We start from the raw sequence: 230,686 nt of genomic DNA, 5'->3' as shown, positions 1-230,686 counted from the left end.
CGCTTTTCGTGTAGAGCACGCACGCGGGCTGCACGAGCAGCGCCACGAGGGTCAGGACGGTCGGCAGGAGCAGGGCAGCCTCGACGGTCGCCTGGCCACGCCGTACCCACCTCGCCCCCACCTCAAAACTCCACGATGTCTTTGAGCAGGGCGGGCGCCCCCTGTCCCGCCCCATGAGACGCCGCATCGCGGGCAAGCTCGACGAGCCTGCCGTCGCGGGCGGCATGCCAGAGCAGGCCGAGCGCGCCCACCATGGCCACAAACGCCACGAGCACGAGGAGGTACTCGAGGGTCGACTGCCCCAGGCGATTCTCGATCAGGCGGGCCCCGCCTCCGGATCGCAGACGGCCGCGACGTCTTCTGCGTCCATATGCCACACGACGACGTCGCTTCTCGCGTCGCCGGCGCCTCTCTGCACGAGACATATCTCAACCCACCCCTCTCCCTGCATCACGCATCCCCACGTTCCTCCCAAAAGATCCAGGTAGCCGTATTGGGCCACGACGCAGTCCCCACGCTGCCGATACTCCTCGAGCAGGTCGGAGGCCTCCTCCTCCAGGTCGAGCTCGCTCTCGTAGCTGACGGCGTCAGCCTGGTCGAGCAGGTCGCGAGCGACGGGGGCTCCCTCCGAGTCCCCCAGGGCCTCCAGGGAGTCCCGTGCCTCCGGGGCGAGGACGGCCTCCTGTGAGAGCTCGTCCTTCCGACCGAGGCCACCGAAGACTGCCACCACCAACGCAACGGCCACGAGCAAGACGAGCGCGCCCGCAGGGCCCCTCCGGCTCACAGCGAGTTGATGCCGCTCGCTATGGCATCCCACAGCTCAGAGACCCGGTCCCTGAAAGCGATGATCGCCACGATCGCTATGACCACGAGCACGCCCACGAGAATCGCGTACTCGGTCGTCCCCTGCCCCGACTCGTCGGCAACGAGCGCGCGCGACGAGGCCAGAGCCCTTCCTGCCAGCTTTGCCATCCTCATGTGCTTCTCCCTTCCTCAAGGGGCCCATGGCCCCGAAACGTCCTAGCGCCTATCCAGCCACCAGCGAGGACCCCAGAAGCGGGCCCAGGATGGCGAGAAACATCGCGGGGACGATGAGCGTCCCCAGGGGAATCAGCATCTTCACCGGAACCCGCTCTATCTCCTCCTCGATCTGCGAGCGCTGCTCGTCTCGCATGACCTGGGCCTGCCGCTCGAGGGCCTCGGCCAGGGGCGTCCCGAACGCGAGGGCCTCGGCGACCACCGAGGAGAACCTCCCCAGGGCGGCCACCCCCAGCTCGTCGGCGAGGCTCGCGAGGGCGCCCTCCCGGGTAGAGGCCCCGATCCTCCAGCTGAGCATCGCCTCCGAGAACGCGTGGGCGAGCTCGCCGTCGTAGCGCTCGCAGTAGAGCTCGAGAGACGAGTCGAACGAGAGCCCCGCCGACAGGCCGAGCGTGACCACGTCGAGCAGGACCGGAAGCTCCGCGAGGCACGACGCGCGCCGACGGGAGAGCCGCTCCAGGCCCCGGGCGCGACGAAGCGCGGGAAGGTCGCGCACCCAGGCGGCCGCTCGCCTGACGAGGGCGGGGGCTTGGATACGGCTCGGGAAGGTGCCAGCGAGCATGAGGGCGGACAGCGCCGCGCACGCGGACACCACCACGATCAGGGCCGCCTCTCTGGCCCCCATCACAGGACCCCGCGCACGAGGCGCCTGATGATCAGCAGGGCAAGGCCGTCGAGCAGCAGCGCCAGGGCCACGCACGCAAGGCCCGGGGCGGTGAGCAGACCGCGCTGGAAGTCGGGGGATATGAGCGTCAGCAGTCCGACCATGACCACCGGAAGCAGGCACACAATCCTGACCGAGAGCCTGACCTGGGCCGTCTTGACCGTAAGCAGGCGCTCGAACTCCCCCTGACGCTCGACCAGGCGCGCCGAGCGCAGGAGTAGGTCGCGCAGTGGACTTCCCGTGCGGTGCGAGACCACGAGCGCGGTGGCGAGAAGCCCCGTCCCCGGAGCATCGAGCTCCGCAGCGAGGCGCTCCACGGCCTCCTCCGTCCCCATGCCACATCGCAGTCGCAGAGACGTTCGGGCGAAGGCCCCCGCCGCCGTCCCCCGCTCGTGAGAGCCCACGTACTCGACGGCCTGGGCGAGCGTCTGCCCCGACCCCATGGCCACGGAGAGCGTCCGATAGATGCCCGGCATCGCGGCAGCTGCCTCGCGGCGGGAGCGCTGCCTGCGAGCGCCATCGCGCGCCACGGCCGTGACAAAGAGCGCCACGGACGCCACGACTCCGGCTGCCGCAGACGCGAACACGAGGCCCGCCCCCACGCTCGCAAGCGCCAGGATGACCACGAGTGCCGCGGCTGCCACCTGCTCGTTCATGAGGTGAGCGGGCACCTTTGCACGAGAGGCAAGCTCACGGGCCAGGCTCGCCCCCACCCGCGTGGCGAGAACCCCCTCGACCAGGCGCGTCCGGGCGAGTCGCTCCAGAACGGCAAAGGCCGAACGAGACAGCGCCCGTCTCGCCCTGAGCGCCCTACGGGGCCCAGCGGGCTCCCCCTGCGGGGGAAGAGCGACGAGAGCTGCAAGGCACGTCAGCAGGCAGGCCGCTACGAGCAGCGCCGCCTCCATCGCTCCACCTCCCTCTCGTCGAGGACGCCGTCGTCCACGCCCCGTCCCACGAAGCCGGGCTCGCGAGAAAGGCGCCACGAGCGCGCCACAGGCCCGAAGCTCACGCACTCGGTAAGCTCAGCCTCACCGCCGGGCCCTCGCGCGACCTCGCTCATCGAGGTGACGAGGCGCGTTCCGTCGGCGAGGCGGCGGGTCACCACGATGAGGTCGATGGCCGTCGCGATCTGCTCCTCTATGAGCTCGGTGGGAAGGTCCATGCCAAAGCGCGCCATGAGGACAAGCCTGAGCACCGCCTCCTCGGCGTCGCCGGCGTGAAGCGTCGTCAGGGAGCCGTCGTGTCCCGTGTTCATGGCCTGCAGCATGTCGATGCACTCCTCGCCGCGCACCTCCCCCACCACGATGCGGTCGGGGCGCATGCGCAGGGCGTTCTTCACGAGCTCGCGGATGCCCACCTCGCCCGTCCCCTCGATGGAGTCCCCGCGAGCCTCCATGCGCACGACATTGGGGTGCGCGTCGAAGCGCAGCTCGGCCGAGTCCTCGATCGTGACGATCCTCTCGCCCAGGGGGATTTCGTACGACAGGGCGTTGAGCAGCGTGGTCTTGCCCGACCCCGTCCCTCCCGCAACCGCGACGGAGCGTCGCATGCGCACCGCCCATGACAGGAGCCGCGCGTACCAGTCGGGGAGCGACCCAAGACTGACGAGGCGCCCCAGGGTCCGCACCTCGTTCGAGAACTTCCTGATGGTCACCGCCGGACCGTCGATGGCGATGGGGGCCGCGACCGCGTTCACGCGGTCCCCGTTGGCGAGACGAGCGCTCACGAGAGGACTCGAGCGGTCGAGCCTGCGGCCGAGCGGGGCGAGGATGCGGTCGATCACGATCATGATCTGCTCGGGCGAGTCGAACACCGCCTGCGCGGAGAAGAGCTCCCCCGCGCGCTCGTAGAACAGGGCGGAGCAGCCGTTGACCATCACCTCGGTGACCTCGTCGTCCTCGAGCAGCGGCTGCAGGGGACCGAGCCCGCACACCTCGTCTATGACCTGGCGGACGACGGAGGCGCGCTCGTCGTCCATGAGGTCCTCGTAGCCCTGCGTGTTAAGGATGGCCTCGAGCGCGACGCCGAGCTCCTCCTTGGCCTGGGCCACGCTTTCGCTCGAGAGCATCCCCGCGATGGTGGGGAGCCCCAGACGCTCCACCAGGCTCGCCTTGAGTCGCTCGCGGGCCGCCCGCAGGCGCGCATGCGCACCGGATGACGCGACTCCGGCAGCCTCGACCTCGCGGACCATCTCCAGGACCGACATGGCTACCTCGCCTCCCTGAGCCGTCCGAGAAGCCCCCGATGACGGCCCGGTGCGTCTGCCTCCAGAGCCTGCTGGGCGCCCTCCGCTGGGGGGAGCCTCCCCAGCTCGGCAAGGAGCTGCGCGAGCACGCAAGCCACGGAGTCAGAGAACGCCGAGCCCGCCTCGGCCAGGTCCAGGGCGTCTCCGGAGGACAGGAGATCGGACACCTCCGCGCCGCCCTCGAAGGTCCTGAATGCGCGAGCCGCCTCGAGGCCGACCTCCGCGCGCCCCAGGGCGAAGTCCATCCTCGACCTCGGACTCGTCCGGTTCTCGAGGCGCGCGATGCGCGTGCGCGCGACCCCCAGCCGCACCGCGAGGCCTGCCATGCGGGCGAGAGCCGCCGCGGCGCCGGGGCGCGTGTCCGTGACTAGCACGAGGCGGTCCGAGCGCTGGGCCGCCTGGGCGACGGCGTCGGTAAACGTCGTCGAGGTGTCCACGAGTACGAGGTCGCACTCGTGAGACAGACGCTCCAGGAGACCTCCCACGTGCGGCATCGCCAGCTCAGCCGTCTCGGGTCGCTCGCACGGACCGAGCACGCGCAGGGAGGGGGCACCGCCGACGCATACGCCCCGCGTGGCATCGGTCCCCCCCTCGCCCGGGACGCCATGCCGCGCGAGGTCGAAGCCCCCGGTCAGGCCGAAGCAGCTGTACAGGTTGCCGCAGGAGAGGTCGAGGTCGAGCGCGACCACACGCAGGCCCCAGAGGGTGGCCTGGGCCGCCGCGGCGGCCACGATCGAGGTCTTCCCCACTCCTCCGCGACCCGAGCAAAACACCAGGACGGGAGCGGCGGAACCCTCAGGTGCCGTGCCCTCCGAACGAGAAGACGAGGTGGGGAGGGGCACGGCAGCGGGCAGCGTGCAAGGACCCCCATCCGCCGCGCTCCTGCCCGCCTCAGCGCACGGCCCCTCCCCCAGCTCCTCGAAGTCGACGACGAGGTCTACGCCCGCTCGTGCGGCGCGCGACCTCAGGGATCCCGACACGCCCGCCGTCGCTAGGACCACGCGCCGCGCGTTGCCGTCATGGGCAAGCGCCGCCGCGAGGTTCACGTCCGAGACGCCATCCGGCGCGGGCCCCACGATGACGCCGAGCTCGCCGGGTGCGGACTCGAAGACCGCCCTGCGCAGACCGTCGGCGCTGGTCGCAAACTCGAGCCTCGCCGAGGTATCAAGGGCCAGGCAGGCACGGGTCACGTCAGGGCGGCTCGTCTCGCCGCAGAAGGAAATCCAGTCATTCATGCGCCGTCTCCCTTCGCGCTCTCGGCGGAGACCACGGTCGGCGCCGTCTTGGACTCGCCAGAAAGCCCGGTGACGTCATCGGCCGGCAGGGCGAGGCGTAGGCTCCCCTGAGCGCTTGCGGCCAGCACGGGAGCGACGTCATCCGGCAAAGCAGCGAGCGTGATTGCGGCATGCGAGCCCACAGTCGTCTGCTCCCCCGGCGCTCGCAGCACCTGCAGGCTGGAGGACACCACCTTGGTGCCCGCGTCCTGCACCTCGTAGGCAACGAGCATCCCTCCCGCAGCCACCGAGGACGGCAGAGCGAGCTTGTCGGTCACGGGGACCGAGAGCGCCACGCGTCCCGAGGGCACCTCCACTGCATCGGCATCGTCTCTGAAATTGAGGGACGTGAGGGGTGCCCCCGCCGCAACGGGAACCGTCACCTCCGTGCCAAGGACGCTCTCCAGGTCCGTCACGGCCCCCTCGGGGGCGAGGTCAAAAATCCAGTCGCGCTCCACGACGCTCTGGCGGTCCACGATGTCTCCCGCCTCGAGCCCGTCGGAGGCAACCACGAGGTTCACAACCTCGCCGCCATAGCGCTCGAGAGCCTCCGCCCTCACGCGGTCGGCCTCGTCTCTGACGTGCTGGCCGTACGAGGCGCACAGCACGGCCGCAAGCAGGGCAAGCGCCCCTGACAGGACAAATCTCAAGCGACGAGTCATTGGTCAGGCCCTCCCTCCCGCCGGTCGTCCCCGTGACGACGTGGCGTGTGAGAGCATTTTCTCCCCGCACCAAAGGGCTCTCGGCGAGTTTTTGAGAAAGGCCTTCCGCCTTCTTACCGCTTTCTTTCCGCAGACGGGCAAAAAATAACTTATCAGCAGGTAAACAGACATAAGCGGAGTCAAAACGAGAGGCGGGATCCCCAGCGTCCCCGCTGCAGCCGCACGCCTCACTCGCTTCAATAAAGATTATATATTTATATATAGGCTATCTAGATGACCACATCGGGGTCAAGGGTCGAGGCGCTCTTGCGCATCTCGGCAGCCAGAGCCAGGTAACAGGCGAGCCGCTCGTCCGAGACGACCCCCTCCTCATGCTGGGCGCGCACGGCGCAGCCCGGCTCGTGCAGGTGGGTGCAGTCCCTGAAGCGACACGTGCGAGCCGCTTCGCTGATCTCGGGGAACACCTGCGAGAGGCCCCGCTCGTGCCCCACGAGGGGAAGGCTCCTCAGGCCCGGCTCGTCCACGACGACGCCGGCCCCCGGCAGAGACACCATGCGCCGCGCGACCGTGGTGTGTCTGCCGGCGTCGTCGGCCACGCGCACCGAGCCCGTCTCGAGCACGTCGCGGCCTACGAGCGCATTCAGGAGCGTGGACTTCCCCGCCCCCGACTCTCCCAGCACGATGGCAACCACGCCCGCGGGCACAAGGGCCCTCACGGCGTCGGCCCCCCAGGCGACTCCCAGCTCCCCCGAGCGGTCTCGCACGCGCCGGCGCTCCTTCTCGCGCTGCGCGGACGAGGTGAGGGCGAGGGCGCAGGAGTCCCCAAGGATCTCGCGCACGCAGGCGACGTCTCGGGCGAGAACCTCGTCGGAGGCCCGGTCAGCCTTGGTGAGGACCACCGCCACGCGGGCGCCGCAGTCGCGCGCGATGACGGCCGAGCGGGCGATGCGCTCGCATGAGACGGGACGCTCCCCGAGCTGCTGCACGACGAGCACCACGTCCACATTGGCCGCAAGCGTCTGCCGCTCCCCGCGCGCGCCGCCCCTCCAGCGCGCGATGTCGCTCTCACGGGGAAGAACCTCCTCGATGAGGCCCATGTCATGCGCGAGGGGACGTCGCGCGCACACCCAGTCTCCCACGGCGACGCGTGACCCGCCGTCGCCGGAGCGTCCCTTGGTGAGGCGCGCCGAGAACTCCGCCCTGAACACCCCGCCCGCGCACGCCACGGCAGGAAACCCACGGTCCAGGCGTACCACGCAGCCAAGCACAAGATCCGTCTCGCACCCCACGGTGCCATCGACGCCTACGCGTTCGCATGCGTCCGCAAACGCGCCGCGCTGGCGCTGACTGGCGGTGAGCTCGTCAAAGGCAGGCAGGTCCGTCAGGGTCGAGAGGGCGGGCAGGCTCTGGGGAGCTTCGCCGCTCCCCTCGCGCCGTCTTCTCGCCGCTCGCTTGGTCACACGCCACCCCCGTCAGCTCGCCCGCCTCGGGGAGAAGTATAGCCAACGCCACGCACGGGGCCCCGCCGGCTTCGAGAAGCCAACGGGGCCCTAAAGAGCAAAACCGGAAGCAAGCCTAGCTCTGGTCCTTCTCGACCCGGCGCATGATGGCCTTGTAGACCTCCATGAGTGGGATGATCAGGAACGCCAGCACCAGCGCCCATGCCATGGCCTCGCCTGGCAGCGGCACGAAGCCGAACATCTGGGCCAGGGGATCGACCTCGACGACGACCACCGTGAGCACGAGCGCGAGAAGCGCCGCCGCCCACAGCCACTTGTTCTGCTTCTTCATGGTGAACAGCGAGGCACGGCGGCTGCGCATGTTGAAACAGTGGAAGATCTCGACCATGGAGAGCGTGATGAACGCCATGGTGACGCCCTCCTCGTCCGCGTTGCCCGCGATCATGTCGGCGATGTGAATGTAGCCCATGTCAAAGTAGACGCCCACGAAGAACGAGGCGAGCACGAGCGCCGTGATGACGAGCCCCTGGACCACGCAGTCCAGGCCCATGCCGCCGGCGAAGACGCCATCGGAGGCGTTGCGCGGCTTGCGCTTCATGACGTCGCCCTCGGCGTCCTCCATCCCCAGGGCCAGGGCCGGGAAGAGGTCCGTGATGAGGTTGATCCACAGCAGCTGGACCGGCTGGAAGATGGTGAACCCGATCACCGTGGCGATGAACACCGAGAAGACCTCGGCGAGGTTCGCGGAGAGCAGGAACTGGATGAACTTGCGGATGTTGTCGTAGATGCGACGGCCCTCTTCGACCGCACCGATGATCGTGGCGAAGTTGTCGTCGGCGAGGACCATGTCGGCCACGTTCTTGGTGACGTCGGTGCCCGTGATGCCCATGCCCACGCCGATGTCGGCGCGCTTGATGGAGGGGGCGTCGTTCACGCCGTCTCCGGTCATGGCCACGATCTGGCCCCTGGCCTTCCACGCCTCGACGATGCGCGTCTTGTGCTCGGGCTGCACGCGCGCGTACACGCCGTAGCGCTCGAGGTTGCGGTCGAACTCCTCGTCGGACATCCTGTCGAGCTCGGCGCCCGTGATGGCCTCGGAGCGGTCGTCGATGATGCCCAGCGTAGCGGCAATGGCCACGGCCGTGTCGATGTGGTCGCCCGTGATCATGATCGTGCTGATGCCGGCCTCGTGAGCCTCCTTGATGGCCGGGCCGACCTCCGGGCGCACCGGATCAATCATGCCGGACAGGCCCAGGTAGGTGAGGTCCTGCTCGAGAAAGGCCGCATCATTGGAGCTGGGCACCTGATCCCACGCGCGCTCGGCGGAGGCCAACACGCGCAGGGCGTCGTCGGCCATGCCCTTGTTCTGGGACAGGACCTCCTCGCGCATCTCGTCGGTGAGCTCGACCACGCCGTCGGACTGGCGAATCTTGGTGCAGCGCTTGAGGACCTCGTCAGGCGCTCCCTTGGTGTACTGGACGATGCGATCGGAGGGAGTCTCGCACACCACGGACATCATCTTGCGACCCGAGTCGAACGGAGCCTCGTCGATGCGCCGGTACTCGTCGTCCAGATCGCTCTTGGGCTGACCCTCCTTGGCGGCATCCGCCACCAGGGCCGCCTCGGTAGGCTCGCCCACGGCCACGCCGGCCTCGACGTCCCACTTGGCGTCGGAGCACAGCGCCATCGCGCGCACGTGCTCCTCCACGTCCTCGGCGGCATGCCTCACGACGGTCATCTTGTTCTGAGTGAGGGTGCCGGTCTTGTCCGAGCAGATAATCTGCGTGCAGCCGAGCGTCTCCACGGCGGAGAGCTTGCGGACGATGGCCTGACGCTTGGCCATCTTGGTGACGCCAAGGGACAGCACGATGGTCACCACGGCGACCAGGCCCTCGGGGATGGCGGCAACGGCCAGCGAGACGGCCACCATGAAGGTGTCCAGGATCAGCTTGGGCTGCGCGAGCATGGCTGAGCCGTGGCGGACGAGGTCCACCACGAAGACAACCGCGCAGATGATGACCACCATGATGGTGAGAATCCGAGAAAGCTCCGCGAGCTTGACCTGCAGCGGCGTGAGCTCCTCCTTTGCCTCGGACAGGGCGCCGGCGATCTTGCCCATCTCGGTGTCCATGCCGGTGCCCGCCACCACGGCGCGCCCGCGGCCGTAGACCACGGTGGAGCCCATGTAACACATGTTCTTGCGATCGCCCAGGGCCACGTCGTCGGACTCGGCGGGCAGGGAGATGGCGTTGGCGTGCTTCTCGACGGGCACGGACTCACCCGTGAGGGCGGCCTCCTCGATCTTCATCGACGCGCTCTCGAGCACGCGGCAGTCGGCCGGGACCGAGTCACCCGCCTCGAGCAGGATCACGTCTCCCACGACGAGCTCCGAGCTGGGCAGGTGCACCGTCTTGCCGTCGCGCACGACCCTGGACTGCGCCGCGCTCATCTGCTGCAGCGCCTCGAGGGCCTCCTCGCTCTTAGCCTCCTGCACGACGCCGAGCACCGAGTTAATGACGACGACGAAGAGGATGATCGCGACCTCGGCGATGTCCATCTCTCCCTGGACGGCGCTGGTGATGGCCGAGATGGCGGCGGCCACGAGAAGCATGATGACCATCGGGTCGGCCATCTGCTGGAAGAAGCGGACCCACAGCGGAGTCTTCTTCTCCTCGTCGAGCTTGTTGGGTCCGTCCTTTGCCAGGCGCTGCGCCGCCTCGTCTGCGCTCAGACCGGACTCCTCGCGGGAGCCAAGCTCGTCGAGGACGTCGACAGCTGTTGCTAGATACTCTTTCACGTGTTCCTCTCCTCCTGGGTTTCAGTCCGCCCGGCAGATTGATGCCCGATCATAATTCCCCAGGAGGGGCAAGGGCTCACCAAGGCTGCCATACCGGGCGCCTTTGCACTGACGTGTGTAATGGTACCCTACGTGGCCCTCCCGTCTCTTCTCGATTGCGTGACAAACAGCGACCGGCGTGCCACGAGCCACACCGTCACCGCCATGGGAACGCAGACTGCAAGCGCAGGGTAAAGAGCGGGCATGCCCAAGGACTCGATAAGAGCGCCCCCTATCATGGGCCCGGATGCCATCCCCAGGTCGAGTCCCATGTAATAGGTGCTGTTGGCAAGTCCGGCATGTTCTTTGCCCGCTATGCGCACCGCCCCGGCCTGGCATGCCGAGCACATGATGCCGTAGCCGCCAGCCATGAGGGCAGCTGCCACGAGCAGGGCCGCATTGCCCCCAAGTCTCCATAGCAGCGCGAACGATCCGAGTGCCGAGATCGAGGCCGCCACGAGAAACCTCCCAAAGCCCACCGTGTCAAACCACCTTCTCAAGAGGAAGCGCAGAGCGAGAAGGGACACGGCATACGTCGGAAAGAAGGCGCTCATCATGAGTCTCGCATCCCGCGCGGCAGCATAGCTGACGATGAACGACTGCGTCGCGGTGTAGGGAATCGTAAAGAGGGTAACGATAAGCGCCACGGGGACAACACGCACATCGAGCAGTCGCACACTTCTTCGTGGTCCAGCCCCCGTAACAGATCGTGAGGGCTCGCCCGAGTCGCCCACGAACTGCACGAGCAGCACGCACGCACCCGCGAGCACGCCTGCGCAGGCGAGCGCGGGTCGATAGCCAAAAGCCCCCTGCACCGCAATGCCCAAGGCGGGGCCCACGGCCATGCCGAGTGCGTTCATCATGCCAAAGAGCCCCGTGCCCGAGCCAATCCTCTCAGCGGGGAGCAGACTCGCAAACCACGTGAACATGCATACCGAGCAAAGCGAGTATCCCACGCCGTTGCCCACGCGCAAGATCGCTACCTGGACCGGACTGGTGGCGAGCGCATAGCCGCCGCAGGTGAGTGCCATGAGGCCCGCGCCCACAGAGGAGAGCGCTCGACGATTCTTGAGGTCGGACAGATTTCCCGCAAGGGGCCGCACAACGAGGGAGCAGAGGTTCATGAGACCCCCTATAAGGCCCGTAATCGCCACACCCACACCAAGCGTCCCCGCGAATCCTGTGATGAGCGGGTTCACAAGCATGGGGCTCGCAAGATAGAAGAAGCTTGCCGCCAAGATGATGGCAACGTCCGATGCTCCCTTGATACCATGAATGCCCACTGGCGCACTCCTAGCCACAGAGGCCCGTCTCGTCAAAAAGGCGTGACGGGCCTCTGGTTAGCATCTAGACCTCGCCCCAGAACGCGTCAGACACGACCTTGAAGCAAATTTTCTTGAGAGGGCCAACCTCAGCCCCCTCGGTGACGAGGTTGGGCATATGCGGCTCACCAACCATGAAGACCACGAAGTGCTTATCCTCGAGCGTTCCGTCGAGCAGGTCGTCATTGTCCGGCGACCCATGACAGTAGCCCTTGTCACTTGCCACATCGAACTCACCAGCAGCCACCGTGACACCTGGGGTGGTCTTGAAACGCTCAGCACCCTCAAGGTCGATCTGCACGTCCATATACTTGCGATGCGTCTCAAAGCGAGCGTCCTCAAACGCCCTCGTCTTGGCATTCATGACGTTGGCAAAGACGCGTTTCCCGTCAATCTCGGTAATGCCCAGGGGCAGCTCCGTGGGATCGTTTTGAGAGAGCCAGTCGATAAGTACGTCGAGCCCCTTGGTGAGGCCACGGTAGAGGCCGATGGCACCCAGTCCGTCGTAAATCATGTCGTATCCTTTCTCCTGCCGCGCGAGCGCGGAGTTGTCCTCGTTGCTTTATGAGGATGAAGACGCTCTATCGGCAGCCTTCACCCGATGTGGGGTTGTACGTACTCTCTCCTCGCACGGCTCCCATGACGTCTTCCTCTGAAAGCGTCACCCACTTGACGCCGCGCCTCGTCTGATAGGCATAGGCAAGATGCAGCATGCCGTCGCTCGCTTGCATGAGATAGGGATACTCGTACTGGCGATTGCTCGCACGGTTCTCATCGCCCACATAGCCTTCGCCGCGCTCGATGTGACGAATGAGGGGAAACGTGTGGCCGCCGTCTTCGGACAGGGCTATCGAGACCGGGCAGCGCAGTCCAGGCCAGGCTCCCTTTTGTCCGTACGCCCGCGGCGCGCTTGAGTGATTGTAGGCCACGGCCACGCGCCCACTTGTCAGACGAAGGGCGCTGATGGATGAATTGTTGTTGGGAAGCGGAGTGGGTACGGGCTCGCTCCAGATATCTCCCCAGTCAGACGACTCGCTCCGATAAATCCAGTCGGCCTCACGCGAGCGCATAAAGGCGACGAGGTATCCGCCATCAAGTTCTATCACGTTGGGATGGACGCGCCCCGCTGACCCGGGCACGTCGACGCGCCGCCAGGTCTTTCCCGCGTCATCAGAGACTTGAAACGCGGAGGGATCACCCGAAAGACCCAGCTTGGAATTGTCCGTGCACATCCAGTTGCCAAAGATCCAACGCCCGTTGGAGAGAATCTGGATGGGCTGGCGTGCGAAGGTCCCCGGATCTGCGAACATAATCGTAGGATCGTCCCAGGTAAGGCCGTCATCATGGCTTACCTGACACTTGACCACCGAGGTGTACTGCATGTTGTCCTTGCCCGGCTGGCGACCAAGCTGAGAAGTGTACATCGCCCAGATGTCACCGTCCGGCGCAGAGAAGAGCGAGGGGTTCTGATCAGAAAAGTCAGTGTCACAGGAGATGTTTGACGGCTCGCTCCATCGCTCATTACCTTTCTCCAAGCGCGACACCACGATGTTAATGTCGGTGTCCCCCTCGAAGGTCCCCGCGAACCAGCAGCATAAGAGCGTGCCCCGCGCCGTTTCAAGAAGAGCCGGTCCATGAGCCGATGTCCAGGGGCCAGGCGGCAGCATGGCCTCGGTAAGACGCATCTCCTCGTCGTAGTAAATCTGTCCGTCAGGTGTAAGACCTTGCAGCGTTTTCATTGACATGACACCTCCTCTATACGTGGAAATAAGAGAGACACCCCATCACGAATGACGGAATGCCTCGAAAAGCTACATCGGGAACACGATAATCGCGCCAGCGCACAGAAAGAGCAGCCGGATGACATACTGGGGAATCGTGAACTTCCAGAACTCGATCATCGTGTACTTGCCCATGCCAAAGGCCATAGCCGGAAGGCCGTCAATGGGCATGTAATGGCCCGCCCAGCCAGAGAGGGTAACGGCCACGCAAGCAGCCATCGGGTTATATCCAAGACCCTGGCACACGGCAATGGCCAGCGGAGCAAAGATCATTACGATGCCAACCTGAGAACCCGTGAAGCAGGCAAAGGTGGAGGTGAGCACCGTAAAGATAAGCAGCAGAATGAATGGCGGAATGGAAGTGCCCATAGCCGCCGCCACCGTGTTGCCCACGAGCGTGGTGAGGCCAGAGTCGGCAAGACAGTTAGCTACGGGGATGACGCCGGCCGTCATGAGAATGATAGGCGAGAACAGGTTGTCACGCATCTCGGTGAAGTCAATCACCTTGATGAGCAGCATGATGAAAGCGCAGACGCCAGGAATCATATAAGCGAGGTCACCCAGGGTGTCGACCATCATCATAGCCACGATGGCAATGACAAAGGAGAGGATAGTGGTCCATTCCTTCCACGCCGGAAGCTTCGCGGGACCCTCGCCGGAGAGTGCCTTGGCATTCTCGACAGTAGGCTCTGCCACGGGGTGGCTTGGCAGGAACTTATATCCAACAATCGCCCACAGAAGAAATCCCGCGGAGAGGAAGAACGTTACGATGGCAAACTGAAACATCGAGATTCCCTCAGCAAGACCTGCAGCGGAGAGCACCGAGACGGCCACCCCATACTGCAATGCCACATTGATGGGAATGAGAGGGTGGTTCGATGCAATGCCGAGCGGCAGCACGAGCTTGGAACTTGGCAGCTTTTCGTTATAAGGCATGGTAACCACTAGCGAAAAGATGAGCACGTAAAACGCTGTAGAACCCATACCCAATATGGAGGCACCTAGCATGACCACGATGAGTAGGAGGACGTAGCTCTTGAAGCCGCCTTTCTCCACGAGCGCGGTCATGGCATCCTTCACCTTGGTAATCATCTGCGTCTTCTGAATGGCGGCAAGGATGACCATGAAGAACGCAAGCATCCACACGGTGGAGTTCGTAAAGCCGGCGAAGGCATACTGAACGGGTTTATCACCGCCCAGGCCAAACAGCACAATAAGGATGCAGCACGCAATAGGTGGCATGCCAAAAGGGAGGACGTCGAACATGATCATAACAATCATGGCGACAAGAACGACAAGCGACAGAACCATCGCGGTGGTCATTCTTTTCTCCTTTCTTCTTAGTTCGCTGCACTTTGACAGCGAATCCCTACGGCGGGGCCTCTCCCCGTCGCTTCTCACGCTTTTGTAGGCGGCCAGTCCTCTGGTCGGCCGCAGAGCCACTCCGTAGTGTTACTTCTTTGACTGCCTCCCCGCGGCCATCCTGAGCGCGTAGTCGATGGCGTTCACCAGCGAGAGCTCATTTGACGTGCCCTTGCCTACAAGGTCAAACCCCGTACCGTGATCCACGGACGTGCGGATGATGGGCAGACCGAGCGTAACGTTGACGCCCTCCACGGCCTTCCATCCTTTCTCCTCACGGTCGTAGACGAAGCCCAGCAGCTTGGTGGGAATGTGGCCCTGGTCGTGGTACATGCAGACGACGATGTCGTACCAGCCGCCGTGCAACTGGGAGAAGACGGTGTCCGGCGGACACGGACCTACGGCGTCGATGCCTTCCGCCTGGGCAAGCTGGATGGCGGGAATGATCTCGTCGATCTCCTCGGTCCCAAACAGCCCGTTCTCGCCGGCGTGCGGGTTGAGGCCGGCCACCGCCACCTTGGGGTTCTCGATGCCCAGGTCGCGGCAGGCCTGCCACCCCAGGCGGATGACCTCCAGCACGCGCGGGGTCTTCACGCGCGCGCAGGCCTCGCGCAGCGAGCAGTGCGTCGAGACGTGAACCACCCGGAAGTCGTGGTGGGCGAGCATCATCGCGTACTTCTTGGTGTGCGTGTACGTGGCGTAGATCTCGGTGTGGCCGTCAAAGTGAAGGCCCTGGGGCGCGAGCGCCAGGTTCATGGCCTCCTTGTTGAGGGCGTTGGTGACGGTGGCGTCGACCTCGCCCGCGAGGGCCAGCTCGATCGTCTTCTTGACGCTCTGGAAGGCGGCATTGCCCCCCTCCACGGAGACCTCGCCGAGCTTGAACGCGGAGGCGTCCTCGATGAGATCAAGATGATAGACGTCAATCGTGCCCGCTTCGAAGCGCGCCTCCTCCACGCGGGAGACCGCTCTCACGCGCACCTCAGGATGCTGCACGAAGCCCGTGGCCTGCTCGATCATCTTGGCGTCGCCCACCACGAGCGGGCGGCATCGATCGTAGAGCGAGGGGTCGGTGAGCGCCTTGACGGTAATCTCCGGCCCGTTGCCGGCCGGGTCGCCCATGGTGATGGCGACTATGGGGCGCGCGTCAGCCATTTAGCGCATTCCCTTCTCGCGATCAGAGGCAAGCGTCGCCTTGAGCTCGGAGACGCCCTCGTCACAGAGGTAGTTGAACGGCGCGCGGCACTTCCCCACCGGATAGCCCAGAAGGTTCACGGCCGTCTTCACCACGGTGTTGGGATTGCCGTACTTGAAGCAGCCGCGCAGCGGGCCCACCGCCTCCTGGCACTTCTCGGCCGCCGCAAGGTCGCCCTTGGCCCAGTTCTCGTAGATGCCCACCATGTTCTGAGGGTAGACGTTGGCACAGCCCGCGATGGCCCCCTTGGCGCCGGCCTTGAGCGCCTTGAGGATGAGGGCGTCGTTGCCGGAGAGGACACCGAAGTCCATGTCCTTGGTGAGCTCGATGTAGGCAGAGAGGTTGTCCCAGTCGCCCGAGGAGTCCTTGGCGCCCACGATGTTGTCGACCTTGGCGAGCTCGACGACGGTCTGGGGCTCGAGGGCGTTGCCCGTGCGCGCCGGGATGTTATAGAGCACGATCGGCGTCTTCACGGCGGCCGCCACGGTCTCGTAGTGGACGATGAGCTCGTGCTGGCTCGCCTTGGCGAACCACGGCGTGATGACCGAGAGGATGTCCGCGCCGGCGGCCTGCGCCATCTTGCACTGCTCGATGGTCTGCCTGGTGGAGATGCAGCCGGTTCCCGCGTAGACGGGCACGCGCCCTGCGACCTGGTCGATCACCGTCTCCAGGACCTGCTTCTTCTCCGCGCCCGTGAGGATGTAGCCCTCGCCGTTGGTGCCAAAGGGGAAGATGCCGTGGATGCCCGCCTCGATCTGGCGGTCGACCTGGCGACGCAGCTCCTCCAGGTTGAGTGACTCGTCCTCGTTCATGGGCGTCACGATGGGAACGACGATACCTTTGAGCTCAGCCATACTGTTCCTTCCTCTCAGCCGGATCTCCGGCGTTGTCCGTCTTTTTTTCCTACATGACCTGCTGGTAGATGGCCTTGGCGTCCTCGTAGGTGACCTCGCGCATGTTGTTGGAGAGCAGACGCGTGACCTTCATGCCCGCCTTGGCCAGCTCGTCGACGGGCACGTCATGGATGCCCAGCTCGTCAAGCTTCTTGGGAATGTCGAGATGGCGCACGATCTGGTCCATGCGCTCGATGACCGCGGCGCTCTTCTGCTCGTCCGTGGTCGCATCTCCCGTGATGGCACGGTCGTAGGCGGCCGCCAGACGTCCGCGGATGACGGGCTCGTTGAAATGCATGACGGGCATGAGCAGGATGGCGTTGGAGACGCCATGGGCCACGTGGTACTTTCCGCCCAGGGGATAGGACAGCGCATGGACCGCCGTGGTCCCCGAGGACGTGATGGCGATGCCCGCATAGAAGCTCGCGACCTGCATGGCACGCTTGGCGTCCATGGCCTCCGGGTCGTCGCAGGCGCACTCGATGTTGTTGACGATAAGGTCGAAGGCCTCCAGAGCGAAGGTGTCGCTGAAGGGGTTTGCCTTGGTGCTCGTGTAGCACTCGATAGCATGGCACAGGGCGTCGATGCCCGTTGAGGCGGCGATGGGACGCGGGAGGTTCTTAATCATGTCCGCGTCCAGAATCACGTAGTCGGAGATCAGGGCGTCGCTCACGATGCCCACCTTGAGCTCCTCCTCGGGCACGGCCACGATGGCGTTGGGTGTGGCCTCGGCACCGGTCCCGGCCGTGGTGGGGACCATGATGGTGGGAAGCTGCTTGGACACCTGGGAGGGATCGGCGAGAAGGTCATGGACGCTGTAGGCGTCCGTGGCAGCCACGCTCGCGAGCTTGGCGGTGTCCATGACCGACCCGCCGCCCACGCCCACGATCACATCGGCGCCAAGCCTCTTGAGCTCGTCGACCGCATGCTGGACGGCAGCATAGGTGGGCTCGGCGGGGATGTCGTCGATGATGGAGACCTTGCAGCCGGTCTGCTCGAGAGCGGCGCAGGCGGCGTCGGCGATGCCGATCTTGCGCAGTCCCGCGTCGGTGAAGAGGACGGCCTGCGTGGCTCCCAGCTCGCCCACGATCCCCGCGATCTTCTCGGTCGCATGCTCGCCGGCAAAGACGACCTTCGGAAGCCTCAGCGAATACGAACTCAGCATCTAGATCATCACTCCTCCTGTTGGGGCGGCCGCAGCCGCCATGTCTACGAACAGGCTCTGGGAACCGAACCCGCCCGATTTGGATGCGATAACGAGCGGGCGGGCTCCCCACTCCATCTCGAAGCCCACGACCCCGGGAACAATCTGGCCCAGGGGCCGCACGACGTCGACGCCAGCCGCGCGCAAAAAGCTCGCGAGCACGTCGCCGCCCGTGACGAGCACCCGACCACAGACGTGCCGGCGACACACGCGCACGAGCAGCTCCCCGAAGTTGTCGGAGACGACCTGGCGCACGTCGGCGGCCTTTGGAATGATGCCGCTCAGGTCCTCCAGGTCGCTTCCGTCGAGCACCGTGAGCGAGTGGTGGGCCCACGAGTCCACGGCGCACTCGACGAACGCGGCGCCCTCCGGGCCCTCGCCCCATGAGGCCTCGCACTTTGCGTCTCTGTCAACGTGTAGGACGCTCGCCCCCTGGGCTGCGGCATAGGCGCACTGATCGGCCGAGACGCGGTTGATGGAGCCGCAGGCCACGAGCAGGTTGCCCTTCGTGGAGTCGCCCTCGAGAACGGGGGCACTCAGGTCGAGCGCCTGGGCAACGGCCTGGGCCGCCCCGGAGCAGCCAGCGAGAAGACCACCCTCCCCGCGCTCCATGAGCTCGGACACGCGACGGCTCACGGACGCGGGGGTCGTGGCGTCGTAGACCACGATGCCGCGACCATCCACGGGCACCGGCTGCCCCTCGGAGACGAGCGTCACGGGCAGGTCGGTCTGGGCACGAATGATCTGGCTCACGCGATCGAAGGTCACGGGGTTGAACGGGTCGGCGCCAAAGGGGCTCTCGCTCACGGGGACGCCCCCTATGAGATGGACGCCGTCCACGGTGGTCCTGCCCATCTCGGGCAGGGCCGGGATGAAGTGGAGCCGGGACGCGCCCGATGCGTCGAGAAAGGCAGCAAGTTCAGCACCGATGTTGCCCCTGAGCGCAGAGTCGGTCTTCTTGAAGAGAAGCTCCACGTCGGCCGCACGAGCCATGCGCACGAGCGCATGCACGCGCTCATAGGCGTGACGGGCGTCCAGATGACGCGTGTCGGCGTTTATCGACAGGACCGAGGGTGCCTGGGCGATTGCCGTACTATCTATCTTCTCGGGAGACACCGCAACGAGCACGTCAGCAGACAGAAGGCACACGCCGGCGTCGAGCGCGCCCGTGAGATCGTCCGCTATGAGCATCGTCTTTGCCATACAGCCCTCTCCTTCCTGTGATGAATCCTACGACGAGCCCCCTGTCCCTGGCATCTCTACAAATCTCCTAAAGTGTTATTATTTGAAACGTATTTCATCGACTCAGTGTTTCAGATAAAAACAGTAGGAAGATTTGTGGCCACCTTTGGAGCACTGTTCATAGCGCCCAACCCGCAGCTCGCCGCCGTGGCAGCCGAGGTCGCCCCGGACTATCCCGAGTTCAGCGTCACCATCCACGAGGGAGACCTCTCCGAGGGGCTCGCGGCCGCGCTCGGAAGCTTTGAGGCGGACTTTGACGTGGTCATCTCACGCGGCGGCACCGCTCAGCTGCTTGAGGAGGAGTTCTCGGTCCCCGTGATCGAGGTGGGCATCTCGACGGCCGACCTCCTCGCAGCTCTGCTCGTCCACAACCCCTCCGGCAAGAAGACGGCCATCGTCGGATTCTCGAACGCGCTCGACGCCATCGAGCAGTACGTGGACTTCTCGGACTTCGACATCGACATCTTTGGCATCTCGTTCGAGGACGAGCTCCCCCTCGTCCTGCAGGACGTCGTCGAGGGCGCCTACGAGGTCGTGCTCTGCGACACGTTCACCTATCGGCGCTGCCTGTCCACGGGAATCGACGCCCACCTGCTCTCCTCGGGTCCCGAGAGCGTGTCGACGGCCCTCGACCGGGCGCTCTTCCTCTGCCGACAAACGCATGAGCTGAGGCTGCGTAACCGCGCGCTCTGGAAGCTCGTCAAGAACCAGCCAGCGCGCATCGCGATCTTCTCGTCCTCCGGAAAGCTCGTGTACTGCAATCTCATTAGCTCGCGAACGGAGCTGCTCTCCTTCATGCGTGGCCACCTCGAGGGGGAGGAGGCGGGCAGCCTCGCTCTGCGAAGGGGCCGTCAGGTCTTTCGTTTGAGTCGCGTCCACGTGGGTGAGGACGGGGAGAATCTCATAGCGTTCAACGTCACCACGGCCAACGCCCCCCTCAAGGAGAGCCTCGTGGGAATCGAGTACAAGAACCGCGACGAGGTCGACCGCGCCTATCACGAGAGCGTCTTTCACCTCGTGGGCGCCGGAGACGAGCTGGCCGCGGACATCGCGCAAGCCGGCAAGAGCGGGCTGCCCGTCCTTCTCGAGGGCAAGCCCGGTTGCGGCGTGTCGCAGGTGGCGGCCCTGCTCTACCTGAGCGGAAGCTGGGGCATGCGCCCCTACGTCGTCGTCGATTGCTCGATGCTCGTCGACAAGAGTTGGGAGCACCTCATGAACTCGCACCACTCCCCGCTCTACGAGTCCGACCAGACGCTCTACCTCAGGGCCGTCCACGAGCTCTCCGCGAAGAGGCTCCGCGAGCTTGTCGAGGTCGTGTCGCGCATGGGCGTCACCGAGCGCAACCGTGTGATCATCTCGGCAGCAGGTCCGCAGGGCGTTGGTCGCGCTGACGCGAGGGCCCTCCTCGACGAGCATCTGCACTGCCACGTCCTCGCCATTCCCCCTCTGAGCCGCCGTCAGAGCCTGCGCAGCACGGTAAGCCGCTACCTCGACCATCTTGCACATGCGGTCGGCGAGCGGGCGCCTCTCGTGACCGACGAGGCCATGGAGCTGCTCGCCCGGCACCCCTGGCCAGGCAACTACGTCGAGTTCAGCCGGGTGCTCAGGCAGGCCAGGGCGCAGGTGGGGGAGGGGGAGCTGCGCGCCGCCGACGTCCGCTCGGCCTTCGAACGCGAGGGCGTCGTACGCTCCGCCTCGCTGGGCAGCGAGGCGGACGCCGCCCGGCTGGACCTCCTGCGACCGCTCAAGGACGTTGAGCGCGACGTCGTGCGGCTGGTCGTGAAGCGCTACGACGGCAACCAGACCAAGGCGGCCCAGACCCTGGGCATAAGCCGGACGACCATCTGGCGCATGCTCCGAGAGTAGGTGCCATGGCCGACAAAAGCACGCCTCATCTGCACTAAACTAGGATGATGCACATAACCTCGCGTGAACCCACGCTCACGGGAAAGGACCGCCGAATGAAGATTCTTTTCTATGGAACCGCCAGCTACGACAAGGACTCCTTCACACGGGAGCTCGCCGACTACCCCACCATCCAGATCGACTTCATCGAGTCGAACCTCACGCCCATGACGGCGGCGCTGGCTCGCGGCTACGACAGCGTCTGTGCCTTCGTCAACGCCGACGTGGGCGCCATGACCCTCGAGATCCTGGCCGGCTTTGGCGTCAAGCTCATCCTCATGCGCTGCGCCGGCTACGACGTCGTCAACGTCCCTGTGGCCACCGATCTGGGCATTCACGTCACGCGCGTCCCCGCCTACTCGCCGGAGGCCATAGCCGAGCACGCCATGGGCCTGGCCCTGTGCGCCAACCGCCGCATCCACAAGGGCTACCTGCGCGTCCGCGAGAACGACTTCAGCCTCTCGGGGCTCGTCGGCGAGACCCTCTTTGGCAAGACCGCCGGCATCGTGGGCACCGGGCGCATCGGCGCGGCCCTCTGCCGCATCTGCAAGGGCTTCGGCATGACGGTCCTGGGCGCTGACCTCTACCCCAACCAGCGGCTCGTTGACGAGGAGCACGTCGTAGACGAGTACGTGAAGTACGACGAGCTCTACCGTCGCAGCGACCTCATCTCGCTGCACGCCTTCCTAAACGACGAGAGCCGCCACATGATCAACGACGAGTCCATCGCCCAGATGAAGGATGGTGTCATCTTCGTGAACACGGGACGAGGGGGTCTCGTCGACACCCAGGCCCTCATTCGCGGTATCCTATCAGGCAAGATTGGAGCGGCAGGCCTGGACGTCTACGATGAGGAGAGCCCGAATGTCTACCAGAACCGCGCCGGCGAGGTCATCGACTCCGTCACGGCCCGCCTGTGCTCCTTCCCCAACGTGGTGATGACCAGCCACCAGGCGTTCTTCACCCACGAGGCCCTAGCGCAGATCGCGCGTGTCACGCTCGACAACGCCCAGGCTCTTGCCAACGGCACCGACTTCGTCGAGAGGAGCGTCGTCTGCTAGCCCGGCTAGCTTTGACGTCTTCTCGGCGTTTCCTAGATAGAGAGAGGTATAGATGGCATTCAGCAAGAAGACCAAGATCGTGTGCACGATGGGTCCATCGACCGAGGACGAAGAGGTGCTGCGCCAGCTCATCCTGCATGGCATGAACGTCGCGCGCTTCAACTTCTCGCACGGCAGCCACGAGTATCACCGCACGATGATCGAGAAGGTCCGCTCGCTCTCCAAGGAGCTCGCCATTCCCGTCGCGATCCTGCTCGACACCAAGGGCCCCGAGGTCCGCACCGGCGTCCTCAAGGACGGCCAGAAGGTCACGCTCGAGACGGGCAAGTCCTGCATCGTGACCACCGACGACGACGTCGTGGGCACCGCCGGGCGCTTCTCGCTCGACTACAAGAACCTTCCCAACGAGGTCGAGAAGGGCTCCGTCATCCTGATCGACGACGGCCTCATCGGCCTCGAAGTCGATCACGTCGTGGGCACCGACATGCACTGCGTGATCACCAACGGCGGCGAGCTCGGCGAGCACAAGGGCGTCAACGTCCCCAACGTCAACATCGGCCTGCCCTCCGTCACCGCGCAGGACCGCGCCGACATCATGTTCGGCTGCGAGCTGGGCATCGACGCCATCGCGGCCTCCTTCATCCGCGACGGCTCGGCCGTCAACGAGATCCGCAAGATCTGCGTCGAGATGGGCACGCCGGACGTCCAGATCTTCCCCAAGATCGAGAGCGCCCTAGGCGTCAAGAACTTCGACGAGATTCTCCACGCGGCCGACGGCATCATGGTCGCCCGCGGAGACCTAGGCGTCGAGGTCCCCGCAGCGCAGGTCCCGCACATCCAGAAGATTATCATCAAGAAGTGCAACGAGCACTACAAGCCGGTCATCACGGCGACCCAGATGCTCGACTCCATGCAGCGCAACCCGCGCCCCACGCGCGCCGAGATCACCGACGTCGCCAACGCCGTCTACGATGGCACCGACTGTGTCATGCTCTCGGGCGAGACGGCCGCCGGCAAGTACCCCATCGACGCCGTGCGCACCATGTCCGAGATCTGCAAGGAGACCGAGAAGTACCTCCCCGAAGGCAACTACTACTACGACCGGGGCGGCGTGCGCAACGTGAACGGCGCCACGGGGTTTGCCGCCGTGGAGATGGCCGACCGCGTGGGCGCCAAGTGCATCCTCGTCCCCACGCACTCCGGCCGCTCCGCGCGCCTCGTCTCCAACTTTCGCCCGAAGATGCCGCTCTACGCGATGTCCCCGAGCGATGAGAGCATTCGCCGCACCTGCTTCTACTGGGGGGTCTACGCCTTTCGCACGACCGAGCAGGGCTCGCTTTCCAACACGCTCTACAACGCGCTGACGGTGGCAAAGGAAAGCGGCGTCGCCGAGTCCGGCGACATCGTGGTCCTCACGGCCGGCGACCCCCAGACCTCACCGCGCCTGGGCGACTACACCACCTCCACCAACATGGCGATGATCGCGCAGGTCCAGTAGGCTCTTCTCTTCTCTTCTCGCCTCGCTCTGCACGTTGCGGCCACCCGGGCTCTTCTCGCCCGGGTGGCCGCAACGTTGATCATGCCGGGTCCTCCTCGCGGAGCCAGTCCACGAGATTCACTATACGGATGCCATCCTGCGTAGTCCCAAGGTCAAAGCGATCAAGGGTGAGCAACATCTTGGGAAACGAGTCGCCGACGCCGCGCAGCGGCGCAAGCTCCCGCCCGCGTACCTCTTCGGACAGCACGCTCTGACTCACCTGCACATAGGTTTTTTGATCGAGTTTGCGCGCCACAAAATCAATCTCGGCTCTATCCGTAACGCCCACCTTAACGGAGAAGCCCCTTCTACGGAGCTCCAGATAGACAACGTTCTCTAGCTGAAACCCCAGATTCTGTGATGAGAACCGGGACGCGAAGTTGCGCAGCCCAGTGTCGGCGGGATAGAACTTTCGCAGCGGGGCGAGCAGCTCCTTTCCGCTCGCCCCCGTCTGGTAGACCTCGTTTATGATGAACGCCTGCCTCAGAGCGGCAATATAGGACTCCACGGTGCTTGCGCTCGCCTTTCTCCCTATGCTCGTGAGAGCGCCCGTCACCTTGCGGGTCGAGAAGAGGTTCCCCGACGTGCTGAATAGATACGCGACCAGGCGCTCCAGCAAGGCGATGTCGCGGATGCCAAGCCGTTTTGCGACGTCATTCAAAAGCACCGTGTCGAATATCGAAGAGAGCTCTCGGGTGATGGTCTGCTCATCTTGGGTCCTGAGCGAGAAGAGGCTTGGCATTCCCCCAAAGCGCACGTAACGCGCAAAGAGCTCGTCAACCGAGGAGGGAAAGGGAGTCTCTTTGTGATCGAGCGTATTAACGAAGTCAAGATACTCCGTGAACGAGAGCGGGTAGACGTCAAGCGTCACGGTTCGCCCCGCAAGTAGCGTCGCAAGCTCCGAGGAGAGTATCCGTGCGTTCGAGCCGGTAAGGTATACGTCCACGCCGGGAGCCGTGTGCAGCTGGCGAACGGCCTTCTCCCAGCCAGTGACCTCCTGCACCTCATCCAGGAACACGTAGAAGGTCTCGTTTCTGTTGGCGTGGGCGCGCGCTTGGGTGACGTCGCGTACGAGGGTCTCCCCCGACATCTCAAAAGGCATCCCCAGCATGTCGAATCTCCGATAAAAGAGGTTCTCTTGTGCAACGCCACCGGCGCGAAGGCTGTCACAGAATAGCTCCATAAGGGTCGACTTTCCGCACCGGCGAATTCCCTGAAGGACTTTCACCTGTTCAGTTTCGCGGTAGGACTCAAGGAGGCGCTGATAGGTTGGGCGCTCGATGACGTTGGTCCTTTGCATTACGCTTCCTCCCTTCACGTATGCTCAGCATACTGAACACATAAGAAATAAAGAAGCATTCTATTCAGTATACTGGACACTTCTATTCCTGTAGGCTAAAACGAGATAGTCAGCCACCAATGTCTCCCCAAGCTAGCATCTGTGAGAAAATCGGCGAGGAATCAAGGAGGACCCCTCATGAGCGACTACGCAGCAACCGAGAAGTACACGACCCTTGGGCCAGACGCCCTCGCAGCATCCCTGCGCGCGGTGGAGGGGGTCAGCGTCGTGGCCACAGTCAACGAGGACGGCACGCCCAACGCGGCCATCTTGGTGCCCATGATGCCCGACGCCAGCCATGTGGTCATGACGCTCGCACGCAATCGCACGCGAGAAAACCTCGAGCGCACGGGCCATGCCGTCCTGGTCTACGACGTCGCGAGCCCTCATGCGGCCGAGAAGGCCGAGCGCCATTGCGGGGTCCGCATGCGCCTCTCGCTCGTCTCGCCCGATGAGTCCGAGCACGCCGAGGTGGCCGCCCTGTGGCCGCACATGACGCCTTTCACCATGATCTTGGGCGTCGACGAGGTCGAGCCCCTCGGGTAGCTGACCTCTCGGGCCGGCATCCACACCACCGTGAGGTTCCACCTCATCAGATGAGCAACGCCCTTGTCGAGCAGGTCAACCATCAGAGTAGACGCCGATGCGCACTTAAGAAGCCGGGGGTAAGGCACGTATCGGTCGTCTCGTCCGCGACACAGGGACGATTTCCTAAGTAAACAGATGCAGCTCGTGCCCTGGCTCCCAATTCCTAAGCAGAGAAGCCAGGCGGCGCGCGCGTCTCTCAAACCCAAAAGGGGACTTATCAATAGATTTAACGGGGTACCCTGAGTAGCGAGAAATTCGACAGGCTTCTGACCTGCAGATTCTCTGGCACTGCGAGGCTTGCTACTCGATGGGGGCCGACGAATCTATTGACAAGTCCCCTCGGCCCTTTTTTCGCCTCACTCTACCCCGCGAGCCCGGCCGCGTACGCGCGCAGGCCGTCACGTATGGTGGCGTTAGTCTCCTCGCGAGCGGACTCGAAGAACTCGGCCGTGAGCAGCCGATAGGTCAGATCGCCCGTCACCTGGTGCACGCGGTTGTCGTCCACGATGCGGTCGGCGACCTCCACGGCGGCACGCACGTCAGGCTCGGCAATGGAGTACTGCGGGAAGTCCTTGCAGGACGCAAGCAGCGCATCGTCCACGTACGCGCGCATGCCAATCTTGAGGGTGCGTCCGAAGAGGGCAAAGTCGCTTTGCTTGCCCACGCGCGCAGCCTCGCCCGGAGCGATTCCCCGCCGTCTCAGGTAGGCTCGCGTGTGCGCGTTGTAGACGTGGTCGGCCACCAGGTGCGCCCAGGCGCCGAGCGTCACGTCTGAGACCACGCCCTGATCCTCGACGTAGAGCTCCCAGAACAGGTCATGCCGAGGCAGGGGGATCTGTTCGCGCCCGGCGAGGTGAGTCATCTTGTAGTCGATGCGACACGTGGTCACCGGAACCATGTAGCCCACGTAGACGTCCGGCACGAAGTTTCCCACCAGAAAGGCGTTGGGATCGCGCACGCCGAGCGCAGGGGCACCCTCCTGGCGCAGGAGCCTCTCGACGTGCGCGGTATGTATGTTCCAGCTCGGCATGGGCTCATGCTAGCACGAAGAGCGGGCGCTGCAGGGCACAGACCTCCCCGCAGCGCCGCCACAAAGCCCTACTTTCCTAGAATCATCGCCAAGTCAGCATCGGGCGTCGAGGTCGGGCGAATGTCGTAGACCTTGACTAGTGTGTCGAGCACATTGGGCGAGATGAACGCCGGCAGGGTGGGCCCGAGGTAGATGCCCTTGAGGCCCAGCGAGAGCAGCGTGAGTAGAATGGCCACGGCCTTCTGCTCGTACCAGGAGAGCACAAGGGTGAGCGGCAGGTCGTTCACGCCACAGTCGAAGGCCTTGGCGAGCGCGGTGGCCACCACCAGAGCGCTGTAGGCGTCATTGCACTGCCCCATGTCAAGGATGCGCGGCAGGCCGCCGATCGTGCCCAGGTCGAGATCGTTGAAGCGGAACTTGCCGCAGGCGAGCGTGAGAATCAGCGAGTCCTTGGGCGCCTTCTCCACGAACTCCGTGTAGTAGTTGCGACCCGGCTTGGCCCCGTCGCAGCCGCCGACGAGAAAGATGTGGCTCACCGCGCCGCTCTTCACGGCCTCGATGACCTTATCGGCCACGCCGAGCACTGCGTCGTGGCCAAAGCCCGTGGTCACGCTTGCGCCGCCGTTGATGCCCGTGAGGCGCTCGAGCTCATCATAGCCGCCCAGCTCGAGTGCACGGTCTATGACGGCCGAGAAGTCCTTGGTAGCGTTCGCGTCCTCCTCGATGTGTGGCAAACCCGGGAACTGCACCAGGCCCGTAGTGAACACGCGGTCTGCGTAGCTCTTGCGGGGACGCTGAATGCAGTTCGTGGTGAAGAGCACCGGCGCGGGCATGCCGTCGAACTCCCGGCACTGGTTCTGCCAGGCGGTACCGAAGTTGCCCTTGAGCTGGGGGTGACGCTTGAGCTCGGGGTAGGCGTGCGCCGGCAGCATCTCGCCGTGCGTGTAGACGTTCACGCCGCGCCCGTCGGTCTGGTCGAGCAGCTGGGAGAGGTCCTTGAGGTCGTGGCCGGACACCACGATGAAGGGGCCAGGCTCCACGGCGAGCGGCACCTCGGTGGGAACGGGCGCGCCGAAGCTCTGGGTGTTGGCGCGGTCGAGCAGCCCCATGCAGGTGTAGTTGGCCTCGCCCACGCAAAGCGCGACCGGCAGAAGGTCGGCCACGGTGCCGTCCGAGCCGATGGCGCGCAGACACTCGTAGAAGCGCTCGCTGAGGTCGTCGTCAACGTAGTCGAGCACGAAGGCGTGATGTGCATAGGCGGCCATGCCGCGCAGGCCAAACAAGATGAGCGACTTGACCGAGCGAACGTCCTCGTCGGGCTCGTTCCAGAGGCGGTCGAGGTTGTACTCCTGGGGCACCACGTCCCCGTTGAGCCCGCGGGCCACCGCCCGCACGTGAGCTGTGACGGCCTGGACGGCCAGAGCGTCGAAGTCGACGTTGGTCACGCAGGTGAACATTCCCTCGAGCAGCGTACGCGCGGCGTCCCTGTTGGCGGGCTTGCCCTCGGCCGCGCGAGCGAGTCCCACGAGGGCGCCGGTGAGCTCGTCTTGAGCCCGCGCCGTGACGTTGTCCTTGCCGCAGACACCCGCCTTGGACGTGCAGCCGCTGCATCCGGCCGTCTGCTCGCACTGGAAGCAGAACATGCTGGCATCGATCTTGTCGAGCGTGACCATAAGAGCTCCCCTCACCGTTTTCCTTGCTTCGAGGGAACTATAGTGTTTGTATCTTGACGTGTATGTTGGAAAAACAACGTATGGAGAAGAGCCATGCAAGAGTCCCAGAAGACCACGGCACCACGACACGAGCAGCTCGCTCGCGAGCTCATGGGCACGGCGCTGTTCCGCGGCATCGCGCGGGAGGAGACCGCCGCCATGCTCGGCTGTCTGGACGTGCGCGAGCGCACCTTCGAGCCCAGAGAGATCATCTTTCGCATGGGCGACAAGATCCGCGCGCTGGGCATCGTGCTCGACGGGGGCGTGCGCATGGAGCACGTCGACGCCTGGGGCAACGTGTCCGTGCTGGGCTACGTGGGACCGGGCGACGCCTTTGGCGAGAACTACGCCTGCGCCCCCGACGTCGCGCTGCTCGTGAACGTGATGACAGTCGAGCGGACGCGCGTGGCGCTTCTCGACGTCACGCGCGTCCTCACGCTGTGCTCAAGTGTTTGCCCCTATCACACCAAGCTCGTCGAGAACCTCCTGGCGCTCTCGGCACGCAAGAACATCGAGCTCTCTCGGCGCGCCTTCCACACCAGCCCCAAGACCATCCGCGCGAAGCTGCTCTCCTACCTCTCCGGCGAGGCCACGCGAGCCGGAAGCCGCCGCTTCACGATCCCGTACAACCGCGAGCAGCTCGCCGGCTACCTGAGCGTCAACCGCAGCGCCCTGTCGAACGAGCTCTCGCAGATGGAGCGCGACGGCCTGATTCATGTCCGCCGCAACGAGTTCGAGCTCTGCGCGCCAGGCGGCCAACGCTAGGAGCGCGCCTCTCGCCTCCCCCGCCTGCTGCTCGCGTAAAATGACCTTCTCGGTCTCCAGGAAGCCCAGACAGTCCTGCTCTAATGAGTAGAATATGCTAAACGACCTCCCAATTGAGGGTCAAATATTATGCCAGAATTTAGCCCTCCACTTGACAAGTGATCAGCTGTTCACTATTAATATGGTGAACAGATGATCACTTAAATTTATGGATGGATGTTCTTATGCCAAAAAACGAAACACGGGATACAAAGGAAGTTATTTTGACAGTTGCGCTAAAGCTGTTTTCTGAAAGAGGCTATGACGGAGTTGGTATCCGTGACATATCAAACGAAATCGGAATACGGGAGAGCGCCCTTTACAAGCATTTTAGCGGAAAACAAGACATTTTTGACTCAATTCTCAAAGGCATTGAGCATCGTTATCAAGAGGAAGTTGCTACTTTTACTCCCCCTGGAAGTATGGAAAATATTCTCTCGGGAAAAAGTGATGTAAGAGGGGAATTATTTCGAATCAGCATTACGATGTTCCAGTTCTATCTCAAAACAGAGTATGGTTCGCAACTGCGCAGAATGTTGACGATAGAACAGTATCGAACCTCGGAGGCAGGTAAGTTTTTCAGGGAATTAATCCTAAACAAGGGTTTAGATTATATATCAGGCGTGTTTACTAATTTAATAAATAATGATATTTATATTAATGCTGACCCAACAGTAATGGCCTTGCAGTTTTATTCACCTCTGTACTTGCTGTTATCAAAATACGACAATCAGCCCGAAAAATATGAAGAAGCTTTATCTTTTTTAGAAAGACATATTACGGTATTCAATAAAATGTATTTAAGGAGCGACAAACTATGAAAGGAATTGCAATATTGGCAGCGGAATGGCTTATAACTGGCCTGATTGTTTATGCAGGACTATCCGACAAGCAAATATTATTCATTAACGGACCGAGATCGGCTGTTATTACTTTGGGTGCAATAGGATTTGCAATGTGCATGATTATGCCGACAATCGGTAAATTTATCAGCGGTGCACCTGCTCACCCGCTCACCATCATGGGTTATATCTTTGGGACAATCGCATTACTCACAACAGCAGTGCAAATATTCAAATGGAAAATCCCTGTCCTTTATGACCCCCGAATTGCACTTCTTGTAGTTGCTGGCTGCGTTGTCATAAAGTCGATTATTGGTAGGTTTGCTCCATTAGTAATTAAATAAATAGTGAAAAGACGAGTTTTAATGAATACTGAAGTATCTTACTATTCAAACTAAGGTAATACAACGAATTTTGATTGATTTATTGAATAAATACTTGTAAAAACGCCTGATGAATCGAACGGAAAACGCAGGCAGAAAATAGCGCAGCTTTTACACAGGACTACCTAAAAGGCGCGCTTTTGTCCGTTGCCTCTGTCTGGGCGCAGCAGGCAACGGATGACCTGGTCCCCTTCGCTGCCCTGTACTTTTGACGTCATCCTCGCCGCAGAGACCGCAACTGGGTCTGGCTCGCAGCGCATGGCATGTATTCAAAAGCGCAGGCCCTCCGAGTCGCTCCAGGGGGCCCGCGCCTGTCAAGCCCGAGCGCCAGACGTACTTGATCGCAGCCGCTAGGAGCGAACCTCGCCGCCGGTGGAGCGGCAGACCTTGCTCACGAGCTTCTCGTGGGCTCGCTCGACCTCCTCTGAGGTCAGCGTGCGATCGGCCGCGCGATACGTGAGCGAGAAGGCCATGGACTTCTTGCCCTCCCCCACCCGCACGGGGTCGCGGTAGACGTCGAAGAGACGCACGTCGGCCAGGAGCTTGCCTCCCGCCGAGCGAATGCGCTGCGCGAGCTGCTCGTAGGTGATCGACTCGTCCACGACGATGGCCAGGTCGTGCGTCACGCCGGGCAGCGTGGGGACGTCTCGGTAGGGCAGCTCGTCGCAAGCCAGGCGCAGGAGCGCCGCACACGACAGCTCGAAGGCCACGACCGGGACCTCCAGGCCCAGGTTGGCGAGCGAGCGCGGGTGGACGTTGCCCACCCAGCCCACGGACTCCCCGGCCGCCAGGACCTCGGCGGCGCGTCCCGGCTGCAGCCAGGGGTAGCCCTCGGGCGCGGCCACCTTGAAGCGCACCTTGGTGAGGCGCAGCGCACCCAGAAGCTGCTCGACCATGCCCTTGGCGTCAAAGAAGTCGTACTCGTCGAAGCGCTGGTTCCAGGCGTCGTCGGCGCGCCTGCCCGCCAGGACCCCGCAGACGTAGCTGGGCTCGTCGGGCTGGCTCGCGTGCTCGCGGCCAAAGAAGACGCGGCCCACCTCGTAGAGCGCCACGTTGTCCACGTCGTGGTCCACGTTGTAGGAAACCGAGCGCAGAAGCCCCGGCAGAAGCGAGCGACGCATCTCGGACTGGTCAGCCACGAGAGGGTTGATGATCCGGACGGGGACGCCGCGGCCGGTCTCGGGGATGTTCAGGCGGCCCAGGTCGTCCTTGTCGGCGAAGCAGTACGTGGAGGTCTCGGAGAGGCCACAGGCACGCAGCGTGGAGCCGATGAGGCGCAGGCGGCGCTGCTCCACCGTGAGGCCACCGGCGTGGTTTCTGGGGGCGGGCAGGGTCGCCGTGATGTCGCCCTCGCCCCACAGGCGCACGACCTCCTCGATGAGGTCGACCTCGCGGGTGAGGTCGGGTCGGCTCGTGGGAGCCGTGACCTGGTAGTGAGCCACATCGAGCTTCTCGATGGCGCATCCCAGACGCCCCAGGCGCTCGGCCATGAACCAGTTGGGAATCGCCGCGCCGGCCAGGGCGCGCACGCGCCCCGTGCGCAAGGCGATGACGACCGGTTCCACGGGTGCGGGGTAGGCGTCCACGATGCCCGGGCAGACCTCGGCCGCGCAGCACTGCTCGAAGAGGGCCGCCGCGACCTGGGCCACGTTGGCGCAGTTCGCGCCGTCGACCTGGCGCTCGTAACGAATGGAGGCCTCGCTCATGAGGTCGAGGCTGCGGCTCGTACGGGAGATGTGGCCCGCCGAGAAGGTCGCGCTCTCCAGGAGCACGTCACAGGTGGACTCGTCGATGTCGGAGTTGAGGCCGCCCATGACGCCGGCGAGCGCCACGGGCGTCAGGCCGTCGTCGGTGATGACGCACATGTCGCTCGTGAGGGTGCGCTCGGTCTCGTCGAGCGTGACGAGCTTCTCGCCGTCTTGCGCGGCGCGCACGACGATGTGGCGCCTTCCGTCGCGATCGGAAAGCTTACCCAGGTCAAAGGCGTGCAGAGGCTGACCCGTGAGGTACATCACGTAGTTGGTCACGTCCACGACGTTGTTGATCGAGCGCCCGCCGGCCGCGGCGACGCGGCGCGCGAGCCACTCCGGCGAGGGGCCGATCTTCACGTTGCGCACGACGCGCGCGGTATAGCGGCCGCAGAGCGCGGGGTCCGCGATGGTCACGTCCACGAGGTCGTGGGCGTCCGGGCCCGACTCGTGAGCAACGCGCGGAAGCTCGATGTGGGTGTCAACGTTGAGCATCGCCGAGACCTCCACGGCAAGGCCGCACATGGAGAGGCAGTCGGGACGGTTGGGGGTGATCTCCGCGTCGATGACCGTGTCAGAGAGACCCTGGTAGTCCGTGAAGTCCAGGCCCACCGGCGTGTCCGGCGGCAAGATCATGATGCCCTCGTGGTCCGACCCCAGTCCCAGCTCGCGCTCCGAGCAGTTCATGCCGCAGGACTCGATGCCGCGCAGCTTGCTCTTCTTGATCTTGACGCCGCCGGGCAGGACCGCGCCGACCAGGGCGCAGACGATCTTGTCGCCCTCGCTGAAGTTCTGGGCGCCGCAGACGATCTGCAGCGGCACGGGGTTGCCGTCAGGGTCCACGTTCTTCTGGCCCACGTCGACCTGGCAGAGCCACATGTGGTCCGAGTCGGGGTGCGGCCTCTTGCTCACGACCTGGGCCGTGACCACGTGCTCGAGGTCGGCGCCGACCTTCTCGACCGCCTCGACCTCAGTGCCCGTGCGCGTGAACTCGGCCACGAGCTCGGCCGGGTCGTCGGGGAGGTCCACCAGGGAGTTCAGCCACTCGTATGAGATGCGCATGTTCTTCTCCTTCTTAGAACTGGTTCAGGAAGCGCATGTCACCGGTCATGAGCATGCGGAGGTCGGGCAGGTCGTAGCGCAGGCAGGCCACGCGCTCGACGCCGATGCCAAAGGCGAAGCCCGTGTACTTCTCGGGGTCCACGCCGCAGTTGACGAACACGTTGGGGTCGACCATGCCGCAGCCCAGGATCTCGAGCCAGCCCGTGTTCTTGCAGAAGCGGCAGCCCTTGCCACCGCAGACGCCGCAGGAGACGTCCACCTCGCAGCTGGGCTCTGTGAACGGGAAGAAATGAGGGCGATAGCGCGTGGCGCGATCCTTGCCAAAGATCTCGCGGGTGAAGTAGTCCAGGGTGCCCTTGAGGTCGCCGAAGGTAATGCCCTCGTCCACGACCAGGCCCTCGACCTGCGTGAACTGAGGCAGGTGGTTGGCGTCGGCAGTGTCCGGCCTAAAGACGGTGCCCGGGCAGATCATGTAGATGGGAGGCTCGGTTGACTCCATGACGTGGGCCTGCACGCCCGAGGTCTGGGTGCGCAGGAGGATGTCCGACTCGCCCTGGACGTGGGCGCCCTTGCCCTCGGGCGCGTTGTCGACCACGTAGAAGGTGTCCTTGGCCGAGCGGCTCGGATGGTCCTCGGGGACGTTCAGCGCGGTGAAGTTGTAATAGGTGGTCTCGAGGTACGGGCCGTCCTCGACCGTGTAGCCCAGCCCCACGAAGATGTCCTCGATCTCCTCGCGGATCTGGCTGATGAGGTGCTGCGTGCCCAGGTTGAGCGTGCGGCCCGGCAGCGTGACGTCGCAGGCGTCGGCCGCCATCCTGCGCTCCATGAGCTCGGCCGAGAGCTCATCGCGACGAGCCGCGAGCGCAGCCTCCACGTTGCCGCGCACCGTATTGGCGAGCTGGCCCATCGCCGGGCGCTCCTCGGGCGCGACCTTGCCCATTGAGCGCATGATCTGGGTCAGGCTCCCCTTCTTGCCGAGCACCCCCACGCGTAGGGCCTCCAGGGCCTCCATGCTCGCAGCCTGTGCAAGACCCTCCTTGACGTGCGCCTCGATGGACGTGAGGTCGTCGGACATCGCCATGCTTCTCCCCTTTCAGACGAGAAAACCGCCCCCGGGCATCTCTGCCCAAGGACGGAAGTAATTCCGCGGTACCACCTCGGTTGACCCGGTGGTTTTCTCTCCACCGGGCCCGCTTGTACACCCCGTGTCGTGGGGAAAACGGCTTACCTAGTGAGCGCGTCGGCCGCAGCCGGGTGCCGTTCAGGTCGCAGCTGATGGAGTGAACTCCGGACTTCTGCCGTGGAGGAGCCTCTCAGCCGATGAGCTCCCTCTCTGTCCTGCGGCAACGCGACGTCCGAACCTCTCCGTCATAGCCTTTGGGCATCATAGCACAGGTGGCGACCGACCCGCGCTCACGCGCGAAGCTCGGAGCTTCTCCCGTTTGTGCGGCCGCAAAAGTTGAAGTTGGAGGGTGCTCGCAAGACTCGTCGGCGTTTCCGCAGGTAGGAGAGCCGAGGGTTCTTGTCAGTCGATGGTTCTTGTCATTTGCGGCCGCACGGAGGGGAGAAGGATCCTTCTACGCAACGCCGACGTATGAGGTCGAGCGGCCTCCTCCCGTCTTGGCGAGAAGCCCATCTGCGACCATGCCCTCAAGGAGGCGTCCCGCGCCCGAGCGCGAGAGGCCCAGGACCTCCTCCACCTCTAGGCGCGTGACGTGTCCGTTCGACCCAACGACGTTCAACACCATATGGCGAGATTCCCCCGCACGCTCGGGCCGTGGCGCCCTCAGCGCAGCGAGGCCGGAGGGGACCCCACCGACAGGTGCCGCCCCCCTCGTCCATGCGGGTGCCCCCCGCTCCCTCACGTAGTTGAGATTGGGCAGCGTGAGCTTGAACAGGTTCTCGGAGACCTCCGCCCTGGGCTGGACGGGCTGGCCCGCATAGGCGGCGAAAACGCGGGGTAAGCCCATGCCGTACGCCTCCACGAACCCGAGCCGAAAGAGCACATCAGCCAAGCGCGGGTTGCGACAGACGGAGATGCCGCTCGTCACCTCCTCCTCACGGATGCCCGGCGCGAGGCCTCCCGCCGTGAGAAACTCGATGCGGTCGTCGAACACGCTCACCTTATTGACAGCCCGGGAGGCATAGTCGCGATGCATGACCATGTTGAGCAGGGCCTCCCTCACCGCCGTATCGGGATAGCTGCGCACCTCGATCCTATAGGGGAGCGTTATGGTGCCGCTCGTGTCGTTTCTGAGGTCAAGGTAGTCGAGCACCTGCCTGAACTGGTCCAGAACCGACCCCTCGAAGATGCGGCGATCCCTGAAGGTCAGCACGTCAACACCCTGGAACGTAGCCGCCTGCAGCACGAGCGGGCACTGGTCCGAAAGCAGAAGAGCCAGGTTGGAAAAGAGCCCGTCCTCGTTGATGAGGCGAAGGGAGCGCATCTGGGCGGCGCCCAGCTTGACCCTGCGCTCGGAGAACACCTTGCGCGCCGACTCGAACGTGAGCTCCTGATCGAGAGAGAGCGCCTCCTCGAAGGAGTAGCCCACGCTTTCCTGAATCATCTTGAGGATGGCGTCACGGCTCGCCGGGGCGCAGGAGGCACCCTGGCGCACGAAGACACCCGCCGAAGAGGGGCCCTTGCGCCCCAGGTAGTAAGGACGGCTCCCTCCGTGCTGGACCTCCACCGCCACGACGGGGCCCAGCGTAGGCCTTGTGCCAAAGAGCGTCGCGCACGCATCGGGATTCACGAGCGTCACCCGCACAAAGGAGATGGCGTCGGGGAGAATAGCGTCGCGGACCATGTTCGTGACGCGAAGAGCAGCCTCGTCTGCATCGGTCACGCCGAGGGGTGTGCCATCGTCCGCGACGCCCACGTAGACGGTGCCGCCCTCCGCGTTGAGAAAGCCGATGACCTCCCTGGCAAGGGCGGAGCTGAGCTCCGACTTGAATTCGATCCGGTCGCTCTCCTGCATGTTCCCTCCTCGTTTCTCTCCTCTATTCTACCCAATTGAATCGAATATGGGTAGATAAATTCCCAAGAAGAACAGGGGGATTCAAGTAGCCTGCGGCTCACGCTGCTCCGGTCGCTTATCGCTTCCGTGCAGCCGCAAAAGTTGAAGTTGGGGGGGGTGCTTGCAAGGCTCGACCGGCGTTTCCGCAGGTAGGAGAGCCGAGGGTTCTTGTCAGTCGATGGTTCTTGTCATTTGCGGCCGCACGGAGGGGAGAAGGGTCCGCCTGCAGCGAGGCGGGCGAAGGACCCGTTAGCGCCGCGCCCCGTAGAAGGCGTCCATGTCCTTTACCATCCGCATGAGCGTGGGCTCGTCGGTGTAGGCCATGTGACCGCACCCGTAGCGGTGCCAAGTAATGTTGTCCTTGAGCTCGGGCGGCAGGTAGAGCTGGGAGATGGTGTGGCGCGCGTTCCACCAGGGCGTCGCAGTGTCGTAGCGCCCGCCCAGGATGCAGAGCCTGGTCGTGGGGCTGCGACGCAGAGCCACGGCGATGTCATAGGCCAGGTTGGGCGCGGCGACCGTCGTCTCGTCGAAGCCCGGCTCGTCATGCACCCACCTCCATCCGATGCCGATCTCTCCCCAGACCGAGAGGCGATAGGCGGCCGGCCCCTCGTAGCCCAGGTCGTGGCGCAGGAAGTCCCTGAATGCCGCGTACCAGGCGCTCTCCAGGGCGTGGTTGGCCGGGTCCTCGCAGGCGAAGTAGAACGAGGCGCGCTGCGAGGGCAGGAGGGACGTCTCCGAGAAGCGCTGGTCGAGCCGGCCGCAGACGCGCCCGCGCGCAGCGAGAAGGTCGCGGCGGAAGTCCTCGAGCTCCACGCGGCAGTTGCGCGCGAGCAGGTAGCCCACGGGCAGGCCGATGAAGTCAGAGAGCTGCCGCGCCAGAGCCTCCTTCTCCTGGGCGTCAATGCCGTCACCCTTGAAGAGCCCCTGCGCATAGGCGCTGCTGGCAAAGTCCGAGGCCGCGTCGAACCACGCGTCCTCGTCGACGCCCTCGCCCACGAGGCCAAAGCTCTGGGCCGTCGCGGCGAACGTCGGCACCATGCCGATGTAGCCCAGGTCGGACCCCGGCAGGTTCTGCGTCCAGTCGAAGTAGGCCGAGAGCATCACGACGCCGGCCAGGGGCACGTGCTCCTCGCCGAGATAGCGCATGAGCAGGGCGCTACGCATCGTCCCGTAGGACTCGCCGTAGATGTAGAGGGGCGAACCCCACCGGTCGTTCTCCTCGAGCCAGGCGCAGATGGCGCGGCAGAAGGTGTGCGCGTCCTCCTCGAGGCCGTAGACGCGCTCGATGCCGTACCCCTCGGCCACGAACGACCACCCCGTGCCCAGGGCGTCCAGGAACACGAGGTCGGACTGGCGCAGCAGCGTTCCGGGGTTGTCGACCGTCTCGTAGTCGGCTCCCACGAAGTCGAGGCCGTGCGTGACCACGCGACGAGGGCCCAGGCCCCCGAAGTTGATCGCGACGGACGCGGAACCCGGGCCGCCGTTGTAGCAAAACGTCACCGGTCGCGCGCGGCGCTCGACCTGCGTGCCGTTGACCTCACGTGCCACGTAGGAGACGCTGAACATCTTGCCCTCGAGCGTCCCTGCGCGGTCGATGACGTCAAGGTGGCCCGCCGAGACCACGTAGTCGATCTTCTCGTCACCCACCTGCCAGGTGAGGGAGCTGCTTCTTGTCTCGGGCACCTCATCCGCGCTTGTGGCCACCTGGGCTGCGCCCTGCTCGTTCTCGCTCATCTCGCGCCTCCTACTCGATGCCCAGCATGTCGCAGAGCGACAGCATGTAGATCTCGGCCGCATGGACCACGTCCTCGACGTCCACGTCCTCGTTGTAGCCGTGGATGCCGGCGTTGTTGGCCGGGCCGAACTGGATGGTCGGGCATCCCAGGGCGCGATAGTGCGCCGCGTCGCTCGAGGCCCACTGGTAGGCAGGAAGGCACTCCTCGCCCCAGACGTCCTCGATGTTCTTCTTGACGCTCGTCACCAGAACGGAGTCGTCATCGGTGTAGTTGCCCTCGGAGATCCACTCGTAGCCTGCCTCGACGCCAGAGACGCCGCTCTTAGCGAGCAATGCGTCCACGGCGGCCACCACGTCCTCGTGCCTGCAGCCGTAGGGCATGCGGATGTCGATCTGGGCGCTCGCGAGGTCGGGCACTTGGTTGATCTTCCCGCCGCCTTGGATGACGCCCACGTTGGCGGAGCAGTGGTCGATCACGTTGGCCACCTTCGGGTGGTCGATCGTGCGTTCGGCGATGGTGCGGGAGTTGGCCAGGGCGCGCTCCTGCGAGGGCAGGTAGTGGCCCGGCACCGCCGTGAGGTCGTCCACGTTGACAAGGACGCGCGCGAGCTTGGTGATCGCGTTGTCGCCCTTGTAGTTGCCCGTGGAGCCGTGGCCCGGCGTGCCGTGGGCGGTCAGTGTGAGGTGCAGGATGCCCTTCTGGCCGATCTCGATGGTATCGTGGCCGGTGGGCTCTCCCACGATGACGGCATCGGCCCCGTCGGCGTAGCCGTTCTCGCAGAACCACAGGGTGCCCGACCCGGCGATCTCCTCGTCACAGACCACGTGCAGGCGGATGTCGCCCTTGAGGTCGGCGCCCGCGTCGCTCAGGACCCCCATGCTAAAGAGCAGGACCGCGAGACCGCACTTCATGTCCGAGGCGCCACGGCCCAAGATCTTTCCGTCTCGCACCTCTCCCCCAAAGGGGTCGAAGTCCCAGCCGTCGGGGTTGCCCGCGGGGACCACGTCCACGTGGCCGTTGAGCACCACGTGAAAGCCCTGGTCGGAACCCATGCGCGCATAGACCACGGGGTATTCCTCGCCCGCCGCGGCCACGAGGCGCTCGGAGTCGATGCCGTGTTGCGCGAGGTAGGCGCGCACGAAGTCGATCCCCGGCCCCTGGGGGTCGAGCGGGCTCTGGTTCTTGATCCGAATGAGGACGGAACACAAATCGACCAGGTCCTGCTTGTGGGCGAGGACCTGGTCATGAAGCTGCTTCTTGGTTGCGGGCATGCGTGCGAACCTTTCTTCTCGAAGCTCTGTGATGAAATACCGGCCGAGCCCGCTAGAGACCCGGCCGAGACAAGCCTATTCTACGGCCACCGCTGCGTCATGGTACTTGAAGCAGGCGACCTGGTGTCCGGGCTCCGCCTCCGAGAGTGCCGGCATCTCCTGCGCGCAGCGCTCCATGCGAAAGGGGCAGCGCCCGACGAGCGGGCAGCCGACCTGCTCCCCCACGGGACTCGAGATCTCTCCCTCGAGCCTGATCTGCTCGCCCTTGTCAAAGGGGCTCTCCGGCGGGACCGCCGAGAGGAGCGCCTGCGTGTAGGGGTGCAGCGGATTGGCATAGACGTTTCTGGCGGGGCACAGCTCGACGACGCGCCCCAGGTACATGATCGCCACGCGATCGGAGATGTGCTTGATGACCGAGAGGTCGTGGCTGATGAAGAGATACGTCAAGCCGAGGTCACGCTGCAGGTGACGGAAGAGGTTGAGCACCTGAGCCTGGACGGAGACGTCAAGCGCGGAGACGGGCTCGTCGCAGACGATGATCTTGGGGCCGAGCACGAGGGCACGCGCCACGTTGATGCGCTGGCGCTGGCCGCCGGAGAACTCGTGCGGGTAGCGCTGGACGTGCTGGAGGTCGAGACCCACCTCACGCATCATCTCGAGGACGCGCTCCTGGCGCTTATCGGCGTCGGACTCGCTCTTGTAGATGAGCATGGGCTCCTCGACGGCCTTGCCCGCCGTGTAGCGCGGATCAAGCGAGGAGTAGGAGTCCTGAAAGATCATCTGGATGTCCTTGCGGACCGCCTTGAGCGGCGCGCCCGTGAGGCCGTTGACATTCTTCCCCTGATAGAGGATCTCGCCCGAGGTGGCCCGATGCAGCTGCACCACACAGCGGCCGAGGGTGGACTTGCCACAGCCCGACTCGCCAATGATGCCCAGCGTCTCGCCCTCATAGACGTCCAGGGAGACATCCGTGAGGGCATGCAGGGTGGATGCGGGGACAAACAGGTGATTGCTCCTGAGCTTGAAGTCCTTGGACAGATGGCGAATCGAGAGGATGGGGCGCTTCTCGTCGGCCACCGGCGCTTCCGACGCGGCACGCGTGTTCTCTTGCGTCATGCTCTTGCCTCCCCACGGACGAGCGCATGGGACGCGCTCTGATGCAGGCACGCCACGAGGTGACCGGGAGTAACCTCGACGAGCTCGGGAACGTGCGTCCGGCACTCGTCGGTCGCGTACGGGCAACGATTGCAGAAGTTGCAGCCCGTCCCCGTGAGACGCAGATCGGGCGGAGCTCCCGGAATGGTCTTCAGATCGGTCTCGGCCTCATCGGAGAGCTTGGGCGTCGAGTCGAGCAGCCCCCAGGTGTAGGGATGCAGCGGATGGGTGTAGAGCTCCTTCATGGGCGCCTTCTCGCACGTGCGCCCCGCGTACATGACCATCACGTCGTCGCACATCTGCCAGACGATGCCCATGTTGTGCGTGATGAGCAGGATGGCCGTGCCCAGACGGTCCTGCAGGTCCTTGAGCAGACCCAGCACCTGCGCCTGCACCGTGACGTCCAAGGCCGTGGTGGGCTCATCGGCGATGATGAACTTGGGATGACAGCTCACGGCCATGGCGATCATGACGCGCTGGCACATGCCGCCCGAGAGCTCGTAGGGATAGGAGTCCATGCGGGCCTCGGGCTCGGGAATGCCCACGAGGCGCAGCGTCTCGATTGCGGTCTTTCGGGCCTCCGCCTTGCTCACCTTGTCATGGGTTCGGATGAGCTCGATCATCTGGCTGCCGACCTTGAAGACCGGGTCGAGGGCCGTCATGGGGTCCTGGAAGATGACGGCAACGTCGTTGCCGCGCATGCTCAGGAGCTTCTCCTTGCTCACGGTGAGCATGTCGGTTCCCTCAAAGGTGACCGAGCCGCCCTCTATGTGACCGTTCTTGGGAAGCAGGCGAATCAACGAGGAGGCCGTCACGGACTTGCCCGAGCCCGACTCGCCCACGATGCCGAGCGTGCTGTTCTTGTCGAGCGTGAAGCTCACGCCATCGACGGCGCGGGCTATGCCGGCGGCCGTGTGGAAGTAGGTCTTGAGGTCGTGGACCTCAAGCAGGGGGGAGCTCTGGGATTCTGTGGTCATGAGACCTCCTCTACCTTTTCTGCTTGGGGTCAAGGACGTCGCGAATGCCGTCTCCCAGCAGGTTGAAGCCCAGCACCGTCAGCAGGATGAACAGGCCGGATATCGTCGCTATGTGCGGGGCCCCCTGGAGGCTGGTCTTGCCCTCCGAGAGAATCGACCCCCACGAGGCGGTCGGGGGCTGGACACCCAGGCCGAGAAAGGACAGCGCAGCCTCCGAGATGATGGCGCTCGCGATGTTGAGCGTGAAGTACACGATGACCGGAGACAGGGCGTTGGCAAAGATGTGCCTGAACAGGATGCGCGCCGACGAGGCCCCGAGGACGCGCTCGGCGTTGCAGTACTCCTCGTTCTTGACCACGTGCACCTCTCCGCGCACGACGCGGGCGAAGGTGGGCACGTTGGCGATGCCGATGGCAAGAATCACGTTCTCGGTGCCCTGTCCCAGGATCGTCATGAGGATGAGCGACAGCAAGATGAAGGGAAAGGCCATCATGCCGTCCATAATCCTCATGATGATGGAGTCGACGATGCCTCCGAAGAAGCCGGCCACGAGGCCGAGCAGCACGCCGATGACGGCGCCGACGATCGTGCCGCCGATGGCGACGAAGATGGAGATACGCGCGCCAAAGATGATGCGGGAGAGCAGGTCGCGCCCGTACTGGTCGGTGCCAAACAGATGGCCCGCCGAGCCCGGCGCCTGGAAGGATGCCGAGATGTCGACCGCGTTGGGATCGTAGGGCGCAAGGAGGTTGGCAAAGATGGCCAGAATCACCATGACCACCACGATTGCCAGACCCACAACGGCCATCTTGTTGCGGCGAAGCTTGTGCCAGGCGTTGTTGGCGCGTCGCTCGCGCCTGAGCATCTCAAGGCTCGCGTCGAGGTCACGGATCTCGGAGGCGTCGGTCTTTGTCTGAGCCATCACTCGCTTCCCCCTCCCTCGTAGTTGACCTTGGGGTTAATCAGCATGTATGCGATGTCCACGATCATGTTGACAAAGACGAACACCACGGCCGAGAAGAGCACCACGCCCTGTATGAGCGCGTAGTCACGGCTGTTGACCGCGTTGACGATGAGGGTTCCCAGGCCCGGCCACGAGAAGATCGTCTCGGTGAGGATGGCGCCCGCGAAGGCGGAGGCCAACTGGAGCCCTACTACCGTGAGAATGGGCGGCAGCGCGTTCTTGAACGCGTGCTTCCAGACGACCCTTGACTCCTTGATGCCACGTGACCGCAGGGACTTCACGTAGTCCTCGTTGATCGTCTCGAGCATGCTCGAGCGCGTGATGCGCGCAAGCGTGGCCGCGGGAATCGTGGCCAGGCAGATGCAGGGCAGCACCATGTGGCTGATCACGTCGCCGACGCCCTTGGAGAGGGCTCCCATGCCTAGGGCGGGAAGCCATCCAAGCTGCACGCTGAAGAAGAGCACGAGCATGAGGCCGAGCCAGAAAATGGGCATCGACACGCCCACGAGGGCGACCACCATGAACACGTAGTCAAAGGCCGTGTTCTGCTTGAGCGCAGACACCACCCCAATGGGAACGCCCACGATGAGGGCAAGCACGAGGCCGGTCAGCGTGATTGAGAGGGTGGCCGGAAGCCGACCCAAGATGAGGGGCATGACCGAGCTGTTATACGAGTACGAGTAGCCGAAGTTCCCGTGCAGAATCCCCACGAGGTAATCCGCGTACTGCTCGAGCATTGGCTTGTCGAGGCCAAGCTTCTCGGTCATTGTGGCAATGGCGTCGGGGGACGCCTGGGGGCCGAGCATGACAGCCGCCGGGTTGCCAGGGATCATCCTGGTGAGCACGAACGTTATGGTCACGACCACGAACAGGACCGGAATGACCTGCAGCACCCTTTTTATAATTGTCTTTGCCACCTGTCTGCCGCCCTCCCCAAAAAGAAGCGTTGCCGAAGGTCTGCACGACCCTCGGCAAGGAGGAGGGCGTGTGTCGCACGCCCCCTCTCATATCGTAAAGAGCCTGGGTTTTAGGACTTGGAGATGTTCACCTGCTGGTTAGTGATAAGTACCTTGCCGTCGGAGCGCTGGACGTAGCCCTGGACGGAGCCGGTCATGCCCGTGTTGACGTTCTCGGACGCGTACACGAGCATGGGGTCGTAGCTCACGATTGCCTTGAGGGCCTGCTTGTAGTAGTCAGCGCGCGCGCCCTGATCGGTGACCTCGAGCGCCTTGGCGAGGAGGTCGTCGACCTCCTCGTGACTGAAGCCCGCCCCGTTGCCCAGGGCCCCCACCTCGGAGCTGCTGAAGAGCTTGTTGAGGAAGAAGTAGGGATCGGGGTACCACGTCCAGCTCATGCCATACAGGTCAGCCTGACCTGCAGCGGCAACGGCGCTGAAGGTGCCCCAGTCCGCCGGGTTGATGGTCAGGTCGATGCCGAGGTTCTCCTTCAGGCTCTGCTGGAGGATGGTCGCCATCTTGAGACGGGCTTCCGTGTTGGAGATGTAGAGGTTGAGGCTCAGACCGTCGCCGTAGCCCGCCTCCTCGAGAAGCTGCTTGGCGCCCTCCGGGTCGTAGGAGGGAACGTCAGCCTCGAGGGAGGAGTCATAGCCCCAGCTACCCGTGGGCAGGGGAAGGCTGGCCTCCACGGCCTCGCCGTAGGGATAGACCCCCTTGGTGAGATCCTCGCGGTTGACCGCCATAATGATGGCCTTGCGGACGCGCTGGTCGGCCGTGGGACCGTTGACCTGGTTCATGTAGACGTAGGCCACGTGCAGGCCCGGCGTCTGGTTGAGCGTGAGGTCGGTGTTGTTCTTGACCGTCTGGACCGCCTCGCCGGTCAGCGAGGTGGCCATGTCGACCTCGCCCGTGGCGAGCGCGTTTGCGGCCTGGTTCATGTCGGTGACGACCTTGACGGTCACGCCATCAAGGTAGGGCGTGGGACCCCAGTAGCCGTCGTGGCGCGTGAGGTCGGACTGCTGGTCCTTCGCGAACTGCTCGAGCGCGAACGGTCCGCTGCCCACGAGGTGATCGCCGAAGGAGTCTCCCCATCCCTCGACCTCCTCCTGCGGGACGATAACGTTGCCCGCGTCCGTGAGGGCGGTGAGAAACGACGCGGCGGGAGAGGTCAGGACGCACTCGACCTGCGTGTCACTCACAACGTTGCAGTGGTCGAGCATGCTCAGACGGTTCATGGAGGACTCGTTCGCCGAGCGCTCGAGGGAGTACTTGACATCGTTGGCGGTCACCACGCGACCGTCCTGGTACTCGCCGGGCTGGAACTTGGCGTCGTCGCGAATCGTGAAGGTGTAGGTGAGACCGTCGTCGCTGATGGTCCACTCCGTGGCAAGACTCGTGCTGATCTCGGATAGGTCCGTCTTGTACTCGACGAGGGTATCGCAGACGCTGTTGATGATCTGGGACTCGTAGGTACCCGTGTACAGGATCGGATCGAGGTACTTGGGCGAAGACGGAAGAGAAATCACGAGCGTGCCACCGGACGCCTGCTCGCCTGACGTGGCCGCATCAGACGTGGTGCCGTCATCGGAGCTGCACCCCGCAAGGCCCACAGCGGCCGCGCCCAGGCCAAAGAGGCCGGCGGTCCGCAGAAAATTCCGCCTCGAAAGGCACCCTTGCTCGATAAGAGCTCCGACCTCGTCCTCGTTCTGGTTATTCATGACAGTCCCTCCCTTTGTTTACGCGTTCATCGACCGGGAGCGTCCTTCGTCGCCCCAAGGCAGTCTTTGCCAAGAAGGATGACATCGGCAACGTCATGTGACTTACGAGGGGATGTTTATTTCATTCATGCGAAACATCGGGGGGCGCTCTGTTTCGGTTCGGAGTCATCCCACTTTCACATGAGTTGCGCCGCCGCCCCCCCACTCCCCTCACCTTTGCTCCGGGTACTACACTGTCTCGTGTTGACTCGTCGCTTCTTGGAGGGAATCCCATGCTGCTTCGCCAGGTGCTCGACATCTATGACCTTCTCGACAAGCCCGCCGCCTCCGGAGAAGAGGTGGAGGGCTTCCTGCGCTCCCACGGGGCGACCGATGTGACCGTCGAGCGCATAGGCGGCGAGCGGGGCGGCACCGACTGCATCAAGGTCCTCATCCCTGGAACGTCCGGCAAGTCATCGGGTGGTAGTGCCCCCACGCTGGGCATCGTTGGGCGTCTCGGCGGCATAGGGGCCCGTCCCGAGCTAATCGGCGCAGTCTCCGACGGCGACGGCGCGCTCGCGGCCCTCGCGGCGGCACTCAAGCTCGCGGAGATGCACGAGGCGGGAGACGTGCTCACGGGCGACGTCATCGTGGCCACGCACGTCTGCCCGGACGCTCCCACGCTGCCGCATGAGCCGGTCCCCTTCATGGACTCGCCCATCGACATGGAGACCATGAACCAGATGGAGGTCGACGAGCAGATGGATGCCATCGTCTCCATCGACACCACCAAGGGCAACCGCATCATCAACGTCAACGGCATCGCGATCTCCCCCACGGTCATGCAGGGCTACCTCCTGTCCGTCTCCGATGACCTCATGGACGTCATGACGCGCGTGACGGGCAAGATGCCCGTGGTCTTCGCCCTCTCGCAGCAGGACGTCACGCCGTACGGCAACGACCTCTATCACCTCAACAGCATCCTGCAGCCCGCCACCGCTACGGATGCGCCCGTCGTGGGCGTGGCCATCGTCACCGAGCAGATGGTCGCCGGCTGCGCCACGGGTGCCACGCACGCAAACGACGTCGAGGAGGCCGCGCGCTTTGCCGTGGAGGCCGCCAAGCTCTTTGGGCAGGGGGCCTGCTCCTTCTACGATGAAGCGCAGTTCGCGCACCTCGTGGGGCTCTACGGACCCATGAGTCGCTTTCAGAGCTCGGGAAACGCCGAGCAGCGAAACCGGCAGGAGCGCGTATGACGCGGACGAGAATAGCCGGCATCACGGTGGGGCAGTCGCCACGCACGGACATGACGGACGACCTCAAGGCAGCCCTTTCGGACACCCTCGAGCTCGTCCAGTATGGTGCCCTCGACGATCTGACGCTCGCGGACGTGCGGCAGGAACTTGCGCCCGCGGCCGGAGACGAGGTGCTGGTCTCACGCATGCGCGACGGCTCGCAGGTCACGTTTTCCGGGGAGCGCGTGGTGCCCCTGGTACAGGCGCGCGTGGACCAGGCCGAGCGGGAGGGAGCCCGCGCGGTCATCGTCCTGTGCACGGGAGCCTTCCCCCAGCTGCGCCATCGCGTCCCACTCGTCTTCCCGCAGCCCCTGCTCCACTCCGTCGCCCGGGCCCTTGCCGGAGACGATAGCGTGGCCGTCGTGGTTCCCGAGACCTCCCAGGTCGAGCAGGCACGCGCACGCTGGAGTGCCAGCGGCGTCCAGGTCGACGTCGTGGCCGCGAGCCCCTACGCGGGCATCGGGGGCGTGACGGAGGCCGCGCGGGGGCTCGCCGGGTCGGGTGCCGCGTTTCTCTGCCTCGACTGCATGGGCTTCTCGCGTGCGATGCGCGACGCCGCCCGCGAGGCCTCCGGGCTCGACGTGCTTCTCCCCCGCACGCTCGTGGCCCGTGTGGTGAGCGAGCTTCTGGGATAGCTCCGCGGCAGCCGCCCCTCCGCTGCGGGCCTCGCCGCCCCCACCACTCATCGCTTCTGTGCGGCCGCAAAAATCAGAGTAGCATCCCCGAGGCACTCCTCGCTCCGCATTTCCACAGGTAGAGGAGTCGAAGGTTTTTGTCAGTCGAGCACTCTTGTCATTTGCGGCCGCACCAACGATGACGGAGCTCAGGGGAGGGATGGACAGCCTGCCACCTTGTCTCCGCTATCACTGCTGTGGCTTTTGCATGAGCAAACGGCAGAATTATGCACCGCACGCAAGAGACCCCCAGTTGCCCGGGGGTCCTTATGCATTCTATGGCGCGTCGCTCTCACAAAAGTCGCGATGTGGGCGTGGTTTTCTTGTGGGCGCGTCCCCTACTTCACAAGCTCGCCCGCTAGGTAGGTTGCCTTGAGCTCGAGATCCTTGTCAAAGACCACGAAGTCCGCCAGGCGCCCCGGCTTGATGAAGCCGCAGCGGTCGTCGACGCGCGCGGAACGGGCAGCCACCTCGGTCGCCATGCGGATGGCCTGGTCGGCCGTCACGATTCCCCAGTCGTAGACGTTCTTGACGACCTCGGCGAGCGTGGCCACAGAACCCGCCAGGCTGTCCTTGTCACGCAGGTAGCAGGCACCGTCACGCATGACCACGGGAAGGCCTCCGCTTACGTATTCGCCCTCGGGCATGCCGCCGCAGCCCAGGCAGTCGGTGATGAGGACCACGTGGTCCCAGCCCTTGGAGCGCACGACGGCGTCCACGGCGGCGGGGGTGACGTGGTGACCGTCGCAGATGAGCTCGGCGTAGGTGGACGGCGTGGTCATGGCGCAGCCCACGACGCCGGGGTCGCGATGGTGCAGGCCGCGCATGCCGTTGTAGGTGTGCACGAAGCAGCTGGCACCGGCGTTGACGGCAGCGAGGGCCTGGTCGTAGGTGGCGTCGGTGTGGCCGATGCAGGTGACCACGCCACGCTCGTCGAGCGCGGTCACGTACGCGACGGAGCCGTCGCGCTCGGGCGCGAGCGCGCTCTTGACGACGCGCCCGCCGGCGCGCCTTTGCCAGTCGTCGAAGACCTCCACAGACGGGTCGATGAGAAACGCGGGGTTCTGCGCGCCCACGTGCTTCATCGTGAAGAACGGACCCTCTAGGTAGATGCCCTGGATGCGCGCGCCCACGAAGCCGGGCTCGCGGCTCTCGTCGGCCTCGGCGATCGAGGCGCAGGCCTCGCCGATGTGCTCCGGCGTCTCGGTGAAGGTCGTGGGCAGCCAGGAGGTGGTGCCCCGACGGGCGAGCGCGGCGCTGGAGACGTTCACGCCCGCGGCGTCGATGTCGGCCGTCGCATGGTCGTAGAAGCCGTGGATGTGCGTGTCCACGAGCCCCGGAGCGATCCAGGACCCGGAGAGGTCAACGACCTCGCCTGCGGGCTTCTCGGTGGTGAAGGGTCCGAACTTTCCGTCAACGACCGGCAGGTAGCCGGGGCCGGCAAGCGAGCCGGGAAGGACAAAGCGATCGGCATAGATGGCGTACGTGCTCATGGCAGTCTCCTTACGCCTCGAACGAGTGGATGGTCACGCCCTTTACCACGCGATTGACGGTCCCGGTGGGACTGGGCGTATCCGGAGTATTCCCCACCTTGACGGAGGTCATAAGAGAGACGCTCTGTGCGACCATGATGTAGGGCAGCGCGAGATAGGCCGCAGGCAGGGGCGCGTACTGGCTGCCAAAGGTGAAGGAGTCGCCCTCGTACTTCTGTGCGCCCTCCTGCTGAATGGCCACGACGGACCGCGCAATGCCGTCGCCGCCAATCTCGTCCAGGATGTCGAGGTCGTACTGGCGGGTGTAGGCGTCGTTGCTCACGAGCACAAAGACCAGGGTCTTGCCGTCCACGAAGGACTTGGGCCCGTGGCGGTAGCCCATCGAGGTGTCGAAGGACGTGGCGATAAGGCCATGCGTGAGCTCGAGGATCTTGAGCTGGCACTCGCGCGCCTCGCCCCCGAAGGCGCCGGACCCCAGGTAGGTGATGCGATTGAAGTCCTGGTCGATCCAGTGCCGGATCTCGGGCTCGCGGGAGATGACCTCGCGTCCCATCCGGGCGATCTGGGAGACCCAGCTGGCCTTCTCCTCGCGCGATGCGGTGTCAAAGATCAGGGCCGAGAGGAGCTCCATGCACGAGTAGCTTCCGGTCATGGCAAAGCCCTGGTCGTTGGCCCCGGGCAGGAGCAGCGTCAGGTTCCTGGCGTCGCCCGCGAACTGCTGGGCGAGCTTGCCCTCGGGCGCGCAGGTGATGTTGAGGTAGAGGACGTCGTCCAGGACCTGGCCGGCGCGCTCCACGGCGGCAAGGCTCTCGGGGCTGTTGCCGGAGCGGGCAAAGGAGACGAGCACCGTGGGGTCCTCGGGGCGCAGGAAGTCCAGGGGTGCCGAGACGAGGTCGGTCGAGGCAATGGCCTCGAAGACGAAGTAGGGGGCATCACCATGACGGCGCAGGTACGGCGTCACCGTGTCGCCCACGTAGGCCGAGGTACCCGCTCCGGTGAAGACCACGTGGGTGCGTCGGTCGTTGCCGCCAAGCGCGGCCGCGCGCTCGATAAACGCGGCGATCGCCCCGGCGTTCTGATCGTAGACCTTCAGCGTCTCCCCCCACAGGTCGGGCTGCTGCTTGATCTCGCGAGTGGTGATCTGTGCCCCCATCGATGCCAAGGTCTTGGTGTCCAGCTCAAACATGGTCATGCTCCCTTCCCGCTAGGACGCGTCCTAGCTGCGAATATGTGAGATCTTGTACGTGAACTGATCGGCGCGCGCCACGCTGTGCGTATACTCGATGACGATGTTCTTGTCGTTGTGGGTGGTGCGCATGAGCTGCAGCACCGGGGCGCCCTCGGCAATGCCCAGGGCGGCGGCGTCGGCGCTGCGCGCGATGCTCGCGTAGAACTCCTCCTCGGCCGCACGAATCTTCTGGTGGTAGTCCTGCTCGATGATGTCGTAGAGCGGCTTTTGGGCCACGTCGTCGGCGCTGAGCGAGACGAACTCCTTCACGGGCAGATACGTGCGCTCCACCATCATGGGCACCTCGTCGGCCAAGCGGAGCCGCCGCATGCGATAGACCTTCTCGCCTAGGCGGATGCCCAGGTGATCGGCAATGGACTTGGCCGCCTCACGAACCCCGAACTCCAGGATGATCGTCTTGGGTACCCGCCCGAGCTCCTTCATCTGCTCGGTGAAGCTGTAGGTCCCCATGAGGTTGGTGGCCTCGTGGGAGATGTCCGAGACGAAGGTGCCCCGCCCGTGACGGCGACTGATGAGCCCCATGGTCTCGAGCTCCTTGAGTGCCAGGCGGACCGTGGTGCGAGAGAGGCCATAGCGCTCCGAGAGCTCGCGCTCGGACGGCAGGAGATCACCTGGCTCGAGCTCGTTTTCTATCTTCTCGCGCAGAAGATCGACAAGCTGGTCGTAGAGCGGCTGCTTTCTTGAGACGGTGCCCATGTGACCTCGCTCTCTTGTTATGCCCAAGGCATGGACCGGGCACGGGCCGAGAAGCCCCGCCTGGTCCATGCCTCACGTATAGAACCCAAAGCCGGACGCGCCCGACGAGCGCGCGAGAAGCAGGGGGAGGTGCACGGAGAACCGCGCACCTCCCCGAAAAGCGGCCAGTCGCTAGGCGACCCAGATGTTGGGCCACCAGCCAAACGGACCAGCACCAAGGATGCCGATCACGAGCATCAGGAGGATGCCCTTGATCGGGGTGAAGTTCTTCTTGGTGAACAGGTAGTACAGGAGCAGAACGAGCGCGAGGGGCACGAGCTTGGGCATGACGGTGTCAAGCGTGTCTGCCACAGAGAACGTGACCGGGGTCTCGCTGACCGTGCCGTAGGTGACGGAGGTCATGCCATTGCCCAGGTCGGTCTCGCCGGTCGTGACCGCGTTGCCGTCGGCGTCGGCCATCACGAGGGGGTTGCCCTCGAGGTCGGTCATGGCCAAGGAGCCCACCTCGGCGGTCGTGGTGTCAGCGGCCAGGCCGGAGAAGTTCTTGGCGTCCTCGTTGGAGACGACGACCGTGGTCGGAGCCAGGCTACGCGCGGTGCCGTTGGGAATCGTCAGGTTGATCTGCGTGCCGCCCATAGTGACGGTCAGGCAGCCTACGACGAAGACGCCCATGATGGAGGCGGCACGCGTGAATGCCTGCATGTTGGCGGTCAGGGCGTCGATGGCGCTCGTTCCCACCTTGTACGCCCAGTTCATCAGACCAAAGCGCAGCGCGAACTGGAAGACGTTGAAGACGAGCAGAAAGACGATCGGTCCGGCGATGCTGCCGGCGATGGCCATGTTGGACGTGATGCCCGCCGTAATCGGCACGAGCGTCAGCCAGAACAGGGCGTCGCCGATGCCACCGAGCGGCGAGGCCGCAGAGATGCGGACGGCGCGGATGGTCTGGGTGTCGACCTTGTTCTGCTCGAGAGAGAGCACGATGCCCATGACGAACGTCACGAGGAACGGGTGCGTGTTGATGAAGTCCAGGTTGTGGGACATCGACGCCGCAAGGTCGTTCTTGTTCGTGTGGACCTTCTCGAGGCCGGGGATCATGGCGAACAACCAGCCGCCGGACTGCATGGTCTCGTAGTTGAACGAGGACTGCAGGAAGCAGGAGCGCAGGGCCATGCGGTTCAGGGTCTTCTGGTCGACCTGGGGAGCTGGGGTCAGATCCTCGTACTTCGCGGGAATCTCGAATCTCTCGTTAGATGCCATCTTCGTCACCTCCATCAAGGGCAGCGGCACCCGCGAGCTCGGTCTGCTGCTGGAAGTCCCAGAAGGCGAAGCCGAACGCGATGAGCGCCAGGATGAGCAGGGCAGGAGAGGCAAGCGCCGGGATGGCGGCCACGATGATGGCCAGGCCGAAGCCCAGGAAGAAGAAGCCCCACATGTCGCGGCTCATCATGATCTTGAGCAGGATGCCAAAGCCGACGAACTTCATCATGCCACCGGCAGCGGAGAGACCCCCGTTGAGCCACGCGGGGATGGCCGAGACGACCTGCTCGCCGACGGCGAGGCCGCCCACGAAGAACAGGGTGACGATGACGGCGAAGATGAGGCCGAGAATGGCCTCGGAGATGACCGTGAGCTTGGTGATAGCCTTGGTGTCAGCCTTGGCGGCGGCGCCGCGGAAGGACTCCAGGAGCGGGGCGCGCAGCGTGAAGAACAGGGTCACGCCGTACTGGCCGAGCAGGGCGAACGGAATCGCCGTGGCGACGGCGATGTTCGGGTCCATGTTGAGCGAGCAGGCAAAGATGGTTGCCATGATGCCGCCGATGACCGCGTTGGGCGGCTGGGCACCGCCAATCGGCATGTTACCGATCGTCATGAGCTGATACGTGCCGCCGACGACGAGTCCGACCTCGAGGTTTCCAAGGATGGCTCCGACGATGGCACCCGTGACGATGGGCTGGTACAGCGACTCAAGGAAGTCGAACTGGTCGATTGCCGCGATGAACGTGACAATGAAGATAAGAACGACCTGAATGGCTGAGACGTTATCCATCTATGCTCCTCCTTTCATATACATTCAACAACGTAAGGTCCTTGTCGCGAGCACCTGCGGCCCGCGCAAGACGGCCGCTATGCGAATAGCTTGTTAAGGTCCTCGATCGGCGTCGAGGGAACGCGCCTGATCTCGAGCTCAACCCCCTTCTCTCGCAGCTCCTTGAAGGCGGCAACGTCCGCGTCATCCACCGCGATCGAGGTGGCGACCTGCCGCTTTCCTTCTGTCATATGCATATTGCCGATGTTGACCTTCTTGATGGGCACGCCCCCGCGCACGAGCGCGAGCACGTCAGCGGGACTCTCGGCAATAATGAATATCTTCTGTCTGGCCGCGGCCTTGTGAATGACGTCGATGGTCTTCTGAAGCGTGAAGAACCTCGTCTGGACGCCCGTGGGGGCGGCCATCTTCATGAGGTTCTGACGCATGGTGTTCCCCGCGACCTCGTCGTTGGCAACGAGCAGGAGGTTGGTCCCCAGCGTGGAGTTCCATTGGGTGGCAACCTGCCCGTGGATGAGACGGGCGTCGATGCGCGTGAGGACAATGTTGGGCTCCGCCATCTTCTCTCCTTTCCTGAGCGCGCCTGAGGCGCGTCGTACAGCATGTCGTGCGCCAGAGGCGCAAATTACCAGAGCCTACTTTTTGGGATCGGACTGAATCGTCTGCACGGAGAAGCGCGAGACCTCGAGAACCGCACCGGAGCGAACCTTCACGCACACGCGCTCGGCGCCGACCTCGGTGAGCGTGCCGTAGATGCCTCCCCCGAAGACGACCGGCTTGCCCACGGCGAGCTCCTCGTGCAGCTCGGCGAAGTACCTCTGCTTCCTCTTGAGCGTGACGGCCCGCCAGATGAGGTAGACGAGCCCCATGATGAGCAGGAGCGCGCCCAGGGCGAACGACGACGCCAACACGTTGTCCCAGAAGTTGACTGGCATTAGAGACCCTCGCCATCCTGGTCGTCCGCGTCATCAGACGAGAAGTCGAGCGTTTTGTGGTCGATGCCCATGCGACCGACCTCGACGGCCGTGGCCACGAGCTCTTCGGCCTTGGTGGACTCGCCGCGCTCGCTCATGCACTCGAGCAGCATGGGGAGGTTGGCACCCGTGACAACCTCGACGCCGGGCGTTCGGGCCGCAGCCATCATCGCCTGGTTGAACGGCGTGCCGCCGAGCAGGTCGCAGAAGACCACGACCTCCCCGCACCGCGCGGCCATGTCCGCAATGGCCCCGCCGAGCTTTGCGGGAAACTCCGCGGCCTCGGACTCAAGAAAGGTCACGGCAACGAAGTCCGGCTGAGGCCCGCCGACCATCTCGAGCGCACTTTGTACGCCCTCCGCAAACGCTCCATGTCCCGTGAGAATGCAGCCGACCATCGCACTCCTCCTTCGTCTGTGGCGTCCCTACGACCTACCCTGCAAGAAAATCCTAGGACATTCCACTTTTCCGTAGGATTAACTGGTTGTAACCATGTGACTTGCTACACCACTGTAACCTATTGGAAACAGATTTCTCCATGACTCCTGCAAAATATTCCGAGATGCCGCTTGTCGGTAAAAATCGACCGTTCGACCGAAATTAGACTTCCGACAGGCACTTTATTAGATTGAATCACATCTATTAAGCACAGTTTTCCTGCTTGATTCCACTTTGGATCTTCTTTTTTCTGTGTTTTATCGTTTCCATTTTTTCAGATACTGGTATTAATTAGGTGGTACCTCTTTTAATTGATTGTCGTAGGCTGCCCATCGCTCATCAGCTGCAAGGGGCTCGCCCCGCGTGAGAGAAGCCTGGCCTTGCACGGTCGGGCCTCAGCGGGAAACGCAAGGTTTCGAAACCAGAGGGCACGGGCGGCACGCCTCCGCCGTAGTCTCAGGGACGCTAAGATGCAGGGGACTCGTTCGCGCACGGGCCTCGGCCCTTATCAGAAGGAGACGACATGATCTCGACCGTCACGCTCAACACCTCCGTCGACAAGGCCTATCAGCTCGCAGGCCCTCTCGTCGACGGCACCGTCATGCGCGTGGCCACCTGCATCGACAACGCGGGGGGCAAGGGCCTGAACGCGGCTCGCGCCGTGGCCACGTGCGGCGAGAAGGTCGTGGCCACGGGATTCGCGGGCGGTAACAACGGCCGGCTGCTCTGCGAGCTGCTCGACGCAGACGGAATCGAGCACGACTTCGTCAACGTGGCGTCAGAGACCCGCTGCTGCGTCAACGTACTCGAGCCTGATGGCCGCTCAACTGAGTTCCTGGAGCCGGGACGCCCGGTCGCACAGACGGACATGCGGGCCATAAGGCGGCGGGTCGCCCACATCGCGGGTGAGGCCGACGTCGTGACCATAGACGGCAGCGTCCCCGAGGGTGCCGGCGAGGACACCTACCGCGAGCTCGTGGCCATCGTGCGCGCCGCGGGCGTTCCCGTCATCCTGGACACGTCCGGCTCCCTGCTCGTCAGGAGCCTGGAGAGCCGACCAACCATGATCAAGCCGAACGCCGACGAGATCGCCGCCATCCTGGGCCGTCGGCCCTCATCGATCGACGAGGTCATAGGTGCCGCGCGCGAGGTCCACGAGCGCTATGGCATCGAACGCGTCGTGGTGTCTCTGGGCGGCGAGGGCTCGGTCATGGCCTGCGGCGAGGGGACTTTTCACGGACACGCCCCAAAGATCGAGGTCGTCAACCCCGTGGGCTCGGGAGACACCATGGTGGGAGCCATGGCGGTGGCCATGGCGCGCCGGATGAGCGTCACCGACCAGCTGGCCTATGCGATCAGCTGCGCGAGCGCCAACTGTCTCACTGCCTCCACCGGCCACTTCGACCTCTCTGTGGCCGAGGGTCTGCGCGCAAGGACGACGGTCGAGCGGGTTGCGTAGGACGCGTCGTCCCTCGGCCCGTCAGAGGGACGACGCTCGCTAGCCCTCGAACGGCCACCCGCCGGAGGCGAGGACCTCAAGGGCCTGAGCCACAGCGTCATCCTCGCAAGACCCAATGTGCCAGCGGGCGGCGCGAGCCGCCTCGGGCGTGGCGTTCGCGACGGCCACGGAGTGGGGGACGTGGGCAAAGAGCGGCAGATCGTTGTCCGCGTCGCCAAAGACGACGACCTCTTCGGGGGCAATGCCGAGGTGCCCGCAGAGCCAGACGAGGGCGGTCCCCTTGTTCCATCCCCGAGGCATGACGTTGGAGAAGTGCGGCAGGGCGCGGTCGACGTCCACCTCGCAGACCTCCTCGTTCAGACGCGCCACGAGCGCGGCGGTCTTGGACGCGTCGCCTCCCATGAAGACGTTGGCCTTGACCACGGGAGACGCGGGGACGTCGTCAACGGGGACGCAGCTCTGGGCGTAGGCGGAAAAGATGGGCGCGAGATCCTCCACCGCACCCTCCACGAGCAGCGGCCGGACTTCGTCGAAGCAGAGAAGCCCCGCGCCTGGCGTCTCGGCCACGATCTCGCGCATCTGCATGAGCGCCGCACGGGGAAGCGTGCGCTCGAGGATCTTCTCGCCTGCGGAGTAGATCTGCAGGCCGTTGGTAGCGAGCGCCGTGGCGCAGCAGCGCGCGTCCTCGCCAAAGAAGGCCGGAATCCATGCGTAGCCGCGCCCGCTCGCCGGCCCCACCACGAGACCGGCGTCAAGGGCCTGGTTGAAGGCGCGCACGGTGCGCGCGGAGACCTCGCGCTCGCCGCGCGGCAGGATCGTGGCGTCGATGTCGGTCAGGACGAGCTTGATGGCCATGGCTTCGTTCCCTCTACAAGGATTTTTTCTCAGTATAGGCCTCGACGACGCACGCTCCCAGCTCGGCGGCGTCCGCGCCGACCTGCCCCTCGGGGTCCTGGTCCATGATGACGACGTCCGCGTCCGCGAGCGTGCCGAACCACATGAGCCCGGGCGCGCGCACCTTGGCGGCGTCCATGAGGATGAAGGTCTTGTCGGCGCAGGTCAGAAACGCCCGCTTGAGCTCGGCCATCTCCTGGTTGTTGGTCATGAGGCCGCGCCCCGGCACGTAGGAGGTGGGGGTCACGAAGGCATTGCTCGGATGCAGCAGCTCGAGGGAGCGCAGGGTCAGGGGGCCCGCCGTGTAGCGATGCCCCTTGCGCAGGCCGCCCCCGAGCATGACCACGTCGAGGGCCGGCATCGAGCGGTCCACGTAGTCGGCGATGGTGAAGTCGTCGGTCACGACGGTGACGCCCGTGCGATCGCCCAGGACTCGGACGAACTCGAGCGCGGTGGTGCCCGAGTCCACGAGCACGGCGTCCCCGTCGCGGACGTACGGCGCTGCCACGCGCGCGATGGCTCGCTTGGCCTCGACGTTCACGTTGACGCGACGGTCCTGCACCGAGACGGTGAGCGTCCGCGAGAGCGACACCGCGCCCCCGTGCGTGCGGCGGAGCTTGCCGCCGCGGGCCAGGGCGTCGAGGTCCGCGCGCACCGTGACGCGCGAGACGCCGAACGCCTCCGCAATCTGCGTGACCTGCACGGACGTCGCGCTCTCAAGCATGGAGAGAATGGCGGCGCGACGCTCTTCGCTCGACGGTGACGGCATGGGGCGGCTCCTCCCTCCTTTTCTCATTATGGCGGAATTGTGTTTCCTTTACTTTCCTTAAGAGCAAGATATCACAGGTCTTTTCCTTTCTTTTTTAAAATTCCCGTCGCTTTCGAAAACCGTCTCCAAGTGTCTAGAGACCTGTCCGGGGGACCTTCCTGGGTCGTCCGGAGCCGCAGGGCACTCGAGAGAGCCTTCGTTTGCTTGCCGTTCGGCAGCCCAGCCTCTCCCATCTGCTCCCCGCGCAGGCTAAGAGTGCCGCGCGTCGCACGTACAATGGTGACAACGCCACAGGGCCGGACGCCGTCCGGCGGAAGAAGGGAGTTCGAATGTTCGTCACCACGAAGGAAATGCTGCTCGACGCCCAGGCCGGGCACTACGCGGTCGGCGCGTTCAACATCGAGAACCTCGAGTTCGTCATGGCCGTCATCCGCGCCGCGGAGGAGCGCCGCTCCCCCGTCATCCTGCAGACCACGCCTGGCACCATCAAGTACGCGAGCCTCGACTACCTCTCCGCGATGTGCCGCGTGGCCGCCGAGGCCGCAAGCGTTCCCGTAGCCCTTCACCTTGATCATGGCGACAGCTTTGATCGCAGCGTCCAGGCCATGCGCGCGGGCTACACCTCCGTCATGATCGACGGCTCTCACGTCCCGTTCGAGGACAACGTAGCGCTCACCGCATCCGTCACCAAGGTCGCCGCGCCTCTGGACATTCCCGTCGAGGCCGAGCTCGGCAAGGTCGGCGGCAAGGAGGACGACGGGCCGGCCGTGGAGGGCGAGAACCCCTACACCGACCCAGACCAGGCCGAGGAGTTCGTGGCGCGTACCCGCTGCACGTCGCTCGCCGTCGGCGTGGGCACCGCGCACGGCGTCTACAAGGGCACCCCGCACATCGAGCAGGGCGTCCTCAGGGATATTCGCGGCCGTCTCGACATACCCCTGGTGCTCCACGGCACCTCGGGCGTGCCCGACGACCAGGTCGCCGAGGCCATCGCCAATGGCATCTGCAAGGTAAACTACGCCACCGAGCTCCGTCAGGCGTTCACGCGCGGCTTCATGGGCTACATGAGCGAGAACCCCGCCAACTTTGACCCCAAGAAGCCATCCAAGCCCGGCATGGACGCAATCGCGGAGGTCGTCTCCAGCCACATGGACAACCTCGGCTCCTCGCACAAGGCGTAGCAGCTCCCGGCTTTTCGAAGAGCAGTCAGCCGGCGGCGTGCCCTTCTTGGGTGCGCCGCCTTTCTGCTCAGGATAGGGCTGACCGATACCTCGTATACGATGTGATAGGTTCCTCAACCGGTGACCCACCCGAGCGAGCGGGCAAAAGGAGGCAGACTTCATGAGAACCGTCATCTGCGACCTTGACAGGTCGGCGCGCGCGGGACTGGGACTTGACGAGCGCTGCGACGTGGTCATAGGACGTGAGCAGATCGAGGCCAGTCACGCCTGCGTGGGCTGCTTCGGGTGCTGGACGCGCACGCCGGGTCGCTGTGTGCTACGCGACGGCCTCGTCGAGCTGGGCCCCCTGCTTGGGGCCACCGACGAGCTCTGGGTCATCGCAGAAAACTCATTCGGCGGCTACGGAGGCCTCGTCAAGCGCGCCCTCGAGCGCACCCTGCCCTACCTGCATCCCAACTTCAGGATCGCGGGCGGCCAGATGCACCATCGCCTGCGCTACCCGCGCACCTTCACCGAGAAGATCTGGCTCTACGGCCCCACGACCGCGCGCGAGCGCTCGTGCTTCGAGCACCTCTCAGCGGCAAATGCCGTGAACCAGGGCGCGCAGCTACGGGGCGTCTGGTTCCCAGCGGACCCACGCGCATGCGGCCTCGAGGAGCGCTCGGACGAGTCTGCGCCCGAGCCCGAGTACTTCTCCACCCCCCTCGGAGTCCCTCGGCACGTGGCCCTTCTCAACGCGAGCCCCCGCGGCGAGAAGAGCGCGACGCACGCGCTTCTCGCCGACTTCTGGGAGGCCCTGGGCGTCTACGCGGGAGAGTCGGCCCCCGCGTTCGTGGGCGAGGACTCCCTCTCCCGGGCGGACACGCTCGTCCTGGGCTACCCCCTCTACGTGGACGCCCCGCCCTCGGGGCTCATTGAGCGCCTCGAGCGCTGGGCACGGGAGCGCACGCTCGCGCCGGGCACGCGCGTCTACGCGATCTCCAACCTCGGCTTCTACGAGGCCGACCAGATTCTTCCGTCGTTTACGGTGCTCGAGAACTTCTGTCGCGCGACGGGGGGCACCTGGTGCGGGGGTCTCGCCGTGGGCGGGGGCGGCATGGTGCTGCCCACGACGCGCGGGCCGCGCATGGGGAGGATGCGTCAGAGCAGGTCGGAGGCCATTGACCAGCTCGTCTTTGCGGCTCTGGCCGGGCAGCGCCTCGACGCCGCGCTCGAGGCTCGCTGCCCCGTGCCGCGTCTCGCCTACAAGCTCGCGGCCGAGGCAGGATGGCGCAAGGCCCGCGTCGACCTGGACGCCCGGCCCGCCTGGCAGCCGGAGAGCACGTCGTCAGAAGGCTAGGCGCGCGCCTCGACGACCTCGACCACGCGCTCGCTTGCGTTGCAGGCCGCGCGCACGACCCCGTCGGGGTCCTCGTCCATGATCACGAGGTCGACCTCTTCCGGCTTGGCGAAGCGCGCGAAGGAGCGACCTGCCCCCACCTTCGTGGCGTCCATCAGCACGGTCCTGGTGCGCGCGTGACGCATGAACTCGGACTTGGCGTAGGCGGTCTGCTCGTACTCGGCCAGAAAGCCAAAGCTAGGTTCGAACCCGTCCGCGCCCAGAAAAACCTCGTCCACGTAGACGTCGGCGAGGCTCGCGGAAAGGATCGGACCGTAGTAGTGACGGTACTCCCGCTCGAGCACGCCCCCCGTCGACATGATCACGGCCTCGCGCAGGTGCTGCTCGGCGTATTCGATGACGTGACAGGCGTTCGTGATGATCGTGAGGTCGCGCTTGCTCCGCAGGGCCTTCACGAACTCGAGGGTGGTCGAGCCCGATCCCACGAGGATCATCTCACCGTCGCTCACCCGCTTGGCCGCACGCAGCGCGATGGCCTGCTTGGCGCGTGCGTTCTTGCGCACGCGCTCGGACACGCGGGGGACCACGTACGTCGAGACGGGAACCGCGCCGCCATGGGTGCGCTTGAGTCGACCCTCGCGCTCAAGGTAGTCGAGGTCGGAGCGAACGGTGACGGCCGAGACACCGCATTCGGCGCAGATGTCCGAGACCAGGACCGACGGCTGACGCTCCAGGAGGTCAACGATGCGCTGGCGGCGCTCGGCAGCCAGCATGCGCCCGCGCGTCTCTTCCGTCGTCATGCCCCACGCCCCCTTCATCGGCTTTGGCCCCCTCTAGTATGCTCCCCCGCCCTCCGTCTTTTGCTTCTCTCTGCCAGGGAAACCAAAACTCGGTGAGAGGTTCCTTAGACGAGGCGCGTAACCTCGACCTGCCGGGCGAGATCGTCAACGAGGGAAAAGTCCCCCAGTCCCGCGCTCATGGCGACGTTGGCACCCGTTGCCATGGCCCGTATGAGGGCCCGCTCGACGGCGCCGCGGTCCTCGAGCCACACGGAAAGGAAGCTCGCGAGCGTGGCGTCTCCGGCGCAGGCCGTGGAGAGGACCTTGACCTTGGCCGCGCTCGCATGCCAGACGTGAGCCCCGTCGGAGAAGTAGGCCCCCTCGCCCCCTAGGGTGAGCAGCACGTTTTGGGCGCCACGCCGATGGAGCTCTGACAGAGCCGCCAGAGCGCCCCCCTCGTCTCCTACGTCAACGCCAAAGATGGCGGCGACCTCCTCGTCGTTGGGCTTGATGAGCAGGGGGCGCCTGGCCACCAGCTCGGCGAGGTGCGGGTGCGAGATGTCGAGCACGAGCTCGGCGCCGCGGGCGCGCACGACGTCGACCAGCTCGTCGTAGTAGCCCGCGTCGACCCCGGGAGGCAGGCTGCCGGACACCACCAGACACGAGAGGTCACCCGCCTCTCGCAGGAGGTCGAGCATCTCCACCTGCTTCTCGCGACAGACGGCGGCGCCGGCGTTGGGGAGCTTGTACTCCCCCTCAGGAGTAGTCACGAATACGTTGACGCGCGTGATGCCGTCGATCGTCACGGGGCGCACCGGACACCGACGCGCGGCCTCGCGCACGATGTAGTCACCCGAGAAGCCCCCGAAGAAGCCCAGGATCTGCGAGTCCACGCCGTAGTGGCCGAGGGCGAACGAGACGTTCAGGCCCTTGCCGTTGGGCGTGTAGACGGCGTCACGCGTACGGTTGACCCGATCGGTGCTCAACGTGCCCGTCGTGACGTTCAGGTCGATGGCGGGGTTGGTGGTGAGCGTGTAGATCATGACTTCCTCCCAGGGATTCGGCAGAGGAGACCCGGCGCAAGCGCCGGGCCCCCTGACAGGCACTCGCCTGTACGCGACGTCATCCTACTTGATCACGCCGCCGTTCTTGTCGTACTCGCGCTTCTTGAAGATCACGAACAGGATGCCACCCACGACCGCGCCGATGAGAATGGCCAGGACCCACAGGAGGCCCCCGTCAACGACCGGCAGCACGAGGAAGCCACCATGAGGCGCGGGGTCGTGCACCCCGAAGAAAATCGTGAGGATGGAGGCGATCGAGGAGCCGAGCATCATGATGGGCATGACGGGCCAGATGTTCTTGGTCATGAACGGAATGGCGCCCTCAGTGATGTGCGTGCTGCCCAGGATGAGGTTGACGATTCCGGCGTCGTGGTCCTCCTGCGAGAAGTACTTCTTGCCCACGAGGACCGCGAACGAGGTGATGAGAGGCGGGACGATGCAGGCGGCGGAGACGGCAGCCATGAAGTTGGTGCCAAAGTTGTAGTCCGGTGTCCCGACGCCGGCCTCGAGTGCCGCGGTGAGCATCATCGTGCCGGTGACGTAGGCGGCCTTGTTGACGGGGCCACCCATGTCAAAGGCGCACATGCAGCCAATGGCCAGGCCAAGGGCCACCGGGCCAGCGGCGCTGAGGCCCTTCAGGAAGCTCATCATCCCCGTGTTGATGGCGGCCATGGGACCCGAGATGCCCAGCATCACGAGACCGACGACGAGCGTCGACAGGAGGGGGTACAAAAACATCGCCTTGAGGCCGTTCAGGTTCTTGGGCAGACCCGACAGGAGCTTCTCGAGACCCAGGATCACATAGCCGGCAAGAAAGCCGCCGACGATGCCGCCCAGAAAGCCAAAGCCGACGCCGGCACCACCGGCGTCGATGAGGCCCGTCTCGGCCGAGACGGGCAGGCCCTGGATGGCGATCATGCCGGCCACGAAGCCGGGCACCAGAGCCGGGCGCTTGCCGATGGACTCGGCGATGTAGGCGGCCAGCACGGGCACCATGAGGTTCATGGCAATGCCGCCGATGATCTTGAGCATGGCGGCAAACGAGTTGTAGTCGGCCGCCGTGGAGTCGAAGGACGTGATGCCCCACAGAAACGACAGGGCCGTGAGCACGCCGCCGGCGACCACGAAGACGAGCATGTGGCTGACGCCGTTCATCAGGTGCTTGTAGATCTGGTGCCCTACGGACTCCCGCTCCTGGTAGACGTCTCCCCCGTCCGCCGAGGCGACCTCGTCGGAGAGCTCTCCGGTCGCCTTAGCCGCAAGAGCCTTGTCGATGAGCGCGTTGGGATCCTTGATGGCGGCCGTCACGCCGACGCTGATGACCGGCTTGCCCGTGAAGCGCTCGGGCTGGACGTCCTTGTCGGCGGCAAGGATCACGGCCCTGGCCGCCTTGATCTCAGGGGCGCTGAGCTCGTTCTCCACGCCCGCCTGGCCCTGGGTCTCGACCTTGATGGTGAGGTCGCGCTCGGCGGCGGCCTTCTCGAGGGCCTCCTTTGCCATGAAGGTGTGCGCAATGCCCGTGGGGCAGCCCGTCACGGCCAAGAGGTCGTACGTAGTGCTCTCGCTTGCCATCTGTCACTCCTTTCGCCTGGGTGCCCGATGGCACCGTTTCGTGTGAGCGCTCCATGGTAAGCCCTCACAATATTCATGAATATAACACGAGAAGAAGTACCTTTTCATAAGTATACAAAAAATTTAGTAAGAAAACAAAAGTATGTTTTTTGGCAGGACCATACAAGTTCGTAGCTCTACCTGCTTTTACATGCTTTCCCTTGTGAAAAAACGACGCAAATCGAAATGCCCCCACCGAGGGGACTCGATGGGGGCACATGCGGCGTGACGTCTCGGAACGAAGCGCATCGTCGCGCTACGAGAGCTCCCCGTGCAGGCGCAGGGCCTCGTAGGCGCAGCCGTACATCGCAGCCTGGTTGCCCAGGCTCGCCGCCTCGATGCGCACGCCCCTGCAGGTGGGCAGGGCGCGCGCCAAGAAGCGCGCGCGCAGCGCCGGCGCGAAGGTGGCAAACGCCCCGGCCACCCCGCCGCCGATCAGATACATCGCCGGGTCGACCACGCACGATATCTGGGACATGGCGAGAGCGAGGTACTCGCACATCTGGTCTACGGCCAGCTTGGCGCAGTCGTCGCCCGCGGCTAGGGCGCGAAAGACCGAGAGGGTGTCCGTGGCGTGCTCGATGGGGACCGGCGTGACCCCACGACGCTCGCACTCCGCGAGGTAGAGGCGCACGATGCCCTTGGCGGAGGCGTACTGCTCCAAGCAGCCGCGCCGGCCGCAGCCGCAGACGAGCGTCTCGTCCTTGTTAACCGTAATGTGGCCGACCTCCCCGCCGGCACCAAAGGCACCCGCGATCAGTCGTCCGTTGGCCACGACGCCGGCCCCCACGCCGGTGCCGAGCGCGATGAACACAAAGCTCGACGTCCCGTGCGCCACGCCGGCCCACATCTCGCCGAGCGCGGCCGCGTTCGCGTCGTTGACGAAGGCCACCGTCGCATGCGAGAAGACGGCGCTTATCGCCCCGACGAGCCCCTCGGGGTCGAGCTCGATGTTGGGCAGAAAGCCCACGGTGCCGTCGTCGGCCACGGGCCCGGGAATGTCCAGCCCGCAGGCGATCACGTCGTTCGGCACGCTGTCATGGGCCGTAAGGACGCGGGTGATGCCGTCCGTGACCACGTCGTAGGCCACCTGTCCCACCAGGGCAGGCGTGGGGATCTTGCGCTCCTCAAGAAGCTCCCCCTCCGGGGTGAAGAGACCAACCTTGATGCTCGTGCCGCCCACGTCGATGCCCAGTACCCTGTCCATGGAAGCCCTCCCTAGCGAGCGGGCCCGTAGCCCGCTCTTCGTATCCGCATTTCCTGATGATACGGTCTGGCGCACGCAAGGTACGCGTCCTTTGCGCAGAATGTGCCCCGAGCGGCCCAAGCGGTCGGTCAGGGGGCCGGGCGAGGTACACTTTGGGTCATGCGAACATCGCCTTTCTGCAGGAGGGACCATGCCAGACACATCCGATACGCAGCAGCTCAACGCGGCCCTCGCCAACCCGCGAGCCGACATGGAGGCGCTCGACGACCTCGAGCGCACGCTCTTCTCGCTGCGCTACGCCCTTGACGAGATAGGCTCCCTGGGACCCGTGATCGATCCGGTGCGCGCCACCGAGGAGCGCGGCGAGGCCATGGCCACCCTCGAGCAGACCCGTGTGGAGACGCTCTGCGAGCCTGCGGTGGGACGCCTGCTCGACCGTCTCGAGCAGTGCCCCGAGCTTCTGGGGGACACGCACCTGGCCCAGATCAAGATCCTGCGCCGCGACCGGGCGTCCCTGCTGGACGTGCCAGCCGCCGAGCAGGCCGCCTTCAGCCGTCTCACCTGCGAGGCCAACGACGTCTGGCGCCGCGCCAAGGCGGCCGACGACTGGGCGAGCTTCGAGCCCTACCTCGACCGCATCGTGGGCGCCCTGCGCTCCATGGCGGGCGCGCGAGACGCCCAGGCCGACCCCTACGACGTCTGGCTCAACGAGAACGAGTGGGGCAGCGACCGCGCCTTCTATGACCGCTTCTTCGACCAGGTCAAGGACTGCGTCGTGCCGCTTCTGGCCGACTGCATGGCCAGCCGTCGCAAGCCCAGCCACGCCTGCATGGACGGGAGCTACGACGAGGAGCGCCAGTGGGCGCTCGCCCACGATCTCATGCGCCTCGAGGGCGTCGACGAGGACGCCCTGTGGCTCGGGCGCACGGAGCACCCCTTCACGGGCGGGCCGTCCACGGGATTCGTTCTTATCGCCAGCCACGTCTACCCCCAAAACGTCCTCTCCAACGTCTTCTCGATGCTGCACGAGGGCGGCCACACCCTCTACGAGCAGGGGGTCGATCCCTCCTATCGCTTCACCTCGCTCAAGGGTGGCACGTCAATGGGCATGCACGAGGCCCAGTCCCGCTTCTTCGAGAACATCGTGGGCCGCTCGGAGGCCTTCGCCGAGCCGCTGCTCGAGGTCATGCGGGCGCGCTTCCCCGGGCAGCTCTCGCGCGTGACGGCCCACCAGCTCTACCTCGCCGAGAACTGCGCGGAGCCGGGCCTCATTCGCTGCGACGCCGACGAGCTCACCTATCCCCTGCACATCATCGTGCGCTACGAGATCGAGCAGCTGCTCTTCTCGGGCGAGGCCACGGCCGCCGACGTGCCGGGCCTGTGGGCCGAGAAGTACCAGCGGTACCTGGGCGTCACGGTGCCCGATGACGCGCGCGGCGCCCTGCAGGACACCCACTGGTCCGACGGCAGCTTTGGCTACTTTCCCACCTACGCCCTGGGCAGCGCCTTTGGGGCGCAGATCAAGGCCGCGATGGTCGCGGGCGGCATGGACTTCGACGCCGTCTGCGCCTCGGGCGACCTCGCGCCCGTGCGCGGCTGGCTGGGCGAGCGCATCTGGCGCTGGGGGCGCTCCAAGGACTCCGGCGAGCTCATCGAGGCGGCCTGCGGCGAGCCCTTCTCGGCGACCTGCTACACCGACTACCTGACCGAGAAGTTCACGGCGCTCTACCGCCTGGGGGCGTAGGGTGCGCGCGCTCATCCAGCGCGTCGAAGAGGCGCGGGCCGAGGTGGACGGCAAGGTCGTGGGCAGCTGCGGCGCAGGCTACCTCGTGCTTCTGGGCGTGGCTCCCACCGACGACGAGGCCCTCACGCGCCGGCTGTGGGACAAGGTCGCCCACCTGCGCATCTGTGCCGACGGGGACGGCAGGATCAATCGCTCGCTTCTGGACACGGAAGGCGAGGTGCTCGTGGTGAGCCAGTTCACGCTCTTCGCCGACGCCCGACGCGGCCTGCGTCCGTCGTTTACCGGCGCTGCCGAGCCCGAGCTGGCGCGCCACCTCTACGAGCGGTTCTGCGAGCTCGCCGAGGAGACGCTCGGCAGCGAGCGCGCGGGACGTGGCGTCTTTGGCGCGCACATGCAGGTGAGCCTGGTCAACGACGGGCCCTTCACGGTGCTGCTCGACACCGACGAGTTGGGCCGGGGCAGATCACCGCGCTAGCCGAGGCGTTGCGCAGGCGCTATAGTTGGTGCGTCTCGTCCGCGCCCGCACGGGCTCGCAACTGGTTTCAAGAAGGGTTCTCGCATGAAGTCTTTTATGAATGAGTTCAAGGAGTTTATCGCTCGCGGCAACGTCATGGACATGGCCGTCGGCATCATCATCGGCGGCGCCTTCACAAGCATCGTGAACTCACTCGTGGGCGACATCATTACACCGCTCATAGCCACCATAACCGGTGGCGGGGAGCTCGCCCCCGACCTGGTGTTCTTTGGCATGAACATAGGCAACTTCCTTTCCCAGATAGTCAACTTCCTGATTATCGCACTCGTGGTCTTCTGCATGATCAAGGCAATCAACACCATGCGCGACAAGATGGACTCGCTCTCCCACAAGGGCGCGGCCGAGCCCGTCGAGGAGCCTGCCCCCACCTGCCCGTTCTGCCTCGAGGAGGTCAAGGCCGGCGCCAAGCGCTGCCCGCACTGCGGCTCCGAGCTCCACGCCTAGACCCTTTGGGGGGATTGGGTTCGCCGCAAGGTCCTTAGCCAAGAACCGCAGGCAGACACGTCGTCTGCCTGCGGCTCTTTTGATCGTCCTGCGCGGGAGCGGCCGCCCCGCGAGCCCAGGCCCTAAAGGGCGGAATCGGGCAGGTGGGAGATGACGAGGGTCATGGCACCCGTGAGCGTCAGCTGACCGCACGCGGAGGGCGCGAGGAAGTGCGTGCCGCGCGCGACCTCGTGCGTCACGCCTGCCGCCTCGACTACGGCCGTACCCTCGCCCTCGATGACGCTCGCGCAGACAAACGGCCATGGCTGCTCAAGGGTCTTCGGGCCCGCAACGCGAACGCGCTCGACCACGAAGCTGGGGCAGCTCATGAGCTTCGTCACGCCATCGATCTCGGGGGCCGTCACCGCGCCCGAGGTCGGAATCTGCTGGTCATAGTCCGTGACGTCCAGAGACTGCGCGAGGTGCAGGTCGCGCGGCTTGCCGTCGGTCCCCACGCGGTCGTAGTCATAGACGCGATAGGTCACATCCGAGGACTGCTGGGTCTCGAGGACCATCGTGCCGCCCTGAATCGCGTGAATCGTGCCCGGCTCGATGGGGAAGAAGTCGCCGACGTGACAGGGCACCTTGTTGAGCAGGTCGTCCCAGCGTCCCTCGTCGACCATCTGCTTGAACTCCGCACGGTCGTGCGCGTGCTGGCCCGCCACAATCGTGGCACCCTCGTCAGCCGCGAGCACGTACCAGCACTCGCGCTTGCCCAAAGATCCGTTCTCGTGCGCGGCGGCGTAGGCGTCATCGGGGTGCACCTGCACCGAGAGGTCCTCCTTGGCGTCGATGATCTTGATAAGCAACGGGAAGCGGTCCCCCTTAGCCCCGGCAAAGAGCTCGCGGTGGGCGTCCCAGAGCTCGGAGAGGAGAAGGCCGTCCCAGGCTCCCCCGTCGATGGCGCAGTCGCCGTTGGGATGCGCGCTTATCGCCCAGCACTCCCCAATGGGGCCCAAGGGAATCTCGTAGCCAAAGTCCGTGGCAAGCCGACGGCCTCCCCAGATTTTCTCGTGAAAGACGGGAGCGGGAAAGATCAGGTCGCGCGTGATGTCTGACATGGAATCACCTCATTGGTATGTGAGAAGGGGCGGGCGCCACCTGGCGTCCCGCCCCCATCATAACCGTCTGGTACCGCAGCCTAGATGCTCAGGTCGTAGATTCCCGCGTTGTTGTCGCTCGCGTCGAAGGCGCCGATCATGCCCGTGCACGTCGAGCCCTCGGATACCGTGGCGACGTCTTGGTCAAAGAAGAGGAACGCCTTGCGCGTCTGCCCTGCGGGAACGGGGCGAGCGAGCGTTGCGTAGTCGTCACTGACGGAGGCGCCGTTGACCGTGAAGCTGGTCCCCAGGACCACAAGGTCCTCGTCAGTCTTGTTCTCGACCGTCATGAGGTAGCCCGTGTCGCCCTCGTAGTCCGTGCCCACAGCGTAGACCGTGATGGAGAGGTTCTCGTCATCGGCCACGACGACGTTCAGGGGGCTGTCTTCGGTCACGTCAGACACATAGCTGTTGACATAGAAGTCCGTCTCAGCGGAGAAGAAATCGGACGTATCGTCCGTGGTGCTTGTGGTCTCCTCAGTGTCCTCGAAGCCCGAGAAGTCCCCCGCGTTCTCCGAGGGGTCTCGATCCATGTTGGGCGTGGCGTCGGTCTTCTCGAAGACCATGGACTCGCCGTCGTAAGAGATGGTCAGCATGCCGTCCTCGAGCGGGGCGTCGACCGAATCGCCGTCAATCGTGAGCGAGAGGGTGCGCTCGTCCTTGATCTTCCACGTTCCGAAGTGCTGGCTGCCAAAGGTGTCGACGAGCAGCTCTCCGTCATCGTCAAGATCAAGCGTCGTGTGCATGCCGTAGTCTGTCAGCTCCTGGTAGTCCTCGTTCGTGACGGGGCCGTCCTCAAAGGTGGCGGAGTACATCTCCCAGGTTCCCACGAAGTTCGAGGCGAGCTTCTGTGGGAAACCGCTGTTGGGAGGGGACGGTTCAACCAAGGGGACTAGCGAGCCTCGGCCGAAGCATCTTGGGGGCGCAGGAACTGGTGGCAAACGTTCGACGTGCGCAAATACTCGTTTCCAAAGGGATCGATCGTGGGAACGAGCTGGTCGGGACGCACCGCGAAGCGATTCTTGGGACTCTGACGAACCCGCGGGTCGGTGAGCGTGTAGCCGCGACTGCACGCGCCCTGATACGTCCGGGTCTCCTCCTGGAAGACAAAGGAGCTGTACACACAATCCGAGCAGTGAAAGCCCATGAATCCCTCCCGCGTCAGAAACGCAATTCCGCGATGATACCCCAAACACGAGCGCCCGAATCCGAGTACCCGACGATAGCGCGCCGCCCGGGGCCGTCCCCCTAGAAGTCGGCGCTGCCCACGGTGCGCGGGTGCGGTAGGACGTCGCGGATGTTGTCCACGCCCGTGAGGTACATGACCAGGCGCTCAAAGCCCAGGCCAAAGCCCGCGTGCTGGCAGCCACCATAGCGGCGCAGGTCAAGATAGGTACGATACTGGTCGATGCTCATGCCCAGCTCGGTGATGCGCCGCTCGAGCACGTCGAGGCGCTCCTCGCGCTGGGAGCCGCCGATGATCTCGCCGATGCCGGGCACCAGACAGTCGGCAGCGGCGACGGTCTTTTTGTCGTCGTTGAGGCGCATGTAGAACGCCTTGATCTTGGCCGGGTAGTCCGTGACGAAGGTCGGCTTGCCAAAGTGCTCCTCGGTGAGGTAGCGCTCGTGCTCGGTCTGCAGGTCGCATCCCCAGTCCACGGGATACTCGAAGTCGTGGCCCGAGTCGACTGCCTCCTGCAAGATCTTGATGGCCTCGGTGTAGCTCACGCGTGCGAAGTCCGAGGTGACCACGTGTGTCAGACGCTCGACGAGGTCCTTGTCGACGAACTTGTTGAAGAAGGCCATCTCGTCGGGGCAGGCGTCCATCACGGAGCCGATCACATACTTGAGCATGGCCTCGGCACAGTCCATATCCCCCGCAAGGTCACAGAAGGCCATCTCGGGCTCGACCATCCAGAACTCCGCGGCGTGACGACGCGTGTTGGAGTTCTCGGCGCGAAAGGTCGGACCAAAGGTGTAGACGTCTCCAAAGGAGAGGGCGAAGTTCTCGGCCTGGAGCTGTCCCGAGACGGTGAGGTTGGCGGCTTGGCCGAAGAAGTCCTGGGACCAGTCGACCGAGCCATCCTCAAGGAGCGGGGGATTGGCCACGTCGAGCGTGGTCACGCGAAACATCTCCCCCGCACCCTCGGCATCCGAGGTGGTGATAATCGGGGTGTTCACGTAAACGAAGCCGCGCTCCTGGAAGAAACTATGAATCGCGGCGGCAGCGACGCTGCGCACGCGAAAGATCGCGCGGAAGAGGTTGGTACGGCTGCGCAGATGCTGCTGGGTGCGCAGGAACTCGCGCGTCTGGCGCTTCTTCTGCATGGGGTAGTCCGGGGCGGAGGCACCCTCGATCACGATGCTTGACGCCTGCAGCTCGAAGGGCTGCGGGCGATCGGGCGTGAGCGCGAGCGTGCCCGTGCAGACGAGCGCTGACCCCACTCCCATGGCAGCGATCTCGTCGTAATTGCCGAGCGCGCCTCGGTTCATGACGACCTGCAGGTCCTTGAAGCAGCTGCCATCGTTCAGAGTAACGAAGCCGAAGTTCTTCATGTCGCGAATCGAGCGGACCCAGCCCGCCACGGTGACGACGGTGTCTCCGAGCTGCTCGATATCTGCATAGAGCTGCACGATTCTGGTGCGTTCCACAGGGTGCCCCTTCGTACGAGGGAGAAGCGCATCTGAAAGGTCGTGCGCCCCGCCCGCAGTTTATCCCGCCCCACTCTACCGCAACGAACGTTGCTCCTCCTGGCTCTCTTCCGCAAGAGCCGGGGACTTTGATGGCCCCGCGGCGGGCGTCGACGCGACGCATTTCTGCAGTTTGGGCCTTAGCAGCGCGCCTGCGGCTAGAATTACCGTGTCATGAAACCAAGCGACGCGCACGCGCCGAGAGGAGACCCATGGAAGACTACCAGCGTTCGTTCATCGACTTCATGGCCGAGTCCAACGTCCTCACCTTTGGAAGCTTCACGCTCAAGAGCGGGCGCACGTCGCCGTTCTTCATGAACGCCGGTGCCTACGTGACCGGCTCGCAGCTCAAACGACTGGGCGAATACTACGCGCATGCCATCCATGACAACTTTGGCCTGGACTTCGACGTGCTCTTCGGGCCTGCGTACAAGGGCATTCCCCTGGCCGTGTCCTGTGCGATCGCTCTGCACGACCTCTACGGCAAGGAGGTCCGCTACTGCGCCAACCGCAAGGAGGCCAAGGATCACGGGGCGGACGCCGGAAGCTTTCTGGGCTCGCCCCTTGCCGACGGGGACCGCGTGGTCATGATCGAGGACGTCACCACCTCAGGCAAATCCATCGACGAGACCTACCCCCTCGTGACCGGCGCGGCACGCGTCGAGGTCAAGGGACTTATCGTCTCGCTCGATCGCATGGAGGTAGGCAAGGGCGGACGCGTCACGGCCCAGCAGGAGATCCAGGAGCGCTACGGCTTTCCCGTGGCCTCGATCGTGAGCATGGCCGAGGTGAGGGAGGCCCTCGGCGGAAGCGTCATCACCCCCGAACTCGGGGCCGCGCTCGACACCTACTACGAGCGCTACGGCGTGAGGTAGGCGTACGAGCTAGACGTAGGTCACGCGCACCGTGGGGCCCCGCCCGTTCATCGCGTTCGAGCTGGCAGTCGCATAGAGGTAGCGATGGCAGCTCAGGGCGGGCGCGCACCAGCCGCTCATGCCCGCGACCAGGAGCTCGTCGCCTATCGCCTCGCCCAGGGAGCGGGCGAGCTGCGTGTTCCACGTCTGGACGACGAGGTACTCGCTCGGGTAGCCACAGTGTCCTGCCTCGCTCACGTAGACCGCGATGCCCGCGGGGCCGTCGCCCCTCGTGGACCTCGGGCTTTGCGACCGAGGGAAGCGAGGCCGTCCCGTTGGGAACGAAGGTCTGCGACACCCCACGGCAGAGGCCCGGAGCAAGATCCGGGCCTCTGGGGTCAGACGAGAGTGCAGCGACGCCCAGACTGAGCCAGGAGAAGGAGGGGATGGGCCGACTCGTTTACTGCGTAGGGCGTCCGGACGGGAAGCTCGCTTTCCCTCGTTGCCCCCTAGCATAGGCCACGAGCTCGCGAGCGAGAACCGCCTGACGCAAGCTGTTCGTTTCTCGTCACGTCTGGCGGGGGGAGGTCGCTCTGCGGCACCCGGGCGCGGGCGGGAGCTCGCATGGGCGCGTAGAATGGGAGGCCACGAACACGGAGGAGACATACATGGCCGACCCTGACCAGACCACAACCGCAGAGACGCTCGACGGCGGGCCCAACGCCCCTGGCTCCCTGGGCCGGCTCATCCCCTGGCCCGACGACAGGAGCTATCCCAACCTCTCCGCCGAGGAGGCCCTCGACCTCTTCCTTGGCTGGGTCGACGCGCGCGGGATGCAGCTGTGGCCCCACCAGGAGGAGGCCCTCCTGTCCGTCGCGGCAGGCGACCACCTCATCCTGGGCACGCCCACCGGTTCGGGAAAGTCCCTCGTAGCCCTGGGCATGTGCTTCATGAGCGTCTGCACGGATCGCCGCGCCTACTACACCGCCCCGATCAAGGCCCTGGTGAGCGAGAAGTTCTTTGACCTCGTGGAGCTCCTGGGCCCCGAGAACGTGGGCATGATCACCGGCGACGCCTCGATCAACGCGAGCGCCCCCGTCATCTGCTGCACCGCCGAGATTCTGGCCAACCAGGCGCTCGCCGAGGGAGACGCCTGCGACGTGGGCTGCGTCGCCATGGACGAGTTCCACTTCTACGCCGACCCGGATCGCGGCTGGGCCTGGCAGGTCCCGCTCCTGACCCTGCCCCACGTGCAGTTCCTGCTCATGAGCGCCACGCTCGGCGACACCACCACCATCGCAGGGGCGCTCGCGGAGCACACGGGCGGGCGCACCGTAGACACCATCGCCGACGCGGCGCGCCCCGTGCCCCTCTCCTACGAGTTCGTGGACACGGCGCTCGAGGGGACCGTCGAACTCGCCCTGCGCGCGGGCGAGGCTCCCCTCTACATCGTGCACTTCTCGCAGGACGCGGCTCTGACGAGCGCGCAGTCCCTGGCCAGCTACGGCGTTTCCACCAAGGAGCAGCGCGAGGCAATCAAGGATGCCATCAAGTCCACGCGCTTCACCACCACCTTCGGAAAGACGCTGCGCCGCCTCCTGGGCTGCGGCGTGGGCGTGCACCACGCGGGCATGCTGCCGCGCTATCGCCTGCTCGTGGAGAAGCTCGCGCAGCGGGGCCTCTTGCCCGTGATCTGCGGGACCGACACGCTCGGCGTGGGCATCAACGTGCCCATTCACACCGTCGTCCTCACGGCGCTCTCCAAGTTCGACGGGCGCCGCATGCGCCACCTCAACGCGCGCGAGTTCCACCAGATCGTGGGGCGCGCCGGTCGCGCGGGCTTTGACACCGAGGGCCGGGTCATCGCCCAGGCCACGGAGTACGACATCGAGAACGCCCGCGCGCTCGCCAAGGCCGGCGGCGACCCCAAGAAGGCGCGCAAGATCAAGACGAAGAAGCCTCCCGAGGGCTTCGTGGGCTGGAACAAGCAGACCTTCGAGCGCCTGGAGTCCGCCGTGCCCGAGCCCCTGCGCCCCCGGATGAAGGTCACGCACTCGATGGTGCTCGCCGAGGTCGAGCGGGGCGGCGACGCCTGGGCCCGCGTCCACGCGCTCGTCGCCGACTCCGCGCAGCCCGAAGACGAGAAGGCCCGTCTCTCCACGCGCACCGACGAGATCTTTGCCACGCTCATGGATGCGGGCGTGGTCGTGCGCGAGGAGGGGCCGGACGGATGCACCAGCTACCGCACCACGGTGGACCTGCCGGACGACTTCGCGCTCGACCAGCCCCTCTCGCCGTTTCTCCTCGCCGCGCTCGAGCTTTTGGACCCCGCGTCGGAGACCTACGCGCTCGACGTCATATCCCTGGCCGAGGCCACGCTCGAGGACCCCTTCCAGATCCTGCGCGCCCAGCAGCGCGCCGCGCGCGACCGCGCGATGGCCGAGATGAAGGCCGACGGTGTGGAGTACGACGAGCGGATGGAGCGCCTGGCCGAGGTCACCTACCCCAAGCCGCTCGAGGAGCTGCTCGAGGCTGCTTTCGCCGAGTACTGCGCCAAGGTGCCCTGGGCGAGCGACTTCGCGCTCTCGCCCAAGTCCGTCCTGCGCGACATGGTGGAGACGGCAAGCGACTTCAAGGAGTACATAGGGCGCTACGGCATCGCGCGCTCGGAGGGGACGCTCCTGCGCTACCTCTCGGAGGCGTTTCGCGCCCTCGACCGCACCGTTCCCGCCGACAAGCGCGACGAGCGTCTGGAGGACATCATCGCCTGGCTGGGGCTGGTGGTGCGCTCGGTGGACTCCTCGCTCGTGGACGAGTGGACGGCGGCTGGCTCGGCCGACGGAGGGCTCGACGCCGCCCCACCCGAGGCGGCCGACGAGGTGGTCCACGACCGGCGCGCCCTCACGCTGCTCGTGAGAAACGCCCTGTTCGCACGCGTGCGCGCGGCGGCGATGGGCAACGTGGACGAGCTGGGGCGCCTTGACGCCGAGTGGGGCTGGCGCGCGCCGGTCTGGCAGCGGGTGCTCGGGGCCTTCCACGAGGAGCACGAGGAGATCCTGCTGGGAGGCGACGCCCGCTCTGCGGCCTACCTCTTTCTTGACGAGTCCGACGAGAAGGACGCCCACGTCTGGCACGCGCACCAGATCTTCCGCGACTCCGACGACGATCATGACTTTGGCATCTGGGCCGACGTGGACCTCGACGCCACGCAGGACGAGGGGTCCGTGGTCTTCTCGGCCTATCGCGTGGGGTTCGTGGACGACGAGGGGTAGGGGCGTCGCCCCAGGTGGGGTCACGGGCGCGGGCGCGCTTGCGCTTGCAAAATCGGGGCCGTGGCACGTGAGAGGTACTTCTCGCCCGCCCCAGCCCCCGATTTGTGAGCACGCCCGAGCCGAAGCGGAACCAGAGTCAGGCCCCGGCGCTCGTCCCCGGGCGACCTCTCCGATTGGGACGCTTTCTTGATGCACCAGGGTCCCTCTTGACACCTGGGGAAAACGTCAAAGCGAGAACGCGCTTTGGGGCCTCTTCCTCGCAGTTGCATCAAGAGTGTTCCCCAATCCAGCATCCGACGAGGCGACGCGGAAATGGGAGCACGTTCAACCCAACAAGAGCCCTCACCAGAACAGCGGCACCTCGCCAAGAAGAAACTCCTCGAGGCCGCAGGCCCCCGCTGCCGTACCTCCCACGATGATTCGACGAGCCTCGGGATGGCGCGCGAGAAACTCCGCCATGCCGCTCTGGGAACTCTCGTGTCCGCTCTTCACCTCAAGGACCGTGAGCGCCCCGCCTCGCTGCAGCACGAAGTCCACCTCTTTGGTCCCCTCACGCCACCAGAACACCTCGAAGCCCTCCTGGGGTGCGCGGGCGAGCAGGAAGGCCCCCACGACCGACTCCACGAGATGCCCCCGCAGGTCGAGCTCGCCCAGAAGCCGGTCGCGGCCCTTCTCGGAGGTTGCCGTCATGAGTGAGGTGTCATACACCATCAGTCGCGGCGAGCTGCGCCGACGCACGAGCTCCTTGGGATCGAACTTGGGAATAGCGGCCAAGATGCCCGCCTTGCCCAGAAGATCGAGGCAGTGGGCCACGGTTACGGTGTTTCCCGCATCCTGGAGCTGCCCGACCATCTTCGTGTAGGAGAGCTCTTTGCCGGAGTACGTCGCACCCGGCCTGAAGAGCGAGCGCATGAGCGCGGGCTTGCGCACGTCCTCCCGCTGGAGGACGTCCTGAGAGATGGTCGGTTCGATGACTGCGTCCCTGAGGTAGGCCGTCCATCGACCCTCGTCGGCCGCAAAGCGCGCTGCACCGGGATAGCCTCCGTAGAGGAGGAAGTCGTCAAGCGAGTATCCGAAGGCCTCGCGGCACTCACCCAGGCTCCAGTGGGAGAGTGGATGAGCTCGAACCTTCCCATCAGGGAGTCCTCGAGACCCTTATGGAGCAGCAGGGAGGAGGACCCACTTAGAAAGACCTTGGGGGAGAGGCCTGCTCGCCGGTCGGCATCCCAGAGCGACTTGGCCACGGTGGGCCAGCGGTCGACCTTCTGGACCCCGTCAACGATAAGGACCGTGACGGCCCCAGCAGCAGCGCGCACCATGTTGCGCGCCTGCTGCCACTCTGTTCTGAGCCAGCCCGCAGAGGGCTCAAGGGGATCGTCTGCGCTCACAAAGTGACTTGCCGCCTTTGACTGCCCGAGCGCCTGGAAGAGCATGGTGCTCTTCCCCGTCTGACGGGGACCCACCACCACCTGCATGAGGGAGTTACCGTTCTCGACCATGCGCTGCGCTATGGTCGCAACCTGATCTCTCTGGTACATGTCCACCTCCCATTGAGTATTTTTACTCAGCAGGGGTAGGAACAAGGCGCTTGGCGCATCTGCGCGCATGAGACCGTGCCGAGACTGCCCGGGCGCGCACATTGGCGTCTCTCACGAGCGATTCCGTGCGCCCCGGCAGGCCGCCACGGCGATAAACACCCTAGGCGTGCTCATGCAGACGCCTGCGCCGCGCAAGCCCACGCCAGGCCGCAAAGGCCGCCACGCTCGCGACGCTCGCCACGGCACCCGCGGCCAGCCCCGGCGTCTCGTAGGTGAACTCGACCTGGTGCTCCCCCGCACTCACGTCCACGCCGCAGAGCCCCTCGTAAAGTTTGCGCACCTCGGCGGGCTCCCCGTCGATTGTGACGTGCCAGCCCGTGTCGTAGGGAATCACCGTGAGGAGCGTCTCGTCCTTCTCGGCGGAGAATCTCAGGCTCACGTGGCCGTCCTCGAAGCTCTCCACGCTCGTCGCGTCGTCGTCGAGCGCCCCGCGCAGCTCCAGAAAGCGGCTCACGTCGAGCGTGCGCACCACGAGCAGGTCAGACGAGGACGACCCCGCAAGGATCTGCTCCGCCACCCCGTCGAGACCGCCCGCGAGCGTGCCGTTCACGGTCTGGGTTCCTGCCACGTCCGGCGTCAGGCGCACCGTGACCTGGAGGACCTGACCTGCCGTATGCTCCCCGAGGTAGATCACGCCGTTGTCGAAGTTGTTTCCCACCGACTGCACGTCCGCGCCGTCGACCGAGACCATGCAGTGCTGGCGCAGCGTGGACATGATGGGAACGTGCAGGTAGGTGGGCCCGTCCTGGGAGATCGTCACGGTCCACGTGCGCGAGTCCGTCGTTGTGGCATCCGTGAGCTCAGAGACCTGCGCATCCGCATAGAGTCCCGAGGCGTCCTGGCCCGTCATGTTGGCCAGCATCGCCTCCTGGTTGGCGAACGGGTCCTTGACGAGCGAGAAGCCCTGCCACTCGTCCTGGATGTCCTTGATCGCAAAGGCATCCTGGTTGTCGAAGACGACCTCCGGCCACGTGACGTCGCCCGCCCCCGCCGCGATGCCATAGGCCGCGGGCAGGTCGACGGTGCTTCTCCACAGGCTGTACCCCGGGTAGGGCACGTCCACGGCCCCGACGAGCTCCGTGAGCGGGGGCTGCACCCGAGAGATCGTGTAGTCGACGCCCAGGAGCGCGTCGGTGGGCGTCATGGGCACGTTGTCGTAGTAGCCGAAGATCTCATTCGTGCCCGAGTAGCCCAGGCGCGTCAGCAGGTCGACCATCGGGCTGCCCATCGTGGAGGTGTACTCGGAGAGACCCGAGGCCCCCATGAGAAAGCCCTCGGTGGTGGTGGCGTGGTTCGCCCCCTCGCCCCTGAAGGAGAAGTCCGTCTGCGCCACGCGCAGGCCGTCGTCTTCGCGCTCCATCTGGTCGTAGGTGGAGCTCAACTCAGAGACATAGGTGCCCCAGTCGTCCACGCTGCGCGTGTAGTGCGAGAAGACCGAGGCGGCGTTGGCCCCCTGCTCGACCGCCAACAGGACGCCCGTTACCGCAAGCGCGACGCGCGCGGGCCCCTTCCTGGGCCCGGCCGCCACGCAGGCCAGCAGGGCAAAGCCCACGAGCAGCGCGAACGTCGCCAGAAGCGCGCCCATGCCCACCGGGCTCTGACGCGTGTACAGCTTGACGTTCATCACCGCGAGGCCGATCCCCAGGCAGGCGAGAAGCGCGGCCGCGAGCAGCGTACGTAGGCGCTCGCGGACCTCCAGGCCGCCCAATGCCTCGGCACCCTGGGCCGCCACGAGCACCACCGCGAACGAGACCACGTACGCGTAGCGGAAGAAGTACGAGGTCGCCGGCTTGAATCCCGACCACATGACGTCGAGCGGAACCACGCAGACCGAGACCGCCATGAACGCGAGCAACCCCGCGGCCAGGACGCGCCGACGACGCGGAACCCCGCGGTTGAGCAGGAGGGAGACGACGAGCACGACGGCGAGGGCGCTCGTGTAGAGCGGGGCCATCCGGTCCCAGTCGCTCGACGGCGTGGCCGTGAGCGCGAACGAGGCCAGAAGATTCGAGGGGTTGTAGGAGAAGCGCAGGTGGGCCATGTTCTCCAGAAGGGAGCCGCCGCCCTCCTTGGTGGCGAGCAGCCCCAGGACCGCCGGGAGGAACATCACGAGGCTCGCGCCCACGCCCAGAAGCATCGTTAGCGCATAGCGGCCCCCCACGCGGACGCGCCGCTCGCCGCGCGACAGGTCGAGCCAGCAGACCAGAAAGTACAGGACGGAGAAGACGCAGTCCATGTAGCCCGTGTACCAGTTGAACGTCACGGCAGCCGCCACGCTCACGAACAGCGTCAGACACGTTCCCCGGCGCACGAGCCGCCAGGTGCCCAGCGCCACGAGCGGCAGCATGATGACGCCGTCGAGCCACATGATGTTGCTGCACTCGGCCACCGCGTAGCCGCACAGCGCGTAGACGACGGCGAGCAGCACGTACACGGTCCCGGGACGGTGGCGCAGACGGAAAAACGCATAGCAGCTCAGGGCCGCGCACGAGAGCTTGAGCAGCGTGAGCCAGCTCATGAGCTGCGGAGCGTCCTCGGGCTGGAAGAACCACGCAAGCAGGTTGAACGGGCTGGCAAGGTAGTAGGCGACCGTCGCCGCCGTGCCCTCGCCCATGCCCTGGGAAAACGAGTAGAAGAGCGATCCCTGGCCGTGCATGACGTTGGAGAGCCAGCCGAACAGGCCCACGTATTGGATGTCCATGTCCCAGAGGGCCACACTCGTCTGGCCAAACGGGTAGATGCCCCGCACGGCGAAGGCCGCGCAGAGTACCACGAAGGCCAGAAGCGGCGCAAGCAGGTACTCGTAGCCGCGCGCTCGCACAAGCCACGCGAGCGGACGCGGGGCTTGTGCACGTCTGCTATTGTCGCCCGCAGTGTCTTCGGTCACGGTTTTCTCCGCCATGGGCTACGCCGCCCCCTCAAGCGCGGCCGAGAGAGCAGGCGAGCGCAGCGCGTCGTACTCCACGTCGCGCCCCTCCCCACATGAGAAGGCCACGAAGCCGGGAAGCTCCGGGTTCAGGCAATCCTCGGCACACGACACGCGACCGGGATGGAAGAGCAGCTCAAGGTTGGTGCCCGCCTGCCCTGAGCGCTCCAGGAGCGAGGGCAGCACGGCGCACACGCGCCTCTCGTCCATGTGACCCGAGAAGAGCACGCCACAGAAGACGGCGGAGAGCTCGTCGGCAGCGGGAAGGCCGGAGGCGGCCAGCATCCGGCGGTCGCGCGCCCACAGGAAGTTGAGCAGCGCGTGCTTGACCCAGTTCACGGGCTTGATGGAGCCCACCACGGACGCAGCCAGAAACGTCGAGGTGGGCTCGACGGGAATCCGCAGGTAGTCGAGGTGGTACTCGGGTCTCTGGGCCACGGCAAGCACCGCCGAGAAGACCGCGGGAATGAGCTGGGTGTGCTGGTGCGCGTCCAGGCGCAGGTGGCCGGCAAGCTCCGGAAAGCGTCTCACCACGCGCGCGACCTGAGTTGCGGCCTCCACCTCGAGCTGGTGGCTCAACTCGGAGGCATGCGAGCCGAAGGAACCCGCAAGAAGTCCCCCGTAGCCCAGCCGGAAGCGTCCGCGGCCGTCTACGAGCAGGGGCACCTCGGCCGGGTCGGCGCAGCAGGTCCCCTCCACGAAGTTGAGGTGCACGCCCACGCGCAGGGCGTCCGGACGTCCGTCCAAAAGCTCGGCGCACTCGTCGAAGCGCGGCGAGTTGGCAAAGACGCTCAGCGAGTTCAGCACACCCCGGCCGCCTGGCACATCCGCGCAGCACTCGAGGATCCTGCGAGACTGCTCAGGCGTGATGCCAAAGTCATCGGCATGAATGATGACGGGCATGTGAGCGCTCCCCTCTCGCCGTGTGCCGCAGGTAGATTCTTACCGCGGCGGCTAGTATAGGTGAAGCCGGTGGGTATGCATCAGTCCAACGTCCTCCGACGCACACCTGCCACGCAAGCAACAGGAGGGGCACATGAACCTTTCGGTAGTCGTTCCCTGCTACGAGGAACACGAGTGCCTGCCGCTCCTCTTCGATCGGGCCACGGCCGCGTTTGACGCGGCGGGCCTTGACTACGAGCTCGTGCTCGTCAACGACGGAAGCTCTGATGACACCTGGCAGCTCCTCGAGAGGTTCGCCCGCTCGGGCCGGGCGAACCACGTGGTATGCGTAGACTTCTCGCGCAACTTTGGCAAGGAGGCGGCGCTGCTCGCCGGGCTCTCGCACGCCACGGGCGACGCCGTGGGCATCATGGACGCCGACCTCCAGCAGGAGCCCGAGACGCTCGTGGCCATGTATCGCAAGCTCATGGCCCACCCCGAGGCCGACTGCGTGGCCGCCTACCAGGAGAGGCGACACGAGGGGGCGCTGCACGCTGCGCTCAAGGAGGCGTTCTACCATATCTTTAAGGCCATGGCGGACGGCACCTCCAAGATGGTCCCCGACGCCTCGGACTTCCGCGTGTTCCGCCGCGACGTCGCCGAGGCACTTCTCGCCATGCCCGAGTACCACCGGTTCTCCAAGGGGCTCTTTGCCTGGGTTGGCTTCGAGACGATCCCGTTCGCCTACGAGCCCTCTCCGCGCGCGGCGGGCAGCAGCAAGTGGTCCCTGCGCCAGCTCATGCGCTACGCCACCGACGGCATCTTTGCCTTCTCGACGGTACCGCTCAAGCTCGCGACCTGGGTCGGGTCGACGGCGGCAATCGCGTCGGTCGTCTACTTCTTCATGGTGCTCTACGACGCGTTCGGCCTCCAGAACACCCCCGAGGGCTATCCCACCATCGTGTGCCTCATCCTCTTGCTGGGAGGCCTCACCCTGCTCACGCTGGGCATCATTGGTGAGTACGTGGCCCGCATCTACGTGGAGGGCAAGGGTCGCCCCGTCTACATCGCCCGCCGCGTGGTCGTGAGCGAGGGCGGACGGCTGCGCGAGACGGGCTTCGAGCGCAGCGGGGAGCAGCCGCGCCACGTGGACGCGCGCAGCTAGGGGCTAGGACGCCTGGTCGCCGGCGTCGAGCCAGCGCCGGCGCGAGAAGAAGTTCCAAACCATGACCACGATCGTGGCAAAGAGCTTGGCCAGGGTGACCATGAGGGCCGAGTCCCCGAGCGCGGCGACGCCCGCGGCCATGCAGAGCTCGTTGATGACCAGGCCCACGGCAGACAGCGCGAGGAAGATCACGAACTCGCCACGACGGCTCAGGTCGTCGCGGTGCGTGAACACGAAGCGCATCGACGCGAGGTAGTTGAACACCACCGAGACGCAGAACGACACGCCCGCCGAGAAGACCGGGTCCCAGCCCAGGCCCTGCGAGAGCAGCATGAGGACGCCGTAGTCTATGGCGAACGCGATGGTCCCCACGACGCCGAACTTCAGAAGCTGCTCGATGAGCTTGCGCATGACTCTCCCCTTGATCGGGCTCAAGGATACGCCAAAGCCCGAAGCGGGTGACGGGCGCGCGACCATCCGGCGGGCTCCGCCACACTTGTCGGCGTCCGCCCCAAAGCGTAGCATGGTCTATTCGACTTTTACGTCAGTGCAGGAGGAACATGGACACCACGCCCAACCAGCACGATGATCCCATTCTCGCAAAGGAGCAGGCCCACCTGAGCGAGGTCTACGGCTGGCTGCTCAAGATACGCGACAACATAACGAGCGACCTCGACTCCAACCACGCCGGCGCGCGCCAGGACCTCATCGACATGAGCGAGGAGGTTCGCCTGAACTTTAACAGCTCGGACGAGACCATGGAGACCCTCGCCGCCATCGAGACGCTCAACAACATCATCGACGTCTACAACCAGTACCACGACTCCAACGTCGACAAGCTCCGTCGCGTAACGCTCCTGCTCATGCAGCCCTACTTTGCCAAGGTCACGCTCGAGATGCGCCCGGGCCGCCCCGCGCGCGACGTCTACATCGGGACCGCTGGCATCACCGACGAGCACAGCCGCCCGATCGTGGTGGACTGGCGCAGTCCCGTGGCCGAGACCTACTACAACCAGCAGATGGGCCCCACGAGCTACTCCGTGGACGGGCGCGAGCGCACGGTCAACCTCACGCTGCGCCGTCAGTTCGACATCGTGCGCGACCAGCTCAACTCCTACTTCGACACCAGCGTGGCCATCGAGGACTCGCTGCTCCTGAGCGCGCTCAAGAGCCACCACTCCGAGAAGCTCAAGGCCATCACCGCCACGATCCAGCGCGAGCAGAACGAGGTCGTGCGTCACGATGACGTGCCCGTGCTTCTCGTCAACGGCATCGCGGGCTCCGGAAAGACCTCCGTGCTCCTGCAGCGCATCGCCTACCTGCTCTATCGCAAGCGCAAGACGCTCAGCGAGGACCAGGTCTGGCTCTTCACGCCCAACGCGGTGTTCGAGCGCTACATCGACACCGTCCTGCCATCCATGGGCGAGGCCAACCCGCAGACCCTCACCTGGAAGAGCTTCGTGGCCGAGCAGGGTGCCGGCGAGCGCGACCTGGGCCGCTCCACCTCGACGAAGACCCTACGCCACCTGGAGGATTCCTCTCGTGACCTCGTGCTCGAGCCCGACGACCTGCGCGAGATCCGCTGCGAGGGAGAGGTGCTTCTCAAGGTGAGCCAGGTGGTGGGTGCCGTGCGCAAGTTCGAGCGCTTTGGCGTGGGCCCGCGCTTCACCGCCCTGGTCACAGACGAGCTACACGATCGGCTGGACCGCCGCTTCACGCAGATGGCCAAGGACGAGGGCCTCCAGGAGGAGATGCTCGGCCTCGACGTTGACCAGCAGGTCGAGCTCTTTGGCGAGACGATCTCTCCGGAGGGCGACGCCGAGACCGTCACATACACGCGCCGCCTCGTGGAGAGTCGCTTCTCCGGAGCGCACGACCAGATCGAGCGCCTCGCGTGGCTGCGCCTCGACCGCGTGGGCATGCGCCTTCTGAGCCAGCCGGCGCTCTCGGCGACCGAATGGCTCTACCTGCGCCTCATCTTCACGGACACCGGCGAGAAGACCGCGCGCTTCGTCATGGTGGACGAGGTTCAGGACTACACCGAGGCCCAGCTCATGGTGCTCGCGCGCTACTTCTCGCGCGCGCACTTCCTGCTTCTGGGTGACGAGAACCAGGCCATCTCCGAGGGGACGGCCACCTTTCCTCAGGTCGCGGAGATCTTTCGGGAAAGTCACGGCAGCGTGGACGAATGCCGCCTGCTCACGAGCTATCGCTCCTCCCCCGAGATCACGGCCCTCTTTGCCGGACTGGTCAAGCACGACGAGCGGCTCCGCCTTGCCTCCGTGCAGCGCGAGGGCGTCAAGCCGACCATCCAGGCGTTTGCCGAGCGCGATGACTACCTGCGCGCCCTGCGCGCCGCGGTGTCCGAGCCCGGCGCGGGCCTCACCGCCGTCATCGCACAGAGCGACGCGCGCGTGAGCTGGCTCTCCAAGCAGCTCGGCGAGGGGGTCTGCGTGGTGGACCACGACAGCGACCTGCCGGTCACCGGCGTGGTCCTTCTCAGCCTGCGCATGGCCAAGGGGCTCGAGTTCGACCACGTGATCGTCCCCGACGCCCAGGCCGAGGTCTACCCCGACACGCCTCTCGCGCGCCGCCAGCTCTACACCGCTCTCTCGCGCGCAATGCACCGCGTCACCGTGCTCGCCCAGGGGGCGCTCACGCCGCTTCTGGGGTAGCACCCGGTCGCAATGCGACCGCTCATACAGCCCAGACGGGAAGGGCCCACGTCGTGGAGTTTATCGCGAACGCGTCCGACGACAGGCACACGACGGCTCCCGTTCCTATCGTGCGCTTAAAAGTGGACAGCTCAGGCGGGCAAGCTGCGCACCGCACTCGACATCACATGCCTGACGCGATGCCCGCGCCTCGTGCTCGTCGGCATCAGCGAAACGAATCGTCAGCACCTTCCCCATTCCTCTCGCAAGTTTGGAGAGCGTGCGAACGGTCGTGTTCGTGTCCGCCGTTTCGATGAGGCTGATCGTTTTCTGTGGCACGCTCGCTGCCTCGGAGAGTCCCCTTTGAGAGATTCCCGCTTTCGTACGAGCCCGTACGAAAGCGCGCATCGCCTGATACTTGCCTTCTCCCTCACGCCAAACGCGATCAAACTCAGAATTTTCTCGCGGGGCTTCGATATGTTCATTCAGTGTCTTCATGGCGCTTCTTTATTCCTCGCCCACGTTGCGATGGCGCAGGAGGAGGCGGCGGTAGTGCTCGGACTCTGAGCGGTTGTCCCAGAGCTTGACCACCTCAGCCACGAGGGTGGGAACCAAGGAGAGCCCAAACACGCAGGCCCAGCTCGCGGGGCCCAGCGGCACAAGGCCAAAGATCGCGCCCAGCGGAGCAACGAGCGCTAGTACGCTGAGCACGGCGATAATACCCACGGCACTCCACACGAGCGGCAGGTTATCGCGCACGGTGCGCTTAAAGACGGAGGCGCGGCTGCGCACCGTGAAGATGTGCAGCACGCTCGTGAAGGCCACGACCAGAAAGCACATGGTCCGACCCACCAGAAGCGAGGGCCCTGCTCCGCCCGGCAGCCAGACGAAGGCGCCGAGCCAGAACGCGAGCATGCTCACGACCGTGAAGGCCAGCGTCTGCTGCGCGATCACGCGCACGAGACCGCCCGCAAAGAAGCTCTCCTGGCGCCCGATGGGCTTGCGCCCCATGATGCGCCCGTCGCTCACGTCCTGAGCGAGGCGCAGGCCAGGGACGCCGTCTCCCAGCACGTTGATGAGCAGAAGCATGACCGGAGTGAGGGGCATGCCCCAGCCCGCGAGCTGCGCCCCGAGCATGACCACGATCTCGGACAGGTTGCACACGAGCAGGAAGTAGATTGTGCGCTTGATGTTGGAGAAGACGTTTCTGCCCTCGCGCACCGCTTCGACGATCGTCGCGAAGTTGTCGTCGATAAGGACCATGTCGGCCGCAGCCTTAGCAACCTCGGTTCCGGCCTGCCCCATGGCCACGCCCACGTCGGCGGCCTTGAGCGCGGGAGCGTCGTTCACGCCGTCGCCCGTCATGGCAACGACCTCGCCCCGCTCCTGCCACGCCTCGACGATGCGGATCTTGTCCTCTGGCGAGACGCGCGCGTAGACGGAGTAGTCACGCACGTTGTCCACGAGCTCCTCGTCGGACATCGCCTGGAGCTGCCGGCCCGTGATCACCGTTCCTCCGTCGCCGATGAGGCCGATCTGCCGGGCGATCGCCGCGGCCGTGGCCGCATGGTCGCCGGTGATCATGACCGTTCGTATGCCCGCGCGACGCGCCGTCTGGATGGCCTTGGCGGCCTCGGGGCGAGGCGGGTCGATAAGCCCTATGATGCCCTCGAATGTAAGGTCGCCCTCCAGCTCCTCGAGGTTGCCACTCTGGGGCAGCCCCTCGACGCGACGGCTGCCCAGCGCGATCACGCGCAGGGCGTCGCCTGCGAAGGCGTCGTGCATGGCCCGGCGCTCGGCGAGCGTGGCCTCGTCCACCGCCGCGAACGGGATGCGGTCGAAAGCCCCCTTCGTGAGCACGAGGTAGCCTCCCTCGGGCAACGCATGCACGCTCGTCATCATCTTGCGCGCGGAGGAGAACGGGACCTCCCCCACGCGCGGCATGCGCTCCTCGAGCTGACCGCAGGCCTCGCCGCTGGAAAGGAGCAGGCGCAAGATGGCGCTTTCGGTGGCGTCGCCGACGATTCTCTCGCCACCCTCGCCGTCCGGCTCCAGAGTGGCGTTGCTGGCAAGCGACAGCTTGTGGATGAGCTCGCAGACGGGACCCGCGACCGCCTCCTCGCTCACCGCCACGGGCGCGGAGCCCGACACCCAGGCGCGCTGCACGCTCATGCAGTTCTGCGTGAGCGTGCCCGTCTTGTCCGAGCAGATGACCGAGGTCGAGCCGAGCGTCTCCACGGCGGGAAGCTTCCTGATGAGCGCGCGCTTGCCCGCCATGTTCTTGATGCCCTGGGTGAGCGTGAGCGTGACGATGAGCTGCAGCGTCTCGGGCACGGCCGCGACGCCAAGCGAGACCGCCGCCAGGACCATGGCCCAGAACTCCTCTCCCTGCCTGAGGCCCCCGGCGAGAAGGGCCGCCGCCGCGGCTGCGGCAATCGCGCTAAGCGTGCGGCTCACACGGTTGAGGCGGCGCTGGAGCGGGGTCTGGAGCTTCTGGGTGTTGTTGAGGTAGCCGGCGATCTTGCCCATCTCGGTCTGCATGCCGGTGGCGCAGATTACGGCCTTGGCATTGCCAGCCGTGACCAGGCACCCCGAGAAGACCATGTTCAGACGGTCGCCGATGGGCACGTCGTCCTCGATGAGCACGGAGGCGTCCTTCTCCACGGGTTCGGACTCACCGGTGAGCGAGGACTCGTCCACGCTGAGCCCGATCGCCTCGACGAGGCGCGCGTCGGCAGCCACGAAGTCGCCGGTCTTGAGCAGGAGCACGTCTCCGCACACCACGTCGGCGGTATCGATCTCCAGACGCGCGCCACCGCGCAGCACCAGGCAGGAGGGGCTGTTAAGGTTTTGCAGGGCCTCGAGCGCGCGCTCGGCCCCGCGCTCCTGCGTGACGGCGAGCGTCATGTTCAAGACGATGATCGCAAAGATCACCAGGGGCTCGAGGTAGCCATGCCCCTCGCGAACGGCCAGCGCGAGCGAGAGCGCCGCCGCCACGAGCAGGATGATGTTCGCCACGTCCTTGAACTGGCGCAGCACCATGGAGGCAACGCTCTCGGGCTTTGCCTGCTGATAGGCGTTCGCGCCGTGCTCGTCCAGGCGACGGCGCGCCTCTTGCACGGAGAGGCCTTCCTTGACGCGTGTGTCCAGCTCTTCCAGGGCCTTCTCGACAGAAACGTTCCAGTACTTCATGCTCCTCGTTTCATAGGTCGGGTGACGGGAGTCGAATGCCTCCTGTGGGAGGCGCTTCGCATTCACACGTGAATGACGGTCATTATCAATTTATTTTCCTACCCACTTTAAGGTGGGACTATGCCCGGAGCTCGCAAGGCGGTCCGCGTGGAAGGCGGCTGTCTAGGAGTACTCGAAGTGTATGGTATCGAATCGCTCAACGCCAAAGGCCTGGGCTGGAGCTGCGAGCGTGGCGTCATCCACGACGGTAAGCTCAATGGCCGTCGAGCGTCGTCAAACGAGCATTGCCGTCTGACTCCATCACGAGCTCGAACAGATATTCCTTGCCCGAGACGTTCCCGTAGATCGACCGTGCCGCCGTGTTCACCGACCCGCGCCAGGTACCCACATAGAAGCGCCCCAGTCCCTTGGTCCCCGACGTCGTCCTGAGAAGGGTCGCGCCCACCGCGAGCAGCGCGACAAGGGGGGCCGCCACGATGAGGACGGCCCTCCTCCTGCGGGAGAGACGAGATGTCTGCTCCCTCCCCATGGCTACAGCTTGAGGTACTCTGACGCGGTGAGCGGATCGGCCTTATAGGTCTTGGTTCGCTCATCGTCAATTGTCCCGGACCAGTTGAGGCCATAGGCAAAGTCGTACTCGTTGCCCTCGGAGCCCCCGTGACAGTCCATGTCGCGGGGGACGTCCTCGAGCTGGGCCTCGACAGCGTCCATGCTGGCCGGCATCTGCAGGGGCAAAAGGCCAGAGGGCTCAGCATGACCGGCAGGAATGTTCAGGAATTCGGTGCCCTTGGTCCCAAAGCCCATCAGGATTTCTGAGACCTCGGACTCGAACTCGGAGAAGACCATGGGCTTGGTGGCGTTGAGGCAGACCACGACGGGCTTGTCTTGCATGAGAGCCACGCTGCCCTGGATGAGCGTGAGCTCGTCGGAGTTGACCACGGTTGCCTTCTGCCCAAGATAGCTGCGGTTCTCTTTGACGCCGTCGACCACGTTGCCGGAGATAGGCTCCTCGCGCACGCGGGGGCCGTCGGCGGCATGCTCCCCATATTCTTAATCACGCCGCCCTTGTCCTTGAGCATGACGATGGACATCGGAGTAGGCAATACTTCCGATGACGACTAAGCCGGACACCGCAAACCACGGCTTTGGCGTTCGCTCCATGAGCGCGATCGCCCGGCGCTATGGGGGCACGCTTCACGCAGACGTCGACGGCGACCTCTCCTACCTCAACGTGGTGCTCCACAGCCCGGAAGCCCTGTGACGCAGGGCCCAAAATCGAGTGCGCGAAAGTCGGGCTACGTGGACGAGAAGAGCGCGGTTCTCGGTAGTGTTTTCCCAGTTGGCGGGGCTCGGCCCCTATCACATAACGAGGACTTTCGCGCACTCGATGAAGCCGGCGACTCCATCCCGAGGTGCGCTCACGAATCCGGGGCCGTGGCAGCTACGGACGCCGGATGCGCATGAAACGGGGGCTGGGGCACGTGAGGAGAAGCCCCCACGTGCCACAGCCCCGGATTCGTGAGCAACCGCGGCCGTGAGCGGTCGCGGTTGGGCCAGTGATCAGCCGTCCCCTACTCGCTGTCCTCGTCCTTCTTGGCCGCGGCCAGCGTGCGGTTGGCCTTGTAGGCGCGATACCCGAAGAAGGCGGCACCAGCCAGAAGCACGGCACTGCCACCCCAGACGCCCATCTGCCACGGAGCCGTTCCGTAGCTCACCTTGGAGCCCGGCGCCATGCCCTGCAGGGCGTTGGAGTTGGCCACCGTGAAGAGCGTGCGGTGCATCGCCTCGCGCATCTGCGCCACGACGGTCGCGGTGTTGGTGCCCTTGAAGTTGGGCGTCATCGCGGAATAGGTGAGCTGTAGGTCGGTGCCCCCGGCCAGGGCCTGGTTCTTCTCCATATAGCCGTAGAGGTTGAAGTCGGTGATCATGCAGCCGGTGAAGCCCCACTCGTTGCGCAGGACGTTGGTGCACAGGCTCTTGCGCCCGCCCGACCACTCGGCACCCACGTAGTTGAAGGAGCTCATCATACCCGTGCAGCCCGGCATGGTCTTGGTCTTGACGGTGCCCGCGTCATCGGCGATGTACTTCATCTCGCAGGTGGCCTCCTTGACCGTGATCTCAAAGGGGCGCAGGTAGATCTCGCGCGTGGCCTGCTCGCTCGCCCAGGTGCAGATGTGCTGGATGCGGTAGGACTCCTGGTCGTTGAGGGCAAAGTGCTTGGCCATCGCGTAGCAGCCGTTGGTGGCCGCGCCCGAGACCACGGCGGCCCCGATCTTGCCGGCGAGCAGCGGGTCCTCCGAGTAGTACTCGAAGTTGCGACCGGCAAAGGGGCTGCGGTGCGTGTTCATGGCCGGGGCGTACCAGCCGTTGTAGCCCGAGGCCAGGGCCTCCTGGCCCACCATGAGGCCCATGCGCCCCATGAGTTCGGTGTTCCAGGTCTGGGCCATGATGAACTCGGAGCAGTACGAGCAGTTGCCGGTGGGCCCGGTGAGCGAGGTGAAGCCGGCGGGGCCGTCGGGCTCGGTGGTCTCCGGCTTGCCGATGGACTCGACCGCGCCGGTGTTGTAGGCGCAGTCGTTGAGCATGCCGGCCATGTCGTCAACGGAGAGCTGGTCGAGCAGGGCGTCCCAGGCCTCGTCGTCATAGTCAAGGCCACGCACGTCGATGAGCTGCAGGCCGTTGGAGGCCCCCGTCGTGGGCATCTGGGCCCCATCGTCCAGGTGCTGGGAGTAGTCGTACTCCTCGAAGCTAAGGCCCACGGACTCGGCCGTCATGTCCTCGGCGGGCTTGGGCCAGGTGCCGGCGAAGTCGGAGCGGGAGAGGTTCTCGCAGTAGCTCTGCATGTGCTCGGTCATGTCGTCGAACTGGTTGGAGAGCTTGGCGCCCGTGGCGGAGTCCGTGTCGAAGGTCTGGGCATCCAGCGTCAGGGTCTCGGAGCCGACCACGGTGTGCGAGTCGGTACGCAGGCTGATGACGTAATCTCCGGCGCCCAGGACGTAGGCGCCCTTCTCGGAGCTCCAGGAGGCCAGGGCGCGCACGGGGACCTCCAGCGTCAGGGTCTCGGACGACCCGGGGTCAAGCGGCTGCGTCTTGCCAAAGGCACCCAGGACCACGGCGGGCTTCTCGACGCCGCCGGCCACGTAGGGGGCGGAGTAGTAGAGCTCGGCCACGTCCTTGCCGGCGGCCGATCCCGTGTTGGTGATCGTTACCGAGGCCGTGATCGCGTCCGCAGACGCCTCCACGGAGTCGAGCGCCTGCGAGAAGGTCGTGTAGGAGAGCCCGTAGCCAAACGGGAAGACGACGGCGGAGTCGTAGTCAAAGCCCGCGTAGGTTCCGGCCGCGGCCTCGGCGGCGGCCGTCTCGTAGAAGCGGTAGCCGACGTAGACGCCCTCCTTGTACTCCACGAAGTAGGCGGTGCCCTCGGCGGCGCTCGAGTTGTAGTTGGAGGCGTAGTAGCCCGAGACGTCGGTGTAGTGCTTGCCCCCGAAGTTGTTGAACGTGGGATCGGCGGTGAAGTCCGAGGCCCAGATGTCCGTCGTCTTGCCGGAGGGGTTCACGGCGCCCGTCAGGACCTGCCCCACGCCCGTGGCACCCGAGGCGCCCAAGGAGCCCACGCACAGGATGGCGTCGACCGCGTACTCCCCGTCTACGAGGGCACCCAGCTCAAGCGGCGTGGAGGCGTTCACCAGCACGACGACCTTGTCGCAGCTCGCCTTGGCAGCGGAGATGAGGTCCTTCTCCTCCTGGCAGAGCTCGAGCTGATGCTGGCCCTCGACGTAGTTGGACGTCTCGTCGTTCTCGGTGAAGTTGCTCGAGACGCCGGAGTCCAGGTCGGCGAGAAGGTCGCGGGAGAGGTCGCCGCCCTCGCCGCCGCCGCGCCCGATGACCACGACCGCCGTGGTCCCGAAAAGGGAGTTCTTCACGTCGTCGGGATAGGCCGACCAGGGGATCTCCCCGATGTAGTAGCTGGCCGTGGCGGGGTCGTCCATGGTGATGCTGGCCTTGGGATAGGTCGAGAAGTTCTCCGCCGTCCAGGTGTAGGCCGCGTCGTTGAGAGCCAGACCCGCGTTGGACAAACCCGTGTAGAAGTTCACGCACGAGGACTCGTCCACGGTGCCCGAACCCGCGCCGCCGTAGATGGGATCGGCCGCGTAGCGACCCAGGAGCGACACCTCGGTGCCGGCCGCCAGGGGCAGCGCGCCCCCCTCGTTCTTGAGGAGGACCGCGCCCTCGCCCATGATCTCGGCGACGAGCGTCTCGGCGTCGGCGGTCGCCTTGGCGCGCCCACGGTACTGGGCGTCGTAGTAGGCGGTGTCCCAGCTCTCCGACCCAGCCACGTTGGTGACGGTGGAGGGGCGCCCTCCCAGATAGTGGTCGAGCAGCGAGCGGAACATGTTGGTCCCCACGTTCGCCGCCGCCGTGACGCCCACGAGCCCCGCCGACACGGCCGCGTTACCAATGAACGTGCGGCGTGTGAGGGGCTTTCTCGGCTTCTTGGGCTTTCCGTCCTGCTTCTTGGCTGTCTCAGCCATCTTGTCTCCTTTCACGCTGCCGCGTGGCGGCAGGGCCTCTTCCCGCAAGGGGCCGAGAAGGCCGGGGGGAGAAAGCGCGCCGCTCCAGAATGTGGGACGGCGCGCTCATCACCTGGCTCGTATCGGACTCCTAGCATTCGTATCGCGGCTTGCGAGGCACGCCGTCCTAGCCGTAGAAGTCGAAGTTGATGGTGTCGAAGTCCGCGATGTCAAAGTCGGCGGCCTTGCCCTCGAGCTTGGAGGGGTCGACGACGCTGAGCACGATGTCGCCCTTGGAGAGGTGCAGGGTGACCTGGTCCTCGGTGCCCTCCCAGGTGCCCTCGTCGCTCAGCAGGTCGGCGTGGGCCTCGAGGGGCACCACGGTGCAGGTGCCGTCCTCCTCCAGGTTGACGTCGAGCATCTGCTCGTTGCCTCCGGCCGTACCGTAGACGGTCTGACCGGTGATCTCTACGGAGCCGCGCCACTGGCCGTGATAGAGCGCGACGGCGTCGAAGTCCCCGCCGCTCTGCTCCTGGGTCGTAGTGCTCCCCGTCGTGGTGGTCTTGTCGTCGGTGGTTGCCCCGCCGCAGGCGACGAGGGAAAGACCAAGAGCAGCGGCCATGACGCCGCCCATGATGACGTTCTTCCTCATACTCGAAAACCTTCCTTCTTTTTGGACCGTGCCGCCATAGGGAGTCGGGTGAGCCCTCCCCTGGCTCTTTCATATCGTAAGGTTAGCCCAAGGCGCCAAAATCGCAGGCTTTTGTCACAACGGAGCACATTCGCGGCCCGTGGGGCAGAGCGCTCCGGCGAGCGGCTCGGGACCGGCCCACGAGCCAGCCCCGAACCACAGCTCCCCTCGTGCCTACGCGTCCGCCTTGACCTCGGTCTCGGGACTCGTCAGCGGATTGGCCTTGTAGGTCGACACGCGCTCGTCGTCGATCACGCCGGCCCAGTTGAGGCCGAAGCAGAAGTCGTAGGTGTTGCCCTCGGAGTCGGTGTAGCACTCGACGTCACGCGGGACGTCCTCGTAGGAGGCCTCGACGGTCTCCATGTCCTTGGGCATCTGGCAGGGCAGCAGGCCGGTAGGCTCGACCTCGCCCTTGAGGATGCGGCCGTACGCCTGCTCGAAGTTGCGGCCCGAGCTCGCCCAGGACCAGAGGATGACGTCGGCGTAGGGCTCGATCTCGTGGAAGCACTGAGCGTTGTTGGTGGCCTCGACCGCCAGGATGATCTTGGCGTCGGGCAGGGCCTCGCGGATCTCGATCAGGCGGTCGAGGTCGGCCTCGTTGCTCGCGGTCACGGACTGGCCACGGTAGGAGCGGTTCTCCTTGGTGCCGTCCTCGAGGATGTCGCCGGCAAGCGAGGGGTCGCGCGCGGTGTCGGCGGTGTAGGGACGGTACTGCAGCGAGATGGGCAGGTACTTGGGGGCGTCGGGGTCGACGGGCGCCGCGTCGGGGCCAAAGCCGCCGCCCTGCGGCTCGCCCGCCCCGGTGTCGGGCGAGGAGATGACGTAGAAGACGTACTCGCAGCCCGCCATGTCCGCCACGGGGAGGTCGGTGATGACCGGGCTCTCGCCGGACTCGTCAACGGTGTCGGTCACCACGTCAAAGAGCTCGTCGGCGAGGTCCTGGCTGATAGCGGGGCCGACGGTGGCAGGAGTGGACGAGAAGAACCCGCCGCCGGAGGACTTCTGCGGGATGTAGCACTTCGGCTTGCCGGAGATGCCCGCCTCGGAGATGACGTTGCCCTTGTTCTTGAGCATGACGATGGAGCGGTCGGACGCCTCCTGGCCAAAGTCGAGGGCGGCCTGGTCGTTCAGGATCTCCTTGGCGCGCTCGCGGTCGGAGTAGGGGTTGTCGAAGAGCTCCACGCGGTTCATCACTGTGAAGATGCGGCGCGCGGAGTCGCGCACGCGGGCGAGCGCCTCGTCCTCGCCATACTCCTGCTCGTAGAGCTTGTACCCCTCGGTGGCCACGTCGACCGCCCAGTCGCCGCCGACCTGGTCGACGGTGGCCTCGAGGAGCTTCTCGAAGCGCTCGGGCTCGGTCATGTCCTTCACGCCGTGGGCGCGGTCGCCGAAGTCGGTCTCGCGCAGGATCTGCCAGTCGGTGGTGATCATGCCGTCCCAGCCGGCGTTACGCAGGATCATGAGGTTGCGCCTGTTGTAGGCGCCTCCCCAGATCGGGCCGAGGGACTCGTCCTCGGTGTAGGCGATGCCGTAGTTGGGCATGACCGCCGCCATCTGACCCGTCGAGGACTCAAGGTGCATGCCACCGTCGAGGAACGGGATAAGGTGGGCGTTGAAGTTGTCGCCGGGGAAGACGTCGTACTTGCCCGCGTCGTTGTGGTCGTTGCGGCCGCCCTCGACGGCGCCGGCACCCACGTAGTGCTTGAGCATGATGGCGACGGAGTCCTCGCCCCAACCCTTGTCGTCGGTGCAGTCGTCGTCACCCCAGGTGGACTGCATGCCGCCGCCGAACGCCTTGCAGAGGTCGCGGTTGGCCGCGGGATCCTCGCTGATCGAGCCGCCCAGGCGCGTGTAGACGATGTTGGAGCCGATGTCGATCTGCGGGCCGAGGTTCACGCGGGCGCCCGTGACGCGCCACGCGCGACCGGTGTAGTGCCCCGACTTCTTCCACAGCTCCGGGTCGAAGGAGGAGACCAGGCAGTGGTTGTCCGGGATGTCGTAGAGCTGGTAGGGATCGGTGGAGTTCATGTACGGGATGCCGTACTTGTCGTTTGCCTCGCACCACTCCTGGACCGCGTTGATCCAGGCGATGGCGCTCGCGTAGGTGTCCGCGTTGGCGTTTGCGCGGGAGACGCCCGCACGAAGGCCCTCGCCGAGCTTGGCCTCGGAGTCCTCGTCGAGCGGGGCGCTCGTGCTCATCATGCCGTCGTGGAACATGAGCGGGAGGATCTCCTCGGCGCTCATCGTGTCGGCGAGGCTCTTGGCGCGGTCCTCGTCGCTCTGGCGCCAGTCCTCGTAGAGGTCGAGCTTGCCGTTGCCGTTAAGGTCCTTGAAGGCAAGGCCGTCCACCTGAATGATCTTGGCCTCGTCCATGACGCCCAGCTCGGGGGAGCCCTCGGGGTTGGTCACCTTGGTCCAGCCGTCTCGAACCGTCTCGGAGGACCACTTCGCCTCGACCTTGGAGTCATCTGGGTCAAGGGGGTACGTGTCGGCCGCAGGTGCCGCCGTGGGGTCGCTCGCCCCCTGGCCGCAGCCCGCGAGTGTCGTGAGCATGGCAGCGGCACCGGTGACCGCAGCGCCTCCCTTAACAAACGAACGCCTGGTGAGATTATGCTTTTCCATCATTCTCCTCCCTGAGAAAATGGCAACGGGGAGGCAGATTTGTCCCCACCCCGCCTACTGGCACCCCTAAGATACGTTTCAGAGACGCCTCCACTGGCGCCCTGACCCAACGAAGCGCTTTTTTGACCCGTAGTGAGGCGCTAACCGGCGAACGGTGGCGGCGAACGGTCTCCCCCCTCGGTAAACGGCATGTGCACAGTTTAAATAAAGTGCTGGTGAAAGCAGTAGAAAAGATTGCCGACACTTAGCGCGTCACCGCTCCCGTTTGCCGCATGTTACATTAGACAAGAGAAGACTCGCGCCCCCCCAGGGAGCGCGCCAAGGGAGATGCCATGTATCGAGCACTCATCGTGGAGAACGAATCCGAGGACGCAGACCGGCTGAGCGAGCTCGTCGGTCGCTACGGCGAGGCGCGTCACGTCCAGTTCCACATCACGCGGCACGCCTCCGCCATGGAGATGCTCTCCGACAAAAGCCACTATGACCTCTGCTTCCTTGACATCGACCTGCCGGGGATCAGCGGCATGGACGCCGCCCAGCTGCTGCGCGTGTACGACCAGACGACACCGCTCGTCTTTGTGACCAACCTCGCCAAGTACGCCGTGCGCGGCTATGAGGTCGACGCGCTCGGGTTTATCGTCAAGCCCGCGACCTACGGAAACGTGGCCATGAACCTGGACCGCGTGCTGCGCGCCCTCAGTCAGAACTCCGGGCGTTCCGTCATGGTGCCCACCGAGGACGGCGTGCGCGTGATTGCGCTCGGCTCAATTGTGTTCGTTGAGGTCATGGGCCATCGGCTGACCTACCACCTCGAGGGCGAGAAGCCCCTCGAGGCACGCGGGTCGCTCGGCCAGCTCGAGGAGGAGCTCACCGACGCCCCGATCGTGCGCGTCTCAAAGAGCTGCCTCGCCAACATGGACAAGGTCTCCCTCATCCGCAACGACTACCTACAGATGAGCTCGGGAGACCGGCTGCGCGTCTCACGCACCCGCAAACGCGAGGTCATGGACACCGTAACCGACTATCTGGGCGGACGCAGATGAGGGAGTTTCTCTCAAGCTACTGGACGCTCGAGATCCTGGCCCAGCTCGTCATCCCCATCTATCTTCTGTGTCGCAGGCTCCCCCGGCGTCCCACCACGACGCTGCGCCTTGCCCTGGTGATGGCCTTTCTGCTCTGCCTGGCCGTCGTTCCCTTGGCGACGGGCCTGGTGACCGGGCTCGACACTATGCAGGCCTTTCTGGTGTTCAGCGTGCTTCTCGCCGTCTTCGTGGGCCTCATCGTGTTCGCCTACGACGCGAGCCCATGGCAGGCGCTCTTTTGCGCGACGGCCGGCTACACGATCCAGAACTTCTCGAGCGGCGTCACCATCCTCGCCCAGTACCTCATCAACGGCCGCCCCGGCGACGTGCTCGCCGAGCCCCTGGGGCTCATCGTCTCCTTGGGCGTGCCCGCGCTCGCCTACACGGTCACCTACTTTGGGTTCGTGCGCCGCATCGACAAGAACGGGCTCATCGTCGTCGAGAACAAGCTCATGCTCTTCATGTTCGCCATCACGATCTGCATGATCATCGGCCTCGACGTGGTCATCAAGGGCGTGGCCATGTTCGGGACCGTCTTCTCCTACCTGGTTCTGCTGAGGCTTCTGCATGCCGCCATCTGCGTGTTCGTGCTGTTCGCCGAATACGAGATCCTCTATGCCAAGCGCATGAGCGAGGAGAAGGCCGAGACTGAGCGCCTCCTGGCCGAGCGCGACCGGCAGTATCGCCTCTCGCGTGCGAACATAGAGGCCATCAACATCAAGTGTCACGACATCCGCCACCAGATACGCCACCTCTCCGACGGGGAGCAAACCGTGAACCGCAAGGCACTCGCCGACATCGCACGCGAGGTCAATATCTACGACTCCGTCGTGGAGACGGGCAACGAGGCCCTGGACACGATACTCACCGAGAAGAGCCTGGCCTGCTCGAGCGAGGGCATCGTCTTGTCCGTCATCGCCGACGGAGGCGCACTCGACTTCATGGGTCCCTCGGACATCTACTCGCTCTTTGGCAACGCGCTCGACAACTCGATCGAGGCCGTGCGCGCCGTGGACGACCCCGAGCGCCGCACCATCACCCTCACGGTGCGCCGACGCGGGGGCATGGTGGCCGTGAACCTGGAGAACTGGTACGCCCACCAGCCCCTCTTCCAGAGCGGCCTCCCCGTCACAAGCAAGGGCGACCAGTCGAACCACGGCTTTGGCATGCGCTCGATGCGCGGCATCGTGCGGCGCTACGGCGGGACGCTCCACGTGGGCGCGGAGAAGGGCATCTTCTACCTCAACGCGCTTCTCGCCGTGCCGGAGGTCGTCGACGCGTGAGACGCCGCATGGCCGGTTGCCGCATGGCCGCCTGCCAACTCCCGCATCTCTGACTTTTGCGGCCGCAAATCACAAAAGTATGCACCACGTCCCAAAAAGAACCTGTTAGCGAGAAAATTTTATGCAGAAGAGGCGAGTTTGCTTTCGCATGAATCGAAGTACCCGGAGTGCGAAAACCTCAACCTGGCAGGCTAGATCAGGCCGAAGTGCTCTAGCGCGGTGACCACCCCATCGTCGTGGACGTGGTCGGTTACGTAGTCGGCATGGCGCTTGACCACGTCGCTTGCGTTTTCCATCACCACGGCAACGTCGGCCTCGGCCAGGATGCCCAGGTCGTTCTCGGAGTCACCGAAGGCGTAGACGCGTGACGGCTCGAACGGTAGCGCGTCGATGAGGGCGCGGCCGCCAATCCCCTTGCTCGTGCCGGGAATGGACAGCTCGTGGTAGCCGTCTCCCACGTTGAAGTAGGTGTAGCAGCTCGTGAGGAACTCGCTCGCGCGGTAGGCGTCCATGCTCGAGTCCATGAAGTCGATCTTGCCGAACTCCATGCGTCCGCCCGCGCGCTCGTAATCCTCGATCCTCGGCATGCGCATCTGCTCCATGTCACTGGAAACACCGCTTACCAGCACGTTTCCATAGGTGCCCTCGATGAGGGCCTCCATGCCCACGCGGCGCATCTCCTCCAGCGTCCGTGAGAGCATGTCGGCATGGATGACGTGGTTGAGAATCACCTGGTCACCCAGGATGACGTGCGTCCCGTTGAGCGTCACAAACCCCGAGAAGGGCATGTCGCGCAGCCCCCTCACGCCGAGGATGCTGCGGCCCGTGCATACCACGGCGACGTTTCCCTGCTCCACGAAGGCATGGATGGCCTCCTGGACCCGCGCGGTGGGCATGACCTCGTAGCCGTCGTCATTTCCACGATCCGTAAGGGTGCCGTCCACGTCAAAGAACGCGACGACCGGTGTCGCTTTGTTGCCCTCTCCCACGTACGGTTCCTCTCTTTGAACAGTTGGTCAGGCTCTCAGGATACCCGAAGCATCCGGAACGGGCCCCGTTGCGCGGGGGTTTCTCAAAGTCTGTCCACGCCCACGCCTCCCCTATAATGAGACGCGCCCAGCCGTCCTAACGAAAGGCCCCCTCGTGGACATCACCCCGCAGGAAGTTGCCGAGACCCTGTCCATGGTCTCGGAGCAGAACCTCGACCTTCGCACGATCACGATGGGTATCTCGCTCGCAGGTTGCGCCGACGAGGACATGGGACGCCTCTGCGACAAGGTCTATGACCACATTACGCATACGGCTGAGCACCTCGTGAAAACGACCAACGACCTCGAGAGCGAGTACGGCATACCCATCGCCAACAGGCGCGTCTCGGTGACGCCCGTCGCCCAGATTGCGGCCTGCTGTCCTGACGAGGACCTCTCACCCATCGCGCGTGCCATGGACCGCGCCGCCCAGGCCCTGGGCATCGACTTCATGGGCGGCTTCTCCGCGCTCGTGCAGAAGGGCATCGGCGCCACCGACCGCAAGCTCATCGCCTCCATCCCCGACGCCCTCGCCGGCACCCAGCGCGTCTGCTCGTCGCTCAACGTCGCCTCCACGCGCGCGGGCATCAACATGGACGCCGTCTTGCTCGCCGCCCAAACCATCCTCGAGTGCGCCCGACGCACGCAGGACATCGACTGCTACGGTGCGGCCAAGTTCGTGGTCTTTGCCAACATGGTCGAGGACTCGCCCTTCATGGCAGGGGCCGTCCACGGCTCGGGGGAGGCCGACGCGGTCATCAACGTGGGCGTCTCAGGTCCCGGCGTCATGGCGGCGGCCCTCTCCGAGCTGCCGGAATCCGCAAGCCTCATGGACGTCGCCGAGAAAATCAAGCAGACCGCCTTCAAGATCACGCGCGCCGGCGAGCTCATGAGCCGCGAGGCCGCACGGCGCCTGGGCGTCGAGAAGGGCATCGTGGACCTGTCGCTCGCCCCGACGCCGGCGGCAGGAGACTCGGTTGCCAAGATCCTGGAGATCATCGGCGTCGGCGAGTGCGGCGGACCGGGCACCACCTGTGCCTTGGCTCTGCTCAACGATGCCGTCAAGAAGGGCGGCGTCATGGCGAGCTCGTCGGTGGGGGGCCTCTCAGGCGCCTTCATCCCCGTGTCCGAGGACGCCGGCATGATTCGCGCGGCCGTGGACGGCGCCCTCTCCATCGAGAAGCTCGAGGCCATGACCAGCGTGTGCTCGGTGGGTCTGGACATGATTGCCGTGCCGGGAGACACCTCGGTCGAGACCATCGCCGGCGTCATTGCCGACGAGATGGCCATCGGCGTGATCAACACCAAGACCACCGCCGTGCGCCTCATCCCTGCCATTGGACGCGAGTCCGGTGACGTGCTCGAGTTCGGAGGCCTCTTTGGCTCTGCCCCGGTCATGCCCATCAGCAGCTTTGCCGGCACTGTGCTGGCCCACCGCGGTGGACGCTTCCCCGCACCGCTCAACTCACTGAAAAACTAGGTGGTCGAGGAAGCCATGTGTGCAGTTTTGGCCTTCGATGCACGTTTTTTGATTTCCGCGTGTAGTTTGAGCCTTCGATACGCACGTTGATTGCGGACTTTACCTTCACGCGAGAAAAATATGCAGAATAAAATAGCGACGAAGTTTTTACCTATACCTCTTTAATATCGATATAACCATTTATTGTGAAATCTTCTATTTAAGATCTAAAGAGTGCGTGTTGAGACGCCAAGCTACACTCAGTTTTTGGGAAACGTGCGTCAAAGGCCGAAACTGCGCAACTGCGCCGGCACCCCATCGCCCTTACCCCAGAAACCGCACCTCGGTCTCAAGCCGCACGCCAAACTGGCGCTCGACCTCTTCTTGGACGTGTCCGATCACGGCGCGCACGTCAGCCGCCGTTGCGCCGCCCACGTTGACCACGAAGCCCGCGTGCTTCTTCGAGACCGCAGCGCCGCCCACCTGGTAGCCCATGAGGCCCGCGTCGTGGATGAGCTTGCCCGCGTAGTGGCCCTCGGGACGCTTAAAGGTGGAGCCGGCGCTCGGAAGCTCGAGCGGCTGCTTCTCCTCGCGCCGGCGCATGAGATCGTCCGTAGTGGCGCGAATCTTCTCGGTGTCTCCGCGCGTCAGGGCAAACGTGGCCGAGAGCACCACGAGCCCCTCGTCGTGCACGCGGCTCTGCCGGTAGCCCAGGTTCAGGTCGCAGACGTCAATGGTTTCCTGGGTACCGTCCGGCATGAGCACGCGCACGCACTTGAGCACGTCCGCGACGCAGCCGCCGTAGGCACCCGCGTTCATGAAGCACGCCCCACCCACGGACCCCGGAATGCCGCAGGCGAACTCAAGTCCGGAGAGCCCCAGCTCGCAGGCCATCTCGGAGGCCTCGCGCAGGTCGACGCCCGCCTGGCAGCACATCTGCGTTCCCTCGACGGCAACGCCCACGAGGCCCTCGGTCAGGGCTACGATGACGCCGCGATACCCCTCGTCGGAGACCAGGAGGTCCGAGCCGCGCCCCAGTACGAAGCGCTCCACACCCGCGTCCTCGCAGGCATGCAGCACGTCGCGGACCTCATCGAAGTCATCCGGAGTCACCAAAAGGTCGGCGGGGCCGCCCACGCGAAAGGTGGTGTGCCCGCTCATGGGCTCGTCTACGAGCACGTTCTCCTCGCCCACGATGGAACGCAGGGTCCAGGCAAGAGGTATGTCGCTCTCGGACATGCTTGTATACACGCTTCCCTTCAACGAAAAACAGCAGCGTCTGCCAGTATAGCAGCGCGGCCGCGGGCGATACGTGCTACACTCGCCCTGTCGGTTTCAGGGCGGGGTGCAACTCCCCACTGGCGGTAACGAGCCCATGCGCTCGAAGTCCGCGACCCGCTAAAACAGCGGCTGACCTGGTGCGATTCCAGGACCAACGGTGACAGTCCGGATGGAAGAAACGGAGACCATCATGGCCATCCCCCCACATGCGCAACACGACACCCACGCGACCACGCGTCGAGGTGGCTGGCCCACGCGGCGCATCTCCGTGACGGCGCTGCTCTGCGCGCTCTCGTTCATCATGACCTTCGTGGAGATTCCCATCTTCCCGCCTGCCCCGTGGCTCGAGTACGACCCCTCGGGCATCGTGGCGTTCGTGGCCGCCCTCGCCTTTGGGCCAGGCACGGGAGCTATCGTCGTCGTGCTCCCCTGGGTGCTCAAGACCCTCTTCTCGTTTAACGTCTGGGGCCACCTCATGGCCATCGTCGCCAATCTCGCGCTCATCCTTCCGGCCGCGCTCGTGGCGCGCCGCGTCCGGGGCACGCGCGGCCTCGTAGTGGGCATGGTCGTGGGCGGCCTGGTCTCACTCGTGGCCTCCATCCTGTGCAACCTCGTCGTAACGCCCCTCTACACGGCGGTCGGCATCGCCGACGTCATCGCCATGATCGTGCCTATCCTGCTTCCCTTCAACCTGATAAAGATCATCCTCAACTGCGTGGTCACGGGCCTCGTCCAGCGGCCCCTCTCCCAGGCCCTCTCCGCCTAGCGCCTAGCGAGAAGAACGTGGCCGCAGCTGCCCCCCTCAGGCTCTCCCAGGTGCGCCTCGTCTACGGAGGCGACCACGTCGCCCTCAATGACGTCTCCCTCGAGGTGGCGCGCGGCGAGCGCCTCTGCGTCCTGGGGGCAAACGGCTCGGGCAAGTCTACCCTCGCCTCCGTGATCTGCGGCCTTTTGGCTCCCGACGAGGGCGACGTCGAGCTCGTCGACGAGCACGTCTGCACGGGTGGCACGCCTGACCTCGAGGCCTACCGACGCGCCCGGCGCTCGCTCGGCCTCGTGTTCCAGAACCCCGACGACCAGATCGTCACGAGCATTGTCGAGGACGACGTGGCCTTTGGTCCCGAGAACCTCGGTCTGCCCCGCGACCAGATCGCCGCGCGCGTGGCGCGTGAGCTGCATCGCGTCGCGCTCGACGACTACGCCCAGGCCGATCCCACGCGTCTTTCGGGCGGCCAGAAGCAGCGCGTGGCCATTGCGGGCGCGCTCGCCATGGAGCCCGCCGTGCTCGTGCTCGACGAGCCCGCCTCGCTCCTGGACGTGCGCGGGCGCCGGTCCATTCTGCACGTGATGGGGCGCCTTTCCCAGGCGGGCACGACGCTCGTGCACGTGACTCACTACATGGACGAGGCCCTGGCTGCCGACCGCGTCATCGTACTCGACCACGGGCGTGTGGCGCTTGCGGGCACGCCAGCCGAGGTCTTCTCGGCGGGCGGGGCGCGCCTGGCTGACCTGGGGCTCGAGATGCCCTTTGCGGCCGCGCTCTCGTCACGACTCGTCGACGCGGGGCTGCGGGTGCACAGGACCGTGGACGAGGCCGTCCTCGCCGACGAGGTCGCCGCGAAGGTTCTCGCGCACGGGGGGGGACTGCTCCGGGCCAAGAAGGCCGCGACCGCGGCGAAGGCGACTCCCACAGCACCCGTCGCCGCGCCCGTCATCTGCGTCGAGCGCGCGAGCTTCTCGTACGGCCCGCGCGCACACGTACTCGACGACGTCTCGCTCGAGGTCACCGCCGGCACCTCCACGGCCGTCGTGGGCCAGACCGGATCGGGCAAGTCGACGCTCCTACGGCTACTCTGCGGTCTCGAGACGCCGGACGCCGGGCGCGTCAGCGTCTGCGGAATCGACACCGCGACCCGTCGCGGGCGCAGGGAGGTCAGGGGCATCGTGGGCTACGTGATGCAGCACCCCGAGCGCCAGCTCTTTGCCGAGACGGTCGAGAAGGACGTCTCCTTTGGTCCCCACAACCTGCGTCTTTCTCCCGAGGAGGTGAGCCGGCGCACCGCCGAGGCCCTCGAGCTCGTGGGGCTCTCCGACCGGCGCGACGCCTCGCCGTTCACGCTCTCCGGCGGGCAGCGCCGCCTCTGCGCGCTCGCGGGCATCCTCGCCATGAAGCCTCGCATGCTCATCCTCGACGAACCCACCGCAGGCCTTGACCCCCGCGGGCGGGCGCTCCTGCGCTCGGTCCTCGCGCGTCTGCGCGATGAGGGCACCACGCTCGTCCAGGTCACCCACTCGATGGAGGACGCGGCCCGCGCCGACCGCGTCATCGTGCTCAACCAGTCGCGCGTGCTCATGGCGGGCACCCCCGCCGAGGTCTTCTCGGCCGAGGGAGCCGAGAGGCTCACCAGCGCCGGTCTGGGCGTGCCGCGCTCGCTGCGCTTTGCCGGAGAGCTCGCGCGACGCGGGGTCACCGGCCTTGGGCGCCCCCTGACCACGGCGGCCCTCGTGGACGCGCTCGCGGAAGGGGGATCCTCGTGGCCCTGCGCATAGAGGTCGGCCAGTACTACGCCGCCAGCTCCCCCCTGCACGCGCTCGATGCCCGCGCCAAGCTCTGCTGCGCGCTTCCCGTCCTGGTCGGTCTCTTCTGCATCTCCAACCCCGCGCAGCTCGTGGCCGGCGCCGCCTTCACCGCCCTCTTGCTCGCGCTCGCGCGCATCCCCGCCGGCCGCATCCTGGCCTCGACGCGTCCCCTGCTCGCGGTGCTCGCCCTGCTCTCCCTCTTCAACCTCGTCTTCGTGCGCACCGGCGAGGTGGTGGTCGCGCTCGGCCCCCTCGCGCTCACCTCGGGGGGCGTGTGGGCCGCCGTCCTGTACACGACGCGCTTTGCCCTCGCCCTCTTCGTGGGCTCGCTCGTCTTGCTCACGACCACGCCCACGCAGCTCTCCGACGCCTTTGACCGCATGCTCTCTCCCCTGTCGCGCCTGGGCCTGCCCGGCCACGAGATCGCGATGGTCTTCTCGCTCATGCTGCGCTTCGTGCCCACGCTCGCCGACGAGGCCTCGGCGATCATCGAGGCGCAGTCGCTGCGCGGCGGCGCCTTTGACGAGGGGGGCGTCATCCAGCGCGTCCGCTCGATCGTGCCCGTGGTCGTGGCCCTGCTCGCAAGTGGGCTGCGCCACGCCGAGGGGCTCTCGCGCGCGCTTGACGCCCGCTGCTACGAGGGCGGGGTCGGGCGCACCCACCTCCACGAGCAGCGCCTGCGGACGCGCGACGCCGTAGCCGCCCTCACCAGCGCCGCGTTTCTCTGCGCCCTGGTCGCGCTCGGCTAGGCCACGAGGCCTGACGCCCTGCCTTGCTTCACGGCCCGCGACCTCCTGCGTTGCCGTAGAATACGAAATTACAGACATCACCCACGGCACCCCAGGAGGTAGCAACGTATGGTCTCTCGCATCTACGTGGAGAAGAAGCCCGGATTCGATGGAGAGGCCAGGACGCTCGAGCGCGAGCTCACGGGGCTCCTTGGCATCAGCGCCCTCACCAACGTGCGCATCATCAATCGCTATGACGTTGAGGGCATCTCTTCCGAGCTCTTCGAGACCTGCGTGCCCACGGTCTTCTCAGAGCCGCAGACCGACGACGTCAGCCCCCAGATTCCCGAGGTCGTAGGCGCCACGGTCTTTGCCGTGGAGTTTCTCCCCGGCCAGTTCGACCAGCGCGCCGACTCCGCGAGCGAGTGCATCCAGCTCATAAGCCAGGGAGAGCGGCCCCTCGTACGCTCCGCCAGGGTCTACGTGCTCGAGGGCCCCCTGAGCGAGGCCGACGTCGCGTCCGTCAAGCGCTACGTGATCAACCCCGTCGAGGCCCGCGAAGCCTCGCTCGAGCCGCGCGCCACCCTGTCCGCGCGCCATCTTGAGCCCGAGCCGGTGGAGACCCTCGACGCCTTCTCCGCGCTCGATGCGGCCGCCCTGGCCGCCTTCATCGAGAGGCGCGGGCTGGCCATGGACCTCGCCGACCTCCAGTTCTGCCAGACGTACTTTGCCGGCGAGCACCGCGACCCCACGATCACCGAGATCAAGATGATCGACACCTACTGGTCCGACCACTGCCGCCACACCACCTTTGGCACGGCGCTCGAGCACGTCCAGTTCGACGACCAGGTCGTGGCTGCCGCGTTCGACCGCTACCTGCAGATGCGCCACGAGCTCGGCCGCGACCACAAGCCCGTCTGCCTCATGGACATGGGCACGATCGGCGCCAAGTGGCTCGCCCACACCGGGCAGCTCACCGGCCTCGACGAGTCCGAGGAGATAAACGCCTGCACCGTCAAGGTCACGGTGGACGTAGATGGACGCGACGAGGACTGGCTCTTCCTCTTCAAGAACGAGACCCACAACCACCCGACGGAGATCGAGCCCTTCGGCGGCGCGGCAACCTGCATCGGCGGGGCCATCCGCGACCCGCTCTCGGGGCGCTCCTACGTCTACCAGGCCATGCGCGTGACCGGCGCGGCCGACCCCACGCTCCCCGTGTCTCAGACGCTCCCAGGCAAGCTCCCGCAGCGCAAGCTCGTGACCACCGCCGCAACCGGCTACTCAAGCTACGGCAACCAGATCGGCCTGGCAACCGGGCAGGTCGCGGAGCTCTACCACCCCGGCTACGTGGCTAAGCGCATGGAGATCGGCGCCGTCGTAGCCGCCACGCCGGCCTCGCACGTGCGCCGCGAGCGCCCCGCCCCCGGCGACGTGATCGTGCTTCTCGGCGGGCGCACCGGCCGCGACGGCATCGGCGGCGCCACGGGCTCATCCAAGGCCCACAAGGTCGAGTCCCTCGAGAAGGACGGCGCCGAGGTCCAGAAGGGCAACGCCCCCGTCGAGCGCAAGCTCCAGCGCCTCTTTCGCCGCGAGGATGCCTGCCGCCTCATCAAGCGCTGCAACGACTTCGGCGCGGGCGGCGTAAGCGTGGCCATCGGCGAGCTGGCCGACGGCCTGGACATCGACCTCGACCTCGTCCCCAAGAAGTACGAGGACCTGGACGGCACCGAGCTCGCCATCTCCGAGAGCCAGGAGCGCATGGCCGTGGCCCTGGCCCCCGCAGACGTCGACGAGTTTCTGGGCTACGCCCGCGAGGAGAACCTCGAGGCCACCGCGGTGGCCACCGTCACGGCCGCGCCGCGCCTGCGCATGAGCTGGAACGGCGCCACGATCGTGGACGTGAGCCGGGAGTTCCTGGCCTCCAATGGGGCCCCCAAGTCCACCTCCGTGCACGTGAGCGCACCCCGGGAGTTCTCGCGCACCTGGGTGGGCGACACGGTCGCACAGAAGATGCGCTCCTTGGTCTGCGACCTCAACGTGGCCTCCCACAAGGGACTCTCCGAGCGCTTCGACTCCACCATCGGCGCTGCCACGGTCCTCATGCCCTTCGGCGGGCGCACGCAGCTCACGCCTACCATGGCCATGGTCGCCAAGCTCCCCGTGGACGGCGAGACCACCACCTGCTCCGGCATGGCCTGGGGCTTCAACCCCTACCTCATGAGCGCCAACCCGTACACGGGCGCCTACCTGAGCGTCGTCGAATCCGTCTGCCGCATGGTGGCAACCGGCTTTGCTCACGAGGACCTCTACCTCACGTTCCAGGAGTACTTCGAGAAGCTTCGCGACGACCCCTATCGCTGGGGTAAGCCCACCGCAGCCCTTCTCGGCGCCCTCATGGCCCAGGTCGACCTGGGCATCGGCGCCATCGGCGGCAAGGACTCCATGTCCGGCAGCTTCGAGGACCTCGACGTGCCTCCCACCCTCGTCTCGTTTGCCACGGGGCTCGCGCGCGTGGACCGCATGGTCTCCCCCGAGTTCAAGGGCACGGGCCATCGCGTGCTGGTCGTGGTGCCCGACTACGCCGCAGACGGCCTCACGCCCGACTCCGATGCGCTTCTGGCCACGTTCTCGCTGGTCGAGGACATGATCGCGCGCGGCGATGCGCTGAGCGTCTCCACGGTCGGCTACGGCGGGGCCGCCGAGGCCGTGTTCAAGATGTGTGTGGGCAACCTCCTGGGCCTGGAGGTGGCTCCTGCCTTTGGCGCGCAGGCCCTCTTCTGTCCCTCCTACGGCAGCTTTCTCGTGGAGCTCTCCGACGACGCCGCGCTGCCCGAGGTCGCCCGCAACGTCGCGCTCTCCCAATTTGGCACCACGACCCAGGCCTACGAGCTCGTGGTCGACGAGGAGCGCATCGACCTTTGTAAGCTGCAGGAGGCCTGGGAGGGCGCCCTGGAGCCGGTCTTCCCGTACCGAGCGCCTGGCGAGAAGGTCGAGCGCGTCTCGTTTGACCTCACGGCGCAGGGGGCCACGCGTCCCACGCCCGTCCTTCACGTGGCGCATCCGCGCGTGGTGATCCCGGTCTTCCCCGGCACCAACTGTGAATACGACACCGCCCGAGCCTTCGAGCGCGTCGGTGCCGAGCCCCACGTGCTCGTGATCAACAACCTCACGCCCACGAGCGTCGCCGAGAGCACCCATGAGCTCGCGCGCCTGATCGGCCAGAGCCAGATCGTCATGCTCCCCGGGGGCTTCTCCGGCGGAGACGAGCCCGACGGCTCCGCCAAGTTCATCACCGCGTTCTTCCGCGCCCCCGAGATCACCGAGGCCGTGCGCGACCTCCTGCAGAGCCGCGACGGCCTCATGCTGGGCATCTGCAACGGCTTCCAGGCGCTCGTCAAGCTCGGCCTGGTCCCCTCTGGCGACATCCGCCCGATGGACGAGACCTGCCCCACGCTGACGTTTAACACCATCGGCCGCCACCAGAGCCGTCTGGTGCGCACCCGCGTGGCCTCGAACCTCTCGCCCTGGCTCTCTCGCTGCGAGGTCGGTGACGTCCACAACGTGGCGATATCCCACGGCGAGGGTCGCTTCGTGGCATCTCCTGAGCTCGTGGCAAGGCTCGCCGCCAGGGGGCAGATCGCCACGCAGTACGTGGACGAAAACGGCCAGCCCGGCATGGCGCTCGACGTCAACCCCAATGGCTCGGTCCTGGCCATCGAGGCCGTCACGAGCCCCGACGGGCGCGTGCTCGGCAAGATGGGCCACAGCGAGCGCAGCGGACGCGGGCTCTACCAGAACGTGCCCGGCAACTCCTACCAGCCCCTCATCGAGGGCGGCGTGGACTACTTCACGGCGTAGCTATCGGGGGCCGCGGCCGCAGCCTCCGAAGGGTTTTCAGCTTCGAGTGCGCGCGATTCTCGTCAGCGACGTGCCGCGACGAGGGGCATCCCCGATAAGAAGCTCATGTGCACGTGCTATATCTTACTTTTTATAAGGTATATCAGACACTTTGTTAGGTTACACTTTGACTGAAGAGCCTCAGTTTTACGTTTTGGGAGTGGGCACCACGAAGTTTCAGAAGTCCTTGTCGACAACACCGGGCGTGCTGGCCGCGTGCACAGTGAGCTGCCTTTTGTGGGGATCGGCCTTCCCCTGCGTAAAAATCGGCTACGAGCTGTTTGGAATCCAATCGTCTGACCTCGCGTCGCTCATCGCGTTCGCGGGGGCGCGCTTCCTGTTAGCGGGCGTCATGGTAATCGTGGGCACGAGCATGGCAGGCGGACACGCCCTCGTACCCAAAAGGCGCGACTGGCACGCCATCGGCGCACTCGCCTTCTTCCAGACCATCGCGCAGTACAGCCTGTTCTACATCGGCCTCTCGCGCACCTCGGGGGTAACGAGCTCGATCATAGAGGCGAGCAACTCGCTGCTCTGCGTCCTTCTCGCCGCCATCGTGTTTCGCACGGAGCGCCTCACGAGCCGCAAGGTCCTGGGCTGCGCCGTTGGCTTCGCCGGAGTGATACTGGTCAACATCGTGGGCGCGCCGGGGGCGGGTCTGTCCTTCTCGCTGGGCGGCGAGGGCCTCGTGCTGCTCTCCACGGTCTGCGCGGCAGTCTCGAGCAACCTGGCCAAGGGTTTCTCGGCTGACCATGACCCCGTGCTCCTGAGCGGCTGGCAGTTCGCCCTGGCGGGCGCCGTCATGCTGGCCTGTGGCCTGGGACTTGGCGGACACGTGGCTCCCGTCGACCCCGCACGCCCCCTGCCCGCCGTGGCACTCTTTGTCTACCTGGGATTCATTTCGGCGGCGGCCTACTCGCTGTGGACCATAACGCTCGCCTGCAACCCCGTCTCGCGCGTGGCGGTCTTTGGGTTCATCAACCCCGTCGCCGGCGTCATCCTCTCCGCGCTTCTGCTGGGCGAGGCCCACGTGCTCGATCCCGTCGTGGCTGCGATTGCCCTCGTCATGGTGAGCGCGGGCATCGTCATCGTGAACCGCGCGCCCCAGCGGCCTGCGAAGAAGCTTTCCGCGTCCCTCGAGGCACGTCATACCATGGCCGCCCCGCACGAGGCATAGGCCCGCCCCAAAGTGCGCCCTACTTCTTGGGCCGCCGATGCGTGAGGTGCCAGCCGCCGCAGTAGGAGCATTCGTAGACGAAGATCTTGGGGGCGTCCCTGCGCTTTGAGCTGCGCTCGGCGGCCTTGATCGCCTCCACGCGGCTCGCATAGCGCTTCTTGCGCGCGCAGGCGCGATACTCCGCCGGGTCCTCGCCCGGCTTCATCGTCACTCTCACGGCCGCTCCCTCAAGCTTCCTCACGATACACGGAGACGGTGGGGTAGCCACTCGAGCAATCATACCCGAACGCCTAATCGGGGTCGATTCTGACCCTGAATCGGGCGTTCGGGTATGGTCGGCAAAGTAGCCCTCGTAAAAACGAGCTCTCAAACCCTACGCCCGCGTCACGCCCGTCCTGCACGCGGCGTCGACGACCGCGGCGGCGACGGATGGGGCCACGCGCTCGTCGAAGACGCCCGAAATCACATAGTCGGAGGCACGATACGCATCGTCCACCAGATCCGCGATGGCATAGGCGGCAGCCTCCACCATCCCGTCGTTTATGACTGAGGCACGCACGTCGAGCGCCCCGCGGAAGATGCCCGGAAACGCCGGCACGTTGTTGATCTGGTTCGGGAAATCCGAGCGACCCGTCGCGGCCACGGCGGCACCGGCGACCAGGGCCTCGGTGGGCATAATCTCGGGCACGGGGTTCGCGCAGGCAAAGACGATGGGGTCAGGTGCCATGGAGCGCGCCGTGTCCATCTTGCGCCCCGTGAGGCGGCATGCGTTGATCAACGCGGCGCAGCTCACAACTGCCGTCCCATGCCGATCGTCGTGAAAGACGGGGGGATGTCGCAGACCTCGCGCAGGCGGCGCTCTATCTCGAAGTGGCGCAGCGCCGATATATCCTCCAGGTTGATGCCACCGAAGCTGCCAGCGAGCAGCTCAATGGTGCGCACGATCTCGTCCGCGTCATGGGAGCGAATGCACAAAGGGAAGGCGTCCACGTTGGCAAAGGTCTTGAACAGGGCGCACTTGCCCTCCATGACCGGCATGCCGGCCTCGGGGCCAATGTCTCCCAGGCCGAGCACCGCCGAGCTGTCCGTGACCACGGCCACGAGGTTGGCCCGGCGCGTGTAGGCATAGGACTCATCAACGGCCTTTTGGATCTCAAGGCACGGCTGGGCGACGCCCGGCGTGTAGGCCACGGCCAGCACCTCGGGCGTGGTGATGGCGGCCCGGCTCACGACCTCGATCTTGCCGCGCCACTTCCGATGCATGTCCAGGGCGAACTGCTTGGCGTCCTTGGCCACGTCGCGCTCCCGTCTCGCATGGCCGGCAGACTGCCGCTCCCTTGACAGAATCAGTCTAGCCAGACCAGCAGCCCCTCGCATCGCACGCGACGAACACACGCAGGTCGTATACTCTTTTGTTAGTTTGCGCGTCCCAACCGAAAGGACTCCCATGAGCGAGAAGATCGCCCCCGCTGACACCTGCGTGCTTGTCACCGGCGGTGCCGGGTTCATCGGCAGCCACACGGTCGTCGAGCTGCTCCAGGATGGCTACCAGGTCGTCATCGTCGACGACCTCTCCAACGCATCCGCCAGGGTCCTCGACCGCATCGCGACCATCGTGGGCGAGCAGGCGGCGGCCAACCTCACCTTCTACGAGGCGGACGTCAACGACCGCGAGACTCTCACCAAGATCTTCGACGCCCACCACATCGACCGCGTGATTCACTTCGCGGGCTTCAAAGCCGTGGGCCAGTCCGTCTCCATGCCCATCGAGTACTACGCCAACAACATCGGCAGCACGCTCACCCTCGTGGACGTGATGCGCGTGCATGGCTGCACGTCCATCATCTTCTCGAGCTCCGCCACCGTCTACGGCGACCCTGACTCCCTGCCCCTCACCGAGGCCAGCCCCAAGAAGCCGGCGACCAACCCCTATGGCTGGACCAAGTGGATGATCGAGCAGATCCTCACCGACCTCAACACCGCCGACCCGGAGTGGAACGTCGTGCTCTTGCGCTACTTTAACCCCATCGGAGCGCATCCCTCGGGGCTCATGGGCGAGGACCCCAAGGGCATCCCCAACAACCTCGTGCCCTACGTCGCCCAGACCGCCATTGGCAAGCTCGACGCCGTCCACGTCTTTGGAGACGACTACGACACGCCCGACGGCACCGGCGTGCGCGACTACATCCACGTCTGCGACCTTGCCACGGGTCATGCCTCCGCGCTCGCCTGGATGAACGGCCGCACCGGCGTGGAGGTCTTCAACCTGGGCACCGGTCGCGGCACCTCGGTCCTCGAGATCATCCACGCCTTCGGCCGCGCCTGCGGCAAGGAGATTCCCTACGTCATCGAGGCCCGCCGCGCGGGCGACGTCACGTCGAACTACGCCGACTGCTCCAAGGCCAAGGCTCAGATGGGCTGGAAGGCGCGCTACGACATCGACGACATGTGCCACGACTCCTGGAGATGGCAGTCCACGAACCCCGACGGCTACGAGGGATAGGTGCGGACGCCCATGACGCAGGCACCGTCCGCACGCTCGCGCGCGTTTGTCGGCTATCTCGCCCAGAAGCTCCCCGTCGTCGAGGAGGCCCTCACTCGAACGGTCGCACACCCGCTCGCCAAGGCGGACGGGGGCACGGCCGATGACCTCGAGCGCTACCTCTACGCCCCGCTCGAGCGCTTCACCGCGTCCGGCGGCAAGCGCGTGCGCCCCGTGCTCGCGCTGCTCGGCGCCGAGGCCGTGTGCGGTCGGGCCGCCGACGCGCTCTCCTGCGGCGTGGCCATCGAGCTCTTCCAGAGCGCCGCGCTCATCCACGACGACATCGCCGACAAGAGCGAGCTGCGACGCGGCGAGCCCTGCCTCTACGTGAGCGAGGGGACGGGGTGCGCCCTCAACGCGGGCGACCTCGCGTTGGCCCGCGTCTTCGAGGTCGTGCTCGACGACGAGTCGCTCCAGCCCGAGCGCCGCCTGCGCGTGCTGGGCGAGCTCGTGCGCATGGAGCGCCACACCCTCGAGGGACAGGCCCTCGACCTGGGCTGGGCGCGCGACGAGCGCTGGGACGTCACCTCCGCCGACTACCTCTACATGGTCGACAGCAAGACGTCGTGGTACTCCGCGGCGATTCCGCTGCGTGCGGGCGCGCTTGCCGCGGGCGGCTCGGAGGTTGCGGCCCAGGGGCTCTTCGAGCTTGGCCTCGCGGCGGGGGCGGCCTTCCAGCTGACCGATGACCTGCTCAATCTGGTCGGTGACCCCCAAATCCAGGGCAAGGACTTCCGCTCGGACGTCACCGAGGGCAAGCGCACGCTCGCCGTCGTCTGGGCGCTCGAGCATCTGGCGAGCTCCGAGCGCGCGGAGCTCGTGGCGCTTCTCGGCAGCCAGACCACGAGCGCGGAAGAGCTCGCACGTGCCGTCGATCTCATCGGGCGCGGCGGTGGCCTCGGGCGGTGCCGCGCGCTCGCCCGTGAGCGCGCCGACGCCGCCGCCGAGCAGTCCCGTGCGCTCGCCGAGGCAGGCCACATCACGGCTGAGGCGTGCGGCCTGCTCTGCTCTATGGCAGACTTCTTCGTGGAGCGCGCGGACTAGGTCCGCCCCCACCCCACCCACTACAGGAGAGGCAACATGGAAGTAATTCACGAGGGGGCATCAGGTGCTGCCGTCGAGGACATACAGGAGCGCCTGGGCTCGCTGAGCTACAAGATGGACGCACACGAGCGCGCCGAGAAGCTCTTCGGCCACTCCACCGCCACGGCCGTGGCGCGCTTTCGCCTTGACCACGACCTCCCGCTCGGCGAGGTCGTGGACGCACCAACGTGGGCCACGCTCGTCGACGAGTGCTACCAGCTGGGAGACCGCACACTCTACCTGCGCCTTCCCAACTTTCACGGCAACGACGTCCATCAGCTGCAGGAGCGCCTCAACATCCTGGGGTTCTCCTGCGGTGAGTCCGACGGCGTCTACGGCGTCCACACCGAGGCGGCCGTGAAGCTCTTCCAGGAGAGCGTCGGCGCGCTCGCGGACGGCATGGCCTTCCCCGACACCTTCGATGCCATCGAGCGGCTGCGCCACGTCTGGGCCGGAAAGCCCGCCGCGGGACCGCATCCCCAGGGTGGCATCGGGTTCGCCCGCGCCGCCAGCGTGCTCGAGGACGCCGGCATCGCCATCACCGCCAGCGACCCCATCTCACGCAACGTCGCCGGGCGCATCTGGAACCTCGCCCACGCCACGGTCGAGAACTGCGGCATCGAGCTCGTGGACGCTCCCGCCGACGCTAGCGCCGAGACGCGCGCGCTCATCGTGCTCTCGTCCACCCCGCTGCCCGCAGGCGAGGCTGCCGGCGTGGGCAACGTTGCGCTCGACGACACCGACACGCTCCCGCTGAGGCTGCAGACCGCCATTCAGAGCTCCTCGACCAATCCGCGCGCCGCCCGCGTCGAGCTGCCCGTAGGCAAGGCGGCCTTCACGATGAACGACGCACAGACCTTCGCGGTGCTGCTGCTCGACGCCATCTGCGTCGCCTTCGACCGTCTGGAGCTGTAGCAAGGCCCCTCGGCTCTCATGTCCAAAGGCCGAGTCGCGGAAGGACACAGACATGTTCAGCCCGTTTCATGACGCAGGCGAAGCCCCCAAGGAGCTCGCCGAGGTGCGCCGGGAGGATCTCTCCCAGCTGCGGGATGCCGAGGAGGGCTTTGCGCTCGAGTTCAAGGTCGCCTGGACGGCCTCGGTACGGCGCAAGATTCCCAAGATCATCGCCTCGTTCTCCAACTCGCGCGGCGGATGGATCGTCATCGGCATCGCTGACGCCGACAAGTCCGTCTGCCCCTTCTCCCGCCCCTCCGCAGACCTCAGCCAGACCATTGGCGAGCTCTGTCGCAGGCATGTCTCCCCCGTCCCCCGCTTCGACGTGCGCTTCCTCGCAGACCCCACGGACGACGGGCGAGGCGTCGCCGTGATTCGCGTCGAGGAGGGAGACTTTCCTCCCTACGTGGCCGATGGAATCGTGGGGATTCGAGAGGGTTCCACCTCGGGACCCGCCACGGGAGGCACCCTCGTGGAACTCTACGAAAAGGCCGCGGGACGCAGGCGGGCCGTCTCGGAGTTCTTTCGCAGGACGGTCTACTATCCCACGTCCCTCGATGCGGTCGAACGTCCCGTCCCCCTCTTCGATCTCTATCTCCTTCGCATGGGACAGCCCCGCGAGATCCTCTCCTCCTCGAGGGCCGCAGAAAACGAGCGGGCCGACGCCATGCGAGAGAGCTTCTCTCAGCAGGGTATGGAGTGCCACGTCCAGCACGCGCACGACTCGCTCATCCTGCGCGCCTCGCCCGCCTTCAGCTCTCCCGAGGCCCATTCGGCTCTGGAGCTCTTCTCGGACGACTCTCTCAAGCTCTCCATTCCCGCCGTACTTCTCGAGGGGGCGCAGCGAACGGCTGCCCTTGAGAAGCTTCGGGGGCTCAGGCTCCATGTGACAGACGATGCGCTTCTCGTCGACGCGCACTCCACGCTGCACCGCGTGACCCGCATGGCCTCCCTGCTCGATCGCTACGCACGTCTGCGCACCATTACCTGGCAGGGCTATGCCGTGGCTTACGAGCTCGAGGGGCTCGCAGGTGCCCTGCTCTGGAGCGACGATGAGATCTATCTGTCCTACGTACGCACGCGCGGCATCCTCTTCTGCGGGACCACGGACTGCCGAAGTCGCGTCCGCTATCTCGATGACGGCGCTCACGAGTCCTTCCGCGCCCGCCAGTTCGCGGGCAGCCACTTCTTCGAGGCTTGCGGCCTTCCCCTTGGCTCGCACGACCCCCAAGACGTCGAGCTCGTAGACGCCCTGCTCAGCACGAGTCTCGAGACGCGAGACGAGACATAGCCTCTGCCTCTGTTACAATCCTGCTGTCGCACGGCACACAGGGGTATCGTCCAATGGCTAGGACACGGGTTTTTGGTGCCCGGAATGTGGGTTCGAATCCTACTACCCCTGCCATCTCGCAAACGGCGCGACGTCTCAGCATGCATTCTCATGAAAAAGGCCCCGCCGCGTGCGTCATCTCGCGACGGGGCCTCACGCGGTTTCCTCTAGTTCAGGATCCTCAGGAAATCATCGACGCTCGTCGAGGTGCTCAGTGCGGAGGCCATTTTCTCGTCCCCGCAGGCACTTGCGATCTTGGCAAGGATTTCCAGGTGCTCGTCGCCCAGGCCGGCAATGCCAAAGAGGACGTAGGCGGTTCCGTCCGCGAACTTGATGCCGTTCGGGTACTGCAGGGCCACCACACCCGTCCTCTTGATGTGGCGCTTGGCCTCGTTCGTGCCGTGCGGGATGGCGACGCCGTTGCCGATGTAGACCGAGACCTCGCGGTCGCGCTCGACCATGGCCTCCACATACTCCTCGTCGACGCATCCCTGCTCGACGAGGACCTGGCCACAGGCGCGCACGGCCTCCTCGCGATCGGTGCCCGTCAGGCCAAGGCGGACTCCCTCGGGGACCATGACCTTGTCGGCGACCTTGACGTCTGTGGCAATGGCTGCGGAGGCTGCCTCGGTTGCCGCCTTGGCGGCGGGCTGCTCGGCCACGTTAACGGTAAGCTGGGACTCCAGCGCGTCAAGCGCGGGGTCCTTCATGAAGTTGTTGATGACGACGATCTGAGCGTTCGCGGGAGAGCTCTGACGGGCGCGCTCGGCAAGGGCCTTCTGGCACACGACCACATCCGCGTTGGAGGGGACCTCGTCGACGGAGCTGTGCACGACCGTGATGTCAGGTCTCAGCTGCTGGATGCGCTTGCCAAAGCGGGTGGCGCCCATGGCGGAGGAGCCCATGCCCGCGTCACAGGCGAACACGACGGTGGAGACGCCCGCAAGAACGGCCGTGGGATCGACGGTGGTCCGGGGAAGCTCAAAGCCCGCCTCGTCCGTACCCTCGATCTTCACGTCGGCCGTGCGCACGATCGGCATGGCGATGACGAAGGAGACGCCGGCGGCGATGGCCACGCCGATGAGCGTGAACACGATCTTGTCGGCCGGGCACATCGCGATGAACGAGATGATCGAGCCGGGAGACGCCGGGGCGACGAGGCCGCATCCCGTCAGGGAGAACCACAGGATGGCGCAGGCGTTGCCCACGATGGGGGCGATGATGACCTTGGGGTTCATGAGCACGTAGGGGAAGTAGATCTCGTGGATGCCCCCAAAGAAGTGAATGATTATGGCACCGGGGGCAGACTGCCTCGTGCTGTCGTCCTTGCAAAAGAGGGCATAGGCAAGAAGAACGCCCAAGCCGGGGCCGGGGTTGGCCTCGAGCATGTACATGATCGAGCGGCCGGCCTCCTCGACCTGCTGCATGCCGATGGGGCTGAAGATGCCGTGATTGATGGCATTGTTGAGGAAGAGCACCTTGGCGGGCTCAATGAAGACGGCCAGAAGCGGCATCAGGCCGTGCTCGGCAAGGATCTGCGCGCCCGCCATGAGGACGGTAAGGATCGCTCCCATGAAGGGTCCCACGGCAAAGAAGCTAAAGATGGTCAGCAGGAGACCGATGATGCCAAGCGAGAAGTTGTCCACGAGCATCTCGAAGCCGGCGGGTGTCCAGGTCTTGGCCCACGCGTCCCAACGCTTGATAAGCCAACCAGCGAGCGGGCCCATGATCATGGCTCCCATGGGCCTGGGCGCGATCACCTATGCGCTTCACTGCGGCCGCAAGCCGGCCATCTTGACCGTTGCCGACATCAACCAGGAGCGCCTCGACCGCGCCGCCCAGCTCTTCGACCCCGCCACCATCAAGGCCGAGGAGGGCGTCGAGGTGCACTTCGCGAACACCGGCGAGACGGACGACCCTGCCGGCCTCCTGCGGGCCATCACGGACGGGAAGGGCTACGACGACGTGCTCTGCTACGCTCCCGTCGCACCCGTCGTGACGCTGTGCAGCGCGATCCTCGGGCGCGACGGCTGCCTCAACTTCTTTGCCGGCCCCACCGACAAGAACTTCTCGGCACCTATGAACTTCTATGACGTGCACTACAACTCAACGCACGTCATGGGCACCACCGGGGGCAACACCGACGACATGATCGAGTCGCTCGAGCTCACGGCGGACGGGCGCCTCGACCCCGCCGTCATGGTGACCCACATCGGCGGCCTCGACGCGGCACCCGACGCCACGCTGACCCTGCCCAAGATCCCCGGAGGCAAGAAGCTCATCTACACCCACATCACGCTGCCGCTCATCGCCCTGGACGAGCTGCGCGCCCAGGGTGAGAAGACCGGAGACGAGCGCTTCACCACGCTCGCCGACATCGTCGACGCCCACAACGGGCTGTGGAATCCGGAGGCCGAGCGCTTCCTTCTCTCCAACTGGCCCGACGAGGGGTAAGGCTTCACCCCGCACCACAGGGCCTCAGGCGAGGGGATCGTCCCGCACGCTCGATGGGACGCTCCCCTCGCCTTCGTGGAATGGGGAGTTGTCCTGCCACTCTGCCGGCGCGCAGACCCCGCATTTGTGCGACGATGGGAGCAGCCTCCCTTTTGCCTGAAAGGACGACCCCATGAGCCTGGACATGAACGAGCGTCGCGAGAAAATCGTCCTGCTCACCAACACGGAGGGCAGCGTGACGTTTGCGCAGATAAAGCATGAGCTGCCCGACGTCTCCGAGATGACGCTGCGCACCGACCTCAAGGCCCTCGACGACGAGCGCCGCCTCATCCGCGTGCATGGCGGCGCGCGCTCGGTGGGCTACGCCGTGGGAACCGACGACCTTCTTGCCGCACGACAGACGCGCAACGTCACCGCAAAGATCGCCATCGCCGAGAAGGCCGCCTCGCTCGTACGCTCTGACACCACGATCTTCCTCGACTCGGGCAGCACGACCACGGCTTTGGCCGGCGCGCTCCCGGACGAGAGGCTCATCGTCTTCACGACGGGCATCTCGTGCCTCTCTGAGCTCGCGCGCCTCGAGAAGCCGAGCGTCATCGTCCCGGGCGGCCACCTCAACCGCTACAGCATGAGCCTGTCGGGCAGCAGCACCATCCGCAGCATCAACTCACTCGTCTTCGACCAGGCCTTCATTGGCGTCACCAGCGTGAGCGAGAGCGGGACCTTCTACTGTGGCTCCGACGAGGAGTGCGAGCTCAAGCAGGCCTGCATCCACCAGGCCGAGCAGGTCATCATGCTCATGGACACCTCGAAGCTCGGGCGGCGCAGCACGTTTACCGTCTGCGACCTCGAGGACGTCGACGCCATCGTCTCGGATGGGCAGCTGAGCGCCGATCTGGTTCAGCGCTGCCAGGCGACGGGAACCGAGGTAATCTGAAGGAAGGGGCGGCTCCTCTCCTAGAGCGGGCGTCCCGTGCGCTAGTATGAGGGTGATTCCTGCTGGGACATACGTTATTGGAGGATCACACCAATGCCCATGACCGCGATTATCCTCGCTGCCGGCGAGGGAACGCGCATGAAGTCCCGCCACCCCAAGGTCACTCATAATCTCCTCGACCGTCCGCTCGTCTCGTGGGTCACGCGCGCCGCGCGCGCGGCCGGCGCCGAGCGCATCGTCGTGGTCGTGGGCCATGGTGCCTCTGAGGTGCGCGACTGTCTTGCCGCCGAGAAGGACATCGAGTTCGTCGAGCAGGCCGAGCGCCGGGGCACCGGCCACGCCGTGAAGGTCGCCCTCGGGGAGGCGCACCTCACGCAGGGGACACTCGTCGTTCTCTACGGCGACGCACCCCTCGTGGAGCCCGACACCATCCGACGCCTCGCTGACTCCGTCGAGCGCGAGGGTGCCGCAGAGGCCATGCTCACCTGGGTTCCCGAGGACCCCACCGGCTACGGTCGCCTCGAGTTTGCTGCGGACGGCTCCGTCGCGCGCATCATCGAGCAGAAGGACTGCAGCCCCGAGCAGGACCGGAACCTACGCTCCTGCAACCCCGGCTTCTATGCGTTCGACGCCGCCACCCTCGCCGCGCACATCAGCGAGCTCTCCTGCGCCAACGCCCAGCACGAGCTCTACCTCACCGACATGGTCGAGATCCTGCAGGCACACGGCGAGCGCGTGAGCGCCATCGAGGCCACCGACACCAACGAGCTTCTCGGCGTGAACTCGCGCGCCCAGCTCGCCCAGCTCTCCTGCATCGCGCGCGATCGCACGAACGAGCGCCTCATGGCCGAGGGCGTCACCATGCTCGACCCCTCGCTCGTCTGGGTGGGGCCCGACGCCACCGTGGGGCGCGACACCGAGCTCCTCCCCCAGACCATGCTCTGGGGCCAGACCCACGTGGGAGAGGGCTGCGTCGTGGGCCCCAACACCCGCCTCACCGACTGCTCGGTGGGCGACGGCAGCTCCGTCGAGGAGACCGTGGGCATCCAGGCCACCATCGAGAAGAACGTCACCGTGGGGCCGCGCGCCTACCTGCGCCCCGGGGCGCACCTGCTCGACCGTGCCCACGTGGGCACGCACGTCGAGATCAAGAACTCCACCATCGGCGTGGGCTCCAAGGTCCCCCACCTCTCCTACATCGGCGACACCACCATGGGCTCGGGCGTCAACATCGGCGCGGGCTCCATCACCTGCAACTACGACGGCGTCCACAAGCACCGCACCACCATCGGCAACGACGTCTTCGTGGGCTCCGACACCATGATGGTCGCCCCCGTCACCATCGGCGACGGCGCGCTCGTAGGCGCCAGCTCCTGCATCACGCACGACGTTCCCTCGGGCGCGCTCGCCCTTGAGCGCAACGAGGAGCGCATAGTAGAGGGGTACGCTGCCAAGCGACTCGACCGGCTGAGAAGGGACAACGCGTAGATGTACGAGAACCTGTGTGAACCGATTCCTCTGAAGAAGGAGATCAAACTCTACACCGGCACGGGCAACCCCGGGCTCTCCCAGAGGATCGCGGACATCCTTCACCTCGAGCTCCAGGGCCTCAAGATCGAGAAGTTCGCCAACGGGGAGATCTACGCCCGCTACGACGAGTCGGTCCGCGGCGACGACGTCTTCTTCATCCAGTCGCTCGCCGGCGAGAACGTCAACGACCTCCTCATGGAGACGCTCATCGCCACGGACGCCGCCAAGCGCGCCTCCTGCTCCAAGTTCACCGCCGTGCTCCCCCACTACTGCTACGCCCGCCAGGACCGCAAGGCCGCCGCGCGCGAGCCCATCACCGCGCGCCTCGTGGCCAACCTCCTCGAGGCCGCCGGCGTGGACCAGGTCATCACGATCGACCTGCACCAGGGCCAGATCCAGGGCTTCTTCGACGTCCCCGTGACACACCTCACGGCCCTCTACCTCCTGGGGGACTACTTCAAGGGGAAGGGCTTCGACTGGGACAACACCGTCGTGGTCTCCCCGGACATGGGTCGCGCCAAGGCCGCCAAGAAGCTCTCCGACTACCTGGGCTGCGAGGTGGCCATCGCCCACAAGAGCCGTCCCCGACACAACACGTCCGAGGTCATGGGCATCATCGGCGACATCAAGGGCAAGACCTGCATCGTCAACGACGACATGATTGACACGGCGGGCACCCTGTGCGGGTCGGTCTGCAAGCTCAAGGACATGGGCGCCGGCGACATCTACGTCTCCGCCACCCACGGCATCTTCTCCGGCGAGGCGCTCGAGCGCCTGCAAAACGCCCCCATCGAGGAGTGCGTGGTCACCGACATCATCCCGTGCGACGAGGCCAACAAGCCCGGCTCCAAGATCAAGATGATCTCGGTCGCCAACGAGCTCGCCGAGGCCATCAACAGCGTCTACCTGCGCAAATCCGTCTCCGAGATCTTCGGCGGCAACCTCAACCTCTAGTTCGCGCGTCAGGGGCCGCCTTCGGGCGGCCCCTTTTCCCATTACGAGCACGCCGCCCGCAAGAGAGGCCCCATGTCCCAGAGCCGCCCCCTCATGATCGTCTGCGGTCTCGGCAACCCCGACGCCGCGTACGCGCACACGCGCCACAACGCCGGCTTTGCCGTGGTGGACGCCCTGGCCCAGCGTCATGCCGTGCGCTACTGGAAGAGCGAGGCGGGCGCGCAGGTCGCCGCGCTCGACTGGAAAGACGCGGACGGCGAGGTGCGCACGGTCCTTCTCGCCAAGCCGATGAGCTACATGAACACGAGCGGGGGGCCCCTCTCCAAGCTCGCGCGCGCCCATCGCGTCATGCCGGGGCAGATTCTGGTCATCCACGACGAGGTCGACCTCGCGACCGGCGAGGTGCGCGTGAAGGTGGGGGGAGGCCTCAACGCCCATAACGGCCTGCGCTCGATTGCCGACAAGCTGGGCAGCCGCGACTTCGTTCGCGTGCAGCTGGGCATCGGACGGCCGCCCGGGCGCATGGGCGTGGCCGACTACGTCCTGCGCGAGCTCAAGGGCGACTTTCTCGCCGACTTCGAGGCCGCGGTCGCGCGCGCCTGCGACGTAACGCAGGACCTTCTCACCACGGGACCCCCCTCAGATAAGTTCTGATCTTCTCGTCTGGCCCCAAAGAAATATGCGGGCGTGAGCGTATAATTTGCTATGTAGAATGCCGTTTGGTCACGCTGCCGCAACCGCTTCGGGGGGAGTGGGCGGGCCTTTGGCATGGGCATGTGAGGCAGGAGAGGAGTTCGGTTAATGTACAAGATCCTCGATAAGACACAGTTCTCGGAGAAGGTGTTCAAGTTCCGCATCGAGGCACCCGGCATGGCCAAGCACGCTCACGCCGGCCAGTTCCTCATGATTCGCGCCAACGAGACGGGCGAGCGCGTCCCGTTCACGTTCGCGGACTGGAACGCCGAGGAGGGTTGGGTCGAGTTCATCTTCATGGTGATCGGCAAGACGACCGAGATGCTCTCCTCCTTTGAGGAGGGGGACTACCTCACCGACGTCACCGGTCCCCTGGGCCGCCCGACCGAGATGAGCGAGGGCACGTGGGCCGTCATCGGCGGCGGCGTGGGCCTTGCCATCGCCTTTCCCGTCGCGCGCCAGCTCAAGGCCACGGGCCACGAGGTCCATGCCATCATGGGAGCCCGCACCAAGGACCTGCTCCTGCTCGAGGACCAGTTCCGCGAGGTCCTCGACGACGATCACGTTCACATCACCACAGACGACGGCTCCTATGGCGAGAAGGGCGTCGTCACCGCGCCGCTCGAGCGACTGCTCGAGGCCAAGGCCGTCGACCACGTCTTCTGCGTGGGCCCCGTGCCCATGATGAAGTTCTCCGCCCTCACGGCCGAGAAGTACGGGACCCCCATCACCGCGTCGCTCAACCCCATCATGGTCGACGGCACGGGCATGTGCGGCTGCTGCCGCGTCGAGGTCGACGGCGTGACGAAGTTCGCCTGCGTCGACGGCCCCGACTTCGACGCCACCAAGGTCGACTGGAACGACCTGCGCGCCCGTCAGGCCGCATACCGTACCGAGGAGGGCCAGGCCCTCAAGGCCTATGAGGAGGCGAACTGCGCATGCCACAGATAAACGGTCGCTTTGTTCCCAACATGAAGTCCCCGCGCACCGCAGACAACGAGGAGCCGGCCGCCGAGCGCGCCTGCGACTTCCGCTCGGTCGACAAGGGATTCACCAAGGAGATGGCGCTCGCCGAGGCGGATCGCTGCCTGGACTGCAAGAAGCCCCTCTGCGTCGACGGCTGCCCCGTCAACATCAACATCCCCAAGTTCATCGAGAAGATTCGCGACGAGGACTTCGGCGGCGGGCTCGACGTCATCCGCGAGGAGTCGATGCTGCCGGCCATCTGCGGTCGCGTCTGCCCCCAGGAGAACCAGTGCGAGGGCAAGTGCATCCGCGGCAAGAAGGGCGACCCCGTGGCCATCGGCCAGCTGGAGCGCTTCCTGGGCGACCAGCCCGACCTGGCCTCCAAGCCCCAGATGGCCCCCAAGAACGGCAAGAAGGTCGCCGTCGTGGGCTCCGGCCCCTCCGGCATCGCCTGCGCAGGCGAGCTCGCGCGCAACGGCTTTGACGTGACGGTCTTCGAGGCCTTCTTCACCGGCGGCGGCGTGCTCGTCTACGGCATCCCCGAGTTCCGTCTTCCCAAGGCGGTCGTCAAGCGCGAGATCGACGGCCTCGAGGAGCTGGGCGTCAAGTTCGAGTTCAACAGCGTCGTGGGTCGCATCACGGATGCCGAGGAGCTCTTCGAGGCCGGCTACGACGCCATCTACGTGGCCACGGGCGCCGGTCTGCCCAAGTTCTTGAACGTGCCGGGAGAGAACCTGCCCAACGTCTTCTTCGCGAACGAGTACCTCACCCGCGTGAACCTGATGAAGGCCAACAAGTTCCCCACCTACGACACGCCCACCAAGCACGGCACGAACGTCGTGGTCTTTGGCGGCGGCAACGTGGCCATGGACGCCGTGCGCACCGCCAAGCGCCTGGGCGCCGAGCGCGCCGTCATCGCGTATCGCCGCTCCGAGGAGGAGATGCCCGCCCGTCGCGCCGAGCTGCACCACGCCAAGGCCGAGGGCGTCGAGGTCATGCCGCTCGTCTCCCCGCTCGAGTTCGTCAAGGGCGAGGACGGCTGCGTCTGCGCCGTGCGCGTCCAAAAGATGGAGCTCGGCGCGCCCGATGCGTCCGGTCGCAGGCGCCCGGTGCCCATCGAGGGTGCCATCGAGGAGATTCCCTGCGACGTGGCCATCTCCGCCATCGGCACCAACGCCAACCCGTTCGCCAAGATGATTGGCGACATCAAGCTCAACAAGTGGGGCTACATCCTCGCCGACGAGGACGGCCGCACGTCCGACCCGCGCATCTGGGCCGGCGGTGACATCGTCACCGGTGCGGCCACGGTCATCCTGGCCATGGGCGCCGGCAAGACTGCCGCAGCGAGCATCACCAGGGCTCTCTGCGCATAGGTCTTCGTTCGATCGAGTACGTACCGAGCCCGGAGCCGCCTTGCGGTTCCGGGCTCTTTTTGTAAACGAGAAGCGCATCACGGCCAACCGCTCATGAATCGGGGGCTGGGGCACGTACCGCCCCTTGTGACGTGCCCCAGCCCCCGATTCCTGCGCAATCGTCTTGCCGCCGTGCCCCAGGGCCGAATTCGTGAGCGCCTTCTCAGAGCCACAACGGGCTTTCGCGCACTCGATGGGCCAAGGGTCCAGGCACATCACGCAGAAAAACGCCCCCGGCCTTCCGAGAAGAAGCTGCGCAAAGCGCGCTTCTCGTGGGAAGGCCGGGGGCATACCCGGCTAGGTGAGCCTTGGCCTTAGTACCTTAGTACATGCCGCCGCCACCCTGGCCGCCCTGGGCAGCCGCCGCTGAGATAGCCTCTTCGATGGTGGTGTCCTTGGGTTCGTCAGTGATGGTGGCCTCGGTGATGAGGATGAGAGACGCCACGGAGGCGGCGTTCTGGAGCGTGACGCGCGCGACCTTGACGGGGTCGAGAACGCCCATCTCGATCATGTCGCCGTACTCACCGGACGCGGAGTCGAGGCCCTGGCCCTCAGGCAGGCCCTTAATCTTCTCGGCCACGACGGAGCCCTCGTAGCCCGCGTTGTTGGCGATGGTCTTGACGGGAGCCTCAAGCGCCTTGCGAATGATCTCCACGCCGATCTTCTCGTCGGCGTCGACGGTCTGGACGCCGTCGAGCGCCTTGGAGGCGGTCAGGAACGCGACGCCGCCGCCGGCGACGATGCCCTCCTCGACGGCCGCGCGCGTGGCCTGCAGCGCATCCTCGATGCGGTGCTTGATCTCCTTAAGCTCGACCTCGGTGGCAGCGCCGACCTTGATGACGGCAACGCCGCCGGAGAGCTTGGCGAGACGCTCCTGGAGCTTCTCGCGGTCGAAGTCGGAGGTGGTGTTGTCAATCTCGGCCTTGATCTGGCCGATGCGCTCCTCGATGGCGTCCTTGGAGCCCGAGCCGCCTACGATGGTGGTGTCGTCCTTGGTGACCTTGACGGACTTCGCGCGGCCGAGCATCTCGGCGGTGACGTCGGTGAGGTTGATGCCAAGCTCCTTCATGGCGACCTGGCCGCCGGTCAGCACGGCGATGTCCTCGAGCATGCGCTTGCGACGATCGCCGTAGCCGGGAGCCTTGACGGCGCAGACGTTGAGCACGCCGCGGAGCTTGTTCAGAATCAGCGTGGCCAGAGCCTCGCCGTCCACGTCCTCGGCAATGAGGAGCAGAGGTGCGCCCTGCTTCTGAACGGCCTCAAGGATGGGCAGGATGTCCTGGATGTTGGAGATCTTCTGGTCGGTCATGAGAATGTAGGGCGAGTCGAGCTCGGCGACCATGCTCTCGTTGTTGGTCGAGAAGTACGGGGAGATGTAGCCCTTGTCGAACTGCATGCCCTCGACGGTGTCGATGTCGATGCCAAAGGTCTGGGAGTCCTCGACGGTGATGACGCCGTCCTTGCCCACGATGTCCATGGCATCGGAAATCTTGGCCCCAATCGCGGGGTCGGAGGCAGAGATGGTGCCCACGGAGGCGATCTGCTTCTTGGTGGAGACGTCCTGGGCGGACTTCTTCATCTCGTTCACGACGGCATCGACGGCCTTGTCCACGCCGCGACGAATGGCGATGGGGTTGGCACCCGCAGCCACGTTGCGCAGGCCCTCGTTGACGATGACCTGGGCCAGGAGCGTGGCGGTGGTGGTGCCGTCACCCACGGCGTCGTTGGTCTTGGTGGCGACCTCCTTCACCAGCTGGGCACCCATGTTCTCGATGGGATCCTTGAGCTCGATCTCCTTGGCGACGGAGACGCCGTCGTTGGTAATCGTGGGTGCACCGTAGGAGCGCTGCAGGGCCACGTAGCGACCCTTGGGTCCCATCGTGGTGGTCACCGCGTCGGCAAGGGTGTTCACGCCCTTGGCGAGCTTGGCACGGGCGTCAGTGCCGAAAAGAATGTCCTTAGCCATTTCTTAATCCTCCAAAGTATGGTTTCGCAGAACGGGTGCGACCGGCTTAGTCCTCGATGATGGCGTAGATGTCATCGGCACGAAGCAGCAGGTAGTCCTCGCCGTCGACCTTGACCTCGTTGCCGCCGAACTTACCATAGAAGACCTGGTCCCCGGCCTTGACGTCGACAGCGATGCGCTCGCCCTTGTCATCGAGCTTGCCGGCTCCCACGGCGACGACCTCGCCCTTCTGCGGCTTCTCCTGCGCGCCACTCGAGATGTACAGACCCGAAGAGGTCTTCTCCTCCTTGGGTGCGGGCTTCACGAGGACGCGGTCTCCCAACGGCTTCAGAGTCATGTTCAGGAACCTCCTTTTGAGGCGCCCAGCGGGCGCACGTTTCTGCGAGACCAGACCCTCTCTGGCCTCGCTCTAGCCAACGCTCAAAATAATACCCAGATGTCCCGACTTATACCATCTCTATAGAAAAAATCTTACAAGAGACGCTTAGATTTCCTGAGGTGCTCGGGCGCAGGCGAGGATGCCCTAAAGCTCCTCGAGCTCGGCGAGCCAGAGCGTGGCGCAGGCATCGGACGGCATGCGCAGGTCGCCGCGCGGGCTCACCGCCACGGAGCCCACCTTGGGACCGTCGGGCAGGCAACTGCGCTTGAACTGCTGGGAGAAGAAGCGCCGGTAGAAGACCTTGAGCCAGGAGAGGATGGTCTCGTCATCGTAGATCTGGCCCAGGGCATGGCACGCCAGGCGATACACCTTGCGCGGGGATGCCCCATGGCGCAGAACCTCATAGAGAAAGAAGTCGTGCAGCTCGTAGGGACCCACGAGGTCCTCAGTGCGCTGCGAGATCGTGCCGTCGCCGCTGGCGGGCAGAAGCTCCGGGGAGACGGGGGTGTCGAGCACGTCGTAGAGAACCTCGGAGGTCTCCTCCTCGCCGCAGGTGTCGGCCACGTAGCGCACGAGGTGGCGCACGAGGGTCTTGGGGACACTCGCGTTCACCGCGTACATGGACATGTGGTCACCGTTGTAGGTGGCCCAGCCGAGCGCAAGCTCGGAGAGGTCGCCCGTGCCGATGACGAAGCCGCCCTCCTGGTTGGCCAGGTCCATGAGGACCTGCGTGCGCTCGCGCGCCTGGGCGTTCTCGTAGGTGACGTCGTGGACCGCCTCGTCATGGCCGATGTCGGAGAAGTGCTGGCGCACGGCGTCGGCGATGTTGACCTCGCGCAGGTCCACGTCGAGCGCATCGGAGAGGCTGCAGGCGTTGTCATGCGTGCGGTCCGTGGTGCCAAAGCCGGGCATGGTCACGGCGATGATGCCCGAACGGTCAAGGTCGAGCAGGTCAAAGGCGCGTGCGGCCACGAGTAGGGCGAGCGTGGAGTCGAGCCCGCCCGAGACGCCCACCACCGCGCGGCGCGCGTGCGTATGCGCGAGGCGCTTGGCCAGGCCATGCGCCTGAATCGCGAGGACGTCCTCGCAGCGCTCCGCGCGGCGCGCGGCGTCGGCGGGCACGAAGGGGTGCGGATCTACCCAGCGCGTGAGGCGCGTCTCGCGCACGTCCAGCGAGAAGCGACTCACGTGGTAGCCCCGCTGAACCGCGCTGGCGGCCGTCTCGAAGGTGGACATGCGACGGCGCTCGGCTACGAGCTGGCGCACGTCGAGCTCGGAGACGGCGCGGCCCTCCTGAAACGACGCCCCCTCCGCGAGCAGACGGCCGTTCTCAGCCACGAGGTCATGACCCGAGAAGACCAGGTCCTGCGTCGACTCACCCGCACCGGAGCTCGCGTAAGCGTAGCCGCAGACGAGGCGGGCGCTCTGCCCGCAGACGAGGCTGCGACGATAGTCCGCCTTGCCCACGAGCTCGTTGGAGGCGGAGAGATTGCAGACGAGCGTGGCCCCGGCCTGGGCGTGGGCGATCGAGGGGGGCTCAGGGACCCAGAGGTCCTCGCAGATCTCGACCGCGACCACGAGCTCGGACAGCTCCTCGCAGGCGAAGAGCTGACGCATGCCAAAGGGCACGTCGAGCTGGCCCGCGAGGTCGATGCCCACGACGTCGGTCGTGCCAGCGACGAAGTGGCGCCCCTCGTAGAACTCGTTGTAGGTGGGCAGGTGGCGCTTGGGGACCACGCCCAGGATGGTGCCCGCCGAGAGCACGGCGCAGCAGTTGTAGAGCTTGGCGTTCACGCGAACCGGAAGGCCCACGAGCAGGAGGGCGTCGAGATCGGACGTGCGCGCGGCGAAGTCGGCGAGGCCGCGCTCGACCGCGTCGAGCAGGGCGTCCTGCCAGAAGAGGTCCTCGCAGGTGTAAGCCGTGAGGGCCAGCTCGGGCAGGACCACGACCATGGCCCCCTCGCCGGTGCACGCCTCGTTGACCGCCTCCACGCAGGCGTCCACATTAAACCGCACGTCGGCCACGCGCACCTCAGGCGTCACGGCGCAGACCTTCACGAATCCGTCCTGCATGTTACCTCCCTGGGGACGCCTCAATGGCAGAATCGTAGCACGGGAGCACGGGTGCTACTTCGCGGACCATACCCTATCGCATGTTTTGAGCTCCCAGAGAGACCAAAGTACGCGTTCGGGTATGGTCCGCGAAGTAGCACCCTCCCTTGAGGCCCCGCAAGGCGACAGGCGGAGAGCTATCCCTCCAGATAACGGGAGAGGAACTCGCGCGTGCGCGGCTGCTCGGGTGCCGAGAAGAGTTTGGCGGGCGTGCCCTGCTCGGCAATGACGCCCTGGTCCATGAAGACGACCTGGTCGGAGACTTCCTTGGCGAAGGCCATCTCATGGGTGACCACAACCATCGTCATGCCCCGTGCGGCCAGATCGCGCATGACCTCGAGAACCTCCCCCACAATCTCCGGGTCGAGCGCGCTCGTGGGCTCGTCGAAGAGCATGAGGTCGGGGTTCATGCACAGGGCCCGTGCGATGGCCACGCGCTGCTTCTGACCGCCCGAGAGCGTATTCACGTCCGCACGCGCAAAGTCGGCGAGTCCCACCGTCTCCAGGTGCCCGAGCGCCACACGCTCGGCCTCTGCCTTGCCCGCCTTCTTGAGGGTCACGGGCGCGAGCGTGCAGTTATCGAGAACATTCATGTTGTTGAAGAGGTTGAAGCCCTGGAAGACCATGCCAATCTTCTCGCGCAGCCGGTTGACGTCTACGCGCTCGGCGGCGAGATCGCTGCCGTGGAACCACACGTGGCCCGCATCGGGCGTCTCGAGGAGGTTGATGCAGCGCAGAAGCGTCGACTTGCCGGAGCCGGAGGCACCGATGATGGTGACCACCTGGCCGGCCATGACCTCGAAGTCGATGTCGCGCAGGACCACGTTGTCGCCAAAGGACTTGCGCAGCCCCTCGATGCGGACGATGGGCTGGGTGTTCGCAGTGACACCCTCGTCGCCGGCGTTGGCGACGTCGTGTGTGTTCTGAGTCATGGCTACTCCTCGACCGTGGCCTTGATGGTGTGACCGGCCGTGCCCATGACGGGCACGCTCTTCACGTTGAAGTGCTGGGCGAAGCGCGAGAGCAGCGCCGAGGCCACCATGGTCAAGACGAGGTAGACAACGGCGGCAATGAGGTTCGCCTGAAAGTTCTGATAGTAGATGCCAGCCACGGTCCTGCTGGCAAACATCAGGTCAAAGGTACCGATCACGGAGAGAACCGAGGAGTCCTTGATGTTGATGACGAGCTCGTTGGAGAGCCCGGGGATGGCGTACTTGATGCCCTGAGGAAAGACCACGCGCGCCATGGCCTGCCACTGGGAGAGCCCCAGCGAGCGGGCCGCCTCCATCTGCCCCGTGTCGACCGACTCGATGCCGCCGCGCAGGACCTCCATCATGTAGGCCGTGGAGTTGAGCGAGACGACCACCAGACCGGCCAGAAACGGTGACCAGAGGGCGTTTATCTCGGTGACGCTGAGCGTGGTCAGGCGCATCAGGCCGAAGATCCCGTAGAAGATGATGCCCGCCTGGACCATCATGGGCGTGCCGCGCACCACGGTGCTGTAGACCTTGGCAAAGTCGAGTCCCGTGACCTTGAGGAAGCGCACGAGATCGTTGTCGGAGCGGTCGGGGACCTGGATGCGGCAGAACACCAGGAGCAGCGCCAGGAAGAACGCGATGACGGTGCCAAAGACGGCGATCTCGACCGTGGTCACGGCGCCGGTCACAAAGGTCTGACGCCCCTGCCACAGGAGGTAGAGGATACTCTCAAGGCTTTTCTCGGGACGCGTGCTCGCCGTGGTGGCCACGGCCCATGCGGAGGCAACGCCCATGACCACGCGATCGACCACGAGGACAAGAACGATGCCCCAGATCACGTAGCTGCCTATGCGCAGCGCGCGACGGACGGCAGATCTCACAAAGGGCGAGGTCGTGGCGTAGTCTTTCCAGCGCACGGCCTTGTTAACAAGCGCCACGGCCGAGATCACGAGCCAGGCGACGAGCAGGTAGTACAAAATCACCTCGACGGCGAACGCATGCGCCAGAAAGCTCATCGCGGGACGGGGGCTGCTCGAGAGCAGCATGCCACAAAAGGCCACGACGGCCGTGCCGAGAAGAACGTAGCGGTGGTCGTCAAGCAGCAACGACGCCAGGCGGCGCCGCCTTCTCGCGGCCGCAGGCTCGCGTGATACGGACGAGCTCATGTTTTTCTCCTTAGGTCCTCATGCACGTGCGGCGCGCCCGCACGAAGCGTCGGGCGCGCCGTCAGATTCGCCTTCAGGGCCGCCTAGGCGGGCTGGCGCTCCATGCAGTCGGTCCAGATCTGCTGGCGCTCGTCAGCAGAGACAGCCTCGATGGCCTCGTTGATCTTGGCGAGGACGGCCTCCTGGCCCTTGGCTATGGCGGCGTTGTCCGGCATGACGGAGTCGGTGAAGCTGTCGGTGAGCGAGGGCTGAACGAAGTCGGGGTAGTTCACCAGGAGCTGCGGGACGCTCATCTTGGAGAAGGTGATGGCGTCGCAGGTCCCGCGCGCGAGGTTCTCGACCACCAGGGGTACGGTCTCGGCGGGCGTCATGTGGTTGACGTCCGGAATCTGGTCGATGACGTCGTCGAGCAGGGTCGCCGCCTGGCCCATCACGGAGGCGCCGGCAAAGTCTGCCAGCGTGGTCGCGGAGGCGTAGGGGGAGTCCTGCCTGACCACGAGGACGATGTCGTCGTCGAGGTAGGAGTCGGAGAAGTCCGCGGACTGGGCGCGCTCGGGCGTGGTGGACATGCCCGCGCAGATGATGTCGATCTGGCCGTTGTTGAGGGCGTTCACCAGGCCGTCGAAGCTCAGCTTGACAGCGACGGGCTCCATGCCCAGCGCCTCGGCGATCCTCTTGGCGATCTGCACGTCATAGCCGTCGGCAAAGGCGCCGTCTACGTTGTCTATGGGAATGGTGGTGTCGCCGGCGGCCGAGACCTGCCAGTTGTAGGGGGCGTAGGCGGCTTCCATGCCCACGCGCAGGGTCGTGCCGTCGCCGAGGGCCTCGGCTGCGGAGGAGCCTCCGGTCTTGTCGGATGTGCCGGTGTCTGTGGTGTCATCCTGTGCGGCCGGGCCACACCCGGCAAGAACCATCATGCCTCCCACGCCTAACGCGGTAAGTCCCGAGAGCTTGAGGAAGCTCCTTCGCGAGCACGGTATGAGCTCTGTCTGCATGTCAGAAACATTGGTGGTCATGGTGGTTCCCTTCCGTCTGGTGCGAGACCCCTTCCGTATCACGCAACCGGAGGGGACCCATTCCCCTCCCCCTTGCAACTCAATGCGAGAAAGTTACGTGCACAGGGCACAGAATAGCGACGGCGGGCACGAGGGAGCCACGCATTCTCACACCGTAACGCTCGCGAAACCATAGAACCCGGAGGTGAGGCCTACTCCCAGATGGGCGGAACGGGGGCGGCCGGGGAGGTCCAGGCGCCGAGAGGGGCATTGGGGTTGGCGTCCAAGGTGAGCGGCGAGAAGACTCCCGCGTTATAGCTGCGCAGGGCGCAGATGCCAATCATGGCCGCGTTGTCCCCGCAGGCCGAGAAGGGCGGAACCGTCACGCGCACGCCGCGCTTCTCGAACACCCCACGGTAGGCCGCACGCAGGGAGGCGTTGGCCGCCACGCCGCCGCCGACGCAGAAGTCCGACACGCCCGTCTCCTCGACCGCGCGCACGGCCTTGGCGACCTGCACGTCAATGACGGCGGCCTCGAAGGAGGCCGCGAGGTCCGGCAGGTTGATGGGCCGCCCCGCGCGGTTCTCGCCCTCTATGTAGGTGATGACGGCCGTCTTGAGGCCCGAGAGGGAAAACGAGTAGTCGCCGCTGTGCAGCATCGCGCGCGGGAAGCGGATGGCGCGCGGGCTGCCCTGGGCCGAGAGGCGGCTGATCACGGGGCCGCCGGGGTATCCCAGGCCGAGCGCCTTGGCGACCTTGTCGAAGGCCTCCCCCACCGCATCGTCGATCGTGGTGCCCAGGACCTGGTAGTCGCCCCATGCGCGGACGTGCACGAGCATGGTGTTGCCTCCCGAGACGAGGCTCGCCACGAAGGGCGGCCTGAGGTCGGGGGTGTCGAAGAGGTTGGCCATGAGGTGACCCTCGAGGTGCTGCACCGCAATGAGCATGAGGTCAGCACCCACACAGAGACCCTTGGCAAAGGCCACGCCCACCACGAGCGCGCCCACGAGACCCGGCCCCGCCGTCACACCCACCGCCGCCAGGTCCGAGGCCACGAGCGTGTCCACCCCAAAGTGGGCGCCGGCGCGGGCGAGGGTCTCCTCGAAGACGCCGACGATGGCCTCGGTGTGCTTGCGGCTCGCGATCTCGGGCACGACGCCGCCAAAGCGCGCGTGGAAGTCGATCTGGGTGGCCACGACACTCGCGCAGACCACGCCGCGCGAGTCGGTGACGGCCATGGCGGTCTCGTCACAGGAGGACTCGATCGAGAGCACGAGCGGGCCGGCCGCCGCGAGCGCGGCCTGCGCCTGGGCGTCGCGCGGGGCGGCCGTGAGGGGCCACGGGCGAATCGAGGCGTGCGGCTCCGGCCGCTCGGGCTGGCCCGCGTCGGCCGCGAGCGGCAGCGCGGCGCGCAGGATCAGGGCGTCGTGGCCGGGCCCGTAGTAGTCGGGGCGGATGCCCTCCTGGACAAGGCCGAGCTGCTCGTAGAGGCTGCGGGCCGCCTCGTTCGCGGCGTCGACCTCGAGGGAGACGGTGCTCGCGGCCAGCATCTGCGCGTCATAGGCGACGCGCGCCACCAGGCGGCTCGCGATCTTCTCGCGGCGACGCGGCGCGTCTACGACGACCTCCTCGACCTCGAAGTCCGCCCCGGCAAGGACGCCACCGGCAAAGCCGACGATTGTCCCCTGGTCGTGGGCGACCCACCAGCTGCGGCCCGACTGGGAGAGTTCCTCCTCGAAGAGCCGCGCGGTCCAGGGCGTGTGGGCCGAGCCCTCGTAGACGCGTTCCTCTAGGACTGCCACGGCGGAGGCGTCGTTGAGCGTCATGGGACGCAGCTGCAGGTGGATGCCCGCGAGCGCGTCGTCCACGCCCGTGAGCTCGACGGAGAGGGGCTGCTTGAGCCCCAGGCGGGTGCGCTCCGCCTCCTCGGCGTCCGAGAGACGCGTGTAGAGGGGCAGGACCACGGCGGGGTCGCCCGTCTGGGGGGAGCCCTGAGGCATGGACGCGACCTCGGCGGCGGAGCGCAGGAGCCCCTCGCCAGTGGGGTACCATGCCTCCTCGGGCGCGAAGCGGGCGATTCCCGCCGCCTCGAAGCGCGCGCGGTACTTGAGCAGGCCGTTGCCAGAGAGGGTGAGCTCAGAGGCGTCGGGGCTCTCGGCGAGCGCGGCCACGCAGGCGTCCGCCTTGGCCACGGTCTCGGCCGCGAAGCACCGGTGCGCGCCCCTCTCGTCCAGGGCGTAGACGCCCGGGTAGACCTCGCCGCGCATGGCGTCGCCAACCACGACGAGCTTGCCGCGCACGCCCACGTCCCAGGCCGACCACGCCATGGCGTCGAGCGCGGACGCTCCGTAGAGGGCGCAGCCACGGCCGCAGGCCAGGCCCTTTGCCGTGGCGATGCCGATGCGCACGCCCGTGAACGACCCTGGCCCGCGTCCCACGAGAACCGCGTCCACGTCCTTCATGGTGTGTCCGCAGGCAGCGAGAGCGTCCATAGCCGTGGTGACGAGCTCCACGTTGGCGCGGCGACGGCAGAGGTGATCCTTCGAAGCCAGGACCTCGGCGACGGCGGGAACCGCTCCCGTCGCGGGCACCCAGCGGGCCACGGCGCAGGCCAGCATATCGGTCGAGGTATCTACGGCTAGTACGAGCTGCGGCTCGTTGTCCTTCTCGCTCATGCGCGGTCCTTCTTGCCCGGTTGCTTCAACCGTTCTAGTGTAGCCATCCAACCGGGGCGGCGTTTGCCCCGTGCTGGCCCCATGCTTACGAATTCGAGAGGCGGCGTGTTCAGGAGGTATTTGGGAGATCTTCTCAATAAAATCCCCCGTCAAAGAGAATTAATAATTTATGTAAGATTGGAGACATGCATAAATAATTTCCTCATAATGTGGCCGGAGGTGAGGGGAACCAAACCAGAAGGCTCCTACCTGACTTGGGCCGCACGCAGGGCGGCCACGAGTTCCTCGCCGCGTGCGTCATGCGCGACCAGGCGAACCTCGCGCGGGGGCTCCTCGCCGGGAGCGGCCTCATCGTCGAGGCGCGTCACGTAGACGTCCAGGCGCGCAGGGCCGATCTGGTCGGCGAACTGCTCGCCCCACTCTATGGCGCAGACACCGTCGGCGTCGAGGACGTCGAAGAGGCCCGTGTCCTCGAGCTGTTCTGGGTCGTCCAGTCGGTAGAGGTCAAAGTGATAGAGCGGCATGCTCGTTCCCTCATAGACCATCTCGATCGTGAAGGTGGGGCTCGTCACGTCGGCCTGAACGCCCAGGCCCGCCGCGATGCCCTTGGTGAGCTGGGTCTTTCCGGCCCCCAAGTCACCCGTCAGCACGAGCACGTCACCAGGGACCAAGAGGCCCCCGAGCATGCGCCCCAGCGCGACCGTCTGGGGCTGGGAGGCCGTCTTGAGGCGCAGCTCGCTCATCGTGCCACCCCCTGCGCCGGGTGCTCGGCGAGCCACTGGCCCACCATGCGCAGGTCGTCCTCGAGCAGCGGCTGCCAGTCGGAGTGATAGATGCAGGCAGCCGGATGGAAGGTCGGGCACACCATAAAGTGGCCGGTCTGATGCATGCGGCCGCGCAGGGTGGTCACGCCCGCCTGCGTCCGCAGCACGAACTGCGAGGCGAAGTTGCCCAGGCACACGATCACGTCCGGCCAGATGCTGCGAATCTGCTCGCGCAGAAACGGCGAGCAGGCCTCGATCTCCTCGGGACGGGGGTTGCGATTCGAGGGCGGGCGGCACTTGATCACGTTGGCGATGTAGATCTCCTCGCGCGTGAGCCCCGCGCAGGACAGCAGCGCGTCGAGCTTCTTGCCCGCCGCCCCCACGAACGGCTCGCCCTGCAGGTCCTCGTTTCTGCCCGGCCCCTCGCCGATGAACATCACGCGCGCATGGGGGTTGCCCACGCCAAAGACGAGGTTCGTGCGCGTCTGACCCAGGGGGCAGAGCTGACAGTCACCCATGACGTCGCGAATCTCGGGAAGCGTCACCTCGCCGGGACCCTGATGCGTATGGCCGGGAATGTGCATGACGGACATGAGGTCCAACCCCCTAGGTGTAGATCTTCTCAAGGCGCATCCCAAAGTCACAGACGACCTCGTAGTTGATGGTGTTGCGCAGGCCGGCCATCTCGTCGGCCCCAATGAGCTCGTCGCCGTCTGCGCCGATGAGCGTGACCACGTCCCCGTACTCGACCGGGCGCGAGGGGCGATAAGCGCGGGCGCTGTTGACGTCCACCGCGAACATGAACTGATCCATGCAGATGCTGCCCACCTGACGGCAACGGCCGCCCCCCACGATAACGTCCATGTTGTTGGAGAGCTCACGCGCGAGGCCGTCGGCGTAGCCGATGGGCACCGTGGCGATCTGGATGTTCTGCTTGGGCACGCGATAGGTCATCCCGTAGCCCACGCCGTCGCCCACGCTGGGGTAGAGGGCGCGCGTCACGCGACCGCGCACGCTCATCACCGGCTCGAGCTGGATGCGCGGCATCGTCGTCTCGGCCGGGTGCAGCCCGTAGAGGCCAATGCCCACGCGGCACATGTCGAAGTGGCACTCGGGGTGCAGGATGGTGCCCGGCGTGTTGTCGCAGTGGACCAGGCCGCACTCGAGCCCGGCGCCGCGCAGGGCGCTCACGACCTCCTGGAAGCGGTTGAGCTGCAGCGCGAAGTCCCAGTCGTCGAGCACGTCGGCAGTCGCGAAGTGCGTGAAGGTCCCCGCGCACTCGAGGCCGCGATGAAAGTCAATCGTGCGACGAAGCTCGAGGGCGTCGGAGCGGCGCACGCCTATGCGCGTCATGCCCGTGTCCACGGCGAGGTGGTAGCGGGCCACGCGGTTGGCGGCGGCGGCCGCCTCGCCCAGGGCGAGCGCGAAGTCGGCCGTGTAGACCGCAGGCATGAGGTCGTACTCCACGAGCGTGCCCACGCAGTCGACGGGCGGCTCGGACAGGACCAGGATGGGCCACGAGATGCCCGCACGGCGCAGCGCCACCCCCTCCGCGACCGTGGCCACGGCAAACTGGTCCGCGCCTGCCGCACGCATGGTCTTGGCGCACGCAGCGGCACCGTGGCCATAGGCATCGGCCTTGACGACGCACATCATCTGCACGCCGCGCGCGATCTGATGACGAAACGCGGCAGTGTTGCGCCTGAGCGCCGCGAGGTTGACCTCTACCCAGGACCAGCGATCCTGGGGGCTCACGACCTTGTCCATGATGACGCCTCCCCTGCTGATCCCACGATCCTACGCCTCCTCGACGCCCTCGGGAAACATCACGTGCTCCCCCACGGCATCAGCGGCAAGGCCGATCACGTCAATGACATCCGTGGCCATGACGGCACGCGAGCCCAGGCGCTCGGCGGCGAGCGACCCGGCGTAGCCGTGGACCTCGCAGACGTAGGCGGCCATGAGCGTCAGGTCCCCGCCCTGGCCCGAGCCCTGGGCAAGCGCCGAGACCATCATGCCCGCGAGCACGTCGCCGGAGCCGGCCGTGGCCAGGGCGCAGGGCCCCGGCTTGGGCAAAAGGGCCTGGTCGACGCCCACGCAGCCAGTGGCCGAGCCCTTGGCAACGATCGCGAGGTTGGAGCCCCCGTCCGACCAGACGATCTTGCGGGCGTCCTCGAGCGCATCCACGAGCGAGTCGGGCGGGGTCTTCGCCTGGCCCACCAGCCGTCCGAGCTCGCGGCGATGCGGCGTGAGGACGAGCGGCGCGTTACGGCGCGTGACCTCGGGAAAGTCCGGGAGCGCCCCGTCGGTCAGACGAGCCAGGCAGTTGAGGCCGTCCGCGTCCACCACGAGCGGGACATCCTGTTCGATCAGCGCGGAGACGAGCGCGACCGTGCCCCCCGAGATCCGCATGCCCGAGCCCACGAGCACGGCGGAGACGCCCCGCGCGAGCTTGAGGACCACGTCCTTGCCGTCCGCGCTGAGCACGCCGTCGGCGTCCTCGGGAAGGGGCACCACGGGAATCTCGAGCAGGTGGGCCTGGGCGATCGCGGCGACGGAGGCGGGCGTGGCCAGCGTCACGTAGCCGGCCCCCATGCGCGCGGCCGCGCGAGCCGCCATGATCGCCGCGCCGGGGAAGCGCCGGGAGCCTCCCACCACGAGCACCGAGCCGCGCGTGAACTTGTCGACCGCCTGGGTGGGTGCTGGAATGACGTCCAGGTAGTCGCTCAGATCGGTGCGCCAGGCCACGGGATCGGCCTCCACCACGAGATGCTCGGTCTGCTCGGCCAGGGGAGCCACCACGATGGAACCGCACACGTCGCGCCCGTCGTCGGCAAGGAGGCCCGGCTTGAGCGAGAGCATCGTGACGGTCATGTCCGCCACCACGCACGCCTGGGCGGCACGACCGGTCTGGGCGGACAGCCCGCTGGGCACGTCGACGGAGATCGCGCGGGCCCCCGAGGCGTTCACGCACTCGATCCAGATGTCAAAGGGGGCGCGGACCTCGCCGTGAAAGCCCGTGCCGAGCATGCAGTCGAGCACGGCGTCGGCCGTGGAGAGCAGGTCCTCCAGCTCGTCGCGAGAGGGGCCCACGAGCGGGCTGACCCCCGCCTTGACCGCGCTTTGGGCCACCTGGCGCGCAAGGTCCCCCGATATCTGGTCGGGCTCGAGGGGCGTCACCACCTTGACGTTCACGCCGCGCGCGAACAGGGCCTCGGCGGCGACCCAGCCGTCCCCGCCGTTGTTGCCCAGCCCCACGAGCACCACGACGTTCTCCACGTCGCCCAGGGCGATGGTCTCCTGCGCGGCGGCATAGCCCGCGCGGTGCATGAGCTCGGAGACGCTCACCCCCTCGCGCGTGAGGGCCACCTCGACGCACTTGACGTCCTCTATGTTGAGTACGGGCTGCATGATGTTCTACTCCTCGGAAGAAGGCTGGTCAGCATGAGCGCGCGCCAGGCCGTCCAGAGAGGACTCCTGCACCCGCTCGAGCTCGTCGAGCACCGAGCGGGCCTCCTTGAACGAGGCAGCGAGCGCGCGGGCCGCGTCCTCGTGCGCGTCCGCAACGGGACGCACGTCATCGGTCACGGCAAGGGCATTGGCCACGGCGACCTCGCGGGTGTGCGAGATGGAGAGCGCGATCTCGCGGATGCCCCGCGCACGGGCGACCTCGGCTGCGCGGGCCGCGAGCAGGGCGCGTGGACGACCGGAGTCGTCGCGCGTGACGGACACGTCGCGCACGCCGATGCCCTCCGCAAAGCCCGTGCCCAAGGCCTTGAGCACGGCCTCGCGGGCCGCGAAGCGGGCCGCGTAGTGCTCGGCCGGGCGGGCGCAGCTCTCGCAGTAGGCACGCTCCTCGTCCGTGAAGACACGGCGCACAAAGCTCGGGCGCCGCCTCATCACGCGCTCCATGCGCGCGATCTCGAGCATGTCCACCCCAATGCCGGCCGTCGCCATGCGCTACTCCACCGTGACGGACTTGGCGAGGTTTCTGGGCTTGTCCACGTCGCAGCCGCGCATGCGGGCCACGTAGCGCGCAAGGACCTGCAGGTGGACGACGGCCACGATGGGGACGAGAAGCTCGTCTGCCACGGGCGGAATCCACAGGACGTGCTCGACGAGGGACGCCACGTCCTCGTCGCCGTCGGTGGCCACGGCCACGCAGACGGCACCGCGGGCGATGACCTCCTGGATGTTGGAGACGGTCTTGTCGTGGACGGCGTCGGCCGGCACGATGGCCACGACGGGAAAGCCCGGCTCGAGCAGGGCGATGGGCCCGTGCTTCATCTCGCCGGCCGGATAGGCCTCGGCGTGCAGGTAGCTGATCTCCTTGAGCTTGAGGGCTCCCTCGTAGGCCGTGGTCGAGTTGACGCCACGACCCAGGAACAGGGCCGAGTGCGCGCGGCGGAAGACCGCGGCGGCACGCTTGTCCTGCCAGGAGCGGGCGATGACCTCGCGGATGAGGTCGGGCAGCGAGCACAGGTCGCGATAATGACGCTCGACCTCGTCGGGCTCCATCTGCCCCTGGGCCTGGGCGAGGCGCAGCGCGAACAGCGCGCCCGCGACCATCTGCGCCGTGTAGGCCTTGGTCGAGGCCACGCAGACCTCGGGGCCAGCCTGAACGTAGAGCACACCGTCGGACTCGCGCGCGGCAGAGGACCCGAGCACGTTGGTGATGGCGAAGACCTTGCAGCCCATCCCCCGCATGCGGCGCGCCGCCGTGAGGGTGTCGGCCGTCTCACCGGACTGCGTGATGATCACGCAGAGCGTGTGGGGCGTCACGAGAACGTCCTGCTCGTAGTTGAACTCGGACGCATACTCGCAGATGACCGGCACCTTGGCCCAGGTCTGCACCAGCGTGCGCGCGATGAGGCTCACGTGGTAGGACGTGCCGCAGGCGATCAGGTAGACGCGGTCGATCGCCGCGAGGTCCTCCTCGCTCATGGAGAGCTCGTCGAGCTTGATCCCCCGCTCGTCCAGGCGACCGGCGAGCAGACGCTCGATGGCCTCGGGCTGCTCGGCGATCTCTTTGGCCATGAAGTCGGCGTATCCGCCGAGCGTGGCCGCCGAGGCGTCCCAGTCCACGTCAACCGCAGTGGGAACGTCCACGACCAGACCCTCCTCGTCGAAGACCGTCACCGCGCCGGAGCGCTCGAGGCGGGCCACCTGGCCGTTCTCGAGCTGGATGACGTGCGACGTCACGTTCGCGAGCGGCGTGACGTCAGAGGCGGCGTACGCGCCGTCCTTCGTGGAGGCCACGACGAGCGGCGAGCCGTTGCGCGCGCATACGATCTCTCCCGGGGCGTCGGCGCAGACCACGGCAAGCGCCCACGAGCCCTCGAGGCGACGAACCGCGTTGCGCACCGCCGAGACGAGGTCTCCCTGGTAGGGACCATTCCACGCGTCCTCGATGAGGTGCGCGATGACCTCGGAGTCGGTCTCGGAGGCGAACTCATGGCCGTTGCGCGTGAGATAGGAGCGCAGCTCGCGGAAGTTCTCGATGATGCCGTTGTGCACGATGGCGATGCGCCCCGAGCAGTCGCGGTGCGGGTGGGAGTTCTTGTCGGTGGGGGCACCGTGGGTTGCCCAGCGCGTGTGGGCGATGCCCGCGGTGCCCACAAGGTTGGCCGTCTGGCAGCGATCCACGAGCGTGGAGACGCGGCCGGCGCACTTGACGCCGTGCAGGGCCCCGTCGGCTCCCACGACCTCGACTCCGGCGGAGTCGTAGCCACGGTACTCAAGGGTCTGAAGCCCCTCAAGCAGGTACTCGACCGCCTGGTTCCTACCGGTATAGCCAACGATTCCGCACATGAAGGTCCTCCTTGCAGGCTGCGTTTAAAGTACGAATCAAGATTCTAGCAGGGGCACGCCAGGGCGTAGAGACCGCCTACGCCCTAAAGGGGTCGAGCGCCTTGAGCACGAATGCGTTGGCCTCGGTGCACAGGCGCTCCTCGGGGGCCTCGGCGAGCACGCGCACCAGGGGCTCCGTGCCGGAGGCGCGCACGAGCACGCGGCCGTTGCCCTCGAGGTAGCGCTCCGCATCCGCCACGGCGTCCTTCACGGCGGGCGCGCCCATGGCGGCCTCCTTGTCGCTCACGCGCACGTTCACGAGCTGCTGCGGGTAGAGCGTGACCGGGCGGCACAGCTCGGAGAGCTTCTCGCGCTCGGCACGCAGAACCTCCATCACCCTGAGGCTCGTCATGACGCCGTCGCCGGTCTTCTCCAGGTCACCGAAGATGATGTGGCCCGACTGCTCGCCGCCCAGGGAGTAGCCATGCTCGCGCATGCAGGCGTAGACGTTCTTGTCGCCCACGTCGGTCTTCTCGTAGGAGAGGCCCGCCGCGTCGAAGGCACGGAAGAGCCCGAAGTTGGACATGATCGTGGGAACGACGGTCTGCCCGGAGAGGCGTCCGTGCTTGTTGAGGTAGGTGCCGCACACGTAGAGGATGAGGTCGCCATCGACCACGTGGCCGCGCTCGTCCACGGCCAGGCAGCGATCGGCGTCGCCGTCGTAGGCAAAGCCCACGTCAAGGCCGTTCTGGACCACGAAGCGCTGGAGGCTGTCGATGTGGGTTGAGCCGCAGTCGACGTTGATATTGAACCCGTCGGGGGCGTTGCTGATCACGTGGGTCTCGGCACCCAGGGCGTCAAAGACCGGGCGAGCCACGGAGGACGCCGCACCGTTGGCGCAGTCCAGACCGATCTTGAAGCCCTGCAGCGAGAACCCGCAGCTGCTGATGAGGCTCGAGAGGTAGCGATTGCGCCCCTGCATGTAGTCGACGGTGCGGCCAATCGCCTCGCCGGTGGCCAGAGGGACCTCGGAGCCACCGTCGATGTAGCTCTCGATAAGCTCCAGAACCTCCTCCTCCATCTTGTAGCCCTCGCGGTTCACGAGCTTGATGCCGTTGTCCGTATAGGGGTTGTGCGAGGCGGTAATCATGACGCCGCAGTCGAAGCCCCCGTCCGGCACCTCGAAGGAGACGCCCGGCGTGGGAATGACGTGCAGCATGTAGGCATCGGCTCCTGAGGCAACCAGCCCACTCACGAGCGCCGACTCGAACATGTAGCTCGAGCGGCGCGTGTCCTTGCCCAAGATGACGCGGGCCTTCTTTCCCTGCCGGGCCCCGTAGTACCAGCCCACGAAGCGGCCGATCTTGAAGGCGTGCTCGACGTTGAGTCCCTCGTTCGCGCGGCCGCGGAAGCCGTCGGTGCCAAAGTACTTCATGAGTCGTCCCCTCTTCACGTCCTCGCCTGGGCATTGTCACCTGCGAGGTCCCCGATACGAGAAGGGGCCCGTCGAGCACGCGCCGACAGGCCCCGGAAGTCCAAACGTGCCTCGAAGGCCTAGCGCTTCGAGAACTGCGGGCGCTTGCGCGCCTTCTTCAGGCCGTACTTCTTGCGCTCGACCGCGCGAGAGTCGCGCGTGAGGAAGCCAGCCTTCTTGAGGTCCTCGCGATACTCGCCGGCCTCGAGAAGGGCGCGGGCGATACCCAGGCGCAGGGCGCCGGACTGCCCGTTGATGCCGCCTCCGTCGCAGTTGGCGAGCACGTCGAAGTGCTCGGCCGTCTCGGTGAGGCGCAGGGGCGCGATCGCGTTGTCAACGAGCTGCTGGCGGCCGAAGTAGTTGGCGGCCTCGCGGCCGTTGACGACGACCTTGCCGGTTCCGGGGACAAGACGAACGCGGGCGACGGACTCCTTGCGGCGACCCGTGCCAGTGTAAACAACGGTGTTGTCGGCCATCGGTTAGGCCCTCCAATCAATCTGGACGGGGTTCTGGGCCATGTGCGGGTGCTCGGGCCCAGCGTAGACCTTGAGCTTGGTGGCCTGCTGGCGACCGAGCGTGGTCTTGGGGAGCATGCCCTTGACGGCGTGCTCGATGACGCGCTCGGGATGCTTCTCCATGGCCTCGCGGAAGCTCTCGGTCTTGAGGCCTCCGAGATAGCCGGAGTAGCGCCAGTACTCCTTATGGTTGGCCTTGACGCCCGTCAGAACGACCTTGTCGGCATTGATGACCACGACAAAATCGCCCGTATCGGCGTTGGGCGTGTACTGCGGCTTGTTCTTGCCACGAAGGGCCATGGCAGCCGTGGTGGCAAGGCGGCCGAGCGTGGCGCCCTCGGCGTCGATGAGCACCCACTTGCGCTCGACTTCGCCGGCCTTGGCGAACTGAGTCGACTTCTTCACTTGACTCCTCCTACGTACCTGCATACGGTGACAGCCCCTGGACGGACCGTCGTGCTTTTTCTTATCAGAGATTACGGGGCTCTGTGGAAAAGCCTTAATACTATAGCGCATGGCCCCAGCGTCAGAACCTTAAATTTGGTCGCCACACGGTGTTCAAATGAGCGTCACGGAGGGCCGAGAAGGGACCGCAGCGGCTAGAATGAAACCATGTATCGCTCCGCACGCCTCAGGGAGGAACCGATGATTTACACCGTCACGCTCAACCCGGCGCTCGACAAGACCGTCCACATTCCCAACTTTGAGGTCGATGCCGTCAATCGCATCACGGAGCTCCGCCGCGACGCGGGAGGCAAGGGCATCAACGTGTCGAAGGTCATCGCCCAGCTGGGGGGCACCTCCGAGGCCGTGGCCATTCTCGCGGGCGGAACGGGAGACTGGATCCGCGGAGCGCTCGCCGAGGCGGGAATCCACGTCACGGCCTACGCCGCCGAGGGAGCGACCCGCACGAACCTCAAGGTCGTCGATCCCGTGAACAACACGCATACCGACATCAACGAGCCCGGGCCCCAGGTGACCGGGGCCATGCTGGAGGAGCTGCTCGACGTTCTTGTCGAGGGCATCGTGGACGACGACATCGTGGTCCTGTCTGGAAGCCTACCCGCCGGGGTCGACCCGGCCACCTACGGTGCGTGGACGCGCGTGCTTCGCAGCGAGGGGGTTCGCGTCTACCTTGATGCCGACGGCGAGGCGCTGCGCCGCGGACTCGAGGCGAAGCCCTTCTTTGCCAAGCCCAACGATCACGAGCTCTCCGAGCTCGTGGGCCGCAAGCTGGACGGCCTGGAAGACATAGCCTGCGCCGCTCGGGAGCTTGTGGGGGAAGGCATCGGACGCGTGGTCGTCTCGATGGGCGGCAAGGGAGCGGTCGTGGCCACCCCGGACGAGATCTGGCACGCCAGCTCCGTCGAGGTCCCCGTGGGCAGCACCGTCGGTGCCGGCGACGCCGTGGTAGCCGCCCTGGCCTATGCGGACGCCTGCGGCCTCCCGCTCGAGGACACCATGCGCCTTGCCATGGCAACGGGCGCCGCCAACGTCATGGAGTCCGGCACGCAGGCCGCCGAGCGCTCCGTCGTGGACTCCCTCATCGACCGCGTCGAGCTCACCCGTCTGTAGCGGCCGCGCGTTTCCATGTGCCCCGCCACAAATCGGAACTTCGCCGCAAGGCGACGCGGGCAATTGGGTAGATAGTCTCACAACTAACCGACACTCTTCAAGAGGCGAGCCCATGACCTACCAGGACACCATCAACAAGCGCCGCAGCATTTATGCACTTAACGACCAGCTCCCCATCAGCGAGGACGAGACCGTCGAGGTAATCGAAGACGCCATCGTCGCGAGCCCCTCGGCCTTCAACATTCAGAGCGCCCACGCTATCATCCTTCTTGGCGCGCAGCACAAGGCGCTCTGGGATGACATCGTCACCAGCACCCTCAAGGCAATCGTCCCGGCAGAGGCGTTCGCTCCGACGGCCCAGAAGATTGCCGGCTTCTCTGCCGCAGCCGGCACGGTGCTCTACTTCGAGGATGACGCTGCCATTGCCAGCCTGAAGGAGCAGTTCCCCTCCTACGCGTCACACTTCGATGACTGGTCCGCACACGGCCAGGGCATCGCTCAGGTCAACGTCTGGAACGAGCTCGCTGAGAAGGGCATCGGCGCCAACCTGCAGCACTATAACCCCATCATCGACGACGCCGTGAAGGCGCGCTGGGACGTGCCGGAGAGCTACCGCCTCGTTGCCCAGCTCGTATTTGGCGGCATCGCGGCACCGGCCGACGAGCAGCAGCGTCAGCCTGCGGACAAGCGCGTCCGCGTCGTACGCTAACGGCGGCACCTTTCCGTGTGCGCCCGGTGCGGCCGCGAGGCAACTCGCGGCCGCACCTTTTTCATGCGGGCAAAGTGAGGATGGAGCGAAGGGGAGGACTGGTTCATGACAGGGCTGACGAACGCAATCCGGATTCTGAATCTGACGCTTTCCAACCGTCCCGTCATGCCCCCGTTTACCACGAAGAAGGCCAACCCTGACGGGAGCGTCTCCGACGAGCTGCTTCACCACTACGAATGACAAGACGCAGGGCGGGTTTCTCGGCATGGTAATCGTAGAGCACGCCTACGTTGCGCGCGATGGCAAGGCCGTCGCGCGACAGCTCTCGGCGGCCACGAACGAGATGGTCCCCGGACTCGCACGCCTCGCGGACGTCATTCATGCGAACGGAGTCAGGACGGCCTGTCAGATCAACCACGCGGGAACCAGCACGACACGCGCGGTCACGGGCCCGAAGCTGCTGGGCCCGTCTCCCCGTTCGTCCGGCGACCCCGTCAGAGCAATGGGCGCCTCTCTGATTTGGAGTGCGTTGTCAGGGAGTTCTCCGAGGCTGCCCTCAGGGTCAAGCGGGCCAGGTTCGACGCCGTCGAAATCCATGCGGCACACGGCTATCTGCTCAACACGTTCTTCTCGCCGCTCACTAACCTGCGGATCGAAGATGCCGTCGCGGCAGCCGTGGCGCTCGAACGGGAGAGCGTCGACCTCATCGACCTGACCCGCCCCACTCCATCCGCACGGCCTTCGGACCCGAGGTTCGCACGCTCTTGGTAAGACCCTTCAATCTTGTATATGAGTACCACACCGAGACGGGCACCATCGGCGTCTTGGACCTCATCTGCGAGCGTCAGGTTAACAAGGGAACCAAGGCGGCTCCTTATATCTGATGGAATATCCACGAACCCCATATGAGCTCCCCTCTAGCGGATGATGCAATTCGCAGTATGGCACGAGCAGTGCACACGTTTTCGCTACGCTTCCAAGTGGCACTGGAACACTAGGGGGGTCGTGCGCTTCCCGGACACCCATATCGACGGTTCGACCGAGGAGAAGGCAAAGATCTAATCGAGAGACGACGACTTATCCGGAAGGGTCCCTGTCTAGCACGCGACGGGGATGCAATCGAGAGTGCGCTCTGCGACATTTGCACGCCTCGAAGGCGGCAATGCGGGCGTTTTCGTCCGCCACGAGGCTGCGAAGGAGCCCGGCGAGGCCGAGCACGTCCCTCTCGGTGATGAAGCCGAAATACTCGGCCCTTACGTCCTTGGTGATGACCGCCGGGGCGAGGCCGGACTTGATGAGGCCTCGGTCTATAAGAATGCGCCCCGTGCGCCCGTTGCCGTCCTCGAAGGGATGAATCCGCTCGAAGCGGCTGTGGAAGTCCGCCGCCGTGGCCCCCAGGACATCCTGAGGAAGAATCCCTGCAACTTCACGAAGCCGCACAAACGCGTCAAGTCCAAGATCAACACCCTCGACCGCACCGAAAGGAGCCGCATGCTCGACCTCGCGTTCAGGGCCATGCCCAATCCCCTGGCCATGGTCATCGGACTGGCACTCACCACCGGCATGCGACGGGGCGAGGTCTGTGCCCTTCGCTGGAGCGACATGAATGAGGACGGCGCCATCAGCGTTGCCCGCGCGCTGGGAAACGCCGGTGGCACGTTCTACGAGAAGGGGCCCAAGACCGACTCGTCATGCCGCACCATCCCCCTGGCCCCCTCAATCGCCTCTGCACTCCATGCCATACGCGCAGACAAAGAGTACGTCTGCAGGTCTTTAGGCGCACCCTTTGGCGACCCGTATCTGCTGGGAGCGGCCGGACTCGACTCCAGGCCCTACAGTCCCGGCATGCTCTCCAAGGACTTCAAGGCCTTCTGCAAGATGAACGGCTTCACCTGTACCTTCCACGATCTGAGACATACCTTCGTCACCTTCATGATCGGTGCTGCTGTGGATGTGACGTTATGTCAATTCTATACCGTAAATGGTATACTCTTGCCATGTCCTACTATGATGACATATACGAAGTGGCGGCAGATGACTACGGGCTCGTCTCCTCCGCTACCGCTCAGAAGATGGGTGTCCCTGCGATCGAACTGGTTAAGCTGGCGAAACGCGGACGTCTCATTCATGTCGGACGGGGACTGTACCGCCTGGCGCACTACGTGCCCACACCATATGACTCCTATGCGGAGGCGGTGGCGCTCGTAGGGCCCGAGGCCTATCTCTTCGGTGAATCCGTTATCGCACTGCATGGTCTGGCACCGACCAACCCGAAGCTCCTATACGTCGCCACACCGAAGCGCATCCGCAAGACGCTGCCCGACCACATCGTCGTCGTACGCCGTGAAACATGCGAGAAGACAGTCCGCTACGAGGGCATCGCCTCCCAGAGCGTCTTCGATGCCATCCGATCCTGCAAGGGCATGATGATGCCCGAGCGCCTGCATGATGCTGCGGACAGGGCGAGGCGGGAAGGCCTCGTCACCCGTACACAGCATGCCGCCCTGAGCGAGGAGGCAGGCCGATGACGAAGATCCCCAACAGCAGGCGCAACCTCGACCTTGCGCTGGAGAGGCTCCACGGACAAGGACGGAAAGCCCAGCAGGCGCGAACGTCCATGGCAAACGCCATCGTCGGCCAACTCCTGCCCCGTGGAGTCGTCAAGGGTGGAAGCGCTCTCAGGCTACGCTATGGATATGCGAACACACGCTTTACCACCGACCTCGATGCCGCCAGGGATGAGGGCCTCGAGATCTTCATCGACGAACTCGCCGCATCGCTCGAGTCCGGCTGGAACGGGTTTACCGGCACCATCACGGAGCGCGAACCCGCGCATCCCACGGGCGTGCCGGAAGACTACGTCATGCAGCCCTTCGACGTCAAGCTCGCCTACAACGGCAAGTCATGGGTAACGGTGCCACTGGAGATCGGTCATGATGAGATCGGCGACAGCATCTCCAAGGACATGGTCGACCTGTTCACGCAGCTCGGATTCCCCGCTCCGAGACCTGTCGCAATCATGTCACTGCACCACCAGATAGCCCAGAAGCTCCATGGCCTCACCGGAGAGAACAGCGCCCGCGCGCACGATCTGATTGACCTACAGCTCATAACCGCACACGACAACATCGACATGCCGAAGACAAAAGAGGCTTGCGCGCGCCAGGCCGCCTCGAGAAGGAAGCAGGTCTGGCCTCCCACCATCGTCAAAGGCAGAGACTGGGGTGAGATCTACGATCACGCCAAGGAGGATCTGCCGGTCCTCCCGACCGTGGACGAGGCCGTCGTATGGGGCAACAGGCTTGTCGTGACGATATCGGAAGCGTAGAAGAGCGCTCTATCCATGATCGGCGCCAGCGTTGCTGGTGATTGACCTTACTACCTGTGTCGCGAGCGAATCGATGAGCAATCAATCCTTAAGAGAGCGTTTTGGCCTTCCAGACGAAAGGGAAACGGCGCCGCCATCTCCCGCCTCATCCGCGAATACAGGATTACGTCGCGAAAGTTGGTGTAAGGCCGAAAGTGGACCTATTGAAGAGACGTCGGTAGAAAGGACGGTCATCGCCTAGAATCTGCGACTGCCAAGTACGTGGATTCGTGGAAAGGACGATGACCGCAATGGAGAGTGTAGCAGCGTCGAGCATGTCGGCCGCAGCCAGCATGCCAAGGTTCGGGGACGGGTCGGTGAATTTGCAAGAGCTTGCCCGTCAGCTCGTGGAGCAAGTGGCAGACGAGGTGATGAGCACCGAGGCAGACATGGCCTGCGAAGACGTCGGTACCGCACGGAACGGCTATCGTGACCGAAAGCCCGACACCTGTATCGGGACGCCCGACCTGCGGATACCAAAGGTGAGGAACGGTTGTTTCTTCCCGGAGGATGTGATCGAGCGCTACTCCAGGACCGATCGCGCGCTCGTGGCCGCCGTGGCGGAGACGTGTCGCAGCGGGGTCTCCACCAGAAAGGTCGAGGGGGTGGCCAAGACGCTTGGCGTCGACAGGCCCGGCAAGGACCAGGCGAGCCGTATCCGTGCTGCCCTCGACGCCGAGGCGGCCGACCTCAACGGGCGCATGTTCGGCGAGGATGAGGAGTTTCCCTACCTGTGGCTTGACGCGACCTATGCGAGATGCCGCGACGGGGGGCATGTCAGCTCGACAGCCGTCGTGACGGCGATCGCCTGTGACGGGCAGGGTCACGGACACATGGTCGGCTTCGATGTCGTCGACACCGAGTCATATGACTCCTGGCTCCCCTTTCTGAGACGCCTCCGATAGGGGCGTGAGGCTCGTCGTCTCCGATGCCCACGAGGGTCTCGTGCGAGCCATCTCGGAGACGTTTCTGGGGGCCGCCTGGCAAAGATGCATCGTGCACCTGATCCGCGACTGCTGCCGTGCGACGAGAAGCCGTTCCAAGAGAGTGCGGGTCGCGAAGCTTCTCTCTCCGGTCTTTCGCGCCAAGGACGCATTGGTGGTGAGGGCTCTGTATCACAGGGCGACGCAGATGGTGGGGCAGGTGAGCCAGGAGGCGCAAAGGATTCTCGTGGAGGCCGAGCCGGATGCGCTGGCCTATCTCGACTTCCCGTCCTCGCACTGGAAGCGTCTGAGGACCAACAACGTCCAAGAGAGATGCAACCGCGAGACCAGGCGCAGGAGTCGCGTGGTGCAGGTCTTCCCGTCAAGGCAGTCGCTCGTGCGACTCGTAGGTGCCGTCGTCGCGGAGTCCGACGAGACATGGTCACAATCACGCTACTTCGCCGAGGGGAAGATGGACGAGTTCTGGTCGCTACTGGAGAGATGCGGACATGGGGACGAGTCGGAACCGATCACTGATGCCCGACGTGCCGCAGCAGACGAAGAGGCTCGCAAGGTGCTCGATGCCGCAGGGGTTGCCATGGAAAGGGAGGCGGCGTAGGATTCGACTCATCAACTAGGGTTCTAGGCTTTGTCGTCAGAGTCGAAGTCTCATTTACACCAACATTTCCGACACTACCGAATACAGCGAAAACAAACTGATCAAAGAGGAAGACAGCGATGCGGGACCGAAATTCCGGAGATATATCCCCGCCTGGACCTAGATTCTTATTTATCACTGCGTAACATCTTTAATCGGCGATAAGCTATCGCCCTCGAGTTTACAACCCCATAACACCGCGGATAAACCGTATAGGTTCGCGTACAGCAAAGGCCTTTCGTTCAAGACGTTCCGCACGACAGCGCTCGAGGTTTTGCGAGCTCTGGCATGATCGATACCCTCTCCGCCCGACTCTCCCGCTGCTATTCATCCGATAACGGCTGATAACACCTCAGTCACACCCCAGTAGACTCAGTAAGTCGGTTCGCACGAAGGATTTACTACTTCCGCTTCTCCGGCTCGGGCAGCTCCGGCAACATGGCCGAGCACGCGGACGAGCCGGAAAGCCTCGTGCGATTCGACATCGTGACCATGCTGGTCCTGGCCGATAACAAGCCCTGCTGAGACATCATCGAAACGTGCTCTGCGCGGCCGGCAGTGACCTCGACTGAGCCGCTTCAACGGTAGCCTCGCCAGTCGATGGCGGGGCACCTCGAGGCCATCTTGGAACAGGAGAAATCGACATGGGCGGCCTACAGCCAGACCGCCCAATCCCCGTAGTTGAAGATGCCGCTGCCATGATGGAACTTCCCCTCCGCATCGAGCTGACGAAAGGCATTGCGCATGCGGAGGGGGATCTCGGGTTGTATGTCCAGTGTGTGGTGCGCCGGAAACACCCGCTTCATCGGAAGCGATGCGACCTTCTCGCGACTTGTCAGATATGCTTGCGGGTAGACTGAGGGGTAGTAGGCGAAGAGCATGTCCTTGTAGACCAGGTCTCCGGTGAATAGATACCCGCGCTCTGCCTTCCAGAAGCACATGTGCCCGAGTGTGTGGAGAACTTCGATCACGCGTCCACCGCGGTCGATGGCGTCACCGTTATGCAGCACGCGCGTCGGTGCTCCCTGGAAGACTCGTAGGTGCCGGCGTCGTAGCCCTCCGGCAGATCGCAGCGATCCACGACCATCCCGCGGATAGTCTCCATGTCGAGAGGGAACCCACCGGAGAGCCAGTCCAGCTCGTCTGCGTGCGCATAGAAGTCCGGATAGTACCGGTGCCCGCCTATGTGGCCCCAGTGGATATGCGTGGCGACTGCCGTAACCGGTTTGTCCGTCAGCCTGTCCACCTCCGCCGAGATATTGCAGATGCCGAGTCCCGTGTCGATCAGCAGAGCCCAATCATCTCCTTCGAGAAGACAGCTATGCATCTCCTCCCAGTGACGGTACTCGTTGATGATATGGGTATCCTCATCGATTGTCTCTATCGTGAACCAGGACTTCATCATCGATTCTCTCCTCAAGAATCGGCAGCCACTTCACTTCCTCTGGTGGTTGGTGTTAAGAAGGCGCTCCTTCGCCATCACCATAACGTCCTCAGCGACAGGAGATGGACCCAAAGGCGGCCACCCCGAGCCTTCGGGCTCAGGGTGGCAACAGGCTTGAGTAAACTCTCCTGGCACTGTCGGCTAATGACGAAATCCCTCTTCAAATCCACCTTTAGGGCGGAATCTACGCCCTTCTCCAAGCTGCTTCACCATTCCACTGATTTCGTCGGCATCTTTTGCAGACATTCCCAGTTCGGCACAACGATGGAACACCAATTCCGGGTCAACTTGTATCCATTCCGACCGATAGTTCATGAGGTCTGCCTTAAACCGCTCGTACTCTCGCCATTGCATTTGGTTATCGTAGACGGCGGCCTCCTGCGCAAGAAACTGTAGGATCCCGTCCTGTGATTCTGGAACTTCATCCTTCACGCTCGCATAGACAGGTTGGCAATCATCTTGTGCGAGCTCACCGTTTTCATCGACCGTGACAATGATGGGGTTGTAGGCAGTCTTGAACCAATCAGACTCACCCTCTGTCCAGGGGATCAAGAAGACTCGCTCGAAGTCACCATACCTAATCTCCTCATCAACCGTCTTGTCCATGTATACCACCACAAGGCTTCGTGCTCCACGCGGCACGCCTCGGCGCTTCCAGGCAAGAGAGATGCCGTATCGCGAAAGCGCACCTTCTATTTTCTTGAAGTCACCATCTGTTCTAGCCTGTAGCACGTTCCACATAGCTTGTCGCTCAGGAGCAAGAATGCACCCTCCGTCATGGTCACGAAGCCATGCAATACCCGCTGCCACAGCATCATCGTTCACGCCCGTTGTGTCGACAAGCAGATACTCGACGCCGTCCTCTTTTTGATTCATGAATAACCTCCTTACGGCATATCAGGCTATTTCAGCTATTGCGCTGCTGCCAACTTAAAACTGTTTTTGTCTATTCCATCGTGCCTATGACATCGAGCAAGTCGCCATAGCTCGCGACCTCGTGATAACGGACCTCCGACGTGCTGATGTCGTTGAAGAGCTTCTTCGCACAGGCGATCTTCGCGCTTTCTATGCCCTTGAGCTCCAGCGTCTCCATGGTTCCCTTGGTCTCGGCTATGAAGTAGATATGCCTCACGCTGTCCTTCTCGAAGGCTATGGCCCAGTCAGGTGCGTAGTTTCCGACCGGCGTGGGTATCTGGAACAAGCGGGGCAGACGCGCGTAGACGCAGACCTCCGAGGCAGCATCGAGCGCGCAGGCGAAGTCCTTCTCTGTCTGGCTGTCCCACACCACGTAATCCTGAACGTTCTTCCTGGTCGCGATAATGTGGGATCGGTTCTCAGGCATGCGCTCGGTGAATATCTCGCTGTCATATCTGTCGTCGAGCGTGTGATAGGTGATGTGATCGACCACCATCGTCGCCTTCTGCGCGACGATGGCCTTGCCGACCTTGGCGATGAACTCCTCGGGGTTCTGCCTGAACATATCGAACTTGAGCGGGCTGATCCCCGCGAGGATGGCGGCAGCACTGCGACGCGTGATGACAGCGGCCTGCGCCACCTCGCCCACAAGGTCGTAGCTGACTCCTTGACCGGTGCCGGTATCGATGTTCTCCTGGTTCGTCTCGGTGATGTCGAAGTGTTCGCCGGTATCAAGGGCGGCGCGCGTCGCCTTGTTCTGCTGCATGCCCGTCGTCATGTTCACGCCCAACCGCGTGACCGAGAGGTGCTCGTCGATATAGGCGACGGACTTCCGCCTCAGCTCGTTCCCATCGAAGCTCACCGTGTAGGCATGCTTGGAGTTGATACGCTCCCACAGCTCTTTGAACTCGCGTTTGTCGAAGTTGTCGTTCAGCCGGTTGTCCGTGAGTTTGCTCTCATGCCCGTCGGCTATCATGCCCGCAAGTGCATCCGGATCGTAGACGCTCTTGACCAGAACTTCTATGGCCGTCGCCTTCACTTGGACCTCCGGTGGAAGCTCTGTCACCGCGTAGGAGAAGCTCTTGCTGTCCTTGAACTTGTCGGTCGGCTTGCCATGCAGGTCGATGAAGTCGTTCTTGAGCAGGAAGGCATATACGACGGTCGCGTCATCGCCGTCGAAGGTCACGGGCTCCATATCGGGCAGCCTCACGGTGCGCCCCTCGAACAGCGCGTTCGTAACGACCGTCGGGCGCTCACGCAGCTCGGCGCGGATGTCGCGCTGCAGCGCATCGACGAAGTTCGCATAACTTTCGGAGGCAATCACGGTGAGAACATTCATCTTGTGCACCTCGCCCTCACCGAGCACAGAGAGATCCTGGCGCTCTCCATCCTGGTTCACGCACAGCCGCAGACCGCGCCCTACCTCCTGACGCTTGCCGGTCTCGGAGTCGGAGTGCTTGAGCGTGCATATCTGGAACACGTTGGGGTTGTCCCAGCCCTCACGCAGGGCGGAGTGACTGAAGATGAAGCGGCACGGCTCGTCGAACGAGAGAAGCCGCTCCTTGTTCTTCAGGATGAGATCGTACGCGCTGATGTCGTCGCTCCCCTCCTGGCCCCGCTTGGTCCTGCTGTCCACCGTATGCCCGTGCTTGTCTATGCTGAAGTAACCCTTGTGAACCTCGTGTGCATCGAAGCGCCTCAGGTAGTCGAGATAGGAGCTGTCCTTCATGTCGACCATGGTCGGATGGGCCAGGCGCTCGGAGATCGCCGCTGCATACTCCTCCTCGAAGACCTTGCCATAGCCCACGGTCAGCTCTCCGCCGTCATCGTCATAGGCCCGGTAGCGTGCGACCTCATCGATGAAGAAGAGTGACAGGCACTTCACCCCACGGAAGAAGAGCGCCTCCTCCTTCTGGAGGTGCGAGCGGATGGTCTCGCGAATCTGGATGCGACGCATGTCGTCTTCGGACGAGTCGCCATAGACCTCGCCTTTGCGGAGCACGAGTCCGTTCAGGAAGCGCACGTGCCCCAGCTCGCCATCCATGTCCGGCACGATGCCATCGGGCGCGATGGTGAAACCGTCATGGTATGCCTCCATGCGCGTGTCGCCGCTGGCGGCATAGATGTCATCTCCCACGTCGAAGCGTCCGACCACCTTGCGCACCGTGCCCGACGCGTTCATCTTCTTGTGCTCGATGATGGCGACAGGCGGCTTCGTACGACTCACCACGACGTCCTGCAGATAGAGGTACCCGTCGGTTCCGCGCATGTTCTTGAGCTCGAAGCCCTTGACCTCGATGCGTTTCACCAGACGCTGGTTGTATGCGTCGAGTGCATCCAACTCGTAGACCATGTTGTGAACCACGCGGTGGGTGGCGGAGTAGTTCAGGCAGAAGAGCGGATTGAAGCGCTTGATGCCGTTCTGCGTGGCCGCTCCGCCCATCTTCTGCGGCTCGTCCTGGATGACGATCGGCCGGTTGGCTGCCAGCACGTCGATGGGGCGGCGACTGCCGAACTCATCACGCTCGGAGTACATGATACGTGCCTCCTTGCTGGTTCCACCCTCCTTCATGGATGTGTTGAAGGCCTGCATGTTGATGATCATCACGTTGATGTCAGTGCTCTGCGAGTATGCGTCCAACTCGTTCAGTCGACTGCTGTTGTAGATGAAGTACTTGATGGGCTTGCCGTACTGCTCGAAGAAGTGCTGCTCCGTGGCTTGGAAGGACTTGTAGACGCCCTCGCGGATGGCTACCGACGGCACCACGACTATGAACTTCGTCCAACCATAGAGCCTGTTGAGCTCATAGGCCGTCTTGGTGTAGGCGTAGGTCTTTCCCGTGCCGGTCTCCATCTCCACGTCAAGCTGGCAGGTGCCGATGTCCGCACAGAGCGAGCTAGACTCCATGATCTGGTTGCCAGATTGAGCGCTTCGGATGTTGGCTAGAAGCTGTTCGGCATCAAGCAGCATCGGCGCGTTCCCATAGCCCTCGGCGGTATCGAAGAGATTGGTGGCGCCACGCTTGCCCAGGTCGCGAACATAGGCAAATGCACCTTGATTCGGCTGTCCTTCGAACACGTCGGTCACGGCCTTGGCGGCCTCGGCCTGGAAGGGCTGTATCTTGAACTTGAATTCCATCATTCACCGCCGTCGCTTCGCGATATGAGGTCGTAGGCTAAGCTGGCTAGAATCACGTAGTGAAGCGCGAGATTCCGGTCCAATGGACTTGCCGGTGTGTGGGCCTTCTCATTGCGAAAATTCTGGATGGCCATATTGAGGAATTTAACGCCTTCGAAAAAGTTTTTTTCCTGATCCGTTGATGGAGAATGACCGAAGATCTTCTGATAGTTTTCTTCGGCAAACGCCTTGTGCGCTTGCTCAAAACCAGTTAACTCACACAGTAGTTCGCGTACCAATTTGAATGCTTCTTCGACAGCGTGGAAATAGTCCTCGTTCCGCAAATAAGACTTGATATGTTCATATATTTCTGGCCGTATGTCGATAGTTATCCTGTTGTTGTCTATGACCGCAGGGGCTACCTTAATATGACTCGACGCAGTATCGGCCTCTTCAAGTTTGCTGTTAGAGGCATACGTTCGCGCCTTATTGTTCAGGGTCACTAAGAACGGGACATTGTCTGCCCATTGAATCTTTTCAATAAACCCCTCTTCTTCGAGTTCGCGCAATACACCTCTGAGCTCATCGTCTTCTCTTGGCGATGCTTGTTTGAACATTTCGGAGAGCATGTTCACTGGACTATCTGATTCGACCAGTGCCAGGAGCAGCTCATGTGAGTTCTCGGGAAGCCCCGAGGCAGGCAGCTGAATTCCTGGTCGTGCTGAAGCCTTGGGTGCAGTGGCACAGAAGTACTCCTCATCGTTGCCCATGGACTCAAGCAAGCCCATTACTTCTTTGTATCTCTTGTGGAATAGCGCGATGCTGAGGTCCTCACTTAGCGGGTGATCGGAGAAATACCTCGTCGACGCGATTTTGACATCGCCAATCCACTTGTCGAACCCTTCCGTACCCTCGTTAACACCGCCAAGGTAGGCAATGCCACTTGACGACATGCGTTGCACTGCGTCCCTGTGGTTTTGTTGCACTTCGTTTCCAGCAGCAATCAGGGCAGCCAGTTTCTCGCGTTTTATCAATGTCTGTGCAGTATCCATTGCTGGTCACCTATATGACCTTCCGCATGGTATCAGGGCTATAAGTCTTGAACAGCTCCTCGAAGTTCGCCTCAGTCGAATCGTTCGCCATGGACGCATCGCGGAACACGGCGTATACCGGCTTCCGTTTTGCAATCGCCTCGATGGTGTCGATACCGACGCTAGCGTCAAAGCATGCAAGCATCTGACCGTCGTTCACATCAAATATCCGCTTGCCGCAGAGGTCGAGCTCGTCGATCTTCGCGGACAGAGGAATACGGAACCTCGGCAGCACCTGAAAGAGCAGGTCTTCCGAAGTGCGTCCCTCCTTGAGGTTGTCCACGTACATTGCGAGAGCATCTTGAGAAAACTCTTCCGGATTCCGGTAAGTGTCGTTGAAGCTAGATGAGTCGATTTTCAGCACACGGAACCCGATGTCGGGCATGAACTTGGGGTCTTCGCCAATCTTAAGCTGCCGGTTTGAGATCTCGACCTCGGCGGCAATCTTCGTCCCAGCACGACGGATACGCTCCTTGCCGATGTCACAGAGCGTGTCGTACTGGCCGGTGGCAGCTTCGGGAATCTGCACAAGGATGAAGCGACGACTACCGCCGTCTTCAGTATTCTTGGCGATGACACCCTCCGCCATGCTGGCCGACCCCGAGAAGAAGTCGAGTACGAGTGAATCCTCATCGGTGGCGATATCGAGAATGCGCTTCATGAGACGTACGGGCTTTGGGGTGTCAAACGGAGCGGTGCCGTCAAAGAGGGCTTTGAGTCCCTTCTTCGCCTCGTCAGAGTGACCGACTTCGTCATAGAGCCAGAGATTGGTAATTATTCTACCTTGCGATTCATCAAGATAGCGCTTGCGTCGCATGCCTCCTCGTCCATTGCTGGTAAAGTAAAGCAGCGGCCAAGAACCCGCATCGTAACGCTCTCGCGCCATCTGTGTGGCTTCTTCTTGCGGCACTGAAAGCACAACACCTTTTATGTCCGCGCGAACCTCTGCATTTGAAATACCACATACTGATGCTCGCCGCTCTGCGTCACCCAGATCCTTAAGTTCGTAAGGAGCCCATTGGCGCATGATCTCCAATAGGCCGGGTTGTCCGATCCGCCAACAGGATCCTGTTGGCGGATACATCAACTCACCCGTAAACGGATGTTGGATAGCATATACCATCCCCTGATGCGTAGCAGCACCCGGTGCGGCCGGGTCCCCCGATGCCCACAGCGAACTGTCGCCATCGGGGGACCCGTAACCCGCATTCATCCCTTCGGTTCTTGGTAACCTTCCTGGTATCCATTCGCTCTGTTTGGAAAACACCAACAGGTGCTCAACCGTCACCGGTATTCCCTTAGAGTCGTTCCTCGGAGAATATGTGCGCTGCCAGGCGATATCGCCAACAAAGCAGCCAGCCCCGAACACCTCATCGCAAATTTTACGTAGGTTCATCGACTCATTGTCATCGATGCTAATGAATATAGCCCCATTACCCATTAGCAAGTCTCTCGCAAGCAACAGCCTTGGATACATCATCGAGCACCAGTCGGAGTGGAAGCGACCGTTGCTCTCAGGGTTCGCAACGAGCCTGCCGCCCTCCTCATCGTATTCATCACTAGCCTCTTCGTAGTCTTCGCGGCTCTGCGAGAAATCGTCGTCGTAGATGAAGTCATGGCCAGTGTTGTAAGGCGGATCGATATAGATGAGCCTGACCTTTCCCGCATAGGTCTCCCGCAGCAGCTTCAGGGCATCGAGGTTGTCACCCTCGATGTAGAGGTTCTGGGTCGTGTCCCAGTCCTTGCTCTCCTCGATGCAGGGACGAAGGGTCTTGTCACAGGGAGTGCGGGCTTCGAGTTTTGCAGTCGCCTTACCGGGCCAAGTAAACTGATAGCGCTCGCGTTGCCCTTCCGCAACATCGCCTAGGAGGTCACGTAGCGCATCGAAATCGATAGCGGTCTTGGAGACACCATCCTCATCCTTCATCTCTGTTGTGACAGAGGGGAACAGCTCGGCAAGACGGTTGATGTTCTCTTCCGCTAAGTCAGGTGTTGTAAGGCTAATTTTGTTCATAGTTAGAACTCCCGTTCTTGCGTTGTCGAGCTCTCGCTCAGAATTCCGTCTTCTCCAAATAAGTCCAAGTCACTGCTATTTGGCTGATTGTCTTTATTGAGCTGCTCGATGTACACAAACTGCGGCATATATAGGGATGGACCACTTACGATGCACTCTCCCTGCCCTAGAGCGCTGAGCATCGCCAGGCTTCCCTCGCCCATGAAGCTTACTGTCCTGCGTATACGTTCGATATCGTTTGGATTGACAAGCTTGTGGATAAAGTAGTTGTGGATTTGAGAGGTGATGGTCGGAGAGATGTCGCTTGGCCGCTGACTGGCAAGACAGAGGAACACGCCGAATTTGCGCCCCTCCTTGATCACGCGCTCAAAGATACGAAGCGTGCTGTCATGAACCAAGTCGGACTGCCCCGCATCATAGCCAAGAAGGTTGTGCGCCTCATCAATTACCAGCGTGGTTACCTGCTGTGGTGCACCGTTCCCCTTAGCCACTGCAGCATCCTGCATGACTAAATCTGCAAGCAAGGAAGGAAGCATCTCACGACTACTTGAGTTAACGTCGCCAAGCTGGATTACCGCTATGTTCTTGTTGCGGAACATAGCTGAAAGCGGAATCCCAGCGCTGTGCGCAAATAGCTTCCCAAGGTCTCGAATAACTGCCTTTGCTCGTGGCAGAAGCGGCTGCACAAACTCGAAGTTAATCCCACTCTCTGCAGCGCGAGCAACTTCGATAGTGAGGAAAAGATAGAACTCCTCCAAGTGAGTAACAGATGGAGCAATGCTGATAGTGTCAATATCGCTATCGGCGTTAATATATCTTCCAGCAATATGCCCGCCTGCAGTCTTAGCGTAGTAGAAACTTTGGGTTACGCTGTTATAGGAAAAATCTTCAATCCCAACGACCAGACTCTCACAGTAATTCCGCAGCGCAAAGAACAGAGTGTTCCGTTTATCTACAAGAGATTGGCGAAGCTCGGCAATAAAATCATTTTGCGTGCTGTTTTTCCACCTATAGAAAGCGCGCCTTACAATGGGCATCTGGGTCTTCTGGGTTGCGCGCAGAATTGTCCCCCAGCTGTCCTCACTGAGAGCATCGACGTCGAGGGGGATGCCAGCGTCAGATGTCCCTGCTGGAACCCGCGTATTCAGATGGTAAACAACCTTCTGGTCATAAGGAACTATGGCATCTCCGCCATACTCGTTGTTTAGATCGAAAACGATGATTCTCGCTTTGGGGTTACCCTGAGCGAACAGCTGAGTGTACTTATTGATAATGCTGGCAAGCGTGTTCGACTTACCACTGCCAGTGTTGCCAAACACGCCTATGTGGCTAGCCATCAACTTTCCAGCGTCGATGTACACGGAATTAGTCTCATCGAAAAGGCTGCGGCCGATTCTCATGGGTTTCGCACCATGAGACGAGTAAAGCATTGCCAACTCATCACCGCCTAGTGTCTCAATGCTAGCGCCAACGATGGGAAGGCAGCGAAGGCCACCCTTGAAGATGCCATTCGCAATGTGTCCGCGCACCTCGAGATCAACTACAAAAGCTCCGACTGGTGCCGCCTGATCAGCCTTTGCAACAGTATTGGTTTTGTCGAACTCGGCCTCATGTTCGCCCACGATCTGACAGATAACGCTATCGAGGCCAACGCCGGTCTTTACAAAGGAGTTGATACGCGGTGACACTACGGGTTTACCATTCTTCACAAGAAACGGCTGCAGCCGCTCATAGAAGGTGGCTGAGACCCGTATGCCATCAACCTTCGTTACTCGTCCTACTTTCATTAGGCCATCGCCTGCTCAAAGAGATTTGCAAGGGTCGCCGTCGTGTCGCAAGGGTTAGCGGAATTCGCTGGAGGGATTGCAATTACCCTGTCCTTCAACTTGTCTGGCAGAAGCTTGCTATCTCCCGCCTCGTATTGCGGCCACATGACCGTTAATCCGTTATCGATGGCACTATCTATAGCATCGTTTATATGCTCATCCGACCACGAATATCCAATAACAAAGAGTGCAGCATTCTTGCGCAACAGCTCGCCCTTCATGGCAAAAAGGGTTTCGTAGAAGTTTGAGATGACACTTCCGAGCTTATCCTGACCCGGGAACACGATGTCGTCTGCATCAAGCACTCGATTTGCATTAACGGAGCCATGAAGCTTGTACACCGCAAAAGTTGGCACGAAGGCGCGCTTTCCGGTGTCATAGCCGACAACGTCAAATGGAAGAAAGGACTTCGTTTCTTTCTTCAGCGCATAGTTAAAAAAGCCAGATGCATCGAGGAGCTCCTCGATGATGCGATCGTAGTTCAAAGTAAAGACATTTACGCGTTTGCTCTCGGGATGCCTGTTTTCCGCCAAGCTCACAGCCTTGTGAGTTGCCTTCAAGAGATTCTGGAGATTAACAAGTGAGGGATGAGTAAGCGAGTAATCTTGCTTACTGTTGAATTCTTCGACAAACTTGTCTAGAACTTGTCTGCGCTTATTATCGTCATCACAACTCTGCAGGGCTTTTTCTATTCCATCAGCATAAGGAAGACCAAGTTGTTTCAGCTCGGTAATAGTGTCTGTAAAGTTATCAAATGATGGAATCGCTCCCCTTGGACCGCCATTGACGCCAGCGCCAAAGAGGAAGTTTATGTTGCAAGAACCAAGGACTTTGTGAAACAGGGACATAAGGTCATCCCCATCGCTCTCCGCATCGGTTCTGTTTTCGTGAAAGTCCACTGCCATCTAGTTGCCTCTCCCGGAGTCATCAATTGACCGAAGTTCGAGTTTCTTTGCCTTGAGCTGAGCAAAGAGCTCATTCTTGCGGTTGATTTGCTCTGTCGTCCTGCAGGCGGCATCAAGCTTCTCTATTTCAGCCTCGAGATCAGTTCTTCGCTTTGTTTGATTGATTCTTGTATCTACGTCTGACCCATCCATGGTTCCGAACACGATCTGCGCACAGAACGAATCCCAGACGTCATCGAGCGTGGGGCCCCTCATCACGAGCTTCTCCAAGCTTGGTGCGGAGTGCGTCCCCTGACGGTGGATGACGAGCCGCTGTGCCTCACCCTCCTTGCAGACGAACACCATGCTGTGCTGGTTGGCCTGTTCGATAGCGAGGAGAACCGCATCTGAGACCGGCTCGCCCTTGGACGCGATCTCCATGATAAGGATCTCGTGGACGTTCTCACCGTCAAGGACGTTCGCCGTGGTCGTCTTTATGCTGTTGGCGATAACGATACGCTCCACCTGGGACACAAACTGCCCCTTGGTCTTCCTGTTCAGCTTCAGGTTGCCGTAGAACGCCTCCTTGGGAAGGCGACGGTCGACCTCGGTCGTCGATGGAAGACCCAGCATCATCTCACCACCAGAAAGCAGATGAGCTCGAAATCGTCGAGTCCCGCGACTTCGTTCTCCAGAAAGCTCGTCGTACCCTCTCCGAAGAAGCTCGCCACGTCGTTCTCATCCTTGACCTCAATGATCGAGGCGATGGCGTCTTCGAGGAGCTTGGACGCGGAGGACATGTCGCGTCCGTCCCTCGTAAACCTGTTGTAGCTCTTGCAGAGGGCCGCATCCGGTTCGTCCTTGCCGCGGCAGAGGACGCGCATCCAGTCGAGGTTCGCCTTCGGCTGCAGGTGGGTGCAGAGCACCTCGCCGTCATCTCTCACATACACGAGATAGAAAGGGTGCAGCTGGTTTCTGCCCTTTATCTGCTGGTCATCGGTCACGTTGCGCAGCACGAACAGTATCCCCGACTCGTCGCCCCTGACGACGGCATGTATGCCATGCGGCATGTTCTCGATATCGGGGTTCTCGTCGTGATAGGAGAGCAGGTCCATGCGGAACTCGTTCAGGCCGAGATCGGTGATGGAAACGCCGCCGGACACGTCCTCCAGGTCGATGACCTCATCCTGCATCTGGCGCAGCTGGCGCTCGCGGTACTCCAGGTCACCCGTCTCCTCCTCGTTGATGTAGTCGTCATCACCCGTGGAGGTGAGCACCGCCGCGCGCATGCGCGCCTCGACGCGTTCCTTCAGCCTTATGTACTCGTCGAGTTCGACATCGGGCCAGTAGTTGACAAGCTGGATGCGGGCGTTCTTCGACCCGATACGGTCGATGCGCCCGAAACGCTGGATGATGCGCACGGGGTTCCAGTGGATGTCGTAGTTGATGAGGTAGTCGCAGTCCTGCAGGTTCTGGCCCTCGCTTATGCAGTCGGTGCCGATGAGGATGTCGATGTCGTGATGCATCTCCGGGTAGACGACATCGCGCTCCTTCGAGAGAGGAGAGAAGCAGGTGAGCAGCATGTTCATGTCACCCGGGATCTTCTTGACGGTGCTCCTCGGCGTGCTCTTGCCGGTGACGATGGCAGTCTCAAGCCCGAGCCTTTCCTTGGCGAACCTCGAGACATGCTCGTAGAGATAGTCGGCAGTGTCCGCGAAGGCCGTGAACACGAGCACCTTCCTGTTGCCCTCGTTGATGGGGTTCGCGACCTTGCCAGCGATCGTCTCGCAGAGGTCCTTGAGCTTGGCATCGTTCTCCGGCGTGATGTCGGCGATCATGGACACCAGCAGCTCGAGCGTCTCCCTGTCCTTTGCCAGGTCCCGTTGCCAGGAGAGGTAGTCCATGTCGGCTATCTCGACCTTCGTCTTCCCGCCCACCTCGAACAGCGGCAGCCCCTCGTCATCGAAGTCGAGGTCGTCGTACTCGTCATCGAACCCGTCGCTCACCTCACCGCTCTTGGTGGCGATGTAGGCGTCCACGGCCCGCTCCGCCGCCTCGACGGTGGAGAGCACCTTGGAGAGCGTCAGCGAGAAGGAGCGGACCGAGCTCTCGAGACGCTTGAGGAGGTTCGTCTGCATGAGCTTGCGGATGCCCCATTCGCGACCCTTGATGGAGAGGTTCCTGCCGTTCGACCCCTCGTAGTTCCCCATCCTGCTCGGAAGGATGTAGGCGGATGGCATATAGACCACAAGCGAAAGGGAGTCCAGCTCCGCATATATCTCGTGGTAGTTGATGGCGCCCTCGAGGTCCGTGAGCTTCGCTCGTTTGGATATGGGCTTGTTGCGCTGCGGGAACGCACCGAGCGCCTCCATGTCGTAGTGGCGCTGTATGTGCTTGCGGGAGCGGGCGACGGTCACCTCGTCGAGGATCGTGAAGAAGTCGAAGCTCAGCATGTCGGTGAGCGCGTCGGTGGTCCTCTCGTCGGGCGGCAGCTTCGTCCAGGCGTTGTAGGCCTTCTGGGCGTTGCGGAACACGGTGTCGACGTCCGAGGAGAGGTCGAGCTTGCCCGCCCAGTTCGCCTTGTCCCCCTCATAGGCGAGTGCAAGCTGGTTCTTGAGATCGTTGAAGCGGTTGTTCACCGGAGTGGCGGAGAGCATGAGCACCTTGGTCTTCACGCCCTGACGGACGATGCGGTTCAGAAGGCGCAGGTAGCGGTTCTCCCTGTCGCCGTTCTTGCTGGCGGTATCTGCGCCGTTGCGGAAGTTGTGCGACTCGTCGATGACGACGAGGTCGTAGTTTCCCCAGTTGATGCGCTCGATGGGAAGCCCGCAGCAGGTGTCGCCGTGCTCGCGCGAGAGATCGGTATGGTAGAGCACGTCATAGCGCAGACGGTCCTGCGCTATGGGGTTGTTGACGAGGTTGCCGCGAAAGGTCATCCAGTTGTCCGCAAGCTTCTTGGGACAGAGCACCAGCACGTTGCGGTTCCGGGACTCGTAGTACTTGATGACGGCAAGCGCCGTGAACGTCTTGCCGAGGCCCACGCTGTCGGCGAGGATGCAACCGTTGTAGGTCTCGAGCTTGTTGATGATCGATATCGCGGCATCCCTCTGGAAGTCGTAGAGCTTGCCCCAGATGGCCGACTCCTTGAAGCCGGTGCCCTCGTTGGGGAGCACGTCCTCTGAGATGTCGTCGAGGAACTCGCTGAAGATATTGAAGAGCGCCGAGTAGTAGACGAGCTCGGGCGGATTCTCGCGGTAGACCGTCGTTATGGACTCGATGACCTGCTCGGTCACGTCCTCCACCGCGCTGTCGTCCCATGCCTCGTCGAACATCCGCAGAAGATCGGTGGAGGCGGGGGCGTCCTGCCGCATGATCATCTGGAAACGTGACGAGGACGGCTTCGTGCCGAGGCCGCTTGTGGTGAACTCGTCGAAGGGCGCATACACGTAGCTGTCGTCTGCCGACTCCACTTCGAGGAAGCTGTTCATGGACTGCTCGCTGTGGAACGACTTGAACCGCGCCTTGCGGCGTATCCAGTCGGCGCATTCACGTGCGATCGTGCGCTGCGTGAGCTCGTTTCGGAGCTTTATCTCGAACTGTGTGCCGTAGAGGCTCCGCTCGCGGTTGAGCCGGGGGATGTAGAACTCGCGCTGCTCCTTGTTACCCTTGCCCCCAAGGAAGGTCGGGGAGGTGTAGATGAAGCGGAACTCGCTAAGGCCGTCCAGCTGCGTCTCGAGCTCCTGATACGCGTAGATGGAGAAGTAGGCGGAGGCGACGGAGAGTCTGTCGCCCGTCAAAAGACGTGCAGTCAGATCATCGCGGACGATGCGAGCCCTGTTGTCGAACGACTCGACCGTCATTTCCGCATTCCCTGGCCCTTCTTGCTGGCGACTATCCTGTCCGTCAGCATGCTGGAGATGAGAGAGCTGATGCTCGTGCAGTTGTCCTCCGCGAGCTGTCTCACCTCGTCCTTCATCTCCGGCGTCACGGCGAAGTTTATCCGTTCGGTCTTGTTCCCGTTGAGAACCCGCTTCCGCAATTCCTGTTCGTTCATCCTGCCTCCCGTGACTCGAACGGCCGATGTTTGGTGATGAGCTACCCCGTTACACAAACTTTGTTAAAGAGTTTAACATGGTTTTCAGACATAACACTCCTCTAGCTCAAGTTTTGTTGATTTGTCCAACGCATGCCAAGCTCGCGACCTTTAATTGCCTGCTTCGCAAGGGCGGGAGAAGCGATGCGCGATGGTGTGCCAAGATCCGTCAGGTCAGAGAAACCAGAGAAGCAAGCTGCCTATGGCGTACACACACGTGCGCACGCCATAGCTTGGTCTCGGCCGCGCGGCTTCACCGGTCCCCCAGGAGAAATGGGGCTCCTAGGGGCAATACGCGCTCAAGGTGGCCGGTTTACCGTCGTTTCCGCTGGTCACGCGATAAACTGTGCGGGGGATGCCCCGCGCCCCTGAAGGCAAGGCTTCGAACCCGAAGGAACAACATGGAGGGCCAGTCGAGAAGGATCTTCATACGCGTGTCGGACGCCGAATATGACGGCACGCGTGACCTTGCGACCTCCATGGACCTCACCGTATCCGCTCTGATACGTCTGCTCCTGCGGCTGCCGGCCTCTTCGATACGGAACGACGAGAGTGCCGACACCTTCGTCGTCCTCGACACTAAGACCGCCTCGCACGTGAGATGCGGCGCTGGGGATACCATTACAACCAGTCGGTCCACGCGCTCAACTCCATAGCCCATTATCTGCGCCTCGGTGAGGCCGATGCCAACGATGCCCTGGATGCGCTCGAGACCGTGCGCGGGAGAATCCACGAGCTCGATGGTGGAGTCAGAGCGCTTCGCAAGGAGATGCATGCGATGACCGACAAGATCATCGTGGAGCGATAGCGATGGCGCGCCCATGCCCATCATCAAGCTCGTCTCCGGCCACACGGGATGCGGCAGGGCGCGCCGCTACCTCATCCGACAGGACCGAGCCCTCGGTGCCGACTACCTGAACCTGGATACCGAGAACATGCCTCAGGAGAAGGAGACGCTCATCGCCTTCGACTGGGCCGCACGCATAGACCTCAATCGACATGAGGCAGGAAACGACCTCCCTGGCAGAGCCCTTCATTCCAGCAAGGGGAGCAGCGGAGAGCACGTGCCCCTCCACGATTCATCGGTCTAATGGAGTGATCTGGTGGTCTGCTTAGTATCTTGGCAGGGGCCTACAAAAAAAGATCGGAGCCACATAGCCGTTGAACTCGCACTTTTAATGGACGTTAGTAGATTCGAGCCTTTGGCCTTTTCCGTGTCAGAAAAACTGTTTGAGCAGGCTCCATGCTTTGCTGCGGAAAACTACATGCAGTATTCACCAGCAAATCTCTCTTGAGATGAGAAAACAGGCCACCGGACTTAGCCGATGACCTGCATGTTTTTGGTCGCGGGGGCAGGATTTGAACCTACGACCTTCGGGTTATGAGCCCGACGAGCTACCAGACTGCTCCACCCCGCAATATTGGGCGCGCGTGTGCGCAGTTGAATAGTATGCCAAGGAGTCAGTCTGAAATCAAGCCTGTGGAACAGTCTCCACAACTTTCTTCTTGGCTGGTCTCGAGCCCCGAGCTACGCCTACCGCACCTCTACGAGAGCTCCTCGAGCAGTCTTCGCATGATCTTTTGCACCGCGTGCTCCCGGTTGCTCCCGATGACTTGCTGTGCGATCTGCTTCACGGCATAGCGCGCGTTCTCCATCACGTAGGGATGGCCCACGTAACGCAGCATGGAATAGTCATTCATGGAATCCCCGAAGGCCAGGGTTTCTTCTCGCTTGATGCCGTAGTAGTTCAGGATCTGCTCCAGTCCCGTCGCCTTGCTCACGTGGCGCGGCGTGACGTCAATCCAGCTCGAGCCACTGGGAAGAAACGTGAACAGTTGGGAAAGCTCGCGTTCCATCACGTAGGCCATGTCCATGATCTGATCGGGTCGGTCGCAACAGACGGCAGCCTTGATGATGCTCACGTCCGGCGAGGGCGGGTCGTAGACACTTTGCGCATCAGGCAGGTCCTTGTCGAGCTCGCGCAGGTAAGCACTCTGGTCGTTGAGAAGATAGGTGTGCGTGGCATCATAGAGAGCCAGATGCAAACAGTCAAAGAGCTGGCAGGTCTCAAAGAGGCGTCGCACGGCAAGCGTCGAGAAGACCTCGCGGTCCAGAAGCTGCCCGTCCGCGTGGACCTGTGTGCCCAACGAGGCCACATAGTCCATCTCGTCAGCTACCGGCTCGAAGAACCATCGAAGGGTGTCATAGCGCCGCCCCGAGCTTGCCACGAAGATGACGCCCCTCTGACGCAGCTCGTGGATGAGCCCGAAGGTCTCGGCGGGGACCTCGGAGTTCTCGTCGAGCAGCGTTCCGTCCATGTCCGACGCGATGAGCCTGATCATCTGCCCTCTCCCTTCAGAAACGCGGGCATCTCGCCCGCCCTTGTCCCCCGTACGATTTCGAAGCGCGCGTCAGCCATACCCCCGTCCGCGCTTGCCCCCCACTCCATAGCATGTTGACCTCTGATCACGGCAAGCCTTTCTAGAGGGGGTGCGGCAGCACGTCGAAGCGGTCGATGCGCATGAGGATCTGCTCCACGTCCACGATGCCGCTCAGCGTGGCAACGCGTCGGCCGCCCGCCCAGATACCCAGGTTGCGATAGCCCGACCCCTTGCGAAACCCAATCCATTCCAGACGCTCGATTTCCTCATAGCGCACCCAGACGTCCGGGCCAAGAAGCGGCGTCACGGCCAGGCACTCCTCGAATGTTGAGACCTTGTAGCGCCCAAGGCACCACCACATGACGAAGCCGCTCACCACGAACGCGTCGAAAAAGACGAGGACCCAAACCGGGTCAACGAGAAAGACGCGCAGAGCGCAGAGCCCAGCCAGGGCGAGCCCAAAGACGCCCGCGAACACCATCGCAAGAACGAGCGCTCTCGTGAAGGCGACCGGAACGACGTAAGTGTCATGGTGGCTGTGGTGGCGCTCGGAGATGCGGACGTTGCCCACGTGCTCCAGCACGAGGGCAACGAGCGGCACCATCACCGCGGAGACAGCGAGAAGAATGAGCCCCACGAACGCCCCCTAACTCTTCGTCGACGCCGGCGCCGATGCTGGCACCCCGGCGAACTTGGCCACGAGGCGCTCGAGCAGGTCGACCGTGAGCTCGAGGCTGCGCACGGGGACGAACTCCCTGATCGAGTGCGCGTTATAGCCTCCCGTGGCTATGTTGGGACACGGCAGGCCGCGAAACGTGAGCTGGGCTCCGTCGGTGCCCCCGCGGGCCGGCACCGCCACGGGCTCTATGCCCACCTCGCGGTTGGCCTCGAGCGCGTAGTCGATGAGCTGCTGGTCATTGGGGCCGAACTTCTCGGCCATGTTGCGATACTGCTCCTTGATGCTCACGGTGACGGTATCCGCGCCGTAGCGGTCGTTCAGGAAGGCAGCCACGTCGCGCATGGTCTTCTCGCGGCGTGCGAAGTCCGCGGCGTCAAAGTCGCGCAGGATATAGGTCAGCGTAACGTCAGAGGCGCTGCCCGAGATGCCCGTAGGATGATAGAAGCCCTCGCGACCCTCGGCATGCTCGGGGCGCTCGGAGGCGGGAATCATCCGCTCGAACTCCGAGGCCACCGTGATGGCGTTGACCATGACGTTCTTGGCGCTGCCGGGGTGGACCATCACGCCACGCACGCGAACGGTGGCCTCGCTGGCCGAGAAGCACTCGTAGTTGAACTCCCCCAGGGCCTCGCCGTCCACGGTGTAGCCCCAGCGCGCGCCCAGGGCGCCCAGGTCCAAAAGGCTCGCTCCGTGACCAATCTCCTCGTCCGGGACAAAGGCAACCTTGAGCGTGGGATGCGGCAGCGCGGGATTGGCGACAAGGCGGGCCAGAAGGGCGCAGATCTCGGCGACGCCCGCCTTGTCGTCTGCCGAGAGGAGCGTCGTGCCGTCGGAGCAGACGATGTCCTGGCCGACGAAGTCCGCGAGGTCGGGGACCTGCTCGAGCGTGGTGACCACCGGCTCGCCGTCGACGAGGCCATGGACGAGGTCACCTCCCTCGTAGTGGACGATGTGCGGGCGGACGCCCGACGCGGGTGCGTCAAAGGAGCTGTCGATGTGTGAGCACAGCATGAGCGCCGGTCGGTCCTCCGCACCTGCCGATGCCGCGAAGCTGCCCGTGACGTAGGCGTGCTCGTCGACCCGGACGTCCGTGCAGCCTAGGGTTCGCAGCTCCTCGCCCAGCATGCTGGCCATCTCGTGCTGTTGGGGAGTGGACGGCGTCTGATCCTCGTTGTTCGGATCGGACTGGGAGTCCACCCGCACGTAACGCATGAAGCGCTCGACGACGTCTGAGAGCTGAGAGTTCTCGCCCATGTGGCGTTCCTTTCGTCTGGTTCGGTGCCGAGCCCGAGCCTCGGGCTCACGGCCACCAGCCTAGCGCATGGCATGCATGCGTGCACGCGTGTTCGGCGATGGGTGCGCCCCGTTCTGCCAGGTTGGACATCCTGACTCGAAACGAATGCAAACGCCCAGTTGGCACAGATGGTTATGCTCGCGTCTGTCCAATCCGGCATATCCCGCCTACCGTCGACGCTCCCTTGCCTTCGTCACCCACCCACGAGGATGCCTCGGGATGCCATAGCTTTCCAACAGGCGGGAGAAGCCCCGGTCGTCGCACACGTCGACAAAGCGGAAGTGCATCGGCGTTATGCCGAGAAGCGCAAGCCGAGAATCACGAATCGCCTGGTCGATGAGGACGTCGGTCGCACCACGCCCACCGTTCATCGACTCGTCGGCATACTTGTCGAATCCGTCGAGCTCGCCTGCAACCGTTCGGCCGTCAGGCGTCTGCCAAAGGAAGTCGGGGCGAATCGACCGCCCGCGCTCCATCGGATCGGCGAAGCTCACCTGTAGGTCGGGCACCGCGAACCCGAGTTCGATCATCGCGGCACGCGCGAACGACTCTCCCCCGTTCTCGGAGCGCCCGTCGGCAAAGGCTGCCGTGATGCGAGCCTGACGAACGCCCTTGCACCCACGGTGGCGCACCGCGATGGCATCGACGAGCCCGTCTGCGCAGCCACCGGTCATCCGCAGGTAGGAATCCGCGATGGGCAGCCCCCGCCTGAATCCCAGCGACGACAGGCACTCGTAGACGCAACGCTCCAGCGGGGACACCCGGATTCCGTCCACGACCTCATACTCGCAAGTGCCCGTCGACCCCACGTAGTCAAAGACGACGAGACTGCGGTTTCGATCCAAGGCACTTCTCGCCACTGCCACATGAACTTGGCCCGACAGGTCGAAGGACACGTCCAGCCCATGGACAAGGGCCGCAGACACGCCGCAGAAGACCCAGGTCCCGTGTTGGCGAGAAAGGCCGCGCATCAGATGGAGCGCACGTTGGTTGGGGTTGAGCCTCTCCCAAGTCACCCGTCGCAGGTACAGGTTCGTGGCTGGCGAGATGAGGCCGTCGGCTTCGAGATGGCGGCGGAGCAGCTGCCGGCTGGCGGCGGAGCGAGGCGCAACGCAGGTCTCGAGTGCCTCTGCCGCGTAATACAGCCTGTCCAACTTCCTGCTTGGTCGCGTCATGGTAGCCCCAAACCGTTCGCATCGAAGGTGCCACCACTATTCGCCTGTCACTGCCACGGCGAGGAGACGTTTCTGCCACGGTCGGCGCCTTCAGTGTCAGATAACCTGCCGGTCGGCGTGGCTTGTCCGACAGCTCCTCGCGATGCCGTGATATCTAGACCCCCAATCGAAACGATCGAGGACCATTGCCACTCTGGCTCGCGCTGGGTTTGCCTACCAGGTGAATGCGCGGCATCGCATCTGCCAGGTTGGACACTCGGAAGTGAAACCTTCGCAAAGGCGCAGGTCACGCGATAGGTTATGCTCCTATCCGTCCAAGCTGGCAACTCTGGGAGCAACAGGGGGGCTCGGATGCCAGGTTGGACGTTAGGATTCGAAACGTATGCGAATGCCCAGTTGGCGCAAGAGGTTACGCTCGCGGTTGTCCAAGCTGTCACGCAGCAGCCCCAACGGGATGCCGCAGCCCCCCTAGTCGGCCGAGAGGCTGAGGAAGATGCGCGAGCGCTCGTCGCGCGGGTGCTCGAGCAGCTGCTCCGGACTGCCATCCTCGACGATCTGGCCGTCGAACAGCAGGCAGACGCGGTCCGACACCGTCTGCGCGAAGCCCATCTCATGCGTGACGATCCCGACCGCCATGCCCTTGTCTGCCAGCTGGCGAATGAGGTCGTGCATGTCCTTGGTCAGCCTGGGGTCAAGCGCGGACGTTGCCTCGTCGAAGTACATGACATCCGGGTTCATGCACAGCGCCCGCGCGATGGCAACGCGCTGCTGCTGCCCGCCCGAGAGCTGGCAGGGGACCTTGTCGGCATGTTCCGCGAGGTCGAGCGTTGCGATAAGCTCGCGTGCCTGGGATTCGACCTCCATGCGATCCCTCCCCTGGACCACGACCGGCGCGTCCATGACGTTCTGCAGCACCGTGCGGTGCGGGAAGAGGTTGTAGTCCTGGAAGACGAGGCCAAAACGCATGCGTGCAGCCCGCATCGCGGCCCTGTCGTAGCGCGCCCCGTCATCGCCGGAGCAGACCACGAGGTCGCCGTAGCTGATGCTGCCCTGGTCGAGGGTATCGAGAAGGGTGAGGCAGCGCAGCATCGTGGACTTTCCGGCCCCCGACGGGCCGATGAGCGAGACGACCTCGCCGCGACCGATCGAGAAGTCGACCCCGCCCAGCACCTCTCGTCCACCGAACGACTTCCTGGCACCGGACACGCGGACGGCCGCCCCGGGCCTATCGGCACTCGCACTAGTCATGGTAGTAGTCCAGCCTCTTCTCGGCGCGGCGCAGCATAAACTCGATGGCCAGGCAGGTAAGCCAGTAGATGCCCGCGGCAATGGCGAAGGGCAGCATGCTGCGCTGGCTCGCCACGAGCGCACGACCGACGGTGAACATCTCGGAGACCCCGATCGAGAACGCGAGGGAGGTGTCCTTGACCAGCGTCACGACCTCGTTGCCCATGGCAGGCAGGATTCTCTTCACCATCTGCGGCAGCACGATGCGCACGAAGGTCTGCCCACGCGAGTAGCCGAGCACCTCGGCCGCCTCGTACTGACCGCGCGGGATGGACTGGATGCCAGACCGGTAGATCTCTGCGAAGTAGGCGGCATAGTTGACCACGAAGGCGACGATGCACGCCGTGAACATGAAGTCCGGGCCGGTCTGCAGGCCGAAGCCGTAATATGGCAGGAAGAACACGGCGAACATCTGCAGCATGAGCGGGGTGCCGCGCATGACCGAGATGTACAGGCCCATGAGGATGGCGAGGGGTCGGAAGCGCGAGAGTCGTCCGAGCGCGACCAGGATGCCCAGGGGGACCGCCCCCAGCAGGGTGAGCGCAAAGATGACGATCGAGGTCCCGTACCCCGAGACGAGCATTGAGAGCATGGTGGAGACGTCCACGGGCACCTTCCAGGAAGCTTGCGGCAGAATCCGACGCTCACACGGACGCCGGCGAGAAGTTCGTTGGCTGGGGACTACGCCTTGGGCAGGCACCAGGCGGTGTAGGAGACGCCCTGGCCGGCGTACTTGTTGCAGATCTCCTCGACCTTGCCCTCGGCGTCGAGCTTCTGGAGATCGGCCTCGACCTTGGCGGCAAGCGCCTCGCTGCCGAGCGCGAAGCCGATACCGAAGTGCTCGGAGTTGAGTGACTCGTCGAGCATCGCATACTCGTCGGTCTTGTCACCGATGTTGAAGACCGCAACCGGGTAGTCGACGGCGATGGCATCATAGCTGCCTTGGCCAAGCATCATGAAGCCGGTGTTGTAGTCGCCGATCGTGTCGAGCTTGGCGAAGCTCGCACCGAGGTCGGCCTGCGCCCCGCCGTCGACGAGCAGGTAGTACGCCGCCGAGTCGGTCTGGGTCACGACGTTCTTGCCGGCGAGGTCGGCGAGGCTCGTGATACCGGAGTCGGAGCGCACGACGACGACCTGGCGGTTCTCCATGTAGGCGTCGGTGAAGGCGTAGTCCTTCTCGCGGCCCTCGATGGTGAGGCCGTTCCAGATGCAGGTGATCTGGCCGGAGTTGAGCATCGCGTCCTTGGAATCCCAGTTGATGGGGGTCGGCTTGAACTCCCAGCCCTCCATCTCGCAGACGGCGGTGGCAAGGTCGATGTCGAAGCCGGTCGGGTTGCCGTCATCGCCGATGTAGCCGTACGGCGGAAACTCCTGGTCGAAGCCGAGGACGAAGGGTCCGGCGAAGGTCGCCGACGATGCTGGGGCGGCAGACGAGGTCGAGCTGCCGGCTCCACTCGAGCCACAGCCCGCGAGTGCGAGGAATGCGGAGGCGGAGAGTGCGCCGCCGGCGATGTTCAGGAACTGTCGACGACCGAGGCTGCTGTTCATGGTAGGTCCCTTCATTGCGGTGACGTCCGACTGCGTTACTTTATCACACTAAAGTGCCTGCGGGCCGTTCTTCTCGACTCATAGTGCATGCGGAACCAAAATGTAACGTTGCGGATGGCCGTTCGGGTCTTTTGTGCACTGTGACGCCTATTTTGGTACGGGTCATGGCTCTCTCCTCGCCCAACCGCACCGACGGACGCAGGTGATGCCCCCCTCTCTCTCTTCCGCTGATAGTGCATCTAGGACTCGAACCGGTCACAGCCCAGCCCTCGTCCGGGCACATGTGCACTATGAGGCGGAATAGGGAATGCCCCCTCGCCGAGAGAGACGACCGCCCCTCGAATCGAAACGCCGGCACTGCCTCCCGGGTGCGACACTCGGACGACCCCCACCCATACCATTCCAGGCAGCCTCGCGACTGCCTTCCATGGAGGTGCGCTATGAGCAGGAATGTCCAGCAGGCGCTGGCGGCAGACCTCGACGAAGCCGAGTGCGAGCACCGCCTCCTCGTCCCTCGCGACCGCCTCGATCGGCGCCGGCTGCGTGCGCTGCAGCGGAGGGGCGGCGTCATCCAGCCCGTTCCCGGCGCCTTCGCACGACCCGCCCACTGGGCGAGCCTCACCCCCATCGAGCGGGCAGGTCAGGAGCTGAGGGCGACCGCGACCATGCATCCACGCTGGACCTTCGGCCTCACGAGCGCCGCCCTCGTCTACGGCCTGCAGGTGTCGCACCGGCGGCTCCAGAGCATCTGCGTCGCCGTCGAGAGTCGACATCGGACCCGTAGCCACGGACGCTATGCCCGGGTTTCGGTCGAGGGCGACCGAGGCGGCGAGGTGCGTGGCATCAGGGTGACATTGTTCTGGCAGACCGTCGCCGACTGCCTGCGCTACCTCGACTTCGAGGAGGGGCTGGCACTTGCAGACTCAGTGCTCAGGCTTGGCTTCACCCCAGGAGAGCTCGTTGTCCAAGTGGACGCGCTCACCCGTCATCGCCCAGGCAGGCGCCATGCCCTGCGCACCCTCGAGGCAGCAGACGGCAGAAGCGAGAATGGCGGGGAGTCAATCGCCCGCGCCGTCATGCTCGAGCTGGGATTTCAGACGCCGGAGCTGCAGGTGGAGGTGGCTGACCCGGTTGAGCGGAGCAGTCGGTTCCGCGTCGACTTCATGTGGCGCACCGAGTCAGGGCGGCTGATTGCGGGCGAGCTCGATGGGCGCGAGAAGTATCGCAACCCGAGCATGACTGCCGGCAGGGACGCGATTGACGTCCTCTCCGACGAGCGCCTGCGCGAATCCCGGCTCACCAGCGTGGTCGATGCCGTCGTGCGCTTCTCGTTTGCCGACGTCATCCATCGATGGAGGCTCGCACGGATCCTCACGGCGTTCGGCGTGCCGCGCGTTGGGCTGGAACGGCGGCACGAACCTGGGCTCCTCGCTCGTCCGATCCGGCGTCACCGTAGGTCAAGAGGAAAATTCTACGCCCGATACCGCCTTGGCGACTGGGCGCTGCGGGTAGCCGTCCACGACCTCCGGGTCCTTGTCGCCTGAAGGCGGCGCACAGGCCCGACATCCACTCCAAGGGTTGCCAGGGGGCTGGGGCCTAGGCCCTGACCTTGTCATCGCCGTCATCGCTGCGCCAAGAACGACGTGTGGAGGCCACACGATGTCGATTCCACCTCCTTTCCCAAGGATGTGGACAACGATGTCGGCCATCGCACCAGGAACCACACCCGCCGCCTGCCGATTCCGCTCACAGTGCACGGATGACGCGAACGGGGACGATTCCCAGCCTAGTTCGGTCGCATGCGCACTATGAGCCCGAAGAGCAGGATGGGAGCAGCGGACATGCCACAGGGGCCCCCGACCTCGGACAGACGGGGAGAGCCCAGGATTGCTCCCGGGCTCCCTCAGACGAGTCGTGCGAGTGACGAACCCTAGGCAGCGACCTTGTCCTTGTTGCGCCGCATCGTCATGAGGCCGTCAACGATGAGGGCGCAGACGATCGACCCGACGGCCAGGCACAGGAGGAATCCGCCGATGTTGTTGATGACGTTGGGAATAAGGAGTAGGAACATCCCGCCGTGGGGAGCGGTGCACTCGATGCCCATGAGCAGGGACATCACGGCTGCGACGGCGCCACCGATCATGCAGCCCGGAAGGACCTGCAGCGGATAGCTCGTGGCAAAGGGGATTGCGCCCTCGGTGATGTAGGAGCAGCCGAGCAGAGCGGCGGCCTTGCCGGAGTCGCGCTCGTCGTCGTTCCAGAGGTCACGCTTGATGAGGGTGGCAAGGGCCATGCCGATCGGGGGGACCATACCGCAGAGCATGACGGCGGCCATGGGCCCATAGACACCCGTGTCGAGCATGCCGATGGCGAACGCGTACAGAACCTTCGAGACGGCCCCGCCGAGGTCGAAGTAGAGCAGGCCGCACATGATGCCGAGCACGACGTTCCCCGCACCGTTGAGGGACGAGAGCAGGCTGGTGATGGCGGCGGTGAGAAGCGCGACGGGAGTGCCGACCACGTAGTACATGACCAACCCGACGACGAGCGTGGACAGCAGCGGCAGGATGAGGATCGGCTTGAGCCCCGCGAACGCCGGCGGGAGCTGAATCCACTTGTTGAGGTAGAGGGTGACGTATCCGGCGAGAAGACCGGCGAGGATGCCGCCGATGAAGCCGGCCTGGATGCTGCCGGCGATGAGGCCGCCGATGAGGCCGGGAACGAAGCCCGGACGATCGGCGATGGAGTCGGCGATGAAGGCGGAGAGGACGGCGATCATCATGCCGAGACCATAGGTCGCACCAATCTGGCTGATGTAGTACGGCAGGGAGCCCTCGGCCTCGAAGGCCCAGACGATGTTGCCGTCCGTGATGGTGGATCCGAACGCGTAGCGCAGAGCGGTGAGGATGCCGCCGGCAACGACGATGGGAAGCATGTGCGAGACGCCGTTCATCACGTGCTTGAAGATGGTCGCCGCGCCAGAGGCGGCATTGGACCTGCCCTCGTCGGAGAAGCGCCTGGCGGTGACATCCCCGGCGCTTATCCGCTCGGTGCCCTTCCTCGCCATGGCCCGCTCGATTGCACCCCTGGGATCCTTGATGCCCGCGTCGCAGGTGACCTTGAGCACGTCCTTGCCCGCGAAGCGGGACTCGTCGACGGCCTTGTCGCAGGCGAAGACGACGGCGTCGGCTTGGGCGATCTGCTCGAAGGTGAGCTCGTCCTCCGTACCCGAGGCTCCTTGCTTCTCGACGTGAATCTCGTAACCGAGCTCGCCTGCCGCATCCTCGAGGGCCTTAGCGCACATGTACGTATGCGCGATCCCCGTGATGCACGACGTGATGGCAACTACCTTCTTGCTCATTCCCACTCCATTCTCGACAGTTACGCCACGGAACAGATCAATCTGCCTATTGTCCGGCTAATTGAGATAGTAGCTAATGCTTACTAACTTGTAAATACTAATTTTGCTTAGTATTTTCACCCTGGCGGCCCGCGCCCTCCGGAGTCCTAGCGGACGGAGGTGACCGAGATGCTCGAGTCGAGCGTCGTCTCGACGGTGTACTGCACCATGACGCTTCGGAGCAGGTAGACGGAGTGATTGACCTGGAGCATCGCCGTGCCTTCGGGCACCTCGAGGCGGGATGCCGTCTCCCCCTCGGCGATGACGGGCTTGATCCTCTTGTTGACGTGGCTGATCGAGTATCCGCAGACGTCCTCGATGTAGTGGATCATCGACCCCTGCAGACACTCCTCTTCAAAGCTCGGGAAGAGGTAGCTCGGCATGTAGGTCTCCTCGAGGGACTTCGGGTGACCGTCCACGCGGCGGAGGCGAAGGTAGTGAATCAGGGGGTCGCTGGGATCGATCTGGAACATCTCGCCCATGTCGCGAGAAGGCACCGTCTCGAGGAGCAGCACCTCGCTGGTGATGACGACGCCCTCTCCCGCGTAGCGCTCCGAGAGGGTGGTGAGGTTGTTCTGGATGAAGAACTCGGAGGGATTCACGAAGATGCCGGCACCCTGCCGACTGTGCACCAGACCGTCTCGCTTGAGGGCGTCGAGGGCCTTGTGCAAGGTCGGACGCGACACGCCGTAGCGCTTGCTGAGGACCTCCTCGCTCTCGAGTGCGCTCCGGGTGGCGTAGCTGCCGTTGAGGATCTTCTTCCTCAGGTCTCGATACACGTCCTCGTGCTTGCTCATGTCACCCATCCCATCGCCGTACCCACGAAGCATCACTCGGGAACGTCAAGCCGCATGCCGAGGCAAAGCCCAGTTGTAAAAACCAGTCTTTACAAATTTGTAGTAACACAAGACAGGCGACTACGACTCGCGAATGTCCGCCCCACCAAAGGACTCGACTGCGGCAATCCACGAGCGGACGTCAGATGCGGCGGGAACGGTCACTCCTTCGAGGCACCGCGCCGATCCGATGCTCCTCGCCTTCCCGATCCCCAGGTCGTGATAGGGGAGAAGCTCCACGTGGTCGACGCAGGAGAGACGGCTGAGCTCGGCAATCCTGCGGAAGTGGGCCACGTCGTCGGAATAGCCGGGAATGATGGGGCAGCGGAGGATGACGGTGGCGCCCAGCTCCTCCAGCAGGGCAAGGTTTCCCAGGACCATCTCCTCCGACATTCCGATGACCCTGCGGTACGCATCCTCGCCAGTCACCTTGTAGTCGAAGAGGAAGACGTCGACGTACTTCGCGATCTCCCTGAAGCGCTCCCTAGACCCATAGCCGCTCGTCTCGAGGCAGAGGTGCCAGCCCCGCTCCTTGACGGCACGAGCGATGGCGAGTGCATCCTCGTAGCGGCTCATCGCCTCGCCACCCGAGATGGTCACTCCCCCACCCGAGGTGTCGTAGTAGTCCTCGTCGGCAGCAAGCTGGCCAATGATCTTCTCGACGTCCTCTTCCCTGCCATAGATGCCCAGGGCGTCGGCGGGGCATGCCTCGACGCATCTTCCGCAGGCGACGCAGCGCTCGAAATCCACCTGGTGGACGCCACCCTCGAAGGAGTGCACCCCATGGGGGCACACCTCGCCGCAGCGCCGACACCCCGTGCACCTTCTGGCAACGTAGGATAGCTGCGGGCGCGCGAGGTTCGACTCCGGGTTGTGGCACCAGGGACAGCGGAGCGGGCAGCCCTTGAGGTAGACCGTGCTCCTGATGCCCGGCCCGTCATTCACGCAGAAGCGCTGTATGTCGAACACCAGGGCCATGTCGTCCGCCCCCGCCCGCCCCTCTCCGCCTTCGCCCTGCCTACTCGTTGAGCGTCCTCGCGAGGATTTCCTGCTGGACGTCCGGCTCGAGGGCGACGAAGCGCGCAGAGAAGCCGCCCACGCGGACGAGCAGGTTCTCGTGAAGCTCGGGGTGGACGAGCGCGTCCTCGAGCTCGCCGGGGTCCACGACCGAGACCATGAGCTGCGAGCCGCCACGACGCCAGTAGGACTCGAAGAGCGCACGGAGGACCGGCATCTTCGTCGCGAACATGCCCTTCGAGAACTTGATGTTCTGCACGGATCCGGCGTGGTCCCCGAGCCTGAGCTTGAGCAGGGAGTTGAGCATGGCCGTGGGGCCGTTGTGGTCCGCACCGGACTGGGGGTTGTTTCCGTTGTTCATGAACATGCCCGAGAGGCGCCCGTCCGTGCTGGCGCCCGTCTTGCGTCCCCACTCCGTGTTCACCTGGTTGTTGATGAGGACGGTCCCGTAGTTGTGGAAGCCGGCCGCCTCGCCGGTCGAGCGGACGGTCTTGCATATGAAGTCGTGGAGACGAGTGGCCATCCCATCGGCGCAGGCGTCGTCGTTGCCGTACTTCGGGGCGTCGAGAAGCGCCTGGCGCAGGCCGTCGTAGCCTTCGAAGTTCGCGGCGGCGGCCTTGACGACCTCGTCGAGCGTGTAGGCGCCGTCGTCGAAGACGACCTTCTTGATGGCAGTGAGGGAGTCGGCGGCGTTGATGTTGCCGTAGGTCTCGTTTGTCCCGCCGAGGAAGCGGACGCCACCCTTGAGCACGGCCTTCCCGTTATCGAGGCAGTCGTCCGTGAGGAGCGAGGTCAGGAGGAAGTCGCACTGGTCGTTCATGACCTCGTAGGAATGCCAGTGGAGCCTCGCGCAGTCATCGAAGTACTTCTCCAGCAGCGCCGCATACTGGTTGAAGACGTCCTCGAACGAGTGCATCTCGCTGGGCGGAAGAAGCGCCACGCCATTGGACCGGTCTACGCCGTCAAAGGGGTCTATCCCCCCGTTGAGGGAGATGGTCAGCATCTTGAGCACGTTGACGAGGGCGTTCGGTGTGCCGACGCTCGCATGGTCGATGACGAGTTCGCCGCAGCCGAAGGGCACGTAGTTCCGGGCGGCCTCCTCGCCGACGTTCAGTGCGCTCCTGACCTGGGCGATGACCGCCTCGTCGTTGAGGAGCATCGGGTAGGTGCAACCGGTGCCGATGCACTCGAGCGCCTGCTGGTAGATGCCATCGTCCATGCCCTCGTAACAGCGGAGGGTGAGCTGGGGCTCGACCGTCCGGTTCTGCCGGACGGCCTCGATCGCCAAGCGGACGAATCGGTCCGCCGCCTGGGGGTTCGGGCGCCCCTTGCCCCCGACGATCACGCGTCCGTTCACGTTGGAGTGACGGGCGTCGATGAGGAGGAACCAGGACTTGATCACCTGGAGGCCCTCGTCCTCGGTGAGGATCCCCTCGTCCAGGTCATGGGAGAGCAGCTCGCCCAGGTAGACGTCTGCGCGGCCGTAGTTCACCACGCCCGCGATCAGGGTGTAGAGCCAGCAGAGCTCGATGCCCTCGATGAGGGTCTCCGGCTTCCGGACGAGGAGGTTCGAGAGGGCGTCCTCCACCCGGTCGAGCTGGGCGATGCGCGTCGCGCCCGCACCGACCTTGGCTTCCTCGCACAGGCCAACGTGATGGCGGACGACCTTCGCCAGGAGTCCGACGCACTCGCCCATGACGTCGTAGAACTCGCTGCTCTCGGGGTGGCCGGCCCTGCTCGCCTCGATCTTCTCGAGGAGGCCGGGGATGCCGAGCTCGACCAGCATCCCGTAGTTGAGCATCGTGCCCGATAGACGGGCGGTCACGACGGCACCGTACTTGCCGTCGACGAACTTCCCAAAGGTGTCCGGGGTGAGCGCCTCCTCATAGAAGATGGAGCGGGTGTCATTGTCGTCCCAGTACGCCTCGATCGCGTCAAGGCGCGAGAGGTCGGCGGGGTCGTCCGTCTGGCTGCGCAGGGCGTTCAGCTTCGAGAAGGTGCAGTAGTGGCCGACGCCACCGACCGATGTGACGCACCCGAAGCCGACCGGCAGCACGTCGGTACGACCGACGACGAGGTCGCTCTCCTCCACGTGACGAAACGTGATCGGGTAGATGGCCTTCAGGCACTCGATCTCCCGGCGAACGGTCGAGGCGCCGGAGTTCACACGGTGGGCGTCGGTGTATGCCTGCATGATGTCGATTTGCTGGTGCACGGACTTCTCGCACGGAACCTTCTTGTTGATCTCGACGATCTCCGCGACCTGCTTGTCGTTCTTCATGGCATTCCCTTCAGGCGGTCCCAGCGCATGCACCATCCGACTACTGCCAAATATAGCATTACTAATTTGTATTTACAATTAATTCACGTAAGCCTTCGGGTTCGCGCTCAGATCGACCCATCCGAGCGAGGCTGCCAGAGACTCTGCCGCCTGCCACCTGCCCCCTACCGCCTGCCAACCCCGCTCATAGTGCACGGATAACGCGAACAGGGACGATTCTCAGCCTAGTTCGGTCGCATGCGCACTATGAGCCCATGAGGCGCCCATGGGGCGCCGGAGTGCCACGGCCGGACGTTATCGGGGACACGGGCGATTCCCCACAAAAACGACCTCGAATCACAGGGCGCCCTCGTCCCTCCCACGACTCATAGTGCACGGACGACGCAAACGAGGACGAACCGAGGGCGAATCTGGTCCTCGGTGCACTATGAACAGAGAGGCGGGACGGAGCCGGGAGGTGAGCCGGGGCGGGAGGCGGGGCGGAGCCGGGACGCGGGACGAGAAGAGCGGCGCCGCAGGGACCCCGTCCCCACAGCGCCGCAGCAAGAGCGCGGTGCTTGTCGGCCCTACTTCACGCCGACGCGGCGCTTGACCTCCTCGAGGTGGGCGAGCTGCTCGGGCGAGAGCCGGATCGAGTCGCCGCCGAAGCGGTCGTGCGAGCCGACGCCACCCTCGTTGACGATGGCGTCCCCCAGCTCGCCGCGACGACGCCGATGCCCGGCGGTCATCGTCGGCATCACGGCCTCGTTGGTCACGGGATCGCTGGGGTTCTCGAGCCGGAACCCACCCTCGCGGTTGTTGCGGAAGTTCTCCTTGGCCACGCTGATCATGAGCTTGATGCGGTTGAGCTGGTTGACCTCGGAGGCACCGGGGTCGTAGTCCACGGCCACGATGTTGCTCTCGGGATGCATCTGACGCAGGCGCTTGATCACGGACTTGCCCACCACGTGGTTGGGCAGGCACGCGAAGGGCTGCGCGCAGACGATGTTGGGCGTGCCGCTCTCGATGAGGTCGCACATCTCGGCCGTGAGAAGCCAGCCCTCGCCCATGGTGTTGCACAGGGACAGGACCTTCTCGGCCTTGGCAGCCAGGTCGAAGATGTCCGGATAGCCCTCGAAGCGCGCGGACTTCTCGAGCATCTTGTTGATGGGCGCGCGATACCCCTCGATGAGCTTGATGCCCGCCATGTGCGTGACGCGGCTCTTGGCCTTGGTGCCCAGCTCGCGGTTGGTGTTGATCGCGTTGGTGAGCCCAAAGAGGAAGAAGTCAACCAGCCCCGGCACGTTGGCCTCGCAGCCCTCCTGCTCGATGACTTTGACCAGCTGGTTGTTGGCCGTGGGGTGGAACTTCACCAGGATCTCGCCGACCACGCCCACGCGCGGCTTGGAGCGGTCGTCCAGCAGGGGCAGCGCGTCGAACGCGTCAATCGTGCGCTGGCAGAGCTCGTAGAAGCGCTTGCGGGTGGCCGTGAGCATGAGGCCCTTGGCCTCGGCCATCCAACGCTCGTAGAGCGCATCGGCCGAGCCCGGCTGGGCCTCGTAGGGGCGCACGCGGTAGAGCAGCTGCATGATGAGGTCGCCGTAGAGCAGCCCATAGAGCGTCTTGAAGATGAGCTCCGGCTTGAAGATGTTGAAGCCGGGGTTGTCCTCGTCCAGGCCGGATGCGGCCGAGATCGAGATGACAGGAACCTCCGGATGACCCGCATCCTTGAGCGCCTTGCGGATGAGAGCGATGTAGTTGGTCGCGCGGCAGCCGCCGCCGGTCTGGGAGATCAGCACCGCCGTGTGCGAGAGGTCGTACCTGCCGGACAGGACCGCCTCCATGATCTGGCCCGTGACCAGGATGGAGGGGTAGCAGATGTCGTTGTTGACGTACTTGAGGCCCGCCTCCACGGCCCCCTGGTCCACGGACGGGAGCAGCACCACGTTGTAGCCCTCGTTCTTGAGGAGCTCCTCGATGAGCTCGAAGTGAATCGGAGACATCTGCGGGGCCAAGATCGTGTAGCCGGCCTTTTGCATGTCCTGGGTGTAGCGCACCTTCTCGAACGCGGCACTGGTCGTCTTGCGGTAGACCGGGGCGCGGCGGGCGGTGTCGGTGGCACGAGCGCGCTCGAGCGAGCCGTCGGCCAGGTGCACGCCGATGGGCTCGACCTCGTGTGCCTCGCCCTCGCGCGTCTGGCGCTCGAGCTCGGCCCGCTGCTCGGAGAGGGCGGCCATGAGGGAGCGGACGCGGATGCGCGCGGCGCCCAGGTTGCTCACCTGGTCGATCTTGAGCACGGTGTAGATCTTGCCGGAGGCCTCCAGAATCTCCTGGACCTGATCGGTGGTCAGGGCGTCAAGGCCGCAGCCAAACGAGAAGAGCTGAATGAGGTCCAGGTCGTTGCGGCTGGCCACGAAGCGCGCCGCGCGATAGAGCCGAGAGTGGAACATCCACTGGTCGACCACGCGGATGGGCCGCTCGGGCTCCATCTTGTGAGCGATCGAGTCCTCGGTCAGCACGGCAAAGCCAAAGGAGTGCACGAGCTCGGGAATGGCATGGTTGATCTCGGGGTCGTTGTGGTACGGACGCCCCGCGAGCACGATGCCGTGGGCGTCGTGCCCCTCGATCCAGGCGAGGGCCTCGTCGCCCTTGCGGTGCATGGCATCCTTGAACTCGAGGTCGGCCTCCCAGGCTTCGTTCACGGCGGCGTCGATCTCGGCGCGCGTGATGTGCTCGCCCTTGAAGCGGCCCTTGCCCTGGGCGGCGTCCTTCTCGCGCTGCTCGCTCACAACCTCGTAGAGGCGACGCTTGAGCTCCCTCTTCTTGTCGTAGGGAAGGAAGGGGGCCAGGTACTCGACCGAGTGAGCGGAGAGCTCGTCCACGTTCAGGCCCAGCGCCTGCGGGTAGCTCATGACGATCGGGCAGTTGAAGTGGTTGGTCGCGCCGTCGTCCTCCTGGCGCTCCCAGCGGATGCAGGGCATCCAGATGAAGTCGGGGTCCTTCTTGAGCAGGTTCATGATGTGGCCGTGGCTGAGCTTGGCCGGGTAGCAGGCCGACTCCGACGGCATGGACTCGATGCCGGCGTCGTAGGTCTTGCTCGACGTCTGGTCGGACAGGACCACCGAGAAGCCCAGCTTGGTGAAGAACGCGTGCCAGAAGGGGTAGTTCTCGTACAGGTTGAGCGCGCGCGGGATGCCCACGGTGCCGCGCGGGGCCGTGTCCGCGTCGAGCACGGGACGGTCAAAGAGCAGCTTGTTCTTGAAGTCGAAGAGGTTGGGGGCGTCGTTCTTGGACTTGCGCGACCCGCCCGCTCCCTTCTCGCAGCGGTTGCCCGTGATGAAGCGACGGCCGTGCCCGAAGTTGTTGATGGTAAGCAGGCAGTTGTTGGCGCACAGACCGCAGTGCGCGTTGGTCTGCTTGACCTGGAGGTTGTCAATCTCGTCCTTGGAGAGGAGCTCAGAGACGCCGTCGGTGCCGGCCCGGTCGCGGGCGAGAAGCGCCGCGCCGTAGGCTCCCATGGTGCCGGCGATGTCCGGGCGGATGACCTCGCGCCCGGTGAGCAGCTCGAAGGCGCGCAGGGTGGCGTCGGACATGAAGGTGCCGCCCTGGACCACGCAGTACGTGCCGATCTCGTCGAAGTCACGCAGCTTGATGACCTTGAACAGGGCATTCTTGATGACGGAGTAGGACAGGCCCGCCGCTACGTCGCCGATGGTCGCGCCCTCCTTCTGCGCCTGCTTGACGCGGGAGTTCATGAAGACGGTGCAGCGGCTTCCCAGGTCAACGGGGCCCCTGGCGCCCACGGCGACCTTGGCGAACTCCTGGACCGACATGTCCATGGAGACCGCGAAGCTCTCCAGGAAGGAGCCGCAGCCCGACGAGCACGCCTCGTTGAGCATGATGTGCTCGATGACGCCATCCTTGACCTGCAGGCACTTCATGTCCTGGCCGCCGATGTCCAGAATGAACTCGACGTCGGGCACGAAGGCCTTGGCGCCGCGCAGGTGGGCCACGGTCTCGATCTCTCCGGAGTCCGCGCGTAGGGCCTCGATGAGAATCTGCTCTCCGTAGCCCGTAGTGGTCACGTGGCCGATGGTGCAGTCGGCTGGCATGTGGTCGTAGACGTCGTCCATGATGGTGCGCGCCGTGCCGAGCACGTCGCCGTTGTTGTTGCCGTACCAGGTGTAGAGAAGCTCGCCGCCCTCGCCGACCACGGCCGCCTTCATCGTGGTCGAGCCGGCGTCCAGACCGATGAACACGCGACCGTGGTAGGTCGTCAGGTCGCCCTTGGGCACGACCTGCTGGTCGTGGCGGTCCTTGAACTCCTGGTAGTCGGCCTCGGTCGCAAAGAGCGGGTCCAGGCGGGCAATCTCGGAGCCCTGCGTGTCCTTGAGGTTCTCGAGCATGTCGATGACCTCGCCGAACGTGACGTACTTGTCGGACTCGCCGGCAAGGGCCGCGCCCGTGGCCACAAAAAGGTGGGCGTTGGGGGGCACCACGATGTGCTCCTCGTCCAGGTTGAGCGTGACGTAGAAGCGATGGCGCAGCTCGGAGAGATACTGGAGCGGCCCTCCGAGAAACGCCACGTAGCCGCGGATGGGGTGGCCACAGGCCAGGCCGCTGACGGTCTGGTTGGCCACGGCCTGGAAGATGGACGCGGCAATGTCGGCCGGGGCGGCGCCCTCGTTGAGCAGCGGCTGGACGTCGGACTTGGCAAAGACGCCGCAGCGGCTGGCAATGGGGTGGATCTGCGTGGCACCCTTGGCGAGCTCGTTCAGACCGGACGCGTCGGTCTTGAGCAGGGAGGCCATCTGGTCGATGAAGGCACCCGTGCCGCCGGCGCACGTGCCGTTCATGCGCTGCTCGATGCCGTTGTCGAAGTAGATGATCTTGGCGTCCTCGCCACCGAGCTCGATCGCGCAGTCGGTCCGCGGGATGAGTGCCTCGACGGCGCGCTTGGAGGCGATGACCTCCTGAACGAACTCGAGGTCAAGCCACTGAGCGAGCAGCATGCCGCCCGAGCCGGTGACGGAGACGCGCATTGGGGCCTCACCCAGGGCCTCGCGGGCACGGGCGAAGAGCTCCTTGGCCGTGGCCCGAACGTCGGTGTGGTGACGCTCGTAGTTGGCGTAGACGAGGTTGTTCGCATCGTCGATGACGGCGAGCTTGACGGTCGTCGAGCCCACGTCGATACCCAAGCGCAGGTGCGCGTGGGAGAAGTCCGTGGGGCGCGCGGGCAGAAGCTCGGCGCCCTCCTGCCTGAGCTCGAGAGGACGCGAGGCGGCCTTCTCGGCCTGAATGGACGTAGCGTTGTTGCTCATGCTAGTTTGCCTCCTCGGAGCACATGGCCGCAAGGGCGAAGCTCGGAATGTCAAGGTTGATGGGATTGTCGTAGAGGTCGCCGGGGCGCACGAACATGAGGGCGGTCATGAGGCGCGCCATGGTGGGCACGCCCTCGCGCAGCCCCCCCTCGAGCCAGCGCAAAAGAACGCCCACCTCGGCGGAGATGGCAAAGGTAAGGTAGTAGTCAAAGAAGGGGCCCAGGGCGCGCAGGTCGAGCCCGTCGAGCGCGCGCTGCGCGATGACCTCGTGCACCATGGCCTTGATGCGCACCACGAAGGCGGGGTCTCCTCCGTTGCCCAGAAGCGGGCGCAGGTAGTCGCCGCGGTCGCGCACGCAGGCGAGAATCTCCTCGGCACCGGGCGCGGGAGCACCGTGGTCGAGCGCGGAGCGCAGGTCGTCAAGGTGGCACTGGGACAGGCGAGTCAGAGGGGCGCGCAGCTCCGCGAGCGTCTCCTCCTCTATCTGGCCCACGAGGTCAGGGATGTCCTTGAAGTGTGAGTAGAACGTGCGCCGCGTGACGTCGGCGCACTCGGTCACGGCGGTCACCGTGACGCGGCTGAGGTCCCCTGTGGCGTCGATCTCCTCGGCCAGGGCGTGACGCAGTGCCTGCCTGGTGCGCAGGCTCCTCCGGTCGGTGCTGAGTGCGCAGTCCCGCATCCGATCCCCTCTTTCTCGGTAAGTCGGTTACTACACAGATTGGGTAGTATTGCACAATCTGTGTAGTAATGAGAGGGACGCACGATATCTTCACGCGAGAGGTTCCGCATCAGGCTCAAGCGTCTCACGGCTCGGCTCGCGCGGCGGGCTCTGGTTCCTCGAGGCCCCTTCAGACCCTTCAGACCCTTCAGACCCTTCAGACCCTTCAGACCCTTCAATAAGAGATTCTATTATTTACGTAGATTCCAAACATACATAAATATTAGAACATCTTGAGAAACACCAGCCAGCTGGTCTCACGTTCCCGTTTTTACCTTTTTAGGTATGAGTACAGTCGTACATAAATGTTTTTCAAGAGATTCTAGACGGGACGGAACTCGCCAACAACCGCCAACAACCGTCAATAGCCGATAAAGCCGACCTTGGAATCGCACGTGCGATTCTCGTCCCCATCCCCCCTGAAAGCTATCATGGAATGAGCCGAAAACAGGGAAAGGACCCCATCATGCAGCAGGTCTTCTTTGGAACGATGCCCGACGGCCAAGACGCGCACCTCTGGCGCATCGCGAACGCGCACGGCATGACGGCTGACGTCACGGACCTTGGGGCGTGCCTCGTGTCCCTGCGCGTGCCCGACGGGACGGATGGCCTTCTCGACGTGGTGCTCGGCTACGACGGGGCGGGCGCCTACGCCGTCAACGCCCCCAACTTCGGGGCCGTCGTGGGTCGCCATGCCAATCGCATCAGGGGCGCGCGCTTCGAGCTGGACGGCCGGAGCTACGAGCTCGCCGCCACCGAGCGCGGGAATAGCCTGCACAGCGGGCCGGACCTCTGGAGCCACCGCAGGTGGGAGCTCGCAGGGCTTGCCGAGAGGCGCATCGACCTTCACCTGAAGAGCCCTGATGGCGACCAGGGGTTTCCGGGGGCGCTTGACCTGCACGTCACCTACGAGCTCACGGATGACGACGCGCTCGCCATCACGTATGCCGGCACGCCGACGGCCCCCACGATCGTGAACCTCACGAACCACAGCTACTTCAACCTCAACGGCCACGCCTCGGGAACTGCGCTCAACCACGCGCTCCAGGTCGCGGCGGACTCCTACACCGAGGCGGATGACGCGCTCGTCCCCACGGGCAGGGTGCTCGACGTCGCGGGGACCCCGCTCGATCTGCGCCAGCCGCGCGTTCTTGCGGAGGGTGTGGGCACGGGCTTCCCCGCCCTCGAGGCTGCCCGCGGCTACGATCACAACTTCGTACTCGACGGATGGACGCACAACGCCCGGGGCGTCTGCGTGGGTGACGCCCGCCGCGTGGCCACGCTCACGGGAGACCTCACCGGCATAGCGATGGACGTGATCACGGACACCCCGGGGCTGCAGGTCTACACCGCCAACTACATCGAGGGCGAGAGCGGCAAGGGCGGCGTCACCTATCACGACCACGACGCGGTCTGCATGGAAACGCAGTTCTTCCCCGACGCCATCCACCATCCGTCGTTCGCACAGCCCGTCTTTGGCCCCGAGCGGCCGTATCGCTCCCGGACGACGTTCGCATTTTCGCGCGAGGGGTAGCGTGAGACGTCCCCGGGGCGCTCACCGCACCACGCGCACGTCGGCGGCCGTGCTGCTCGGTGTCCTCGTCGTCACCGCGGCGGCCCTTGTCCTGCTCCTCTCCACCCCCCGAGCCCTCCTGCCCGACGACGAGAAGGCCTCTGACTCGGCCATCGCCGGCACCGAGGTCCTCGACCGCTCGATTGCTCCCGAGAGGAACGACTCCGCCGTCACGACCACGTCGGAGAGCGGCGTCACCGTGACGGCGGATGAGAGCTTTCTAGAGACGGACGCCTTCCTGCTTGTGAACGAGGAGATCGCCTCCCTCACGCAGGACGGCACGGAACTGGGAGTCGTACTCCTTGACCTCGAGACGGGACGAGGCCTTACCTATGACGCCGACACGTGGCGCTATCCGGCCAGTTGCATCAAGGCCGCGTACTGCACGATGCTCCTTGAGGACGAGGACACGCGCGGGGAGGTGTCCAGGGAGCTCATAGAGGAGTGCCTCGTTGACTCGTCGAACGACGCCTATGACGCCCTGTTCACTGTCTATGGACTTACCGCGTTCTCCTCCTGGCTCATCGAGCACGGGGCTCCCGAGGCCGGCGCGAACGCGCTCGACCACCAGTATCCGAGCATCTCGGCCCAGGAGCTGGCCGTAGTCTGGCAGGAAATCTGGCGCTTTGGGACATCGGGCGAGCCGGGTGCCCTCGAGCTCACGGACTATCTCGGCCGTACCAACTACAGCCCTCTGGGTGACCTCCTGCGCGAGGACGGCCCCCGCGAGGTGTGGAGCAAGGCCGGCTGGTACCCACAGGACGAATACGACATCTCCGCCACCAACGATGCCGGTGTGGTCTTCTCGGCAAGCGGGCCCTATGTTCTGGTGGTCATGACCACCATAAGCGCGGACCTCGATGCCCTCACGCCCCTCATCGGAGCGCTCGACGCCGCTCACACAGAAATGTCCCCCTAGAGCTGCAAGAACGCCGCCTCCACACGTTCCCGATAAAAGAAATCAACGGGTATAAAAGAAATCAAGGAGCCTTACAAAGGAGGGGAGCCATGGTATACAAGAGCGCAAAGGAGAACCCCTTCACGCCAAGTTTTGGCGAAGTGCCCCTCGTCATGGCCGGACGCGACCAGCTCATCCGCGAATTCGACCGGGCTCTTCAGTCGACGTCGCGCAGGCCCTGCCTCCCTCCCTCATCTCGGGAGCGCGCGGCACGGGGAAGACCGCGCTTCTTACCCTCATCGAAGGACGCGCCCAGCAATATGGCTGGATCGCGGTCGATCTTGTTTCTCTTCCCGGTCTTTTGGAGGATGCTTACGAGCAGTCACGCCTGCGTGCGCAACACCTTGTTGACGATGTTGACGAGAAGGACAATAAGACTCATCTGGCCAGTCTGAGCGTAGGGCCTCTTGGTGTCGGAGTCATGCGCGACAAGGTCGAAAAAGCCAACTGGCGCACACGAATGAATGCTCTTCTCGATGACCTCTCGAAGCAGAACGCGGGACTTCTCTTTACCATCGACGAGATAACGCCCAAGCTCAACGAGCTCGTCCAGCTCGTCTCGACGTATCAGCTCTTTGTGCGCGAGGGACGCAAGGTCGCTCTTCTCATGGCTGGCCTGCCCCATAACACATCTGCCCTGCTCAAAGACAAGTCGGTCTCCTTCCTCCGGCGGGCCCAGACCATAGCCCTAGGGCGAATTGCCGATTTTGAGATTGAGAAAGCCCTGAAGGACACCTTTGCTCACTCTTCTCGCTCAATCAGCGAGAAGACCATCACCGAGGCGGTCGAGGTCATAGACGGCTTCCCCTTCATGATGCAGCTCGTTGGATTTCGCGTCTGGGAGGAAGGCGTCGGAGACAGTTAGATTGAGGAGGAGGCCGCCCAAAGAGGAATGGTATTCGCAAAGGAAGAGATGAAGTCCCGTATCCTGCTTCCCAGCTACCAGGAGCTCTCCGCCATGGACAAGAGATTCCTGCACGCCATGGCACAGGACCAGGTGGATAGCTCCGTCCCAGAGGTGGCCGAGCGCCTCAAGAGATCAAACTCGTACACTACGCAGTACAAGAATCGCCTGCTCGAACAGGGACTCATCGGACTTCGCGGAGCGGGCAGGGTTGGGTTCGAGCTCCCTGTCATGCGCGAGTTTCTCACCGGGCAGAACGTTGAGGAGTAGCGTTCGGAGTCCCTCCGCACGAGCAAAGAGCCACGGCGTCTCTCTCTAGACGCTACGCATCCGCGTCGGCCCAGACGGACTCGACTACCTCGCTGACCAGGGCAAGCTTCTTCCACTGAGTCTGGGGGTCGATGCTGTTGCCCTCCTCGGTGGACGAGAAGCCACGCTGCGGAGAGAGGCACAGGCGCTTGAGGGGCACCACCTTCACGTCCTCGTCAATCCGAGCGCACAGAGCGGCGGGATCCTCGAGGGCGTCGGTCTTGGTCGTCACCAGACCAAGCACCACGCGCTGGTCCGTGTCGACGGACAGATGACGCAGCGGCTCGAAGCTGCCGGAGCGCTCGTCGTCATATTCAAGGAAGAAGCCATCGAAGCCGCGCGCGCCCAGAAGGCGACGCGCTATGACCTCGTACGTACCGTCGTAGAGCCAGTGGCTCATGAAGTTGCCCTTGCACATGCGCGTCGTGATGACCATGTCGGCCGGACGGCCCTCGAGCGCCGCCTCGCTGATGTCCCCGAACACGTCCACGAGCTCGTCGGGGTCGTAGCCAGCTTCGGAGATCTTCTCACGGAACCTCTCGGGGAACAGGGCTCCCCAGCTTGTGTCATCGAGCTGCAGGTAGCAGCAACCCGCGTCATAGAACGCCTAGATGGCCTCCTGGTAGACGCGTCCCAGGTCGCGGCGGAGCTCGTCGAGACTGGCGTAGACGGGATTGGCCGCGTACTGCTTCGAGAGCACGACCGAGTCGAGCGTGATCATGTTGGGGCCCGCGATGATCTGCTTGACCAGGGCGTCCGGGCCGATGACCTTCTCGGCGAGGGCCTTGGTACGCCGGAAGTCGGCGAGAAACTTGTGATTGGGGTCAAAGGAGAGCGGCGAGCTCACGTAGGTCGACTGCATCATCTTCTTGACGCCGAAGCTAGCCGTCTCAAAGTCGTAGACCGTAATGCCCTTAAGGCCGGAGATGAAGTCCAGGTGCCACCAGCGACGGCGGAACTCTCCGTCGGTCACGGCGTGCAGACCTGCCTCGTGCTCCCTCTCGATGAGGTGTGCAATTTCCTCGTCCTCGATGGCCGTGAGCCCCTCTTGCATGAGGGTCCCGGCCTCGCGCGCGGCGCGAGCGTCCTTGAGCGCCTTCGGCCTCAGGAAGCTTCCGACGATGTCATACCTGAGCGGTGCTGCCGGCTTGTCCATGGGACCCCCTCTACCGCGGCTTTTGTTGCAGACCAGTGTGACCGTGGGGCCATCTAAAAGGAAGTACCTAACGTCTCTTGCTGGACATAGCTTTTTTCTATGAAAGGGGACGACCGGAGCCGAGGCCCAGACTGAGTCGTTTTTGTCATCTGAGAGATCGAAGCGTCCCTCCGGGCCCCATGGTGACCTGCTCCTAGCATCTTGTCACACATGGGCCACGCGTCCATGAGCGTCGCTCCCCAGCCCAGCTTTCAGGCAGCGGGCCCATGCTGGGGATTAGGCGCCCGCCATGGCAGGTCACATTTGTCATACTCCCTACCTCATTCACTGCACAGTCTATGCGCTCGCTTATAATGGGTGAGAACGAAGAAAAGCCACCCTACAGACAGGTCCCTGCATGACCAACGTGCCTTTTATCAAGGGAATAGGCGATGTTGAAGCCGTTGACATCCTTCACCAAGTCTCAGCCTTCTACATGTCAACTCGCGTTCCGCAGGATTACGGAACAGGAGAGCTATATACCTCAACCGAGGTCCATCTGCTCAAATACATCGCCGAGCATGACAACGTTACCGTCACTAGCCTTTCATACACTTACGGGAGGACGAAGGGGGCCATATCGCAGCTTCTTAGCAAGTTAACGGGCAAGGGCCTTATAGAGCGGCTCCCCTCCTCCTCAGCCCCGGGCAACGGCAATAGCCAGCCCCTTCAGATCACCGACAAGGGGATGCGCCTCAATGAGGCTCACAAGGCATACGATGCCGTCCACTTTGCCGAATCGATGAGTCGGGTTCGAGAGGCTTTTTCACAAGAAGACATTGACACTACCTTTGCAGTGCTTACCTACTGGCTCTCGGTGCGTCGGGACGTGCAGCGTCAGCGCGTTGCCCGTCGGTCGTCCTCCTCTTCAAGCTCCTAGCCGAGATCAACGGCTAGGCTCGTTGGCAAGAACATGGGCGAAACGGCACTGCTGGCAATGACGTTTCGCCCATGCATCACGATTGTTTTTTGAGCCATAGGCTCATCCTCAACATAGGCTCATCCTCAACAAATCCGAGCCTCTGACTCAGCAGCTGCGCGCTCATTGCTCCCAAAACGAACCTCGAGGAACTCCCATCGACCGACATCTTCTTTGGCATCAACGAGTGCCGCCTCGATGGGACAGACGATTTCTGGGTTCTTTGACGAGCGGACAAGCTTTATGCGCCTATCAAAGATAACCGCAACCCCCTCCTCCCTCAGCTTTTGCTGGCCCGGGTCCGAGAGCTTTGCCGCCACGCACTGTGTGACGCCAGCGCGTTTGGCAAAAAGGGCTAGTGCGAGCCCAAGCTGATTGGCATAAAGCACACCACCCTTAAGCTCACGCTCATCGAGCTCGTGCGCGAGATACGCGCGGAGCAAGGTGCCAACGGGACTCTTTGACGTCCGCCAAACTTCCCTTCCGTCCGCGCTCTCTATAGCAGCCAACACCTCGCCAGAGCGAATTTCTTTCCTTAGACTCTCATTCATGGTTGGCCCTGACACCTCCTTAGGTGTCAGTGCGAGTCCAATAGAAACGACCCGCACCGACATAGCGCCGCGAAACAATGAGCCCTGAGGGGGCTGCGGAAGCGTCCGGGAATCAGCTTGCCCGCCCTTCAGCAGCCGTGCGGATGCGCTCGAGCCCCTCGCGCACAACGTGGCGCGGCGCGGCAAAGTTGAAGCGCATGAATCCCTTGCCGTCATCTCCGAAGGAGGCGCCATCATTGAGCAGGACCCTTGCTTCTTTGAACATAAAGTCCCCGAGCTCCTGCTGGGTCTCGAAGCCGAGCTCTCGACAGTCGAGCCATGTCATGAAACAGGCCTCGGGCTCAATGGCCGTAATCCCAGGAATGCTCTCGTTGATGTAGGGGACAATCTCGTTCTTGGTCTCGTTGAGGTAGGCGAGCACCTGATCGGCATACTCATCCCCATGGTTGTAGCAGGCCTGCGCAGCAACGGTACCAAAGATGCTGCGACCCATGCCCTTAGCATAGCTCTGCTGGTTCATCATGCGGCGATAGATCCCCTTGTCATGAGTGAACCAGGCGGCCGTGCGAAAGCCGGCGACGTTGAACGTCTTGGCCGGGTTGATAAACGTCACGCTGTGGTGGGAAAAATCATCAGAAATTGAACAGAATGGAATAAAGGGCACCTTATCGAAGCATATGTCGGCATGGATCTCGTCAACGCCGATCATGACGTTATTGGCAATGCACATCTCGCCCATTCGCGTAAGCTCTTCTCGGGTGAAGATGCGTCCCGTTGGGTTCTGCGGGTTGCAGATAAAAAGAATCTTGACCGCCGGGTCCTCGAGCTTGCGCTCAAGGTCTTCAAAGTCGATCTCATACCTACCGTCTTCAAGCTTGAGCTGGTTGTAGACAATCTGGCGGCCGTTGTTTTTGACAAGCGCGTGGAACGGGGGGTATACAGGCGACTGGAGCACGACCTTGTCGCCCTCGCTCGAGAACTCCTTGGCGAACCAGATCATCGCGGGAATGACGCAGGGCGAGAAGTCAATGAGGCTGGGATCAAGGTCGGTATTGTGGCGAACCTTATACCAGCGTGCAACCGACTTCTCAAAGGCATCGTCGATATAGGGGTAGCCGTAGTGGAGCACCTCAACCCGCTCGCGGAGTGCCTCCGTGACCTCAATCGGGCTTTGAAAGTCCGTATCGGCAATCCAGAAGGGCAGAACATCGTCGGGGCAAAGCGAGGGATCGTACTTTTTTGCATCGGTGCCACGACGCCGGACACCCTCATCGAAATTGTATGCATAACTCATTTTTTCACCTTTCTATCAACGTCTCCGTCCCCCAGGGGACCTAGCGGACTCCTAGAGATGAACGCCGAGCCTAAAGAAACGTTCCGATGCAATAAGAGATGACGATATTGCATCCAAACATGACCGCCGCAGGCACCATGCAACTACGTGAGAGCTCCTGAAGGTCAAGGCCGGCCATACCAGAAACGGAGATGATGACCGCGGAGACGGGCGACATGCTGCGTCCCATAGATGTCGCGAGCTGCATCGGTAGCGCGACGGACTGCGTCGCGATGCCCATCTGCTCCGTCATGGACGGGACGAGGGGGCCAAACGCATACCACGACGCATTGCCCGATCCCATGACAAACCCACCGAAGAAGGTGACGAGGGACATGGCCGCGACCACGAGAATCGGCGCACCAGAGGCAGACGCGAGGAAGCCGGAAATGACTGACATGCCGCCAAGTATCTCGATGGCCTTTGCGAAGACCGCCGCGCCCACGAGAATTGAGACTACGCTCGCGAACGAGGTCCCCATGGCCTTCATGACAAAGGACATGTCATTTGTAATCTCTTTAGAGCGCCTGCGGGCTAGCTCAACAAAGAACACGACGATAAGGCAGAGGAGGTTCGCCGTGGTGACATCAAGGTTGATGGTTGGAATAAAAGCGAACACCACAATGAGCACAATGGGCGCGACGGGGAACAGCGCATACCATGTCGGGCAGCTGGTATCCTCGACGACCTTGCCCTGAAGCTCGGACGTCCCCTCGTGCTTGTCTCTCTTGTCACACCTAGCGAGCCAGATGGGCAAGAAAACGGCACACACGGCAATCAGAATAAGACAGGCTGGCAGCTGCCACTTGAGGAAGTAGTCAATCATTGGGATGCCCACGACCTTCTCGGCGGCAAAGATTGCGCTCGAGTCATTGGGGCCCCAATCGATGAAACTACCCATGACTACGGCCGTCGCCGCAGAGAGCGGGCTGATACCAAGCGATGTCAGAATGGGAAATGCAATGGACATCAAGAGCATCCCGTGTCCGGAGGCGCTGGGGATAACGAGCTTGAGAGCGGTACCGATGATAAACATGAAACTTAATACAAAGTAAGAGTTATGAACTTTCGAAAGAGGCTTCGTAGCGAGGAACGCGAGCTTTGTGGAAGCCCCAATGTGCGACATATACATGGAGTAGCCCGTAACCATCATGAGCGTCAGACCAACACCACTCATATTGGTTGAAAAAGCATTCTTGGCGTAGATGAACGCGTCGATGACGACGCTGCCGGTCGTCTCGTCCCCCATGACTGACGTTCCCGTAAAGAGCGCGACCAAGAGAAATACGACGATTCCAGAGCTCAAAAAAACAAATACGGAATTGTATTTCTTTATAACGAGATAGACGACAAACCCAATGTAAAGCAATGTGAGAAGAACAGATAGAACCGGATTCACGGTCATCCCCTTCCTTCAACGGGGCCAGCATGTACCCGAATGGTAACTACTGGTTGTTTAGTTTCTAAACTCTTTTTTGCAAGTGGTAGAGTTTAGCTTCTAAACGGTTGAGGGAAGCCTGTCGCGCAGGTGGCCTTACGCCATGTGCTGCCCGTAGTACGCGTCGGGCCCGTGCTTGCGCAGGTAGTGCTTGTCGAGCAGGTACTGGGGCGCGGGGCCCGCATGAGGCGAGAGGGCCTCGGTGTCTCGCGCCATCTCGGCGACCTGCTCGACCACGACGGCGTGGTAGACCGCCTCGGCGGCGTCGGAGCCCCACGCGAACGGGCCGTGGCTGCGCACGAGGGCGGCCGGCACGGCCGCCGGGTCGATGCCGCGCTCCTCGAAGCCCTCGCAGATCACCTTGCCGGTGTTGAGCTCGTAGGCCCCCTCGACCTCGCCCCTCGTGAGGCCGCGCATGCAGGGGACGGGCCCGTAGAAGTAGTCGGCGTGCGTGGTGCCGTACGCCGGGACGTCGCGACCGGCCTGGGCCCAGGCCACCGCGGCGGCCGAGTGGGTGTGCACGATGCCGCCCACGCGGTCTCCCCACGCGCGGTACAGCCACGCGTGCGTCGGCGTGTCGGAGGACGGGCCGAGCGCCCCCTCCACGACCCTGCCGTCGAGGTCGCAGACGACCATGTCCCCCGGGCGGAGCGCATCGTAGCTCACGCCCGAGGGCTTGATGGCGAACAGCCCGCGCTCCCGGTCGAGCTCCGAGGCGTTTCCCCAGGTGAACACCACCAGGCCGTGCCTGGGAAGGTCCATGTTGGCCTCGTAGACCCTTTCCTTCAGCTCCTCGAGCATGGGAACCCGCCTTTCATCGTGTTAGTGTCACGCATCATAGTAGTATGCAAATGAACGCTCGGCGGCCTTCTCGACCTCGTTGGCACGTCGAAACGCCAAGAGAAACGTGGCGTAGCCGGCCACGTCGTCCGCATCGGGCTCAATCGTAGCGCCCTTCATGGTAGAGAATACCTTGTTGCCCAGATAGTCTGCGAGGCTCTCGTCCTTCTCGCGGCGGAGCAGATAGGCGGCAGCCACTGCCTGGCCCCAGGCACCCCCCTCGCCCGCCGTCTCCATGACGGTCACGGGAGCGTTGAGCGCCGCGGCCAAAAGGCTCTGCGCGACCTTTGGCGTCTTGAAGATGCCACCGTGCCCGTAGAGCTTGTCGATCGCCACGCCCTCCTCACGCAGGGCCTCGTTACCGGCCGCAAGCGCGCCGAACGCTGCCATGAGGTGCATCCGCATGAAGTTCGCAAACGAGAAGCGCGCGTTTTGCTGGCGCACCATGAGCGGGTAGCCCGTCTGCACACCCATGACCGTCTCGCCAGAGACGAACGGGATCGACACGAGCCCACCCGCGTCCTTGTCGCCCGCGAGCGCGCTGTTGAACAGGGCGGTGAAGGCGTCGCCCGCGTTCACGTCCGCGCCCATCAGATGCGAGAACTCGCAGAGCAGGTCGACCCAGTCGTTTATGTCCGAGGTGCAGTTGTTGCAGTGCACCATAGCCACCGGGTCGCCGACCGGCGTGGTCACGAGGTCGATCTCGGGGCGCGTCGCGTCCGCGAGCGGATGGTCGAGCACCACCATCGAGAAGATCGAGGTCCCCGCCGAGACGTTGCCCGTGCGCGGGGCCACGGAGTTCGTCGCGATCATGCCGGTGCCGGCGTCACCCTCCGGCGGGCAAAGCGGGCAGCCTGCGGCAAGGTCACCTGACGGGTCGAGCAGTAGCGCGCCCGCCTCGCTGAGCGTGCCCGCCTGCTCGCCGGCCACGAGCACGCGCGGCAGCAGGTCCTCCACCTTCCACTCCATGCCCCTCTGGGCGGCGAGCACGTCGAACTTCTTGATCATGTCCGCGTCATAGGCGCGCGTCGTGGCGTCGATGGGGAACATGCCTGAAGCGTCACCCACGGACAGGACGTGCTCGCCGCAGAGCTTCTCGTGCGCATAGCCGGCCAGGGTCGTGAAGGAGGCGACGCGGCCCACGTGCTCCTCGCCGTCAAGGATGGCCTGGTAGAGATGGGAGACGCTCCAGCGCTCGGGCACGTGAAACTCGAACAGCTCCGAGAGCTCGGACGCGGCGCGCATCGTGGTGGTGTTGCGCCACGTGCGAAACGGCACCAGGAGCCTCCCGTCCGCGTCGAACGGCAGATAGCCGTGCATCATCGCCGAGACGCCCAGGGCGCCCACGCGCTGCAGGACCACGCCATAGCACTCACGCACGTCCGCCTTGAGCGACGCGTACGCCGCCGCGAGCCCGTCGAGAAGCTCCTGCTCGGCGTAGGTCCAGTAACCGTCCACGAGCGAGTTCTCCCAGTCGAACGTACCTGTGGCAAGGGTCGTATGGTCGGCGTCGATTAGCACGGCCTTGATGCGCGTCGACCCGTACTCGATGCCCAGCGTCGTGTCACCGGCCTCGACGGCGGCACGAGCCTGGTCTGTAATCGTGTCCATGTTTCTCCTCACGGCTGGCCGCGCCCCCGCAGGGGGGGCGGGAACGCGGCCAGGTTTACGTGGCGCTGTCCCGGTTCTAGCGGTAGTACACCTCGCCGAGCTTGAGGTCGCGGGCGAAGTCGCGCAGGTTCGTGCTCGCGTCTATGACCACGGACTCGATGCCCATCGCGTCTGCCCAGTCAATCATCTGGTCGGCCGTGAGGTCGTAGGACATGGCCGTGTGGTGCGCGCCGCCCGCGTAGATCCAGGCCGTCGTGCCCACCTTGAGGTCCGGACGTGGGGTCCAGAACACGGTGCCGGTAGGCAGCAGGGGCATGGGCTTCTCGACCTTCTTGCAGTCCACGTCCTGGATGATGAGACGGAAGCGGTTGCCCAGGTCGATGAGGGAAGTGGCGATGGCCGGGCCGGTCTTGGCCGTGAAGATGAGGCGCGCGGGGTCCTCGCGCTCGCCCATGGACAGCGGCGTGGCGCGAATCGCGACCTTGCCGTCGGCCACGGAGGGGTCGACCTCGGCCATGTGGCTCTCGAGGATGCCCTCCTTGCCCGGCACGAGGTTATACGTGTAGTCCTCCATGAGGGCGGAGCCCTTGGCGTGAAGGTCGTCGGCCGTCATGATCTTCATGAGGCGCACCATTGCGGGGGTCTTCCAGTCGCCCTCGGGGCCAAAGCCGTAGCCCTTCTGCATCAGGCGCTGGATGGCCAGAGACGGCAGCTGCTTCAGGCCGCCGAGATCGCCGAAGTGGTCGGAGAACGCATTGTAGTCATGCTCCTCCAGGAAGCGCTCGATGCCGAGTTCCTGGGCCGCCTGCACCTCCACGTGGGCGCGGAACTCCTGGGGGTCGCGTCCGTCGAGCACGATGTCGTAGAGGTCGTAGTACTCGTCGGCCAGAGCCTTGGCATCGGCCTGAGCAACGCCATCGACGTACGCGACGAGCTCGTTGACGGGCCACGCGTCGACGGTCCAGCCGAACTTGACCTCGGCCTCGATCTTGTCGCCATCGGTCACGGCCACGTTGCGCATCGTGTCGGCGAAGCGGCAGACGCGAATGTTGCGGCTCTCGTTCACGCCCACGGCAACGCGCTGCCAGGCACCGAGCTCGGCCTGGGCCTCGGGGTCGGCCCAGAAGCCAAAGACGACCTTGTGCGTCCAGCGCATGCGGGCGAAGATGTGCCCGAGCTCGCGCTCGCCGTGCGCCGCCTGGTTCTCGTTCATGAAGTCCATGTCGATCGTGTCGTACGGGATCTCCTCGTTGTACTGTGTCGCGAACTGGCACAGCGGCTTGCGAAGGTCCTGTAGGCCGTGGATGTAGGACTTCGCCGGCGAGAAGGTGTGCGCCCACGTGATGATGCCGGCACACTCGTCATCGGCGTTCGCGGCATTGAACGTCCTCTGGATGACGTCGCTCGTGATGAGGTTCGGCTTGAGCACGATCTCGTACGGCACGACCTCGGACGCGTTGAGCGCGGCCACAACCTCCTTGGCGTGCTCTTGCACGTGCTCGAGCACGGCGTCGCCGTAGAGGTCCTGCGTGCAGGGGCAGAACCAGAACTGGTACTTCTTGATCTTGAGCATCTGGTACTCCTTTCGATGTTCGACAGTACGAAGCCATGAGAACCATAGAAACTCGATGCGCCCGCGACGCCCCCGGGGCCCCGCCCCCGAGACCCAAGGGACGGGGCAAAAGGGAGGAGAAACTACTTGATGACCTGGTTCGGTCCGCGATCCGAGAACAGCGCAACCATGGCCACAAAGACGACGCCCAGGATGAGCTGCTGGATCTCGGTCGTGAATCCCATCATGACCAGGCCCTTCTGCAGCACGAGGTAGGAGAGCACCCCGATGACGACGTTCGAGAAGCGCGCCTTCGCACCGCCGTTGATGGGCATGCCGCCCAGGACCATGGCAATGAGCAGCTGCGTCTCGAGCATGTTTCCTGCCGATGAGGTGACGGACCCCACCTTGATCGCGTTGATGAACGCCGCGAAGCCCGTGATGCAGCCTGCCACGATGTAGACGATGACCTTGGTGCGGTTCACGCGCACGCCGGCGAAGCGCGCGGCCTTCTCATTGGCGCCGATGGCCTTGAGGTTGTGGCCGACTGCCGTGAAGCGGACCACGAGGTAGGTGACGAGAAGCACTACGATCGTGATGCCCATGAGCAGCGGCATGCTGTTAAGCGTGGTGACGTACGTCGCCGCATAGACCGGGCTTGACGTCGTGATGAACGCGCAGACGCCGCGCAGCAGGAACATCATGCACATCGTGACGATGAACGAGAGGATCTGACGATTCACGTGAAAGTACGCGTTGATGGCACCGATGACGCCACCCGTGACAATGCCCCCGACGATGGCGAGCGCGAGGTTGTACTGCGAGAGCGCGCAGACGACGGCGCATGACACGCCGAGCATGGACCCCTGAGAGAAGTCGAGGCATCCCATCGTCATAATGAGCCAGACGCCGCAGGCAGAGATCATGAGCACGTAGCCGCCCGAAAGAATCAGCGTGATGTTCTTGGGCGTAAGAATGCTGCCGCCCGTTGCAATCGCAAAGAACGCGACGATCACGACGAAGCCGATGAGCGGAAGCGCATTGCGAAGCGCAGAGGCATCGAAGCGTTTCTTCTCGCCCGCCCCCGCCAGGGGAGCTCCCCCCTTGGGGTCCAGTGCCGTTTCAGAAGTTGTCATCTTTCGCCTCCTAGACCATCTTTGAGATGAGATCTTGCTCGCAGAGCTCGGGGCTGCGGAAGAGCTGCCCGTTGAGCTTGCCGTCTTTCATGACGTAAATGCGATCGCACATGCCTATGAGCTCCATGATCTCCTCGGAGATGATGAGAATCGCCTTGTCCTGGTTGCGCATCTCCTCGAGCAGCGAGTAGATGGCAGCCTTGACCTTGATGTCGATGCCACGCGTAGGAGAGTCGAGGATGAGGATGTCGCTCTGCTTGCCAAGCCAGCGTGCGAGCACGACCTTCTGCTTGTTGCCACCCGAGAGTGCTGACACCGTCTGATCCACGCCAACCATCTTTATGCTCATGACGTCAGCGTACTTTTGGGCGAAGGAGCGCAGCTTCTTGTCGGACAAGACCATGCCCATGTCACGCATCGACGGCAACGTGATGTTGTCCTCAATCGTGTCGTTGATGAGCAGGGACTCGTTGTCACGATCTCGCGAGGTGTAGGCCATAGAGTGGTCGATGGCCGTGTTGATGTCATTGACCTCGACGCGATTGGCAAGCGTGACCGTTCCGGCGCGGTCGTACGAGGCTCCAAAGATGGCCTTACCCAGCTCGTGCATGCCGCACTCGGACAGACCGCCGATACCCAGGATCTCACCCTTGTGCAGGTCAAGCGACACGTCATCGAGATGGCCGGGCACGCTCACGTTCTGCACGAACACCGCGACCTCGCCGATGGGCTCCGTGGTGTAGTCGGGGTAGTCCGTGCGGTAGTAGTGGTCATCCATCTGGCGGCCCACCATGAGGGTCTTGAGCTTCTCCTCGTCGACCTCGGAGCGCTCCACGGTCGTGATGTAGTCGCCGTCGCGCAGAATAGAGATCCGATCGGACATCGCAAGGACCTCGCCCATGTCGTGCGAGATGAAGATGACGCAGTGACCCAGATCGCGCTGGTGCCGCATGACCTCGAACAGCTTGTCGCGTCCCTTCTGGGACAAGGCTGTCGTGGTCTCATCCACCACGAGCACCTTGGGGTCAAACCACGTCGAGCGGACGATCTCCACGAGCTTGCGGTCCTCGAAGTCGTAGCGGTCGATGGCGCTCGTGGCCTTGATGTAGTCGAGGCCATAGGAGCCCAGAAGCTCCTGGGCCTTCCGGTTCATGGCACTCGTGTCCTTGAGGCCATGGCGCATGAACTGGTCCTCGTTGCCCAAGAACAGGTTTTCGGCAACCGTGAGGCCCGAGAGCGTGCCCGTCTCCTGGACGACGATCGCGATGCCTCGAAGGTTGGCGTCGACCTGGTTTTTGGGCGCCACCTGCTCGCCCTCAAGCGTGAAGGTGCCGGACCCAATGGGCAAAATTCCCGTCAGCATGTTGGTGAACGTGGACTTTCCGGACCCGTTCTCCCCGATGAGGGCATGAATCTCGCCCTCGTAGAAGTCGAGGGAGACCTCCTTCACGGCGTGCGTGGGGCCAAACTTCTTGTCGATGTTCTCGGCGTGTAGCAAAAGCTTCCTATCCATGAGGTTCCCTCCCCTACTTGACGATGGCGCCCTTGACGCGCTTGGTGGTGAAACAGATGATGAGCAGCAGCGTGATACCCGTGACCACGTTGTTGACCGTAACGGGCATGCCCAGGGCGACGAAGCCCGCGAACATCATCGAGATGATGAACTCACCGATGACGATGGCCGCGACGGGGTGTCCGTACTTCTTGAACGCCACGCCAAAGAACGTCCCCATGAGCGGTTTGAAGTTCAGCGACTGCGAGAGCATACCGGTCATGGGGGTCTGGGCGGTGCCGTACCCAATGTAGAGAATGGACATGATGCCCACGAACATCGAGCAGAGCACGAAGGCAAGGAACTTGTACTTGTCAACGTTCACGCCCATGTTCTTGGCCGTGAGCTCGTTGGCCCCGATGGCGTTAACGTACGTGCCGAGCTTCGTGTACTTCAAGATGAAGCCGCAGAGTAAGAAGGCGAGAATCGCCGGAACGAGGTTGACGGGATACGAACCGAAGAGCTTGTAGGCGTCGCCTAGACGCGTTCCGGCCCAGTCTGCCGCAAAGACGCTCAAAGACTCATAGATGAGCGAGAGGCCCACCGTGACGATCAGGGACGGAATGCGCAGCTTGATGTAGGCAAGTCCGTTGAGGGCGCCCAGGAGCGCGCCGCACAGGATCGGGGCGACGACGAGGCCCGCGATGCCGAACATCTGCGAGAAACCAATGGACAGAAGGCACGACAGCACGAGCACCGACCCGATCGAGAAGTCCCAGAGGCCCATGACCACGATGAAGTACAGGCCGCAGCCCCCCACGGCATAGATGAGGCCCGTCTGCAGGTACGTGAGTATCTGGTCCGGCGAGCCAAAGGTGCCGGGTGTCAGCGCCTTGAAGAGTGCCCAGCACACGGCCGTGATGACAAGCAGGAGGCCCACGCCGAACCACTGGCTCTTCGACGCTTTCTTGAGAAGTTCCATTCACCGATCCTTTCACGCGAGCACGCTTTCCAAGGGGACGGGGGCGGTCCCAGAGGATCGCCCCCGCGAGGAAAGAGCGGCGGTTCTATGCGTGACGCGTCTTGACGTCCTCGATGGACAGTGAGGTGGCGGCCGTGTCGAGGTCGTCGAAGCTTTTGTCGGCGAGCTCTTTGATCTCATCGTCGGTGTAGGGAGCCTCGTCGACGAAGTACTTCTCGTAGTCCTCGTACTCGGCGACGGACGAGACGAACACGTAGGGGAACTTGATCTCCTTGCCAAAGCTGCCTGCCTCGGGGACGTAGCCCTCCTTGGCCTTGCAGGCGTTGTAGACCATGAGGAACGCGTAGAGCGGGTCGCAGAAGTGCCCGCCCGACTCGCAGTACATGCCGCCGGTCTCGAGCTGCTCCTTCAGGTCGTCGAGGAAGTCCGTGGACGCCACGCGAATCTTGCCCGTGAGGCCCATGTTCTTGAGCTGTCCGACCGAACCCACGAGCGGGTCGCCGCCACCACCAGCAATGATGAGGGCATCCATGTCGGGATCGGTGTTGTAGAACTGCTGCGTGACGTTGGCTCCCTCGGAGGAGGAGGTGTTGGCGTAGACCGGGTCGGACAGGGTCGCCGGATCGCTCGGGTTGGCGGAGTTCCACTTCTCGATACCGGACTGATAGCCCTTCCAGCGCTCCTGGAAGGTGGCGTCGCCGACGGTCCAAGCCTCGAGCTTGATGTTGCGGGCGCCCTTCTGGATGCCCTCGTAGGCCTGGTCGTTGTCGGCGGTGAGCATCTCGACGAGCTTCTCGCCGTTGCCGACCTCGTCCTCGTGGACGGCGCCGACGTAGTACTTGGAACTCTCGGCAACGCCGTAGACGTCGGGGCTATTGTCCTTGTTGATCATGCGGTAGAACTGGGCGAGGTAGACCTCGTTCTCGTCGCAGGTGTTGATGCAGGAGGTCATCTCGGAGTCGGCGGAGTTGCAGACGACGATGCCGTTGCAGCCGGCGGCGCAAAGCGTCTCGATGGAGGCCGTGACCTGCTCCGAGACGTGACCCTGGTCAACCGTGGTGATCTCGACGCCAAGGATGTCGGCCGCCTTTTGGATGATCTCGACGGAGAGCTTGCCGAGGGCGTCGGTCGAGCTCCAGATGGAGACGCCGATCTTGACGTCGCCCCCGTCGCTGGAGCCGCCCGTGGCGTCACCAGAGGAATCGCTTCCGCTGCAGCCAGCCAGGAGCGCCATCGAGCCCAGCCCAGCCGTTACCGCGCTGCTCCTCAAAAAGTTCCTTCTTGAAATGCTCTTGCCCATGTCCTTCCCCTTCCCTTTCCCTTTGTGCCAGCGCTTCCCCGCCGGCTCAGTCTCGGTATCCGTTGACCGGATACAAAACAATAAGTAAACACTCGTTTTGTGCTTACTTAACCCCAAAGAAACGGTCCGCGCGAGCTGCCTCTCTGTGTGCCGACTAAATGAACCTCAGGTAGTGTGATATTTCAAGCGCACAAGCGATGGAAAGCAGTCTGTCTGTCTATCTCCTGTTCTGCCCCGCAGAAATGGAAGACAGGAGCTTTTCTCTCCCAGCTCGTACCTCTTGATACTGTTGTACCTTCTGCGTAGCGAGAGTTCTTAGCCCACTGCCGCTAGAGGTCAGTTTTTGCCCGTGAGCGGTCATTTGAGCAAGTGTTTAGTTATTTTTTTACTACTAATAGTACAAAAGTGTTTAGTGATGTTTAGATTACACGAGAGCACGCAGCCGCGCAGGGGCACGATGCCTAGAGGCGACAGACGCTCTGGCGCTCCACGAACTCAGTCGAGAGGTGCGTGACGCTCGTGAAGGTGCGCGGGTTGTTGATGCGGTCGATGAGCGTGGCCACGGCCAGCTCGCCGAGCTCACGCGTAGGGACGCGCATCGTGGAGAGCGGCGGGTTGGCGATGCTCGCAAACGTGAGGTCATCGAAGCCAAACATGGACACGTCGTCGGGAATCTTGATGCCAAACTCCGTCATCGCGCGCATGCAGCCAAGTGCCATGATGTCGTTCTCCACGAAAAACGCCGTGGGGAGCACGGGCCGCGTGTCCAGCCACGCGCGCATGGCCTCGTGGGCCGATCCGACCGTGGTTCCTACCTCCACGCGAAAGTCCGGATTGGCCGTCAGGCCCGCCTCGCGCAGGGCTCTGCGATACCCACGTTCGCGCAGGGGAAAGTTCTTGATGCGGTAGCCGCCCGCTATGTAGCCGATCTCGCGATGGCCCATGTTGGTCAGATAGCTCACGGCACGAAACGCCGAGGTCTCGTTCGAGGTGACGAGACACTCAAAGAACAGGTGGTCGCTCCATCCGTCCACGACCACGAAGGGAACCACGGGGTCCTTGAACAGGTTGTAGTCATCCTCGGCCATCTCCGTGCCCAGAAGCACGACGCCGCCCCCGGCCTCGTGCGTGATGTCATAGGCCTGACGCGCGGCGGACTCGCGGTTGGCGAGCTCGATCGTCGTGAAGGCCGTCTGCAGCCCGTTGGCGCTCGCCTGGCGCTCCACCCCCTCGATGACGCCGGGATGAAACGTCCCCTCGTCGAGGACCTTGCCGTTCTTTCTCGCCAGGACAAAACGAATCTGGCTGAGCTTGCCCGGTCGCTGATAGCCCAGCTCCAAGGCCACGCGCATGATGGTCTTGGCGGTCTCCTTGTTGACGCTGCGCTTGTGGTTGAGCGCGTTCGAGACCGTGGCCGGCGAGAAGCCCGTCTTCCTGCTGATCTCTCGCACGCCCACGCTCTTCATACCCACCGTCCGCTTCTTCGCGAGGTCGTCCGCTTTTAAACAGATATGGTAAACGTTTTCAGTTGCAGTGGGGTGATTATCAGCCCTTTATTGCAAAGGATGTTTAAACTGGACGTGCCCTTCTCGTTGCTAAGCGCCCTTCGCTCGACACGCCGCGCCCCCGCACCCTTGTCGGGCGCTTTTGCGCGCAAGCGCAATGAGCCAGACAAGGTGCGGGGGCGCCTAAGAGCACGTCCTGCGAGCGCTTCCTACTCGTTATCGCCCGCGGTCATCTTGGTCGCACTCGTGACCTCGCCGGCGTCGGAGGCACCATGCCACTTCCAGTCGGTGAAGGCCGGGTGGTCGTAGCCGTTGTCGACGGCAAACTGGAACGCGTCCAGGCGGAACTGCTCCCACTCCGCGATCTGGTCGGCCCACTTCGAAGCGTCGATCATGCGCAGCGCGTCGGCGGCCAGGGCCCAGCGGTCCATGTCGTTCAGGCGCAGCATGTCGTACGGCGTGGTCGTGGAGCCCTGCTCCTGGTAGCCGTGGACGTTGAAGGCGTCGTGGTTGGGGCGCTCCCAGATGAGGCGGCGGACCGTGCCGGGATAGGCGTGGAACGCAAAGAGCACGGGCTTGTCGGCGGTGAAGAGCTCGACGAACTTCTCGTCGCTCATGGCCTCGTCGTTCTCGGAGGCGTTCTGGATCTTGAGCAGGTCCAGCACGTTCACCAGGCGCACCTTCACGCCCAGCTGGTCCAGGAGGTCAAGCGCGGCCACGGCCTCGCCCGTGGGCACGTCCCCGCAGCAGGCCAGGACGATGTCGGGCTCCTCGCCGGTGGCGGTGTTGGATGCCCACGTCCACTCGGCCGCGCCCACCGAGAGCTCCTCGCGGGCCTCGTCAAGCGTCTGCCACGTGGGCGCCGGCTGCTTGCCGGCAAAGATGGCGTTCACGCAGTTCGTGGACGTGTAGGCGCGCTCGGCCACGGCCAGGAGCTGGTTGGCGTCGGCCGGGTAGTAGATGTTGACCACGTGATCGTTGTTGAACGACTTGTTGAGTAGGATGTCCACGAAGCCGGGGTCCTGATGAGAGAAGCCGTTGTGGTCCTGGCGCCAGACGTGGCTCGACATGAGCATGTTGAGGCCCGAGATGGGCTTTCTCCAGTCGATGTGGCGCACGGTGGCCTCGAGCCACTTGCAGTGCTGATTGACCATCGAGTCCACGATGTGCACGAACGACTCGTACGACGACCACAGCCCGTTGCGGCCGGTGAGCAGATAGCCCTCCAGAAGCCCCTCGCACTGGTGCTCGGAGAGCTGCTCGATGACGTTGCCCACCGGAGAGAGGTGCTCATCGTTAGCCGGGTCGTCGTACACGCCACCGCCGAACCACTGCTTGTCCGTCACCTGGTAGGAAGGCTGCAGGCGGTTGGAGGCCGTCTCGTCCGGGCCAAAGATGCGGAAGCTGTCGCGGTTATTGTTGATGAGCTCGGCCGTGTACTCGCCCAGGACGCGCGTGGCCTCCGTGGCGCCAAAGCCGTGGCCCTTCTCGGCGACGGGGACCTCGTACTTGCGAACGTCGGGCAGCTCAAGGGGCGTGCGGAGAAGCCCACCGTTGGCGTTGGGGTTGGCGCCCAGGCGCAGCTCGCCGCTCGGCATGAAGGCCGTGACCTCAGGGCGGATCTGTCCCCGGTCGTTGAAGAGCTCCTCGGGATCGTACGACTCGAGCCAGCCGTGCAGGACCTCGAAGTGCTCGGGAGTGTCGCGCGCGGAGGCCAGGGGCACCTGGTGCGCGCGCCACGAGCCCTCGGTCTTCTTGCCGTCGATCGTCTTGGGGCAGGTCCAGCCCTTGGGCGTGCGGAAGACAATCATGGGGTAGAACGGGCGCGACGCCTCTCCGGCAGCCGCACGGCTCTTGATGTCGCAGATCTCGTTGAAGACGGCCTCGAGGAGCGCCGCGAAGCGCCGGTGGATGGACGCGTGGTCCTCGTCGTCGAAGCCGGCAACAAAGTTGTACGGGTGATAGCCCATGCCGCGGAAGAACTCGTCACGCTCACCGTCGGAGATGCGGGCGAGGATCGTGGGGTTGGCGATCTTGTAGCCGTTGAGGTGCAAGATGGGCAGGACGATGCCATCCGTGAGCGGGTCCATGAACTTGTTGGTCTGCCAGGAGGTTGCCAGGGGGCCCGTCTCGGCCTCGCCGTCGCCCACGACGGCTACCGCGAGCAGGCTGGGGTTGTCCAGAACCGCGCCGTAGGCGTGGGAGAGCACGTAGCCGAGCTCGCCGCCCTCGTGGATGGAGCCGGGGGTCTCGGGCGCGAAGTGGCTGGGGATGCCGCCAGGGTAGGAGAACTGGCGGAAGAACTTCTGCAGGCCAGCCTCGTCATTGGTGATGTCCGGTCGAACCTCGCGATAGGTGCCGTCGAGCAGGGACTGCGCCGTGCCGGCCGGCCCGCCGTGACCGGGGCCCATGAGGAAGACGGCGTTTTGCTGATGGTCGGCGATGAGACGGTTGACGTGGCCCATGAGGAAGTTGATGCCGGGCGTGGTGCCCCAGTGGCCCACGAGGCGGTGCTTGACGTCCTCGCGCGAGAAGCCCTCGCGCATGAGCGGGTTGCTGCGCAGGTAGATCTGGCCGACGGACAGGTAGTTGGCCGTGCGCCAGTAGCGGTCTACGCCCTTGAGCTCCTCCTCGGGAACGGCCTCGTTGAGCCGGTGCCACGGGGTTCCGATGACGGACTGAGCCATGATGCTCTCCTTCTTCTCGCCTGCCTCCCCTCGTGTGGAGAGACTTCTTTGTCAAGGGCAGTATAGGTGATAAAACGATTTATCACCTGAGAATTACACGCATTTATGAGAGAATCCGTCGCTTATGCACGAGCCTGCCTGACTGCACACTTTTGCTCTCTGGAGGCGTCGCTCCGTGCGCTCTGGCAGGCTCGACCCTTCGCCGCTTCGTCAGCCAGGACCGCCGCTTCACCAGCCAAGGGCTTACAGCGCGCGGACGCTGTCCTTGACCACCAGGCGCGGCATGAGGATGCGCGCCTCGGCCTCGATCGGCTCGCACGCTGCGGCATCGGCCTTAAGCCTTCGAAACAGTAGCTCTAACGTCGCGCCGGCGAGCTCGTCGACGTTCTGCTCGATGGACGTCAGCGCGGGCTCAAAGAGCACGTCGGCCGCCGAGTTGTCGTAGCTCACCACCGAGCAGTCGCGCGGCACGCGCATCCCCTGCACGTAGAGGCGCTTGAGCAGCCCCAGCGCGATGTTGTCCGAGCTCGCAAAGACAGCCGTGGCATTCGTGTCCAGAAGGTCTCCTGCCGCGGCGTAGGCGTCGGCGATGTAGTAGGCGCTCTCGAGCTCGAGGGCCGGGTCAGGGTCCACGCCCCGCTCGACGAGCGCGCGCTCGTAGCCAGCCAGGCGCTCGCGACCCGTGTTGGACGCTCGGTTCACGATGCAGGCAATCCTGCGGTGCCCCGCCTCGAGCAGATGCCGGCAGGCCAGGTAGCCGCCCTGCTCGTTGTTGAACGAGACCTTGTCACAGGAGAGACCCCCAAACAAGCGGTCCACCATCACGTAGGGGACCGGCAGCTCAGAGAGCGCGGTAATCAGGCGCTCGTCCGCGTCGGCCTCGTCGGACGCCACCACGAGCAGGCCCTCGGTGCCACGATTGGCCAGAAGGCGCACGAGCTCGGAGTCGTTCGTGGGCGAGTCATCCGAGTTGGTGATGATAAGGGCGTAGCCGCGTTCGCGACACCCCAGCTCGAGGCGGCGTGCCAGAGACGAGAAGAACCGGCTCTCTATGTTGGGCACGATGAGCCCGACGGTCTGCGAGTGCTGCGTCACGAGGCTGCGCGCGATCTGGTTGGGAACGTAGCGCATCTTGCGGGCGACCTCCTTGATGCGCCGGCGGTTCTCGGCGGAGATCCTGCACGGGCGGTCGTTGAGCACGAGCGAGACCGCCGCCGGCGAGAGGCCCACCTCGCGCGCGATGTCCTTGAGCGTCACCTTGGCCGCCATGCCTGCCGCCCCTACCGCTGGTTCGTGCGCCAGAGCTGCCAGAGCCCGCGCAGCGTGAGGGTGTCGTCGACGCAGGCGTCATGCCGTAGAAGCGCCGACATCTCGCGCGCGCCATCGCCCGTGAGCACCACCTGAGCGACCTGCCCCAGCTCATCCGTCATCGCGTCCAGGAGCCCATCGATTCGTGCGACCTCGCCCAGGACCACGCCTGACTGCATCGCCGCACGCGTGCTTCTCCCGATGACCGAGGCCGGGGCATGCAGCTCCACCATGGGCAGGCGAGCCGCAGCCTGGTTGAGCGCACGAGCCCCCAGGGCCATGCCCGGCGCGATGACGCCGCCCAGAAAGACACCCTGGGCGTTCACGACCTCGAAGTTGGTGGTCGTCCCCAGGTCCACGACAACCACGGGGCAGCCGTGGTCGGCGCGAGCCGCCACCACGTCGGCCACGCGGTCGGCCCCCACCTCGGAGGGGTCGTCGTAGCGCATGCGCAGGCCCGTCTTGAGACCCGGCCCCACCACGAGGGCGCGCCCCTCGCAGCTCGCGGCCAGCGCGGCACGCCAGACGTCCACGAGCGATGGCACCACGCAGGCCAGGATGGCCCCCTCGGGAGCAGGCACGCCGAGTGCCTCAAGCGCCTGGAGCACCGCGAGACGCGCCTCGTCGATGGTGAGTCGCGCGGGCGTGGTGAGCTCCCAGGTCCCCGCAAGCTCACCTGCCGAGAAGAGCCCCAGCCTCGTGGTCGTGTTCCCCACGTCCACGGCCAGCACGTTCTTGTCCGCACGCTCCTCGCGCTCGCCCATGCGTCCTCCAAGATTCGACGGCCATCCGCATGCTCCCAGACTATACTGTAGCGGTCCGCGCCGTAACCCGACTTCCCCTGGGGAAGCGGATATACGAGGGAGCACCCATGAGCCACTCGAGCGACCGCGCAGGTCTGCGCGCGCAGCTGAGCCCCGCCGGCATTCTGATCGGATGCATCGGCTGCGTCATCATCACAGCATCTTCGGTTTATACCGCCCTCAAGATGGGCTCGTTGCCGTGGCCCACCATCTTCACCTCCATAACCGCGCTTGTCCTGTTGCGCGCTCTGGGACACACGAGTCTCAACGAGGCCAACATCACGCAGGTCATCATGTCCGCTGGCTCGATGGTCGCCGGCGGCCTCTCCTTCACGCTGCCCGGCATCTGGATGCTCGACCTCGCCGACGAGGTCAGCTGGCAGGAGATGCTCTTCGTGGCCCTGGCGGGAACGCTTCTGGGCCTGGTGTGCACGGCTCTTATCCGAAGGCGCTTCGTGGAGGAGTCCGGGCTGGAGTACCCCATCGGCACCGCCGCGGCCGAGACTCTCAAGGCCACCCGCTCCGACAGCGGGACCGGTCGCAGGCTCTTTGGCTCCATGGCCCTCTCCGGAATCTGGTGCGCCCTACGTGACGTGCTCGGCGTGCTGCCCACCATGGTCGCGGCGCTGCCCATCCCGGGCGTGAGCTTTGCGATCTACAACTCCCCGATGCTCCTCTCGGTGGGCTTTCTCGTAGGGACGACGGCGATCGCGTTTTGGTTCGCCGGTGCTCTCCTGGGCAACTTCGGCATCGTCGTGGGCGGCGTAGCCGCTGGCCTGTGGGACGCCGTCGCGGCCTCGGGCATCGTGTCCAGCCTGGGCATGGGACTCATGATGGGCTCGGGCATCGGCGTGGTGGTGAAGGACGTCCTGCCCAAGGCCGCAGGGGTGCTGCGTGGTCAATCGCGTGAAAGAGGCAAGAACGGGCAGAGCGGAGACGTCTCCAGCCGTGCCGACGCCGGGCTGCTCTCGCTACTGGTGGCAGCTGCAGCGCTCATCATATGCTTTGGCCTAGAGCTGGGCCCCATGGTTGCCCTCGTAGTCGTGGCGCTCGCGTTCGTGACCACCATCATGAGCGCACAGTCTGTGGGACAGACCGGCATCGACCCGATGGAGATCTTTGGCCTCATCGTGCTGCTCGTCGTGGCCGCCGTTTCTAATACTCCCCAGGTGAAGCTCTTCTTCGTGGCTGGCGTGGTGGCCGTGGCATGCGGCCTTGCCGGTGACGTCATGAGCGACTTCAAGACGGGTGCGATCATCGGCACGAGCCCACGCACGCTCTGGATGGGGCAGGCGATCGGAGCGCTCGTGGGCGTGGTAGTCTCGGTCGTGATCCTGAGTGCGCTTCTGCGGGCGTACGGACCGGACGCCTTTGGCCCGGGCAGACTCTTTGTCTCCGCGCAGGCAAGCGTGGTGGCCACGATGGTCTCGGGCATCCCGAGCGTGCCCGCCTTCGCGACGGGCCTTGCGGCGGGATTACTCCTATATCTTGCGGGAATCCCGTCCATGATGCTGGGTCTGGGCGTCTACCTGCCGTTCTACATGTCACTCACGGCCTTTCTGGGGACCCTGGCCAAGCTCGTCTACGACCACGCGATGCGCTCGCGCGGTCGCGACGCCGCCGCTGCCGAGGAGTCCGGTATCGTGGTGGCGTCCGGCCTGCTGGGCGGCGAGTCCATCGTGGGCGTGATCATCGCGCTTGTCTCCGTGGTGGCGGGGCTTGCGGCATAGGTCGGGCGCCTAGGCCTGCGACTTCTTGCGCCCTAGAACCACCGCTTCACCTTGAAGACGATCACCTCGACCGTGATCACAATCGCCGCGATCGCGATGAGGAGGTAGTAGGCGTTGGGATCGCGCAGCTCGGGCATGTTCTCGAAGTTCATGCCATACCAGCCGGTGAGCAGAGTGAGCGGCATGAAGATCGAGGTGACGATTGTGAGCACGCTCATCACCTTGTTCTGTCGGACGTCAACCTTGCTCTGGTACATGTTGCGAATCTGCAGCGCATAGTCGCGCAGATCGCGCGCATCGGCGGCAAGGCGCTCGCAGCGCGCGGAGAGCTCGCGGAAGAGCTCTTGCACCGGAGTGCTGGCCACCTCGGCAGGCGAGACTGCCACGGTGTCGGCAACGTCCGTGATCTGGCGGTAGAAGCTCTCCAGCGCATGAAGCTGAGAGCGCTCCCTGATCACGAAGTCATCGAGGTCCTGGGGTATCTCGCTCACGTCCTTGCCCATGTTGACCTCAAGACGGTCGAGCCCATCCTCGACGTCGGATAAAAAGGCCATGTCATCGCGGATGACCAGGTCAAGCAGCTCGAGGAGAACCGCGGCCGCCGCGCGCTTCTCGAGCACCTGATGCGCGACATAGTAGGTGACGAACCCCTCCGCGGCCTCGTCGTCTCCCACGAGCGTCAGCCGGTCGCGCGACAGGCAGAACGCCAGGGGCACGTCATCGGCGAGGGGAATGCCCGAAGCGCCCAGAGCCTCCCGGGGAATGAGGAGGGTTCCGTAGACCGCATCGCCAAAGGTGCTCGCCAGGCAGTGGTGAATCGAGCGCGCACTACGTGCGACGTGCCGCGTGATCGGAGAGTCGGAGGAGCGCTGCTCATACTCGTCGAGGGAGAGGAACTCGACCAGAACGTCTTCCCCCTTCTGCGCGGGACGCAGGGTCTCCTTCTCGTGATCCAGGGCGAAGCGGTTCACCACCTTGTCCACGGGCTGAGCCGCGGGCGCAACGGGCTTGCGCTTGATGCCCTCCCAGAAATCGCTCATCACCCCGCCGCGCGCACCCCTATAGAACAGCAGCGGAACGAGCATCGCGCAGAGAAGCCAGGCGACGTCGGCCGTGCCCGCAAGCCCCAGCAGGAGTCGGTCGGTGAGCCATGCGACCACGCTCGCCCCGGACGCGGCAATGCCCAGCGTCTCGCAGCGCCGGGCCGTGCCCCGGCCCCGCAAAAGGCGCAGCCCACAAATACCCGCCCCCAACTGGAGGGCGAGAATCGTCAGGGAAAGCAGGACGCCGATCGCCGTCAGCGCGCCCACTGCGGCATCACCCGACGGAAGGCCCGCTTGCTCAAAGGAAGCAGAGAGCCCCTGCGGACCCTGCCCGACGAGGCTCGTAACGCTCATAACAAGACGAACCAGCCCTATCGCCGCAAGCGCCATGAGCAGAATGCTCGTCACCTCGAGCAGGACGTCTCTCTTCTTCTCGACAGACATGGGACCTCCTGTTGCCGACATCTCCGCCCATGGTACCCAAAGGCAGCATGCGACAGTGGACGGCTCTTTCCCGAGCAACGGGCTTGCAGGTACAATGACCCTGCAACCGACGCAGGGAGGGCCCATGGCCAGCATCAACTACCAGACGGCGCGCTTCGAGGCCTCCTATGGCACCGTGGCGCAGCTTCCCGAGCCCGCGACCCCCGAGGTCGCCGTGACCGGGCGCTCCAACGTGGGCAAGTCCTCTCTGCTCAACCGAGTCTTCTCGCGCAAGGACCTCGTCAAGGTCTCCAGCACGCCGGGCAAGACCGCCAACATCAACTTCTTTTCCGTCGACGGCATCCGCTTCGTAGACCTGCCCGGATACGGCTTCGCCAAGGTCTCCAAGGCCGAGAAGCGCCGGTGGGCCGACCTCATCTCCGGCTACTTCGACCAGGAGCGCAGCTTCAACCTGGTAATCGCCCTCGTGGACATCCGTCACGAGGCCCAGCAGCTCGACCTGGACATGATCGGCTTCCTGCAGCAGAGCGAGCTTCCCTTCGTGGTAGCGCTCACCAAGGCCGACAAGATCGGGCGCTCAAAGCAGAACCAGCAGGTCGCCACCCTGACTCGACAGCTCGGCGTCGAGCGCGAGCAGGTCGTGGTCACCTCCTCCGCCACCGGCGAGGGCATCGACGGGCTCCGGCGCCGCATCGCAGCCGCCTGTCTGTAGAACTCCGCACCAGGACCCAGAATCCTACAAGGGAGGAGACGCGTGAGTGGCCACACCACAGATGCCGTCCGCGACAACCTACAAAACTGGAACGATCGTGCTGAGACACATGCCCAGAGCACCTACGGTGACCTGAACGCTCTGGCCGATGACCCCCTGTACGTCTCATCTGTCGTCCGACGCGACCTGGGGGTGCTTGCTCCCCACCTGCCCATGAACTCCGTCGCCGGGCAACGTCTGCTGCATCTTCAGTGCCATATCGGCACAGACACCTTGAGCTGGTGGCGTCTGGGGGCGAGCGAGGTCCATGGCCTGGACTTCTCACCCCATGCACTTAATCACGCCCGCGCGCTGTCCGCGCGCGCCGGGGCGGACATCACCTACGTGCGGGGCGACGCACGCCATGCCGACGAGGTCCTGTCCGAGCATCTGGGATCGTTCGACGTCATTGTCACAAGCGCCGGCACCATCACTTGGCTCCCCGACCTCGAGGACTGGGGACGCTCCATCGCGCGGCTTCTGGCCCCAGGCGGAATCTTCATGATTCGCGACAATCACCCGCTCCTGTTCGCACTCGATAATAACGGACTCGAGGTTGTTACAGGCTATCTGAGCGGCACCGAGTCGTGCTACGAGACGGCTCAGACCTACATGACCGTGCCCCTTCCCGCGAACGGCAACCTCAAGGACGACACTCCCGCAGCACCCGTCATCACGCATACACGCAACCACAACTGGGCCCATGACTTCCAGGAAATCACCGGCGCGCTGCTCGGCGCCGGTCTCACGATCGAAGCGCTCGGCGAGCACGAGCAGACCGACTGGAAGGCGCTTCCCCAGCTCAAGTATCATGCAGACGAGGACGCCTGGAGCATGCCCGACGGACTCCCACGGATTCCGCTCACATTCTCGCTCGTGGCGAGAAGACCACAAGCAGAATAGGGTACGAAGGACTCCGAAGAGCACCCCGCGAAAGGAGCCCCCATGAACACTGCCGTTGAGCGTCAGAATGGCGCAACCCTTATCGACGCGCTCGAGCGGCGTTTCACCTGCAAGCGCTACGACCCGAACGGACACGTCTCCGACGAGGACTTTTCCACGATCCTCGAGGCCGGCCGGCTCTCCCCCAGCTCCTTTGGGTTCGAGCCGTGGAAGTTCCTCGTCATAGAGAGCGACGAGCTCCTGGGCAAGATCCTCGACTGCTGCTGGGGCGCCAAGAAGAACGCCGACCGCACCGTCGTCATTCTGGCCCGACGGGGCGTTGACGCGCAGAGCCCGTGGGCGCACCAGATCTCCGGGCACGTCCACGGCCTCTCCCCGGAAGACGAGCGGGCACGCCTCGCCACGTTCGAGGAATTCCAGAGAAGCGACCTCCACGTCCTCGAGAGCGACCGCGCCCTCTTCGACTGGGCCGGCAAGCAGACCTACATAGCCTTGGCCAACATGCTCACCGCGGCGGCGCTTCTGGGCGTGGACGCCACGCCCGTCGAGGGCTACGACGCCGATGCCCTCAACGAGCTGCTGGTCAAGGAGGGCGCCTTCGACCCCGGGGAATGGGGCGTCAGCGTACTCGCACAGTTTGGCGTCCACGACCCGAGCCATCGTGCGCACCCCAAGCTGCGCCGCCCGATCGAGGAGGTCGTCGAGCACGTGCGGTAGCCGCGCCGGCTCGGCGGCACCGCTGCCGCCCCCTCGCCCTGGTGACTAAGTCACTGAACCGCCACGCCGCCCGTGCTAGCCTTGCCAAAACAGACATCCAACAGGAGGGCACCATGGGCTTTTTTGGTTCGATCTTTGGCGGTGGCGCGGGCGCGCGAGACATCAACACCTGTCTGGCGGAGGCACGCGACGTTCGCGGCGCGGTCGTTCTGGACGTGCGCGAGAAGGACGAGTTCACAAGCGGACACGTCGCGGGGGCAATCAACGTTCCCGTGGGTTCCATCTCGGGCGCCAAGCGCATGGTCCCCCGCACCGACACGCCCGTCTACGTCTACTGCCTCTCCGGGGCGCGCGCGAGCAATGCGGTGAGCTCCCTTGCCCGGATGGGGTACACCAACGTCGTCAATGCCGGCGGCATCAACCGCTGGCGCGGCGACATCGTGAGGGGGGCATAGCCATGAGCGAGAAGAAGATCGTCATCATCGGAGGCGTCGCGGGAGGCGCCACCGCAGCGGCGCGCCTACGCAGACTGGATGAGCGGGCCCACATCGTCATCCTCGAGCGCAGCGGATACGTCTCCTACGCCAACTGCGGCCTGCCCTACTACGTGGGTGGCACCATCACCGACCGCTCCAAGCTCACGCTTCAGACCCCCGAGAGCTTCCGGGCGCGCTTCAACATAGACGTGCATGTCCACCAGGAGGCCGTCTCCATCGACCGCGCCCAGCAGGTCGTGCACGTACGCAATCTCGAGGACAAGAGCACCTACGACGAGCCGTACGACGAGCTCATACTCTCCCCTGGCGCACGTGCCGTCGTACCTCCGCTGCCGGGCGTGGACTCCGAGCGCCTCTTCACGCTGAGGACCGTCGAGGACACCTTTGCCATTCATGACTTCATCGAGCGCGCGCAGGCTAAGCGCGCCACCGTGGTGGGTGCCGGCTTCATCGGCCTCGAGATGACCGAGAACCTGTGCGAGCGCGGAATCGACGTTACGCTCGTGCAGCGAGACCCCCAGGCCATGCTCCCAATCGACGCGGACATGGCGCCCTTCGTCCATAACGAGCTGCGTCGCAATGGCGTTGAGCTGCATCTCAACGCAACTGTGACCGGATTTGTGGAGAAGGACGACGCCCTTGTCACCCAACTCGCCGACGGCCAGAAGTTCGCTGCCGACCTCGTCATCCTAGCTATCGGCGTTACCCCGGACAGCACGCTCGCAAAGGATGCCGGCCTGGAGCTCGGGCTGCGCGGCTCCATCCGCGTGGACGAGCACCTAAGGACGAGCGATTCGCACATCTTTGCCGTGGGCGACGCCATCGAGGTGCGCCACGTGGTAACGGGCCGGCCGGCCCTTATCGCACTCGCCGGTCCCGCCAACAAGCAGGGGCGCATCGCGGCCGACAACATCTGCGGACGAAAGACCACGTTCACCGGCTCGCAGGGCTCCTCGGTGCTCAAGCTCTTCGACCTCACGATCACCTCGACCGGCCTCAACGCACGTCAGGCCGCCCAGGTCGGCATCGACTTCGACGCCGTGGTCCTCTCGCCGGCGAGCCACGCGACCTACTATCCCGGCGCCGGCTCGATGACCCTGAAGGTGCTGTTCGAGCGCTCCGGAGAACGACGCGGACGCATCATCGGCGCGCAGATTGTGGGGACCGACGGTGCCGACAAGCGTATCGACGTGCTCGCCACGGCCATTCGCGCCCAGATGGGCGCGAGCGACCTCACCGAGCTCGACCTCGCCTACGCGCCCCCCTACTCCTCGGCGAAGGACCCGGTCAACATGGCTGGCTACCTCATCGAGAACATCCTCGATGGCCTGGTCAAGCAGGTGAGCTGGGGCGAGGCGACTAACCTGCCAGAGGATGCCGTGCTCGTGGACGTACGCACGCCGGGCGAGGTCGCTCGCGGCGGCATCGAGGGATCGCTGCGAATCCCCTTGGACGAGCTGCGCGACCGCACGGGCGAGCTCCCGCGCGACAAGACCCTCTACGTGCACTGCCAGAGCGGACTGCGCAGCTACGTCGCCTGCCGCATGCTCTCGCAGCTGGGCTTCTCGTGCGCCAACGTCGCCGGCGGCTATGGTTTCTACGCGGCCAGCGCGCTTGACCGGGCCCTTGCCGGCAACGCCGCAGGTCCTTGTGGGATGGTTTCGTAAGGCCGACGGCTCCAGTCGGCGAGGCGCTACAATCGGGACATGAACGCTACTACTTTTGTCCCGAATGGAGCCTCGTGACCACCGATCCTTCTGCGCTCCTCGCTCGTCTTCTTCCTGTCTGGAAGGAGCTGGCAGACGAGGAGCGCGCTGCGTGCGCCCGCCACACGAACGTCCGGCGGTTCCGCACGAGCGAGCATATCCAGGGAAGAGACGCAGGCTGCGCGGGTGTGCTGCTCGTGGCGGAGGGGAGCCTGAGGGCCTACATGCTCTCTGAGTCCGGGCGCGAGATCACGCTCTTTCGCGTGGAGACCGGCGAGTGCTGCGTGCTCGCCGCCTCGTGCATCCTGCCCATGATTGGCTTTGACATCGCACTCGACGCCGCCTCGGACTGCAAGTTGCTTGTTATGGACCCCGGCTTCTTCTCTGACCTCATCGAGAAGAACGTGCACGTCGAGGCCTTCGCGTACCGTCAGACGGCGCTACGCTTCAGCGACTGCATGTGGGTCATGCAACAGGTGCTGTTCTCGAGCTTCGACGCGCGACTCGCCGCGTTTCTCCTCGACGAGCTGGCCCGTACGGGAGAGACGCACCTTGTGGTGACGCACGACGAGATCGCGCGGCACCTGGGCAGCGCCCGCGAGGTGGTCTCGCGCATGCTCAAGTACTTCGAGCACGAGGGCCTCGTGGCGCTTTCGCGCGGTTCCGTCGACGTGCTCGATCGATCCGGGCTGCGCGCGCTTGTGTGAGGACGTCCCTTAACTCAGCATCCCCAGATGCTCCAGCAAGATCTTAATCCCAATCAAGATCAGCACGACGCCGCCCACCACGTTTGCGGGGCGCTCGAAGCGAGCCCCAAAGAAGTGGCCCACCGTCACACCTGCGAGCGAGAATACAAAGGTGGTGAGCCCAATCGTGACCACGGCAGGCACGATGTCCACCGCGAGCGCAGCAAACGAGATGCCCACCGCAAGCGCATCGATAGAGGTGGCAACCGAAAGCGCCAGAATCTCACGCAAGCTGACGTGGCTCGTATCAGCGCGCCCGCAGTCCGCCTCCTCGTGCGCTGCCTCCCAGATCATCTTGGCACCGATGCAGCCCAGAAGCCCAAAGGCAATCCAATGGTCAACGGGCGCTATCAGCCACAGGAACTGGCTGCCCAGAACCCAGCCAGCAAGCGGCATGATCATCTGGAACCCGCCAAAAAACAGCGCCATCACCGCAGTCGTCCGCAAGTCGATCGCCCGCATGCCGAGCCCCTTGCAGACGGACACGGCAAAGGCGTCCATCGAGACGCCTACGGCCACGAGCAGAAGCTCGACGAATCCCATAGCAAACCTCTCTCCTGCCGCCGCGACAGCACCCAATAAAAAGACTCGTGGCGACCCTGCCCTCACGGGGTCGCCACGAGTCTCGTTGATTACGATGCACCCAGGCTAAAAGCCAGCGTGTTGGATGCATCACATGCTTTCTCGCATGCCACTACTCCCTCGCGGGGCGAGCATCATAGCATAGGAGCGCACGTCCTGCCGCTCCGCCCACCGATATACCATTCCTGCGCCCGGATCTGAGGGTTTTCTAAAATCTCCTTGCACTCCATCATACTAAAGTGTATATTCTTTCTCACGCTTTATCTGAGTAAAGTACTGGGCACACGCACCGAGAAGGGAATCCTCCATGAAGAAGCGCCGCCTCGCCTCCGTCCTCGCCTGTCTTGTGGCCGCGGTCTTCGCCGTCGTCCTTATCGCCGGGTGCGGCGGATCCCCCTCCACCAGCAGCAGCGATGCCTCTGCCAGCTCCTCAACCTCCGACGACAAGAGCGCCGCTGCCACGGAGAAGCTCGTCGTGGGCTTCGACTCCTCCTACCCGCCCTACGGCTACGTGGGCGACGACGGTGCGTACACGGGCTTTGACCTCGAGCTCGCCCAGGAAGTCGCCAGCCGCAACGGCTGGGAGGTCCAGCTCGAGCCCATCGACTGGGACGCCAAGGACACCCTCATCGACTCCGGCGCCATCAACTGCCTCTGGAACGGCTTCACCGTCGAGGGCCGCGAGGGCAAGTACACCTTCTCCGAGCCGTACATGCTCAACGCCCAGGTCATCGTGACCCGCGCCGACTCCGGCATCTCCTCGTTCGACGACCTCGCCGGCAAGACCGTGATCACGCAGGTCGACTCGGCCGCCTACGACGTGCTCACCGGCGACCAGGCCAACCTCGCCGCCAGCTTTGCCAGCCTCGAGACCATCGGCGACTACAACACCGCCTTCATGCAGCTCGAGTCCGGAGCCGTGGATGCCGTGGCCTGCGACCTCTCCATCGCCTCCTATCAGATCTCCGCCAAGCCCGATGCCTACACCCAGCTCGACGAGCAGCTCTCGAGCGAGCACTACGCGGTGGGCTTCAAGACCGGCGACACCGCCACGGCGGACAAGGTCAGCGAGACCCTGAAGCAAATGGACGAGGACGGCTTTGTCCAGGCACTCTGCGAGAAGTACGCCGACCAAGGTATCTCCTATGAGAACTGGTGCCTCGAGTAGCCTTTTACCATCTATCCTTGTGGGGCAGGCGTCCGCGCGGGCGTCTGCCCCGTTTGCCGTCTGAGGGGAGCCGCGCGTGGACGTTATGACCATGGTCAGCATGCTGGGCGGGGGCTTCCTCGTGAGCCTGCAGATCTTCGCTTTCACGCTCGTGGGCTCGCTGCCGCTCGGCATGCTCGTCGCCTTCGCGCGGATGAGTCGCGTGAAGCCGCTGGCGCTTCTCGCCCGGCTCTACATCTCCCTCATGCGCGGCACCCCCCTCATGTTGCAGATGTTCGCCATCTACTTCGTGCCGTACTACGTCTTTGGCATCGACCTCTCCCCTGACAGCAAGTGGCAGGCCACGATCGTGGCGTTCATCGTCAACTACGCCGCCTACTTCGCCGAGATCTACCGTTCGGGCATACAGTCCATCCCGCGTGGCCAGTACGAGGCCGCCGAGGTCCTGGGCTACTCCGGCGCGCAGACGTTCATGCGCATCGTCTTGCCCCAGGTGGTCAAGCGCATCATGCCGGCCATGACCAACGAGATCATCACCCTGGTCAAGGACACGTCCCTGGCGTTCTCCATCGGCGTCATCGAGATGTTCACGGTGGCCAAGCAGCTCGTGGCCAGCCAGGTGAGCATGCTGCCGTTCATGATCGCCGCCCTGTTCTACTGGGTGTTCAACCTGCTCATCGAGCTGGCGGCCTCCCGCGTCGAGAGAAAGCTGAGCTACTACCATGACTAGCGCGTCCGCATCCGCACCCGTGGTCACGCTCGACCGCGCCCAGAAGAGCTTTGGCGGCGTGCCCGTCCTGCGCGACATCTCCCTCTCGGTGGCCTCAGGCGAGGTCGTGGCCATCATCGGCCCCTCCGGCGGCGGCAAGTCGACCCTCCTGCGCTGCCTCACCCTGCTCGAACGCCTCGACGCGGGGGATCTCTCCTACGGCGAGGTCGAGGTTTCCCGCAGCGGCTCCTACGCCGACAAGGCCACCCTCGCGCGGGCCCGCGAGCGCTTTGGCCTGGTGTTTCAGAACTACAACCTCTTCCCGCACTTCTCGGTGCTGCGCAATGTGATGGATGCCCCCGTGTGCGTGCAGAAGCGCGGCCGCGCCCAGGCCGAGGCCGACGCGCGGGCCCTCCTAGACAAGATGGGCCTCTCGGGCTGCGAGGAGAAGGTTCCCTGTCAGCTCTCCGGCGGCCAGCAGCAGCGGGCGAGCATCGCACGCGCCCTGGCCATGAATCCGCAGGTCATGTTCTTCGACGAGCCCACGAGCGCCCTGGACCCCGAGCTCACCGCCGAGGTCCTGCGCGTCATCAAGAACCTCGCCGCCGAGGACATGACCATGGTCATCGTGACGCACGAGATGAGCTTTGCGCGCGAGGTCGCCGACCGCGTCGTCTTCATGGACGGCGGCGTGATCGTGGAGGAGGGCCTCGCCACGCAGGTGATAGAGCACCCCCGAGAGGCGCGCACGCAGGCGTTTCTCGCCCAGCGCGAGGGGTAGGCGGTTGCCCCGTGCCCGCGTTTGTCTCAACCTTGCGGCGGCAAAAGATTCTAATCTCAATAATACTTATTTGGATTAGAATCTATTTTTCAATCTCCTAGAGGTTGCGCACGAACGCCTGGATGACCGCGACCTCCTTCGAGGGGTCCCCCGTGTTCCTGATGCGATAGGTCCCTACGCGCTCCGGGACGATGAAGGTCTCCCCATAGTGCACGGGCAGCGGCGAGAAGGATCCATCCGGGCCCTCCACGACGACCGACTCCCCCTCGACGAGGTTGAGCTCGTTCACGCTCTCGAACGTGGAGAGCGTCGCCGCGTCCCTGAACCAGTAGCGCCTGGTCTCGATAAACTCCTCATCGGCAAGGCCGGTCTTCTCCACGCGCACGCCGGGCTCCTGGGAGAGGTCCTCGTGCGGGGCGCCGACGCGGTCCGTGAGACGACCTTCGGCGCATGCGGTATCGCGCTCGACCAGGACGTTGCGCTCCCCGTGATCCAGGTGGACGGGGCGCGGAAGCCCGTCGAGGCCCACCCGGCCCCAGTCCCAGAGTTTGAAGGTGAAGATGTAGGGCGTGGCGCTGATCTCCAGGATGACGGTTCCAGCACCGCCCGCGTGCACGGTGCCGGCGGGAATATGCACGTGATCGTGCTTGGCGACCGGAATCTTGTTCATGTAGCGCTCGTCTGCGAACTGCTCCTTGCCGGAAGCGGCGCGCCTGAGGGAGGCGAACATCTCGTCCTTGTCGGTTCCCGTCTTGACGCCGAGGTAGACGCAGGAATCTGCAGTCGCATCCAGGATGTAGTAGCTCTCGTCCTGCGTGTAGGCCATGCCAAAGCGGTCCTGGATGTATGCGACGAGGGGGTGAACCTGCAGGCTCAGGTTCCCGCCACCCATGGTGTCCAGATAGTCGAAGCGGATGGGGTAGTCCGTCCCAAAGCGCGCATGGACCTTGGGGCCCATGAGCTCGACGGGATGCGAGAAGACCACGTCCTGCGCGGGGATCTCCACATCCACGCCGCCAAAGTCGAGAAGGACCGAGTTCTCCTCGGGCACCCCGTCGAACGCCCACCCGAAGTTGGAGGCGTCCGGGTCGAGCCCAAAGCGCTCCTGCATCCAGTGACCGCCCCATACGCTCGCGTCAAAGTACGGCACGAGGCGGAAGGGCTGGCTCGCGACCTGGCCCAGGGCCGCGCGATAGGCGTCCCCGCTCACCATGCGGGGGTCATCGGCGACGTTCACGTCAATGAGAAAGTCAATCGTGTCAAAGAGGGCGCTCTTCTGGCGGTCGGCCACGCGCCACTCAAAGAAGTAGCCGCGCTTGAACTTGCGCAGAGCGTCCTCGCCGGGGTTGTTCGCCTTCCAGTTCGCGACGCCCCGGCGATAACGGCACTGAACCTCCCAGCGCGTGAGGCTCGCGTAGACCACGAGGTCGGGCTCGCACAGGACGGTCGTCCCCATGCCATAGACCACAACGAGCCCTTGAGCTGCGGCGATCTTCTGACGGGCCTCCTCAATGCGGGGCTCCTCGAAGAACTGGTCGATTGTGTAGTGAGATATCACCCCGAAGACCCGGTCTTCGGTGATGCAGTCCTTGATGCGCTCCTGCACCCGCGCGACGCTCTGGGCGTAGTCGTCCGCGAAGAGCGTGAGCGAGGGGCCCAGGGGCTCGATCAGCTGGGCGAGAAGCTCCTCATGATCCGTCCCTGGGTAGCACTCGAGTGCGAGCACCACCCGATCGGAGCACGAGGACATGACCTCCTCCAAGGAGTGCGCGATCTTCTCGTGGATGGGCGCGTACCCGTGCAGCGCGGTCTCCTGGGTGTTCACGCGGACCTTGGGGCGTGTGACGTAGCTGCTCATCGTACTGCCTCCTTGACGTGGGGTTCATTCAACGCCTGCGGGTCATTGCTCGCCTGCTCTCATCTTAGCGAACGAGGCTGCAACGGCCACGCCCACACACGTGCTACATGACCGACCATACCCAAACGCGTGTTTGAGGTCCAAAATCGACCCGAAATAGGCGTTTGGGTATGGTCGGCAAAGGAGCCGCTCCTATTCCGCGCTCTTGAGGGCCCCCACCATGTCCACGCGGTCGAGCGAGCGGTTGGTGAGCGCGTTCACGATGAGCGTGAACGCGCAGGCGAATGCCGCCGAGATCACATAGGTCGCGGGATCGACCACCACGTCAAAGTAGAGCGAGGGCATGCGCAGGATCCACGTGAGGCTGCGCGCCAGCGCGTAGCCCAGGGGCAGGCCGCAGACCACGCCCATCCCCGTGAGGATCAGCGTCTCCTTGTTGATGTAGCGGTGCACCTCCGGACGTTTGAAGCCCAGGATCTTGATGGTGGCCAGCTCTCGCTCGCGCTCGGAGATGTTGGTGTTGGACAGCGTGAAGACCACGGTGAACGAGAGGGCCGCCGCCAGGACGATGATCACGTAGACCACCGTGTTGATGAGCGTGAAGGCGCTGGAGAAGTCGGACACGAGCTTCTGCGTGGAGACCACCGAGAGCATCCGTCCGTCCTGGGACAGCTGGTCGGCAAAGGCCACCTGCTCGTCAGGCGAGCCCGTGAGGCGTGCGAGCACGGCGTTGGGCTCGCAGGTCGCGTCAAAGGCGACCTCGTAGGCACTCTGCGTCATGAAGACGGTGTTGCCCAGGTAGTTGAGGGCGATGCCGTCCACCTGCGTGCTCGCCTCCACGAGCGTGGAGTCCTGGAGCTCAAGCTCGTCTCCCGCCGAGAAGCCCATGACCTGCTCGGCGTTCTTGGTGATGACGGCTCCCGTGCCCGCGCTCGGGTCGAGCTCGTCGCCCGTGTCGTCAACGAGCCGCACGTAGCCGTCGAGCGAGGAGCCGTCGGGCACCACGATGAGCTGGACGCTCTCGTGCGTGCCCCCGTAGCTCGCCGTCAGCTGGTCCACGTAGACGCGCTGCAGGTCCAGAACGGCATCGTCGGAGGAGAGGTCCGCCGCTACCGCGTCAAGGTCGTCGGGGGAGGTCACGGCCATGAGGTCGTAGCCGATCACGCCCCCGGAGCCGTACTGGCGCGCGGGTAGCGAGAGCACCGTATCGCGAATGCCAAAGCCGGTCACGAGCAGTGCCGTGCAGCCCGCGATGCCCAGGACTGTCATGAGGAAGCGCCGCTTGTACCTGAAGATGTTGCGCGCCGTGACCTTGCCCAGGAAGCTGAGCCGGCGCCAGACGGGACCGATGCGCTCGAGGAAGATGCGCGCGCCCTGCTTGGGGGCCTTGGGGCGCATGAGCGAGGCGGGCAACTCGCGCAGCTCGTGGGAGCACGTGAGCACGGTGGCGCCCACGATCCCGAGCGCGAAGACGGCAATCGACCCCAGCGCGTAGACGAAGTCGAAGCCATACAAGAATCCCGGAAGCGCGTACATGGTCGAGAAGATCGTGAAGATGATGGCCGGGAGCGCCACAAAGCCCAGGACATTGCCCACCAGACCGCCCGCGGCACAGGCCGCGAGGGCGTAGAGCACGTACTTGGACAGGATGCGGCCCCTGCTGTACCCAAGCGCCTTGTACAGGCCGATGAGCTCGCGCTCCTCCTCGACCATGCGCGTCATCGTGGTGAGGCTGATGAGCACGGCGACCACAAAGAACACGATGGGGATCACGGTGCCGATGGTCTCGATGGACGAGGCGTCCGAGTCCACGCTCGCATAGCTCGCGAGGCTCGAGCGGTCCTGGACGTACCAGACGGCGTCGGGGATGTCGCTCACCTGGTCGCGCGCGTCGGCGATCTGCGCGAGGGCGTCGTCGCGCTCGCCCTCGAAGGTAGCGCGCGAGGAGGCGAGCTCGTCTTGGCCCTCGGCGAGCGTGGAGGCGCTCGCGTCCAGTTGGTCCCAGCCGTCGGCGATCTGCGCGAGGGCGCTCGCACGCTCGGACGAGAGCTGGGTCGCACCGGCGTCGACTTCGGCGCGGGCGGCCGTGACCTGCGCCCGGCTTGCAACGAGCCGCTGGTAGCCGGCCTGGGCCTCAGAGAGCTGATGCTCGCCCGCCACGATCTGCGCCATGCCGGGAGCAAGGGCCTTGAGCTGCTCGAAGGCGCTTTGCATCTGGGTCCGCACGGAGGTGAGCCGCTCGACCATCTGATCCTGCGACATGCCCAGAATCCCCTGCAGGCTCGCACGCACTCCCTCGGGCACGTCGGCGAGAAGCCCGTCGAGGCGCTGTTTGACCGTGTCCGGGAGGTTGTCGTAGACGTTGCCCACCTGGTCCATGGCCTGTCCGAACTCCGGCGAGCTCACGTAGGTGATGAGTTCGTCGAGCGAGGTCGTAGCTGTATTGATGAAGGGGTCGAGCTTCGAGCTGAAGGCCGTCGCCGCAGCCTCGGCCTCCTCCTCACTGGTCACAGACGAGAGGCGCGCCCACTCGTCAGCCGGCCAGGCGTCGCCCATGAGCGACGAGAGCATCGTCGCGCTCGTCTCGGCGCTCGCCCTCCCCGCCACGAGCTGGTCATGCTGGGCGGCCAGCGCGGCGGGGATGCCGCCCACGTCGCAGCCGAGCCCGGAGGCCAGCTGCGTCAGGCCGGCGTCGACCTGGTCCTGCGCCGCGTTTATCTGCGCATAGCTCGCGTCGATCTGCGCCTGGGCGTCCGCAAGCTGCGCATGGGCGGACGCCTCCTGCGAGGAGAGCTCCGAGCGACCCTGATCGAGCTGGGCGCGTCCGCTGTCCAGCTGGGCCTGCGCGTCGTCTATCTGGTCCTCGGCATCAGAGAGCTGGGAGAGGGCGTCGGCCTCCTGCTCGTCAATCTCCTGGTTGGCATCGGCGCGCAGGCCCGCGCCCCGCGCGGCCTCGCGCTCTTCTCGGGCGTCCTCGATGCTCTGCTTCACGGGCTCCACGGCGTCCGTGTAGTCGTCCGAGTAGCACAGGGGGTCGCGTGCACCGTCAACGGTGAGGTAGGCCACGGTGTAGGCGTCTGCGGCATCTGAGGTCACGCAGGAGGGCAGGACGAAGAAGGAGTACTGCGCGCCTCCGCTCGAGCGAAACGACATCGAGCCCTCGCCCGCGTTGATGTCCATGGGGTCAAGCACCGTCGCGATGATCGTGTACTCCTTGCGCTCGAAGACCTCCGTGGAGCCGTCCTCGCCGTCACCGTCTCCATGAAAGGTGAGCGTATCGCCCAGGGAGAGCCCGGACTCGTCCAGGTAGCGCTGGGTGACCGCGATCTGGTCGTCGCGCGTGGGCAGGTGCCCCTCGAGCACCACCGGCGCGTTCATCCCCGTGGGAGAGAGCGCCTTGACATCGACCTTCTCGGAGCCCGAGCCCACGGTCGTGTAGACGCTCTCCGACCAGCCTCCCTCGACATTCTCGACTCCGTTGAGGGAGGCGAGAGCGGCCACGTCCTCGTCGGTGAGGCCAAGCGTGGACTGGACGCGCACGTCAAAGAGATTCTGGTCGTCAAAGAAGGTGTCGGCGGAGGTGCGCAGGTCGACGCAGGCGGCCTTGAGGCCGATGATCATCGTCACGCCCAGGGCCGTGATCGTGGCGAGCGCCACGAAGCGTTTGAGGCTGCCCCGGATCGTGCGCAGAACGCCTCGGTCAAAGGCCCGGTGGAAGCTGCCGCGAGGAGAGGCCATGCCCTACCACTCTATCTGGGAGATGGGCTGCGGGTCCGGGTTGACCTCCATGTCAATCACCTGGCCGCTCTTGAAGCGGATGAGGCGGTCGGCCATGTTCGCGAGCGCCGCGTTGTGCGTCACGACGACCACCGTGATGTGCTCCCTGCGGCAGGTGTCCTGCAGGAGCTGGAGGATCTGCTTGCCGGTCTGGTAGTCGAGGGCACCGGTGGGCTCGTCGCAGAGCAGGAGCTTGGGATTCTTGGCCAGAGCGCGCGCGATGGAGACGCGCTGCTGCTCGCCACCCGAGAGCTGCGCCGGGAAGTTATCCAGGCGCTCGCCCAGGCCCACCTTGCCCAGGGTCTCAGCCGCGTCGAACGAGTCGGGGCAGATCTGGGCCGCCAGCTCCACGTTCTCGAGCGCCGTGAGGTTGGGCACGAGGTTGTAGAACTGGAAGACAAAGCCCACGTCGGCGCGACGATAGAGCACCAGCTCGTCCTCGTTCGCATCGCTGATGTCTCGCTCGTCCACGACGACCTGCCCGGAGGTGGCCCCGTCCATGCCGCCCAGGATGTTGAGGGCCGTCGTCTTGCCCGCGCCCGAGGCGCCCAGAATGACCGCAAGCTCGCCCCGCTCCACCGCGAAGCTCGCGCCATCGAGGGCGTTTATCTGGGTGACTCCCGCACCGTAGCTGCGCACGACATCCGTGAACGCGATGTAGGGCATCTGGCCTCCGATTGCTCGACGCTCGGCCGTCTCATCACTCGACAGCGTGTTGTCTATCGTGGAAGTATACTGTCCGCAGAAGAGGGCGGGCATATCGCTTGACACCCGGACGGCAAGTGTCGCGCGGTTCTCCAAACGCTCACAAACCCGAGGAGGCACCATGCAGAAGCAACCGCGCATCACTGAGCAGACGCGTGCCAACCTGCGCGAGGCGTTTCTGGAGCTCTACGCCAAGCGTCCCCTCGAGAAGCTTTCCGTGCGCGAGATCACCGACCGCGCCGGCTACAACCGGGCCACCTTCTACCTCTACTACCATGACGTCTACGAGCTGCTCAAAGAGGCCGAGGACGATCTTCTGAAAAGCATCGAGCAGCTGGTCAACGAGCGTCTCCTCAAGGGGGAGCGCCTTGAGTTCTCGCAGCATATGGGCCTCATCCTCCA

At 64.4% G+C, this 230,686-nt stretch carries 195 protein-coding genes, 2 tRNA genes, 3 pseudogenes and 1 riboswitch (2 of these 201 running past the window's edge); of the genes and pseudogenes, 68 read left to right on the top strand and 132 right to left on the bottom strand.

Going from position 1 to position 230,686, the window contains the following annotated elements:
- The 19 genes from INP52_RS02035 to INP52_RS01945 form a co-directional block, all read right to left on the bottom strand.
- Positions 1 to 121, bottom strand: partial view of a TadE/TadG family type IV pilus assembly protein gene (locus tag INP52_RS02035; RefSeq protein ID WP_228478376.1) — the 5' end (the start) only. Its footprint begins 353 nt before the window's first position; the window shows 121 of its 474 coding nt (coding positions 1-121); the start codon lies at positions 119 to 121; the stop codon falls past the left edge of the window.
- A gap of 1 nt (position 122) precedes the next feature.
- Positions 123 to 377 (bottom strand): hypothetical protein, encoded by a 255-nt coding sequence (locus tag INP52_RS02030; RefSeq protein WP_228478375.1) that lies wholly within the window; start codon positions 375 to 377, stop codon positions 123 to 125.
- Complete coding sequence (locus tag INP52_RS02025) at positions 317 to 784, bottom strand: hypothetical protein (protein ID WP_194371961.1); 468 nt, start codon at positions 782 to 784, stop codon at positions 317 to 319. The genes INP52_RS02030 and INP52_RS02025 overlap by 61 nt, the downstream gene beginning before the upstream one ends.
- Positions 781 to 972: a Flp family type IVb pilin gene (locus tag INP52_RS02020; protein ID WP_194372825.1), complete on the bottom strand. Its 192-nt coding sequence runs from the start codon at positions 970 to 972 to the stop codon at positions 781 to 783. The genes INP52_RS02025 and INP52_RS02020 overlap by 4 nt, the downstream gene beginning before the upstream one ends.
- A gap of 55 nt (positions 973 to 1,027) precedes the next feature.
- Positions 1,028 to 1,663: a type II secretion system F family protein gene (locus tag INP52_RS02015; RefSeq protein WP_194371959.1), complete on the bottom strand. Its 636-nt coding sequence runs from the start codon at positions 1,661 to 1,663 to the stop codon at positions 1,028 to 1,030.
- On the bottom strand, positions 1,663 to 2,607 hold the full coding sequence (locus INP52_RS02010; RefSeq protein ID WP_228478373.1) for a type II secretion system F family protein: 945 nt from the start codon (positions 2,605 to 2,607) through the stop codon (positions 1,663 to 1,665). The genes INP52_RS02015 and INP52_RS02010 overlap by 1 nt, the downstream gene beginning before the upstream one ends.
- Positions 2,586 to 3,908, bottom strand: coding sequence for a CpaF family protein (locus INP52_RS02005; protein ID WP_194371957.1), 1,323 nt, complete (start codon positions 3,906 to 3,908; stop codon positions 2,586 to 2,588). The genes INP52_RS02010 and INP52_RS02005 overlap by 22 nt, the downstream gene beginning before the upstream one ends.
- 2 nt (positions 3,909 to 3,910) lie before the next feature.
- Entirely contained in the window at positions 3,911 to 5,182 is a 1,272-nt protein-coding gene (locus INP52_RS02000) for a nucleotide-binding protein (RefSeq protein WP_194371954.1), read from the bottom strand.
- Positions 5,179 to 5,883 (bottom strand): SAF domain-containing protein, encoded by a 705-nt coding sequence (locus INP52_RS01995; RefSeq protein ID WP_194371952.1) that lies wholly within the window; start codon positions 5,881 to 5,883, stop codon positions 5,179 to 5,181. The genes INP52_RS02000 and INP52_RS01995 overlap by 4 nt, the downstream gene beginning before the upstream one ends.
- Before the next feature lie 269 nt (positions 5,884 to 6,152).
- On the bottom strand, positions 6,153 to 7,343 hold the full coding sequence (gene rsgA / locus INP52_RS01990) for a ribosome small subunit-dependent GTPase A (RefSeq protein WP_194371950.1): 1,191 nt from the start codon (positions 7,341 to 7,343) through the stop codon (positions 6,153 to 6,155).
- A 115-nt stretch (positions 7,344 to 7,458) separates the two neighbouring features.
- Complete coding sequence (locus INP52_RS01985; RefSeq protein ID WP_194371948.1) at positions 7,459 to 10,140, bottom strand: cation-translocating P-type ATPase; 2,682 nt, start codon at positions 10,138 to 10,140, stop codon at positions 7,459 to 7,461.
- A gap of 128 nt (positions 10,141 to 10,268) precedes the next feature.
- The gene (locus INP52_RS01980; protein ID WP_194371946.1) at positions 10,269 to 11,462 is read right to left on the bottom strand and encodes an MFS transporter; all 1,194 of its coding nucleotides are present in this window, start codon (positions 11,460 to 11,462) and stop codon (positions 10,269 to 10,271) included.
- A gap of 64 nt (positions 11,463 to 11,526) precedes the next feature.
- Positions 11,527 to 12,015: a YhcH/YjgK/YiaL family protein gene (locus INP52_RS01975; protein WP_194371944.1), complete on the bottom strand. Its 489-nt coding sequence runs from the start codon at positions 12,013 to 12,015 to the stop codon at positions 11,527 to 11,529.
- Between the two features lie 67 nt (positions 12,016 to 12,082).
- Complete coding sequence (locus INP52_RS01970) at positions 12,083 to 13,246, bottom strand: sialidase family protein (protein ID WP_194371942.1); 1,164 nt, start codon at positions 13,244 to 13,246, stop codon at positions 12,083 to 12,085.
- Positions 13,247 to 13,312: 66 nt separating this feature from the next.
- On the bottom strand, positions 13,313 to 14,605 hold the full coding sequence (locus tag INP52_RS01965) for an SLC13 family permease (protein ID WP_194371940.1): 1,293 nt from the start codon (positions 14,603 to 14,605) through the stop codon (positions 13,313 to 13,315).
- Between the two features lie 129 nt (positions 14,606 to 14,734).
- Positions 14,735 to 15,796, bottom strand: coding sequence for a 4-hydroxythreonine-4-phosphate dehydrogenase PdxA (gene pdxA / locus INP52_RS01960; RefSeq protein ID WP_194371938.1), 1,062 nt, complete (start codon positions 15,794 to 15,796; stop codon positions 14,735 to 14,737).
- Positions 15,797 to 16,690, bottom strand: a complete 894-nt coding sequence (gene dapA / locus INP52_RS01955; protein WP_194371936.1) for a 4-hydroxy-tetrahydrodipicolinate synthase — start codon at positions 16,688 to 16,690, stop codon at positions 15,797 to 15,799.
- Positions 16,691 to 16,739: 49 nt separating this feature from the next.
- On the bottom strand, positions 16,740 to 17,894 hold the full coding sequence (locus INP52_RS01950) for an iron-containing alcohol dehydrogenase (protein WP_194371934.1): 1,155 nt from the start codon (positions 17,892 to 17,894) through the stop codon (positions 16,740 to 16,742).
- Positions 17,895 to 19,136, bottom strand: coding sequence for a four-carbon acid sugar kinase family protein (locus INP52_RS01945; RefSeq protein WP_194371931.1), 1,242 nt, complete (start codon positions 19,134 to 19,136; stop codon positions 17,895 to 17,897). It lies immediately after the preceding gene.
- Positions 19,137 to 19,271: 135 nt separating this feature from the next.
- Between INP52_RS01945 and INP52_RS01940 the strand changes: the two genes are divergently transcribed.
- From INP52_RS01940 to pyk, 3 genes are all read left to right on the top strand, one after another.
- Positions 19,272 to 21,041: a sigma-54-dependent transcriptional regulator gene (locus tag INP52_RS01940; protein WP_194371929.1), complete on the top strand. Its 1,770-nt coding sequence runs from the start codon at positions 19,272 to 19,274 to the stop codon at positions 21,039 to 21,041.
- Between the two features lie 95 nt (positions 21,042 to 21,136).
- A complete protein-coding gene (locus INP52_RS01935) occupies positions 21,137 to 22,141 on the top strand; it encodes a 2-hydroxyacid dehydrogenase (RefSeq protein WP_194371927.1) in 1,005 nt (334 codons plus the stop codon).
- A 52-nt stretch (positions 22,142 to 22,193) separates the two neighbouring features.
- Positions 22,194 to 23,639: a pyruvate kinase gene (gene pyk / locus INP52_RS01930; protein ID WP_194371925.1), complete on the top strand. Its 1,446-nt coding sequence runs from the start codon at positions 22,194 to 22,196 to the stop codon at positions 23,637 to 23,639.
- A gap of 79 nt (positions 23,640 to 23,718) precedes the next feature.
- Here pyk and INP52_RS01925 read toward each other — a convergent pair whose 3' ends face one another.
- A complete protein-coding gene (locus INP52_RS01925; protein ID WP_194371923.1) occupies positions 23,719 to 24,978 on the bottom strand; it encodes an ATP-binding protein in 1,260 nt (419 codons plus the stop codon).
- Between the two features lie 177 nt (positions 24,979 to 25,155).
- On the opposite strand from INP52_RS01925, the gene INP52_RS01920 reads away from it, so the two are divergent.
- On the top strand, positions 25,156 to 25,563 hold the full coding sequence (locus INP52_RS01920; protein ID WP_194371921.1) for a pyridoxamine 5'-phosphate oxidase family protein: 408 nt from the start codon (positions 25,156 to 25,158) through the stop codon (positions 25,561 to 25,563).
- Positions 25,564 to 25,966: 403 nt separating this feature from the next.
- Here the strand turns inward: INP52_RS01920 and INP52_RS01915 are convergent, their stop codons facing one another.
- Positions 25,967 to 26,635, bottom strand: a complete 669-nt coding sequence (locus INP52_RS01915; protein ID WP_194371919.1) for a hypothetical protein — start codon at positions 26,633 to 26,635, stop codon at positions 25,967 to 25,969.
- Between the two features lie 68 nt (positions 26,636 to 26,703).
- Positions 26,704 to 28,323: a hydroxylamine reductase gene (gene hcp / locus INP52_RS01910; protein WP_228478372.1), complete on the bottom strand. Its 1,620-nt coding sequence runs from the start codon at positions 28,321 to 28,323 to the stop codon at positions 26,704 to 26,706.
- 78 nt (positions 28,324 to 28,401) lie between these two features.
- On the opposite strand from hcp, the gene INP52_RS01905 reads away from it, so the two are divergent.
- The 3 genes from INP52_RS01905 to INP52_RS01895 all read left to right on the top strand — a co-directional run bounded on the left by INP52_RS01905 (position 28,402) and on the right by INP52_RS01895 (position 30,337).
- A complete protein-coding gene (locus INP52_RS01905; RefSeq protein ID WP_228478371.1) occupies positions 28,402 to 29,112 on the top strand; it encodes a Crp/Fnr family transcriptional regulator in 711 nt (236 codons plus the stop codon).
- 224 nt (positions 29,113 to 29,336) lie between these two features.
- Positions 29,337 to 29,972, top strand: a complete 636-nt coding sequence (locus INP52_RS01900; RefSeq protein ID WP_228478370.1) for a TetR/AcrR family transcriptional regulator — start codon at positions 29,337 to 29,339, stop codon at positions 29,970 to 29,972.
- Positions 29,969 to 30,337 carry a hypothetical protein gene (locus INP52_RS01895; protein WP_194371915.1) on the top strand — a complete coding sequence of 123 codons (369 nt, stop codon included), beginning with the start codon at positions 29,969 to 29,971 and terminating at the stop codon, positions 30,335 to 30,337. Before INP52_RS01900 ends, INP52_RS01895 begins: the two co-directional genes overlap by 4 nt.
- Positions 30,338 to 30,726: 389 nt before the next feature.
- Here INP52_RS01895 and pheT read toward each other — a convergent pair whose 3' ends face one another.
- The 10 genes from pheT to INP52_RS01845 form a co-directional block, all read right to left on the bottom strand.
- On the bottom strand, positions 30,727 to 33,186 hold the full coding sequence (gene pheT / locus INP52_RS01890; RefSeq protein WP_194371913.1) for a phenylalanine--tRNA ligase subunit beta: 2,460 nt from the start codon (positions 33,184 to 33,186) through the stop codon (positions 30,727 to 30,729).
- 13 nt (positions 33,187 to 33,199) lie between these two features.
- The gene (gene pheS, locus INP52_RS01885) at positions 33,200 to 34,267 is read right to left on the bottom strand and encodes a phenylalanine--tRNA ligase subunit alpha (RefSeq protein ID WP_194371911.1); all 1,068 of its coding nucleotides are present in this window, start codon (positions 34,265 to 34,267) and stop codon (positions 33,200 to 33,202) included.
- A 496-nt stretch (positions 34,268 to 34,763) separates the two neighbouring features.
- Positions 34,764 to 36,164 carry an RNA-binding domain-containing protein gene (locus tag INP52_RS01880; protein ID WP_194371909.1) on the bottom strand — a complete coding sequence of 467 codons (1,401 nt, stop codon included), beginning with the start codon at positions 36,162 to 36,164 and terminating at the stop codon, positions 34,764 to 34,766.
- 288 nt (positions 36,165 to 36,452) lie between these two features.
- On the bottom strand, positions 36,453 to 37,937 hold the full coding sequence (locus tag INP52_RS01875; RefSeq protein ID WP_194371907.1) for a S10 family peptidase: 1,485 nt from the start codon (positions 37,935 to 37,937) through the stop codon (positions 36,453 to 36,455).
- A 10-nt stretch (positions 37,938 to 37,947) separates the two neighbouring features.
- A complete protein-coding gene (locus INP52_RS01870; protein WP_194371905.1) occupies positions 37,948 to 39,210 on the bottom strand; it encodes a M20 family metallopeptidase in 1,263 nt (420 codons plus the stop codon).
- 75 nt (positions 39,211 to 39,285) lie between these two features.
- Positions 39,286 to 40,326 (bottom strand): ABC transporter ATP-binding protein, encoded by a 1,041-nt coding sequence (locus tag INP52_RS01865; protein ID WP_194371902.1) that lies wholly within the window; start codon positions 40,324 to 40,326, stop codon positions 39,286 to 39,288.
- Positions 40,323 to 41,342, bottom strand: a complete 1,020-nt coding sequence (locus tag INP52_RS01860) for an ABC transporter ATP-binding protein (protein WP_194371900.1) — start codon at positions 41,340 to 41,342, stop codon at positions 40,323 to 40,325. The genes INP52_RS01865 and INP52_RS01860 overlap by 4 nt, the downstream gene beginning before the upstream one ends.
- A gap of 10 nt (positions 41,343 to 41,352) precedes the next feature.
- A complete protein-coding gene (locus INP52_RS01855) occupies positions 41,353 to 42,264 on the bottom strand; it encodes an ABC transporter permease (RefSeq protein ID WP_194371898.1) in 912 nt (303 codons plus the stop codon).
- Positions 42,264 to 43,223, bottom strand: coding sequence for an ABC transporter permease (locus INP52_RS01850; protein WP_194371897.1), 960 nt, complete (start codon positions 43,221 to 43,223; stop codon positions 42,264 to 42,266). Before INP52_RS01850 ends, INP52_RS01855 begins: the two co-directional genes overlap by 1 nt.
- 110 nt (positions 43,224 to 43,333) lie before the next feature.
- Positions 43,334 to 44,980, bottom strand: coding sequence for an ABC transporter substrate-binding protein (locus tag INP52_RS01845; protein WP_194371896.1), 1,647 nt, complete (start codon positions 44,978 to 44,980; stop codon positions 43,334 to 43,336).
- Positions 44,981 to 45,252: 272 nt separating this feature from the next.
- Here INP52_RS01845 and INP52_RS01840 point away from each other — a divergent pair, with 272 nt between their 5' ends.
- Both INP52_RS01840 and INP52_RS01835 read left to right on the top strand, forming a co-directional pair.
- Positions 45,253 to 46,215: a DUF1177 domain-containing protein gene (locus tag INP52_RS01840; RefSeq protein ID WP_194371895.1), complete on the top strand. Its 963-nt coding sequence runs from the start codon at positions 45,253 to 45,255 to the stop codon at positions 46,213 to 46,215.
- Positions 46,212 to 46,889, top strand: a complete 678-nt coding sequence (locus INP52_RS01835) for an AroM family protein (RefSeq protein ID WP_194371894.1) — start codon at positions 46,212 to 46,214, stop codon at positions 46,887 to 46,889. The genes INP52_RS01840 and INP52_RS01835 overlap by 4 nt, the downstream gene beginning before the upstream one ends.
- Before the next feature lie 377 nt (positions 46,890 to 47,266).
- On the opposite strand, the gene nagA is transcribed toward INP52_RS01835, so the two are convergent.
- The 8 genes from nagA to INP52_RS01795 form a co-directional block, all read right to left on the bottom strand.
- Positions 47,267 to 48,421 (bottom strand): N-acetylglucosamine-6-phosphate deacetylase, encoded by a 1,155-nt coding sequence (nagA, locus tag INP52_RS01830; protein ID WP_194371893.1) that lies wholly within the window; start codon positions 48,419 to 48,421, stop codon positions 47,267 to 47,269.
- A 10-nt stretch (positions 48,422 to 48,431) separates the two neighbouring features.
- Complete coding sequence (locus INP52_RS01825) at positions 48,432 to 49,607, bottom strand: SIS domain-containing protein (protein WP_194372821.1); 1,176 nt, start codon at positions 49,605 to 49,607, stop codon at positions 48,432 to 48,434.
- A gap of 30 nt (positions 49,608 to 49,637) precedes the next feature.
- The gene (locus tag INP52_RS01820; RefSeq protein WP_194371892.1) at positions 49,638 to 50,366 is read right to left on the bottom strand and encodes a GntR family transcriptional regulator; all 729 of its coding nucleotides are present in this window, start codon (positions 50,364 to 50,366) and stop codon (positions 49,638 to 49,640) included.
- 171 nt (positions 50,367 to 50,537) lie between these two features.
- Entirely contained in the window at positions 50,538 to 51,626 is a 1,089-nt protein-coding gene (locus tag INP52_RS01815) for a PTS system mannose/fructose/sorbose family transporter subunit IID (RefSeq protein WP_194371890.1), read from the bottom strand.
- Positions 51,616 to 52,416, bottom strand: coding sequence for a PTS mannose/fructose/sorbose/N-acetylgalactosamine transporter subunit IIC (locus INP52_RS01810; protein ID WP_194371888.1), 801 nt, complete (start codon positions 52,414 to 52,416; stop codon positions 51,616 to 51,618). Before INP52_RS01810 ends, INP52_RS01815 begins: the two co-directional genes overlap by 11 nt.
- A 77-nt stretch (positions 52,417 to 52,493) precedes the next feature.
- A complete protein-coding gene (gene agaV, locus INP52_RS01805) occupies positions 52,494 to 52,976 on the bottom strand; it encodes a PTS N-acetylgalactosamine transporter subunit IIB (protein WP_194371886.1) in 483 nt (160 codons plus the stop codon).
- A 75-nt stretch (positions 52,977 to 53,051) separates the two neighbouring features.
- The gene (locus INP52_RS01800) at positions 53,052 to 53,351 is read right to left on the bottom strand and encodes a preprotein translocase subunit YajC (protein WP_194371884.1); all 300 of its coding nucleotides are present in this window, start codon (positions 53,349 to 53,351) and stop codon (positions 53,052 to 53,054) included.
- Positions 53,351 to 53,788 (bottom strand): PTS sugar transporter subunit IIA, encoded by a 438-nt coding sequence (locus INP52_RS01795; RefSeq protein ID WP_194371882.1) that lies wholly within the window; start codon positions 53,786 to 53,788, stop codon positions 53,351 to 53,353. Before INP52_RS01795 ends, INP52_RS01800 begins: the two co-directional genes overlap by 1 nt.
- 563 nt (positions 53,789 to 54,351) lie before the next feature.
- On the opposite strand from INP52_RS01795, the gene INP52_RS01790 reads away from it, so the two are divergent.
- Positions 54,352 to 55,287: a 1-phosphofructokinase family hexose kinase gene (locus tag INP52_RS01790; RefSeq protein ID WP_194371879.1), complete on the top strand. Its 936-nt coding sequence runs from the start codon at positions 54,352 to 54,354 to the stop codon at positions 55,285 to 55,287.
- Positions 55,288 to 55,326: 39 nt separating this feature from the next.
- Here the strand turns inward: INP52_RS01790 and INP52_RS01785 are convergent, their stop codons facing one another.
- Together INP52_RS01785 and INP52_RS01780 are read right to left on the bottom strand one after the other, a co-directional pair.
- On the bottom strand, positions 55,327 to 56,142 hold the full coding sequence (locus tag INP52_RS01785) for an HAD family hydrolase (RefSeq protein WP_194371877.1): 816 nt from the start codon (positions 56,140 to 56,142) through the stop codon (positions 55,327 to 55,329).
- A gap of 13 nt (positions 56,143 to 56,155) precedes the next feature.
- A complete protein-coding gene (locus INP52_RS01780; RefSeq protein WP_194371875.1) occupies positions 56,156 to 56,950 on the bottom strand; it encodes a DeoR/GlpR family DNA-binding transcription regulator in 795 nt (264 codons plus the stop codon).
- A gap of 329 nt (positions 56,951 to 57,279) precedes the next feature.
- On the opposite strand from INP52_RS01780, the gene INP52_RS01775 reads away from it, so the two are divergent.
- The gene (locus tag INP52_RS01775; protein ID WP_194371873.1) at positions 57,280 to 58,131 is read left to right on the top strand and encodes a class II fructose-bisphosphate aldolase; all 852 of its coding nucleotides are present in this window, start codon (positions 57,280 to 57,282) and stop codon (positions 58,129 to 58,131) included.
- Positions 58,132 to 58,291: 160 nt separating this feature from the next.
- Positions 58,292 to 59,470: a hypothetical protein gene (locus INP52_RS01770; RefSeq protein ID WP_194371871.1), complete on the top strand. Its 1,179-nt coding sequence runs from the start codon at positions 58,292 to 58,294 to the stop codon at positions 59,468 to 59,470.
- Here INP52_RS01770 and INP52_RS01765 read toward each other — a convergent pair.
- From INP52_RS01765 to INP52_RS01750, 4 genes are all read right to left on the bottom strand, one after another.
- Positions 59,467 to 60,270 carry a DeoR/GlpR family DNA-binding transcription regulator gene (locus INP52_RS01765; protein WP_194371869.1) on the bottom strand — a complete coding sequence of 268 codons (804 nt, stop codon included), beginning with the start codon at positions 60,268 to 60,270 and terminating at the stop codon, positions 59,467 to 59,469. The genes INP52_RS01770 and INP52_RS01765 overlap by 4 nt on opposite strands.
- A gap of 104 nt (positions 60,271 to 60,374) precedes the next feature.
- Complete coding sequence (locus tag INP52_RS01760) at positions 60,375 to 61,292, bottom strand: 1-phosphofructokinase family hexose kinase (protein WP_194371867.1); 918 nt, start codon at positions 61,290 to 61,292, stop codon at positions 60,375 to 60,377.
- Between the two features lie 84 nt (positions 61,293 to 61,376).
- A complete protein-coding gene (locus INP52_RS01755) occupies positions 61,377 to 62,885 on the bottom strand; it encodes a PTS fructose transporter subunit IIC (protein WP_194371865.1) in 1,509 nt (502 codons plus the stop codon).
- Between the two features lie 295 nt (positions 62,886 to 63,180).
- Positions 63,181 to 64,131, bottom strand: a complete 951-nt coding sequence (locus INP52_RS01750; protein WP_194371862.1) for an ROK family protein — start codon at positions 64,129 to 64,131, stop codon at positions 63,181 to 63,183.
- Positions 64,132 to 64,321: 190 nt separating this feature from the next.
- On the opposite strand from INP52_RS01750, the gene INP52_RS01745 reads away from it, so the two are divergent.
- From INP52_RS01745 to mscL, 3 genes are all read left to right on the top strand, one after another.
- Positions 64,322 to 65,875: a carboxypeptidase M32 gene (locus INP52_RS01745; RefSeq protein ID WP_194371860.1), complete on the top strand. Its 1,554-nt coding sequence runs from the start codon at positions 64,322 to 64,324 to the stop codon at positions 65,873 to 65,875.
- A gap of 1 nt (position 65,876) precedes the next feature.
- Positions 65,877 to 66,350: a D-aminoacyl-tRNA deacylase gene (gene dtd / locus INP52_RS01740; protein WP_194371858.1), complete on the top strand. Its 474-nt coding sequence runs from the start codon at positions 65,877 to 65,879 to the stop codon at positions 66,348 to 66,350.
- Positions 66,351 to 66,434: 84 nt separating this feature from the next.
- On the top strand, positions 66,435 to 66,854 hold the full coding sequence (gene mscL, locus INP52_RS01735) for a large conductance mechanosensitive channel protein MscL (protein ID WP_194371856.1): 420 nt from the start codon (positions 66,435 to 66,437) through the stop codon (positions 66,852 to 66,854).
- Between the two features lie 122 nt (positions 66,855 to 66,976).
- Here the strand turns inward: mscL and INP52_RS01730 are convergent, their stop codons facing one another.
- The 4 genes from INP52_RS01730 to asnS form a co-directional block, all read right to left on the bottom strand.
- The gene (locus tag INP52_RS01730; protein WP_194371854.1) at positions 66,977 to 67,954 is read right to left on the bottom strand and encodes a type I phosphomannose isomerase catalytic subunit; all 978 of its coding nucleotides are present in this window, start codon (positions 67,952 to 67,954) and stop codon (positions 66,977 to 66,979) included.
- An 80-nt stretch (positions 67,955 to 68,034) separates the two neighbouring features.
- Entirely contained in the window at positions 68,035 to 68,808 is a 774-nt protein-coding gene (locus INP52_RS01725) for a hypothetical protein (RefSeq protein ID WP_194371853.1), read from the bottom strand.
- Positions 68,809 to 68,885: 77 nt separating this feature from the next.
- Positions 68,886 to 69,140, bottom strand: a complete 255-nt coding sequence (locus INP52_RS01720; RefSeq protein ID WP_194371852.1) for a hypothetical protein — start codon at positions 69,138 to 69,140, stop codon at positions 68,886 to 68,888.
- Positions 69,141 to 69,241: 101 nt separating this feature from the next.
- Positions 69,242 to 70,645 carry an asparagine--tRNA ligase gene (gene asnS, locus INP52_RS01715; protein WP_194371851.1) on the bottom strand — a complete coding sequence of 468 codons (1,404 nt, stop codon included), beginning with the start codon at positions 70,643 to 70,645 and terminating at the stop codon, positions 69,242 to 69,244.
- Between the two features lie 251 nt (positions 70,646 to 70,896).
- Here asnS and pyrE point away from each other — a divergent pair, with 251 nt between their 5' ends.
- On the top strand, positions 70,897 to 71,559 hold the full coding sequence (gene pyrE / locus INP52_RS01710; RefSeq protein ID WP_194371850.1) for an orotate phosphoribosyltransferase: 663 nt from the start codon (positions 70,897 to 70,899) through the stop codon (positions 71,557 to 71,559).
- 9 nt (positions 71,560 to 71,568) lie between these two features.
- Here pyrE and INP52_RS01705 read toward each other — a convergent pair whose 3' ends face one another.
- Positions 71,569 to 71,796 carry a hypothetical protein gene (locus INP52_RS01705; protein ID WP_194371849.1) on the bottom strand — a complete coding sequence of 76 codons (228 nt, stop codon included), beginning with the start codon at positions 71,794 to 71,796 and terminating at the stop codon, positions 71,569 to 71,571.
- A 410-nt stretch (positions 71,797 to 72,206) separates the two neighbouring features.
- Between INP52_RS01705 and INP52_RS01700 the strand changes: the two genes are divergently transcribed.
- Complete coding sequence (locus INP52_RS01700; RefSeq protein WP_194371848.1) at positions 72,207 to 74,810, top strand: DEAD/DEAH box helicase; 2,604 nt, start codon at positions 72,207 to 72,209, stop codon at positions 74,808 to 74,810.
- A 342-nt stretch (positions 74,811 to 75,152) separates the two neighbouring features.
- On the opposite strand, the gene INP52_RS09890 is transcribed toward INP52_RS01700, so the two are convergent.
- The 4 genes from INP52_RS09890 to INP52_RS01685 form a co-directional block, all read right to left on the bottom strand.
- Entirely contained in the window at positions 75,153 to 75,740 is a 588-nt protein-coding gene (locus INP52_RS09890) for a DUF4143 domain-containing protein (RefSeq protein WP_228478369.1), read from the bottom strand.
- A complete protein-coding gene (locus INP52_RS09885) occupies positions 75,626 to 76,243 on the bottom strand; it encodes an AAA family ATPase (protein ID WP_232364362.1) in 618 nt (205 codons plus the stop codon). The genes INP52_RS09890 and INP52_RS09885 overlap by 115 nt, the downstream gene beginning before the upstream one ends.
- A gap of 265 nt (positions 76,244 to 76,508) precedes the next feature.
- Positions 76,509 to 79,295, bottom strand: a complete 2,787-nt coding sequence (locus INP52_RS01690; RefSeq protein WP_194371847.1) for a YfhO family protein — start codon at positions 79,293 to 79,295, stop codon at positions 76,509 to 76,511.
- Between the two features lie 18 nt (positions 79,296 to 79,313).
- Entirely contained in the window at positions 79,314 to 80,237 is a 924-nt protein-coding gene (locus INP52_RS01685; RefSeq protein WP_194371846.1) for a carbohydrate deacetylase, read from the bottom strand.
- A gap of 133 nt (positions 80,238 to 80,370) precedes the next feature.
- Here INP52_RS01685 and INP52_RS01680 point away from each other — a divergent pair, with 133 nt between their 5' ends.
- The gene (locus INP52_RS01680) at positions 80,371 to 81,381 is read left to right on the top strand and encodes a glycosyltransferase family 2 protein (protein ID WP_194371845.1); all 1,011 of its coding nucleotides are present in this window, start codon (positions 80,371 to 80,373) and stop codon (positions 81,379 to 81,381) included.
- Positions 81,382 to 81,384: 3 nt separating this feature from the next.
- Here the strand turns inward: INP52_RS01680 and INP52_RS01675 are convergent, their stop codons facing one another.
- A complete protein-coding gene (locus tag INP52_RS01675) occupies positions 81,385 to 81,792 on the bottom strand; it encodes a GtrA family protein (protein ID WP_194371844.1) in 408 nt (135 codons plus the stop codon).
- Between the two features lie 149 nt (positions 81,793 to 81,941).
- On the opposite strand from INP52_RS01675, the gene INP52_RS01670 reads away from it, so the two are divergent.
- Positions 81,942 to 84,056: a HelD family protein gene (locus INP52_RS01670; RefSeq protein ID WP_194371842.1), complete on the top strand. Its 2,115-nt coding sequence runs from the start codon at positions 81,942 to 81,944 to the stop codon at positions 84,054 to 84,056.
- Positions 84,057 to 84,161: 105 nt separating this feature from the next.
- Here INP52_RS01670 and INP52_RS01665 read toward each other — a convergent pair whose 3' ends face one another.
- The 4 genes from INP52_RS01665 to INP52_RS01650 form a co-directional block, all read right to left on the bottom strand.
- Positions 84,162 to 84,533, bottom strand: a complete 372-nt coding sequence (locus INP52_RS01665) for a helix-turn-helix domain-containing protein (RefSeq protein WP_194371840.1) — start codon at positions 84,531 to 84,533, stop codon at positions 84,162 to 84,164.
- Between the two features lie 9 nt (positions 84,534 to 84,542).
- Positions 84,543 to 87,227 (bottom strand): cation-translocating P-type ATPase, encoded by a 2,685-nt coding sequence (locus INP52_RS01660; RefSeq protein ID WP_194371838.1) that lies wholly within the window; start codon positions 87,225 to 87,227, stop codon positions 84,543 to 84,545.
- Between the two features lie 253 nt (positions 87,228 to 87,480).
- Positions 87,481 to 87,756 carry a hypothetical protein gene (locus INP52_RS01655; protein ID WP_194371836.1) on the bottom strand — a complete coding sequence of 92 codons (276 nt, stop codon included), beginning with the start codon at positions 87,754 to 87,756 and terminating at the stop codon, positions 87,481 to 87,483.
- A 2-nt stretch (positions 87,757 to 87,758) separates the two neighbouring features.
- A complete protein-coding gene (locus tag INP52_RS01650) occupies positions 87,759 to 88,244 on the bottom strand; it encodes a glycoside hydrolase family 3 protein (RefSeq protein WP_194371834.1) in 486 nt (161 codons plus the stop codon).
- A gap of 94 nt (positions 88,245 to 88,338) precedes the next feature.
- On the opposite strand from INP52_RS01650, the gene INP52_RS01645 reads away from it, so the two are divergent.
- Positions 88,339 to 88,488, top strand: a complete 150-nt coding sequence (locus INP52_RS01645; protein ID WP_194371832.1) for a GHKL domain-containing protein — start codon at positions 88,339 to 88,341, stop codon at positions 88,486 to 88,488.
- A 310-nt stretch (positions 88,489 to 88,798) separates the two neighbouring features.
- Here INP52_RS01645 and INP52_RS01640 read toward each other — a convergent pair whose 3' ends face one another.
- The 3 genes from INP52_RS01640 to INP52_RS01630 form a co-directional block, all read right to left on the bottom strand.
- Positions 88,799 to 91,759: a glycoside hydrolase family 3 protein gene (locus INP52_RS01640; protein WP_194371830.1), complete on the bottom strand. Its 2,961-nt coding sequence runs from the start codon at positions 91,757 to 91,759 to the stop codon at positions 88,799 to 88,801.
- 166 nt (positions 91,760 to 91,925) lie between these two features.
- Positions 91,926 to 92,390 (bottom strand): hypothetical protein, encoded by a 465-nt coding sequence (locus INP52_RS01635; RefSeq protein ID WP_194371828.1) that lies wholly within the window; start codon positions 92,388 to 92,390, stop codon positions 91,926 to 91,928.
- Between the two features lie 213 nt (positions 92,391 to 92,603).
- On the bottom strand, positions 92,604 to 95,051 hold the full coding sequence (locus INP52_RS01630) for a glycoside hydrolase family 3 N-terminal domain-containing protein (RefSeq protein WP_194371826.1): 2,448 nt from the start codon (positions 95,049 to 95,051) through the stop codon (positions 92,604 to 92,606).
- A gap of 332 nt (positions 95,052 to 95,383) precedes the next feature.
- On the opposite strand from INP52_RS01630, the gene INP52_RS01625 reads away from it, so the two are divergent.
- Complete coding sequence (locus tag INP52_RS01625; RefSeq protein WP_194371824.1) at positions 95,384 to 96,094, top strand: LytR/AlgR family response regulator transcription factor; 711 nt, start codon at positions 95,384 to 95,386, stop codon at positions 96,092 to 96,094.
- Positions 96,091 to 97,416: an ATP-binding protein gene (locus INP52_RS01620; RefSeq protein ID WP_194371822.1), complete on the top strand. Its 1,326-nt coding sequence runs from the start codon at positions 96,091 to 96,093 to the stop codon at positions 97,414 to 97,416. The genes INP52_RS01625 and INP52_RS01620 overlap by 4 nt, the downstream gene beginning before the upstream one ends.
- 191 nt (positions 97,417 to 97,607) lie before the next feature.
- Here the strand turns inward: INP52_RS01620 and INP52_RS01615 are convergent, their stop codons facing one another.
- On the bottom strand, positions 97,608 to 98,405 hold the full coding sequence (locus tag INP52_RS01615; RefSeq protein ID WP_194371820.1) for an HAD-IIB family hydrolase: 798 nt from the start codon (positions 98,403 to 98,405) through the stop codon (positions 97,608 to 97,610).
- Positions 98,406 to 98,559: 154 nt separating this feature from the next.
- Here INP52_RS01615 and INP52_RS01610 point away from each other — a divergent pair, with 154 nt between their 5' ends.
- A complete protein-coding gene (locus tag INP52_RS01610) occupies positions 98,560 to 99,924 on the top strand; it encodes a PFL family protein (protein ID WP_194371818.1) in 1,365 nt (454 codons plus the stop codon).
- Positions 99,925 to 100,227: 303 nt separating this feature from the next.
- Here the strand turns inward: INP52_RS01610 and murB are convergent, their stop codons facing one another.
- On the bottom strand, positions 100,228 to 101,142 hold the full coding sequence (gene murB, locus INP52_RS01605; RefSeq protein ID WP_194371816.1) for a UDP-N-acetylmuramate dehydrogenase: 915 nt from the start codon (positions 101,140 to 101,142) through the stop codon (positions 100,228 to 100,230).
- A gap of 88 nt (positions 101,143 to 101,230) precedes the next feature.
- Positions 101,231 to 101,369: riboswitch (FMN riboswitch) on the top strand.
- Between the two features lie 5 nt (positions 101,370 to 101,374).
- On the opposite strand from murB, the gene INP52_RS01600 reads away from it, so the two are divergent.
- The 5 genes from INP52_RS01600 (at position 101,375) to INP52_RS01580 (ending at position 109,569) form a co-directional block, all read left to right on the top strand.
- Positions 101,375 to 101,950, top strand: a complete 576-nt coding sequence (locus INP52_RS01600) for an ECF transporter S component (protein ID WP_194371814.1) — start codon at positions 101,375 to 101,377, stop codon at positions 101,948 to 101,950.
- A 17-nt stretch (positions 101,951 to 101,967) separates the two neighbouring features.
- On the top strand, positions 101,968 to 103,734 hold the full coding sequence (locus tag INP52_RS01595; protein ID WP_194371812.1) for an ABC transporter ATP-binding protein: 1,767 nt from the start codon (positions 101,968 to 101,970) through the stop codon (positions 103,732 to 103,734).
- Positions 103,719 to 104,513: an energy-coupling factor transporter transmembrane component T family protein gene (locus INP52_RS01590; RefSeq protein ID WP_194371810.1), complete on the top strand. Its 795-nt coding sequence runs from the start codon at positions 103,719 to 103,721 to the stop codon at positions 104,511 to 104,513. The genes INP52_RS01595 and INP52_RS01590 overlap by 16 nt, the downstream gene beginning before the upstream one ends.
- Before the next feature lie 108 nt (positions 104,514 to 104,621).
- On the top strand, positions 104,622 to 108,353 hold the full coding sequence (locus INP52_RS01585; RefSeq protein ID WP_194371808.1) for a phosphoribosylformylglycinamidine synthase: 3,732 nt from the start codon (positions 104,622 to 104,624) through the stop codon (positions 108,351 to 108,353).
- Between the two features lie 226 nt (positions 108,354 to 108,579).
- Positions 108,580 to 109,569 (top strand): DMT family transporter, encoded by a 990-nt coding sequence (locus INP52_RS01580; protein ID WP_194371806.1) that lies wholly within the window; start codon positions 108,580 to 108,582, stop codon positions 109,567 to 109,569.
- A gap of 19 nt (positions 109,570 to 109,588) precedes the next feature.
- Here INP52_RS01580 and INP52_RS01575 read toward each other — a convergent pair whose 3' ends face one another.
- The 3 genes from INP52_RS01575 to INP52_RS10235 all read right to left on the bottom strand — a co-directional run bounded on the left by INP52_RS01575 (position 109,589) and on the right by INP52_RS10235 (position 110,865).
- Entirely contained in the window at positions 109,589 to 109,786 is a 198-nt protein-coding gene (locus tag INP52_RS01575; RefSeq protein ID WP_194371804.1) for a hypothetical protein, read from the bottom strand.
- Positions 109,787 to 109,942: 156 nt separating this feature from the next.
- Positions 109,943 to 110,314, bottom strand: coding sequence for a malic enzyme-like NAD(P)-binding protein (locus INP52_RS10240; protein WP_332307366.1), 372 nt, complete (start codon positions 110,312 to 110,314; stop codon positions 109,943 to 109,945).
- 44 nt (positions 110,315 to 110,358) lie between these two features.
- On the bottom strand, positions 110,359 to 110,865 hold the full coding sequence (locus INP52_RS10235; protein ID WP_332307365.1) for a hypothetical protein: 507 nt from the start codon (positions 110,863 to 110,865) through the stop codon (positions 110,359 to 110,361).
- Positions 110,866 to 111,016: 151 nt separating this feature from the next.
- Here INP52_RS10235 and galE point away from each other — a divergent pair, with 151 nt between their 5' ends.
- From galE to INP52_RS01545, 5 genes are all read left to right on the top strand, one after another.
- A complete protein-coding gene (gene galE, locus INP52_RS01565) occupies positions 111,017 to 112,072 on the top strand; it encodes a UDP-glucose 4-epimerase GalE (protein ID WP_194371802.1) in 1,056 nt (351 codons plus the stop codon).
- A 12-nt stretch (positions 112,073 to 112,084) separates the two neighbouring features.
- On the top strand, positions 112,085 to 113,155 hold the full coding sequence (locus INP52_RS01560; protein WP_194371800.1) for a polyprenyl synthetase family protein: 1,071 nt from the start codon (positions 112,085 to 112,087) through the stop codon (positions 113,153 to 113,155).
- A 36-nt stretch (positions 113,156 to 113,191) separates the two neighbouring features.
- A complete protein-coding gene (locus INP52_RS01555; protein ID WP_194371798.1) occupies positions 113,192 to 114,109 on the top strand; it encodes a peptidoglycan-binding domain-containing protein in 918 nt (305 codons plus the stop codon).
- A gap of 52 nt (positions 114,110 to 114,161) precedes the next feature.
- A complete protein-coding gene (locus INP52_RS01550) occupies positions 114,162 to 115,439 on the top strand; it encodes an AlbA family DNA-binding domain-containing protein (RefSeq protein WP_194371796.1) in 1,278 nt (425 codons plus the stop codon).
- A gap of 39 nt (positions 115,440 to 115,478) precedes the next feature.
- Positions 115,479 to 115,553 (top strand) — tRNA-Gln (locus tag INP52_RS01545).
- 92 nt (positions 115,554 to 115,645) lie between these two features.
- Here the strand turns inward: INP52_RS01545 and INP52_RS01540 are convergent.
- Positions 115,646 to 117,238: a PTS sugar transporter subunit IIA gene (locus INP52_RS01540; RefSeq protein WP_228478368.1), complete on the bottom strand. Its 1,593-nt coding sequence runs from the start codon at positions 117,236 to 117,238 to the stop codon at positions 115,646 to 115,648.
- Here INP52_RS01540 and INP52_RS01535 point away from each other — a divergent pair.
- The 7 genes from INP52_RS01535 (at position 117,204) to gltA (ending at position 124,385) form a co-directional block, all read left to right on the top strand.
- Positions 117,204 to 117,932: a zinc-binding dehydrogenase gene (locus INP52_RS01535; protein WP_228478367.1), complete on the top strand. Its 729-nt coding sequence runs from the start codon at positions 117,204 to 117,206 to the stop codon at positions 117,930 to 117,932. The two genes, INP52_RS01540 and INP52_RS01535, sit on opposite strands and share 35 nt — an antisense overlap.
- Before the next feature lie 172 nt (positions 117,933 to 118,104).
- Positions 118,105 to 118,869, top strand: coding sequence for a DeoR/GlpR family DNA-binding transcription regulator (locus INP52_RS01530; RefSeq protein ID WP_194371790.1), 765 nt, complete (start codon positions 118,105 to 118,107; stop codon positions 118,867 to 118,869).
- A 93-nt stretch (positions 118,870 to 118,962) separates the two neighbouring features.
- Positions 118,963 to 120,357 carry a bifunctional UDP-N-acetylglucosamine diphosphorylase/glucosamine-1-phosphate N-acetyltransferase GlmU gene (gene glmU / locus INP52_RS01525; protein WP_194371788.1) on the top strand — a complete coding sequence of 465 codons (1,395 nt, stop codon included), beginning with the start codon at positions 118,963 to 118,965 and terminating at the stop codon, positions 120,355 to 120,357.
- Positions 120,358 to 121,353: a ribose-phosphate diphosphokinase gene (locus tag INP52_RS01520; RefSeq protein ID WP_194371786.1), complete on the top strand. Its 996-nt coding sequence runs from the start codon at positions 120,358 to 120,360 to the stop codon at positions 121,351 to 121,353.
- 72 nt (positions 121,354 to 121,425) lie between these two features.
- The gene (gene pth, locus INP52_RS01515) at positions 121,426 to 122,007 is read left to right on the top strand and encodes an aminoacyl-tRNA hydrolase (RefSeq protein ID WP_228478366.1); all 582 of its coding nucleotides are present in this window, start codon (positions 121,426 to 121,428) and stop codon (positions 122,005 to 122,007) included.
- A gap of 147 nt (positions 122,008 to 122,154) precedes the next feature.
- A complete protein-coding gene (locus tag INP52_RS01510) occupies positions 122,155 to 122,997 on the top strand; it encodes a sulfide/dihydroorotate dehydrogenase-like FAD/NAD-binding protein (protein WP_194371784.1) in 843 nt (280 codons plus the stop codon).
- A complete protein-coding gene (gene gltA / locus INP52_RS01505; protein WP_194371782.1) occupies positions 122,985 to 124,385 on the top strand; it encodes an NADPH-dependent glutamate synthase in 1,401 nt (466 codons plus the stop codon). The genes INP52_RS01510 and gltA overlap by 13 nt, the downstream gene beginning before the upstream one ends.
- A 361-nt stretch (positions 124,386 to 124,746) precedes the next feature.
- Here gltA and groL read toward each other — a convergent pair whose 3' ends face one another.
- The 16 genes from groL to rplM all read right to left on the bottom strand — a co-directional run bounded on the left by groL (position 124,747) and on the right by rplM (position 143,642).
- Entirely contained in the window at positions 124,747 to 126,390 is a 1,644-nt protein-coding gene (gene groL, locus INP52_RS01500) for a chaperonin GroEL (protein ID WP_194371780.1), read from the bottom strand.
- A gap of 46 nt (positions 126,391 to 126,436) precedes the next feature.
- Positions 126,437 to 126,727 carry a co-chaperone GroES gene (gene groES, locus INP52_RS01495; protein WP_194371778.1) on the bottom strand — a complete coding sequence of 97 codons (291 nt, stop codon included), beginning with the start codon at positions 126,725 to 126,727 and terminating at the stop codon, positions 126,437 to 126,439.
- A 186-nt stretch (positions 126,728 to 126,913) separates the two neighbouring features.
- Complete coding sequence (locus INP52_RS01490) at positions 126,914 to 128,842, bottom strand: NAD(+) synthase (protein ID WP_194371776.1); 1,929 nt, start codon at positions 128,840 to 128,842, stop codon at positions 126,914 to 126,916.
- Between the two features lie 176 nt (positions 128,843 to 129,018).
- Positions 129,019 to 129,813 carry an amino acid ABC transporter ATP-binding protein gene (locus INP52_RS01485; RefSeq protein WP_269747173.1) on the bottom strand — a complete coding sequence of 265 codons (795 nt, stop codon included), beginning with the start codon at positions 129,811 to 129,813 and terminating at the stop codon, positions 129,019 to 129,021.
- Positions 129,814 to 129,815: 2 nt separating this feature from the next.
- Positions 129,816 to 131,024: an amino acid ABC transporter permease gene (locus INP52_RS01480; protein WP_194371774.1), complete on the bottom strand. Its 1,209-nt coding sequence runs from the start codon at positions 131,022 to 131,024 to the stop codon at positions 129,816 to 129,818.
- Positions 131,025 to 131,107: 83 nt separating this feature from the next.
- Positions 131,108 to 132,040, bottom strand: coding sequence for a transporter substrate-binding domain-containing protein (locus INP52_RS01475; protein WP_228478365.1), 933 nt, complete (start codon positions 132,038 to 132,040; stop codon positions 131,108 to 131,110).
- Between the two features lie 191 nt (positions 132,041 to 132,231).
- Entirely contained in the window at positions 132,232 to 134,694 is a 2,463-nt protein-coding gene (gene tsaD / locus INP52_RS01470; protein ID WP_194371772.1) for a tRNA (adenosine(37)-N6)-threonylcarbamoyltransferase complex transferase subunit TsaD, read from the bottom strand.
- Between the two features lie 245 nt (positions 134,695 to 134,939).
- Positions 134,940 to 135,437 (bottom strand): tRNA (adenosine(37)-N6)-threonylcarbamoyltransferase complex ATPase subunit type 1 TsaE, encoded by a 498-nt coding sequence (tsaE, locus tag INP52_RS01465; RefSeq protein ID WP_194371770.1) that lies wholly within the window; start codon positions 135,435 to 135,437, stop codon positions 134,940 to 134,942.
- The gene (locus INP52_RS01460; protein WP_194371762.1) at positions 135,434 to 136,051 is read right to left on the bottom strand and encodes a uracil-DNA glycosylase; all 618 of its coding nucleotides are present in this window, start codon (positions 136,049 to 136,051) and stop codon (positions 135,434 to 135,436) included. The genes tsaE and INP52_RS01460 overlap by 4 nt, the downstream gene beginning before the upstream one ends.
- A 13-nt stretch (positions 136,052 to 136,064) precedes the next feature.
- The gene (gene alr / locus INP52_RS01455; protein WP_194371760.1) at positions 136,065 to 137,225 is read right to left on the bottom strand and encodes an alanine racemase; all 1,161 of its coding nucleotides are present in this window, start codon (positions 137,223 to 137,225) and stop codon (positions 136,065 to 136,067) included.
- A 30-nt stretch (positions 137,226 to 137,255) separates the two neighbouring features.
- Positions 137,256 to 138,869 carry an NAD(P)H-hydrate epimerase gene (locus tag INP52_RS01450; RefSeq protein ID WP_194371758.1) on the bottom strand — a complete coding sequence of 538 codons (1,614 nt, stop codon included), beginning with the start codon at positions 138,867 to 138,869 and terminating at the stop codon, positions 137,256 to 137,258.
- 6 nt (positions 138,870 to 138,875) lie between these two features.
- Entirely contained in the window at positions 138,876 to 139,415 is a 540-nt protein-coding gene (gene acpS / locus INP52_RS01445) for a holo-ACP synthase (protein ID WP_194371756.1), read from the bottom strand.
- 3 nt (positions 139,416 to 139,418) lie between these two features.
- Entirely contained in the window at positions 139,419 to 141,269 is a 1,851-nt protein-coding gene (glmS, locus tag INP52_RS01440; RefSeq protein ID WP_194371754.1) for a glutamine--fructose-6-phosphate transaminase (isomerizing), read from the bottom strand.
- A 76-nt stretch (positions 141,270 to 141,345) separates the two neighbouring features.
- Positions 141,346 to 142,683 (bottom strand): phosphoglucosamine mutase, encoded by a 1,338-nt coding sequence (gene glmM, locus INP52_RS01435; RefSeq protein ID WP_194371752.1) that lies wholly within the window; start codon positions 142,681 to 142,683, stop codon positions 141,346 to 141,348.
- Between the two features lie 119 nt (positions 142,684 to 142,802).
- Positions 142,803 to 143,198 (bottom strand): 30S ribosomal protein S9, encoded by a 396-nt coding sequence (rpsI, locus tag INP52_RS01430; RefSeq protein WP_194371750.1) that lies wholly within the window; start codon positions 143,196 to 143,198, stop codon positions 142,803 to 142,805.
- Between the two features lie 3 nt (positions 143,199 to 143,201).
- Positions 143,202 to 143,642 (bottom strand): 50S ribosomal protein L13, encoded by a 441-nt coding sequence (gene rplM / locus INP52_RS01425; protein WP_232364356.1) that lies wholly within the window; start codon positions 143,640 to 143,642, stop codon positions 143,202 to 143,204.
- Positions 143,643 to 143,882: 240 nt separating this feature from the next.
- Between rplM and pfkB the strand changes: the two genes are divergently transcribed.
- From pfkB to INP52_RS10030, 4 genes are all read left to right on the top strand, one after another.
- Positions 143,883 to 144,812 (top strand): 1-phosphofructokinase, encoded by a 930-nt coding sequence (gene pfkB, locus INP52_RS01420; protein WP_194371747.1) that lies wholly within the window; start codon positions 143,883 to 143,885, stop codon positions 144,810 to 144,812.
- 112 nt (positions 144,813 to 144,924) lie between these two features.
- Complete coding sequence (locus tag INP52_RS01415; RefSeq protein ID WP_194371746.1) at positions 144,925 to 145,521, top strand: nitroreductase family protein; 597 nt, start codon at positions 144,925 to 144,927, stop codon at positions 145,519 to 145,521.
- A gap of 105 nt (positions 145,522 to 145,626) precedes the next feature.
- Positions 145,627 to 145,761, top strand: a complete 135-nt coding sequence (locus INP52_RS10035) for a hypothetical protein (protein ID WP_269747172.1) — start codon at positions 145,627 to 145,629, stop codon at positions 145,759 to 145,761.
- Between the two features lie 279 nt (positions 145,762 to 146,040).
- On the top strand, positions 146,041 to 146,292 hold the full coding sequence (locus INP52_RS10030) for an oxidoreductase (protein ID WP_194371745.1): 252 nt from the start codon (positions 146,041 to 146,043) through the stop codon (positions 146,290 to 146,292).
- Between the two features lie 306 nt (positions 146,293 to 146,598).
- Here the strand turns inward: INP52_RS10030 and INP52_RS10025 are convergent, their stop codons facing one another.
- Entirely contained in the window at positions 146,599 to 146,961 is a 363-nt protein-coding gene (locus tag INP52_RS10025; protein ID WP_269747171.1) for a Fic family protein, read from the bottom strand.
- Here INP52_RS10025 and INP52_RS09970 point away from each other — a divergent pair.
- The 5 genes and pseudogenes from INP52_RS09970 to INP52_RS10230 form a co-directional block, all read left to right on the top strand.
- Positions 146,872 to 147,429: pseudogene (locus tag INP52_RS09970) on the top strand (tyrosine-type recombinase/integrase); the annotation flags it as partial. The gene INP52_RS10025 and the pseudogene INP52_RS09970 sit on opposite strands and share 90 nt — an antisense overlap.
- Positions 147,430 to 147,482: 53 nt before the next feature.
- Positions 147,483 to 147,617, top strand: a pseudogene (locus INP52_RS10050) (hypothetical protein); the annotation flags it as partial.
- A gap of 99 nt (positions 147,618 to 147,716) precedes the next feature.
- Positions 147,717 to 148,049 (top strand): hypothetical protein, encoded by a 333-nt coding sequence (locus tag INP52_RS09865; protein ID WP_228478445.1) that lies wholly within the window; start codon positions 147,717 to 147,719, stop codon positions 148,047 to 148,049.
- Complete coding sequence (locus INP52_RS01395; RefSeq protein ID WP_194371743.1) at positions 148,046 to 148,849, top strand: nucleotidyl transferase AbiEii/AbiGii toxin family protein; 804 nt, start codon at positions 148,046 to 148,048, stop codon at positions 148,847 to 148,849. The genes INP52_RS09865 and INP52_RS01395 overlap by 4 nt, the downstream gene beginning before the upstream one ends.
- A gap of 290 nt (positions 148,850 to 149,139) precedes the next feature.
- Positions 149,140 to 150,430 (top strand): annotated as a pseudogene (locus INP52_RS10230) (IS256 family transposase).
- 692 nt (positions 150,431 to 151,122) lie between these two features.
- Here INP52_RS10230 and INP52_RS09860 read toward each other — a convergent pair.
- The 11 genes from INP52_RS09860 to INP52_RS01340 form a co-directional block, all read right to left on the bottom strand.
- Entirely contained in the window at positions 151,123 to 151,440 is a 318-nt protein-coding gene (locus INP52_RS09860) for an MBL fold metallo-hydrolase (RefSeq protein WP_228478364.1), read from the bottom strand.
- Positions 151,437 to 151,874 carry an MBL fold metallo-hydrolase gene (locus tag INP52_RS09855; protein ID WP_228478363.1) on the bottom strand — a complete coding sequence of 146 codons (438 nt, stop codon included), beginning with the start codon at positions 151,872 to 151,874 and terminating at the stop codon, positions 151,437 to 151,439. Before INP52_RS09855 ends, INP52_RS09860 begins: the two co-directional genes overlap by 4 nt.
- 180 nt (positions 151,875 to 152,054) lie before the next feature.
- On the bottom strand, positions 152,055 to 152,789 hold the full coding sequence (locus tag INP52_RS01380; protein WP_194371742.1) for a hypothetical protein: 735 nt from the start codon (positions 152,787 to 152,789) through the stop codon (positions 152,055 to 152,057).
- Between the two features lie 70 nt (positions 152,790 to 152,859).
- On the bottom strand, positions 152,860 to 155,970 hold the full coding sequence (locus INP52_RS01375; protein WP_228478362.1) for a type III restriction-modification system endonuclease: 3,111 nt from the start codon (positions 155,968 to 155,970) through the stop codon (positions 152,860 to 152,862).
- Complete coding sequence (locus INP52_RS01370) at positions 155,967 to 156,998, bottom strand: TIGR02391 family protein (protein WP_194371741.1); 1,032 nt, start codon at positions 156,996 to 156,998, stop codon at positions 155,967 to 155,969. Before INP52_RS01370 ends, INP52_RS01375 begins: the two co-directional genes overlap by 4 nt.
- A gap of 10 nt (positions 156,999 to 157,008) precedes the next feature.
- A complete protein-coding gene (locus INP52_RS01365; RefSeq protein ID WP_194371739.1) occupies positions 157,009 to 159,051 on the bottom strand; it encodes a site-specific DNA-methyltransferase in 2,043 nt (680 codons plus the stop codon).
- 2 nt (positions 159,052 to 159,053) lie between these two features.
- Positions 159,054 to 160,838 (bottom strand): ATP-binding protein, encoded by a 1,785-nt coding sequence (locus INP52_RS01360; RefSeq protein ID WP_194371737.1) that lies wholly within the window; start codon positions 160,836 to 160,838, stop codon positions 159,054 to 159,056.
- Positions 160,838 to 161,782: an SIR2 family protein gene (locus INP52_RS01355; RefSeq protein ID WP_194371735.1), complete on the bottom strand. Its 945-nt coding sequence runs from the start codon at positions 161,780 to 161,782 to the stop codon at positions 160,838 to 160,840. The genes INP52_RS01360 and INP52_RS01355 overlap by 1 nt, the downstream gene beginning before the upstream one ends.
- Positions 161,783 to 162,397, bottom strand: coding sequence for a DUF4391 domain-containing protein (locus tag INP52_RS01350; protein ID WP_194371733.1), 615 nt, complete (start codon positions 162,395 to 162,397; stop codon positions 161,783 to 161,785).
- On the bottom strand, positions 162,394 to 165,621 hold the full coding sequence (locus tag INP52_RS01345) for a helicase-related protein (protein ID WP_194371731.1): 3,228 nt from the start codon (positions 165,619 to 165,621) through the stop codon (positions 162,394 to 162,396). The genes INP52_RS01350 and INP52_RS01345 overlap by 4 nt, the downstream gene beginning before the upstream one ends.
- Entirely contained in the window at positions 165,618 to 165,815 is a 198-nt protein-coding gene (locus INP52_RS01340) for a hypothetical protein (RefSeq protein WP_194371729.1), read from the bottom strand. The genes INP52_RS01345 and INP52_RS01340 overlap by 4 nt, the downstream gene beginning before the upstream one ends.
- Positions 165,816 to 166,455: 640 nt before the next feature.
- Between INP52_RS01340 and INP52_RS01335 the strand changes: the two genes are divergently transcribed.
- Positions 166,456 to 166,662: a hypothetical protein gene (locus tag INP52_RS01335; protein ID WP_194371727.1), complete on the top strand. Its 207-nt coding sequence runs from the start codon at positions 166,456 to 166,458 to the stop codon at positions 166,660 to 166,662.
- A 13-nt stretch (positions 166,663 to 166,675) separates the two neighbouring features.
- Positions 166,676 to 166,945: a hypothetical protein gene (locus INP52_RS01330; protein WP_194371725.1), complete on the top strand. Its 270-nt coding sequence runs from the start codon at positions 166,676 to 166,678 to the stop codon at positions 166,943 to 166,945.
- Between the two features lie 250 nt (positions 166,946 to 167,195).
- Here the strand turns inward: INP52_RS01330 and INP52_RS01325 are convergent.
- The 8 genes from INP52_RS01325 to INP52_RS01290 form a co-directional block, all read right to left on the bottom strand.
- A tRNA-Met gene (locus tag INP52_RS01325) sits at positions 167,196 to 167,272 on the bottom strand.
- 127 nt (positions 167,273 to 167,399) lie between these two features.
- Entirely contained in the window at positions 167,400 to 168,197 is a 798-nt protein-coding gene (locus INP52_RS01320) for an HAD family hydrolase (protein ID WP_194371724.1), read from the bottom strand.
- Positions 168,198 to 168,336: 139 nt separating this feature from the next.
- Positions 168,337 to 168,873, bottom strand: coding sequence for a hypothetical protein (locus tag INP52_RS01315; protein ID WP_194371722.1), 537 nt, complete (start codon positions 168,871 to 168,873; stop codon positions 168,337 to 168,339).
- 9 nt (positions 168,874 to 168,882) lie between these two features.
- The gene (pepT, locus tag INP52_RS01310; protein WP_194371720.1) at positions 168,883 to 170,169 is read right to left on the bottom strand and encodes a peptidase T; all 1,287 of its coding nucleotides are present in this window, start codon (positions 170,167 to 170,169) and stop codon (positions 168,883 to 168,885) included.
- Between the two features lie 207 nt (positions 170,170 to 170,376).
- The gene (locus tag INP52_RS01305) at positions 170,377 to 171,363 is read right to left on the bottom strand and encodes a hypothetical protein (protein WP_194371718.1); all 987 of its coding nucleotides are present in this window, start codon (positions 171,361 to 171,363) and stop codon (positions 170,377 to 170,379) included.
- 489 nt (positions 171,364 to 171,852) lie between these two features.
- On the bottom strand, positions 171,853 to 172,632 hold the full coding sequence (locus INP52_RS01300; RefSeq protein ID WP_194371716.1) for an amino acid ABC transporter ATP-binding protein: 780 nt from the start codon (positions 172,630 to 172,632) through the stop codon (positions 171,853 to 171,855).
- Positions 172,625 to 173,278 (bottom strand): amino acid ABC transporter permease, encoded by a 654-nt coding sequence (locus INP52_RS01295; RefSeq protein ID WP_228478361.1) that lies wholly within the window; start codon positions 173,276 to 173,278, stop codon positions 172,625 to 172,627. The genes INP52_RS01300 and INP52_RS01295 overlap by 8 nt, the downstream gene beginning before the upstream one ends.
- Positions 173,279 to 173,352: 74 nt before the next feature.
- A complete protein-coding gene (locus INP52_RS01290) occupies positions 173,353 to 174,219 on the bottom strand; it encodes a transporter substrate-binding domain-containing protein (protein WP_228478360.1) in 867 nt (288 codons plus the stop codon).
- A gap of 440 nt (positions 174,220 to 174,659) precedes the next feature.
- Here INP52_RS01290 and INP52_RS01285 point away from each other — a divergent pair, with 440 nt between their 5' ends.
- Positions 174,660 to 175,763: a hypothetical protein gene (locus INP52_RS01285; RefSeq protein WP_194371711.1), complete on the top strand. Its 1,104-nt coding sequence runs from the start codon at positions 174,660 to 174,662 to the stop codon at positions 175,761 to 175,763.
- Between the two features lie 386 nt (positions 175,764 to 176,149).
- On the opposite strand, the gene INP52_RS01280 is transcribed toward INP52_RS01285, so the two are convergent.
- The 6 genes from INP52_RS01280 to INP52_RS01255 form a co-directional block, all read right to left on the bottom strand.
- Complete coding sequence (locus INP52_RS01280; protein ID WP_194371709.1) at positions 176,150 to 177,580, bottom strand: PTS fructose transporter subunit IIC; 1,431 nt, start codon at positions 177,578 to 177,580, stop codon at positions 176,150 to 176,152.
- Positions 177,581 to 177,726: 146 nt separating this feature from the next.
- On the bottom strand, positions 177,727 to 178,416 hold the full coding sequence (locus tag INP52_RS01275) for a GntR family transcriptional regulator (RefSeq protein ID WP_194371707.1): 690 nt from the start codon (positions 178,414 to 178,416) through the stop codon (positions 177,727 to 177,729).
- Between the two features lie 120 nt (positions 178,417 to 178,536).
- Positions 178,537 to 179,433 carry a glycyl-radical enzyme activating protein gene (locus INP52_RS01270; protein WP_194371705.1) on the bottom strand — a complete coding sequence of 299 codons (897 nt, stop codon included), beginning with the start codon at positions 179,431 to 179,433 and terminating at the stop codon, positions 178,537 to 178,539.
- A gap of 40 nt (positions 179,434 to 179,473) precedes the next feature.
- A complete protein-coding gene (locus INP52_RS01265) occupies positions 179,474 to 181,753 on the bottom strand; it encodes a pyruvate formate lyase family protein (protein WP_194371703.1) in 2,280 nt (759 codons plus the stop codon).
- A 566-nt stretch (positions 181,754 to 182,319) separates the two neighbouring features.
- The gene (locus INP52_RS01260; RefSeq protein WP_194371701.1) at positions 182,320 to 187,053 is read right to left on the bottom strand and encodes a 2-hydroxyacyl-CoA dehydratase; all 4,734 of its coding nucleotides are present in this window, start codon (positions 187,051 to 187,053) and stop codon (positions 182,320 to 182,322) included.
- Position 187,054: 1 nt separating this feature from the next.
- A complete protein-coding gene (locus INP52_RS01255) occupies positions 187,055 to 187,732 on the bottom strand; it encodes a TetR/AcrR family transcriptional regulator (RefSeq protein ID WP_194371699.1) in 678 nt (225 codons plus the stop codon).
- Between the two features lie 505 nt (positions 187,733 to 188,237).
- Between INP52_RS01255 and INP52_RS01250 the strand changes: the two genes are divergently transcribed.
- From INP52_RS01250 to INP52_RS01235, 4 genes are all read left to right on the top strand, one after another.
- Complete coding sequence (locus tag INP52_RS01250) at positions 188,238 to 189,305, top strand: aldose epimerase family protein (protein WP_194371697.1); 1,068 nt, start codon at positions 188,238 to 188,240, stop codon at positions 189,303 to 189,305.
- A 1-nt stretch (position 189,306) separates the two neighbouring features.
- Complete coding sequence (locus INP52_RS01245; protein WP_194371695.1) at positions 189,307 to 190,263, top strand: serine hydrolase; 957 nt, start codon at positions 189,307 to 189,309, stop codon at positions 190,261 to 190,263.
- 460 nt (positions 190,264 to 190,723) lie between these two features.
- Positions 190,724 to 191,167 (top strand): hypothetical protein, encoded by a 444-nt coding sequence (locus INP52_RS01240; protein WP_194371693.1) that lies wholly within the window; start codon positions 190,724 to 190,726, stop codon positions 191,165 to 191,167.
- A gap of 48 nt (positions 191,168 to 191,215) precedes the next feature.
- Positions 191,216 to 191,476, top strand: a complete 261-nt coding sequence (locus INP52_RS01235) for a hypothetical protein (RefSeq protein ID WP_194371691.1) — start codon at positions 191,216 to 191,218, stop codon at positions 191,474 to 191,476.
- A 52-nt stretch (positions 191,477 to 191,528) separates the two neighbouring features.
- Here the strand turns inward: INP52_RS01235 and INP52_RS09850 are convergent, their stop codons facing one another.
- Positions 191,529 to 191,999: a uroporphyrinogen decarboxylase/cobalamine-independent methonine synthase family protein gene (locus INP52_RS09850; protein ID WP_228478359.1), complete on the bottom strand. Its 471-nt coding sequence runs from the start codon at positions 191,997 to 191,999 to the stop codon at positions 191,529 to 191,531.
- A gap of 123 nt (positions 192,000 to 192,122) precedes the next feature.
- Complete coding sequence (locus INP52_RS09845) at positions 192,123 to 192,671, bottom strand: uroporphyrinogen decarboxylase/cobalamine-independent methonine synthase family protein (protein ID WP_228478358.1); 549 nt, start codon at positions 192,669 to 192,671, stop codon at positions 192,123 to 192,125.
- A 397-nt stretch (positions 192,672 to 193,068) separates the two neighbouring features.
- Here INP52_RS09845 and INP52_RS01225 point away from each other — a divergent pair, with 397 nt between their 5' ends.
- Positions 193,069 to 193,590: a MarR family winged helix-turn-helix transcriptional regulator gene (locus tag INP52_RS01225; RefSeq protein ID WP_194371689.1), complete on the top strand. Its 522-nt coding sequence runs from the start codon at positions 193,069 to 193,071 to the stop codon at positions 193,588 to 193,590.
- Positions 193,591 to 193,715: 125 nt separating this feature from the next.
- On the opposite strand, the gene INP52_RS01220 is transcribed toward INP52_RS01225, so the two are convergent.
- From INP52_RS01220 to INP52_RS01155, 14 genes are all read right to left on the bottom strand, one after another.
- Positions 193,716 to 194,180, bottom strand: a complete 465-nt coding sequence (locus INP52_RS01220; protein WP_194371687.1) for a DUF1893 domain-containing protein — start codon at positions 194,178 to 194,180, stop codon at positions 193,716 to 193,718.
- 112 nt (positions 194,181 to 194,292) lie between these two features.
- Positions 194,293 to 195,474, bottom strand: coding sequence for a MalY/PatB family protein (locus INP52_RS01215; protein WP_194371685.1), 1,182 nt, complete (start codon positions 195,472 to 195,474; stop codon positions 194,293 to 194,295).
- Positions 195,475 to 195,544: 70 nt separating this feature from the next.
- Positions 195,545 to 196,918, bottom strand: a complete 1,374-nt coding sequence (gene dcuC / locus INP52_RS01210; protein WP_228478357.1) for a C4-dicarboxylate transporter DcuC — start codon at positions 196,916 to 196,918, stop codon at positions 195,545 to 195,547.
- A gap of 129 nt (positions 196,919 to 197,047) precedes the next feature.
- On the bottom strand, positions 197,048 to 197,752 hold the full coding sequence (locus tag INP52_RS01205; RefSeq protein WP_194371682.1) for an L-ribulose-5-phosphate 4-epimerase: 705 nt from the start codon (positions 197,750 to 197,752) through the stop codon (positions 197,048 to 197,050).
- A gap of 27 nt (positions 197,753 to 197,779) precedes the next feature.
- Complete coding sequence (locus INP52_RS01200) at positions 197,780 to 199,402, bottom strand: xylulokinase (RefSeq protein WP_194371680.1); 1,623 nt, start codon at positions 199,400 to 199,402, stop codon at positions 197,780 to 197,782.
- Positions 199,403 to 199,478: 76 nt separating this feature from the next.
- The gene (gene araA, locus INP52_RS01195) at positions 199,479 to 200,975 is read right to left on the bottom strand and encodes an L-arabinose isomerase (protein WP_194371678.1); all 1,497 of its coding nucleotides are present in this window, start codon (positions 200,973 to 200,975) and stop codon (positions 199,479 to 199,481) included.
- A gap of 122 nt (positions 200,976 to 201,097) precedes the next feature.
- The gene (locus INP52_RS01190; protein ID WP_194371676.1) at positions 201,098 to 202,090 is read right to left on the bottom strand and encodes an ABC transporter permease; all 993 of its coding nucleotides are present in this window, start codon (positions 202,088 to 202,090) and stop codon (positions 201,098 to 201,100) included.
- A 10-nt stretch (positions 202,091 to 202,100) separates the two neighbouring features.
- Positions 202,101 to 203,603, bottom strand: coding sequence for a sugar ABC transporter ATP-binding protein (locus tag INP52_RS01185; protein ID WP_194371674.1), 1,503 nt, complete (start codon positions 203,601 to 203,603; stop codon positions 202,101 to 202,103).
- Positions 203,604 to 203,616: 13 nt separating this feature from the next.
- The gene (locus INP52_RS01180) at positions 203,617 to 204,564 is read right to left on the bottom strand and encodes an ABC transporter permease (RefSeq protein ID WP_194371672.1); all 948 of its coding nucleotides are present in this window, start codon (positions 204,562 to 204,564) and stop codon (positions 203,617 to 203,619) included.
- An 85-nt stretch (positions 204,565 to 204,649) separates the two neighbouring features.
- Positions 204,650 to 205,864, bottom strand: a complete 1,215-nt coding sequence (locus INP52_RS01175) for a sugar ABC transporter substrate-binding protein (RefSeq protein WP_194371670.1) — start codon at positions 205,862 to 205,864, stop codon at positions 204,650 to 204,652.
- 461 nt (positions 205,865 to 206,325) lie between these two features.
- Positions 206,326 to 207,330: a LacI family DNA-binding transcriptional regulator gene (locus tag INP52_RS01170; protein ID WP_194372813.1), complete on the bottom strand. Its 1,005-nt coding sequence runs from the start codon at positions 207,328 to 207,330 to the stop codon at positions 206,326 to 206,328.
- A 248-nt stretch (positions 207,331 to 207,578) separates the two neighbouring features.
- On the bottom strand, positions 207,579 to 210,056 hold the full coding sequence (locus INP52_RS01165) for a phosphoketolase (RefSeq protein WP_194371668.1): 2,478 nt from the start codon (positions 210,054 to 210,056) through the stop codon (positions 207,579 to 207,581).
- Between the two features lie 243 nt (positions 210,057 to 210,299).
- On the bottom strand, positions 210,300 to 211,325 hold the full coding sequence (locus INP52_RS01160) for a LacI family DNA-binding transcriptional regulator (RefSeq protein WP_194371666.1): 1,026 nt from the start codon (positions 211,323 to 211,325) through the stop codon (positions 210,300 to 210,302).
- Between the two features lie 11 nt (positions 211,326 to 211,336).
- Positions 211,337 to 212,128: a type III pantothenate kinase gene (locus INP52_RS01155; protein WP_194371664.1), complete on the bottom strand. Its 792-nt coding sequence runs from the start codon at positions 212,126 to 212,128 to the stop codon at positions 211,337 to 211,339.
- 107 nt (positions 212,129 to 212,235) lie between these two features.
- On the opposite strand from INP52_RS01155, the gene INP52_RS01150 reads away from it, so the two are divergent.
- Positions 212,236 to 213,897: an OPT/YSL family transporter gene (locus tag INP52_RS01150; protein WP_194371663.1), complete on the top strand. Its 1,662-nt coding sequence runs from the start codon at positions 212,236 to 212,238 to the stop codon at positions 213,895 to 213,897.
- Between the two features lie 32 nt (positions 213,898 to 213,929).
- On the opposite strand, the gene INP52_RS01145 is transcribed toward INP52_RS01150, so the two are convergent.
- Positions 213,930 to 215,384 (bottom strand): magnesium transporter CorA family protein, encoded by a 1,455-nt coding sequence (locus INP52_RS01145; protein WP_194371662.1) that lies wholly within the window; start codon positions 215,382 to 215,384, stop codon positions 213,930 to 213,932.
- Positions 215,385 to 215,508: 124 nt separating this feature from the next.
- Between INP52_RS01145 and yihA the strand changes: the two genes are divergently transcribed.
- The 6 genes from yihA to INP52_RS01115 all read left to right on the top strand — a co-directional run bounded on the left by yihA (position 215,509) and on the right by INP52_RS01115 (position 220,665).
- The gene (gene yihA, locus INP52_RS01140; RefSeq protein ID WP_194371661.1) at positions 215,509 to 216,096 is read left to right on the top strand and encodes a ribosome biogenesis GTP-binding protein YihA/YsxC; all 588 of its coding nucleotides are present in this window, start codon (positions 215,509 to 215,511) and stop codon (positions 216,094 to 216,096) included.
- Between the two features lie 42 nt (positions 216,097 to 216,138).
- Entirely contained in the window at positions 216,139 to 217,038 is a 900-nt protein-coding gene (locus INP52_RS01135; RefSeq protein ID WP_194371660.1) for a class I SAM-dependent methyltransferase, read from the top strand.
- A 42-nt stretch (positions 217,039 to 217,080) separates the two neighbouring features.
- Positions 217,081 to 217,755 carry an NAD(P)H-dependent oxidoreductase gene (locus INP52_RS01130; RefSeq protein ID WP_194371659.1) on the top strand — a complete coding sequence of 225 codons (675 nt, stop codon included), beginning with the start codon at positions 217,081 to 217,083 and terminating at the stop codon, positions 217,753 to 217,755.
- 113 nt (positions 217,756 to 217,868) lie between these two features.
- The gene (locus tag INP52_RS01125) at positions 217,869 to 218,210 is read left to right on the top strand and encodes a rhodanese-like domain-containing protein (RefSeq protein ID WP_194371658.1); all 342 of its coding nucleotides are present in this window, start codon (positions 217,869 to 217,871) and stop codon (positions 218,208 to 218,210) included.
- A 2-nt stretch (positions 218,211 to 218,212) separates the two neighbouring features.
- Complete coding sequence (locus tag INP52_RS01120) at positions 218,213 to 219,919, top strand: FAD-dependent oxidoreductase (RefSeq protein ID WP_194371657.1); 1,707 nt, start codon at positions 218,213 to 218,215, stop codon at positions 219,917 to 219,919.
- 74 nt (positions 219,920 to 219,993) lie between these two features.
- Complete coding sequence (locus tag INP52_RS01115; protein WP_194371655.1) at positions 219,994 to 220,665, top strand: Crp/Fnr family transcriptional regulator; 672 nt, start codon at positions 219,994 to 219,996, stop codon at positions 220,663 to 220,665.
- A 9-nt stretch (positions 220,666 to 220,674) separates the two neighbouring features.
- Here the strand turns inward: INP52_RS01115 and INP52_RS01110 are convergent, their stop codons facing one another.
- On the bottom strand, positions 220,675 to 221,247 hold the full coding sequence (locus tag INP52_RS01110) for a manganese efflux pump MntP (protein WP_194371653.1): 573 nt from the start codon (positions 221,245 to 221,247) through the stop codon (positions 220,675 to 220,677).
- Positions 221,248 to 221,593: 346 nt separating this feature from the next.
- Here INP52_RS01110 and INP52_RS01105 point away from each other — a divergent pair, with 346 nt between their 5' ends.
- The 3 genes from INP52_RS01105 to INP52_RS01095 all read left to right on the top strand — a co-directional run bounded on the left by INP52_RS01105 (position 221,594) and on the right by INP52_RS01095 (position 223,944).
- The gene (locus INP52_RS01105; RefSeq protein ID WP_194371651.1) at positions 221,594 to 222,454 is read left to right on the top strand and encodes a transporter substrate-binding domain-containing protein; all 861 of its coding nucleotides are present in this window, start codon (positions 221,594 to 221,596) and stop codon (positions 222,452 to 222,454) included.
- A gap of 85 nt (positions 222,455 to 222,539) precedes the next feature.
- Positions 222,540 to 223,184: an amino acid ABC transporter permease gene (locus tag INP52_RS01100; protein ID WP_228478423.1), complete on the top strand. Its 645-nt coding sequence runs from the start codon at positions 222,540 to 222,542 to the stop codon at positions 223,182 to 223,184.
- Complete coding sequence (locus INP52_RS01095; protein WP_228478356.1) at positions 223,177 to 223,944, top strand: amino acid ABC transporter ATP-binding protein; 768 nt, start codon at positions 223,177 to 223,179, stop codon at positions 223,942 to 223,944. The genes INP52_RS01100 and INP52_RS01095 overlap by 8 nt, the downstream gene beginning before the upstream one ends.
- Before the next feature lie 97 nt (positions 223,945 to 224,041).
- Here the strand turns inward: INP52_RS01095 and INP52_RS01090 are convergent, their stop codons facing one another.
- From INP52_RS01090 to INP52_RS01080, 3 genes are all read right to left on the bottom strand, one after another.
- Positions 224,042 to 225,802 carry a class I mannose-6-phosphate isomerase gene (locus INP52_RS01090; RefSeq protein ID WP_194371647.1) on the bottom strand — a complete coding sequence of 587 codons (1,761 nt, stop codon included), beginning with the start codon at positions 225,800 to 225,802 and terminating at the stop codon, positions 224,042 to 224,044.
- A gap of 192 nt (positions 225,803 to 225,994) precedes the next feature.
- Positions 225,995 to 229,540 carry an FtsX-like permease family protein gene (locus INP52_RS01085; protein WP_194371645.1) on the bottom strand — a complete coding sequence of 1,182 codons (3,546 nt, stop codon included), beginning with the start codon at positions 229,538 to 229,540 and terminating at the stop codon, positions 225,995 to 225,997.
- A 3-nt stretch (positions 229,541 to 229,543) separates the two neighbouring features.
- On the bottom strand, positions 229,544 to 230,245 hold the full coding sequence (locus tag INP52_RS01080) for an ABC transporter ATP-binding protein (RefSeq protein WP_194371643.1): 702 nt from the start codon (positions 230,243 to 230,245) through the stop codon (positions 229,544 to 229,546).
- Positions 230,246 to 230,405: 160 nt separating this feature from the next.
- On the opposite strand from INP52_RS01080, the gene INP52_RS01075 reads away from it, so the two are divergent.
- A protein-coding gene (locus tag INP52_RS01075; RefSeq protein WP_194371641.1) for a TetR/AcrR family transcriptional regulator crosses the window boundary here: on the top strand, positions 230,406 to 230,686 show its 5' portion. Its footprint extends 265 nt past the window's final position; the window shows 281 of its 546 coding nt (coding positions 1-281); it begins with the start codon at positions 230,406 to 230,408; its stop codon lies beyond the right edge, outside the window.

This window comes from Thermophilibacter immobilis (assembly GCF_015277515.1).
Classification (GTDB): Bacteria; Actinomycetota; Coriobacteriia; order Coriobacteriales; family Atopobiaceae; genus Thermophilibacter; species Thermophilibacter immobilis.
Note: the sequence above shows the minus strand (reverse complement) of the source record. Positions and strands in the feature narration are given on the sequence as shown.

What these genes read in the sequence shown, in the direction of transcription:
- INP52_RS02020 (WP_194372825.1), bottom strand. Translation starts at nt 972, where the DNA reads ATGGCAAAGCTGGCAGGAAGGGCTCTGGCCTCGTCGCGCGCGCTCGTT.
- INP52_RS02015 (WP_194371959.1), bottom strand. Translation starts at nt 1,663, where the DNA reads ATGGGGGCCAGAGAGGCGGCCCTGATCGTGGTGGTGTCCGCGTGCGCG.
- INP52_RS02010 (WP_228478373.1), bottom strand. Translation starts at nt 2,607, where the DNA reads ATGGAGGCGGCGCTGCTCGTAGCGGCCTGCCTGCTGACGTGCCTTGCA.
- INP52_RS02005 (WP_194371957.1), bottom strand. Translation starts at nt 3,908, where the DNA reads ATGTCGGTCCTGGAGATGGTCCGCGAGGTCGAGGCTGCCGGAGTCGCG.
- INP52_RS02000 (WP_194371954.1), bottom strand. Translation starts at nt 5,182, where the DNA reads ATGAATGACTGGATTTCCTTCTGCGGCGAGACGAGCCGCCCTGACGTG.
- INP52_RS01995 (WP_194371952.1), bottom strand. Translation starts at nt 5,883, where the DNA reads ATGACTCGTCGCTTGAGATTTGTCCTGTCAGGGGCGCTTGCCCTGCTT.
- INP52_RS01975 (WP_194371944.1), bottom strand. Translation starts at nt 12,015, where the DNA reads ATGATTTACGACGGACTGGGTGCCATCGGCCTCTACCGTGGCCTCACC.
- INP52_RS01970 (WP_194371942.1), bottom strand. Translation starts at nt 13,246, where the DNA reads ATGTCAATGAAAACGCTGCAAGGTCTTACACCTGACGGACAGATTTAC.
- INP52_RS01965 (WP_194371940.1), bottom strand. Translation starts at nt 14,605, where the DNA reads ATGACCACCGCGATGGTTCTGTCGCTTGTCGTTCTTGTCGCCATGATT.
- pdxA (WP_194371938.1), bottom strand. Translation starts at nt 15,796, where the DNA reads ATGGCTGACGCGCGCCCCATAGTCGCCATCACCATGGGCGACCCGGCC.
- dapA (WP_194371936.1), bottom strand. Translation starts at nt 16,690, where the DNA reads ATGGCTGAGCTCAAAGGTATCGTCGTTCCCATCGTGACGCCCATGAAC.
- INP52_RS01950 (WP_194371934.1), bottom strand. Translation starts at nt 17,894, where the DNA reads ATGCTGAGTTCGTATTCGCTGAGGCTTCCGAAGGTCGTCTTTGCCGGC.
- INP52_RS01945 (WP_194371931.1), bottom strand. Translation starts at nt 19,136, where the DNA reads ATGGCAAAGACGATGCTCATAGCGGACGATCTCACGGGCGCGCTCGAC.
- INP52_RS01935 (WP_194371927.1), top strand. Translation starts at nt 21,137, where the DNA reads ATGAAGATTCTTTTCTATGGAACCGCCAGCTACGACAAGGACTCCTTC.
- pyk (WP_194371925.1), top strand. Translation starts at nt 22,194, where the DNA reads ATGGCATTCAGCAAGAAGACCAAGATCGTGTGCACGATGGGTCCATCG.
- INP52_RS01925 (WP_194371923.1), bottom strand. Translation starts at nt 24,978, where the DNA reads ATGCAAAGGACCAACGTCATCGAGCGCCCAACCTATCAGCGCCTCCTT.
- INP52_RS01920 (WP_194371921.1), top strand. Translation starts at nt 25,156, where the DNA reads ATGAGCGACTACGCAGCAACCGAGAAGTACACGACCCTTGGGCCAGAC.
- INP52_RS01915 (WP_194371919.1), bottom strand. Translation starts at nt 26,635, where the DNA reads ATGCCGAGCTGGAACATACATACCGCGCACGTCGAGAGGCTCCTGCGC.
- INP52_RS01905 (WP_228478371.1), top strand. Translation starts at nt 28,402, where the DNA reads ATGCAAGAGTCCCAGAAGACCACGGCACCACGACACGAGCAGCTCGCT.
- INP52_RS01900 (WP_228478370.1), top strand. Translation starts at nt 29,337, where the DNA reads ATGCCAAAAAACGAAACACGGGATACAAAGGAAGTTATTTTGACAGTT.
- INP52_RS01895 (WP_194371915.1), top strand. Translation starts at nt 29,969, where the DNA reads ATGAAAGGAATTGCAATATTGGCAGCGGAATGGCTTATAACTGGCCTG.
- pheT (WP_194371913.1), bottom strand. Translation starts at nt 33,186, where the DNA reads ATGCGCATCTCATACGAGTGGCTGAACTCCCTGGTGGACCTCCCCGAC.
- pheS (WP_194371911.1), bottom strand. Translation starts at nt 34,267, where the DNA reads ATGGCGATGTCCGACGACCTCACGTCCATCGAGGCGCACGTCAAGGAG.
- INP52_RS01880 (WP_194371909.1), bottom strand. Translation starts at nt 36,164, where the DNA reads ATGCAGGAGAGCGACCGGATCGAATTCAAGTCGGAGCTCAGCTCCGCC.
- INP52_RS01875 (WP_194371907.1), bottom strand. Translation starts at nt 37,937, where the DNA reads ATGAGCGAGAACGAGCAGGGCGCAGCCCAGGTGGCCACAAGCGCGGAT.
- INP52_RS01870 (WP_194371905.1), bottom strand. Translation starts at nt 39,210, where the DNA reads ATGCCCGCAACCAAGAAGCAGCTTCATGACCAGGTCCTCGCCCACAAG.
- INP52_RS01865 (WP_194371902.1), bottom strand. Translation starts at nt 40,326, where the DNA reads ATGACGCAAGAGAACACGCGTGCCGCGTCGGAAGCGCCGGTGGCCGAC.
- INP52_RS01860 (WP_194371900.1), bottom strand. Translation starts at nt 41,342, where the DNA reads ATGACCACAGAATCCCAGAGCTCCCCCCTGCTTGAGGTCCACGACCTC.
- INP52_RS01855 (WP_194371898.1), bottom strand. Translation starts at nt 42,264, where the DNA reads ATGGCTCAGACAAAGACCGACGCCTCCGAGATCCGTGACCTCGACGCG.
- INP52_RS01845 (WP_194371896.1), bottom strand. Translation starts at nt 44,980, where the DNA reads ATGAATAACCAGAACGAGGACGAGGTCGGAGCTCTTATCGAGCAAGGG.
- INP52_RS01840 (WP_194371895.1), top strand. Translation starts at nt 45,253, where the DNA reads ATGCTGCTTCGCCAGGTGCTCGACATCTATGACCTTCTCGACAAGCCC.
- INP52_RS01835 (WP_194371894.1), top strand. Translation starts at nt 46,212, where the DNA reads ATGACGCGGACGAGAATAGCCGGCATCACGGTGGGGCAGTCGCCACGC.
- nagA (WP_194371893.1), bottom strand. Translation starts at nt 48,421, where the DNA reads ATGAGCACGTACGCCATCTATGCCGATCGCTTTGTCCTTCCCGGCTCG.
- INP52_RS01825 (WP_194372821.1), bottom strand. Translation starts at nt 49,607, where the DNA reads ATGTTTGAGCTGGACACCAAGACCTTGGCATCGATGGGGGCACAGATC.
- INP52_RS01820 (WP_194371892.1), bottom strand. Translation starts at nt 50,366, where the DNA reads ATGGGCACCGTCTCAAGAAAGCAGCCGCTCTACGACCAGCTTGTCGAT.
- INP52_RS01815 (WP_194371890.1), bottom strand. Translation starts at nt 51,626, where the DNA reads ATGGCATCTAACGAGAGATTCGAGATTCCCGCGAAGTACGAGGATCTG.
- INP52_RS01810 (WP_194371888.1), bottom strand. Translation starts at nt 52,416, where the DNA reads ATGGATAACGTCTCAGCCATTCAGGTCGTTCTTATCTTCATTGTCACG.
- agaV (WP_194371886.1), bottom strand. Translation starts at nt 52,976, where the DNA reads ATGGCGGAGCCCAACATTGTCCTCACGCGCATCGACGCCCGTCTCATC.
- INP52_RS01800 (WP_194371884.1), bottom strand. Translation starts at nt 53,351, where the DNA reads ATGCCAGTCAACTTCTGGGACAACGTGTTGGCGTCGTCGTTCGCCCTG.
- INP52_RS01795 (WP_194371882.1), bottom strand. Translation starts at nt 53,788, where the DNA reads ATGGTCGGCTGCATTCTCACGGGACATGGAGCGTTTGCGGAGGGCGTA.
- INP52_RS01790 (WP_194371879.1), top strand. Translation starts at nt 54,352, where the DNA reads ATGATCTCGACCGTCACGCTCAACACCTCCGTCGACAAGGCCTATCAG.
- INP52_RS01785 (WP_194371877.1), bottom strand. Translation starts at nt 56,142, where the DNA reads ATGGCCATCAAGCTCGTCCTGACCGACATCGACGCCACGATCCTGCCG.
- INP52_RS01780 (WP_194371875.1), bottom strand. Translation starts at nt 56,950, where the DNA reads ATGCCGTCACCGTCGAGCGAAGAGCGTCGCGCCGCCATTCTCTCCATG.
- INP52_RS01775 (WP_194371873.1), top strand. Translation starts at nt 57,280, where the DNA reads ATGTTCGTCACCACGAAGGAAATGCTGCTCGACGCCCAGGCCGGGCAC.
- INP52_RS01770 (WP_194371871.1), top strand. Translation starts at nt 58,292, where the DNA reads ATGAGAACCGTCATCTGCGACCTTGACAGGTCGGCGCGCGCGGGACTG.
- INP52_RS01765 (WP_194371869.1), bottom strand. Translation starts at nt 60,270, where the DNA reads ATGACGACGGAAGAGACGCGCGGGCGCATGCTGGCTGCCGAGCGCCGC.
- INP52_RS01760 (WP_194371867.1), bottom strand. Translation starts at nt 61,292, where the DNA reads ATGATCTACACGCTCACCACCAACCCCGCCATCGACCTGAACGTCACG.
- INP52_RS01755 (WP_194371865.1), bottom strand. Translation starts at nt 62,885, where the DNA reads ATGGCAAGCGAGAGCACTACGTACGACCTCTTGGCCGTGACGGGCTGC.
- INP52_RS01750 (WP_194371862.1), bottom strand. Translation starts at nt 64,131, where the DNA reads ATGGACAGGGTACTGGGCATCGACGTGGGCGGCACGAGCATCAAGGTT.
- INP52_RS01745 (WP_194371860.1), top strand. Translation starts at nt 64,322, where the DNA reads ATGCCAGACACATCCGATACGCAGCAGCTCAACGCGGCCCTCGCCAAC.
- mscL (WP_194371856.1), top strand. Translation starts at nt 66,435, where the DNA reads ATGAAGTCTTTTATGAATGAGTTCAAGGAGTTTATCGCTCGCGGCAAC.
- INP52_RS01730 (WP_194371854.1), bottom strand. Translation starts at nt 67,954, where the DNA reads ATGTCAGACATCACGCGCGACCTGATCTTTCCCGCTCCCGTCTTTCAC.
- INP52_RS01725 (WP_194371853.1), bottom strand. Translation starts at nt 68,808, where the DNA reads ATGTACTCCGCCACCTTTGAGGACGGCCCCGTCACGAACGAGGACTAC.
- INP52_RS01720 (WP_194371852.1), bottom strand. Translation starts at nt 69,140, where the DNA reads ATGGGCTTTCACTGCTCGGATTGTGTGTACAGCTCCTTTGTCTTCCAG.
- pyrE (WP_194371850.1), top strand. Translation starts at nt 70,897, where the DNA reads ATGGAAGACTACCAGCGTTCGTTCATCGACTTCATGGCCGAGTCCAAC.
- INP52_RS01700 (WP_194371848.1), top strand. Translation starts at nt 72,207, where the DNA reads ATGGCCGACCCTGACCAGACCACAACCGCAGAGACGCTCGACGGCGGG.
- INP52_RS09885 (WP_232364362.1), bottom strand. Translation starts at nt 76,243, where the DNA reads ATGCTCTTCCAGGCGCTCGGGCAGTCAAAGGCGGCAAGTCACTTTGTG.
- INP52_RS01685 (WP_194371846.1), bottom strand. Translation starts at nt 80,237, where the DNA reads ATGCCCGTCATCATTCATGCCGATGACTTTGGCATCACGCCTGAGCAG.
- INP52_RS01680 (WP_194371845.1), top strand. Translation starts at nt 80,371, where the DNA reads ATGAACCTTTCGGTAGTCGTTCCCTGCTACGAGGAACACGAGTGCCTG.
- INP52_RS01675 (WP_194371844.1), bottom strand. Translation starts at nt 81,792, where the DNA reads ATGCGCAAGCTCATCGAGCAGCTTCTGAAGTTCGGCGTCGTGGGGACC.
- INP52_RS01670 (WP_194371842.1), top strand. Translation starts at nt 81,942, where the DNA reads ATGGACACCACGCCCAACCAGCACGATGATCCCATTCTCGCAAAGGAG.
- INP52_RS01665 (WP_194371840.1), bottom strand. Translation starts at nt 84,533, where the DNA reads ATGAAGACACTGAATGAACATATCGAAGCCCCGCGAGAAAATTCTGAG.
- INP52_RS01660 (WP_194371838.1), bottom strand. Translation starts at nt 87,227, where the DNA reads ATGAAGTACTGGAACGTTTCTGTCGAGAAGGCCCTGGAAGAGCTGGAC.
- INP52_RS01655 (WP_194371836.1), bottom strand. Translation starts at nt 87,756, where the DNA reads ATGGGGAGGGAGCAGACATCTCGTCTCTCCCGCAGGAGGAGGGCCGTC.
- INP52_RS01645 (WP_194371832.1), top strand. Translation starts at nt 88,339, where the DNA reads ATGACGACTAAGCCGGACACCGCAAACCACGGCTTTGGCGTTCGCTCC.
- INP52_RS01640 (WP_194371830.1), bottom strand. Translation starts at nt 91,759, where the DNA reads ATGGCTGAGACAGCCAAGAAGCAGGACGGAAAGCCCAAGAAGCCGAGA.
- INP52_RS01635 (WP_194371828.1), bottom strand. Translation starts at nt 92,390, where the DNA reads ATGAGGAAGAACGTCATCATGGGCGGCGTCATGGCCGCTGCTCTTGGT.
- INP52_RS01630 (WP_194371826.1), bottom strand. Translation starts at nt 95,051, where the DNA reads ATGGAAAAGCATAATCTCACCAGGCGTTCGTTTGTTAAGGGAGGCGCT.
- INP52_RS01625 (WP_194371824.1), top strand. Translation starts at nt 95,384, where the DNA reads ATGTATCGAGCACTCATCGTGGAGAACGAATCCGAGGACGCAGACCGG.
- INP52_RS01620 (WP_194371822.1), top strand. Translation starts at nt 96,091, where the DNA reads ATGAGGGAGTTTCTCTCAAGCTACTGGACGCTCGAGATCCTGGCCCAG.
- murB (WP_194371816.1), bottom strand. Translation starts at nt 101,142, where the DNA reads ATGTCCGAGAGCGACATACCTCTTGCCTGGACCCTGCGTTCCATCGTG.
- INP52_RS01600 (WP_194371814.1), top strand. Translation starts at nt 101,375, where the DNA reads ATGGCCATCCCCCCACATGCGCAACACGACACCCACGCGACCACGCGT.
- INP52_RS01585 (WP_194371808.1), top strand. Translation starts at nt 104,622, where the DNA reads ATGGTCTCTCGCATCTACGTGGAGAAGAAGCCCGGATTCGATGGAGAG.
- INP52_RS10240 (WP_332307366.1), bottom strand. Translation starts at nt 110,314, where the DNA reads ATGGACACGGCGCGCTCCATGGCACCTGACCCCATCGTCTTTGCCTGC.
- galE (WP_194371802.1), top strand. Translation starts at nt 111,017, where the DNA reads ATGAGCGAGAAGATCGCCCCCGCTGACACCTGCGTGCTTGTCACCGGC.
- INP52_RS01560 (WP_194371800.1), top strand. Translation starts at nt 112,085, where the DNA reads ATGACGCAGGCACCGTCCGCACGCTCGCGCGCGTTTGTCGGCTATCTC.
- INP52_RS01555 (WP_194371798.1), top strand. Translation starts at nt 113,192, where the DNA reads ATGGAAGTAATTCACGAGGGGGCATCAGGTGCTGCCGTCGAGGACATA.
- INP52_RS01550 (WP_194371796.1), top strand. Translation starts at nt 114,162, where the DNA reads ATGTTCAGCCCGTTTCATGACGCAGGCGAAGCCCCCAAGGAGCTCGCC.
- INP52_RS01535 (WP_228478367.1), top strand. Translation starts at nt 117,204, where the DNA reads ATGATCATGGCTCCCATGGGCCTGGGCGCGATCACCTATGCGCTTCAC.
- INP52_RS01530 (WP_194371790.1), top strand. Translation starts at nt 118,105, where the DNA reads ATGAGCCTGGACATGAACGAGCGTCGCGAGAAAATCGTCCTGCTCACC.
- glmU (WP_194371788.1), top strand. Translation starts at nt 118,963, where the DNA reads ATGCCCATGACCGCGATTATCCTCGCTGCCGGCGAGGGAACGCGCATG.
- INP52_RS01520 (WP_194371786.1), top strand. Translation starts at nt 120,358, where the DNA reads ATGTACGAGAACCTGTGTGAACCGATTCCTCTGAAGAAGGAGATCAAA.
- pth (WP_228478366.1), top strand. Translation starts at nt 121,426, where the DNA reads ATGTCCCAGAGCCGCCCCCTCATGATCGTCTGCGGTCTCGGCAACCCC.
- INP52_RS01510 (WP_194371784.1), top strand. Translation starts at nt 122,155, where the DNA reads ATGTACAAGATCCTCGATAAGACACAGTTCTCGGAGAAGGTGTTCAAG.
- gltA (WP_194371782.1), top strand. Translation starts at nt 122,985, where the DNA reads ATGCCACAGATAAACGGTCGCTTTGTTCCCAACATGAAGTCCCCGCGC.
- groL (WP_194371780.1), bottom strand. Translation starts at nt 126,390, where the DNA reads ATGGCTAAGGACATTCTTTTCGGCACTGACGCCCGTGCCAAGCTCGCC.
- groES (WP_194371778.1), bottom strand. Translation starts at nt 126,727, where the DNA reads ATGACTCTGAAGCCGTTGGGAGACCGCGTCCTCGTGAAGCCCGCACCC.
- INP52_RS01490 (WP_194371776.1), bottom strand. Translation starts at nt 128,842, where the DNA reads ATGCAGGACGGATTCGTGAAGGTCTGCGCCGTGACGCCTGAGGTGCGC.
- INP52_RS01485 (WP_269747173.1), bottom strand. Translation starts at nt 129,813, where the DNA reads ATGACTCAGAACACACACGACGTCGCCAACGCCGGCGACGAGGGTGTC.
- INP52_RS01480 (WP_194371774.1), bottom strand. Translation starts at nt 131,024, where the DNA reads ATGAGCTCGTCCGTATCACGCGAGCCTGCGGCCGCGAGAAGGCGGCGC.
- INP52_RS01475 (WP_228478365.1), bottom strand. Translation starts at nt 132,040, where the DNA reads ATGACCACCAATGTTTCTGACATGCAGACAGAGCTCATACCGTGCTCG.
- tsaD (WP_194371772.1), bottom strand. Translation starts at nt 134,694, where the DNA reads ATGAGCGAGAAGGACAACGAGCCGCAGCTCGTACTAGCCGTAGATACC.
- tsaE (WP_194371770.1), bottom strand. Translation starts at nt 135,437, where the DNA reads ATGAGCGAGCTGCGCCTCAAGACGGCCTCCCAGCCCCAGACGGTCGCG.
- INP52_RS01460 (WP_194371762.1), bottom strand. Translation starts at nt 136,051, where the DNA reads ATGTCCGTCATGCACATTCCCGGCCATACGCATCAGGGTCCCGGCGAG.
- alr (WP_194371760.1), bottom strand. Translation starts at nt 137,225, where the DNA reads ATGGACAAGGTCGTGAGCCCCCAGGATCGCTGGTCCTGGGTAGAGGTC.
- INP52_RS01450 (WP_194371758.1), bottom strand. Translation starts at nt 138,869, where the DNA reads ATGCAGCCCGTACTCAACATAGAGGACGTCAAGTGCGTCGAGGTGGCC.
- acpS (WP_194371756.1), bottom strand. Translation starts at nt 139,415, where the DNA reads ATGGCGACGGCCGGCATTGGGGTGGACATGCTCGAGATCGCGCGCATG.
- glmS (WP_194371754.1), bottom strand. Translation starts at nt 141,269, where the DNA reads ATGTGCGGAATCGTTGGCTATACCGGTAGGAACCAGGCGGTCGAGTAC.
- glmM (WP_194371752.1), bottom strand. Translation starts at nt 142,683, where the DNA reads ATGAAGTACTTTGGCACCGACGGCTTCCGCGGCCGCGCGAACGAGGGA.
- rpsI (WP_194371750.1), bottom strand. Translation starts at nt 143,198, where the DNA reads ATGGCCGACAACACCGTTGTTTACACTGGCACGGGTCGCCGCAAGGAG.
- pfkB (WP_194371747.1), top strand. Translation starts at nt 143,883, where the DNA reads ATGATTTACACCGTCACGCTCAACCCGGCGCTCGACAAGACCGTCCAC.
- INP52_RS01415 (WP_194371746.1), top strand. Translation starts at nt 144,925, where the DNA reads ATGACCTACCAGGACACCATCAACAAGCGCCGCAGCATTTATGCACTT.
- INP52_RS10035 (WP_269747172.1), top strand. Translation starts at nt 145,627, where the DNA reads ATGACAGGGCTGACGAACGCAATCCGGATTCTGAATCTGACGCTTTCC.
- INP52_RS01395 (WP_194371743.1), top strand. Translation starts at nt 148,046, where the DNA reads ATGACGAAGATCCCCAACAGCAGGCGCAACCTCGACCTTGCGCTGGAG.
- INP52_RS09855 (WP_228478363.1), bottom strand. Translation starts at nt 151,874, where the DNA reads ATGATGAAGTCCTGGTTCACGATAGAGACAATCGATGAGGATACCCAT.
- INP52_RS01380 (WP_194371742.1), bottom strand. Translation starts at nt 152,789, where the DNA reads ATGAATCAAAAAGAGGACGGCGTCGAGTATCTGCTTGTCGACACAACG.
- INP52_RS01375 (WP_228478362.1), bottom strand. Translation starts at nt 155,970, where the DNA reads ATGATGGAATTCAAGTTCAAGATACAGCCCTTCCAGGCCGAGGCCGCC.
- INP52_RS01370 (WP_194371741.1), bottom strand. Translation starts at nt 156,998, where the DNA reads ATGGATACTGCACAGACATTGATAAAACGCGAGAAACTGGCTGCCCTG.
- INP52_RS01365 (WP_194371739.1), bottom strand. Translation starts at nt 159,051, where the DNA reads ATGAACAAAATTAGCCTTACAACACCTGACTTAGCGGAAGAGAACATC.
- INP52_RS01360 (WP_194371737.1), bottom strand. Translation starts at nt 160,838, where the DNA reads ATGAAAGTAGGACGAGTAACGAAGGTTGATGGCATACGGGTCTCAGCC.
- INP52_RS01355 (WP_194371735.1), bottom strand. Translation starts at nt 161,782, where the DNA reads ATGGCAGTGGACTTTCACGAAAACAGAACCGATGCGGAGAGCGATGGG.
- INP52_RS01350 (WP_194371733.1), bottom strand. Translation starts at nt 162,397, where the DNA reads ATGATGCTGGGTCTTCCATCGACGACCGAGGTCGACCGTCGCCTTCCC.
- INP52_RS01345 (WP_194371731.1), bottom strand. Translation starts at nt 165,621, where the DNA reads ATGACGGTCGAGTCGTTCGACAACAGGGCTCGCATCGTCCGCGATGAT.
- INP52_RS01340 (WP_194371729.1), bottom strand. Translation starts at nt 165,815, where the DNA reads ATGAACGAACAGGAATTGCGGAAGCGGGTTCTCAACGGGAACAAGACC.
- INP52_RS01335 (WP_194371727.1), top strand. Translation starts at nt 166,456, where the DNA reads ATGCGGCGCTGGGGATACCATTACAACCAGTCGGTCCACGCGCTCAAC.
- INP52_RS01330 (WP_194371725.1), top strand. Translation starts at nt 166,676, where the DNA reads ATGCCCATCATCAAGCTCGTCTCCGGCCACACGGGATGCGGCAGGGCG.
- INP52_RS01320 (WP_194371724.1), bottom strand. Translation starts at nt 168,197, where the DNA reads ATGATCAGGCTCATCGCGTCGGACATGGACGGAACGCTGCTCGACGAG.
- pepT (WP_194371720.1), bottom strand. Translation starts at nt 170,169, where the DNA reads ATGGGCGAGAACTCTCAGCTCTCAGACGTCGTCGAGCGCTTCATGCGT.
- INP52_RS01300 (WP_194371716.1), bottom strand. Translation starts at nt 172,632, where the DNA reads ATGACTAGTGCGAGTGCCGATAGGCCCGGGGCGGCCGTCCGCGTGTCC.
- INP52_RS01290 (WP_228478360.1), bottom strand. Translation starts at nt 174,219, where the DNA reads ATGAACAGCAGCCTCGGTCGTCGACAGTTCCTGAACATCGCCGGCGGC.
- INP52_RS01285 (WP_194371711.1), top strand. Translation starts at nt 174,660, where the DNA reads ATGAGCAGGAATGTCCAGCAGGCGCTGGCGGCAGACCTCGACGAAGCC.
- INP52_RS01280 (WP_194371709.1), bottom strand. Translation starts at nt 177,580, where the DNA reads ATGAGCAAGAAGGTAGTTGCCATCACGTCGTGCATCACGGGGATCGCG.
- INP52_RS01275 (WP_194371707.1), bottom strand. Translation starts at nt 178,416, where the DNA reads ATGAGCAAGCACGAGGACGTGTATCGAGACCTGAGGAAGAAGATCCTC.
- INP52_RS01270 (WP_194371705.1), bottom strand. Translation starts at nt 179,433, where the DNA reads ATGGCCCTGGTGTTCGACATACAGCGCTTCTGCGTGAATGACGGGCCG.
- INP52_RS01265 (WP_194371703.1), bottom strand. Translation starts at nt 181,753, where the DNA reads ATGAAGAACGACAAGCAGGTCGCGGAGATCGTCGAGATCAACAAGAAG.
- INP52_RS01260 (WP_194371701.1), bottom strand. Translation starts at nt 187,053, where the DNA reads ATGAGCAACAACGCTACGTCCATTCAGGCCGAGAAGGCCGCCTCGCGT.
- INP52_RS01255 (WP_194371699.1), bottom strand. Translation starts at nt 187,732, where the DNA reads ATGCGGGACTGCGCACTCAGCACCGACCGGAGGAGCCTGCGCACCAGG.
- INP52_RS01250 (WP_194371697.1), top strand. Translation starts at nt 188,238, where the DNA reads ATGCAGCAGGTCTTCTTTGGAACGATGCCCGACGGCCAAGACGCGCAC.
- INP52_RS01240 (WP_194371693.1), top strand. Translation starts at nt 190,724, where the DNA reads ATGCGCGACAAGGTCGAAAAAGCCAACTGGCGCACACGAATGAATGCT.
- INP52_RS01235 (WP_194371691.1), top strand. Translation starts at nt 191,216, where the DNA reads ATGAAGTCCCGTATCCTGCTTCCCAGCTACCAGGAGCTCTCCGCCATG.
- INP52_RS09845 (WP_228478358.1), bottom strand. Translation starts at nt 192,671, where the DNA reads ATGGACAAGCCGGCAGCACCGCTCAGGTATGACATCGTCGGAAGCTTC.
- INP52_RS01225 (WP_194371689.1), top strand. Translation starts at nt 193,069, where the DNA reads ATGACCAACGTGCCTTTTATCAAGGGAATAGGCGATGTTGAAGCCGTT.
- INP52_RS01220 (WP_194371687.1), bottom strand. Translation starts at nt 194,180, where the DNA reads ATGAATGAGAGTCTAAGGAAAGAAATTCGCTCTGGCGAGGTGTTGGCT.
- INP52_RS01215 (WP_194371685.1), bottom strand. Translation starts at nt 195,474, where the DNA reads ATGAGTTATGCATACAATTTCGATGAGGGTGTCCGGCGTCGTGGCACC.
- dcuC (WP_228478357.1), bottom strand. Translation starts at nt 196,918, where the DNA reads ATGACCGTGAATCCGGTTCTATCTGTTCTTCTCACATTGCTTTACATT.
- INP52_RS01205 (WP_194371682.1), bottom strand. Translation starts at nt 197,752, where the DNA reads ATGCTCGAGGAGCTGAAGGAAAGGGTCTACGAGGCCAACATGGACCTT.
- INP52_RS01200 (WP_194371680.1), bottom strand. Translation starts at nt 199,402, where the DNA reads ATGGACACGATTACAGACCAGGCTCGTGCCGCCGTCGAGGCCGGTGAC.
- araA (WP_194371678.1), bottom strand. Translation starts at nt 200,975, where the DNA reads ATGCTCAAGATCAAGAAGTACCAGTTCTGGTTCTGCCCCTGCACGCAG.
- INP52_RS01190 (WP_194371676.1), bottom strand. Translation starts at nt 202,090, where the DNA reads ATGACAACTTCTGAAACGGCACTGGACCCCAAGGGGGGAGCTCCCCTG.
- INP52_RS01185 (WP_194371674.1), bottom strand. Translation starts at nt 203,603, where the DNA reads ATGGATAGGAAGCTTTTGCTACACGCCGAGAACATCGACAAGAAGTTT.
- INP52_RS01180 (WP_194371672.1), bottom strand. Translation starts at nt 204,564, where the DNA reads ATGGAACTTCTCAAGAAAGCGTCGAAGAGCCAGTGGTTCGGCGTGGGC.
- INP52_RS01175 (WP_194371670.1), bottom strand. Translation starts at nt 205,864, where the DNA reads ATGGGCAAGAGCATTTCAAGAAGGAACTTTTTGAGGAGCAGCGCGGTA.
- INP52_RS01170 (WP_194372813.1), bottom strand. Translation starts at nt 207,330, where the DNA reads ATGAAGAGCGTGGGCGTGCGAGAGATCAGCAGGAAGACGGGCTTCTCG.
- INP52_RS01165 (WP_194371668.1), bottom strand. Translation starts at nt 210,056, where the DNA reads ATGGCTCAGTCCGTCATCGGAACCCCGTGGCACCGGCTCAACGAGGCC.
- INP52_RS01160 (WP_194371666.1), bottom strand. Translation starts at nt 211,325, where the DNA reads ATGGCGGCCAAGGTGACGCTCAAGGACATCGCGCGCGAGGTGGGCCTC.
- INP52_RS01155 (WP_194371664.1), bottom strand. Translation starts at nt 212,128, where the DNA reads ATGGGCGAGCGCGAGGAGCGTGCGGACAAGAACGTGCTGGCCGTGGAC.
- INP52_RS01150 (WP_194371663.1), top strand. Translation starts at nt 212,236, where the DNA reads ATGAGCCACTCGAGCGACCGCGCAGGTCTGCGCGCGCAGCTGAGCCCC.
- INP52_RS01145 (WP_194371662.1), bottom strand. Translation starts at nt 215,384, where the DNA reads ATGTCTGTCGAGAAGAAGAGAGACGTCCTGCTCGAGGTGACGAGCATT.
- yihA (WP_194371661.1), top strand. Translation starts at nt 215,509, where the DNA reads ATGGCCAGCATCAACTACCAGACGGCGCGCTTCGAGGCCTCCTATGGC.
- INP52_RS01130 (WP_194371659.1), top strand. Translation starts at nt 217,081, where the DNA reads ATGAACACTGCCGTTGAGCGTCAGAATGGCGCAACCCTTATCGACGCG.
- INP52_RS01125 (WP_194371658.1), top strand. Translation starts at nt 217,869, where the DNA reads ATGGGCTTTTTTGGTTCGATCTTTGGCGGTGGCGCGGGCGCGCGAGAC.
- INP52_RS01120 (WP_194371657.1), top strand. Translation starts at nt 218,213, where the DNA reads ATGAGCGAGAAGAAGATCGTCATCATCGGAGGCGTCGCGGGAGGCGCC.
- INP52_RS01110 (WP_194371653.1), bottom strand. Translation starts at nt 221,247, where the DNA reads ATGGGATTCGTCGAGCTTCTGCTCGTGGCCGTAGGCGTCTCGATGGAC.
- INP52_RS01105 (WP_194371651.1), top strand. Translation starts at nt 221,594, where the DNA reads ATGAAGAAGCGCCGCCTCGCCTCCGTCCTCGCCTGTCTTGTGGCCGCG.
- INP52_RS01100 (WP_228478423.1), top strand. Translation starts at nt 222,540, where the DNA reads ATGACCATGGTCAGCATGCTGGGCGGGGGCTTCCTCGTGAGCCTGCAG.
- INP52_RS01095 (WP_228478356.1), top strand. Translation starts at nt 223,177, where the DNA reads ATGACTAGCGCGTCCGCATCCGCACCCGTGGTCACGCTCGACCGCGCC.
- INP52_RS01090 (WP_194371647.1), bottom strand. Translation starts at nt 225,802, where the DNA reads ATGAGCAGCTACGTCACACGCCCCAAGGTCCGCGTGAACACCCAGGAG.
- INP52_RS01085 (WP_194371645.1), bottom strand. Translation starts at nt 229,540, where the DNA reads ATGGCCTCTCCTCGCGGCAGCTTCCACCGGGCCTTTGACCGAGGCGTT.
- INP52_RS01080 (WP_194371643.1), bottom strand. Translation starts at nt 230,245, where the DNA reads ATGCCCTACATCGCGTTCACGGATGTCGTGCGCAGCTACGGTGCGGGA.